We start from the raw sequence: 227277 nt of genomic DNA, 5'->3' as shown, positions 1-227277 counted from the left end.
GGCACGGCCTTCAGGGAGGCCGTGCTCACAAATGTGAACCGCGATCACATTTGAAAAACTATGCCTTGCTCCCGAGAGTGTCAAGGCCAATTTGTTAAATTCCGAACAAATGAAATAAAAATCACAATGCTGTTTGAGTCAGATCAGCAGGATCGCCCCGCTGTCCCTGATCACCTGCTGCTGTGCCGCCTCGAGCCCGGGGTCGCTGATCACCCGCTGGAAGTCCGACAGCTCGGCAAAGTGTGCCGCACGTACTTCGTCGAACTTGCTGTGGTCGGCCACCAGCACGCAGGTCTGCGCCCGCGCCATGACCCGGCGCTTGACCTCCACTTCGTTGAGGTTGTAGCAGGTCACACCGTGGGCGGCGCTGACGCCGGCCGCGGAAATGAACGCCCACGCCACACGGATGCCATCCAGGATGCCCGCCTCGGCATGGCTCTCGAAGACCATGTTGCGCCGATGAAAGGTGCCACCGCAGAGGATGATGGTGCAGTGGGGCTTTTGCTGGAGCTTGAGCAATACGTTGAGGGAATTGCACAGCGCGGTGAACTCCAGGTCATCCGGCAACGCCTCGATAATGAACGGCGTGGTGGTGCCGCAATCGATAAACACCGTGTCGCCGGGGCGCACCAGGCTGGCGGCCAGCACGCCGATCTGACGCTTCTCGGCGACGTGGCGCTGGTCCTGTTCGGCGACCTGGTAATCGGGCTCCGGCGGCCCGCTGCGGGTTACGTGCCCGCCCAACAGGCGCAGGCCCTGGGGGCTGTCTGCCAGGTCGCGGCGCAGGGTCATTTCCGATACGCCCAGCAATGCGGCCATGTCACGCAAGTGAATCGCCGACTCGCCCTGCAAGGCCTTGTGCATGGCCCGAAATCTTTCGCTTTTCTTTGAATCCACTGCGTTCCAACCCTCGTTGAATGCGTGCCCTTGATCAGGGCAGTCACAAATTCCATTTACAATGTTATTTATTTCACATTTAATGCATCCAACTTAACACAAACCGCCTTTTCCCAGCACCTCATCCTTACAGGACACTTGCCATGCCGACTGACCCGTTGCCGCTCGCGGCCTATATCGACCACACCCTGCTGGCCGCCGATGCTTCCCAGGCGAGCATTCGCCAACTGTGCGCCGAGGCCCGCGAGCATGGCTTCAAGTCCGTGTGCGTCAACAGCGCCAACGTGCCGCTGGCCGCCGACTGCCTGCGCGACTCCGCCCCGTTGGTCTGTGCCGTCGTCGGCTTCCCCCTGGGTGCGGGCTTGAGTGCGGCCAAGGCTTATGAGGCAAAGCTTGCGATCGAGGCCGGTGCAGGCGAGATCGACATGGTGCTGAACATCGGCTGGCTGAAGGATGGCCTGCTGGACCAGGTACGCGACGATATTGCCCAGGTGCTGGCGGCCTGCGGCGCGGTACCGCTGAAAGTCATCCTCGAGACCGGCCTGCTCGATGACCAGCAGAAAACCCATGCCTGCAGCCTGTGCCGCGAGCTGAACGTGGCGTTCGTCAAGACCTCCACCGGTTTCGGCCATGGCGGCGCGACATTGGCGGATGTGCGCCTGATGCGCGGCGTGGTGGGGGCGCAGATAGGCGTGAAAGCGTCGGGCGGCGTGCGCGACCTGGCGACGGCCCAGGCGATGATCGAAGCCGGTGCTACGCGCCTGGGCAGCAGCTCCGGGATCGCCATCGTCAGCGGCGCAAAGGCGGCCGCGGGCGCCTACTGAGTTGAGTGCAGCGCTGGCGCCCTTTCACAACCCTTTCACAGTCGCGCGCCTATGGTCACCTCAGCTCCTGGTGAAAACCTTTAAGCCCGCGCTCCCCATCGCGGGCTTTTCTTTGCCCGGAATTTATCCGCAGGTCAGCTACAGCCGGCGTGGCGGTGAGCCGCCGCAGGCCACGCCCTCCAGGCAGAATACAAACGGGGCCACCACTTGAATCTCGCCTTTGAGCAGCATTGAGGGTGGAGGCGCAGGCACTGGCGACGCCGCCGGAACGAATCTCTCCACGGCGCTGACGAACAGATCCGAACCTGTATGGCTGATGACTTTGTGGCGTATCAGATTGCCTTTGGCGTCAACCACGAATTCAACCCTGACCAGGCCGGTCAATCCTTGCAGGCGAGCTTCTTCGGGGTACGACTTGAAGTGATTGAGGTGAGTGAGCAACTGGTATTCCCATAAGCGTTGTTCTGCCAGTTGTTCCCGGGTGGGGCCGCTCGTGCAGGCACAAAGCAGTAAGACAAGTGCGATCCAGCTGTATTTCATAAACGCAGTTCCGTTGACGTTTGGTGTGCAAGGTGAGGCTAATCAAGGCTCGGTGCGTCAGCGTGTTATCCAGGTCGAACAGAATGGCCCGTGGGTACACGAATGCTTCTTGTGGAAAACCAAATCTGCCTCTCAGGCGGTGGTACTGACGATGGAACCGGTACCGCTTCCACCGTCGGAAGTCAGTGCCTGCAACAACGCCGAAGACGCAGACTGCAATGCAGCTGCCGTTGCGGCAATCTGCGCCTGGGCGGCAGCCACGGCGGCCGCTTTGGCGTCTGCGCTTTGATTGCTGGCCTGGGCCTTTTGCATGTTTTGCTGCTGCTCTTGAAGCTGCTTTTGCAACTCCGCAATCTGCTTTTTCAGCGCCTTGACGGTGTCGGACTCCTGCGACGTGGATGCCGCCTGGCCGCCACCTGCAGCGGGCGCACTTTTGGCACCCGTGTCCGGGTTGAGACTCAAGGTTCCAGAGTCTTCGGTCTTGGAGCTATCGCTGACGCTGGCCGGACTTGGGTTGGCGGGTACTGAAGCGAGACTGCTGACGTTCGTGATCATGTCAAATATCCAATTCCGGTATCGATGTTAATTGATCGGCGCTTAAGCTGATTACTTTAACCCGTTATCGACCCTACCGAACCTTGCTACAGCGACGGACCGATTCAGCGGCGAGGTCTCGAAAAGACGTTGACCAGGCTTCCATCCGGATCACGCAGCAATACCGAAGTGTTGCCCCATGGCATGACTTTCACCGGCATCACCACATCAGCCCGACCGATACGCAGCAGGACGGCCTCCACATCATCCACTTGAAACTCCAGGATCGCCGAACGGTTGCTGGCGGCGACTGCCAGTCCATCGTTGTGAAGGCGGACCAGGCGCTCATCGGCTATGGCCAGGACGACGCCGTCGAGGTGAATTTCAGCGAACCCGTCAGCCAGGTGCCTTGGCTCGACAGTCGAGAGGTTGTGATAGAACTGAACGAGCCGTTCAAAGTGGTTGGTAACGAGACGAACAGACGAGAATTTCATCATTTGACCTGACAGGAGTGAGAGAACTCACCTTAATTCAAGCCCGCGTCAGTTCCTGACAGTAGCGTTGTTATCGGCGTTCCAAACGACAGCCTGTGCCACCACCACGTACTCGCCATTGAAGGTTGCCGCTGGCGAGCCGTAAAGCTGGTAACCCAGCGCAAGCGCTTCAGAGACCCGGTGACAGAAGGAGGCATCGTCCTTGCCTGTCAGGATCCGATAGGTAGGTAGGCCTTCAGGAGGGGAATTCTGCATGGGAGCACCTGCTGGAACAGTTAAGGAAAGCCACTTGGCGATCGGGTGACGCCGGCTTGTGCCCGATGATATCAGTCAATGATCACGTCGCGACCCTCGGCCTTCAAGCGCGCGAGATTGTCCTTCATCTGCTGCAACCGTTCAGGCGGATGCCCGTGCCATTTCGTGACCTCCGCCACGACGCGCAAAGGGTCAGTGGAGCGATAGGAAAGCGTGGGATTGCCGGGAAACTTCTTATCCGTCACGTTGGGGTCATCCATGATTGCCCCCGTTGGCTCCACAACATAAATCCGTTCCCGCCCACTGCCGAGCGCCAGCTCAGCCCCCCAGATGGCGGCATCCAGCGTGCCCGCAAAGTAAACCCAGGACAGTGCTTTACCTTCTGTAAAGTTGGACGGGTAGCCGACGCGGATCAGATCGCCGGGCTCCAGGTCGGCCCGGGTGCCGTGAAAGAACTGACGGATGAACATGCCAGCGGTATTTGACATGGGCTCGTTGCTCCGTGGATGAATGTTATGTTTGGATGCGAATGCCCCCATCGGCTGGGTTCCTCTATACCACCGCACCTCAGGAAACCGTTGTGACGAATCTGACCATACGACGCGCCAGTATCGACGACTTGCCTTTCATTGTTTTGCTGCTGGCAAATGACTCCCTGGGGGCTGTTCGAGAAGATAGCAGTCTTCCGCTTCAGAGTTCCTACACACGAGCGTTTGAGGCCATCGACGCAGACCCGAACCAGTTTCTTGCCGTCGCTGTGGCTGATGAAGAGGTGATCGGTACTCTCCAACTTTCTTTCATTCCGAATATTTCTCATCGGGGCGCATGGCGAGCTCAAATCGAAGCCGTCCGCGTGCACGAGCGAATGCGTGGGAGCGGATTGGGCCGGCAATTCTTCGAATGGTCGTTTGAGCAAGCACGTCAGCGCCACTGCCAACTGATCCAGCTTACCTGTGATCGTACGCGGCCAGATGCTCATAGGTTTTATGAGTCCCTGGGGTTCTTGCCAACCCACACAGGCTTCAAGATGAAGCTGTGACCATTGCCCGGCGTTTGATTGCCGGGCCAGAGGGCGGAGTCAAAGCAATACAGTAGCAAGCATGCCCAAGGCGCCGAGGACAAACCCGATGAGTGCGCCACGCCCTGGTGCTTCATGGAACAGCGCCCAGACCACCACGGGCTCAAGCAGCAACAGGGAGGTGACTGAGACCACGGTGACGACCCAGATATCACCGACCGCCACGTACCCCAGCCAATACGCACCCAACAGGCAAAGCCCGGCAAAACACATCAGCACAACGGGAAGGACGAACGCCTCCCATGAACCATGCCCTGTCTGGGCAAGCCTGGCGGTTACCACCTCGCTGTAGATTGCACAAAACTCCCCCACCACCATCAACCCTAGAGCAGAAACTCCGAGTAGTTCTTTGGACATATCAAAAACTCCTTCGTATTCAACGCAATATTTTTCAGCTCCCAGCGAGCAATGCCGCTGCCAAGGAGCGTGTTGCAGTGATACGAAGCAGCCTTGAACAGGCCTGAATTACCGAAGTGCTTTTCCATGCTCATGTCCTTCAAAGGGTGAGTCTCAGCGCCCGGAAAAGGGCGCTCGCTGCGATCATACGTTCCGACAGCCCGCCTGAACAACCTGCCCCCTCTCGGTCTGCCGCGAAGTGCTTCTGCAGGATCAGTGAGCGTTGAACCAGTCGGGGTGCACAACCGGAAAGTGCTTTTTCAGCCAATCCACAAATGCATTCACCTGGGGTGCAAGATGGGATCGGCTGGGGTAAAGCACGGAAACCAGGCGCGGTGTCGGACGAAGTGCGCCGAGTACTTCAACCAGTTCTCCACTGGCGAGGTACGCCCCGACGGTAATCCCCGGTGCTTGAATAATGCCGAAGCCTGCAACGCCGCATTGAACGTATGCGTTGGACTCGTTCACGGTGATACCGCCGCGTGGAGTGTGTGGATGGTCCTCGCCCGCCATCGAGAAGTGCCAAGGCAGCGGCCTGTTGTTTTGACCCGAAAGAAAGCCGACGCACCGGTGGCCGGCAAGGTCCGCCAGGGTTTCCGGTACCCCGTAGGCCTGGAGATAACTTGCAGATGCACAGGTCACCATGATTGCGCTGCCTATTTCCCTGGCTACCAGGCTGGAATCCGGGAGATCACCGATTCGCAATACGCAATCGATGCCTTCCGCCACCAGGTCTACCCTGCGGTCGGTCACGCCGAGTGCCAGTTCGATCTCGGGAAATGCCTCGGTAAATTGCCTGAGGCTTTCCATGAACCCGTGCTGGGAAAACGCTGTGGGAATATCAATCCGAAGCCGCCCACTCAGCGTCGAGCCACTGCGGTCGAACATGGAAGTGGTTTCTGCGATGGTGGCCAGAATCTCTTTGACACGCTCGTAAAATCGTTCGCCCTCAGCCGTCAGCTTGACTTTACGCGTCGTGCGCTGGAACAGGCGCACACCCAGGGACGCCTCCAGTTCCTGAATAGTGCGCGTGACATAGGGACGGCCGGTCTGCGTCGCCTCCGCGACTTTTGTGAAGCTGCCCAACTCCGCCAGCTTGGCAAATACCTGCATCGACTGTAGAAGCGCCATACGTCTGTCCCCGGGAAGCCGGTGAAGGGTTGATTGTTACTCTCCAGAATAACAATGCTGTTGGATTCTGCCCATTTATGCCGCGCTGCGAAACCTCAACAATGGCCCCAACAACAAGGAGGCACTTGCCTCCCCTGCCCATTCACCGTTGCTGGAGACAGAAAATGAAAGCGTGGCTTCTGAAAGATTTCGGTTTGGACAACCTGGTACAAGGGGACGCCGAGACCCCCGTCCCCAAGGCGGGAGAGCTGCTGGTAAAGGTGGGGGCCGTTTCGCTGAACTTCCGGGACAAGGCCATCGTCGATGGCATCTACGAGCCCCACAAGGTGCCCAAGCCATTGATTCCCGTCAGCGACGCGGCAGGCGTTGTCGTAGCAACAGGTGACGGTGTCAGCCGTTTCGCTATTGGCGACCGGGTCAACTCGCATCTCTACTCCCGCTGGCTGGACGGCATGCCTGGGCCGGATGAACCCGACTACTGCTTCGGCTCGCCTTTGCCCGGCGGCCTGGCGCAATACATGATCATCCATGAGGACAGCGCAGTACGTGTCCCCGACAACCTGTCGGATGAGGAAGCCGCGACTCTTCCGATTGCCGCATTGACGGCCTGGTACGCGCTGGTTGATTTCGGCCAGGTCGAGGCGGGCCAAACGGTGCTGGTTCAAGGTACCGGTGGGGTTTCGGTTTTCGCTGCGCAAATCGCAACCGCCCTCGGCGCCAAGGTTATTGTCACCTCCAGTCTGGATGAAAATCTGGAGCCTATGAAAAAACTGGGGGCGGTCGCCAGTGTGAACTATCGCACGCATCCTGGCTGGGCAGAGGAAGTCCTGAAACTCACCGATGGCAAGGGCGTGGACCTGCTCCTGGACGTCGCAGGCGGAGATGGCATCAATCAATCGATCGCCGCGACCAGGGTCGGTGGACGTATCGCCCAGATCGGATTCCTGACGGGCCAGACGTCTGCATTGAACCTGATGCCGATGATATTCCGGCAAACAACCATTCGCGGCATTGCCGTAGCGCCGCGCTCATCGTTCGACCGCATGAACGCGTTCCTGAGCGAGCACAGGATTCGCCCGGTAATCGACCGTGTGTACGCCTTCGATCAAGCGCGCCAGGCATACGAACACTTGGCCAGGGGCGCCTTTGGCAAAGTGGTCATCAAGGTCGGGTAAAGTCGACCGCCGGGCGTTTCACACAGGCAGGTGATTGCTGCGGGATTTGCCCAGGCGGTTCACGAATGACACCAATGGTCGTTCAAAGACCGGTTCCTGTTATTTATGGAGCAACGCAGGTTTGGTGTAGTCGAAAAGAGGCTTTGCGACTAAACCGGTATAGGGGACATCGCCAAATGAGCAAGGGTAGGCCCCCTACCCCCACGGTGGCCGAACACCCGGCGCACCCGGCACATTGAAGGACCGACGCCATGCAGAACCTCAAGATCGCGACATTCAATGTCAACGGCATAAAGACGCGACTGCCCAACCTTCTGCAGTGGCTGGAAAAGGAGCGCCCGGACATCGTCTGCCTGCAGGAACTGAAGGCGCAAGACAACGCGTTCCCCGCTGGAGAACTTGAGGCGGCGGGCTATGGCTCATTGCACCATGGCCAGGCATCCTGGAACGGAGTGGCAATCCTCGCGCGGGATTCCGAACCCCTTTTGATCCATAAGGGCCTGCCGGGAGCCAAGGACGACTCGCAGTCTCGATACCTGGAAGCGGCTGTCCATGGCGTGATTGTCGGATGCCTGTACCTGCCCAACGGAAACCCTCAACCCGGGCCAAAATTTGATTACAAGCTCGCGTGGTTCGAACACCTGATCTCCCACGCTGCAACACTGCAGGCCAGCGAACATCCCGTGGTCCTGGCCGGTGACTACAACGTGGTGCCCACCGACCTGGACATCTACAACACCCGCTCATGGCTCAAGGATGCCCTCCTCCAGCCAGAAAGCCGTGAGTGCTTTCAAAGGCTGCTTTCCCAGGGCTGGATCGACTCGCTGAGGCACCTGTACCCGGAAGAGCGGGTGTACACGTTTTGGGATTATTTCCGTCAGCATTGGCAGAAGAATTCCGGGCTGCGCATCGACCATCTGCTGCTCAACCCGGTACTCGCGCCGTACCTGAAAAACGTCGGCGTAGATGCATGGGTACGGGGTGAAGAGCATGCCAGTGATCATGCGCCGACGTGGATCGAGATCTCATCACGGCAAACCCGGTCAAGAAAGAAGCCAAAACGCAGTTGATCACAAGCCACGACGCTGACTATCGGCACGCGTGCCGGTACCCGACTCACCCATCCCAAGGTGTGATCCGGGCTTACTGATGGGCCACGAATTTCGCGAGCATCAGCCAGCGACTTATGGCCGCAACGAGTTCGGTCTTGCACTCCACCGGCAGCCAATGCCCGCCAGGCAGGCTCGTCACTGTGAGGTCTGCGCAGGCCGCGCGCATTGGATCGCCCAACTGATTGCCGTTGATGGTATTCATCGGGTCGTAATCACCGTTCACAAACAGGACGGGCATGGACAGGCGGCCGCCATTGGGTGCGCGATGGGCGTATTCGATGTTGGCATCGTCGTTCAGATACCACGCGCAGGGCGTGCGGAAACCATGCTCCTCGAACGTGCGCACCAGTGCCGCGAAGTCCTTCTCGGGCCAGAGCGCCGAGTCTGGTGGGGTCGGGGGAGCTCGGTGCGCTTCGCCAAACCGCCCGCCTTTGCGGGTCACTTCGGCATTGGAGGCGACCCTGGCGATGCTTGCAGGGTCGCCTCTTCGATAAATCGACGCCAGCGATGCTGCTTTGTCCGCGTCAAGATCAGCCACGGCGGACGCAAAATGCGTGTTGTAGTAGCGGTAATAGTCCCATTGGCCGTCTGGATACTGGTCGACCGGGTAAATCCCTCGGTCAACCAGCGGTATGAGCGTCGCCAGCGCGTTCGTGGAAGGAAAGTACGGGACCGAAACCAGCACCACGCCGCGGCTGCGCTGAGGTTCATGGGCGACCAGTTCACCGGCCACGACGCTGCCCCAATCATGGCCCACCCAGATGGCTGGCGTTCCACCGAGATGGTCATGCAGCTCTGCCATGTCTGCCACGATGTTTTCAATCGTGTACGCATTGATCGGGGCCGGCGCCGAAGAGCCGCCATAGCCGCGCATGTCGGGTGCGACGCAGTGCCAGCCTTGGGCAGCGAACGCTTCCATCTGTGCACGCCAGATCAAACCGAGTTCGGGCCAGCCATGCAGGAACATCATCAATGCCCCATCGGCAGGTCCCGACTCCAGATAATGCGTTGTGTGACGGGGCGTACTGAAGACGCGCGAAGTCAGCTTGAAAGTGGACATAGGATCTCCTCATGTCATACCGGCGCGATGTTTCACTGTAGGCCACCTCGAGTGCGTGAGCACCACTGCCCGCATATTTTCAGGTAGCACTTATCCTGGGATCGGGACTAAAAGAACTGAAGCAACCACACGTCAATCAACGTTGTAGAAAATTTGAATTAGCCAGTTGCCCCGCCGGTCAAGAATTATGAACGCAGTAAATCTGACGAGGTAACAGAAATGACTATCCAGGCAGAGACACTCGTACAACTGACCGAAGCCCTGCAAGAGCGAGGCATGCATCTGGTTTCAGATGTTCACTTCACCCGCGCGCCCTATCGGCAGAATCACCTCTGGGTCTGCACCGTAGCGTAACGATCCCTTATGATGCTTGCCTGCCAGAAGGTCGCCAACCGCGACAGATGGATCAATGCGAACACTCTTATGGATAAGCCCGATGCGGATCAACGTTCTGACAATTTCCCTGGCCACCTTGATGATGACCGGGTGTGCCAACCATGGCGCCAAGCCTTCGACGCACGCGCTGGCGACTCAAGATAACGTAGTTGGCATCTGGGCCATGGTTCCTCTGCGCAACGGAATTGCCAACGTGGTCGAATACAGCGCTGATGCCAAAGCCACATTGCATCCATTCAACTGCGCTGAACCCGGGAAGCACCAGGAAAAAGAAGTGAGCGACTTCAAGGTGTCCGACGATGGAAAGGTCATCCATCTCAAATCACCTTCAGACAACTTCGACCTGAAGGTCCTGGCATTCGACCCGCAGACCATGACGCTGAGCATGGATGTTTCGGATACGAGCCTGACCTTCAACTACGTAAAAGTCAGTAACGTCGCACCGCTGTGTGCCCTTTATCCAAACGCCGCCGCTGAAGCTGCGCGCAAAACCCCTTTCAAGGCCAGTGATTTTGTAGCGGATCCCGGGATACCTGCCCACTCCGGTATGGAGCGATATATTGGCAAGTGGGCAAATGACAAAGGTGAGCTGGAGGTAGAAGTCATCGTGGGTCCCAACGGCAGTGCCTACCTCTACATGGCTTCCAGCAAAAACTGGCACTTCCTGTACAACGAGGTGCATTGGGTAGGCGACGAACTGCATTTTGAAAGCTATGCCTATTCAGACCTTCCCTCTCTTTACAGCCACCCTTTCCATAAATCCAAGACCCACAGCATTCTTCAGCCGAGCGGCGACGGAGGATTACGTTATTCGATCTTTATCGATAAGCGCCGGTACGAATTTCTATTGAACCGCGCGAAGAACTGAGGTTGAGGTAGCGCAGTACTGTTGCGATGACCGGGCGGTGCATCTGCAACGCAGAAGGCAAGGAAGCCTCGCAAACGAAGTGGATTGCGGACCTGTTGAACAATTGCCGACCGGAAACAAACAAGGGCTTGCATCAGCTTTCGCCCGCAAACCCTTGGTTTTAGATGGTGCCCGAAGCCGGAATCGAACCGGCACGCCCTTACGAGCGGGGGATTTTAAGTCCCATGCGTCTACCAGTTTCGCCATTCGGGCGGTAGCGCTATGCAGCAGGCCAAGCAGCGTTAAAAGCCCTTGAGCGTTGCAGCAGGCTAGGGAATATATAGATCCAGCCCCCTCGATGCAAGGTCGGGTGCGGGCTTTTTCAAACAATCAAGCGGCGCCCTGGCAAACAAAAAAGCTCGCCAGATCAGTCATCTACAGATTTTGCAGGCGGGAGTGGGCAATGGCGATACCGACCGCTTCACCAGGTGCCGCACCCGTGCCCCACCTGCATCAGGAAAAATAAGTCATTACCGCAATAACCACTGAAACCCAAACCAGGGTCATCAAAAACGACAGCGCAGCCAATGTCTTGCCCATTTGCCTACTCGCCCCGATGAAATCACTTCAAGGAACCCTCCCAGCGCCGCTTGAGAATAGCCACGCACGACGCAGTTCGCCTTCAACCTCCCACGAAAATCGTGGATACGATACTCCACGCAAAAGGTTAGTTCCTTCACCAGCCTCGCCCACAAGGCACTGAGCCGCTGTTTATTCCCTGATACCCCAAAATGATCATCCCCGGCTTTCCTGCTCCTGCGGCGCCCCGGCCCATCTGATACGCTTTTTTCTTCTGCATCTGCCCCTGTATCGAAAACCGCCCTGCCCTGACAATACACCCACTCCCGACACGCCCGTGGAGCCCGGCAGGAACCGTCCTGCCGGCCCGTTCATTTCGGAGGCCTTATGGCTAAGATGGCATTTTTCCTGTTCGGTTTTCTTGCGCTGACCATCGCAATTGGTCTGCTGGCCACCATCTCACCGGTCTAGGATCCATGGCCTGCTGACGCAACCCGCTGGAGGTCAGAGGGCGTGTCAGCCGGCAAAAAACATCGGATACAACGACAGCACCAACAGCCCCGCCATCGACCAGTTGAACACCCGCAACCAGCGTGGCTCGCGCAGTATATTGCGCAAGCCGCTGCCACAGCCGGCCCATACGCAAACGCTGGGCAGGTTTACCAAGGCAAACACGGCGGCAATCAACAGCACGTTGGTGACATAACCCTCGGCAGGCGTGTAGGTGGTGATCGCGCCCAGCGCCATGACCCAGGCCTTGGGGTTGACCCACTGGAAGGCCGCCGCGCCAAGAAACGTCATGGGTTTGCGCTTGTCATCGGTGTCATCGGACATCGCGCTGGACGTTGCGATTTTCCAGGCGAGGTACAGCAAATACGCCGCCCCCACATAACGCAATACGGTGTAGGCCCACGGCAATGCCTTGAACACTTCGCCCAAACCCAAGCCCACGGCGATCACCAACAACATGAAGCCAATGCTGATCCCCAGTGCATGGGGGATCGAGCGAATAAAACCGAAGTTCACCCCGGACGCCAGCAACATGGTGTTATTGGGACCTGGGGTGATTGAGGACACAAAGGCGAACAGCGCGAAAGCTGAAAGCAGGCTTGAAGACATGAGCATGGCGCGACATCCGAACGAGTACTGTGGCCGTGACAGTAGAACGTTGCGCCAGCCTGCGCCCCGTACAGCTAGCGGTAGATACGGTCATACACTTCGTCAGGCCTGCCAACAAGCGCCCTCCAACCAAACTGCCATTGGTTTGCCTTCATTGATCGGTATACTTGCGCCCTTCTCTGCACTGCACACTGTGCTGAACACATCCTGAAAGGACACTCGATGAGCAACTACCTCGACCGCGCGCTGACGGGCCTGCGGACCCTGGGCATCAATCTTCTGCAGCCGGTTCCAGATGCACCGGTACTGGTATTGCTGGACCGCGTGGCTCAGTACGACACCGCCAAAGTCACCGCTATCGCTGCCGTGCTGCAACAGTCGACCACCTTCAACAGCGTGGTTCGCGAACAGATCGCCGGCATGGATATCTCCACGCGCTTCATGGACATCACCCAGAGCTTCACCTCGATTCGCGAAGACGCTGCGGCCATGGCGGGCTGGATGGATGACGGGCGCCTGGATACGCTGGAGAAGCTCAAGCTGAGCTGGATGAACCTGCGTCGTGGCTCAATCCCCAGCCGCTTCAGCGAGATCCGTGAAAACTACCTGCAGGTGTGCAAGTCGGCCAATGACCAGATCTCCCGGGAAACGGTGATTCTGGAAGCTTACCTGGACTTCCGCATGGCCATGAAAGCGGCCGAGGTCGATGCCCAACAAGTGCTCGCCCTGGCCGGCCAGGTCCTGGAGCAGCGTACCCAGGCGTTAAACGAGGCCAACGCCCAAGTCACGGCTGCCGAAACCCTGGCGCCGGCCGAACGCGCGGCCTTGGAATTGCGCCGTGACGAAGCCGTACGCGCGCTGCAGGACGAAGACAAGCGCTACCAGATCGTCAAGGACATCGCCGATGACCTGAAGGTCGGCTACAACACGGCCGAAATGGTCTTCGCCCGGATCAACCAGGTGCATGTGATCAAGGAGCGCCAGTACCAGCGCATGGTCTCGTTCTTCTCTACCAACGAAGTGGTGTTGACCGGCCTCGCGGTGTCGTTCACCAGCAACAGTGGACTGGCCGAAGCCACCAACACGCTGAATGCCACCACCGACGGCATCAGCAAGGGCCTTGAAGCCCTGGGCAGCACCGGCAACACCCAATTGGAAGCGGCGGTCAAGGCCAGCTATGGCTCCACCATCAAGGTCGACTCGGTGCGCGCCTTGGCCGACGCCACCCTGAGTTTCCAGACGGACATGCACGGCCTGACGGAAACCTACCGCGCTGAATCCAGCAACGCGTCCCGTGACATCGCCGAAGCCGTCGAAGAGGCCAAACGCAAGTTCGCCGCATTGCTGACCAAGGCCGCTTGATGAGCGACATTCTTCTCTCCGAACAACTCGGCGCGATGGCGCTGGTGGATCAACTGCGCCACCAGCAGATGGCGGTGGAAAAGGACTTGAGCCTGCCCCAACGCCGCGCAGAAGTGGCGGCGCGCATCCGCGAGTATTACCAGAACAACGGCATTCAATTTACCGAAGCGCAGATCGATCAGGGCGTGCGCGAATTCTTTTCCAAACGCCTGGTGTTCGAGGCCCCGGAACTGAGTGCGCTTGACCGCTTCTGGAGCAAAGTACTGCTCAGGCGGCATCGCGGCATACTCGTCATCCAGCTCATCGCGGTCACCTTGCTGGTGGTGCAATGCAGCCGGGTGATGGTCGCCAGACACGAGATCCAAGAGGCTCAAAGAGCGGCCATCGCCGTCGAGACGAACGCGGCACAAAAACAATCAGACATCGCCCACCTGAAGGCTCGCTTGAGCGCCGTGCAACAGGACCCGGCCTATATTGAGGGCGGCGACCTGTTCAGTGCCTTGCCCCGACTGAATACCAAGGCCGAACATGCCCTGGCCATGGTCGATACCTCCGGGGTCGATTACGCCAGTGAGCAGATCGGCGTGCTGGAGGCGTTTTTAGCCAAGGTCAAGGCAGTCCAGCCGATGACCGACCAGCTCAACGAGTTGACCCGCAAAGTCGCCGACATTCACCTGCCCGCCGCCGACAGTAAAGCGACGCGGGGCATGCAGGCCGAATTGGTCATGATCAAAGACCTCATCGGGAAATTCGAGATCGAAAAAGCCGGCGGCCAACTCAGGGCCCTGCGTGCCAACACCGAACTGATCCCCAAGGAGGTGACCATTCGGGTTGTCGACCGGCCCGGCACGCCGTCCGGTGTCGAGCGCTGCTACGACAAGGCGCTGTGTAATTCCAATCCTGGTTCGACCCAGGGCAAGAGCTGGTATTTGGTTGTCGAAGCCGTCGACCTGTCGGACAGGCCGGTTCTACTGCCCACCGTCAGCAGTGAGACCGGCACCGGCGCGTGGGCCAGCCAGTTCGCTGTGCGGGTACCGCAGGCCGAATACCTGAAGGTCAAGGCCGACAAACTCGACGACGGCCACCTGACCAACCGTGTGATCGGCCGCAAGCCGGCCGGCAGGATGGAAGTCACCTATTTGAGCCAACGGACCACCGATCCGCTCGAAACGATATTGGAGTGGTGAAGACATGACGCCTGACACCCTGATCGGCATCACCGAACGTAACTCCCGCAACGCCGAGCTGAGGATTCGCACGGCCGAGCAACACCTGTCTGAACTGCTCGGCGAGCAACTGGCGCTGGAGCAGGACATTACCCAGCGCCTGGGTAAAATCGCGGCCCTGCACCTGGACCAGGGCAACACGCAGAACGAGCAAGTCGCCGCCGCCCTGAACCTGCGCCAACAGTCCCAGGACCAGCTCCACCAGCAACTGCGCGACGCTGAGCAGACCGTGGCCCAGGCGCTGGCGGGCAAGGAAAAACTGCAAGCGCGAGCCGACACCCTCGACCAGCAAGCCCGGCAATCCCTGGAACAAAACCCCGACTACGCCCGCCAGGTCGCGCAACTGGACCTGGCCCAGGCCGCCCACCGAGAACACGTCAGCGGTTATGAAGACTTGCGCCAGGAGTGCGCACTGAAGCGTCCGACCTTTGATACCAACCTGGTCTACGTCTACCTGCGCGGACACGCCTTCGGCACCGACCAATACCGGCGCAACCGCCTGAACCGCTGGATGGACAACTGGCTGGCGACTAAGGTGAACTACCTCGCCAACCGCAAGAACGAGCTGAGCCTGATCGCCCTTGGTGAGCGAAACGAGGCCTTGCAGGCCGAGCGCATCGCCCTGATCAGCACCTTGAGTGCCAGCGTCGATGCGCAACTGGCTCAGGCACGTGACCAGTTGGGACAGGCCGCAATTCAACCCGAGCTCGACACCCTGCAACGCGTAGTCGACAACGCCAAGCGCCAGGCCAATGCCATCCAGGAAAAACTCGGCAGCTACTCACGCAACGAAGACCCGCAGTACCAGCGCGCACGCCAGTTGCTCACTGACCAGTTGAAAACCCGCAGCATCGGCGAATTGATCGACCTGGCCAGCCACACCCCGGACGACGCCGACGACCTGATCGTCGAGCAACTGCAAACCCTGAACCTGCGCTTGAAAGCGGTGGTACAGCAACTGGCGGATACCCAGGAAGAGGCCGTGGTACACCAGAACAGCTACCAGCGTGCCAAAGACCTGGAGCGCAAAGTTCGCAACGATGCGTTTACCGGCCGCGATGTTTATTTTGACCTGTCGACTGACTTCGAGCGTCTGGTAGAGAGCTACATGACCCAGGGTGCAACCCTTGGCCAGGTTGTGGATGTGCTTGGCCGGGGCCTTAAAATCGTGCGCCGCAGTCAGGTAGCGGCAGGGGCGACGCGAGGCTATGTCAGCGCATCGATCAGCCCTGTCGTCCTTGGCGTCGCCACCGTTGAAAGCAGCAATAACAACACGGCCAGCTTTTCGACGTCAGGCAGTACAGGCGGCGGCAGCTTCAGGACGACCGACAGCTTCTAGCCTGGCGCGAAGCAAATCCGGGACTTCCTCGTTGCTAGCTGTCAGACAACGAGGAAGTGATCTGCGCAATCGCATCCTGATCCAGCCCGTCCAGCGTGCGGTAGTGGTTGATGATCAACGTCTCCTTGTCACTCAGGGTGGCCTGGTTGATAACCGCCCTTTCCCCCGTCAACACGTAAAGCACGTCCACGCCTTTATGCCGGATGGCAATCAGGTAATCGGACTTGGGCGCCCGCGCGCCACTTTCGTAGTGCACCTGAGCATTCGCACCCACACCGCCAATCGCACCAAACTCCTGTTGGGAGAGCCCCAGGATCTTGCGTTCCTCTTTCAGGCGGATGCCGAGTTTATCGTCCATGGCGGGTACCTCAATAAACGTGTTTAACACCCACCATACGCTTATGCGCAGGAGCGGGGTCTATTCATTCGGGTGGCTACCTATTGCGTGCGCACGAAGGCGAACATATGCGGCACGTAATCGGCCTTGCCGAGCGGCACACCGTTATGGCGAAGGATGTTATAGACGGTCATCAGGTGAAAATAGAACTGTGGAATGGCCCAATTGACCGCGTATTCGTAGGCAGTCATGTGGAAAATAGTACCGTCGGGAAGTTCTATCGAGATAGCGCGCTCGCTGCTGTCGATGAGTTCGCGATCTGCCGAGGCAAGGGCTTGCAGGGTTTGCTCGATCAACCCACGCGCCTCGCTCAGGGTTGCGGGTGTGCTCAGAACCGGCAGCGGTTGATGGGTGAGACGCTGGACCGATTCCTGGGCCTGGGTGCACACAAACCGGATTTGCGTTGCGAGGGTGTGCATGTCGGGCGCCAGCCGCGCGCTCAGCAGGTTTCGCGGGTCATAGCCCAACTCGCCGGCATGCGCCTCGCCTTTGGACAAAAGCCCCTTGAGCGAGCGCAACATCTGCGCAAAGCAAGGGACGGTGATTACATAGGTCGACATCGTTCTTCCTTGACTGGATGCTGAGCGTGGGAGCATGCCATGGGCACGGTCTACGCGGCTAGCCGGCAAGCTTCATGCAGCTTCACGTGACGTCAGCGGCGAGCCGACTTACCTTGGCCACCCGCCCCTCTTACTGGTGTAGAGCGTGCTAAAGATCGCCACCCTTGCCGCCGGCTTTATCTGCTTGTCGATGCTGCCTGCTGCCCAGGCGAGTGATGGGTTCTACGTCAACCCACAGTCCACCGCCGCACAGTGGGTCCAGCAGCACCCCGATACGCCTGCCACTGCAAGCATCCGCTCAACCATTGCCGAGGTGCCCAGTGCCCTGTGGCTGACCGGCACCAGCCAGGCCATAGGAACGCTGGCCGAGCGCGTCAATCGCTATGTAACCGCTGCCGCCAGTGCTGATAAAACACCGATTTTGGTGGCCTATAACCTGCCCCACCGCGACTGCAGCGGTGGCGCCTCGAAGGGTGGCGCACCGGCAGCGGCGGAGTACCGGGGCTGGATAGACCAACTGATCAAAGGCATTGGAGACCAGCCGGCGCTGGTTATCTTGGAGCCGGACGCACTGGCAGACCTGCAGTGCCTGGACAAGGACAAGCGCGCCGAGCGGCTGGGGCTAATCAATTACGCCGTATCGGGGTTCAACCAGCGCGCACGCCATGCCGATGTTTATCTGGACGCTGGTAATCCAGGCTGGAAATCCCCAGGCGCCATGGCCGATGCGTTGAATGCAGCCGGGGTGAAACAGATCCGGGGGTTTGCCCTGAATATCGCCAACTTCTACACCCTCGCCCAGGTGCGCAGTTATGGTGATGCCATCAATGCCAGGTTGTTAAGCGAATACGCCTATACAAAAGCCGTGGCGGTGGATACCAGCCGCAACGGCAATGGTGCGAATCCTGGAGACTGGTGCAACCCGGTGGGGCGCAGACTGGGCATGCCACCGCAAGTGCTTTCGCCACGGTTGGTTGCCCTATGGATCAAACTCCCGGGCAATTCGGACGGTGCGTCTTCGACGAAAACCGATTGTCATGAAGGCCCGGCGGCAGGCACCTTCAGTGCCGAACTGGCACTTCGCCTGATTGATGGACACTAACGGCGAATGAGCCTTGCATCACCTGGACTCATTGCTCAGGATAGCGCTCTTGAGCTGAACATCGGCAGGGAAGCAGCAGGTTACCGAGGCCGAAAACACATGACGCTCCATGAAGATAGCCCGCTGCACATAGAGGTGTGCCAGCGCCAGAAACACCTCTGGTTCTGGCTCCCAATTGGTCTTTTGATGGTTTTCTTGACGGTTACCTCGACGATTTTACTGGGTACAAATCCGCCGGAATGGATGTTTGTCGCACTCAACTTTGGCTGGGCAATCGTCGCGCTGACACTGCTGGTGAAGCTATCGGGTGTTTGTTGCGCCAAGTGAAGCACCCAGGCGTTTCAGCTTGCATCGCGCATCACTCGGGCTCGTGCCCTCACCTTGATACGTCGTCAATGCCAGACAAACAACGTGAAACAACTCACATTTATGGAGTTTCACGGTTGAAGGTCAAAATTTGACCAAATATATTTCGCCCCACCCGAGCGCTCACCTCTATACGGATATTGTTCTGCGCCTGCTCGGGCCCCCGGAGATGCGCAGGCAATAAAACATTGAGGTTTGCCATGCGTCTTTCCAAACTCGCCCCAGCCGCCGCCCTGTTCAGCCTGTTCACTTTGCCCGCCCACGCCGCCGACCTGTCTGCCCTCACCGGTGCCCTGTCATCGGCATTGGGGGGGGCCGGCAACAGCAACAACACCGTCAACGCCAACAGTGCCTCCTGCCAGCAACAGATCCGCGACCTGCAGACCAATATCAATGCGGCCAATGCCAAGGGCGATACCTTGCGCGCGACCGCGTTCCAGGCAGCACTGACACAAACCAACAAGAGCTGCAGCAACAGTACCTACAACACTCAGGCACAAGTGGACACTAACCCTCAGCGCCAGCAAAACGTGAACAAGGCTGCGGATGCGATCAACGCAATTGGCGGCTTGTTCAAGTAAGTCGGGCTGCCCTGCGAGAAGGCCCGCGATTGCGGTTTTTTCGCCCATCGTACTTACCGGCAGACAATAAAAAACCCCGTAGACGTTAATCTACGGGGTTTTCTGGTGTGGAGGATTGTCGTCCCCCTTCACCTTAGCCAATGGCCGCCGACAGCTGCCATGTTCGCTTATTTCTTGGCCCAGTTGAGGATGTACTTACCGTAAGCACCTTCAAACCCATCGACGGCAATCGAATAGGTTTCACCCTTCTTGGCTGAAAAAGTCACAGCACTGGTTACATCATTTTCCGACTGGTTATTGTTCGTGCCGGCCACCGGCATCGAATTCAGGCTCGTGCTTTTATAAACGGCAAGCACGGTGTCGAATTTTGAGCCTGTGGTATCAAATGTGAAGCGTGCATCTTCTGGCGAAGTCCATTTGCACCAGACCGAATGGTAAGGCTTGGCAAAAGGAATATGTCCAGACTCACCAGCCTGGCTGGTGGCTAGTGTGGTGTCGCCGGCAACTGTACCTTTAACACCCTCAATAACCGTGGCTTGCGAGAAATCATCTGCGCAGCTCAGCGAGCTGCTTGTGCCGTTGAGGCCCTGATAGATCAGCGTGCCGGCTCCGAGCACGACAACAGCAATGGCTATTGGGAAAATAATGCGTGGTACGGCCATGACTCTTCCTTTTGAGGCGTATAGTTTCTGAACTGCTGCCATAGCAAGCGCAGCTTTAAATGGAAAAATGAATATCGGCTGATTAACGCCCATGAAATCATGCCAAGGACGTTAAAAATGGCACATCAAGCTATAAATCTCAGGAAACAAGTGGATTTTCTCTCGACCAGCCTGCCCGCCAGAGGCCCCTCGGTCACGAGGGGTGGCGATATTAACATGATGCATGCACCTGATCATCCAACTCCTGTCATCCCGTAGATGTCTTTAGGGGTGTGAATGCGATACAGGTAGAGATCAATTTAAAAATCAATAAATCTATGCCGTCTCCCGCTCAAAAATGGAAGACGGAGTTCAAAATGGAACAGCAAATAAATCATTTCCCTTGGCATCCGAAGATTGCCGCAAGCGATATACCTCATATTCAAAACGTCAGCGTGACCGCAATCGTGTCGGTATAAGTGCCGGCCGGCAAACCCACCTTGCCTGGGGATTTACCGTAAATATTCACGGTTTGCGCAACCCCGGTGCTGGCCGTGAGATTGATAGTGCCGTTGTTGGCAAGAATTTGCGTGTGGGCGGCGTCGGTGTAGATGTCATAGGGCGCAAAGTGGCCGGCACCGTCTGCCAGGGCACGCGTTCCACCGGTGGATTTGCCATCATTGGCGCCGGACGTGATGGTCAATACCGGCGAAGTACCCGCCGAGCATTGAATAGACAAAGGCGCCCCGCCGCCGCCCAGCACTTGCCCATCAGCCTCGGTATACAGGGTGTTGGCGGTACCAAAGTTCAACGCACCGAAATTCAAGCCTGTGGTGCCTCCCACGCCGTTGACCAGGCAACTGTTGATCAATATCAGCGACGCACTGATTTGCCCGGTGACGGTGGTCGCGGCCTGGGAGCCGGACACCCAGGCCAGTGTTGTCAACGCCAGTAAGACTCTTGAGATAAGTCCATTCATGAAGCTCTCCTTATGACTTGCCAACCCAGCGCGCCGGTTCAGGTCCCTGAGGTGGACCCTTGACACTTGTACAAGGATGGCCGTTGCGTAGAAGGTTAGTCAGTCAGGAGGAAACTGCCAGCCCGAGGCCAATCGCTTTCACTTGCGGAAGGTTGCCTGGAGAATTTTTCGGCCTTGTACCCGCAGGAATCACTGGCCAGTCTTTGCCTGGTCGCTGCACATCAGCAATCGGGTGTGGAAACCCGGAAATTACAGGTACCTCCCCTATCGATGATAAGCCTTCCGGTAAGTTGTGGGGCTCACGCCCACGATCGAGAAAAAGTGCTGACGTAACGACAGGCTTGTACCAAACCCGCAAGCGTCAGCGATCGACTCGACGCTATGGTCGGTGGTTTCAAGTTGCAGTTGGACGGCCTTGATTCGCTCATTCGTGAGCCACTTTCCAAACGTCGAGCCGGTCAGTTGCTTGAAGTGCCGAGTGAAACTGCGTCGACTCATCGCCAGCCTCGTCGCCACTTGATCGATTGACAACGGTTGTTCCAGGTTTGCCCGAAGCCAGTCCAGCAACAGGCCGAGACGCTGGTCGCTTGCGCCTTGAGGAACAGGCTGGCTGATGAACTGGGCCTGGCCTCCGTCGCGATGGGGGGAAACCAGCAGTTGACGCGCCAACGCGTTGGCAACCCCCCGCCCGTAGATCCGCCTGACGATATGAATACAGCAATCGAGCCCTGCGGCCACGCCTGCAGAGGTAAGGATTTGCTGCGCCTCGACATAGAGCACTTTGGGGTCCACTTCAATGCGTGGGAAATCTCGCGCCAGATGCGCCGCCCACGCCCAGTGCGTGGTTGCCCGCTTGTCGCACAGCAGGCCCGCATGGGCAAGCACGAACGCCCCCAGGCACAGGCCGACCACCAGCGCGCCTCGTTCATGGGCTGCCTGAAGCGTTTCGAGGAATGCGCTCGGCGGCCTTTCGGTGACGTCCCGCCAGCTGGGAATGATGACGATGTCAGCTCCTGCAACCTGGTCCAAACCATGGTCACAGTGGATCGCGAAACCGGCGTTGGTAACCAGCGCCCCTTCTTCACCCGCACACACCACCAATTCAAACCAGGGCGAATCCCCCACTCGGCGATCTTTACCAAATACGAGGCACGGCACAGAAAGGTGAAAGGGGCTGATGCCGTTAAAAGCGATGACTGCAACTTTCACACTTTTTTTCATAGGGCGGGCCTGATCGAGATTGGCCCGATTCTAATGAAAAATGGTCATTGGGCCAATGGTGTGAGTTCCCGGATGCGTTCACTCTGATCGCAGCTGCATTTCACCGGGAAATGCGCAAATCAGAGCTCAGGGCCTCAATGAACATCGCCACCTTTTGCACGCTGGGAGCACTTATGACCACTCTTTCGATGACCGCACCGGCACACGCCAGCGAACCGGTGCCGTCCGTCCCCTATACCACCGAGTCCACTGGCTATCATTGGTCCAGTGTGGACGGCGTGAGGGTTTTCTATCGCGAGGCCGGCCCCAGGGACGCGCCGACCCTGGTGCTGCTCCATGGCTACCCTTCGTCCTCGCGCATGTGGGATTCGCTGATCCCGCTGCTTGCTGACCGGTATCACGTGATCGCACCCGACTACCCCGGGTTCGGCAGAAGCGACGCGCCCTCGCCCGCGACCTACACCTACACGTTTGACCATCTGGCCGACACCATGAGCAAGCTGCTCACGCAGTTGCAAATCCATGAATACACCCTGTTTATGCAGGACTACGGCGGCCCGGTAGGCTTTCGGATGATCCTCAACGCGCCGCAAAAACTGCACGGCATCATCATCCAGAACGCCAATGCGTATGACGAAGGCCTGGGTGCCAAGTGGGCGAACATCGCCAAGTACTGGAAGGCTCCCGCCGAACATCCCGAACAAGTCGATGGGTTCACGGGGTACGAAGGCACGAAGCAGCGCCACCTGGGCACCAGCCCTCATCCCGAGCGTTACAACCCTGATGCCTGGGAAGACGAGTTTGCCGCCTTATCCCGTCCGGGCCAGCGGGCGATACAGTCGGCGTTGTTGCTGGACTACCGAAACAACGTCGCCTCTTACCCTAAATGGCAGCAATGGTTGAAAGACAATCAACCGCCCATGTTGGTCATGTGGGGAAAATACGACCCGTCGTTCATTGTGCCGGGAGCCATGCGCTACAAGGATGATGTGCCGGGGGCCGAGGTTCATATTCTGGATGCGGGGCATTTCGCGCTCGATGAAAAAACCGAGCAGATCGCCAGCCTGACGCGTCAGTTCATGGCGCGTATCACCGCCGGTAAATAGTAAAGAGTGGGAGGCCCGCGCCCGACTGATCGTCGGGTAACCCTGCAGTTCGTCGCCTCAAGCATTCCACTTCACCCAATCTCGAATACTGTATACACATACAGTACTCGAAATACCTCCTATGAATATCGACGAAGACACCTGCGGGTGGCTTGGCATCCCCACGCCTCTCGAAATGCACAAACAACATGCCCGGCTGCTCGAGAACGAGATCCAGGAACTGAACCTGCAACTGCGCAAGGCCCGGGCGGATATCTTCGGCCTGGTCGCGATGCTGACAGAAGCACAGGCAAAGAACGAAGAGTTTGCCGGATACCTCAGGCTGCGCGGTGCCGAAGCTGCAGCGATGAGGAAGCAGATCGCCAACCTCACCACTTCAGATCGACTCAGCACGCGCGAGGCCGAGAGGCTGCGCAGTGTGCTGAACGAACTGATGTCTCACCCGAAAACCATTGTCTAAGCTCAGGTTTCAGGTTGAGGGCTTGGCCATGTGCGGAAGATTTTCCCAGTACAGCGGCATTCACGACTTCGTCGCGGCGCTGAGCATGCCCAATGCCCTGGCGAACTCCGTGGGTGAGTTGCCGCTGGGAGAAAATCGACCTGCAACCGAGTGGCAGCTGACGCTGTTGATGACGGCGCTGAGGATCGCGCCAATCATCGTTTGGCTGAACGCAAACGCAGCCAAACCACCCCGACCAGCCCCAACGGCACCCCCAGGCTGAGCCATGAAAGCAGGTCATAGACGCCGTCACCAATCAGCGCCGAGAGCAATCCGAACAGGCTTAGAACAAAGAGCAACAGCGGCCAGCGAAAGATCATCCACAGTCCGCGCCTCATGATCGGCCCCCCATTTCCGGCCCGTTGGCATGCAATTCATCCAAGCGTTTTTGCAACGGTACCTTGCGACGGCTCAGCCACAGGTAGAGCCCACTGCCGAGGATGACGATGCTGATGAGATCGAGCAGCGTCCAGATGATCTTCAGCGGCACACCACCGTAATCACCAAAATGCAGCGGCTGCGAAACCAGCAAGGTTTTCACGTACAACGGCATCTCACGCATGTCGGTCAGCTCGCCGGTACTCGCATCCACCAGGGCCGGCTTGAGCAATCGCGCAGTGAGCGGCGTGGTGCCGCGCATGAACACTGCGTAATGGTGCTGGCTGCTGAACTGAGTACCGGGAAAGGCGATGAAGCTGGGCTCCATGCCTGGCGCCGCCTTACGCGCGGTATCCAGCGCTTTTTGCAACGACCCGAGGCGCTCCAGCGGCGGCGCATCCTTGTAGGGCGCGGTCATCTGCGCCAACTGGTCACTCTGCCAAAAGTCGAAAATGGGCAATGCCAGCGTATTGATCACGCCTGTCAGCCCCACCACCAACACCCAGGCGAGGGTGACGATGCCGAGCACGTTATGCAGGTCCAGCCACTTCAAGCGTGAACTGCGCCCGTTGCGCACGGTGGCGAAGTCCAGCTTGCGCATGAACGGTGTGTACACCACCACGCCGGACACCAGCGCCGCGACCAACAGCAGCCCCATGAAACCGAGGAACAGATAACCGGGCAACCCCATGAATAAATCGGTATGCAGGCGCAACATCAGGTTCATGAACCCTTCGTCTGGCGGCACCGCAGGAAATAACTCGCCAGTGCGTGTATCGAACGACTGCGAATGCCCCTCGATCGGTGGCGGCATAATGCTCGTTGCCGTGTACACCGTACCGAGCGGACTTTCCGGATCGAAACCGACAAAACGCACGACCTCCCCCGGCTGCGCCACCAATGCACTGGCAATGACGGTGTCGTAGTCGATTGGTGGTGTATCGGCGGTCAGCGGGCGCAGGGGCGGCGGCGGCTCGAAGTAGTGCTCAATCTCTTCATGAAAGATCAGTGGCAGCCCCGTCAGGCACAGCAACAACAGGAAAACGGTAGCGATCAGGCTGGTCCATTTGTGGACCAGAAACCAGATACGCAAGGTGCGTGCAGTCATGCTCGGTGTTTTTCCTTAAAGCGCCAGGCTCGCCGCGCGTCACGGGGCACAGCGAGCCCCCAGGCGGTATCAGTATTTCCAGGTAACGGAAGCTACCAGGTTACGCGGGGCGCCGTAGCTGGCGGTCGTGGCGCTGTTGTACAGCGATAGCAGGTATTTGCGATCGGTGACGTTGTTCAGGTTCAGCGACGTGCTCCAGTTGCTGTCGATGTCATAGCTGGCCATGAAATCGAGCAACGCGTAGGCGTTCTGGTGGATGGCACTGTTCGTGTCGTTTTCCACTGCACTCTGCCAGCTTACCCGTGTACCGATCTTGGCTTGGGGCAAACTTGGCAAGCGATAGGTGAGCATGCCGCGCACGCTATGAGTTGGCACATACTTACGGGCCTTGTCGCCATCGTCGTTGTCGATGCGCACGTAGGTATACCCGGCGAGCACGTCCAGGCCGGGTAGCGCTTCGCCAGAGGCTTGCAGCTCTACTCCGTGACTCTTGTAATCCATGGGGTCGTAAACGGACCGGCCACCCACCAGGCCGACATACTCCGCGACATTCTGCTGTTCGGTCTTGAACGCCGCGGCGGTGACGTTGAGGCGGTCATCCAGCAAGCTGCCCTTCACACCGGCTTCCATGCTTTTGCCTTCAAGCGGAGCAAGCAGTTTGCCGTCCCTGCCCAGGTTGTACTGAGCGCTGTAGATTTTCGTCCAGCTGCCATACACGCTCCACTGCTTGTCCAGGTCGTAGACCAGGCCGGTGTAAGGCGTCACCTTGCCATGTGCGCGGGTGTAGTAGTCGGAACCATAGCTGTCGCCGGAAGCGTCCAGGCTGATCATCCGCGCGCCGGCGATCCAGTGAAGATCATCGGCCAGACTGAATCGGGCACCGGCGTACACGCTTTTCTGAGTGTCCGTGAAATTCTGCGTATTGGCGTCGCTGGTAAACAGGAACGACGGATGCGCCAGATTGCCCGCCAGCACATCCGAGAATGAAACGTCGTAGTAGCCATCTGCAGCCGCATCGTATTCCCGGGCCTTCTGATGGGTGCGGCCATAGGCGGCACCGAGGGTCAACTCATGCTCTCGGCCAAACAGGCTGAACGGGCCGGAGACCTTGGCCTCGCCCAGCAACTGATGAGCCTCGCTGGTGGTATTGGCGGCAAACACTGAGGCGTCATCACCGCTGACCCCGGCGACATACATCATGTTGGTGTCTTGCTTTTCGGTGATGCCCGTGGCGGTGACCGTAGCGTTCCAGCCGTTGCCAAAATCATGCTTGAGCTCAGCGAATGTGCGCTGGGTACGCAGGTTCCAATAGGTCCACGGCTGGCCGATGCTGGAGCTGCGGCTGCCATAGTGAATGGCGTTGCCATCGTTATCCACCAACGGCAAGTTACCCCAGGTGCTGCCGTTTGAATTGCTGTCGTGCTGGGAGAAACCCACGGTCACGGTGTCGGCATCGGACACATCGAACGCCAACAGCCCGGCAGCGACGTTGCGCTCATGGCTGTATCGATCCATCCACGAGTTGCCCTTGTCGTGGGAGTAAATGAAGCGGCCGCGTACGTTGCCGGTATCCGTCAACGGGCCGGAAACGTCCACGTCCACACGACGGCCATCCCATGAGCTGACGCTGGTATCGATTTGCGCCTGGAAGGTCTCGGTTGGACGTTTACGTACGAAATTGACCGTGGCCGACGGGTTGCCAGCCCCGCTCATCAAACCATTGGCGCCATGCAGGATGTCGATCTGCTCGAACTCGGCCAAGTCCTGATCACCGACCAATACGGTTCCCACGAAGGGCATGCCCACGCCATCGTATTCAAAGTTGTTGATATCGAAGCCGCGCGAGGTGAATTCCGTACGATCGGTTTCGGTTTGCTCCACGGTCACCGAGGGCGCAGCACGCAGCGCATCCTTGATGCCCGTAATCTTGAAGTCATCCAGGGCTTGCCGAGTGATGGTGGTCACGGCCTGCGGGGTTTCCTTGTCCGTCAAGCCCAGACGGGTAGTGCTGGACGACGGGTTGCTTTTGTAGCCCACGGTTGGACCGTCAATAGGTTCACTACTCGCTTCGATCTGGGTAGTCGGCAACGTCAAGTCTTCGGTGGCGTGAACGAGGGACGCAGCGCTGCAAGCGCCAGCAAGCAACAGACTGGCAGAAAAGTGATGTTTCAAAACGAGGATTCCTACGACGAGTGGGTCAAGCGCGTTAACATTTCGAGAATGCTAATAGGAATCTAACTCAATTACAAAGTTATGTCGGACATTTTTTTCACATTTCGAAACATTTACCGTCGGGTACATTTGGCTACATTTTGGCGTTTCAAAATGAGGAGGTGCGGAACACTGAAGATTCGCCCTTGAGGAGGTTTCGGCCGCGGCTCAGGCCGCGAGATTGAATGAGGGCGACTGATTCTGCACCGAGTGGCTCCGACTCCACATCGAGCCATGTACTACCCAGTAGATTCGTCGGGAGCTGAAGCTGATGAAGCGCGAAGGCCTGGTCGAGTCGCAGCAACACCACCACCATTCAGGAGCCAGTGATTAACCACGACCACTACCCTCGCGCCAGGTGGAACTTAAACCTCGAGCCTGGAGTGCTCAAACGATGAATAGGCATCCTGGGCCTGGAGGAGATCGGCATGCAGGGCAGCAAATGCTTCCTTGTCAGCCGCTTTCCACGGATCAGGAACACGCTGGAGAAAGTCTTCCAGACACTTGCCGGCGCTAGCCACCTGACGCGCCAAATCAGCAACCTCACTCCAGTAAGCACTCATCCGCACACTCCTTTTTATGGACACAAGGATATTGACATGCCTCAGAAAGGAGATTCAAGAACAGCGTCTGACCGAGATAGGCTGGGGAGCCATGGCGTTAGTACGCTAGTCGTGAAAGGAATTGCCGGGGTCAATTCATGGACGCCGACCGAAGACCTTAAAGAAGATTGATGTCTGCGTCGGAGCTACGCTAAACGACAAAATGGAAAAGATCCGGGGGGCGGCTCTTTTTTTCGAGCTCAATAAAAAACCCCGTAGACGTTAATCTACGGGGTTTCTAAGAGTGGAGGCCGAGGTCGGAATCGAACCGGCGTAGGCGGATTGCAATCCACAAATATTATTTTTTATCAGTGCCTTACGAGAATATTAATTCCGCATCACACAGCGCTGGAGCCCTTTGAAATCAGGAGATTCTATTTTAGTTGCGGAACTGATTTTCTACGCTTGGTCGCGTGCGGTAGAGCCCCCTGGCTCTTCATCGCAAGACCTTATTGCGCAGGCCCGTGGATAGGGATTCGAACCCCTTCTTGTGGACCTGTAGACCGCTTAAGGCCAGAAAATACGGTGCTTTCGTCTTTCTCATGGCGTCCTACGGTCCATGGCTGCCCTAATGTTGCCCAAAATCTCTTCGCCACTGCCGCTGCTAAGCTTGCGTTTTCTCGAATGGAGTCGGCCCTATGCCAGGTGATTACTCACTACCCGATGTACTGGAAAGGATCTACCACAATCAACTCGCCCTGGAGGCGTCGGTAATGGAGCTGACGTTGTGGGTGGAACCGCGGGGATTCACCAGAGGTTGGCGACAATGTCCGCGGGGCTCTGGAAGCTGTTGGGGAAAACGCGGGGCACATCAAACAGGGCTTGGCCAAGCTTAGGGGTACGAATCTCGACGAGGTATCAGCCTTCCAAAGAGACTCCTGGATCGCCTAAGGCAAGCTTGATAATGGGCTATATTAGAACTCACGGAAGACCAATATCGATACGACGAGGTGGCGGAGCCAAAGGAGCTATGCTCATAATCTACGACCATCAGAACCTGAGAAATGGATATGTCTCCCAAAGTATTTGTAAGTCATGCAAGCGAAGATAAGGATCGATTTGTACTGGAATTTGCAGCAAAATTAAGAGCCAATGGAATTGATGCATGGCTTGATAAATGGGAAATGTTACCTGGCGACAGTCTGATTACTAAAATATTTGAAGAGGGGATCAAAGACGCCCAAGCAGTAATAGTTGTTCTATCAAAAAATAGCGTTGCGAAGCCATGGGTTAAACATGAACTAGATGCTGCATGCGTGAAGCGAATTAATACTGGCAGCAAATTAATCCCCGTAATCATCGACGACTGCGAAGTTCCTGAGGCTTTAAAAGCGACGCTGTGGGAAAGCATTAGCGATATCACATCATATCAACCAAGCTTTGAACGCATCATCGCCGCAATTTTTGGCGCTTCGGATAAGCCAGCTCTCGGTAAACCACCTACATATGTGAGCAACTTTGGCTTAGGTATCGCCGGGCATAACAATGTAGACAGCCTAGTGTGCAAGCTTGCATGCGAGTTCGCATTGAAAACCGGTTCTAGACATATAAAAATTACGGCATTTTACAAAAATGGAGAGTTGATCATTCCAGAACATCAACTCAGAGATTCCATCGAGGTGCTCGGCGAGCACGGAACATTTGAACTCCAGCATTTCCTTGGTGGAGAAATACCGTCTATATCACTAACTAATGCTGGATTTGAATTGTATGCTCGCGACCATATAAGCGACTACAATGTTGCGATACGCTCAGTCACCTCCGCAATTGTAAACAATAAACTTACACATCTTTCCGAATTAAAAACCCAACTAAATCTAAACCCCTTCTTGATTGAGCACGTTCTGAGAACTTTTGCAGATGCACGAAAAATCTCTGTAACATGGTTCCTAGGCGGAGACTGCTTAATCAGCAATGTCTCACCTTCTCTGCGTAGAACTCTCAATCAGTAGCTATCACCTTTAGGTCTAAAGAGGTCCGTACGCGCATGGAAGCATTAAGCTGGGCTCGAGCAAGCTTAAACGCTCAGCAGGTCATCATCGGCCAAAAAGGAACCATTGGAAGCGTCTAGCCAATCAGAAGTAAATCACAGATCATGGCGGTACTGTGACACAAAGGGATTGAGGTGCATCTTGCTCTCTGCAAGACTCGCCCGAACTTAGCAAACGGATTGCGGTGTTTACTCATCGCTAAGTAAGACCCTGGCCAGGTGACAGTACGATGCACGCCTTGGCCTAATGTCCACCTAGGTTGTAATTAGAATATTGAATGGAAGGGAGCGATAATGTCACAAAAAATTTACTTTGACGAGTCCGGCTTTACAGGTAACAACCTATTGCACCCTCGTCAAAACTATTTTGCCTACGCCTCCGTTGCGTCCGATGATGATGAAGCCAAGGCTTTCGTCGAGCGATTGATCAAGAAGTACAACATTCAAAATGGTGAGCTTAAAGGCTCCAACCTAGTGAAGTTCGCCAAAGGCCGGAAAGCGATTTCCGAAATATTGGCGACCTTCGATGGGCGCATAAAAATCTCGATCTCGGACAAAAAATTCGCGCTCGCAGGGAAAATTCACGAGTATATATTCGAGCCTTGCTACTCCGATGTGAGCTCACTTTTCTACGAAATTGGCTTTCACCGATTCATCGCAAACATCCTGTACATAGAGTTTGTGGCCCGGGGCGCAGGTGCCGAAGAACTATTCGCTGAGTTTGAGAGTCTGATGCGCGAGTTGGATGGGAAAGATCTGCAGACAATCTTCTCCTCATCCGATGCCTCTCATTCCGAAACCCTCAGGATGATCAGAGAATTCGCCCAGAAGCGTCACACCGATATTCACAAAGAGCTGGACTCTCTTGCTGACGGATAGACCGGCAAGTGGGTATTGGATCTGACCGACAGCGCGCTGTTTACCCTCCTGGCAAACTGGGGTACTCAGTATGAGCAGATTACCGCGATCTGTGATCACTCCAAGCCGCTCCTAGCCAATCAGGAGATGTATAGCGGCATGATTGGCAATACTAAAAAGATTTTTTCAGAGATTGTGGACGGGCAAGAACATCCCGTGACTTTCAACCTTTCGGGGCCGATAACGTTTGCAGACTCCCGCACGACGCACGGTATTCAGCTCGCGGACACGATTGCAGCTGCTGCAGTCTACGTCTTCTCTGGAAAGGTAGATGAGTCGACAGAGCATTGGCGCTACATCATCGCACGTCAGGCCCACTACGGCAGCGTGATTCCAGATATGGGCGAAGTGAAGTTGGAGAACTCCCGTTCGAAGCTCAATGCCTTAGTACTACATCAATTGCATGATCGAGCTACGCGGGGGGTTGATCTCATTGAAGGAGCAAGGGAGATGATTATAGGCCTAGCGCGAAGCCTCAGCTCGCCAAGATACCAAATAAATCGCCCCTAATTCTGTTGGCGTCACGCTTATTTCGTAGCCACCATCGAGTATGCAAGGCACTCTCTACACCCATTAGGAAGTGCGCACTCACCCCTCTTACAGCAGGATACAAAACATGTCAGATTCAGTCCGCATTGTTGGAGTATCTCAAAACCTATCATACTCAGCATTTGAAATTTTCCCCAGTGTCAACGAAGTTCGCCTTGCTAGCGGAACGGCTTTTGCTTATAAACACAACGGAAGATCCTATTTCATAACAAACTGGCACAATGTAACAGGTCGAAACCCCCTCACATATGCATGCCTTTCCGCCCACGCAGCGATACCGGACAACATACAATTTCGTTATCCCGAGCTAAAATTTTCAGGTGAAAATAAACTTTTAGGCTGGCAAGGAAGAAAATTAAAACTTTATGACGACGCTGACAAACCCATTTGGCTTGAGCACCCCCAGCATGGTTCATTAGTTGATGTAGTTGCTATAGAAGTTTATGGCATTGACGAAACAGCAATGCTGTTCACTAATGAGAATGAAGACGTATCTAAATACCAAAATATAGGCGCCGGCACGGAAGCTATGATACTTGGTTTCCCTCACGGAATTTCAGGTGGCTCAAAATTCCCGGTGTGGAAAAGAGGAAGTATTGCATCCGAGCCTGACTTTGACCTTGACAACCTACCAAAATTTATCTTGGATACGGCAACTCGAAAGGGAATGTCTGGATCACCGGTTTTTGCCAAACTTACTGGCTTCAATTTGCCTGTCGGCGCCCTAGACATGGGAGAAGGTATATTAGGAACGTGCTACGAATTCTTGGGATGTTACTCTGGAAGTATTGGCCGCGAACCATTCGATGCTCAGCTAGGAATTGTCTGGAAAGAACGAGCGATCATAGAAATTATTGAAGGTAGTAAGAGAGGAGTGTCATCACATGTACTCAGTGTCAGGGAACACCCAAAAAAAGGCGATCAACACTTCTTCGATTGGGACGATTGGGGATTTGCCGATTGAGCAAGCTTCCCAAGCTGGTAACGAGGGTTCGATTCCCTTCACCCGCTCACTGTTTTCAAGGCTTCCAGACTACCAGCTTCAATTAGGTGTCTGTTTTTGTTTTTTAAGACGCTGCTATAGAAGAGGTGGATTTCTTGCAAGGAATTCTGTCTCGTTTTGCCAATCCAACTATTTCGATGTCGCTATCGGAGACAAACTCTTTCTTAAGACCCCCTCTTTCATAAGGTGACTTGGAGAGGAAAATTTTCATTTTAAATAAAGCCAGCCCTCTCTCATCTGTTCACGATAGCGCGAGAGTGGAGCCTAACAAACAACGCTAATCCTTACTTAGGCGTGCGCCGCAACAAAGACACCCCTCGGGACTATTACACCGGCGACATCGTGTGGAATGCCGTGTACGACGCAGCCGCACAGGAACTAAAGACGCTATGGACCTGGCCTACTTGGCAGCACCCCGCTGACGTGTTGAAAGTAGCGACCACTGATTTGAGCACCGAATTCCTAATGGTTAAACAGGGCAAGACCGAGAAGAAGCTACGCCTACGGCTAAATGATAAAGGTGTTCAGTCTGGACTGAGTGCCTTTATCAATGATTTGCAGGAACGCCGAGCCCTGAGCGGTATAAAAACATCGAGGCTGATCACCAACAAATCCGGCCTTCGGATGAGCCAGCAGATGCTACGCAATCGCTGGGACGAAGCTCGCGAGAAAACTGCCACTAAAGCCGGTGCCGATGGTGACTCTGCTTTGGCAGTGCTAATTCGTCAGTTCCAATTCAAGGACATCCGCCCCAAAGCCGCCAGTGAGATTGAACTAACACATGCAAATCGGCTTCTCGGCCATACCACCGAAGAAATGACCAAGAAATTTTATCGTCGTGTTGGTGAAATTGTTAAGCCTACAAAATAGTGGAATCACGCAAAAACAAGCTAAATTTTCATTGAGGGACCTACTGTTTATTCTTGATAATTTCAATTAGCTCATCGAGAGATTTAGCTTTTTTCATCTGAACGAGACTTACAACTAGCCATACAAAACACCCAGCACCAAAAAGAATAAATATAGCACTCCAGGTCTCGGCTGGCAGCCCAAAAGCACGATTAAAAGTAGAGGAACAAAATACGATTACCACCCCAACGAGCAAACTCAAAGGCATATGCCATGAGTCTGTTTTCTCTACAGAATTTAAGTGTTCAATTAGCGCCAACTTTAGTTTGTCCGAAGTTATGGAGATAACTTGTTGAGAGGTATTGTCATGAATCTCCGTTATGGAGATGGACTGGGTCGGGCGGCGCCGAGGAACCGGTTGTGTGGTAGCTTCCGAACTAGGCTTCATAGTCATACGCCAGCCTGCTCGATAGTAAACTGAAACTCAATGCGTCTAACTTTCCCAAGTTTTTGAACTGACGCAAAGAAAAATATACTCCTCCGATCCTCCGAGTCCGCAATATTAATTGGCCTAATGAGACTTTGACCAAATCCCCCACCAAAATTTAAAAACTTCAACACAACACATTCAATATGAGAATCTTCGCCAGCCACCTCATAATCAACTAAAAAGCTAGAGTCTGGCGCCTTGTTTTCAGAATGATTCTCGTCAACGAAGTCATCTAGAAACTCCATCCTGACCCCCATCGAATCGTCGCCTTCAACGGGGCAAACCAGAGTCAATAGCTCGCCCTCCGGAACGAATACAACCTCATTCATCAAGACCACTCGCCCACCTACTTCCATATTTTCAGTCTCTCGCGCATCCAAAACAATGACCCCATAATGCCATCATCCAAGAAACCAGGAAAGCAACGGAGTATCGGTTGGTACAGGAGGATAGGCAGGCCTGTTAGGCTCTTGCGAACCGAGGGTTGCGGAACACATTCCAAAAGTTGCGGAACACTTCTCGAATCACAGGCAATAAAAAACCCCGTAGATCATTGATCTACGGGGCTTTAAGAGTGGAGGCCGAGGTCGGAATCGAACCGGCGTAGGCGGATTTGCAATCCGCTGCATAACCATTTTGCTACTCGGCCTCAAACGATCAATGCCCTACAACCGACATTCACCGCATACAAACTTGAGTGGGCTATGTGAAGCTTGCCTCTACTCTATCTCATTGAAAACATTGAAGTTTTTAATGCTTCAGTGCGTTCGATGGGCGCAATTATGTACTCATTTGCCAGGGCTTGCAACCCCTTGATTTCAAAAAATATTCTCTCAAGGGGCAGGCATTCCTGGTGGGCTACCCTACCGCCCGGCTTCTTCCTTGTCACGGATAACCTGCAATTGATACTGCGGGTCCGCCTTGATCTGCTGTTCGGTAAACGGCAGCGGGCTGAGTTTTTTCTCGGAAAACGCCTGGGTCTGGTCCTTGAAGTATTTCGACGCCGGGTCGCTGGACAAGGAGAATGCCAGCACACCTTCGGCATTGGGCCCCTTCTCGTCGAACGTCACGATCTGCAGGTAACTGCTGCCGCTGACTACCTCGCGCTTGCCATCGGCCCGAGGCACGCTTTGCATGGCGTTATAAACGCCCAGCTCTTGCGGGCCGCCGTGGATCGGTGTCTGGCCCGAGACCTGAATATCCCCCCAGCGGCTGTCCGCCGTCAGCCCGCGCTTGGCCACGTCGGCGGCTGACGCGAGCATCGCTTCATGCAGTGCCTTGGCCACGTTTGCCCGATCGACCGCCAGCCCACGTGGTGTGGTCAGGGGTTGTGCCGGATCGAAACCCACCTTCCACGCGTCCGGCGCTTGCGCCAGTTGCTCCGCCAGGTTGATGAAGTGCACCAGGCCCAGGCCGCTGTCGAGGTTGGCGCGCTGGTCCCAGTTTTTCAGACTGTCGCACACCGATTTCACGCTGGCGTCGGCACCCGCGCAGAACTTCAGCAAGTCCGGCATCACCTGGCTGGCAAGATACACCTGGTTGTCCATGACCATATTCTGCAGGTCGGCGACCTTGATCGGTTGCTTGTCGAGCTCCTGCAAGCGTTGCAAGGCAAAGCGCGCACGCGGGCCCAAGCCGATCTTGTCCTGGCTGATAACGGGCGAGAACCCGGTCAAGGGTGCCTTGGGGTTGACCAGCCAGGCCGAGTCATTGGAGTGCTGCACGTAGTCGGTGCGCTCCAGTTGCGGCAGTTGCTCGGCGGGGAAGATCCCGGCCTGGGCGGCACGCGGGTCCACGTCCCAGGCGCAGGCGCTGCGAGAGCCGTCGAGCATGATGAATTGCAGCCCGACCCGTGGGTCACTGCACTGTGCGAGCTTTTTCGCGCTGACGTTCGGCACCACCGACAGGTTCATGTACAGGCTTTGACCCTGGTCATCCGCTGCCACCGTGTTGACCCACGGGATACCTTGCAGGGTGTGTACCGAGGTTTGCAGTTCCTTGAGGTTCGCCGCGCGGTTCATCGCGTACCACTGTTGCAGCACACGGTCGTTGCCCAGGTTGGCATCCCGCAGGCTGAAGGCATATTTGGCGTCCCAGTCGAGTTTGCCCGGCCATTGCACGATGGGGCCGAACTGCGAGCTGTAGACCGTGCGGGACTGTTCCCGGGTACCGCCGTCGGCAGTTTTTACCGCTACCTTGATCGTGGTTTTATCCATGGGCACGGACTTGCCGTCCAGCAAATAGCGAGTCGGGTCCTTGGGGTCCAGAATCAGGCGATACAGGGTGAAGTGCTTGGACGTATCAACGGTGTGCGTCCACGCAACGTGCTGGTTGAAGCCGATATTGATCACCGGCAGGCCCGGCAACGCAGCGCCCATCACATCCAGCTGGCCGGGGATGGTCAAGTGCATCTCGTAGAAACGCATGCCGCCCACCCACGGAAAATGCGGGTTGGCCAGCAGCATGCCGCGGCCGTTGAACGAACGGTCACGCCCCACCGCCACCGCGTTGCTGCCACGGTCCAGGGCGAAACGTTGCTGGTTGGCCGCCGCGACCTCAAACGCCTTGCTGTCCACCTGGGCGACGGTGTTGGGCGGCGTGGCCCCCACCAGGGCCTCGGCAAATTGTCCGACGCCACCTTCCACCAGCAGCCGGCGGGTCAGCTTGACCAGGTCTTCGGCCGTGATCGGCCGTACCCAGGCCGCCTGGCACTGCGCCGGCAAACCCTGGGCAGTGCGCTCCTTGAGGTAGTGGTTGTAACCGGCAACATACCCTTCAATGCGCTGCTGCATCGCCGGGGGCTGGGCCTTCCAGAATGCCGCAACGGCCTGGGGGGTGTTCAGCCAGGTGAAGAACACGTCGTTGGCAAGGTTGTTACGCCCTTCCAGGGTCGCCTGCTCGGGACCAAAGTACCTGGCACGCTCGCCATTGACCGTTACCACCTCATTGGCCAGCAGGCACAGGTTGTCCTGGGCATAGGCATAACCGATGCCGAACCCCAGCCCACGCTCATCGTTGGCCCGGATATGCGGGACACCAAAGCTGGTGCGACGGATCTCGGCGGTGGCCTGTTGCTCCTGCACCCGCGCCGCGGCCGAAAGACTCAGCCCCAGCAACGCCCCTGCCACACACATCCTGAACAACCCGTTGGAAATAATCACGCAGACTCCACAGCCAAATTAAACACCGCGACGAGGGACAGCTTCGCCAACACCTCAGTTAAGACGTAAATACCGGGAATAATTTTAGCAGCCGCAGGCGTTTATTCGGACAGGTCGGTATGTCTCCAGGATGTTACCGACAAAATTTCTACATCCCCCGCTTCATGATTTGTGCAGCTCGTACGTCTTATTAACTAAGAGCGCCATCATTTTCCTGATCAGGCTCTGATAAGGAGTTTCTGCATGTACAACTCGCAACTGCCCACGGAAGGACACTCACCCATGCATGACGGAGGTTTTGCCACCGGCAACCAGGCGTTCGGCAAGGCGCCGGAACATGGCAACCAGCGTATTCGTCATTTGCTCAAATGCTTTGGCCTGCGCACCAGCCTGATCCGGCTGAAGGTCATCGACGCCCTGCTGACCGCCGCCGACAACCAGCGCACACTCGGCGTGCGCGGCGTGCACAGCCATTTGCTGGAGCTGGGCATCCCGTTGTCGTTTCTCAGCGTGCGTGAGGTGCTCAAGCGCCTGTGCACCGAAGGCGTGATCACCCTGAACGCCGACAAGAGCTACAGCCTGCACGAGCAGGCTGCCAAAGTCCTGGAAGGCCGGGCCTGACTCAAAGGTTGGGCTTGACCTTGCGACGCATCACACCGTTGATCACCACCACGGTTACCGCTACCGCAATCGCGATGTACTGGAACGTCTTTTCGCTGATGACCCCGTTGTTCTGCAAGTAGGACAGGCCAAACATCGTCCCCAGCACCAGCAGGGAGATCAGAATCGAGTATTTCAAACGTTGCTTTTGGGTCATGACGGGTTCCTGAAGCTAAAAAATTGTGTCCACTTTGTATCGACTACCACACCAAGCACATACCTGTTAGCGGGGATGGATTGGGGTCGGCGGGGTCTCATGTTACAGGCGATGAAAAACTTTGGCTTGCCCAACGCCTGATTGAACCTGAGAGCACCCTAGAGGATTTTGAAATGCTTCGTCGAATCACACTGCTGATTCCCTTGCTGATCATGTTGAGCATGAGCGGCTGCATTATTTTCCCCCACGGCGGCGGCGGTTGGCATGACCATCGCTACAGCGAAGGCGGACCGGGGTATTACCATCGCTGATCGGTCATCCGTACATTTTCTGACATCTTGAACACTTTACAGGCGGAGCCATTCCCCCTGCTTCCGACACTCAGCAAGAGCGTCCAGGAAGCAGGGAGGTTTTCCTGAAAGGCGCATTCCTGAATGAGCGTGCCTAAAGGTGTTCACGATGATAGTCAGCAACTCGGTTCCTTCCTCCACTGCATACCCGCCACCGCCCCCTCCTCCGATATCACTCCCCGATATACCGTCATACCCCGATGAAATATTGCAAAGCGCAACGGACATTCCGGACCCCGCGGCTGACACACCGCCCCCCAATGGCCCGAAAGCCTTGGAGACCGCGCTGGCTGACCGAAAAAACTGGCAGGCACTGGCGCAGCAGCTCACTCATGTCGCCACGTTGGCAGGACCGAACGCGCCGTTTCTGGTGGTGCGATCTGCGCTGGGAAGCACGCTGATGGACCTCGCGCCCAACTCTTCTTACCCCCCGAATAGTGCTAACGCCGTGAGTCTTGCAAACTTTCTCAAGGCTATGGGCCTGCCCGAGCCAACCACCCATGATGAGCTGATGACCCTGGCGCGCACATCGCTGACACGTTCCCACCCATGGGGAAATCTGGGCGGCGCCTTGTCCTGGCCCCTGCCCTTGAGCACACCTCAGCAGAACGAACTGCTCACCGCCGCCAGAGAACATGCCGCTGGCGCTCCGGATGTTCAGCAAGCAAGCCAGCAGCGGGGGCTCCTGGAGTTTCTGAACGGTAACCTGCCGCTCTCCAGCGACGCCTCGAGCGATCCGGCCAAAACGCTGGAAGCCCTCATCCGTTCCCCCCGAGGCCAGGCGCTGGGAGAGGCCTTGCAGACCAACCTGGAGAGCATTCCGACTGATAGCAGTGTGAATGATCACGTACTGGCGGCCATCAACCTCGATCTGGATCAGGAATCCATCACCCAACCGCATCGCAACAAAGTGGCCGGATTCGACCTGTCACATAAACAATATTGGGGCAAACCCACCTCGGCGATCGTCGCCGGCCTGCGCGAGCACTTGAGTGATACCGGCAAAACCTCACCTGCCAACGCCTCGCTGGGTACGCATCTGCTGTTGATGCGGGCGGCGCCGCAGTTGCTGATCAAGGATATTCCCGACAGCGTGGTCTACGGCAGCCTGGCCTGGGCCAACCTGTGCATCGCGGCGGCCGCCATCGAAGCCAGGTCCCCTGGCAGCGTAGCGAACATGAGTTTTGCCGAAGTGATGATCGCCGCCGACTCAAGTGGGCCCGCGCCCGAAGCTGCCCAAACTGCGGCATTGTTGGACTGGGCCGTGGTCAATGGGGTGCTTGAGGCGAAAGACGACACGCTTTACGAAAAACCAGACATTGATACCGCCATGGACGCGTTCAACTATCAATTGGGCAAGCTGAAACACGCCTCCGGCTTGCTTGACACCCCGATGCCCAGCCGCAAGCAGATGGCGCTGGACCTGCTCAAGGAAAAATTTGGCGAAGGCGTCCCCTTTGAAGAGAAGGTGTTGCTCAAGCCCAACAAAACCGCCAACAAGACGATCTCCACTCGCGGCCCTTATTCCATGCTGGACCTGACCATGCAAGGCGAGAAAATAACGGCATCAGACTGGGAGCTCAAACCTGGAACGCATGGCGTCGATCTTGATGCCTTCGCCGCCTTTACCCATGGCCCCGGCTTTAAAGTCCCCGACACCTTTGACAAAGCCATTAGCCAGACCATAAGCGACTATAAAACCGTCAAGAAATATTCCATCTTGAATGCCCTCGCCAACCTTCCACCGGAGGACAAAGAAAACTTGCGGTTAGGAAAGCTGAACTTCTACAAAGAAAAATCCTACAGAGTCAGCTGGACACCATTCGCGGGAGAAACCCTCTTCCATACAAGCAAAAAAATACTGGTCACCACAAAACACCAGAACAAGCCGTCCACCTATGAGTTCGATACCGAAAAAGGCAGCATCAGGAAAGTCAGCAACGCAATTATCACTCGCCAGGACCAGAAGATCGCCAACGAAGTAACCCGAATAGAAGAGTTCTCCACCTTCGATGCCAAGCGCGACTATATAAAGCAAGAGAACCCGCTCGAGGGATCCAATCCCAACCTGTTCAGGAATTTCCGGGCGGAGTACCTTGCGGATTCAATCGTCGAGGGGCTCGATCTGGAAACCTTCAGGCAACAAGCGGCCGGAAGTACGCCGGATGAGCATAGAAGGACGGTCGCCAGCACCATCGGCAACTTTTTTCTCGACCTTGTTCCGCTCAGGTCGGCCATCGTCAACTTCAGTAATGGCAACTATAAAGATGGGTTCTCTGACCTGGCATTTGATGTGTTCGGCTTTCTCACGGCAGGTGCAGGCGTCGCCGCGAAGGTCGGAAAAACCCTGAGCACTGCCAGCAGCGCGGCCAGCAAAGCCCTCAAGCTGAGCAAGATTTTCGGGGTTACCGCACTCTCGGAACTCAATCCGCTGAGCGGACTTGGCGACCTGGTAGTCGGCGCGGGAAAACTCGCCATCGACGGCGCAAGCGCAGCCACCCAGGGTTTAAAAACACTCAAGGGCACTGCAAACAGTCGGGAGCTCGCCGCCGCCGGTAATCGATATGACGCAGCCGCTACCGGCTCATTCCAGATGGGCGAGCAGACGGTCGAGGGCAGCGCGGTGCAGATCAAGGGCAAGTGGTACGCTTTCGACGCACAAAAGCACCAGCCATACGGCAGCCCCCTGCAAGCGCTCAGTAGCGCTGATACGCTGGAGCCCTCCCCCAACGCCTATGCCTCTTCGAGCAAGAGCACTCACCGGTTTAACCCGATAAACACCGTCAACCGCCCACCTCCAATCAGGAAGCCGTTACCCGAGGGCCAATACGTGGAAAGTTTGAAAGGCAGGCTCGAATCATCCCATTTCAAATCCGACACACGCCAGGCAACGCTGGATAAGTTTCGGGTGGAAATGGAGGATTATTACGATGCGATAAAAGACGGAGGCCTTCCGCCGCGCCCTACAATCCCCGATGTTCCCGTACCGATCCCCGCAGCCGATCTGATCACAAAGGCATTGAAAGCATCAAACGGCGTGGTGTTTGGAGAGTCTCACTCGCAGATGGCCAGCTTTAAAATGCTGTTCGACAACGTCGATACGCTAAAAAACCAGGGTGTAAAAAAAGTCTACTTCGAAGGGTATATCGACTACATCGGTGGCCCCGTTGATGATGGAATCGGAATGCTCGGAAACAGCAACACTCGCCGCACGAATCCAACACTGGAGCAACTCAAGAAAAAATTTGAAGACAATGGAATAGAGCTTTTACCCCTCGATCACTATTACCTGACGCGACATAGACACGACAAATCCCGTGATCGCACCCGCACTGGCGTCAACTCTGAAAAGCGGCTCAAGGAGTTCAACTACTACGCTGCGGAAACCATCCAGGCAAACTCGGGCACCGAAAAGTGGGTCGCGTTAGTGGGGAGCGCGCACATGAACACCTCCGAAGGTGTTCCGGGCCTGGCGGAACTGACGGAAAGCATCGGCATCGGGGTTTTTGACAACCGGAACATGACCCACAGCAGCATCGGGCTTAAAGCAAAAAACCCTGCGCCAGACCCGAACCGGCCATTACAGCCCAACGATATTCCAGGCGACCTGCGCATCTACGTGAAACCCTGAGCACATCGCAAAGGCCCGGAAAGCCTCCGAGCCTTTGCATGAGGTGTTCACCCTCCATGCACCCAGCGCTGATGCAACCAGCGCGCAAACGCATCCAGGGCAAACCCCAACAAGCCGATCAGCAGCACCATCGCCATCAGCTCCGAGTAGGCCAGCCGGTCGCGAGTGTCGAGGATGTAATAACCCAGCCCGGCACTGACCCCGAGCATCTCGCACGGCACCAGCACGATCCACAGGATCCCGATGGCCAGGCGCACGCCGGTCAGCACGTGCCCCATCACCCCGGGAATAATCACCCGGCGCAAGGTTTCCCAGCGCGTGGCGCTCAGGCTCTTGCTCAGTTGCAACCAGCGCGGATCGAGCTGACGCACACCCGCCGCCGTATTCAGCAGAATCGGCCACACCGCTGCGAACGCCAGCAGGAAGTAGATCGGCTGGTCGCCCACGCCCATCAACATCACCACGATGGGCATCCACGACAGCGGCGAGATCATCCGCAGAAACTGGAACGCCGGCGTGGTTGCCGCCTCCAGCTTGCGCGAACTGCCCACCAGCAAGCCCAGCGGTACACCAATCAGCAATGCCAGGAACAGTCCGACGAAGATCCGCTTGAGGCTCACGGCTATGTTCAGGTACAGCTCGCTGCGGCCCAGCAACTCCCACAGGCTGGCGAGGGTCGCCGACAGCGAAAACCGCGCAGACAAACCGTCCGCGCTGCCAAAGACCTTCACCCCCAGCCACCAGAGCAACAACAACCCCGCCAACCCGCTCAAGCCAAGCAACCAGCCCGGCAACCCCAAGGTTTTGCCGTTGTTCAAACGCCAATCTCCTCGTTTCGCTCAAAGCCCTCAGGCAAGCCGAAGGTCTTCATGCCGCCCACCGCCGCGATCGCATTGCGCACGAAGCGGTCGTCCACCAGGTCCTTGGCGACAAACGCCGGGTCCAGGTCGGCGAGGAATTTCTTGTCGCCCTCGATCAGCGTGTCTTTCAGGCGGCGTACCAGTTCCTCGGTGTAGCTGGGGAATGGATACGGCTGGAAGTCGATGCGGTGCTCGTCCCAGTTGGCGTGCTGGATCGCGCCGTCAGCCAGGTAAGCCGCACGGTCGCTGGCAGCCGGCGCCAGGACTTTGCGCAGCACTGGTTCGGCATGCGGGGTGTAGCGGTTCTCGCCGTCCTTGGACAGCAGCTTCACCGCCTCTTCACGGTTGTCGCGGGTCCAGACCTGGGCCTTGACGATTGCATTCACCACCTTCTGCGACCATTCCGGGCGGTTGGTCAGGTCATGCTCGTGCATGAACACCACGCAGCACGCATGGTTGCGCCACACATCGCCGGTAAAGCGCTGTACGCGGCCCACGTTGAGGTTTTCCGCCAGGGCGTTGAACGGCTCGGCGACGATGTAGCCGTCGATGCGCTTGCTGGCCAGGGCCGGCGGCATGTCCGAGGGCGGCAACACGATCAGGTTGACCTCGTTGGCGGCAATCGCACTGCCGGCGGCACGGGCCACCGGGGTCAGGCCGTTGTCGCGGAACAACTGCTGCACCACCACGTTGTGAATCGAGTACCAGAACGGAATCGCCACCGACTTGCCGCCCAGTTGCTTCACGTCGGTAATGCCCGGCGACACGGTCAAGCCCGAGCCACCCACATGGTTCCAGGCCACGACCTTGGCCGGGACCTTGCTGCCATACCGCGCCCATACGGTCATCGGCGACAGCAGGTGAATCACGTTGACCTGCCCGGAAATGAACGCCTCGATCACCTGGGCCCAACTGCGCAGCAGCACCGGGCGCTCGGCCTTGATGCCTTCGGCCTCGAACAGGCCATTGTTGTGGGCCACCAGCAACGGCGTGGCGTCGGTGATCGGCAAATAGCCGATGCGTACCGGTGCGTCCGGCTCACTGGCCGCCCGGGCCTGCAAGCTGCTCAGCAGTGGCAAGGCTCCGGCGGCACTGAGCACGGCCGAGAGTTTGAGAAAGTCACGGCGCGAGTGAGTGAGGTCATCCAGACACATGGCAAGGCTCCAGCAGTTCAGGGGGTTGGGGGTCAGTGCGGCTCGCCCGCCGTAGGGTTTTGAGAATCTCGATGCGCAGGGTGCCGATGGCTTCCACCTGCTCTTCCCGCGGTTGCGGCAAGTCGATGCGCCATTCGCCGAGGGTCCGCGCCGGGCGGTTACCCAGTAGCAGAATCCGGTCGGACAACAGCAGCGCTTCGTCGATGTCGTGGGTGATCAGCACCGCCGCCGAACCTTGCTCGCGATTGACCTTGAGCAGCAGGTGCTGCATGTCGGCACGGGTCACTTCATCCAGGGCACCGAAGGGCTCGTCCAGCAGCAATACCTGCGGCTGGCGTGCCAGGCAACGGGCCAGCGCCGTGCGCTGGGCCATGCCGCCGGACAGCGCCGCCGGGAATTGCTGGCGGGCGTGTTCCAGGCCTACGGCGTGGATCGCATGGTCGACGCGGCTGCGACGTTCTTCAGGGCTGAGGTGCGGCTGGCGGGCAAAGTCCAGGCCGAAGGCGACGTTCTTTTCCAGGCTCAGCCACGGCAGCAGGCTGGGGTCCTGGAACGCCACCGCCACCCGCGGGTGCGGGCCATTCAACGGCTCGCCCAGCAGGCGGATGCTGCCACCCTGGGGCGCTTGCAAACCGGCGAGCACCCGCAGCAGGCTGGACTTGCCAACGCCGCTGGGGCCGAGGATCGACACCACTTCGCCGGGCTGCAATTGCAGGTCGAAACCTTCCAGCACCGAGTTGCCCGCATAGCCCAGGCAAATTCCCTGGGCGTGCAATACCGCCTGGTTCATAGGTTGGCCTGACGGTTCAACTCGGTGCGCAACTGCACCAGGCTCGGGGTCACGATCGGCACAAACGCCGACTCGCGCCAGCGCCGGGCAAAACCGCTGCCGTGGGCCGTCAGGTAGGCCTTGCCGCCGCTGGCTTGCAGCTCCAGTTGCACAGCGCTGGCAGCGATTTCCGCGAGGGCGATGCGCAGGCGGAACAACGGTACCGGCTCAGTGCCGAAGCGGCCGGCCAGCAGGCCTTTCTTCAGGTCGTTGACCGCCTGTTCCAGGGAGGTACGCAACACTTCCAGCTCTTCACGCAATACGGTGCGGCTGGAGCCCAGGTGATTGGCCACCTCCGCCAGCGAGCGCCGCGCCAGGCCGATGGACATGCCGCATTGCAAGCCCAGAAACGCCGGGCGCACGGCCGGCAGGAACTTGCGTGCATCCTCATGCAACAACCAGTCGCGGCTCAGTTCCACGGCTTCAAAGCCGAGGGCTGCGGTATTGCTCGATTGCAGACCCAACAGTTCCAGGTCACGGGAACGTTGCAGGCCGGACACCGAATCCGGGATCGCCAGGATAAACGGCGCGCCGCCCTGGGCATGCTCGATGGCGGCGGCCACCACAAACCCGTTCTTGCGCAGGTTGGTCACCCAGTGCAGGCGGCCATTGAGGTTCCAGCCGTCGTCGGTCGGCTCGGCGCTGATTTGCAGCGACTCGATGCCAGACAAAAACTTCATCGCGTTGGACAGCCCGGTCGCCCCGGCCAGCTTGCCGCTCAGCAGGTCCGGCAGCAGTTGCTCGCGCAGGCGCTGGTTCGGGCTTTGCAGCAGGTATTCGATAAACGAGCGTTGGCCCCAGCATACAAATGCCGACGCCAGGGAATGGCTCGCCACATCGGCGATAGCTTCCACCGCGCCGGTGACATCGCCGCCCAGGCCACCGAGGTCCTTGGGCACACCGATACGTAATACATTGGCCTCTGCCAGCCGTGGCAGCACTTCCTGCGGATCGCAACTGCCCACATCCAGGGCCTGCGCTTGAACATCGAGCCAGCGGCTCAAGATTGGGTCAAGCATTCATGTTTCTCCTTGTTGCAGCATGTTTACCATCGCGAACGCTTGCGCGCCTTCAGCTAGCCGGTTTTTCCCAACGGTATTGCGCCAGTTCCGGATTCAACGGGGTACGGGCAAACACGTTGGCGAAGTTGCACAGGGTGGCCAGGCTCACACCCAGAATAACCTCAAGGGCATGACCGTCGGTGTAGCCTGCCTCACGGAACGCGGTGTAGCCGGCGTCGCTGACATCACCGCGGGTGGCGATCACTTCACGGGTGAACGCGGCCAGTGTCTCATAACGCTCGTTGGGCAGTTCGCCGCGCTGGCGCAGGGCGTCGATCACGTCTTCCGGCAGCTTGGCCTTGTTGCGCGCTACGGCAGTGTGCCCGGCGACGCAGAAATCGCAACCGTGATTGGTGGCGGCAATCAGTTGCACCACTTCGCGGTCGGCCAGGCTCAGGTCAGACTTGGCGTTCAGGCCCGACACGGTGATGTAGGTTTCCAGGGCTGCCGGGGCGTTGGCCAGCACCGCCAACAGATTGGGGATGAACCCGGAACCCTTCAGGGCATTTTCCAGAAAGGGCTTGGCCGCCTCAGGAGCGGTTTCCAGGGTTAGCATCGGTACGCGGGACATGGAGTGGTCTCCTCATGGATTCGTGTACCAAGTCTGTTGGTTATAAAAAATCCGCTCAATAGTCTAAAGTAGCGATTACTTGCTCTAGAGTCTTTCCGTTAGATGAATTCGTCCAGTTCACTCGTCGATTGGTTATTAGATAGCCTTGAACTCAACACCAGCCTGTTTCACGTCGGGCGTTACTGCGGCGACTGGCACGCCAGCACCCATGGCCTGGCAAGCGCGAGTTTTCATCTGGTGGTGCAAGGGCAATGCTGGATGCACATCGACGGCGACTCGACCCCTTACCCATTGAACAACGGCGATGCAGTCTTCCTGCTGCGGGACCTGGCGTACCGCTTGTCCAGCGATGGCACCGCCACCGGCGCCCAGGAATGCCCGCGCAAACCGATGCTGCCACTGGACAGCCAAGCCAGTGACGGCGTGGGCCTGGTGTGCGGGTTCTTTCACTTCCAGTCCGGGCTGTCGGCGATGATTGTCGACACCCTGCCCGCCTGGATCATCCTGCGGGCCGGTGACCCATCGCTGACCGCCGCGCGCAACCTGTTCGAACTGATCCTGCAGGAATGCGAGCGCACGCCGGCGCCCTCGCCCGCCCTGCTGGAGCGCCTCTGCCACCTGCTGTTCCTGTATGTGCTGCGCCAGCAAGTGCTGGACAACACCGACCTCGGCGGCCTGGCGGCGCTGGCTCGGCAACCGGCATTTGCCAACCTGCTGGAGCAGTTGATCGCACGCCCGGCCGAGCCCTGGACCCTGGAAAGCATGGCGGCCTGCACCGGCCTGTCGCGCTCGGCGTTCTTCAAGCGCTTCAATGAACTGTGCGGGCAGTCGCCGGGGCAAGTGCTGCTGATGATGCGTGTGCGCCACGCCTGCCAACTGTTCAAGCAGGACCAGACCGTAGCGGACGTGTCCCTCGCCGTGGGTTATCAATCGGTGGCGGCGTTTACCCGGGCCTTCCATAAGGTCACCGGCTTCCAGCCCGGCGCCTACCGCAAGGCTCAAGGTTGACGCTGCAACCCATTGCCCGGCCGGGCACACAACTCCACCAGCCAATCGACAAACACCCGCACCCGTTGCGACAGCTGGCGATGCGGCGGGTACAGCGCCGTCAGCGGTAACCTGGGCGGCGGCTGATGCGCCAGCACCTCCACCAGCGTGCCCGCTTCCAACTGGCGAACGGCGTGGTAGTACGGCGTCTGTACCAGGCCGTAACCCGCCTCACAGGCCGCCAGGTAACCATCGGCACTGTTGACCGCCACTTGCTTGGGCAGGTCGACCAAGCGGATGTCGCTGCCGATCTGAAACTCCAGGCCATAGCGTTTGCCGCTGGTGCTGGAGAAATACTCCACCACTTGATGGCCGGCCAACTCATCCAGCGTCGATGGCACGCCGAACTGCTGCAAGTAGCCGGGGCTGGCGCAGGTCACCTGATCCATCATCGCCAGCGGCCGGGCCACCAGCGACTCGTCCAGCGCCAGGCCGCCGCGCAACACGCAATCCACGCCTTCGCGGATCAGGTCCACCGGGCGGTCATTGAGGCCGATTTCCAGATCGATCTGCGGGTAACGCGTGGTGAACTCGGGCATTGCCGGAATTACCAGGAAACGCCCGATCCCGGACGGCATATCGATACGCAACGTGCCGCGCGGGTTTCGTCGGCTGGTGGAGAATACCGCCTCGGTTTCCTCAAGGTCCGCCAGCAGGCTCACGCAACGCTGGTAGTAGGCGGCACCGTCCAGGGTCGGGCTGACCTGGCGTGTGGTGCGCTGCAACAGTTGCACCCCCAGGTGCGCCTCCAGTTGCTTGATCAGGATGGTCACCGAGGCACGCGGCAGTTGCAGGCTGTCAGCCGCCTTGGCAAACCCGCCCAGTTCGACAATCCGCACGAACACTCGCATCGCATTAAAACGGTCCACGGGCCGGTTTCCTTCAGGGATTATTTAGAATTTCATAATAGTGATAGCGGTTTTAGCCGGTTTATCCCGCTTTTGTCGAGGGCAACAATGGAGGCCTTCCCACACAGGAGCTGGACCCATGCACACACGTCAACTCGGTAAAAATGGTCCCCAGGTGTCCGCCATCGGCCTCGGCTGCATGGGCATGACCGATTTCTACACCACCGGCACCGATACCACCGAAGCCATCGCCACTCTGCACCGCGCCCTGGAACTGGGGATCAACCTGCTGGACACCGCCGACATGTACGGCCCCCATACCAACGAAGAACTGATTGGCAAGGCCATCGCCGGCAAGCGCGACCAGGTGTTCCTCGCCAGCAAGTTCGGCATCGTGCGTGACCCCGCAAACCCCGCGCTGCGTGGGGTGAATGGCCGTCCCGAGTACATTCGCGACGCCATCGACGGCACCCTGAAACGCCTCGGCGTAGAAACCCTGGACCTCTACTACCAGCACCGCATCGACCCTGAAGTGGCGATTGAAGAAACCGTCGGCGCCATGGCCGAGTTGGTCAAGCAAGGCAAGGTGCGTTACCTGGGCCTGAGTGAAGCGTCGGCGGCCACCCTCGAGCGCGCTCATAAAGTGCATCCCATCAGCGCCCTGCAAAGCGAATATTCGCTGTGGAGCCGTGATCAGGAGGACAACGGTTGCCTCGCCGCCTGCGAACGCCTGGGGATCGCATTTGTGCCTTACAGCCCACTGGGTCGTGGCTTCCTGACCGGCGCGCTGAAAAGCCCGGATGATTTTGCGGCGGATGATTACCGCCGCTTCAGCCCGCGTTTCCAGGGCGAGAACTTTGCGAAGAACCTGCTGCTGGTGGACCAGGTACAAGCCCTGGCCGCCGACAAGGGCGTGACCGCCGGGCAACTGGCGTTGGCCTGGGTGCTGGCGCAAGGGGATTACCTGATCCCGATCCCGGGGACCAAGCAACGCAAGTACCTGGAAGAGAACGTCGCGGCATTGGAGGTCAAGCTCAGCCCGACCGAGTTGGCGGCGCTGGAGGCCATCTTCCCGGCCAACGCCACAGCCGGGCTGCGCTACCCGGAAGCGGTCATGCAGATGCTGGACAAATAATCCTGCCACGCCGGATCGGGGCTGGCTCGCCAGCTCCGCGCCTTGAATCCCTGCCCTGGTTTTTCTTGCACGATAGTGCCTCAAGCTCGCCCGTCCCAAGCCGATAGCCCTTCGAAGCTCTAACAAAGCCGCGTCGCACAATAAACGCTTCGTAAGGACGACCCCATGCCCTCATTGCGCTCTATCCAAGCCCGCTACACCCTGTTCCTGGTGCTGTTCGTCCTGTTGTTATTCGTCTTGACGGTGGTGGGCATCGGACAGTTGGTGGCCCCCAAGCTGCGCCACACCGAAGAACAGGTGGCCCTCAATCGCATTGCCGAAGTGGCCGAGCAGATCCAGGGCGAACTGAACAAGGTTCAGGCCCAGCAACGCAGCATCACCCAAACCATCCCGCTGCTGGACAGCGACGCCATCGACAAGGTGCTGCCAGGCCTGGTGGACCAGTACGGCGAATTGAAAGTGTTTGGCGGCGGCATCTGGCCCCTGCCCAACCAACGCACCCCGGGACGCAACAAGCACAGCACCTTCTGGCACCGCGATGCCTCGGGCAAGCTGGCGGTGAACACCTTCTGGAACAGCGACGCGGCCCCCAACTACTACGACCAGAGCTGGTACAAGGGCGGCCTCGCTTCGCCCCGCGGCCAGTGCGCCTGGGCGGCGGCCTACAAGGATGACGCCAGCCAGGAGCCACGCACCAACTGCGCGATGGCGATCCAGCGTGACGGCGCAGCCTATGGCGTCGCCACCATCGACGTGACCCTGGGCTTCTTCAACGACCTGGTGGCCAGCAAGGAAAAAGACCTCGGCGGGCAAATGCTGATCGTCGAAGGCGACGGCAAGATCATCAGCAACAGCACGCGCATCAGCGGCCCCGTGGTGTTGAAGAACATCAGCGAATTGGCCGGCACCTCGGCCTTTGCCGCCCAGGTCAGCGCCGGCCTGGCTCATCGTGATCAAACCCTGCAACGCAGCGAGTTCGACAACCAGGGCGTGGCCAGCACGTTCTTCATGCGCCCGATCGAAGGCACCCCGTGGTTCCTCGCCACTGCGCTGCCGACCTCGCTGATCACCGCCCAACGTGATGACGTACTGGGCACGTTGGCGATGCTGCAAATCCCGATGATCCTGCTGTTGGTGCTGTTGGCGGTGTACGCCATCCGCCAGCTGGTGCACCGGATGACCGCGCTGAAGACCAATATCGACGCACTGTCCAACGGCGATGCCGACCTGACCCGGCGCATCACCATTCGCGCCGAGGATGAACTGGGGGCGATTGGCCATTCGGTGAACCGCTTTATCGTCTACCTGCAAAACATGATCGGAGAAGTGACCCTGGCCACCGGCGCCATGTCGTCGAGCCTGGCGCAATTGCAGCAGACGTCGGCCCAGACCAACCAGATCCTGGTGCGCCATGCCTCGGAAACCGACCAGACCGTCACGGCCATCACCGAGATGAGTTCCACCGCCGACACCGTGGCCGAGAACGCCGCCGAAACGGCTGCGTTCACCCAGCGCGCCAATGAGCACGCCGACCGTTCGCGGGTGGTGGTCGGGGAAGCTTCCCGCAGCGTCAGCGCGTTGATCGGCGAGGTCTCCAGCGCCACCCACACCGTGGAAAACATGCGCCAGGATGCCGCCCGCATCACCGAAACCCTCGGCGTGATCGGCGCCATCGCGGGCCAGACCAACCTGCTGGCACTCAACGCGGCCATCGAAGCCGCCCGGGCCGGCGAACAAGGCCGGGGTTTTGCGGTGGTGGCCGACGAAGTCCGCGCCCTCGCCGCCCGCACCCAGGCCAGCACCTCGCAGATCAATGAGATGCTGGCGCGCCTGACCACGGGCGTGAGTTCCTCGGTGACGGCCATGGAAGCCACCCAGGCCAGCTGCCAGTCTGCGGCTGACGCCACGGCCCGGGTGAACACGGGATTGGACGAGATGGCTGGCTCCGTCAGCCATATCAACAACCTCAGCACCCAGATCGCCACCGCCGCCGAACAGCAAAGCGCGGTGACCGAGGAAATCAACCGCAGCATGGTGCACATCCGCCATATGGTTGAAGAACTGGTGCAAAGCGGCCACGCCACGGAGCACAACACCCAGAGCCTGCTGGATGCCAATGGCCGGGTTATTGCATTGATGGGTCGCTTCAAGGTGCGTTGAAAAAATAGCCTGAAAGCTCCCGTGCAATGCGCGGGAGCCGGACTATTCTGACAGTTCGCTCCGCCACACAGGAGGTGTGTCATGCACGCAGTTGAGCACCCGATCCGTCTGGAGCGGATCAGTCAGGAACGCTATATACAAGCCTCTATCGACGATGTTTACGACTACGTTACCCAACCGGATCGCTGGCATGAATGGCATCCGACATCCCTGGGCGCCGACACCGGTATCGCCGGCTCATTGCCTGCCGGTCATCGTTTCACTGAAACCATCGACCTGCTGGGTGTGCGGGTTCCCATGAGCTATCGCGTGCAGATTGCGCAGCGACCGCGGGAGTTCAAGACCGCGTTCACCTCATTGGCGGTCGATGGCTGTATTCATTATCTGCTGCAAGTACAGGGCAACGGCACGCTGTTCAAGCGCATCCTCACCTATGAAACCGAACTGCAACTGACCACCCTGCATGAGCGCATGATCGCACTGTCCAACCAGGCCCTTGATCAGCTCAAGCAGCGCCTGGAATCCCCGCCAGCCTGACAAAACCGTCATTTTTCCCTCTCAGTTTTCCGACAGCACCAGGCGGTTATTCTGGTGCTGTCGGTTTTTCGTAAAACCTCGTAACACTCCCGGGAAACCCTTTTTTAAAAAGCGCGGAGAATGCCCGGCTGTTGCCCTTTATCTGACGAGATGATGATGAAAACTACCCTACGACTGGCCGTGCTGGCGGCGCTGCTCATCAGCACCCTGGCCCAGGCTGCCGAGCTGATCCCGATTGACGTGCACCGTGATGCCAACTGCGGTTGCTGCAAAAAGTGGATTGCCCACCTGGAGAGCAACGGGTTCAAGGTCAACGACCATGTGGAAAGCAACATGAGCGAGGTCAAGCAACGCCTGGGCGTGGCGCCGCGCCTGGCGTCTTGCCATACCGGCGTGATCGACGGCAAGTTCGTCGAAGGCCATGTGCCAGCCGACCAGGTCTTGGCCCTGCGCAAGCGCGACGACTTGCTGGGCATTACGGCGCCAGGCATGCCCATGGGCTCGCCTGGCATGGAGATGAACGGCAGCAGCGATGCCTATCAGGTCATCGGCCTGACTCGCGATGGCGAAGACGTGGTAGTGGCTGACTATCCGGCACGCTGATTGATGCTTGCCGGTTACCTGGGACTGTTTTTCGCCGCCTTCGGCGCCGCCACGCTGTTGCCGATGCAATCGGAGGCGGTGCTGGTAGGGCTGATGATCAGCGGGCATTACAGCGTGTGGCTGCTGCTCGGGGTTGCAACGGCCGGCAACGTATTGGGCTCGGTGGTGAACTGGCTGCTGGGCCGCTCGGTCGAGCGCTTCAAGGATCGACGCTGGTTTCCGGTCAGCCCCCGGCACCTGGAAAAGGCCCGTACCCACTACCAGCGCTGGGGCCATTGGTCGTTGCTGCTCAGTTGGGTGCCGATCATTGGCGACCCGCTGACCCTGGTGGCCGGGGTCATGCGCGAACCGTTCTGGCGGTTCCTGGTGCTGGTGACCCTTGCAAAAGGGGCGCGCTACGGGGTACTGGCCATGCTCACCCTGCACTGGATTTAATCTCCCGTTAATCCCCTCGCCACAGCATCCGGGCACTGTTCCCGGAGCTCTAACCATGTCCAAGATCCGCTCTCTGTGCGTCGCCAGCCTGTTACTCGGCAGCGCCCTGCCCGCCTTCGCCGCCGAAGAAGGTCCGACCTACGGCCCCGAGCTGCAAGGCTTCAAATACCCGTACCCGGTAGAGCACTTCACCTTCCAGTCCCAGGGCAAATCCCTGCAGATGGGCTACATGGACGTGCCGGCCAAAGGCAAGGCCAACGGGCGCAGCATCGTGCTGATGCACGGCAAGAACTTCTGCGGCGCCACCTGGGATGAATCGATCAAGGCCCTGAGCGACGCCGGCTACCGGGTGATCGCTCCCGACCAGATCGGTTTCTGCACCTCCAGCAAGCCGGACAATTACCAGTACAGCTTCCAGCAACTGGCGATCAACACCCATCAACTCCTGGAAAAACTTGGTATTCAGAAGGCTACCCTGCTCGGCCATTCCACCGGCGGCATGCTTGCCACACGCTACGCCCTGCTCTATCCGCAGCAAACCGAACAACTTGCCCTCGTAAACCCTATTGGCCTGGAAGACTGGAAGGCCATCGGCGTGCCCTACCGCAGCGTTGACCAATGGTACGAGCGCGAGTTGAAACTGACCGCCGAAGGCATCCGCCAATACGAGCTCGACACCTACTACGTCGGCCGCTGGAAGCCTGAATACGACCGCTGGGTCGATATGCTCGCCGGCATGAACAAAGGCCCCGGCCACACCCAGGTGGCGTGGAACTCGGCGCTGATTTACGACATGATCTTCACCCAGCCGGTGTACTACGAGTTCAAGGACCTGCAGATGCCCACCCTGCTGCTGATCGGCACGTCCGACAACACCGCCATTGGCAAGGACCTGGCGTCACCGGCGGTCAAGGCGAAGCTCGGCAACTACGCGGTGCTGGGCAAGCAAGTGGCCAAGTTGATTCCCCACGCTACCCTGGTGGAGTTCCCGGGCCTGGGCCATGCACCGCAAATGGAAGAGCCGGCACAGTTTCACAAGGCACTGTTGCAAGGGCTGAACGCCCTTTAATCCAACCTTTTTTCGAGGCATGCGTGAATGTCGGTACAGATCGCAGTGATTGATGATTGGCAGAATGTGGCCAGTGGCGTGGTGGACTGGTCAGTCCTGGCGTCGGTCGGCCAGGTGCACTTCCTCCACGATTACCCGGCGGACACCGCCACGTTGATCGAGCGTTTGCAGGGGTTCGAGGTGATCTGCGTGATGCGCGAACGCACCACCTTCGACCGGGCTCTGTTGCAAGGCTTGCCCAGGCTCAAGTTGCTGGTGACCGGCGGCATGCGCAACGCCGCCATCGACACTCCTGCGGCCAAGGCCCTGGGTATCCAGGTATGCGGCACTGACAGTTACAAGCACGCGGCCCCGGAACTGACCTGGGCACTGATCATGGCGTCCACCCGCAACCTGCTGGCCGAAGCCAATTCCCTGCGCGCCGGGGGTTGGCAAGTGGGCCTGGGCGGCGATTTGTACGGCAAGACCCTGGGGATTCTCGGGCTGGGCAGCATTGGCCAGAAGGTCGCCAAATTTGGCCAGGCCTTCGGCATGCACGTAATTGCCTGGAGCGAAAACCTTACCCCAGAGCGCGCTGCCGAAAGCGGCGTGACCTGGGTCAGCAAGCGCGAGTTGTTTGAACAGGCAGACGTGTTGTCGATTCACCTGGTGCTCAGCGACCGCAGCCGCGGGCTGGTGGACGCCGAAGCGTTGGGCTGGATGAAACCTACGGCGCATCTGGTGAACACGGCACGCGGGCCGATTGTCGATGAGGCCGCCTTGATTGACGCCCTGGCCAATGGCCGGCTGGCGGGCGCGGCACTGGACGTGTACGCCCAGGAGCCGCTGCCAGCCGGGCATCCATTCCGCCAGTTGCCCAACGTATTGGCCACCCCTCATGTGGGGTACGTCAGCGAGCAGAACTACCGCCAGTTCTACCAGCAAATGATCGAAGACATCCAAGCCTGGGCCAAAGGAGTGCCCCTTCGCGCACTAAGCTAGTGCACACATTTCACCTCCCACTCCCCCCCGTAGCAGCTGTCGAGCCTCAGCGAGGCTGCGTCGGGCGCACTGCCGATCCTGAACCGGAGCGCGCTCGACAGCTGCTACCGAGCTCATGAAAAAAATTTGTCCTACAAAAATACCCCACAGACCCCACAGGCTCTGGGATCTGTCCTAGACTCATGACCGATGGGTCCGATCCAAAACAAAAACCCCGCAAAAAATCGAAACTTTCCAACTCTGCCACAGGTCAGGTTTAAGGTAAGGCGAGTGCTGACGGTTCATACCGAACGCCCGTCCATCCACTCTATTTAAGACTCCAGCACAACTGGCATAAGGCTTGCCAGTCTGTGTAGCGCTTGTGCGCCTGGCCGCAGGACGCGGTCAACCTTCGCTGATTGCCATATGCCATCAGCCGACCAGAACTCGGGAGAGAACTATGATCAGTGCCGCTGTAGATACTCAGGGAGAGCGTTTTAGTCAGCCGGTTGGCGGGCCGACCTCATTGGCCGACCTTCCCAACACGGTGCGGCCGGTCCCACGTGTGAATCCCAATCGCAAAAAAGTGCTGTTTGTCACTTCCGAACTGGCCGACCTGGTGAAAACCGGCGGCCTGGGCGACGTTTCCGCCGCACTGCCCCGCGCCATGGCGCACCTGCACGATGTGCGCGTGCTGATCCCCGGCTACCCGCAGGTGCTGGACAGCGACAACCCGATTCATATCATCGGTGAGCTGGGGGGCCACGCCGCGCTGCCACCGTGCAAGATCGGGCGCATGGACCTCAAGGACGGCCTGGTTATCTACGTGCTGATCTGCCCCGAGCTTTACGAGCGCGAAGGTACGCCCTACGGCGCCAACAACGGCCGCGACTGGCCCGACAACCATATCCGCTTCGCCCGCCTGGGCCTGGCCGCCGCCGATATTGCCGCCAACCTGGCGCAAATCCACTGGTGCCCGGACCTGGTGCACGCCCATGACTGGCCAGCAGGCCTGGCGCCAGCCTATATGCACTGGCGTGGGTCACGCACTCCAACGCTGTTCACCATTCATAACCTCGCCTACCAGGGCGTGGTCAGCCTGGCCTCGTGCCCGGAGCTGGGGATTCCCGAACACGCCTTGCAGCAAGAAGGCATGGAGTTCTACGGCAAGCTGTCATTCCTCAAGGCCGGCATGGCGTATTCCAGCCATATCACCACGGTCAGCGCCACCTACGCCCAGGAAATCACCACCCCCGAATTTGGCTGCGGTCTGGATGGCTTTCTCGCCAGCAAGACCCAGCAAGGCTTGCTCAGCGGCATTCCCAACGGCATTGATGAAAGCTGGGAGTCGTCCACTGACCCGCACCTGACCCACCCTTTCAACATTGGTGACTGGGAAGGCAAGGCACAGAACGCCGCCCATGTGCGCAACCTGTTTGGCTTGCACGACTCCACCGGCCCGCTGTTCGCCGTGGTATCGCGCCTGGTCTACCAGAAAGGCCTGGACCTGACCGAAGCGGTCGCCAGTTTCATCGTCGAAAATGGCGGCCAGATCGCGATCATCGGCCGTGGTGAGCCGGAAGAAGAACAAGCCATGCGTGCCCTGGCCCTGCGCTTTCCCGGCCAGATCGGCGTGCGCATCGGCTTCAACGAGACCGACGCGCGCCGCATGTTCGCCGGCAGCGACTTCCTGCTGATGCCGTCCCGTTACGAACCGTGCGGCCTGAGCCAGATGTATGCCCAGCGCTTCGGCTCGTTGCCGGTTGCACGCAACACCGGCGGCCTGGCCGACACCATCGAGGATGGCGTCACCGGCTTCCTGTTCAACGAATCCACTGTCGAAAGCTACGAAGCGGCCCTGAGCCGCGCGTTCAAGGTCTTCGCCTTCCCAGGCTTGCTCAACGCCATGCGTTGCCGGGCTATGGCCGCACCGTTCAACTGGTGCCAGGCAGTGGAACCCTATGCCGAACTTTATGAGCAACTGGTAGCGAAAGCGCTGGGAAGATCGGGGAAACAGTAAAAAGAGGTCTTCATAGATGCCGTCACGGACTCTGGAAACCTGGCCCCACGGCGCGATCATGCTGGATGCGGAACACACCCGCTTCGCGTTATGGGCGCCAGACGCGTTTTATGTCAGCGTTGAATTTGAGGAAGGAAAATCGGTAGCGATGCTGCCCCAGGCCGATGGCTGGTTTGTGGTGCAGCTGCAATGCCCGCCGGGCACCCGCTACCGCTACAACATCGACGGCGAACAGGACGTTCCCGACCCGGCTTCCCGGGCACAGGCCACGGACGTTCACGGCTTCAGCGTGGTGGTCGACCCCCTGGCCTATCAGTGGCGCCAAAGCCACTGGCAAGGCCGGCCGTGGCACGAAGCGGTGATCTACGAGATACACGTGGGCGTACTGGGGGGCTACGCCGAGGTCGAGAAACAACTGCCGCGCCTCGCCGAACTGGGGGTCACCGCCATTGAGCTGATGCCCATCGCGCAGTTCCCCGGCGAACGTAACTGGGGTTACGACGGTGTCCTGCCCTACGCTCCCCAATCCTCCTACGGTTCGCCCGAGCAGCTCAAACAGCTGATCGACAGTGCGCACCACTATGGCCTCGCGGTAATCCTCGATGTGGTCTACAACCACTTCGGCCCCGACGGCAACTACCTCGGCACCTACGCCAAGGGTTTCTTTCGCGAAGACGTGCACACGCCCTGGGGCGCGGGCATCGACTTTGATCGCCGGGAGGTCCGGGATTTCTTCATCGACAACGCCCTGATGTGGCTGCTGGAATACCGCTTCGACGGCCTGCGCCTGGACGCCGTGCACGCCATCAACGATCCCGAATTTCTGCAGGAGCTGGCGCAAAAAGTACGCCAGCAAGTCGACACGGGGCGGCATGTGTGGCTGGTGCTGGAAAACGAATTCAACCAGGCCAGCCTGCTGGAAAGCGGTTTCGACGCCCAGTGGAACGATGACGGCCACAACGCCCTGCACGTGCTGCTCACCGGCGAAACCGACGCCTACTACAGCGATTTCGCCCAGGACCCCACGGGAAAACTGGCGCGCTGCCTGAGCGAAGGATTTATCTACCAGGGCCACACCACGCGCCACGGCCACACGCGCGGCGAGCCCAGCGGGCACCTGCCGCCCAGCGCCTTTGTGCTGTTCCTGCAGAACCACGACCAGATCGGTAACCGCGCCCTGGGCGAACGCCTGCATCAACTGTGTTCGCCCCAGGCCCTGAGCGCCGCGACGACCTTGCTGCTGATGTCGCCGATGATCCCGCTGATGTTCATGGGCGATGAAGTCAACGCCGAGGAGCCGTTCCTGTTCTTCACCGACCATCACGGCGAACTGGCCGAGGCGGTACGTGAAGGCCGGCGCAATGAGTTTGCCGACTTCGCCGCGTTCAGCGACCCCGAACGCCGCGAACGCATTCCCGACCCCAACTCCCTGCAAACCTTCCGCCGCTCGGCACCCGCCCTCGCCGACTGCGGCGACTCGCAGCTCTACCGGCACCTGTTGAGCCTGCGCCACCAACATATCGTGCCGCACCTGCCCGGCAGCATGGCCCTGGGTGCGCACGTGCTGGCGGAGGGCGCGGTCACGGCGCGCTGGCGCCTGGGCAATGGCAGCCTGTTGCAGATCGACCTCAACCTGAGCGCCGATTCTCTGAACTACCCGGCTGCCGAGCACCTCCTATTTGTGACGCAGGCCAGCGGGGCTGAACAATTGGCTCCCCTCAGCGCCCGCGTCAGCCTCACCCATTCCCCTGTTGGAGAGCACCCTTGAGCGACGCGCAATTGGAAATACTCGCCAGCCGAGCGGGCCTGGCCGTCGATTGGATCGACGCGAATGGCCGCCCGCAACATGTAAAGCCTGACGCCCTGCGCGCCGTGCTCAAAGGCCTGGGCCACCCGGCCGACAGCGACGCCGAGATCGAAGCCAGCCTGCTGGACCTCGAACGCGTGAAACAAGACAAGCACCTGCCGCCCCTGATGACCGTCGACAGCGGCGCCGGCCTGGACCTGGCGCGCTACTTCGCCCCCGGTACGCCGTGCCAGATTCACCTCGAAGACTCCAGCGTGCTGGACCTGAGCCTGGACGAGAACGCGGTGTTGCCCGGCTCGATTCCGGTCGGCTACCAACAAGTGCATATTGCCGACCAGCATTTCACCCTGGCCGTGGCACCGACGCATTGCTACACCGTTGCAGAAGCGGTCGACACCCAGACCGCCCGCGCCTGGGGCCTGAGCGCCCAGCTGTATTCCCTGCGCCGCAGCGGCGACGGCGGCTTTGGCGATACCCAGGCCTTGGAACAACTGGCCCGCGCCGCCGCCGAACGCGGCGCCGACGCCCTGGCCATCAGCCCGATGCACGCGATGTTCAGCGCCGACACCGAGCGCTTCAGCCCCTATTCCCCGTCCAGCCGCCTGTTCCTCAACAGTTTGTACGCGTCCCCCGGCTGCATCCTCGGCGAACGTGCGGTGCAAACTGCCATCGAGGCCAGCGGGCTGGCCGACGAATTGAATGACCTTGAGCAACAAAGCCTGATCGACTGGCCGGCCGCGGCCAAAGCCAAGCAGCGCCTGTTGCGCACCCTGTATGACGACTTCCGCCAGGGCGACCACCCGCAACATGCCGACTTCCTGAGCTTCCGCCAGGCTGGCGGTGAAGCCCTGGAAAACCACTGCCGCTTCGAAGCCGTACAAGCCCAACGCGCGGCCAACGGCGAGAGCCTCGACTGGCGCCACTGGCCAGAGGACTGGCACAGCCCGCAAAGCCCGGCCCTGGTGCAATTTGCCGAAGCCAATCGGGACGAAATCGGCTTCTACGCCTTCAGCCAATGGCTGATTGCCCGGTGCCTGGAACGCGCGCAACAAGCGGCGCGCGGCAGCGGCATGGGTGTCGGCCTGATCGCCGACCTCGCAGTGGGCGCCGACGGCGGCGGCAGCCAGGCCTGGAGCCGCCAGGATGAACTGTTGGCGGAACTGACCGTGGGTGCGCCACCTGACATCCTCAACCGTGCCGGCCAGGGCTGGGGTATCTCCGCGTTTTCCCCCGAAGGCCTCAAGCGCAACGGCTTTCGCGCGTTTATCGAAATGCTGCGGGCCAACTTCGCCCACGCCGGCGGCTTGCGCATCGACCATGTGATGGGCCTGCAACGCCTGTGGGTGATCCCGATGGACGCCTCGCCACGGGACGGCGCCTACCTGTATTACCCTGTGGATGACCTGCTGCGGCTGTTGGCCCTGGAGTCGAGCCGCCACCAGGCGATCGTCCTCGGTGAAGACCTCGGCACCGTACCCGACGGCCTGCGGGAAAAACTCATCGCGCGCTCGATCCTCGGCATGCGCGTGCTGCTGTTCGAACAAGACCACGGCGGCCAGTTCAAGCCGATCCTCGATTGGCCGGACAACGCGCTGGCCACCACCAGCACCCACGACCTGCCGACCCTCAACGGTTGGTGGCACAGCCGCGATATCGACTGGAATATCCAGCTGGGCCTGATCGATGCACCCACCGTCGAGCAATGGAGCGAACACCGCCTGCGGGAACGCCAGGCACTGCGCCAGGCCTTGAGCCAGGACCCGCAGAACTTCATCGACGAAGTGCGCAACGAAACCGACCACGTCATCGACGCCAGCGTGCGCTACCTGGGCCACACCCGCGCACCCTTGGTATTGCTGCCGCTGGAGGACGCCCTGGGGGTCGAGGAACAATCCAACCTGCCCGGCACCACCGACACCCACCCGAACTGGCGCCGCCGCCTGCCGGGCGATGCCGCCACCCTGCTCGATGACGACAATGCCGCCCGCCGCCTTGAGCTGCTGGCCGTGGCGCGCATCCAGGCCCAAGAGCGTGACCGATGAAAGCATTGACGCTTCGGGCTACCCAGCGCCTGCAATTTCATAAGGGCTTCACCCTCGACGACGCCGTGCCGCTGGTGCCGTACTTCGCCGAACTGGGCATCAGCCACCTTTACGCCTCGCCATTGCTGAGCGCCCGCGCCGGTTCGATGCACGGCTATGACGTGGTCGATCCCACCACCGTCAATCCCGAGCTGGGCGGCGAACCGGCGCTGCGGCGATTGGTTGCGGCGTTGCGCGAACATGACATGGGGCTGATCCTCGATATCGTGTCCAACCATATGGCCGTCGGCGGTGCCGATAATCTGTGGTGGCTGGACTTGCTGGAATGGGGTCGCCTGAGTCCCTACAGCGAATTCTTCGACATTCAATGGCACTCGCCAGACCCGCTGCTCAAGGGCCAACTGCTGATGCCGTTCCTTGGCAGCGACTACGGCGAAGCCCTGCAGTCGGGTGCCCTGCCGCTGCGCTTCGACCCGCAGCACGGCAGCTTCTACGTCGAGCATTACGAACATCGCTTCCCGATCTGCCCGCGGGAATACGGCGAGCTGGTGCCCGTCAAGTCACTGGCCGATCGCTTCAGCAGCCTGGCCTACCAGCCGGACGCCTATCCCCAGGCCGCCGCGCTGAAACAGGAACTGATCGAGGCCGCCCGCGACCCCGAAACCCTGAAGGCCATCGAAGCGAACCTCGACCTCTACGACGCCCGCCAGCCCGAAGGTTTCGCCCGCCTGCACCACCTGCTGGAACAACAAAGCTATCGCCTGGCCAGCTGGCGCACGGCAGCGGACGATATCAACTGGCGGCGGTTCTTCGACGTCAACGAGCTGGGCGGCCTGCGGGTTGAACGCAGCGCGGTGTTCGAAGCGACCCACGGCAAGATCTTCCAGCTGATCAGCGAAGGCCTGATCGACGGCCTGCGCATCGACCACATCGACGGCCTCGCCGACCCGCGCGGTTACTGCCGCAAGCTGCGCCGCCGGGTGGACTCGCTGGCGAGTGGGCGGCACTTGCCGATCTTCGTCGAGAAGATCCTCGGCGAAGGCGAAACCTTGCGTGAAGACTGGCGCGTGGACGGCACCACCGGCTACGAATTCATGAACCAGCTGTCATTGCTGCAACATGACCCGAAGGGCTTCGAACCCCTGGCCGAGTTATGGACCCGCCACACCGAACGCCCGTCTTCATTTATCGAAGAAGCCTGGCTGGCCCGGCAGCAGATCCTCAACGGTTCCCTGGCCGGGGATTTTGAAAGTGTGGCCCAGGCCCTGCTGCAAGTGGCCCGGGACGATGTGATGAGCCGCGACCTGACCCTGGGTGCAATTCGCCGCGCGTTGCAGGAACTGATCGTGCATTTCCCGGTGTACCGCACCTACATCAGCGCCCGGGGCCGCAGCGAACTGGATGACGTGTTTTTCCTGCAAGCCCTGGCCGGTGCCCGCAGCACCTTGAGCGAAGGCGACTGGCCGGTGCTCGACTACCTGGAAAAATGGCTCGGCGGCCAACCCTGGCGCGACCGCCCCCTGGGCCGCAAACGCAAGATGCTCAAGCACGCCTGCGTACGCTTCCAGCAACTGACCTCGCCGGCGGCGGCCAAGGCCGTGGAAGACACTGCGTTCTACCGCTCGGGTGTGTTGTTGTCGCGCAATGACGTGGGTTTCAGCACCGAACAATTCAGCGCCCCGCTGGAAGACTTCCACGCGGTCAACCAGCAACGACTGCGCACCTTCCCCGACAACCTGCTGGCCACCGCCACCCACGACCACAAGCGCGGCGAAGATACCCGTGCGCGCCTGGCGGTGCTCAGCGAGGCCGCCGACTGGTATGCCGAGCAGGTGGAGCAATGGCGCCCCCTCGCCGCCCGCCTGCGCAGCGATGCCAACACGCCGTCCGCGGGTGACGAACTGATCCTCTATCAGGTGCTGCTGGGCAGTTGGCCGCTGGACCTGCACCGCGACGATACCGAGGGCCTGGCGGACTATCACCAGCGCCTGTGGCAGTGGCAGCAGAAAGCCCTGCGTGAAGCCAAGCTCAACAGCAGCTGGAGCGCACCCAACGAGTTGTACGAGCAAGGTGTCGAAGCGTTCCTGTCACGGCTGCTGCTGGAGGACGCCGGCAAGACCCTGCGCGATGCCATCGGCGAGGCCGCCCAGGCCATCGCCCCGGCCGGCGCGCTCAACGGGCTGGCGCAATCCTTGCTTCGCCTCACCGTGCCGGGCGTGCCGGACCTGTACCAGGGTGATGAGTTCTGGGACTTCACATTGGTGGACCCTGACAACCGCCGCCCGGTGGACTACCCCGCACGGCGACAGGGCCTGCACACGCCGCCGGACATCGGCGAGCTGATGTTCAACTGGCATGACGGGCGTATAAAACAGGCGTTGATCAGCCAGGTCCTGGGGTTGCGCAAGGCGCATCCGCAACTGTTTCGCCAGGGCACGTACGAGCCTCTGGAAGTGGTGGGCGAACACGCCGAGCGGGTGGTCGCTTTCTACCGCGAATACCAGGGCAAACAGCTGCTGGTGGTGGTGCCACGCTGGCCTCACCGGCTGCTTGAAAACGGTGTGTATCCCCTGATCAACGCGCAGATTTGGGGCGATACCCGGGTCCGATTACCGTTCGCCGCTCCAACCCAAAATTGGAAGGGACTTTTCCGAACAGGCGCAGTCACACCAAACAAGGAGCTCATGATCAGCGCTGCCCTGGGGGATTTCCCGGTCAATGTCTTTATCAATCCTGATGATCAAGAAAGCTGAAATTTTCTGTGAGGAGCATTGCGATGAGTACTGAAGACAAACGCATCCGCGAACTGGCACATCAGATCTGGGAATCTGAAGGTAAACCCCATGGCGAGGACGCACGACACTGGGAAATGGCGCGCAAACTGGCGGAAGCCGAAGCGCTGACGCCATCCAAGGCACCGAAGGCCGCCGCCAAGGCCAAGCCAAAAGCCAAGCCCGCAGCGGCAGCGCCCAAACCGGCAGCCAAGCCAAGCGCAGTGCCGGCGGCGAAGAAGCCTGCTGCGAAGAAGCCCAAGGCCCCCTGACCCAAAGATCCTCCTGCAGGTGCACCCGCACCGCAGGAGGCTATCCAACTACCGATATCTACCCGGCATCACGCCGGAATGGCCCCGTTCGGCCCGGAAAAACCCTTTTGCAGGAGCATTTCAATGAGCAAACCCAACAAGCCCAACTCGACGCCGGAAAACGAGCCGTCGCGGATTCGTGAAGGTTTGCCCTTCCCTCTCGGCGCGACCTGGGACGGTCTGGGGGTCAACTTTGCGCTGTTCTCGGCCAACGCCACCAAAGTCGAACTGTGCATCTTCGACGACAGCGGCGAAGTCGAGCTGGAGCGCATCGAACTGCCGGAATACACCGACGAAACCTTCCACGGCTACCTGCCCGACGCCCACCCCGGGCTGATCTACGGCTACCGCGTGTACGGTCCCTATGACCCGGCCAATGGTCATCGCTTCAACCACAACAAATTGCTGATCGACCCCTACGCCAAACAGCTGGTGGGCGAGCTCAAATGGTCCGAGGCCCTGTTTGGCTACACCATCGGCCATCCGGACGCCGACCTCAGTTTCGACGAACGCGACAGCGCGCCCTTCGTGCCCAAGTGCAAAGTCATCGACCCGGCCCACACCTGGGGCAACGACCAGCCAGTGCGCACGCCGTGGGATCGCACGATCATTTATGAAACCCACCTGCGCGGCATCACCATGCGCCACCCTTCGGTGCCTGAGGAAGTGCGCGGCACCTGCGCCGGGCTGATGGTCGACGATGTGCTCAAGCACATTCGCCAGTTGGGTGTGTCATCGGTCGAGTTGCTGCCGGTGCACGCCTTCGTCAACGACCAGCACCTGCTGCAAAAAGGCATGACCAACTACTGGGGCTACAACAGCATCGCCTTCTTCGCCCCGGACCCGCGCTACCTGGCCAGCGGCAAGATCGCCGAGTTCAAGGAAATGGTCGCGCACCTGCACGAAGCCAAGCTGGAAGTGATCCTGGACGTGGTCTACAACCACACCGCCGAAGGCAACGAGCAAGGCCCGACGCTGTCCATGCGCGGCATCGACAACGCCTCGTACTACCGCCTGATGCCCGATGACAAGCGCTTCTACATCAACGATTCCGGCACCGGCAACACCCTCGACCTGAGCCACCCGTGCGTGCTGCAAATGGTCACCGACTCGTTGCGCTACTGGGCGACCGAGATGCATGTCGACGGCTTCCGCTTCGACCTGGCAACCATCCTTGGCCGCTACCGCGACGGTTTCGACGAGCGCCACAGCTTCCTCGTGGCCTGCCGCCAGGACCCAGTGCTGCGCCAGGTGAAAATGATTGCCGAGCCGTGGGACTGTGGCCCCGGCGGCTATCAGGTCGGCGGTTTCCCGCCGGGCTGGGTGGAATGGAACGACCGTTTCCGCGACACCGTGCGCTCGTTCTGGAAAGGTGACGACGGCCAACTGGCCGACTTCGCCGGACGCATGACCGCCTCGGGCGAGATGTTCAACCAGCGCGGCCGCCGGCCGTACAGCTCGGTGAACTTCATCACCGCCCACGACGGTTTCACCCTGCACGACCTGGTGTCCTACAACGACAAACACAACGAAGCCAACGACGAGAACAACCAGGACGGCAGCAACAACAACCTGTCGTGGAACCACGGTGTCGAAGGCCCTACCGACGACCCGGAAATCAACGCGCTGCGCCTGCGCCAGATGCGCAATTTCTTCGCCACCCTGCTGCTGGCCCAGGGCACGCCAATGCTGGTAGCCGGTGACGAGTTCGCCCGGACCCAGCACGGCAACAACAACGCCTACTGCCAGGACAGTGAGATCGGCTGGATCAATTGGGAACTGGATGAAGACGGCAAGGCCCTGCTCAAGTTCGTCAAGCGCCTGATCAAGTTGCGCCTGGCGTACCCGATCCTGCGTCGCGGGCGCTTCCTGGTGGGCGACTACAACGAAGATATCGGGGTCAAGGATGTCACCTGGCTCGCGCCGAGCGGCGATGAAATGACCATCGAGCAATGGCAGGACAGCCATGGCCGTTGCCTGGGCATGCTGATGGATGGCCGCGCCCAGGAAACCGGGATTCGCCGCCCGGGGGCCGATGCCACGTTGTTGCTGGTGGTCAATGCCCACCACGACATGGTCAATTTCCGCCTGCCACCGGTGCCGGATGGCGGCTTCTGGACCTGCATGCTCGACACCAACCAGCCGGCAGTGCGTGGCCAGGAACGCTTCGATTTCGATCACGAATATGCGGTCACCGGGCGTTCGCTGCTGCTGTTTGAACTGCAGCATGAGGACGAGGTGTGACATGGCCTTGCATGAGTTTCTTCGCGGCTACCGGGATTACCCGGACACCCAGGCCCTTGGCGCTGCGCTGAGGGCATTGGTGGAGGAAGGCCTGGATCAGTTGCCCTTGCCGGGCAGCGGGCAAACGTTGGAACGCTTCAGCCGGCTGGCGCAAGTCGCCGGCCATGACCTGCGGTTGTGCAAGTTGTTTGAAGGCCACACTGACGCCCTGGCGATCATCGCTGAACTCGACAGCCCCTTGCCGCCGGTTGGCAGCACGTGGGGCATGTGGGCGGCCGAGCCGCCCACCGCCAAGGTGCGGATCCGGCGTGACGGCCAACGTGTGCGGCTGGAGGGCCGCAAGGCCTGGTGCTCGGGCGCGGCGGTGGTCAGCCACGGGTTGCTCACGGCGTGGGATGAAGAGGATCGCCAGCAACTGGTTGCAGTGCAAATGCACCAGCCCGGCGTAACCGTCACCGATGAGGGCTGGGCCGCCGTGGGCATGGCCGCTACGGGCAGTGTTGAAGTGCTTTTCCAGGACACCGTTGGCCTGGCCATCGGCAAGCCTGGGGACTATTTGGCGCGCCCGGGCTTCTGGCAAGGCGGCATCGGCATCGCCGCCTGCTGGTACGGCGCGGCACAACGCCTGGCGGAGGCCTTGCGCGAGCAGTGCGCAAAACGCCCGGAGCCCCACGCCCTGGCGCACCTTGGCAGCGTCGACAGTGCCTTGCACAGCGCGGCCTGTGTGCTGCGCGACAGCGCCACCCATATCGACCGGCAGCCCAAGGCAGATGCCCGGCTGTTGGCACAACAGGCACGGGCCTGTATCGAAGAAACCGTCGACCAGGTGATTCACCATGTCGGCCGAGCACTGGGCGCCGGGCCGTATTGCAAGGACCCGCATTTTGCTCAGTTGATGGCCGACTTGCCGGTGTACCTGCGGCAAAGTCATGCCGAGCGCGACCTGGCCGCCCTTGGTCAACAAGTCGCCGATGAGCGCCCAGGGAGATGGGAACTATGAAGATCAATCCAATCGTCGGCCAGGGCACGCCCTTGCATGTGTGGCAAAGCTCGTCGCGACTGGCCGAGCTGCCTTGCGTAGACATTGCCGAACTGGTGCCTGAAGGCAGCCGCGCCGTGATCATCGCGCCACACCCGGATGACGAAGTCCTGGGCTGCGGCGGCCTGTTGCAAGGCCTTGCCGCGCTGGATCGCCCTATCCTGCTGATCTCCGTCACCGACGGCAGCGCCAGTCATCCCGGCTCGCGCCGCTGGCCGGTGGAACGCCTGAGCGTGGTGCGGCCGCAAGAGTCGGCGCAGGCCCTGCACCGGCTGGGATTGCCGTTGCACAGCCTGAAATGGTTGCGGGCCGGGTTCAGCGACAGCCAGGTCGCCGCAGGTGAAGAAGACCTGAGCCGCTTCATCGAGCGTTACCTCAAGCCCGGCGACGTGGTCTTCACCACCTGGCGCGAAGACGGCCATTGCGACCACGAGGCTGTGGGCCGTGCCAGTGCCAAGGCGACCCGGGCGGTGGGCGCAGCAACCTTGCTGGAGTTGCCCGTTTGGACCTGGCATTGGGCAACCCCGGAAGACAGCCAGGTGCCCTGGGATCGCGCTCGTAAAATTCTCCTGACACCTGAAGCCGTGGCCCGTAAACGGCACGCCATCCATGCCTTCGCCAGCCAGTTGGAAGGCGACCCGCAGATCGGCCTGCCGCCGGTGCTCGCGCCCTATGTGCTGGAGCGCCTGCTGCAACCTTTTGAAGTGGTGTTCGTATGAGTGTCGCCACGCCCTATTTCGACGAGCTGTTTGCCGGCAACGACGATCCTTGGGCCTTTCGGCAACGCTGGTACGAGCGGCGCAAGCGGGCCCTGACCCTGGCACTGTTGACCCGGCCCCGCTACGCCTCGATTTTCGAGCCTGGCTGCGCCAACGGTGAGCTGAGCTTCGAACTGGCCCCACGCTGTGACCGCCTGCTGTGCTGTGACACGGCGCAAGCGGCGGTCAGCCTGGCACAGGCGCGACTGCGCGGCTTCAGCCACGCCACCGTGCGGCAGAGCCGGCTGCCGGAGCAATGGCCCAGCGAGACCTTCGAGCTGATCGTGCTCAGCGAGCTGTGTTACTACCTGGACCCGAAGGACTTCGATGGGCTGATCGATCGCGCCCTCGCCTGCCTGACGCCTGACGGACAAATCCTCGCCTGCCATTGGCGCCCGCCCATCGACGGTTGCCCGCAGACCGCCGAACAGGTGCACGCGCGCCTCGCCCAGCGACTCGACATGCCACACCTGGTGCAGCATCACGAAAGCGATTTTCTACTGGACCTGTGGAGCCGGGACGGCACTACGGTCGCCACCCTGGAGGGACTGCGATGATCGGCATCCTGATACCCGTGCATAACGAAGAAAAACTGCTGCCTGAATGCCTGAAAGCTGCAATGGTCGCGGCCAGTCATCCAGGCCTGCTGGGTGAAGAGGTGCAGATTCTGGCGGTGCTCGACAGTTGCAGCGATCGCAGCGCGATGATCGCCCGCGAATACCAGGTACAAACCCTGGAAGTGCAGGCGCGTAACGTGGGCCACGTGCGCGGCGTAGGTGCGCGGCACTTGCTCAACAACGGCGCGCGCTGGATTTCCTGCACCGACGCCGACAGCCGTGTGGCCCCCGACTGGCTGGTGGCGCAACTGGCCCTAGGCGTGGATGCGGTGTGCGGCACGGTGACGGTGGACGCCTGGAGCGAGGGCTTCGACCCGGCGGCGCAGATCCGCTATCACCAGGCCTACACCGCCCGGGACGGGCATCGGCATATCCACGGCGCCAACCTGGGCGTCAGTGCCGGCGCCTACGTGCGGGCCGGCGGTTTCGAGCCCCTGCCCTGCCATGAAGACGTGGAGCTGGTGCGCCAGTTGGAGCGCTGCGGGGCTTCCATTGCCTGGAGCCACTCGCCCCAGGTGATTACCAGTGCCCGCCTGGATTGTCGCGCCCAGGGCGGCTTCGGTGATTACCTGAAGAGCCTGATGCAGGCCTCCTGAAAAAATTGCGACACCCGGCGGTGTTAAAGCGGCGATTCATAACTATCATCACTGTTCCTTGCACGGCAATCCAGGGTTGGAACGCCGTCGCGCCGCGAGCGTGCAGTACCTGACGCTCGCATACCACAAGAGCCGTCCCGTCAACGGGGTACGGCCTGCACCACCGATAAACAAGGAAGTGACACCCATGAAGCCTGCACTGTTAAGTGACAACCGCCGGGGCCCCGCGCAAATCTGGAACAGCGCCCCGCAACTCGCGCAAATCCCTGCCATCAACCCCGCAACCCTGGTGCCCAAGGGCGCCCGCGTGGTGATCATCGCCCCGCATCCCGGCGATGAAGTGATCGCCTGCGGCGGTCTGCTGCAATTGCTCAGCACCCTTGAATACTCCCTGCAACTGATCTCCATCACCGACGGCAGCGCCAGCCATCCGGGGTCTGCCGTGTGGCCGGCCAAACGCTTAAGCGTGGTGCGGCCCCAGGAAAGTGTCGAAGCCCTGCGCCGCCTGGGCGTGCCCCTGCACAGCCTGAAATGGATCCGCGGCGGTTTCGCCGACAACGCCCTGGCCGCGCGGGAACAGCAAATGAGCCAGTTCATTGCGCGCTACCTGCAACCCGGCGACGTGGTGTTCACCACCTGGCGCAACGACGGCAATGACGACCACGACGCCGTCGGCCGTGCCGCTGCCAAAGCCTGCGCAGTCAAGGGCGTGCGCTTGCACGAACTGCCGATCTGGGCGTGGCACTGGCCGCTTCGGGAAACCGCCGCCATCCCCTGGCAGCGCGCGCGCAAGGTGCGGCTCGACACCTGGAGCGTCGCCCGCAAGCTGCACGCCGCCCACGCCTATGCCAGCCAACTGGCAGGCGACCCGGAAATCGGCCTGGCGCCGATCCTGGCGCAGGTGCTGCTGGAGCGCATGCGCGAGCCCTATGAGATTGTATTTTTGTAGGCGCACCCACTCGTCTATACCTGTAACTTCTGACAGTAGCGAACGCTCTCTCTGTGTGGCTAGCTTGGAACACCGGCTTGCAGGGAGGGCGAATCATGAGCACGCGGTTTTCATCAGTGACGTATCTGAGCGTCTGCAGCGTGACGACGCTGTTGCTCAATTGGCCTCTCCCCGCGCAGGCCGCCTGTACGTTGGTCATAACCGCAGGCAACGACACCACCCTGTGCAGCGATGGCAGTGCTGGCGCGCTGACGGATTTACAAGGAAGCAACGTCCTGGAGTTCCCCGTCGGCGGCACCGGCATCATCGTCGGTAACGTGACTTATGGCGCGGGAGATGATCGGGTCACGATGGATTCCGGCGCGATCAACGGTGCGATCAATCAAGGTGACGGAAGAAATATTTTCCAGCTGTTCAATGGCAATATCTCCGGCACGGTGACGCAAGGCGCGGGCGGTGATATTGCGCAAATCAGCGGCGGCAGCTCCGGTGCAATCTCCCAGGGTGACGGGGTAGACCAGTACTTCCAGAGCGGTGGCACCGTCGCCTCACTGGCTCAGGGCGACGGCCGTGACGAGTTCACCATGAGCAGTGGCAGGATTGTCGGCGCCTTTGAAGATGGAGATGTAGCGCTGATGACCGGTGGCAGCATCGGGCGGGTCGACATGAAGCTCGACAACAACCTGTTTGACCTGCGGGGTGGAGCGATCATCGGCAACCTCGTTACTGGCTTCGGAAACGACACCATCCTGGTTTCCGGAGGAACGGTTGGTGGCAACATCAGCGTCAGCGGCGGCGACGACATCATCAACGTCAGCGGAGGGGAAGTAGGTGGGCAGATCCTCGCCAGCTTTGGCAACGATGAGTTCACTTGGGAAGGCGGCGGTCTGATCCATAAGGAAATCCTCATGGGTGATGGCGCTGACAGGGGTTTCCTGCTCAACCTGACCGAAACCACCCTGGCTTCCACTCCGCTTCTGGATGGTGGTTTGGGTAACGACACCCTGACCTTCGACAACACCCGATCCGCCACGCCAACCCGCTATGTCAACTGGGAAACCGTCAACCTGGACAACAATTCGCGCCTGACCCTGGGCGGCGACTTCAAGCTCGGTGACAGCGCTACGGCCACCGGTACCCTGAATATTTTTGGCAGCGCCGCCCTGCAGGTAACACAGGGCAGCATCAGCCCCTTCACGGCCGGGCAACCAGCCAACCTGAACAACGGCGGCCTGATCGACATGACCACCGGCAGTTCCAGCGCCACCGACAGCCTGACGGTCAACGGCAACTACACCGGCAATGGTGGCGAACTGGCGCTGCAATCGGTACTCGGCGCCGACGGCTCGGCCAGTGACAAGCTGGTAGTCAGCCAGGGCACGCTGCAAGGCGGCACCACCATCACCGTCACCAACCTTGCCGGCCCCGGCACCATGACGCTGCAGAACGGCATCCAGGTGGTTGAAGCGCTTAACGGTGCCACGAGCAGCGACCTGGCGTTTACCCTGCGCGGTGGATCCGTTTCCGCAGGCGCCTATGAGTACTACCTGTTCAAAGGAGGCGTAACGCCGGGCACCGGGCAAAACTGGTTCCTGCGGTCCTCGGTGGTGGCGCCGCCGCTGCCCAACCCTGAGGATCCTGACGACCCAGTGGGCATTCTCCCCCCCGTCCCCGCCGACGGCACGCCGGACCTCCCGGGGATTTTCCCGGGAGAAGAACCCATACCCATCTATCGCCCGGAAGTCCCGGTGTATGCCGTGTTGTTTCCCGCCGTGCAGCAGATGGTCCAGGGCATGCTGGGCACCTACCACGAACGCACGGGCGATCAAAGCCTGCAACGTCAACCTGGCGCTTTAGCGGCCGGTTGGGGCCGGGTGTATGGCAGCAGCACGCGGCAATCATTCGCCGGCACCGTCAGCCCGTCGCTGGACAGCTCCCTGTCCGGTTTCCAGGTTGGCACTGACCTGTATGCCTGGACCAACGACGCTGGCCTGACCCAACGCTTCGGCTTCTTTGTCGGCCACAGCCGCCTGACCGGCAATGTGGCGGGTTTCAATGGCGGTTTTCAGGGCAAGGACGCCGGCAACACCACCCTGCGCGGTGACAGCCTGGGCGCGTATTGGACGCTCATCGGCGCCAACCGCGCCTATATCGATGTCGTGCTGATGGGCACGCGGTTCGATGGCCACAGTGAATCCGACCGGGGCGTCAAACTCCCAACCAAGGGCCACAACGTGCTGGGGTCTGTGGAGGTGGGAATGCCGTTTGCGGTGTCGGAACAGTGGGAGGTTGAGCCGCAGGCCCAGGTGATTGTCGATAGAAGCTATGTGGACAGCCAGAACGACGGAATCTCGGATGTCTCATTCCGCGCCGACACTAACGTCGTGACCCGTCTCGGTGTCCGCCTCAAGGGCAGCTACAGCGTGAGCGGCATGCCCCTGCTGCCTTATGTGCGTACCAACGTGTGGCACGCCAGCGCCGGGAATAACACCGTCACGTTCAATAACAGCACGGACATCAACACCGAACAGAAGTCCACCACGCTGGACGTCAGCACCGGGGCAACGCTGCAGGTATCGAGTACGGTCAGTGTGTATGGCGAGGTGGGGTACAACAGCAATCTGGACAGTAATCAGCTGAATGGGCGAAAAGGCACGATTGGCATAAGGGTCGACTTCTAAGCCACAACACATCCCCACTGTGGGAGCGGGCTTGCTCGCGAATGCAGTGTGTCAGCCAAAAAATCTGGCACTGGTACTGCGCATTCGCGAGCAAGCCCGCTCCCACATGGGGTCTTCATCGTCTGGAAGTCAGGCGTCCGGTCGCAGGATCAGCACGCCCAATGGCGGCAGGTTCAACGACAGCGACAACGGCTGCCCATGCCTGGGCTCCTCCTCCGTAAACGCCCCGCCACCGTTGCCGAAGTTGGAACCGGCATAGGTGTCGGCATCGCTGTTGATCACCTCGCTCCAGCGCCCGGCAAACGGCACGCCGACCTTGTAGGCCTCACGCGGCACCGGCGTGAAGTTGGCCACCACCAGCACCGGCCTGCCATCCTTGCTCCAGCGCAACCAGGCGTAGACGCTGTTGATCGCGTCATCCCCAATCAACCACTGGAAGCCCTGTGGTGCGTCGTCCTGGTCATGCAGCGCCGGCTCTTCGCGGTACAGACGGTTGAGGTCGCCCACCAGTTTCTGCACGCCCCGGTGTTCGGGGTATTGCAGCAGGTACCAGTCCAGTTGCTGATCGTGGTTCCACTCGCGCCATTGGCCGAACTCGCAGCCCATGAACAGCAGCTTCTTGCCCGGGTGCATCCACATGAAGCTCAGGTACGCCCGCAGGTTGGCAAATTTCTGCCAGCGGTCGCCGGGCATCTTGTCGATCAACGAGTGTTTGCCGTGCACCACTTCATCGTGGGAAATCGGCAGGATAAAACGCTCGGACCAGGCATACACCAGGCCGAAACTCAGCTCGTTGTGGTGATGGGCACGGTACACCGGGTCCTGCTGGATGTAGTGCAGCGAATCGTGCATCCAGCCCATGTTCCACTTGTAGTTGAAGCCCAGGCCGCCCTGTTGGGTCGGCTGGCTTACGCCCGGCCATGCGGTGGACTCCTCGGCGATCACCAGCGCGCCGGGAGCCTCAAGGGCAACGACATCGTTGAGGTGGCGCAGGAAGTCGATGGCCTCGAGGTTTTCCCGCCCGCCGTGGCGGTTGGGTACCCATTCACCGGCCTTGCGCGAATAGTCGCGGTACAGCATCGAGGCCACCGCATCCACCCGCAGGCCATCGATATGGAAATGCTTGAGCCAGTGCAACGCCGACGCCAGCATGAAGCCGTGGACTTCGGTGCGGCCGAGGTTGTAGATCAGGGTGTCCCAATCCTGGTGGAAGCCTTCCAGCGGGTTGGCGTATTCGTACAGCGCGGTGCCGTCGAATTGCGCCAGGCCGTGGGTGTCGGTGGGGAAATGCGCCGGCACCCAATCCAGGATCACGCCGATGTCGGCCTGATGGCAGGCGTTGACGAAAAACGCGAAATCCTCCGGCGAGCCGAAACGTGCCGTCGGGGCAAATTGCGACAGCGCCTGATAACCCCATGAGCCGCCGAACGGGTGCTCCATGATCGGCATCAGTTCGATATGGGTGAAGCCCAACTGCTGTACATAAGGGATCAACCGCTCGGTCAGCTCGCGCCAACTGTACTGGCGGGACACCTCGCCGACTTCATCCAGCTCGCACTGCCAGGAACCGGCATGCAACTCGTAGATCGACAAGGGTGCGCTAGGCTTTTGTCGCTCGCTGCGCGATTGCATCCAGTCGTGGTCCTGCCAGTCGACCTGCAGCGGCGAAGCGACCTTGGACGCAGTATCCGGCGGCAACTGCGTGGCCAGGGCCATGGGGTCGGCCTTGAGCGGCAGAATCCCGTGGGCACCGAGGATTTCATACTTGTAGGCCGCGCCGGGTTGCAGGCGCGGGATGAAAATCTCCCACACCCCGGACGGATGGCGCAGGCGCATCGGATGACGGCGCCCGTCCCAGATATTGAAGTCGCCCACCACCGAGACCCGGCGGGCATTCGGTGCCCATACCGCAAAACGCACGCCCTGGACGCCGTCGACGCTGGTCACTTGCGCCCCGAGGCAACTGCTCAGGTCGCGGTGATTGCCTTCGGCAAACAGGTACAGGTCCATCTCCCCCAGCAGCAGTTGCTGGAAGCTGTAAGGGTCTTCGGTGATCTGTTCGCCACCGGCCCACTGGATCTTCAGCAAGTACGCCTGACGGCTGCCGAAATGCCCGACAAACAAGCCCGGCACCTGGGTCGCATCGAGGCTGCCGATGTGCTCGCCGCTGTCGCGGGCCAGGACCTGGACACTCAGCGCTTCCGGCAGGAAGGCGCGAATGAACTGGCCGCCCTGCTCGTCGTCATGGGGACCCAGGATCGAGAAAGGATCATGGTGCTCGGCCCGCACCAGGGCTTCGATATCAGCAGGTTTGGGCATCACACTCAACTTTTCCTGCAGCGGTTCTTTGCTTGTAAAACTCATGACGTCTCCCCACCGCGTGCAGTTTTCGATATTGGTTTCAACCCGCTGAGCAGCCCGTGCAAACCTTGCAACGGCACCGGCAACCAGCTCGGGCGATTCTCTGCTTCGTAGGCCACTTCGTACGCGGCCTTCTCCAGGCTGAACAACGCCAGCGCTGCGTCCTGGCCTTTGGCATCCTGCCAGTCATGGGCCAGTGTAGTCGTGGCAGCGTGATAGGCCTGGATAAATGCCTGCCTGGCCTCATGCAAGTAGCGATCCGCCACACGTTGTCGGGACGCATTGGCCTCGGGCGACTGGTCGACGCCCTGCACATTCACCGCCATGGCCGCCGCGTAATCAAACGAGCGCAGCACCCCGCTCACATCCTTGTACGGGCTGTGTTTGCCACGACGTTCAGGCAGCGGCCGCGCCGGTTCGCCCTCGAAGTCGATGAGGTAGGCATCGCCCTTGACCACCAGTACCTGGCCCAGGTGCAGGTCGCCGTGCACGCGAATGCGCAACCCGCCCACCGTGGCTTTCGCCAGGTCCTGAACGTGACTGGCGATGGCCTTTTTCTGCTCCAGTAAAGCACTGACCAACGCCTGATCGGCAGGGTTCAACTTGGTTTGATGCTGTTTGAGCAACTGCAAGGCGTGGTCGATTTGTGCGCCTACGTGCCTGGCCCAGCCCTGGCTGTCCTTGAGGGTTGTGACCTCGGGCTTGAACGCCTTGTTAGTGGTGGGCGCCGCCAGCACCTGGTGCATCTCGCCCAGGCGCTGGCCGAGCAGGCCGGCGAAATCCGCCAGCTCGCCAAGGGCGTTGTAGTGCTGTTCCTGCTCGGACATGGCTTCGGCCAGCTCGTCGCGAATCGCTCGCTCCAGGTTATTCTGGGTCCAGCCCCACGCGTCGCCCTGGTTGCTCAGGTAACCCTGGGCGATCATCAGCAGGTTGTCCTGGCCATCGGCGTCGTGGCGGATCACCGAGCCCAGCAGCGGCGAGATATGCTCGTAGCCGGCTTCGGTCAGGTAGGCGCCCATTTCCAGCTCGGGGTGAACCCCGGCGCTGACTTTTCGGATCAGCTTGAGCACCAGGCTGCCGCCCACCACCACGGAACTGTTGGACTGCTCCGCCGCGAGGTAGCGCACTTCCGACTCGTCGTTCAATTCCAGCTCGGCCAGTTGCGCCGTGGGCTCGAAGCGAATCTCGCCATCGGTGGAGTCGAGGACGGTTTTGGCCTGCAGGCCTTGGATCACGCCGCGGATATAAGTGTCGAGGCTGAAGGCATCGGTCACCAAACCTACCTGACGCACTCGCCGTACACGGGCAAGCGCGAGTTGTTGCGGCAAGGCGCTGGTGAACTGGTCTTCGCCAAGGAAGCCGAACGGTAGTTGATAGCGGCTGACCTGGCCGGCGCTGGTGACTTCGATTTCACTGAGCAGCACCGGATGCTGCGGGTCGCCGAAGCGCACGCCATAAGCGATGTGCACGCTGTCGATTGCCGTATCCTTGCTGGCAAACCAGCGGCGCTTGGGCAGCCACGCCGGCAACGCATTCTGTTCCAGGGTGGTGCGGCACGGTGCTTCGAGCAATTCTTCCATGCGTTTCTTCAGCACCAGGGTGGTGAAGTCCGGGATGCTTTGTGCCGGTTCCACGTGCCAGCTTGGCATCTGGTTTTCCGCAGCTAGCACGAACCAGTAGAAGCCATACGGCGCCAGGGTCAGCAGGAAATTCAGCTGGCCAATCGGTGGGAAGGCATTGCCACCGAGCATCTCCACCGGAACCATGCCGGCAAACGCCGAGAGGTCCAGTTCTGCGGCCTGGGCACTGCGGGACACGTTGGCCACGCACAGGATGATTTCATTCTTGCCATCGGCGCCTGCGTATTCGCGGGTATACGCCAGGATGCGGCGGTTGCTGGGCGAGAGCATTTTCAGGCTGCCGCGACCGAACGCCTTGGACTGTTTACGCACCGCGAGCATGCGCCGCGTCCAGTTCAGCAAGGAGTGCGGGTCCTGGGTCTGGGTTTCGACGTTGACCGACTGGTAGCCGTATTGCGGGTCCATGATCGGCGGCAATACCAGGCTGGCCGGGTCGGCGCGGGAGAAGCCGCCGTTGCGGTCGATGGACCATTGCATCGGCGTACGCACGCCGTCGCGGTCACCGAGGTAGATGTTGTCGCCCATGCCGATTTCATCGCCGTAATACAGGGTCGGCGTGCCCGGCATCGACAGCAGCAGGCTGTTGAGCAGCTCGATGCGTCGGCGGTCGCGTTCCATCAGCGGCGCCAGGCGGCGGCGAATCCCCAGGTTGATACGTGCACGGCGGTCGGCAGCGTAATAGTTCCAGAGGTAGTCGCGCTCTTTGTCGGTGACCATTTCCAGGGTCAGTTCATCGTGGTTGCGCAGGAAGATTGCCCATTGGCAATTGGCCGGGATCTCCGGGGTCTGGCGCAGGATATCGGTGATCGGGAAACGGTCTTCCTGGGCCAGCGCCATGTACATGCGCGGCATCAGCGGGAAGTGGAACGCCATGTGGCACTCGTCGCCGTCGTCGCCCTTTTTGTCCCCGAAGTACAGCTGGGTGTCTTCCGGCCATTGGTTGGCTTCGGCCAGGAGCATGCGGTCGGGGTAGTTGGCGTCGATCTCGGCGCGGATCTGCTTGAGCACGTCGTGGGTTTCGGGGAGGTTTTCGTTGTTGGTGCCGTCGCGCTCGATCAGGTACGGAATGGCGTCCAGGCGCAGGCCGTCGATGCCCATGTCGAGCCAGTAGCGCATCACCGACAGGACGGCTTTCATGACCTGCGGGTTATCGAAGTTGAGGTCCGGCTGGTGGGAGTAAAAGCGGTGCCAGAAGTATTGGCCGGCGACCGGGTCCCAGGTCCAGTTGGACTTTTCGGTGTCGAGGAAAATGATCCGGGTGCCGTCGTATTTCTGATCGTCATCGGACCATACGTAGAAATCCCGCGCCGCCGAGCCGGGCTTGGCCTTGCGGGCGCGCTGGAACCATGGGTGCTGGTCGGAGGTGTGGTTGATCACCAGCTCGGTGATCACCCGCAGCCCGCGTTTATGGGCTTCGGCGATAAAGCGCTTGGCATCGGCCATGGTCCCGTAGTCGCTGTGCACGCCGCGGTATTCGGCGATGTCGTAGCCATCGTCACGGCGTGGCGAGGGGTAGAACGGTAGTAGCCAGATGGTGTTCACACCAAGGTCGGCGATGTAGTCGAGCTTGGCGATCAGCCCGGGAAAATCACCGATGCCGTCGTTGTTGGAGTCGAAATACGATTTGACGTGAACCTGATAAATCACCGCGTCTTTGTACCAGAGCGGATCTTTGATAAAGGTGGCAGCCTTGGGTTTCTTCGCCATTGGAAACTCCTGGAAAATTCGTGAGGGCCGCTGATCGTTCCCACGCTCTGCGTGGGAATGCCTGTTGCGACGCTCCGCGTCACGCTTGGGGGACGCAGAGCGTCCGGGGCTGCATTCCCACGCGGAGCGTGGGAACGATCTCAATCGGTGTCGATTCAGGAAACGGTAATGCGCCAGATGCCAAACGGCTGATGCCACGGTTCGATGCGCATCCACTGGGTCTTGCCGTACCACGTCCAGCGGTGGCCGGTCATCAGGTCTTCGCCCTGGGTCTGGGCATCGTCCGGCAAGCCCAGCTCCCACAGCGGCAACTCGAAATTGGCCTCCTGGGCGTTGAACGGGTCGAGACTCACGGCCACCAGGATAAAGTTGCTGCCATCCTCGCTGCGTTTGCCGAAGTACAGGATGTTGTCGTTCCACGCGTTGTAGAGTTTGAGCCCCAGGTGCGTCTGCAAGGCCGGGTTCTGCCGGCGGATGCGGTTGAGCTGGGCGATCTCGGCAATGATGTTGCCCGGCGCCGTGAAGTCTCGTGGGCGGATCTCGTATTTCTCCGAGTCCAGGTACTCTTCCTTGCCCGGCACCGGGGCCGCTTCGCACAGTTCAAAACCCGAGTACATGCCCCACAGGCCTGAGCCCATGGTGGCCAACGCGGCGCGGATCAAGAAGCCGGCGCGGCCGGATTCATGCAGGAAGCCGGGGTTGATGTCCGGGGTGTTGACGAAGAAGTTCGGCCGGAAGCACTCGCGCCACGGCGACTCGTTCAGTTCGCTCAGGTACTCGCTCAACTCGGCCTTGGTGTTGCGCCAGGTGAAGTAGGTGTAGCTCTGGGAGTAACCAACCTTGCCCAGGCGCGCCATCATCGCAGGGGTGGTGAAGGCTTCGGCGAGGAAGATCACTTCGGGGTATTTAGAACGCACATCGCTGATCAGCCATTGCCAGAACGGCAGCGGCTTGGTGTGGGGGTTGTCGACGCGAAAGGTCTTCACGCCCTCTTCCACCCAACCGACCACGATGTCGCGCAACTCGACCCACAGGCTGGGAATCGCGTCGGCCGCATAGAAGTCGACGTTGACGATGTCCTGGTATTTCTTCGGCGGGTTCTCGGCGTATTTGATCGTGCCGTCGGGCCGCCAGTTGAACCAGCCCGGATGCTGTTTGAGCCACGGGTGGTCCTGGGAGCACTGGATGGCAAAATCCAGGGCGATTTCAAGGCCATGGTCGGCGGCGGCCTTGACCAGGTTGCGGAAATCTTCACGGGTGCCCAACTGCGAATGGATCGCCTCGTGGCCGCCCTCTTCGCTGCCGATGGCATACGGGCTGCCCGGGTCGTCCGGCCCGGCGGTCAGGGAATTGTTCTTGCCCTTGCGGTGGCTGCGACCGATCGGATGGATCGGCGGGAAGTACAGCACGTCAAAGCCCATGTCGTGGATCATCGACAGCCGTGAGTGCACATCGTTGAATGTGCCATGGCGCGCGGGATCGTCGGTGATCGAGCGGGGAAACAACTCGTACCAGCTGGCAAATTGCGCAGCCTCGCGCTCTACATCAATCGGGTACACCGGGCTGATGCTCAAATAGGCGCGGTGATCGGCCTGGGTCATCAGGTGTGCACTGTCTTCGTGCAGGAACAACGCGACCTGCTCGGTTTCCAGCAAACCGGAGAGTTCGTGGTGCAGCAACATCAAGCGGTCACGCAGCTCATTGTCACTGCGCTCGGCGGCTTGCAGGACCTGGCTGCGACCTTCCTGCAACTCCAGGCTGACCGGCACCCCGGCCTCGTGTTTCTTGCTCAGTTCGTAGCGAAAGCTGGCAAACGTGTCGATCCAGGCTTCGATGCAATACTCATGCGGGCCCTGGGCGGTCACGGTGAATGCGCCTTCCCAGCCGTTGTTGCCGACATCGGTCATCACCACGCTGTGCCAGCTTTCTTCACTGCGCGGGCGCCAGCGGATCATCACCGCAAGCTTGTCGTGGCCATCAGCGAACACCTTGCTGGCAACCTGCACGCGCTGGCCAACCACAGCCTTGACGGCGAACTCGCCGCCATCGATCACCGGGGTCGTGCTTTCAATCGCGATCCTTGGCAGCAACAGTGCCTGGGACAGCGGTAATGTGGAGGTTGAATCGTCTTGAGTCAGTGTTTCAGCAGTCATCGAGCATCTCCCCTTAACGCCCAGTGGACGCTCTTGTGCTTGATTCAAATTCTGAAACGACGCCACTCTCCCTGAGCAGGGCCGTCTAGGTTCCGAGCATGCCGACGAGTGAAAAGTTCAGGCGGATATCCCGCCATCGGGCGGGGAATCAAATCCACCACGCGATTGTCCACCGATAGAGCAAAGCACAAAGGAGGCCACACCGATGAATATCCCTATTCCGGCTGAAACGCCTGATCCCAATATAGATAAGCCCACATTACCGCCGACCGAACCCGACCCGGTTCCCGAGCAGGAACCGCCAGGCACACAGCCACCACCGGTGGAGGAACCACCGACGACGATGCCGCCGGTGATTGTCTGAAGAGACCGATCACAGGAAGTAAAAAGCGGAAGCTTCAGGCTTCCGCGTTTACTTGAATCTATAAGGTGCAACTTCATTCACAAAAAATTATAAAGAACTGTCAAAACCGACAGTATCAGCCGAGACGAACGCCGCCCATGATCAAAGTGCGCGACGCGCGAACAACAGAACAATAAAACCTCTCGGAGAAACCTCATGAAAAGAACAGCCGCCTACCTGCTGCTTTCCCTTTGCACCTTGACCGCCTGCACCACCGAACCCTCCGGCCCGCTCGATACGGAAATCGCAAGCAAATTAAACAACCGCTACCAGGACACCGCTGCTCAGTGTGCCGAAGGCGTGGCCCTGTATCACTGCAATGGGGTGCTTATTCGCGTCACTGACAGCCTCATAGCATCGCCCGGCGAGCTTGAGCGCAATGCCGCCGCATTCTCTTACCTGCGAGCCGACCTGGGTATCAGGAAGCTGTTTGCACGGGACGCTGGCGTAATAATGTCGGCATTGCCCTCCACCGCAGCGGGCCCAATCAGCGTGCGCTGCTCTTTTCCCACCAATGGTGCGACAGGTGACCGCCCGGATGGATGCGGCGAAACTTCCAGGGAGCTGCCAGGCTACCAGCGTGAATGGAGCCGGCACTGCGATGAGCAAGGCGTGGTGGATGGCCCCACCTGGCTGGCCCACTTCAACAAAGTCAAACCGGCTTATTTTTTTATGTGTGCGTTTCGTGGATCGGCGCAGCAGTTTTCTCTAAGCATCACTGTCAGAAAACTGATGCCGGCAAACTATATTGAAGATTGGAATGAAGTCGTCACCTCAGCCTGGACAGTGTCCGAGATTGATAAAGTCCCCTTCCAGGCTTTCTTCTATAACGCTGCCAACTTGCCAGGAAGAGATGCGGCCAAGAAACTTCAGCGCGAGTATTACGGCTATACGCAGCGCCTGCTTCCGGTGGTTCGTGTTGACTTGCTCGCTCAAGACCAACGCATATTCGCGTATCACAAAGAAGATCAAATCACCATTCCGGTACAGTGATCAATACAGCAGGAGCGTGAAGTTGCACACGCCTCGATATCACGCTGTCAGCCCATTCACGCGCGACCTGATGAAAAATACGGCGACTAATTCTTTTCCAATAGCCTGACGATTCTTGGCATCACACTGAACACCGCCAAAGCCAACAACGTGCTGAGTACCGCCGTGGATTCCCGCCCCATTCCCGCCGCCACCCCAATGGCGGCGGTCATCCACAAGCCGGCGGCGGTGGTCAGCCCTTTGACGTGCTGACCCTCTTCGTCTTCCTTGCCCTTGAGGATGGTGCCAGCACCAAGAAAGCCGATACCCGCTATCACGCCCTGCAGCACACGGCTCATGGCGTCTGCCTGGGAGCCGGACATGCTCGGCACCAACACGAACAGCGCGGCGCCCAGGGCCACGAGCATGTGGGTGCGTACCCCGGCGGCCTTGCCTTTCTGTTCGCGCTCGTAACCCAGGATCCCGCCCAATATCGCCGCAATCAGCAGCCGAATGGTGATTTGCGTGAGTTGCCGGGCATCGCCGATATCGGCAAATTCCGCTTGCAGGGTTACCCAGACTTCATGCCACCAGGCGTCCATGGACGTTTCCTTGTTGGGGGTCGATAGAACATGGACAGCATCGACCGTCAGTCAGTTGCGCAGAACCATTGCCTGCGCATCCCACCCTAATCAGTAATAGTCCACAAAAAGGAGATCGATATGCCCGTACGTATCGAAGGTCAGCAATGTTTCTTCACCGTCGATGTGGACGGCCACGAGAAACAACTGGAAGCCACCCATGTCACGGTCGAAACCGACAGCGAGAAATCCATGTCGTTCGTGAAGCTGAACGGTGACCGCACCTATATCACCGAAGCCGAAGCCGACGCATTGACCGTAGCGGGTGCCAAAGACGGCCGTAAGCACTTGAAAGCTACCGACGGTGATTCGGTGATTTGATTGACCTGGATCAGCCCCGCCTCAAAAGCGCTGCACCCCGCGCACCACCGGGTGCAGCACATTGTCGCAGGCATGCACGGGCGGCCCATCTGATCCGCTTTTTATCGCCATACCTGAGTCTGTTATGCAAACAGAGCGCCGGTCATAGTTCATCTGCCTGATGGAGGCTGATGAGCGAAAGACCATGAGCGATAGAATCCCCGTCCGAACCGTAGAAGTGTTTGAGCCTGCACATCCAAAGAAGATGAAGGCCAAATCCAGCGACAACCTGATTCACACCCGCAGTTTTACCGGCTTGTTCCGTACGATGCGCGTGGCAGGCGCAGGCTTTCTGTTCCTGGCCTTTTTCGGCACCGTGTGGCTGAACTGGGGCGGACGGCAGGCGGTTCTATGGGACCTGGCTGAAAGCAAATTCCACATCTTCGGTGCCACGTTCTGGCCCCAGGATTTCATCCTGCTGTCGGCGCTGTTGATCATCTGCGCGTTCGGCCTGTTCGCCATTACCGTATTCGCAGGGCGGGTGTGGTGCGGCTATACCTGCCCGCAAAGCTCGTTTACCTGGCTGTTCATGTGGTGCGAAAAGGTCACTGAAGGCGAGCGAAACCAACGCATCAAGCTGCAAGCTGCGCCCTGGAGCCTGGACAAGCTGGCGCGGCGCTCGGCCAAGCACACGCTGTGGCTGGGGATCAGCGTGCTGACCGGGCTGACATTTGTCGGCTACTTCACGCCGATCCGGCCGCTGGCCGAGGAGCTGCTGACCTGGCAAATGGGCGGCGTAAGCCTGTTCTGGGTGCTGTTCTTTACCGGCGCCACCTACATCAACGCCGGCTGGCTGCGTGAAGCGGTGTGCATGCACATGTGCCCGTATGCGCGGTTCCAGAGTGTGATGTTCGACAAGGACACCCTGACCATTTCCTACGACGTAGCCCGCGGCGAGAACCGTGGCCCGCGCAAACGAGACGTGCAACCGGCGGACGTCGGCCTGGGTGATTGCATCGACTGCCAGCTGTGCGTGCAGGTATGCCCCACCGGCATCGACATCCGTGACGGCCTGCAAATGGAATGCATCGGCTGCGCCGCGTGTATCGATGCCTGTGATTCGATCATGGATAAAATGGGCTATGCCCGCGGCCTGGTCAGCTACACCTCGGAGCATCAGTTGCAAGGTGGCAAGACCCATCTGCTCAGGCCACGCCTGATCGGCTACAGTGCCGTGCTGCTGGTGATGATCGGCGCGCTGGTGGTGGCGCTGGTGGAACGCCCGATGGTGTCGCTGGACGTGACCAAGGACCGGGGGATGTTCCGCGAGAACAGTGACGGCTTCATCGAGAACATCTACAGCCTCAAGGTCATCAACAAGACCCAGCAGCGCCAGGATTACCGCCTGGAGCTGATGGACGGCGACGGCTTCCAGCTGCAGGGCAAGACCGAGATCAGCCTGGCACCAGGTGAGATTACCGATGTGCCGGTGTCGGTGGCGCTGACCGCAAAGAAGCCCGCCAGCAGTTCGCAGACGATCCGCTTCAAGGTCTCGGACGTGGATGAGCCGTGGATTTACAGCGCGGCGGACAGCCGGTTTGTGGCGCCATTGAATCGCTGAGCCCAAGCTTTCAGCAACACTGGAGATCAAAATGTGGGAGCGGGCTTGCTCGCGAAAGCGGTGTGCCAGTCAATGGATACATCAACTGAAAGATTGCTTTCGCGAGCAAGCCCGCTCCCACCGTTTGATCTGTGTTCAATCAGCAAAATCTGTTCAAAGCACTGAGCCCCAATGAAACGCTACGAGAAATTCGCCGACGACATCGCAGAACTGATCCGCTCCGGCGTGCTCGGGCCCGGCCAGCGCGTGCCTTCGGTGCGTTATGCCAGCCAGACCTACGGTGTCAGCCCGTCCACGGTGTTCCAGGCGTACTACCTGCTGGAGCGACGCGGGCTGATCCGCGCCCGGCCGCGCTCCGGGTACTTCGTCAACACCCATGCGCCCAGCCCGTTTTCCGAGCCGGTGGTGAGTGCCCATGTGCACGAGTCCACCGAGGTGGACGTCAGCGAATTGGTGTTCTCGGTGCTCGATTCCATCAAGGACCCGCAAACCGTGCCCTTCGGCTCGGCCTTCCCCAGCCCGACGCTGTTCCCGCTGCAACGCCTGGCCCGTTCCCTGGCCAGCGCCAGCCGGGAAATGGACCCGCGCATGGTGGTCACCGACATGTCGCCGGGCAACCCGCAACTGCGCCGGCAAATTGCCTTGCGCTACATGGTGGGCGGGCTGATGTTGCCCATGGAAGAACTGTTGATCACCAACGGCGCCCTTGAAGCACTGAACCTGTGCCTGCAAGCCGTGACCGAGCCGGGCGACCTGGTGGCCATCGAAGCGCCGGCGTTCTACGCCAGCCTGCAAATCCTCGAACGCCTGAAACTCAAGGCGGTGGAAATCCCCGTGCACCCGCGCGATGGCATCGACCTCAAGGTGCTGGCGCAAAGCCTGGAGCGTTACCCGATCAAGGCCTGCTGGTGCATGACCAGCTTCCAGAACCCGATGGGCGCGACCATGCCCGAGGCCAAGAAACAGGAACTGGTGGAATTGCTGCGCAGTCACCAGGTGCCGCTGATCGAAGACGACGTGTACGCCGAGTTGTACTACGGCCAACAAGCGCCGAAACCGGCCAAGGCGTTCGACACCGAAGGCCTGGTGATGCATTGCGGCTCGTTCGCCAAGAGCCTGGCTCCGGGCTACCGCATCGGCTGGGTCGCCGCCGGACGTTATGCGCAGAAGATCGAGCGGCTGAAATTGATGACGTCGCTGTGTGCCTCGATGCCCGCCCAGGCGGCGATTGCCGATTACCTGCAACACGGCGGGTACGACCGGCACCTGCGTAAATTGCGTTACGCGCTGGAAGAACAGCAAAGCGCCATGCTCGCCGCCATCGCGCGCTATTTCCCGGCGCAGACACGGGTCAGCCAGCCTGCCGGCGGGTACTTCCTGTGGCTGGAATTGCCGGAGCAGACCGACTCGTTGAAGTTGTTCCAGATGGCGCTGGCCCAGGGCATCAGCATCGCACCGGGGCCGATCTTCTCGCCGACACAGCGCTTCAGGAACTGCATTCGCTTGAACTACGGCAGCCCGTGGGATGAGTCGTGTGAGAAGGCGATGGAGACGCTGGGGAAGATTGTGCGGTCGTTTTAACCTACGGATGGGAACCGTAGCCGGGCTAAGAACCACACAGGAGTGCGCTATTTCTTACGATAGAAAGAGCGCATTCACTTGGTTCACATCAGAGATGCCTTATGACTATTTCTTCAGCTCCCGGCCTGCGACCCCTTCCCGTTCCTCCCCACTATATGCGTGCCGCAGAGCAGCAACAGGTGCGCGAAATGACAGGCGCTACCGGGCGCCCCGCGGGAGATCATCGATCGAGTGACCAGATTACCGAACAAAGCCCTGTGCTGAAGAACTTCCTGGATAACCGCGACCACTACGAAGTGAGCGATGACCTGAAGCGTCAGGTGGGTGACTGGAGCGCGGCCAACCAAGACCCGGACTCTCGCGCCGACGCCACCTACAACCTGGATAAGGTACTGCGATTTATCGACAATGTGGACGATCTCAAATTAAGCGCCAGCCATAGCCGCAACGGTGTCCTGGACGGTTTTTCGAATCACGGCTACGCCATTCATCCAGACTCGGAGGCCAGCCTGCTCAAGGCGTTTTCCCTCAGGGGCTATGAAGCGCTGCGCGGCGCCTGATACCTGGGCTGTGGCGAGCGGCGTGCCCCTCGCCACAGGCGGTACAAAACTACCGACCGCCCGCCAGGTCAAGAAAGGTTCCCGTCGCATAGGACGCCTTGTCCGAGAGCAGCCAGATAATCCCTTCCGCGACTTCCTCTGCACGCCCGCCACGGGCCATGGGGATGCCCGGCTCAAGCTTGCTGACCCGATCCGGGTCGCCGCTCAGGGCGTGGAAGTCGGTGAAAATAAACCCGGGACGCACGCCATTGACCCGGATCCCCTCGCCCGCCACTTCCTTGGAGAGCCCGAGAGTGAAGGTATCCAGCGCGCCCTTGGACGCGGCGTAATCCACATATTCCCCCGGCGAGCCCAACCGGGCGGCGGCCGATGAAACGTTGACGATGCTGCCGCCCTGCCCGCCATGCTTGGGCGACATGCGCAGCAGCGCATGCTTGGCACACAGGATCGGCCCCAACACATTGGTCCTGAGGGTCTTCAGAATGCGGAACTCGGACATCTCATCGACCCGCGACTTGTGCCCGACGGTACCTGCGTTGTTGACCAGTGCCGTCACCCGGCCCAGTTCGGTATCGACCCGGTGGAACAGGCCAATCACTTCGTCTTCAATGCTGACATCAGCCCGCACGGCAATCGCCTGGGCGCCGAGGGCACGCACTTGCTCAAGTACGCGGTGGGCGGCGTCTTCATCGGCCTGGTAATTGATACAGATGCGATAGCCCTGGGCGGCGGCCAGCAGCGCCGTGGCGGCGCCGATCCCACGACTGCCACCGGTGATGACGACGACTTTGTCCATGTGTAAGGTCTCCTGGTTCAACGTGAGCTGATGGATCCAATACTACCTGCGCCCTGCAGGTTTTGCATGGGCTCACATCACCGAATGCACACTCACCACCTGCTCGGCGCGCTGGATGTCGGCCATGAAACCCTCGGCCGGTAACGGATGCCCCAGCAGATACCCCTGAAGCGAATCGCAGCCCAGCCGGGTGAGGAAGCTCTGCTGTGAGTCGGTCTCTACACCCTCGGCCACAATACGCAGGCCCAGGGCCTGACCGAGGGCAACGATGGCCGAGACGATGGCGGCATCGTCGCTGTCGTGCTCCAGGTCACGCACGAAGCCCCGGTCGATCTTCAGCTCATTGGCCGGCAGACGCTTGAGGTACATCAGGCTCGAATAGCCGGTACCGAAGTCGTCGATGGACAGGTCGACGCCCATGTCCGAAAGCTTCTGCAACACCGTCATGCTCGCGTCGGCATCGCTCATGGCGGTGGTTTCGGTGATTTCCAGGGTCAGGCTGTTGGCTGGCAAGCGGTGGCGTTCCAGGGCAGCGGCGACACTCTTGACCAGCCCGGCGTGGCAGAACTGCAACGCCGACAGGTTCACGGCAATGCGCCAGTCGTGATAGCCCTGGGCATACCACACCTGCATCTGGCGGCAGGCTTCGTTGAGTACCCATTCGCCGATGGGGATGATCAGCCCGGTCTTTTCCGCCAGCTCGATAAACTTGTCCGGCAACAACAGGCCTTGTTGCGGGTGCTCCCAGCGCAGCAGCGCCTCGGCACCGACCGGGCGGCCGCTGATGGCGTCGAACTTGGGCTGGTAATAAAGCCGGAACTGCTCGTGCTCCACGGCATTGCGCAAGTCCTGCAGCAGTTGCAGTTGCTTGCGCGCATTGGTGTTCATCGACACGTCGAAAAAGCTGTAGCCGTTCTTGCCCATGCCCTTGGCGTGATACATCGCCGCGTCGGCGTTCATCAGCAGTTCCTGGGGCGTGGCGCCGTTGCCGGGGAACAGTGCGATGCCGATGCTGGCGGAGATTTTCAGCTCATGCTCGGCGACGTGGAAGGCCTGGTTGATCATGCCCACCTGGCGCTCGGCCAAGCGCAACGCATCGTCGGGCTGGCCCAATTGCACCAGCAATACAAACTCGTCACCGCCGATGCGGGCCAGGGTGTCCTGGCTGCGCAAGTCTTCGCGCAGGCGCAGGCCGACTTGCTGCAACAGCTGGTCGCCCATGTGGTGACCAAAAGCGTCATTCACCGGCTTGAAGCCGTCCAGGTCGATAAACATCAGCGCGAAGCAGCCGCCCTCTTCGTTCACCCGCTGTATCGCCTGCTGGATCCGGTCGGCGAGCAGGGTGCGATTGGGCAAGCCGGTGAGCATGTCGTGCAGGGCCAGGTGGGTGAGTTCCTGGTTGGCCTGGGTCAGGGAGTCGGCCAACACCGCGGTGCGGGCTTCCAGGCGGGCATCGGCCAGGGAGGTCAGCAGCGCGATGATCAACACTGCCAGGGTGGTAACCAGCACCAGGTTATCCAGGCCCTTGCCACTCAAGCCGTCCAGGGCCGCGCCGCAGAAGCTGCCATCGGCGAAACGCGCGGCGGCCATGCCGGTGTAGTGCATGCCGACAATCGCCACGCCCATCACCATCGCCGCCCCGCCTCGGGCCAACCGCACATACGGCGTGTTGCGCCGCAGGTTGAAGGCAATCCACAACGCCGCCGCCGACGCACCCACGGCAATCAGCAACGAGGCGGTGAACAGCGTGGGGTCGTAGTCGATGCCGGGGGTCATGCGCATGGCGGCCATGCCGGTGTAGTGCATGGCGCTGATGCCGGCGCCCATGATCAATGCGCCAAATGCCAGTTGCCACGCCGGCAAACGCGGCTGGCTCACCAGCCACAAGGCAAAACCGCTGGACAGGATCGCGATCAACAACGACAGCGCCGTGATGCCGACGTCATAGCCGAGGCTGATGGGCAGGCGGAAGGCGAGCATGCCGATAAAGTGCATCGACCAGATCCCCACGCCCATCGCCAGCGCGCCGCCGCCCATCCACAGGTACACCGCGCGGCCCCTGGCAGTGGCGATGCGGCCGGTCAGGTCCAACGCCGTATAGGATGCGAGGATCGCGACGAACAGGGAAATCAGGACCAGGGCGGGGGAATAACTACCGGTGAGCATGGGACTTCTCGTGACCTATGGGCCGAACGGCATCCGTGCCGGGCTGAAAAGTCAGGGATTGTAGCGAGAATAAATCTTGTACACCTGAAATATTGTCGTATAGCCATCATTCAAAATTTGACGCCAATCCGCTGGCTCAAAAACACCGCAGAACCCTTGTGGGAGCGGGCTTGCTCGCGAAAGCGGCGGGTCAGTTCATACACAGTTGACTGCCCCACCGTTTTCGCGAGCAAGCCCGCTCCCACACAAGCCCGTACACCAGCCAGAGCGGTGTTTACTTCTTGTCGCTCAGCTGCATTTGGCCATCCCAGCCACCGCCCAGTGCAGCGATCAGTTGCACACTGGCAACCAGCCGGGTTTGCAGCAGGGTCAGCACCGTACGCTCGTTGCTCAGGGCGGTGGCTTGCACGGTGACCACATCGAGATAGGCGATCAACCCGGCCTTGTACTGGTTCTGGGTCAGGCGCAGGGATTCCCGGGCCGCTTCGAGGGCCTCGTTACTCACGACCGCCTCGTCTTCCAGGACCTTGAGCTGGACCATGTAGTTTTCCACCTCACGGAACCCATCGAGTACGGTCTGGCGGTACTTGGCCACGGTTTCATCGTAGGACGCCTCGGCGCGGTCAACTTCGGCCGAACGCTGGCCCCCGTCGAACAGGGTCATGGCGAGTTTCGGCCCCACCGACCAGAAGCGGTTCGGCAGGCTGATCCAGTCGGCGTAGGTGCTGCTGGAATAGCCGCCGGCCAGGCTCAGGGTCAGGTCCGGGTAGTAAGCGGTCTTGGCCACGCCGATGTTGGCATTGGCCGCGATCACCGAGCGCTCCGCCTGGGCGATATCCGGGCGGCGCTCCAGCAGTTGCGACGGCAGGCTCACCGGAATCTGCGGCAGCGCCGGAATGTCCTTGCTCACCGCCAGGTTGAAGTTGGCCGGCGGCACACCGATCAGCACGGCAATTGCGTTTTCCAGCTGCGCCCGCTGCCAGATCAGGTCGATCATGCTGGCCTGGGTGCTTTTCAGCTGGGTCTGGGCCTGGGCGATGGCGTCCTTGCCCGAGACACCGGCGCGGTATTGGTTCTGGGTCATCTGCAGGGAGCGCTGGTAGGTGTCCACCGTGGCTTGCAGCAAACGGGTCTGTTCGTCCATGACCCGCAGTTGCAGGTAATCCTGCACCAGTTCCGATTGCTGGCTCAGGCGCATCGCCGCAAGATCCGCCGCGCTGGCTTCGGCGCTGGCTTCATTGGCTTCCAGGCCCCGGCGCAGTTTGCCCCAGATATCGGCTTCCCAGCTCACGCCCAACTGGGTGTTGAGGGTGTCGCGAATACCGCTGCTGGAGCTGCTGAGGCTGGCGTTACTGCTGCCGGTACCCTGGCTGGCCCGGCTTTTCGAGGCACTCAGGTCAACCGTGGGGAAGAACGCCCCACGGGCACTGCGCACCTGCGAGGCGGCCTGGCGATAACGCGCCTCGGCCTGGGCCACGGTCTGGTTGGAGCTGTTGAGTTTTTCTACCAGCTCATTCAGTTGTTTGTCGCCGTACAGCTCCCACCAGGCGCCCCGGGCCAGCGAGTCGCTGGGCGCGGCCTGGCGCCAGCCCTGGGCCTCTTTGTACTGGGCAGGCTCGGTCAATTCGGGGCGTTTGTAGTCCGGGCCGACGGCGCAGGCGCTGAGCATCACGCCGCACAGGGCCAGGCTCAGCAGCTTTGAGCCGCGAGTCATCGCCAGACGTTGCACGGTGGGAAACGTTGAATCGGTCATAGCGCAGTGTCCAGGGCAGCATCGGTACGCACTCCGCGCCAACCGTTGAAACGGTGGCGCAGGCGGTCGAGATAAAGGTAAACCACAGGCGTGGTGTAGAGGGTCAGGATCTGGCTGAACACCAGCCCGCCGATAATCGTCAGGCCCAGGGGCTGGCGCATTTCCGCGCCTTCGGCCGTGCTGAGCAGCAGCGGCACGGCGCCAAGAATCGCCGCCAGCGTGGTCATCAGAATCGGGCGCAGCCGCACCAGGCAGGCGGCGCGGATCGATTCCAGCGGGCTCATGCCGTCCTTGCGTTCCAGTTGCAGCGCAAGGTCGATCATCAGGATCGCGTTTTTCTTCACCACCCCGATCAGCAGGAACAGCCCCAGCAGCGAGATCAGGCTGAACTCGCCCCCCAGCAGGTAAATCGAAAGCAAGGCGCCCACCCCCGCCGACGGCAAGGTGGACAGAATGGTCAGCGGGTGGATATAGCTCTCATACAGAATCCCCAATACCAGGTACACCGCTACCAGTGCACCGAGGATCATGAACGGCTGGCCTTTCTGGGTGGCGGCGAAGGCGTCGGCCGTACCGGCCATCTTCGCGATCACCTCTTCCGGCAGGCCGACCTTGGCAATCGCCCGCTCAATGGCGGCCGTGCCCTGCTCCACCGTGACGCCGGGCGACATATCAAACGCAATGTTCTCCGAGGCGAACTGGCCTTCATGGCTGACCCGGTCGTCCGCCAGGCTGTTCTCATAGTGAGCGATGGCCGACAGCGGCACGCGCGCACCGGTGGACGTGATCACCTGCATCTGATTGAGGGTGATCGGGTCCTGGGCGTACTTCGGATTGACCTCCATCACCACCTGGTACTGGTTGAGGCTGTCGTAGATGGTGGAAATCTGCCGCTGGCTGTAGGCGTTGTTGAGCACGGCAGTGACCATGTCCATGTCAATGCCCAGGCGCTTGGCCTGGTCGCGGTCGACAATCAACGTCACCTGGGCCGCCCCACGGCCTTCACGGGCATCGATGGCGGTCAGCTCCGGCAGCTCACGTAACGCGGCAACCACTTTCGGGTACCACAGGCGCAAGGCCGCCAGGTCACCGCTTTGCAGGATGTAGGAATACTGCGAGGTGGTCTGGTCGCGGCCGCCGCCGAATTGCAGGTCCTGGTCAGCCATCAGCATCAGGCGCCCGCCGGGCACCAGTGGCACATTCTTGCGCATGCGCTCGATCACCGCCTGGGCAGAAATCTTGCGTTTGCTGATGGGCTTGAGCCGCACCAGCATCACCGCGTTGTTGGTGCCGCTGTTGCCGCCGATAAAGCCTGCCACGCTCAACACCGCCGGGTCCTGCAGGACCGCCTTGCGGAAGATTTCCATCTTCGGCTGCATCACACTGAATGACAGCCCGTCGTCGCCACGCACAAAGCCGATCAGTTGCCCGGTGTCCTGCTGGGGCATGAAGGTTTTCGGCACCACCACATACAGCGCGACGTTGACCCCGATGGTCACCAACAGGCTGAGCAGCGTCAGGCGCTTGTGGCGCAGCACCCAGTCCAGGCTGCGGGCGTAGCCTGCCACCATGCGGTCGTTGATCTTCTGGCTCCAGCGCTGCAAGCCTGTTTCCTGGCCTTTGACATGCGGCTTGAGCCAGCGGGCGCAGAGCATCGGGGTCAGGGTCAGCGACACCACCAGCGAGACGATGATCGCCGCTGCCAGGGTGATGGAAAACTCGCGGAACAGGCTGGTAACGATACCGCCCATGAACAGGATCGAGAGGAACACCGCCACCAGCGAGACGTTCATCGACAGCAAGGTGAAGCCGACTTCCTGGGCCCCCAGGTACGCCGCCTTCATCGGCGGCACACCCTCGTCGATGTGCCGGGAAATGTTCTCCAGCACCACGATGGCATCGTCCACCACCAGGCCGGTGGCGAGGATCAGCGCCATCAGCGACAGGTTGTTCAGGGAAAAGCCGAACAGGTACATCACTGCAAACGTGCCCACCAGCGACACCGGCACCGCCAGGGTGGGAATCAGCGAGGCGCGGAAGTTGCCGAGGAACAGGTACACCACCAGGATCACCAGGGCCACGGCAATCAGCAGGGTCATCTCGGCTTCGTGCAAGGTGGCGGTGATCACCGGCGAACGGTCCATGGCCAGGTTCAGCTTGACGCTGGACGGCAACACCGCCTGCAAGGCCGGCAGTTGTGCCTTGATCTGCTTCACCGTCTCGATGATGTTGGCGCCGGACTGGCGGTTGATCACCAGCAGCACCGCCGAGTCATTGTTGAAGAAGCCGCTGTTGTAGCGGTCCTCGACGCCGTCGCTGATCTTCGCCACATCCCCCAGGCGCAAGGCCGCGCCATTCTGGTAGCGGATCAGCAGCGGTTCATAGTCCTTGGCCTTTTCCAGCTGGTCGTTGGCCTGGATCTGCCAGTTGCGCTGGCTGTCCTCCAGCGAACCCTTGGGCCGGCGCACGTTGGCATTGGCGATGGTATTCCGCACATCGTCCAGGGCCACGCCGTACTGGTCGAGGGCCTTGGGTTCCAGTTCGATACGCACGGCGGGCAACGAGCTGCCGCCGATCTGCACTTCACCCACGCCCGGCACCTGGGACAGGCTCTGGGACAGAATGGTCGAGGCCAGGTCGTACAGCTGGCCCTTGGGCAACACGTCCGAGGTCAGGGACAGCACCATGATGGGCGCCTGGGACGGGTTGATCTTCTTGTAGGTGGGCATGCTGCGCATGCCGCTTGGCAGCAGGTTACGCGAGGCGTTGATCGCCGCCTGCACTTCCCGCGCCGCGCCGTTGATGTCGCGATTGGAGTCGAACGCCAGGATCACCCGGGTCGAACCCTGGCTCGACGAACTGCTCATGGTGGTAATGCCGGCAATCGCGCCGAAGGAACGCTCCAGCGGCGTGGCCACCGTAGACGCCATCACCTCGGGGCTGGCCCCCGGCAAGCTGGCCGACACCACGATCACCGGGAAATCGATCTGCGGCAATGGCGACACCGGCAACAGGTTGAAGCTGACGCCGCCCAGCAGCATGATCGCCAGGCTCAGCAGCATGGTGGCTACCGGCCGGCGAATGAATGGTCCGGACAGGTTCATGACTCAACCGGCTCCAGGCGCACCGGTTCTTTGCGCCAGCGACGGCCGAGGCGGTCGAAATACAGGTAGATCACCGGGGTGGTAAACAGGGTCAACACCTGGCTCACCAGCAACCCGCCCACCATCACCAGGCCCAGCGGCTGGCGCAACTCGGCGCCGGAGCCGGTGGCGAGCATCAACGGCACGGCACCGAACAGCGCCGCCAGGGTGGTCATCAGGATAGGCCGGAAGCGCAACAGCGCCGCCTGGTAGATCGCGGTTTGCGGGTCCAGGCCCTGGTTGCGCTCAGCGTCGAGGGCAAAGTCGATCATCATGATCGCGTTCTTCTTCACGATGCCGATCAGCAGGATGATGCCGATGATCGCGATCATCCCCAGGTCGTTGCCACTGAGCAGCAAGGCCAGCAAGGCGCCCACCGCTGCCGACGGCAGGGTGGAGAGGATGGTGATCGGGTGGATATAGCTCTCGTAGAGCACCCCGAGCACGATGTACATGGTCACCACCGCCGCCAGGATCAGCAGCAAGGTACTCGACAGCGAAGCCTCGAATGCCTGGGCCGCGCCCTGGAACTGGGTCTGCACGCCCACCGGCATGCCGATGTCTTTCTGGGTCTGGTTGATCAGTTCGACGCCCTTGCCCAGCGCCACGCCGGGGGCCAGGTTGAACGACATCATCACCGCCGGGAACTGACCGATATGCGCGATTGCCAACTGGGCCTGGCGCTGTTCCACATGGGCCAGGCTCGACAGCCGCACCTGGCCGCCGTCGGTGGTTTTCACATGGATCTGGTTCAGGGCGTCCGGGCCGAGGGTTTCACCGGACTGGGCCTGCAATACCACGCGGTACTGGCTGGCCTGGGTGTAGATGGTGGATATCTGCCGCTGGCCGAACGCGTCGTACAGCGCGTCGGTGATGGTGGACACCGACACACCAAGGCGCGATGCGGCGTCACGGTCGATCACCAGGTACACCTGCAGGCCCTTGTCCTGCAGGTCGCTGGCGACGTCGGAGAGTTCCGGCAACTGGCTGAGGGCGTGTACCAGCTTTTCACTCCACAAGGCCAGCAGCTCGGCGTCCGGCGAGGACATGCTGAACTGGTACTGGGTACGGCTGACGCGGTCTTCGATGGTCAGGTCCTGCACCGGCTGCATGAACAGGCGAATCCCCACCAGCTTGTCCAGTTGCGGCTGCAGGCGCGTGATGATCTGTGCCGCGCTCAGGTCCCGTTCGCCGTGGGGCTTGAGGTTGATCAGCAGGCGACCACTGTTGAGGGTGGCGTTATCACCGTCTACCCCGATATAGGACGACAGGCTCTCCACCGCCGGGTCTTCGAGGATGATCTTCGCCAGTTCCTGCTGGCGCTGGCTCATCGCGGCAAAGGAAATCGACTGTGGCGCTTCGGAAATGCCCTGGATCACGCCGGTGTCCTGCACCGGGAAGAAGCCCTTGGGCACCACCATGTACAACACCACGGTCAGGCCCAGGGTGGCTATGGCCACCAGCAGGGTCAGCGGCTGATGCTTGAGCACCCACTGCAACTTGCGCCCGTAGGCCTCGATCAGCCAGTCGATCCAGGCGCCGCTGGCCTTGTAGAAACGGCCCTGCTCGTCCTCTTTCGGCTCACGCTTGAGCAACCGCGCGCACATCATCGGCGTCAGGGTCAGGGACACCACCAGGGAAATCAGGATCGCCACCGCCAGGGTGATCGCGAATTCACGGAACAAGCGCCCCACCACGTCCGCCATGAACAGCAGCGGGATCAATACCGCGATCAGCGACAGGGTCAGGGAAATCAGGGTGAAACCGATCTGCTTGGCGCCCTTGAGCGCCGCATTGAGCGGTGTATCGCCTTCCTCGATGTAGCGGGAAATGTTCTCCAGCATCACGATGGCGTCGTCCACCACAAAACCGGTGGCGATGGTCAGCGCCATCAGCGTCAGGTTGTTGATGGAGAAACCGGCGAGGTACATCACGCCGAAGGTGCCCACCAGGGACAGCGGCACGGCGATGGACGGAATAATGGTCGCGCTGAAGCGGCGCAGGAACAGGAACGTCACCATCACCACCAGGGCAATGGCGATCAGCAATTCGTGCTGTACATCCTTGACCGAGGCCCGGATGGTCTGGGTACGGTCGGTAAGCACCGTCACGTCCAGGCCCGCCGGCAGGTTGTCGGTGATGCTTGGCAACAGCGCCTTGATGCGGTCCACCACCTCGATGACGTTGGCCCCGGGCTGGCGCTGGATGTTCAGCAGGACCGCCTGGTTTTCGTTGGCCCAGGCCGCGAGGCGTTCGTTCTCGGCGCCGTCGACGATCTGCGCCACATCCTTGAGCCGCAACGGCGCGCCGTTGTTGTAGGCGAGGATCAGTTCGGCGTATTCCTTGGGCGAGACCAACTGGTCGTTGGCGTCGAGCATCGACACCCGCGTGGGGCCGTCAAAGTTACCCTTGGGCTGGTTGACGTTGGAGGCGGCGATCAGGGTGCGCACGTCCGACAGGTTCAGGCCGTTGGCCGCCAGGGCCTCGGGGTTGACCTTGATCCGCACCGCCTGGCGCTGGCCGCCGGCGATGCTGACCATGCCGACGCCGCTGATCTGCGCGATCTTCTGCGCCATGCGCGTGTCGACCAGGTCATTGAGCTTGGGCAGCAACATGGTCTTGGAGGTGATGGCCAGGGTCAGCACCGGGGTATCCGCCGGGTTGACCTTGTTGTACACCGGCGGCGCCGGCAGGTCCTTGGGCAGCAGGTTGGTGGCGGCGTTGATCGCGGCCTGCACCTGTTGCTCGGCGACATCCATGTTGATGTCGAGGTTGAAACGCAGGGTCAGCACCGAGGCGCCGCCGGAGCTGGTGGACGCCATCTGGGTCAGGCCGGGCATCTGCCCGAACTGACGCTCAAGGGGCGCCGTGACCGCGCTGGTCATTACGTCCGGACTGGCGCCGGGGTACAGGGTCATCACCCGGATGGTCGGGTAATCCACCTGGGGCAAGGCCGAGACCGGCAGCAGGCGATAAGCGATCACGCCGGCCAGGACAATGGCCAGCATGCTCAGGGTAGTGGCTACCGGGCGAAGGATGAACAGCCGCGAGAGGTTCATGCGCCGCCCTTTTGCGCCTTGGCGGCATCAGCCGGGCCTTGTTGCGTCTTGGCTGCCGGCTGGCCCTGGAGGTGTTCGGTCGGCGTGGTCGGCACTTCAGTGCTGTCGTTGACCACTTCAATGTCGCTGCCGTCCTTCAGGCGGTCGGTGCCTTCCAGCACCACGCGGTCGCCGGCGGCCAGGCCTTGCTTGACCACGGTGTTGTCGCCGTCGGAATCACCGATCACCAGCGGACGCACCTTGACCTTCTTGTCGCCATCGAGCACGTAGACGAAGGTGCCGGTATTGCCGAACTGAATCGCTGCCGACGGCGCCAGCACCACGTTGTGCAGGGTGTCGGCCAGCAAGTGCACGTTCACGAACTGGTTGGGGAACAGCGCCTGGTCCTTGTTATCGAACCGCGCCTTGAATTTCAGGGTGCCGGTGGTGACGTCGATCTGGTTATCGAGGCTCTGCAGCACGCCCGTGGCTTTCACCGCGACATCGCCACGGTCCCAGGCTTCCACCGGCAGCTTGTTGCCGGCGTGATAACGCGCCAGCACGGTTTCCAGGGTGTTTTCCGGCAACGTGAAGACCACGCTGATGGGTTGGGTCTGGGTGATCACCGCCAGGAAGGTGGTGTCGTTGGCGGCGACGAGGTTGCCCACGTCCACCTGGCGCAGGCCGACACGCCCGGTAATCGGTGCGCGGATCTTGGTGAATTCGAGGTTGAGCTTGGCGTCATCCACCGCGCCCTGGTTGGTCTTGACCGTGCCCTGGTACTGCAGCACCAGCGCTTCGGCGGTGTCCAGGGTCTGCTTGGCGATACTGTCCTGGGCATACAGGTCGCGATAACGCTGCACGTCGACCTGGGCGTTTTTCAGCTGGGCCTGGTTCTGCAGCAACGTGCCCTGGGCCTGGAGCAAGGCATTCTGGTAACTGCGCGGGTCGATTTCCGCCAGCAGGTCACCGGCCTTGACCATCTGCCCCTCTTCAAAGGCGATCTTGACCAGTTCTCCGCCAACCCGGCTGCGCACATTGATAGTGTTGAGTGCCGTCACCGTACCCAGCGCCTTGTAGTACACCGGGAACTCGCCCAGCACCGCCGGCGCCACACGCACCGGCACCGGGCCAGTAGAACCCCCAAAGCCCGGGCGCATCATCCCCGACTTGCCGGCATGCCCGGCGGGCTTCTTCTCGGCGCTGTCCTTGTGGCTGGTGCCAGGCCAGAACTTCCAGCACAGGCCGGCAATGACCAGCAGCACGAGAAGGCCGAACAGCCAGCGGCGGGAGTGACGAGGGGTGGATTGCATGGAGTGATCAACCATTGGGTGCGAGAGCTTCTTCTTCGGGAGGCTGAAAGATAAGCACTGGGGCGCGTTAAGAAAAGCGCCTTTACCGGCTATTTACCTTGGATTACAACTTTTAACTTCTGTGCTTAGTCCATTCGCTATCTGGCTAAGCCTCTGAAGCACAAATAAAAACGGCCTGGACTAGGCCAGGCCGTAATACTGCATCACGCGTGTTACTGCAAAACGACAGTAATGCGTAGTAACAGTTACTTCAAAACAGCCAGGGCTGCCTCGTAGTTCGGCTCTTGGCCAATTTCGCTGACCAGTTCGCTGTGCAGCACGTTGTCGTTCTCGTCCAGTACCACGACGGCACGGGCGGTCAGGCCGCGGAGCGGGCCATCAGCAAGCGCTACACCGTAGTCGACAGCAAAGGCTGCCTCACGGAAGTCCGACAGGTTCTTCACGTTTTCCAGGCCTTCGGCACCGCAGAAACGCGCCTGGGCAAATGGCAGGTCGGTGGAGATGCACAACACTACGGTGTTGTTCACGTCGTTGACCTGAGCGTTGAACTTGCGAACCGAAGTGGCGCAGGTCGGGGTATCAACGCTTGGGAAAATGTTCAGCACTTTGCGCTTGCCGGCGAAAGTCGCCAGGGTCGCGTCAGACAGGTCGCCGGCAGTCAGGGTGAAGTCTGGCGCCTTGGCGCCGACTTTCGGCAAATCGCCTTCGACCTGGACAGGGTTGCCTCGGAGGGTAACTTGAGCCATGAACGGAATCCTTCTAGTGGTGGTAGTGAAACGAATTTCAGGTGCCGAAGTTAAACACAAAGTTCGATGGGCACCTATGGGCGGACGCAAATTGTCATGGTGCGAGGCTCAACGCCCCGCCGCCACGAACCCGCGCTGCAGATCCTCGATCAACGCCTCCACATCCTCCAGCCCCACATGCAGGCGCACCACCGGGTTCAATCCACGGTCGGCGGCGCTCTGGCGATCCTGTGTATCGGCCAGGGTCACCAGGCTTTCAAAGCCGCCCCAGGATGCGCCCAGGCCAAACAGCTGCAGGCCGTCGATAAACCGTTCGACGTAGCCGGCATCCGCGCGGTCGAGTTCGAAGGACAGCAAACCGTTGCTCCCGCTGAAGTCACGCTTCCACAGCGCGTGGCCAGGATGCTCCGCCAGTGCCGGATGAAACACCCGCCTGACCTGCGGCTGCGCCTGCAACCACTGGGCAATCTTCAACGCCTGGCGCTCGTGCACGTCCAGCCGGGAAGCCAGGGTGCGTGCGCCACGCAGGATCAGGTAGGCATCGTCGGCACTCACTGCATTGCCAAAGGTATCGCTCATTTTCGCCAGGGCCGGCCATGCCGCTTCGGTGGTGCAGACGCTGCCCATCATCACGTCACTGTGGCCGCCAAGGTACTTGGTCAAGGCCATGATCGAGATGTCGGCACCCAGCGCCAGCGGGCGGTACAGGTACGCCGAGCCCCAGGTGTTGTCCACCGCCAACAGAATTCCCCGCGGCTTGCACAGTGCGGCTAGCGCGGGCAGGTCACACAGCTCATACAGCAGCGAACCCGGCACTTCGGCGTAGACCATTTTGGTGTTGGCCTGCAGTTGCGCTTCCAGGCCGCTGCCGTCCGGGGCGAAATAGCTGACTTCGATGCCGAATGGCTGGAGGAACTCCCGGGCCAGTTTGCGCACCGGCGAATAGACGGCGTCGGTGATCAACACATGGTCGCCGGGCCGCAGGTAGGCCAGGAACGTCTGCGCCGCGGCGGCGAGCCCGGTGCCATACAGCCGTGTGCGATAGCCACCCTCAAGTTCGGTGACCAGGTCTTCAAGGGCAAAAGCGGTGGGATTGCCGCGTGCGCCGTAACTCAGGACCCGCTCACTGTCGCGTCGGGAGCGCGCGTCACGCATCTGGGCCAGGTTGTCGAACAGCACGGTGCTCAGGCGGGTGATCGGTACGTTCACCGCCCGACCACCATTGCCGCCTTCGGTACGCGCCGCGTGAATCAGCCGGGTACGCACCCGTGACGCGGGCAACAACGGCTTGAGACTGGCGATTTCCGCTTCGCTCATCTGTGCCAACAGGCCAATTTCCCAGGCGAGATATTGGCGGGCAGCGTCCTTGTTGCCGCTGTGGCGGTCGTGGGTGAAGAACAGGAAGTCGATGCACTGGTTGTCCGGAGGCGTTTGCGCATCCTCGATCACCGGCAAACCGGCCGTAACCCACGCGGCATAGCCGCCGTCGAGCAAACGCACATCGCCGCCCAAGCCCAACGCAGCAAAAGCGGCCAGCGCCGGATCATCAGCCAGCAGCACCAGTGGACGCCCGCCCGCGGTCAACCGCGAACGAATCGACCAGCGCGAACCGACAATCCGGCCCTTGCGATGGATCATGCTCGGGCGCAGGTCCACCAGGTCCACGGTGCCGTCCTTCAGCGCCTCGGCCAGCGCCTGCACCGAGATCAGCGGCAGCGCGTCAAAGGGCACGGCCTCCTTGGCCTCCAGCGCCAATCCACTGTGGACGCCACCCTCCAGCACATACGCCTCATGCCCCAACTGCCGCAGCCAACTGGCGACAATCGGCGCACGCACACCATCACTGTCCAACAGCACCACCCGCGCCTGACGCACGCCGATGTACAGGTCAGTGGACTGGATCAACTGCCCGCCCGGCGTGTGTTGCGCCCCCGGCAAACTGCCGGCGGCAAATTCTTCAGCGGTACGCACATCGCACAGGAACAGGCTACGGGCCGGGTCCGCCGCCCATTGCCGGACCTGCTCCGCCTTGACACTGACCACCCCTGCCCTATCCGCCAACTGCCGGGCAGCTTCGCGCTGCCGGCCCAGATCCGTCGAGACCTGGTCGGCATAACGCCGGGTGCTGCCATGCTCCAGCTTGAAGTCCGCCAGGTACCAACCCTGGGTACCGTTTTCCAGGGCATAAACCGGGTTCTTCACCCCGAGGTTGATCAACGTCTGGGCGCCGATAATGCTGCGGGTACGCCCGGCGCAGTTGACCACGATCGGCGTGGTTTCATCCGGCACCAGGTCGTGCACGCGGTAACCCAGCTCACCATTGGGGCAGCAGATGGAACCGGGAATGGTCATCTTGCGGTATTCATCGAACGGCCGACCGTCCAGCACCACCAGCGGCTCGCCCGTGGCCTGCCAGTCCGCCAGTTGCTGCGCGGTGACGTGGGGTGTGTGGCTGGCCTCTTCCACCAATTCGCCAAAGGCTTTCGACGGCACATGCACCCCGGCGAACAACTGCAAACCCGCCGCCTGCCAAGCGTTCGCACCACCTTCCAGCACATGCACATGGCGGTAGCCCAGCGCTTGTAAACGCAGTGCCGTGCGCGCAGCCACATCGCCGCCGTCCTGGTCGTAGATCACCAGGCGCACCCGGGGATTCGGTGCCAGGCGCTGCACCTCCAGTTCCAGGCGGCTATAGGGCAGGTTCACCCCGTGAAACAGGTGGGCCTCGCCGTATTGGCCGTGCTCGCGTACGTCGAACAGGGCGATTTCCTGGCCGTCAAACAGCCATTGTTGCAATTGCCCGGGTGTGATGGTCTGGCTCATGGAAGTCCCGCAAAAAATAGATGAGTTACTGCAAGGCCAGCGAACGCTCGCCGGCGGCCACTTCACGGCCCTTGGCATAGGCCCGCTGGACTGCCGGGCGCGCCTTGATGCGCAGACGCCAGGCCTGGATGTTCGGGTAGTCCGCCAGGTCCTGGCCTTGGCGCAGGGGCTGGATCCACGGGAAGATCGCCATGTCGGCCACCGAGTATTCGCCCGCCACATACGGCACCTCGGCCAGGCGCTGCTCCAGCACCCGATACAGGCGCGTGGCTTCGGCGTTCAGCAGGTCCAGGGCGAAGGGAATCGGTTCCGGGGCCTTCTCCTTGAACAGCTGCAACTGGCTCAGGTACGGGGTGATATGCCCTACCTGCCAGAACAGCCATTCCTGGACCTTCTGGCGCTCGGCGGTACCGGCGGGCGGCAGGAAGCGCCCCGCTTTGTCCGCCAGGTAATTCAGGATCGCCCCGGACTCGAACAGGCTCAGGGGTGCTTCAAGGCGGTGGTCGACAATCGCCGGAATCCGCCCATTCGCACTGATGCGCTGGAAGCTTTCCTGCTTCTGCGCGCCTTCGCGGATGTTGACCGGAATCAGGCGGTACTCCGCCTCCAGTTCTTCCAGCAGGATGCCGACTTTCAGGCCGTTGCCCGTAGGCCAGTAATACAGATCAATCATAAAAAACCCTGGATGAACGCTGATCCAATTGTGGGAGCGGGCTTGCTCGCGAATGCGGTGTGTCAGTCAATGGATGGGTTTCTGCCCCATCGCATTCGCGAGCAAGCCCGCTCCCACATTTGATGTGTGTTGTGCTCAGGAATACGCCCGGATTGAAGGCGCCATCTGCGAGGCGTTGTAGTTGAGGATCCGGCCGTCTGCTTCAACGCCATAACGGCCATTGAGGGATTCCAGCGGCAAGCCGTACAGGTGGAAATGCAAGGTCGCCTGCTCACCCTCAACGCGAATCCCGTGCAGGTCTTCACCGAGGAACGAGATAGAGGTGCCCGGCTGCACGACGACTTCTTTCTCAAGGGTCAGGGTGGTGAAGCCTTCCTCACGCCCTTCATCGTTGCGGCCATACACGTAGTTGATTTCCTGGCCTTCAACGGCACTGATGATCGCCCAGGTTTCGTGGTTGTGCGGGAGGGTGCTTTTGCCCGGCAGCAACGAGTTCAGGTACAGGGTCGGCGTGTCGCCGTCGTCGTTCAGGCGATAGCGGAACGCGGTACTGCCCTGGCCCGGCACCGGCGCGGGGAATTCGCTGAAGTTGAACAGGTCCCGGCGCTCGGCCAGGGTTTCCAGCAGCCCGACGATTTCCACCAGGGCCGCGCGGTCTACGCCACGCTGGTTGATGACGCGGATCTGCTGCAGGAAGTCTTCGATAACGGCGGCACGGTTTGCGGTACTCATGACGAGGTTCCTCTTGTTAGACGGACAGGGTGTAGCGGCTCAGGTTGGTCAACAGGTACGGATCATTGGCGATCGGTGGCCGACGGCCGGGATCGCCCAAGGCATGGCGCAGGAATTCCTGGGTCCGTTCACTGGTGGGGCGCTGGAAGATCTGCTCGGCGCTGCCGTGCTCGACGATCACGCCGTTTTCGGTGAAATAGACGATGTCGCTGATCTCTTCGGCAAAGCGCATTTCGTGGGTCACCAGCACGCAGGTCATGCCTTCTTCGGTCAGCTCGCGAATCACCGTCAGTACTTCACCGACGGTTTCCGGGTCCAGGGCCGAGGTCACTTCATCGAACAGGATCAGCTCGGGGCGCATCGCCAACGCCCGGGCAATCGCCACCCGCTGCTGTTGGCCGCCGGACAATTGGCCCGGATAGGCATCGGCCTTGTGCTCCATGCGCACCTTGGCCAACAGCGCCCGGGCATCTTTCTCGGCATCGGCACGGTTGCGACCGAGCACCTTGCGCGGGGCGATCACCAGGTTTTCCAGCACGGACAAATGCGGGAACAGGTTGTATTGCTGGAATACAAAACCCACACGCTTGCGCAACTCGATGCGCTGGGCTTCCTGGGTCAGCGTATCGACCCGGGTTTCGCCCACGCGAATGGTGCCGCGCTGGGGCTGCAACAGGCCGGTGATACAGCGCAGGATGGTCGACTTGCCCGAGCCCGACGGGCCGATGATCGACACCGCCTGGCCGCGATGCACATCGAGGTCGATGCCCTTGAGCACCCGGTTGTCACCGAACGACAGCTGCAAATCCCGCAGGCTGACCAGGGGTTCAATAGAAGGCATAACGGCGCTCCAGGCGTTGGGTCAAACGGGAAATCGGGTAGCAGTAGGCGAAGAACAGGACCAACAGGCTGAGGTAGATCACCACGGTAAAGCCGGTCATGTTCACGGTGTTGCTGGCGATCTGTGCGGTATCGATCACGTCGTGCACGCCCACCAGCGACGCCAGGGCGGTGCCCATGGTGACCACCGCGTAGAGGTTCATCCACGGCGGCAACATGCGCTTGAAGCACTGGGGCAGAATGATCGAGCTGAATATCTGGCCGCGGGTAAATGCCAGCGAGCGCGCCGCTTCCCATTGGGTGCTGGGGATCGAGCCGATGGCGCCGCGAAAGATCTCCGCCACGTTGGCGCTGGCCGGCAATGCCAGGCCAATCGTCACCTTGACCCAGTCCGGGAACGACACGTAGCTGCTGCCGATATGGATCTCGAACGGGAACACGTAGGTGGTGAAATAGATCAGCACCAGCCACGGTGCATTGCGGAAAACCTGCACCCAGATCCGCGCGGGCAACCGCAGCAGGCGCAGGGGTGACAGGGCCAACGCGCCCACCATCAGGCCCAGCAGCGAACCAAGACCAATCGCCACCAGGCTGATCAGGATGTTCTGGCCGAAACCAGTCACCAGCGCCGGCGACCATTGCAGCAACGCCGACAGCACCGGGAATGAATCAATGGCCATAGCCGGGCATCCTCAGGCGCGCTTCCAGCCAGCGCCCCACACAATTGACGGTAAAACTCAGCAAGCCGAAAAAGCTCAGGATCAGAATCATCAGCTCCAGCACATTGTCGCTCTGGGTCCAGATCATGATCGAGGCGTAGGTGATATCGCCCACGGCGATGGCCGAGGCCACGGCGGTCATTTTCACCAGGTCGATCAGGTTGTTGATCAGCGACGGCAGCGCGAAGCGCAGGGCCAACGGCAACTGCACATTCCACAGCAATTGCCGGCTGCTGAACGCCAGGGAGCTGGCGGCTTCCAGGGTCACGGCGGGCACCGCCTCGATGCCGGCGCGCAGGGCTTCGGCGTGGAACGCGCCCTTGTGCAGCGAAATCACGATAACCACCCAGGCAAACGGCGTCAGCGGGTTGGCCGCGCCGACGGCCTGGGTCAGCAGCATGTTCAACACCAGGAATGCGCAGTACAGCTGCACCAGGGTCGGCGTGTTGCGGGTGACTTCGATAAACACCCGCGCCGGTTTGGCCAGCCACGGGTTGCCGGAAGTCAGCAGCGCCGCCAGGCTGATCCCGGCCAGCAGGCTGCCGACGATGGTGAACAGGCACAACAGCACCGTGGTCAGCGCGCCCTGCTCCAGGGTGCCGCGCTGATAGGCATCCAGCAGGAAGCTGTAGTTGAGGCCGATACCGGCGGCCCAGTGCACAAAAAGCTCCAGCCAATGACTCATTCGACGCCCCGCAGCTTGCCGCAGGCGACAGCGATACGGCGGCCGGCCTCGGCCACGCTGTCGGTCGCCGTGGCGATGGACAGGCGAAACCACGGCGACAGGCCGTAGGCACTGCCCGCTACTCCGGCGACGCCCTCCTCCAGCAAGTACGCGACGACATCGCCATCATCGTCCAGGCGCTGACCGTCCGGGCGATAGCGGCCAAGCAACCCGGCGCAACGCACGAACACGAAAAAGCCGCCCTGGGGTTCGAGTACTTCCAGGCCGTCGACAGTGCCGAGGGCCATCATCAACAGGTCCCGGCGCAGCTGATAGGCCGCTACCTGCTCGGCCAAAAAGCCCAGCCCGCCGGTGAATGCCGCCAATGCAGCAGCCTGGCCCACGGAGGAAGCACCGGAGGTGGATTGCGACTGAACAACCGCCATTGCATGGGTCAAGGCCTGCGGTCCGGCGCCGAAACCGATGCGCCAGCCGGTCATGGCGTAGGTCTTGGACACGCCGCCCACCAGCAGGCAACGGTCCTGCAAATCCGGCGCGACGTTCAGCAGGCTCTGGGCCGGGCGCCCGTCGAAGCGGATGTGTTCGTAGAGTTCATCCAGCAGCACCAGCACCTGGGGATGGCGACGCAGCACCTCAGCCAGCGCGTGCAGTTCAGCCTCGCTATACACCGCACCGCTCGGGTTGCCCGGGCCGTTAAGGATCAGCCAGCGGGTGCGTTGATTGATGTGTTGCTCCAGCTGGGCGGGCAGCAGCTTGCAACCCTGCTCCAGCCCGCACTCGATAAAAACCGGCTCGCCACCGTTGAAGCGCACGCTGTCGGGGAACGACGGCCAGTAAGGCGTCGGCACCAGCACTTGATCGCCGTCGTCGAGGGTTGCGGCGAAGGCGTTGAAGATGATTTGTTTCGCGCCGTTGGCGATCACGATATTCGGCAGCGAATAGTCCAGGTGGTTTTCTTCGGCCAGTTTTCGCTGCACGGCCACGCGCAAGGCTTTTACCCCGGGTGTCGGCGTGTACTTGGTGGCGCCCGCAGCAATGGCTGCGCAGGCGGCTTGCTTGATGTGCTCCGGGGTATCGAAATCCGGCTCGCCGGTGGTCAGGTCCAGAATGTCGCACCCGGCGTCACGCAGTTCCGTGGCGCGGGATTTGGCCGCCGCATTGGCCGACAGCGACACGCGCTGCACCCGCTTGGACAGGCGAACGGTCATGGCTGTACCTCCAGGACTTTGCCGGGATTGAGCAGGTTTTTCGGGTCGAGGGCCCGCTTGATGCGACGCATCAGGTCCAGTTCCACCGGGCTTTTGTAGCGGCCCAGCAGGCCGACCTTGCGCTGGCCAATCCCGTGTTCGGCGCTGATGGAGCCGCCGTGGGCATGGGCGCTGTCGTGTACCAGCAAGCTCAATTCGGCGTAGTTGCGCATGTGCTCGTCAACCGTTGAATCCAGCGGATGGGCGACGTTGTAATGCAGGTTGCCGTCCCCCAGGTGCCCGAACGTGAAGTTGCGAACACCGGGGAAATGCGTCTGCAACAGCGCATCGGTATGGGCGACGAAGGCGACGATTTGCGAAATGGGCACCGAGATATCGTGTTTCATATTGCGTCCGGCACGCTTCTGCGCTTCGCTCATGTTCTCCCGCAGCAGCCATAGCGCTTCGCTTTGCGCCAGGCTTTCGGCGATCAGTGCGTCAGCCAGCAGTGACTGTTCGAAGGCTTCACCGAGGACCGTTTCGAAGGCTTCGCGGGCGTGGGTTTCACCGTGGTTATCCGACAGCTCCAGCAAGGCAAACCAGGGTTGGCTGGCGTTGAGAAACGGTTGCGGGCCCTCGGGAAATTGCTCGCGCAACAACGCCAGGCAATCGGCGCTGAGCAATTCGAATGCCGTGAGGTTTGCACCAAAACCGGCGCGGGCATGGGACAGGAACGCCACCGCCTGCGCCAACTCGTCAAACGCCAGCAGCGCTGTCGCCTGGGCCTTGGGCAGCGGGAACAGCTTCAGGGTCGCGGCGGTGATAATCCCGAGGGTACCTTCGCTGCCCACGTACAAATCCCGCAGGTCGTAGCCGGTGTTGTCCTTGCGCAACCCTCGCAGGCCATTCCAGATTTCGCCTTCGGCGGTCACCACTTCCAGGCCCAGGGTCAACTCGCGGGTGTTGCCATAACGCAGCACGGCGGTGCCGCCTGCATTGGTGCCAAGGTTGCCGCCGATGGTGCAACTGCCTTCGGCGCCCAGACTCAATGGAAACAGGCGACCGGCTTCACGGGCCACGTCCTGGATGTTTTGCAGGATGCAGCCGGCTTCGACGGTCAGGGTGTCGTTGTCGGTATCGATCACGCGCACCCGGTTCATGCGGTCGAGCAGCAACAATACCGCGCGGCCGCTGGCATCCGGTGTGGCACCCGCCATCAGGCCGGTGTTGCCGCCCTGGACCACGATGGGCGCTTCCAGGGCGACACACGCACGCACCACGGCGGCCACTTCCTCGGTGTTGGCCGGGTGCACCACGGCGATCACCTCGCCGGTGTAGCGGCCCTGTTTGTCGGTCAGGTACTGGGCGGCGTCTTCGCTGCGCTGCACATGGGCGGCGCCGAGCAGTTGTTGCAGGGTGGCGAATAGCGCTTCACTCATGGCTGTACTGCTCGTGCAGATCACGCAGGGCTTGGGACGGAGCCATGCCGGTACGTTCGCCGAGGGCGATCAACCAGCCGCTGCGATGCCAGTCGCGCACGATGGCGTCGAGCCTGGCCTGGGTGTCGTGTTCGCCTTTACGGATCCAGATCACGGATTTGGACGGGATCAAATCCCCCGGCAACGGGATCTCGTAGCCGGACCATTCGGCATCGCCGAGCAGCGCGTGCATGGTCGGGCTGACGTGCACCGCCGCCACACAGCCATTGCCGCGCAACGACAGCAGGGATTCGGACTGGCTGCGGAACGCCTTGATCTGCGCGCCGTAGGTTTCCTGCAACGGCTTGATGAAGTTGCTGCCCTGGGACACGCACACCGGCTTGCCCTTGAGGTCGGCCCACTGGGTGATGCCGGCGCCTTTGCGGATCAACGCCGCGCCGCCGACCTCTTCATAGGGCGTGGGCACGTAGTCGAGAATCTCGGCGCGTTCGTCGGTGTACTGCATGTTGGCGATCAGCACGTCGACCTTGCCCTGTTGCAGGAACTGCACGCGGTTGGGCGCCAGTACCGAAACGGTCCTGGTCTCCACACCCAGCGCCTGGCCCAGGCCCTTGGCCAGTTCGACGTTGTAGCCCAGGTGTTCGCCGGTCTTGGGGTCGATGGTGCCAAACGGCGGACCGCTGAGGATCACGCCGACGCTGATGGCGTGGCGTTGCTGGATCTTGTCGAGGGTGGCGTCGGCGTGGACCAGGCTGGCGCACAGTGCCAGGCCCAAGGCAGTCAGGGTTCTCAATGTCATGTGTCAGGCACCCTTGAACTGTTTCTGCAACTCCACCAGCGCCGGGGACGCCGGGGTGATGTGGTTGCGGGTCTGGGCTTCGATCAGCCAGCCGCTGCGGTGCAGGTCCTTGACGATCGGGTCGAGTTTGGCCTGGGTGTCGCTCTCGCCACGGCGGGTCCAGATTACCGATGGCGCCGGGTTCAGCTCGGGACTGAGGGTGCGGTAATCCTTCCATTCGGCGCTGTCGTTGATCAGCGGGTTGACCAGGGTGGAGTCATGCACCGCAGCGACGCAGTTGTTGCCGCGCAGGGCCAGCAGGGATTCCGAAGAGCTCTTGAAGGCCTTGATCTGCGCGCCCAGTTCGGTCAGCGGCTTGACGTAGCTGCTGCCCTGGGAGGTGCACACCGGCTGGTCCTTGAGATCTTCCCAGCGGGTGATCTTGCTGTCCTTGAGTACGGCAGCAGTGCCGCCGATCTTGTAGAACGGCGTCGGCACGAACCCGAGGATCTCGCCACGCTCGGCGGTCCATTCCATATTGGCGATCAGCAGGTCGACCTTGCCCTGTTGCAGGAACTGCACACGGTTGGCCGGCAATACCGGCACCAGCTGCACCTCGGCGCCCAACTGACGACCCAGCTCGTTGGCCAGGTCGACGTTCAAGCCCCTGGGCTTCTGGGTGGTGGGGTCGATGCCGCCAAACGGCCCGCCAGACAGCAGCACGCCGACCACCAGCACATGGCGCTGCTGGATCTTGTCCAGGGTCGCATCGGCCTGAGCCACTGCACTGCCGCCCAGGGCGATCAACGCGCCCAGGACCACAGGCAACCTTCGTTTTACCGCCGCGCGCACAAACCCCATGGAACTCCCCTCATTAGCGATCGGCGTACCCCGACCTGATGTGGGGGCATGCTAGGGAGAGTGCCGGGCTAACGGAAATTCAAATATCTAATATCGTTATAACTTCCCGTATATGGACGCGCTGACTTTTGGCCATATACTCGAATTCATTAGCCCTCGTAAAAACCCGGCGCGACAAAACATAAACATCTGTAATGTTTATCTTCGCACCCTTGATATAAAAACGCCCTGGAATGGCCATGTCGACCCTCGATCTTGAACTGCTCCGCACCTTTATCGCCGTGGTCGACCACCACAGCTTTGCCGAAGCCGGCACTCACCTGGCACGCACACAATCTTCCGTCACCCAGCATATGCAGCGTCTGGAACAACAAGTGGGCGTCAGCCTGTTTGAAAAACGTGGCCGGCAAAAACAACTGACAGAACCCGGGATGCAGCTGTTGCGGCATGCGCGGCAGATGCTCTCGCTGAATGACGATGCACTCAATTCCTTGCGGGAAAGCAGCCTCAGCGGCGTACTGCGTATCGGCTCGCCCCACGACATCGCCGACACCATCCTGCCGCCGATCCTCAGCCACATCGCCCGCTCGGCACCGCGCCTGCGCCTGGAGATCGACGTCGGGCGCAGCCCGTTCCTGATGGATGACCTGCACCGGGGCAAGGTCGACATGGTGATTTCCACCCGCGCCGATGCCAACCTGGAGGGCTTTGCACTGCGCACCTCGCCGGTGTGGTGGATTTGTTCGGCGCAATACATTCACTCGCCAAGCGAGCCGCTGCCATTGATTCTGGTGGATGAGCCGAGCATTTATCGGCGCTACGCCCTTGAGGCGCTGGAACGGGCGAATATCCCGTGGCGCCAGGCGTACCTGGCATCGAACCTGATCGGCATCAAGGCGGCAACCCGCGCAGGGCTGGGCGTAACCCCACGGAGCATGGAGATGCTAGGGCCGGATATGCGGGTATTGGGGGAAAACGATGGATTGCCGAGGATGCCGGAGGTCACGTACTACCTGTGGATCCGTCCGAACACGGCGAACCCGATTGCGCGCAAGGCATATGACCTGATCAGGGCCAGCCAGGGGCTGGCGCTGGGGTGACGGTTATTGCTGGGTCAATTGGGTCCATAGCGCGGGTGCGCCGGCAGACTTGGCGATCGCCTCGAGGCGCGCTGCATGCTCGGCCATGTCCTGCTCGCTGGCACGAATGATCGTGGTGGGCTGGCGATCCGCTGGCAGGCGGCGGATTTCCGAAGGACGATTGCCCGAGCCTTCCGCCGAACCATTGCCGTCCGAGGCATTACCGGCCAGGGACAGGCTGGTCTGGCCACCGGTCATGGTCAGGTAGACGTCGGCGAGAATCTCGGAGTCGAGCAACGCGCCGTGGAGTTCACGGCCGGAGTTGTCGACGCCATAGCGTTTGCACAACGCATCGAGGCTGTTGCGCTGGCCCGGGTGACGCTCACGCGCCATCATCAAGGTGTCGAGGATCGAGCAGTGCCGGGTGATATCAGCCCGGTCGGTCTGCCCCATCAGCGCGAATTCGTTGTTGATGAAGCCAACGTCGAACGCCGCGTTATGGATGATCAGCTGCGCGCCGTTGATGAACTCAAAGAACTCATCCGCCACTTCGGCAAACCGTGGCTTGCCCACCAGGAATTCGTTGGTGATGCCGTGGACGCCGATGGCGCCTTCGTCACTTTCCCGATCCGGTTGCAGGTAGACGTGGAAGTGCCGGCCGGTGAGGCGGCGGCCCATCAGTTCGACACAGCCGATTTCAATGATCCGGTGGCCGTCGGTCACCGGCATGCCGGTGGTTTCGGTATCGAGTACAACAGATCGGATGGCCATCAGGGTTCAGCTCTCAACGGTTTGGTACACTTCAAGGGGCGGGATCTTAACACGTCAGACGGCATCAGCTCTGTTTGTAGCCGCGCACTTCATCCACACCGCGGTTGGCCAGTTGGTCGGCCCGCTCGTTGCCGGGATGGCCGATGTGCCCGCGCACCCATTTCCAGGTGATGTTGTGCCGATTGCATTGCTCATCGAGCAATTGCCACAGGTCGGCGTTTTTCACCGGCTCCTTGGCCGCAGTCTTCCAGCCGCGCTTCTTCCAGTTGACCATCCACTCGTTGATGCCCTTCATCACGTACTGGGAGTCGGTCACCAGCAATACGTCGCAACGGCGCTTGAGCTCTTCCAGGCCACGGATCGCGCCCATCAGTTCCATGCGGTTGTTGGTGGTGTTGGCTTCGCCGCCCCACAGTTCCTTCTCCACGCCCTTGCACACCAGCAAGGCGCCCCATCCGCCGGGGCCGGGGTTGCCCTTGCAGGCGCCATCGGTGAAGAGTTCTACGGTATCGGTCATTTCACTGTCCATTAAAGCGGGATCCATCAAAGCGGGTTGCCGATAATCGACCGACAAGTGCCCGAGGTCGAGAGGCTCGACCTGAAATCAAAAGGTATGTTTACTGTTCGCTCTGCTTGCGATTGACCTTGGCCATCGGCATCGGCACCAGCTTGCCCATTGGCTCGCGACGCACCTGGCGCACCGGGCGCAGGCCAACGACGATCTTGCGCGCCACCAACAGGTAGAAACCCCCGCCGGACAATTGCCAGGCACCGGCCCTGCGTTCCCAGCCGGCCAGCCGGCCTTGCCACTTGGCAGACGCAAGCGGCGGACGATAGCACCCGAAGCGGCGTTTCTCCAGCGCAAAGCCCAGCAGGTTCAACCAGTCGCCGACTCGCGACGGCGAGATGCAGCGCGCCTGGCGCAGCCCGTCATGGGCGAACACATGGCGCAAGCCCCAACTGCTCCAGGGGTTGATGCCAATGATCAGCAAATGGCCACCAGGGCGCACGCTGCTGGCCGCTTCGCGCAGCAAACCGTGGGGCGACAGGCAGAAATCCAGGCCATGCTGCATCACCACCACATCGGCCGCATGCTCGCTCAACGGCCAGGCCTGCTCCTCGCAGACGATTTCAACCCCCGGCAGCGGCGCCCCCAGGCGCACATTGCGTTGCACCTGGGGTGCCGACGGCGGGGTTTGTGCCGACGGCCCGTAATGCACCAGGTAACCACCAAAGAACCGACCCAGCTCGTCTTCGAGCATGCGCCGTTCTTCATCCAGTAAAAATTGCCCGACAGGCCCGGACAGCCATTCACGGGCGGCACCGATCAGTGCCAGCCACTCGGGATCGGCCTGGGCGAACGCTTTATCAGTCATTGCATTCTCCAACGCGCCAAGAAGCTCTAAGATGCACCAATGTGTTCAGCTTGGCGAATCAAAGAATGATACAGATCAGTGCCCTGCCCGCCTTCACCGATAACTACATCTGGTTGTTACAGGATCAGCCGAACAAGCGCTGCGCGGTGGTCGATCCCGGTGATGCCGCGCCCGTGCTGGCCTGGCTCCAGCAGCATCCCGAGTGGACCCTCAGCGACATCCTGGTGACTCACCATCACCATGATCATGTCGGCGGCGTCGAGCAACTTAAAAGTGTTTCAGGCGCCACGGTCTACGGCCCGGCAAATGAAAAGATCCCGGCGCGGGACGTGGCACTCCAGGATAACGACCGCATCAACGTGCTGGGTTGGGACTTCGAGGTGTTTGCCGTACCCGGCCATACCCTGGGGCACATCGCCTTTTATCACGAGGGCGTGCTGTTCTGTGGCGACACCCTCTTTGCCGCCGGTTGTGGCCGCCTGTTCGAAGGCACCCCGCAGCAAATGCACACCTCACTGGAGCGCCTGGCGGCCTTGCCGGCCAACACGCTGGTGTACTGCACCCACGAATACACACAAAGTAACCTGAAATTCGCCCAGGCCGTGGAACCGCATAACGCGGATATCGCCGAACGGGTGGAGAACGTGCGGCAACTGCGGGCGAACGGCCAGATAACATTGCCTTCGACTTTGGCCCTGGAAAAACGCACCAACCCTTTTCTGCGGACCTCTGAAACATCCGTTAAAGAAAAAGCGGACGAACGGAATGGCCGCGATAACCGGGCCGGGAGTGAGGTGTTTGCTAGCTTGAGGTCGTGGAAAGATACGTTCTAAGCGCGCGGAATTTAGTACGTAATTTCTGAATGGTTGACCGCAACCCACGCGCTTTCTAGAATCGCCCGACATTTTTGCCCGGAACTTACTTCCAGCCAATGTCGTCATCTATTCGTAAAACCAACCATTCAGACGCATTGACCCGCCTGGCTCAAGCCGTGGCGGTGGCTGTGTCCGCTACTCTGGCGGGCTGCCAATCGACCCATTTTGCCGCACAATCCACCGTGCAACCCAAGCCAAACCTTACCGCCAAGATCAAGCAAAAACCCCTTTGGCTATCAGAGAAGCCAAGCCCGGAAGTGCCCCAGGATGTCTGGGAACGCATGCGCCGGGGCTTTCAATTGCAGGACGGGTTAGGCGTCAACCCGCGCATTGAACAGCAACGATTGTGGTTTGCCAGCAACCCATCCTTCCTCGAGAACGCCGGCGAACGCGGCAGCCTCTATATTCATTACATCGTCGAACGCCTTGAAGAACGCAACATGCCGCTGGAGCTGGCGCTGCTGCCAGTGATTGAAAGTGCCTACAACCCAATGGCCTATTCCCGCAGCGATGCGGTCGGCCTGTGGCAGTTCGTTCCCGCCACCGGGCGCTATTTCAACCTGCGCCAGACCCGCGCCTACGACGGCCGCCGCGACATCACCGCCTCCACCACCGCTGCCCTGGACTACCTGACTCGCCTGCATGACATGTTCAACGGCGACTGGTTGCTGGCCCTGGCGGCTTACAACGCCGGTGAGGGCACGGTCAGCCGGGCCATCGAGCGTAACGAGAAGCTCGGTTTGCCGACGGACTACTGGAACCTGCCACTGCCCCAGGAAACCAAGGACTACGTGCCCAAGTTCCTGGCGCTGTCCCAGGTGGTGCTGGCCCCCGAGGCGTATGGCGTCAACCTGAACCCGATCGCCAACACGCCGTACTTCGAAGTGGTAGAAATCAAGACCAGCATGGACCTGTCACGGGTCGCCGCGCTGGCCGAGATCGACGAAGACGAGCTGTTCCAGCTCAACCCGGCCTTGAAACAGCGCACCACCCTGGACGGCCCGCAGCATTTGCTGGTGCCGACGTCCAAGGCGCAGTTGCTGGCCAGCAGCCTTTCGGCGATGAAGCCCGAAGAATTGCTGAGCATGCGTCCGAAAAAGCCGGTGTTCGACGACGTTGAGCACAAGGCCATTGCCGGTCGCACCCGCAACTACAAGGTGCGCAGCGGCGACAACCTGACGCTGATCGCCAAGGCCAACAAGGTCGATGTTCATGACCTGCAGCGCTGGAACAAGCTCAACGGGCAGGCGCTCAAGGTCGGCCAGACCCTGGTGATGCAGGACACCCGCAAGCTGGTGGCCAAGGCCGACAGCAAGAAGCCGGTGCAATACAAGGTCAAGAAAGGCGATTCGCTGTACATCGTCGCCAAGCGCTTCAACGTCGAGATGCAACATCTCAAGCGCTGGAACCCACGCACTGGCCAGGCCCTGAAACCTGGGCAGATGCTGGTGGTTTCCGGGCCGCGCTAAGCAGCAAACACGAGGGGGAACTGGCAACAGCTCCCCCTTTGTTCTTCACCCTGCCAACCCCCATCCAAGCCTGTAGTCTCCCTCCTGCGGCGCCAGCCTTTTTCCAATCGGAACAAGCTGTTACTGTACGGTTCATAAAGCCCAAGCCGCCTGGATCGGATCCCTGACTTGAAGCGTCCCCTCCTTCTACTAATAAGTCTGGCCTTGAGCTTTTCCGCGAACGCGACCATTACCGAGAGCCACGGTTATGCGCAGTTCGGCACGCTCAAGTACCCGGCCAAATTCACCCACTTCGACTGGGTAAACCCCGCAGCGCCCAAGGGCGGCACCTTGCGGGTCATGGCGTTTGGCACTTTCGACACCCTCAACCCGTACACCTTCAAGGGTTCCAGCCCGGTTTCCACCGCCAATTTCCTGCAATATGGGGTTAACGAGCTCAATGAGCCGTTGATGGTCGGCACCGGCCAATATGCCCCTTCCGGCGATGAACCCACCTCCAGCTACGGCCTGATTGCCCAATCGGTGGAATACAGCGAGGACCGCAGCTGGGTAGTGTTCAACCTGCGCCCTGAAGCGCGGTTTCACGATGGCAAGCCGATTACTGCCTACGACGTGGCGTTTTCCTATCGCACGCTGCTGACCGAAGGTCACCCGCAGTACCGCACCAACCTGCAGGAAGTGGCCCGGGTCGACATTCTTAACCGGCATCGCATTCGTTTTGTGTTCAAGCGCGCCGGCAACCCGTTGCTGATCCTGCGCCTGGGCGAGCTACCGGTATTGCCCCAGCATTACTGGAAAAACCGCGACTTCAAGGCCACCACGTTCGAACCGCCGCTGGGCAGCGGGCCTTACCGCATCAGCAAGGTCAGCCCCGGGCGACAACTGGTGTTCGAGCGGGTCAAGGATTACTGGGGCAAGGACCTGGCGGTCAACCGGGGTTTGTATAACTACGACAAGGTCGAGGTGGAGTTCTACCGCGACAGCGACGTGGCCTTCGAAGCGTTCAAGGCCGGCGAGTTCGATATCTATATCGAGCACCAGGCGAAGAACTGGGCCAACGGCTACAACTTCCCGGCGGTCAACCGTGGCGATGTGATCAAGGCGCAGATCGCCCACCAGATACCGACCCAGAGCCAAGGCCTGTTCATGAACAGCCGGCGCCCTGCCTTCAGGCAGGCCAAGGTCCGCGAAGCGTTGGGGCTGATGTTCGATTTCGAGTGGACCAACCGCACCCTGTTCAGCGGCGCCTATAAACGCAGCCTCAGCTATTACCCCAACAGCGAATTCTCCGCCACCGGCGTGCCGACCGGTCATGAGTGGCTGATGCTGTCGCCCTATCGCGACCAACTGCCGGCCAACCTGTTTACCCAGCCCTTCAGCCTGCCCCAGACCGACGGTCGTGGCATTCCTCGCGACACGATGCGCCGCGCCCTCGCATTGTTGGCGGACGCCGGCTGGAAGCTGTCCGGGCAACGCTTGCTCAACAGTGACGGACAGCCGCTGAGGCTGGAGATTCTGCTGGTGAACCCGAACCTGGAGCGCATCCTGCAGCCCTATGTCGAGAATCTGACAAGCATCGGCGTCGATGCCCGCTTGCGCACGGTAGACCGCGCACAGTACAAACAACGCCTCGATCAGTTCGACTTCGACATGATTCTGATGACCCTCAACCAGACCCTCAGCCCCGGCCTTGAGCAGTGGCAGTATTTCCACTCCAGCCAGGCGGGGATCAAGGGCAGCAAGAATTACGCAGGCATCGCCAACCCGGTGGTCGACCACCTGCTGGACCAACTGCTGGCGGCGCAAACCCGTGAAGAACAGTTGGCCGCCGGCCGGGCGCTGGACCGCGTCCTGCTGTGGCAGCACTACAGTATTCCCAACTGGTACCTCAACTATCATCGCCTGGCGTACCGCAACCGGTTCGCCTTCGTCACCACGCCGCCCTACAGCCTGGGCCTGAGCGCATGGTGGCTGAAAGCTTCGGAGAAAGCCCAATGATACCTTTGCGTACTGCGATCCTTGGCAGCCTGCTGTTTTGCGCCGCGGCCAATGCGGCCCCGCAACATGCCCTGACCCTCTACAACGAACCGCCCAAGTACCCCGCCGATTTCAAACACGTCGACTACGTAAATCCGGATGCCCCCAAGGGTGGTACCTTCCGCGTATCCAGCATGGGCAGCTTCGACAGCCTCAACCCATTCATCAGCAAGGGCGTGCCGGCAGATGATATCGGCCTGATCTACGACACCCTGGCCCAGCAAAGCCTGGACGAACCCATCACCGAATACGGCCTGGTGGCCGGCAAGATCGAAAAGGCCCCGGACAACAGTTGGGTACGCTTCTACATTCGCCCCGAAGCGCGCTTCCACGACGGCCACCCGATCCGTGCCGAAGACGTGGTGTTCAGCTTCCAGACGCTGATGAAGGATGGCTCGCCGATCTTCAAGACCTACTACGCCGATGTCGACGAAGTGATCGCCGAAGACCCGCTGCGGGTGCTGTTCAAGTTCAAGCGCACCAACAACCGCGAACTGCCGCTGATCCTTGGGCAACTGACAGTGTTGCCCAAGCATTACTGGGAGGGCCGCGACTTCTCCAAGGGCAACCTGGAGATTCCGCTGGGCAGCGGCCCGTACAAGGTGGCCGAGGTCAAGGCCGGGCGCTCGGTCCGCTACGAGCGGGTCAAGGACTACTGGGCCAGGGACCTGCCGATCAACAAGGGTTTCTACAACTTCGATTACCGGGTCACCGATTACTACCGCGACAACACCGTGGCCCTCGAAGCCCTCAAGGCCGGGCAGTTCGATTACTGGCTGGAAATCAGCGCGAAAAACTGGGCCAATGCCTACAACACCCCCGCCGTCACCCAGGGCCGCCTGATCAAGGAAGAAATCCCCAACGGCAACCCCACCGGCATGCAGGGCTTCGTGTTCAACACCCGCAAACCGATGTTCCAGGATGTGCGGGTGCGCAAGGCCATCAGCCTGTTGCTGGACTTTGAATGGAGCAACAAGCAACTGTTCAACGGCGCCTACACCCGCAGCCGCAGCTATTTCGAAAACTCCGAGATGGCCGCCACCGGCCTGCCCGGCCCGGATGAGCTGGCGATTCTTGAACCGCTGCGGGACAAGATCCCGCCCCAGGTGTTTACCGAAGCCTTCGAGCCATCGAAGACCGACGCCAGCGGCATGATCCGCACCCAGCAGCGCGAGGCCTATCAACTGCTGCAAGAGGCCGGCTGGAAGATCGTCGACGACAAGATGGTCGACACCACCGGCAAGCCGGTGACCATCGAGTTCCTGCTGGCACAGACCGAGTTCGAACGCATCCTGTTGCCGTTCAAGCGCAACCTGGCAGACCTGGGGATCGACCTGGTGATTCGCCGGGTCGACATCTCGCAGTACATCAACCGCATCCGTTCGCGGGACTTCGACATGGTGGTGGGCAGCTTCCCGCAATCCTCATCGCCGGGCAACGAGCAGCGCGAGTACTGGAAGTCATCCAGCGCCGACAAGCCCGGCAGCCGCAACTACATCGGCCTGAAAGACCCGGCCATCGACCAGTTGGTGGAAGAACTCATCGACTCCGACTCGCGCAAGAGCCTGGTGGCCCACGCCAAGGCCCTGGACCGCGTGCTGCAGTTCGGCTACTACGTGATCCCCAACTGGCACATCAAGACCTTCCGCGTGGCGTATTGGGACCACCTCGGCCATCCGAAGGTCTCGCCACGGTATGACGTCGGCACCGCCACCTGGTGGAGCAAACCCGACGTGAAACCTGCGATAACCGTGGACACCAACCAGAGCGCCGATCCGGCGAGCGGGGGCGACTGAGATGCTGGCCTATATTTTTCGTCGACTGCTGCTGATCATCCCGACCCTGTTCGGCATTTTGCTGATCAACTTTGTGATCATCCAGGCCGCCCCGGGTGGCCCGGTGGAGCAGATGATCGCCAAGCTCGAGGGCTTTGAAGGCGCCACCAGCCGGATTGCCGGGGGCGGCGCCGAAGTCTCGGTGGCCGGTTCCAGCTACCGCGGCGCCCAGGGCCTGGACCCGGCGCTGGTGAAGGAAATCGAGAAAATGTACGGCTTCGACAAGTCGGCGCCGGAACGCTTGTGGATCATGGTCAAGAACTACGCCCGGCTGGATTTTGGCGACAGCTTCTTTCGCGATGCGAAGGTCATCGACCTGATCAAGGAAAAGATGCCGGTGTCCATCTCCCTCGGGTTGTGGAGCACCCTGATCATGTACCTGGTGTCGATCCCCCTGGGGATCGCCAAGGCTACGCGGCACGGCAGCCACTTCGACGTGTGGACCAGCTCGGCGATCATCGTCGGCTACGCGATCCCGGCGTTCCTGTTTGCGATCCTGCTGATCGTGGTGTTCGCCGGCGGCAGTTACTTCGACTGGTTTCCGTTACGCGGGCTCACGTCCAACAACTTTGATGAGTTGAGCTGGGGCGGCAAGGTCCTCGATTACTTCTGGCACCTTGCCCTGCCGGTGACCGCCCTGGTGATCGGCAACTTCGCCACCATGACGCTGCTGACCAAAAACAGCTTCCTCGACGAGATCAACAAGCAGTACGTGGTCACCGCCAAGGCCAAGGGCCTGACCAACCACCGCGTGCTGTACGGCCATGTGTTTCGCAACGCGATGCTGCTGGTGATTGCCGGCTTCCCGTCGGCCTTTATCGGCATCTTCTTCACCGGCTCGTTGCTGGTGGAAGTGATCTTCTCCCTCGACGGCCTGGGCCTGATGAGCTTTGAAGCGGCGATCAACCGCGACTACCCGGTGGTGTTCGGCACCCTGTTTATCTTCACCCTGCTGGGATTGGTGGTGAAGCTGATCGGCGACCTCACCTACACCCTGGTCGATCCGCGCATCGACTTCGCCAGCCGGGAGCATTGAGATGAATCTATCCCCCCTCAATCGTCGCCGGTTCGAGCGTTTCAAGGCCAACAAGCGTGGCTGGTGGTCGCTGTGGCTGTTTTTGATCCTGTTCGGCCTGAGCCTGGGCGCCGAGCTGATCGCCAACGACAAGCCGCTGGCGGTGCACTACGACGGCGACTGGTATTTCCCGGCGCTCAAGCGCTACCCCGAGACCACCTTCGGCGGCGAATTCCCGCTGGAAGCCAACTACAAGAGCCCGTATATCCAGGAGCTGCTCAAGGCCAAGGACGCGTGGACGTTGTGGGCGCCGATTCCGTACAGCTACCAGAGCATCAACTACGACCTGAAAGTTCCGGCCCCCGCCCCGCCGTCACGGGACAACCTGCTGGGCACCGATGACCAGGGCCGCGATGTGCTGGCGCGAGTGATCTACGGCTTCAGGATTTCCGTGCTGTTTGCCCTGACGCTCACCGTGCTCAGCTCAATCATCGGCGTGATCGCCGGCGCGTTGCAGGGCTTCTACGGTGGCTGGGTCGACCTGGCCGGCCAGCGTTTTCTGGAGATCTGGTCCGGCTTGCCGGTGCTGTACCTGTTGATCATCCTCGCCAGCTTCGTGCAACCCAACTTCTGGTGGCTGCTGGGGATCATGCTGCTGTTTTCCTGGATGAGCCTGGTGGACGTGGTGCGCGCCGAGTTCCTGCGCGGGCGTAACCTGGAATATGTGCGGGCGGCCCGGGCGCTGGGGATGCAGAACGGCGCGATCATGTTCCGCCATATCCTGCCCAACGCCATGGTCTCCACCATGACCTTCATGCCGTTCATCCTGACCGGGGCGATCGGCACCCTCACCGCGCTGGACTTCCTGGGTTTCGGCCTGCCGGCCGGCTCGCCGTCCCTGGGTGAACTGGTGGCCCAGGGCAAATCCAACCTGCAGGCGCCGTGGCTGGGCATGAGTGCGTTTGCCGTGCTGGCGATCATGTTGAGTCTGCTGGTGTTTATCGGCGAGTCCGCTCGCGATGCCTTCGACCCGAGGAAATGAGATGAATCAGGACAATCTGATCGAAGTCCGCGACCTCTCCGTCGAGTTCGTCGTAGGCAACAGCCACCAGCGGGTGGTGAACAACGTCAGCTTCGATATCAAGCGCGGCGAAACCCTGGCACTGGTGGGCGAAAGCGGCTCGGGCAAGTCGGTCACGGCGCACTCGATTTTGCGCCTGCTGCCCTACCCGCTGGCACGTCACCCGTCGGGGACGATCCAGTACGCCAACCACGATTTGCTGACCCTGAAAGAAAAGACTATCCGGCATATCCGCGGCAACCGGATTGCGATGATTTTCCAGGAGCCGATGACTTCGCTGAACCCGCTGCACTCCATTGAGAAGCAGATCAACGAAGTGCTCGGCCTGCACAAGGGGCTTACCGGCAAGGTGGCCACCAAACGCACCCTGGAGCTGCTGGAACTGGTGGGCATCCCCGAGCCCCATAAACGCCTCAAGGCCCTGCCCCACGAGCTGTCCGGCGGCCAGCGCCAGCGGGTGATGATTGCGATGGCCCTGGCGAATGAGCCGGAGTTGCTGATTGCGGACGAACCGACCACGGCACTCGACGTCACCGTGCAGCTGAAGATCCTGGAGCTGCTCAAGGAATTGCAGGCGCGCCTGGGCATGGCCTTGCTGTTGATCAGCCACGACTTGAACCTGGTAAGGCGCATTGCCCACCGGGTATGCGTGATGCAAAAAGGCTGCATCGTCGAGCAGGCCGAATGCGAAAGCCTGTTCCAGGCGCCGCAGCACCCTTACACCCAGGAGCTGCTGGCAGCGGAACCCAGCGGCGGCCCCGCCACCAATGAAGTCGGCCCACCGTTGCTGGAAGTCGATGACCTGAAGGTCTGGTTCCCAATCAAGAAAGGCTTCCTGCGCAATACCGTCGATTACGTCAAGGCGGTGGATGGCATCAACTTCAGCCTGCCCCAGGGCCAGACGCTGGGCATCGTTGGTGAAAGCGGCTCGGGCAAATCCACCCTGGGCCTGGCAATTTTGCGGCTGATTGCGAGCAAGGGCGGCATCCGCTTCGAAGGCCATCAGATGGACAAGCTCAGCCAGCAACAGGTGCGCCCGCTGCGCCGGGAAATGCAGGTGGTGTTCCAGGACCCGTTCGGCAGCCTGAGCCCGCGCATGTGCGTGAGCGAGATCGTCGGCGAAGGCCTGCGTATCCACAAGATGGGCACTGCCGCCGAGCAGGAAGCGGCGATTATCGCCGCGCTGAAGGAAGTGGGCCTGGACCCGGAAACCCGCAATCGCTACCCCCACGAATTTTCCGGCGGCCAACGCCAGCGCATCGCTATTGCCCGCGCCCTGGTGCTCAAGCCCCGGCTGATTCTGCTGGACGAGCCGACCTCGGCCCTCGACCGTACCGTGCAGCGCCAGGTGGTGGATCTGCTGCGCAACCTGCAGGCCAAGTACAACCTGACCTACCTGTTCATCAGCCACGACCTGGCGGTGGTCAAGGCCTTGAGTCACCAACTGATGGTAGTAAAACACGGGCAGGCGGTTGAACAGGGAGATGCACCCGCGATCTTCGCCAACCCCCAGCATGCCTACACCCGGCAACTGCTGGAGGCGGCGTTTTTGGTGCCCGGCCCCTAGCAGTAGAACCACCGTAGCAGCTGTCGAGCCCCAGCGAGGCTGCGGCTCGACAGCTGCTACGCCATTGGGTGTCAGAAATCGGTTGAGGCCGACAGTTCACGCCAGGCGGCGGTCTCTTCCTTGACGTAAGCCAGCTTGTCCTCAATCGCCTGCAACGTATCGGTGCCCAGGGCCAGGCGCATCGGCGGATGCGGCGCTTCCACCAGCTTGATCATGGCCACTGCCAGCAGCTCCGGGTTACCCGGTTGCTGTTGGTTGTAGACCTTGGCCAGCTTGCGCACCTCGCCGGACGTGGCGGCGTAATCGTCGATGATCAAGGGCGACTCCACCAGGGAGTTGCCATCCAGGAAGTCGGTACGGAAATAACCCGGCTCCACCACCGTCACTTTGACGCCCAAGGGTGCCAGCTCTGCGTGCAGCGCCTCGCTCAACCCTTCAACGGCAAACTTGGTCGAGCAGTACGTGCCGAATCCCGCACCCGAACGGAAGCCGCCCACCGACGAAATATTGATCACGTGCCCGCTGCGCGCCTGGCGCATGAACGGCAATACACCGCGAGTGACATTGAGCAGCCCGAACACGTTGGTTTCATACAAGCGGCGAACCTCATCGGCAGACGCCTCCTCCACCGCGCCCAGCAGGCCAAAACCGGCATTGTTGACCAACACATCAATGTGCCCGAAGTGCTCAATGGCGGCACGGGCAACGTCGGCAGCCTGGGATTCGTCGGTCACGTCCAGTTGCACCGCCAGCAGCCCGGGTTGCTCACCGAAGCGTTCGGTAACGGTATGGGCGTTGCGGGCCGTCGCCACCACCGCATCACCGTGGGCCAGAGCTGCCGCGACGATTTTCGCGCCGATGCCCCGGGAAGCCCCGGTTACCAGCCAAACACGCTTGAAGGAATGTGCCGTTGTCATGATCCGTACCTGATGGAGTGAATGTGGAGCCAAGGTACGCTGAGGCATTAGCCTGAAAAACCGTCTCGTGCTACAAGCACTCTGAAACAGAATTTCATAATGGCTGACTGATGAACCTTGATCCCTTCAATGGCTTGACCGAATTTCTCGCCGTGGCCGAACTGAAGAGCTTCACCCAGGCCGCTGCACGCCTCGGCGTAACACCGACGGCGGTCAGCCATGCGGTGAAGACCCTGGAGAAGCGCACGGGTGTGGTGCTGTTCCAGCGCACCACGCGCCGGGTAGCGCTGACCGAGGCCGGCATGACGCTTTACAGCCGCCTGCGCCCCGCCGCCGGGGAGATTGACGATGCGCTGGCGGCCCTCAGTGGCTACCGCGACCGGCCCATGGGCACTCTGCGGCTGACGGTGCCAAGGTTGTCGGGCAAGTTGCTGATCGAGCCGTTGATCCCGCGTTTTCGCGAGGCCTTTCCCGATGTGGTGCTGGATATTTCCCTCGATGATGCCACGGTGGACCTGGTGACCGAGGGCTTCGACGCCGGTATTCGCCTGGGGGAATCCATCGACAAAGACATGGTTGCCGTGCGCCTGACCCCGGACCTGAACTGGTCGGTAGTGGGCTCTCCCGCCTACTTTGCCAAGGCCGGCAAGCCGACAACGCCGGAAGCGCTCACGGCCCATCAAACCATCGGTTATCGCTTCCTGACCTCGGGCATGGCACACCGCTGGGAATTCGAGCGGGCGGGCCGGGAATTTACGGTCGGCGTTCAAGGCGGGTTGATCGTCAATGACCGCAACCTGATGATCGCCGCCGCGCGGGCCGGCCAGGGCCTGGCGTACGTGAGTGATTTCGAGGTCATGGAGGACCTGGCTTCAGGCGCACTGGAGCCCGTGCTGCAATCTTTCGTACCGCCAAGCAGCGGGCTGTACCTGTATTTCCCCGCCCGAACCCAGAGCCAACCGAAACTGCGGGCCTTTATCGACCTGGCCACCGCATGGATTGCCGAAAAGCGTGGGCGCTGACAACGCCGCAAAAGCAAACCAATATCATTTGCGCAGTGCCCGGCCCTTTGGTTTAATCGCGACCAATTCTTATTTACGCCAAGGCTTCTGCGCCACATGGATACTGTGTCGACCCCGTCCACCTCGTTCAGCGACCTCTACGGCAATCACCATTCCTGGCTGCTGGGGCTGCTGCGCCGGCGCCTGAGCAATCGCTGGGATGCGGCGGACCTGGCCCATGACACCTTCATCCGGGTACTCAAGCGCCCGCCGGCCGACGCCGATGAGACGCGGGAGCGCTCCTACCTGGCCACCATCGCCCGGGGGTTGTGCATTGATCACTGGCGCCGGCGCCAACTGGAACAAGCGTGGCTGCAAAGCCTCGCGGACCGGCCCCAAGCCCTGCAACCGTCGCCGGAGCAGCGGGCAATCATTGTCGAAACCCTGTACGAAGTGGACGCCATGCTCGCGCGGCTGCCCCACAAAGTCCGCGAGGCATTCCTGCTGGCGCAGTTGCACGGCCTGCCCTACAAGCAGATCGGCGAACAGCTCGGGGTAGGCGAACGGATGGTGAAAAAATACCTGGCCCAGGCGCTGCTGCATTGCGCGGTGCTGGAAGCCGAACTGGACGGGATGCTCGTGGAGTGAACAGCCCCGGAAAGCTCAGCCATGCCAGCCTTGAGCAAGCGGCCCAATGGTACGTACGCCTGCAGGATCAGCCAGAGGCTGCCCAGCACTGGCAGGCATGGCTCGGGCAAAGTCCGGAACACCAGGCCGCCTGGGGCTATGTAGAACGGGTCAGCCAACGCTTTGCGCCGTTGGCCGAGCAATCCCACAGCGCCAGCCGTGCGTTGCGCAGCTCTCGGCGCCAGACGCTCAAGACCCTGCTGGTGTTGTGTGCCGGTTCAACGCTGGCCTGGGGCACCTGGCGCAACACCGCCCTGCCCCGGTTGGTGGGAGGCTGGAGTGCGGATTACGCAACCGCCGGCGGTGAAACCCGCGAAGCGCTGCTGGACGATGGCAGTCGCCTGTGGTTGAACGCCTTGAGCGCCCTGGATGTACGTTTTGACCGGGTCCAGCGCTTGCTGCACCTGCGTTTCGGCGAAGTGCTGATCGAGACCGCCAAGGACCCGAACCGCCCGTTCCTGGTGGAGACCCAACAGGGCCGCCTGCGCGCCCTGGGCACCCGCTTCAGCGTGTTGCAGGACGGCGACAGCACCGTGCTCAATGTGTTTGAAGGTCGGGTCGAAGTGCGCACCGCCGCCAGCCAGCAACAACGAATCATCGAGGCCGGGCAACAAGTGGCCTTCACCCGCGATGGGTTCAATCTCCATTCACCCGCATCCGCCACCCGTGAGGCCTGGAGCCGTGGCGTACTGCTGGCCGACAACCTGCCGCTTGGCCAACTGGTCGCCGAACTCAATCGTTTTCGCCCCGGCCACCTGGGCTGTGATCCAGCCGTGGCGCAATTGCCGGTAATGGGTTCGTTCCCCCTCAAAGACAGCGACCACGCACTGCGCCTGCTACAGGCCGCGCTGCCGATTCAGGTCGACACGCTCATGCCGTGGTGGGTCACGGTCAGGCCCAAACACCCAGGCGCATAAAAACTTTCAGCCGTCAGTTCCCTTTTCCAAAACTCGTTCGGTAAACCCTGCAGATGCTTTCAATTCGCCGATCGATTTGATCCAAAGGGAATGTTCATGTCGCAACCCGTTCGCTTCACTTTGCGCCCGCTGGCGCTGGCCGTTACTGCTACCTTGTTGTGCCTGGGCGCGCTCGACGCGCAAGCCGCCGAGTCACCGTCGACTCAGGAAACGGCCCGCCACTACACCATCGCCGCGGGTTCGTTGGTCAACGTGCTGAACAGCTTCGCCGAGCAGTCCGGGATCTTTTTCGCCGGCCACAACAGCCTGGCCAGCGGCAAAACCAGCCCGGGCCTCAACGGCAGCTACACCCCGGCCAGCGGTTTGCAACGGCTGTTGCAAGGCAGCGGCTTGCAGGCCGTGCCCCAGGGCAACAACGGCTACGTGCTGGAGTTGGTCCCGGCCAACACCGGCGCCCTGGAACTGGGCGCCACCACCATCTCCGGCGAAGGCCTGGGCGCCACCACCGAAGATACGAACTCCTACACCACCGGCGCCATGGCTTCGGCCATAGGCCTGGCGCTGTCGATGCGCGAGACGCCGCAGTCGGTAACAGTGATCACCCGCCAACAAATGGACGACCAAGGCTCCACCAGCATCGCCGACACCCTGCGCCGTGCACCGGGCGTGAGCGTGCAGAATTACGACAGCGAACGCTGGGAGTTTTCCAGCCGCGGCCTGCCGATCACCAATTTCCAGTACGACGGGGTCAACTCCACCTACGACGGCGTGTATGACTATGGCACCACCAGCACCGACATGGCGGTGTATGACCGCCTGGAAATCATCAAGGGCTCAGCCGGCCTGATGTCCGGCTCCGGCGATCCTTCGGCCACGGTCAACCTGATTCGCAAAAAGCCCACCCGGGACTTCAAGGCGTCGGTCACGCAGACCTTCGGCTCGTGGGACAACTACCGCACCGAAGGCGATATTTCCGGGTCTTTGACCGACTCCGGCAACGTGCGCGGGCGCTTCGTCGGCGTGTATCAGGATCGCCAGTCGTACCTGGACCACTACCAGAACACCAAGGACATTGCCTACGGCATCCTCGAAGCCGACCTGACGCCGGACACCCTGCTGACCTTCGGCATCGACCAGCAGGACACCCGCTCCCGTGGCGCCAGCTGGACCGGCTTCCCGATGTACTTCAGCAACGGTTCACGCACCGACTTCTCGCGGTCCTTCAACCCGGCCGCCGACTGGAGCCGCCGCGACTTCCAGAACCAGACCCTGTTTGCCTCGGTGCAACAAAAGCTCGCGAACGACTGGTCGCTGAAAGTCAGCCTTGACCGCAAGCGCAGCCAGCACGATACCCTGCTCGCCTCCGCCAGCGGCGGCAACCCGGACCCGGTCACGGGCGACGGGATGTACATGTTCATGGGCAAATACAAGGGTGACCAGGTGCAAAACACCCTGGACATCAACCTCAATGGCCCCTTCAGCCTGTTCGGGCGCGAGCATGAATTGATCATGGGCTTCATGGCCACCCGCTCGAAGCAGGACGTGCCGGTGTACGGCTCGATCTACCCGCCCGTGGGCGGCAGCATTTACGACTGGCGCGGCGAATACCCGAAGCCTGACATTCCCCGCAGCGGCCAGAACGACATCGTGCAACGCCAGACCGGCGCGTACCTGGCCACGCGCTTGAGACCCACCGATGACCTGTCGGTGATCCTTGGCACCCGCGTCAGCAACTTCAGCGGCACCGACAACACCGACTTCTACGACCCGACCAAGGCCGACAACCGTTTCACCTACCGCCAGACCGGCGTCGTCACGCCCTATGCCGGTATCGTCTACGACCTGAATGACATCTGGTCGGTGTACACCAGCTACACCAAGATCTACAAACCGCAAAACAGCAAGGACGCCGACCGCAAGTTGCTCGATCCGATTGAAGGCGACACCTACGAAGCCGGGCTCAAGGCAGCATTTTTCGACGGCCGCCTGAACGCCAGCTTCGCCGCATTCCGCATCGAACAGGACAACGTTGCGCAGTACGTTTCCGGGTTTGAGACCGACTCGGTGTATCGCCCGATTGCCGGCGCCACCACCAAGGGCTTTGAAGTCGAACTGGCCGGTGAAGTGCTGGACGGCTGGAACGTCTCGGCGGGCTACACCTACCAGCACAGCCGTGACGCCAACGGCGATTACGTCTACGGCTCCGTGCTGCAAACCACCACGCCCCAGCAAGTGGTGCGGTTGTTCAACAGCTATCGCCTGCCCGGCGCCCTGGAGAACCTGACCGTGGGTGGCGGCGTGAATTGGCAGAGCGAGTTCTTCGGCAATGTGTTCCAGCCCGATCCCAACGACTCGGTGAATTTCGGACAAAACTCACGCATTACCCAGGACAGCTACTTCCTGGTGGACGTGATGGCGCGCTACCGCTTCAACGAGCACTTGAGCACCACGTTGAACGTGAAGAACCTGTTCGACAAAAAGTACTACACCGGCCTGGGCAACTTCGGCACTGGCTTCTACGGCGAGCCGCGCAGCCTGCAATTGGCGACTCGCTGGGATTTTTGAGCCCAAACGCCAGACTGCCGTAGCGCTTGCAACGGCAGTCGACTCGGGCTACATCCCATCAGGAAGGTACGTCTTTTGTTCTGGCCCGGCCCATCCGACGATGCAGGCTCCGGTCGCCCATAGCACGTGGGCGACCTTGCACAGAGCCTGAACGCCATGGATGACTTACCCTTTCTGTCCCACCTGTTGAAGAATATTTCTCCCTCCGCCCTGGACCTGATCAAGCACCAGGCATTGCGCCTCAAGGACGATCAAGTGCTGATCGCCGAACTGATCGCCGGTTTGATCAGACTGGTTGCCCAAGGCACCACCCCGGCAACCGAACCCATCTTGATCAGCGTGCCGGAAAATACCATGCTCGGTCGCTGGGTGCGGCTCTTCTGTGACGCCATCGGCCGCCCGGCCTTCCGTGAGTGGGCCTCACGCCATGACCTGGAACTGGCGAGCCTGGTGTTTCGGGGCGGCGATCTGCAGGCCACGATCCTGGAAGGCACGGTCAAAACACCGTACACCTTCACCCTGGACAAAGACTCTGATTGGTGGCGCGTCGCGAATCCGATCCTGGAGGTGGTGCAGATTATCGATACGGTCAACGCCGGCTTGCCATTCATGGAAAACCTCGTCGAACCTCATTCGAGGACACTGCCTCTGAACCTGGTATTGCCCTTCTATGGCTACCCGTTACCGACCAATCATTTGCAGGCTCAGGTGATTCTCGAAGAGATCCATACCCTCGACACGCTGCCCGGTGTCGATGAAAGCGGGCGGCTCAAATCCACCCTGCGCAAGCGCTTGACCGAAGAGCAGCGGGATTACCAACAACTGGCCGATGCGCTGCAGACGCTCCTGGAACAAAGTACAAACGGCAGCCCGCCTTTCGATTGGCTGCAGCTCTACCTGCAACGATGCACGCTGGACTCGGACTCAATGTTGTCGAGCACCTTAAAGTACGCGGCACAGCTGCTTTACGCCGTGACGCAGGGCGAAGAGTTCGCGAGCCTCAACCCTGCCAGTCAAGGCGCTGCCCCCACTTACCGCTATTCCGTCGACCAAAAAGTAGTGATCGCCGTGACCGACGGCCGCGAGGCCAATACCTCACCTCTGGATCGCTCCAACAACTCAGCGCTGAATCAGCAATGGGATGAGCTGGAGCGCCTGGCCAATCTCGCCCATACCGACATATTGCCGGACGCCAGCCTCAGCCTGGCCGCGCTGATGACGGCGTATCGGCTACCCCGTCCTGCCAGTGCAGGGGACGTTCAGGTCCTGGTGGAACAACTGCGCGCCACCAGCGCAGCGACGTTTCCCTATGTCAGCTCGGCCGCCCACTCGTTGGTGGCCGTCAGCAAACACATGCGCCATATCGCAGTCCTCAATGACCGTTACACCATGCAAGCAGCACTCAAGTCGATCACCCTCGATACGCAGCTCACTAGCACCCTGGACATGACGTTCAACCTGGCGGCTGACTCGCCCTTTGCCATGCTGGTGGACAAAGGGGCGCAACTGCTCGCAGGTTTGCGCCAGGAATCGGCCTTTCAACGCGTGAGCGCCACCCGCCAATTCAACCTTGCCCGGGTGTATGTACTGAACGCGGACGGCGAACTCAGTGGTTACGCGCTGGACGATGCGCCCAAGGTACTCACCCGTGCGGACACACCGCTTTCAAGCCTGACCTCGATGGCCGAACCCCTGTTGGAACTGGCCCGCCAATCCGGCGGGCGCATCAGCACCAATGGCCAGGTCAGCTTGCGCCAGTTACTCAACCTCTACCAGATGGCGCTACCGGCTACCCGTGACGAAGCCCATGCCACGGCACGCATCCTGCGCATCCCGACAACCAAACAGCCACGCCACGGCAACTACTGGCGGGCATTGCAGGTGATGCCACTGCTGGCGGCGCAACGCAAACAGGTGCTGCAGACCGTCGCCGCCTTCCTGCCCAACCAGGACGTAAAACTGTTCGACTACCTGAGCGAAACAATCGTCGGCGAAAAAAACCGTGACCAGGTGCGCGCCGAGGCTGATCTGCTGCTGCACCAACTATTGGCATCGCCCCCGGCCCAGGCACTGGCCGCGCGGCTATCGGAAACCGTGGGCTGGTACGGTGAACACGCCAGCGCTGCAAACACCCGTGCCAGCAGAAACGCACTGTTGTTTGCCGCACTGATTCTCAGCCTGGACGCGAATGCTGGTAAGCAGCGGGCCACTGTCGCCGGCTATGACCTGACCGATTCCTACAACTGGGGCCTGACCTTCCATGAAGTCCGTAACGCCGTAGAAGCCATGGTCCAGTTCAAGGTCCTGCGCACCAGCGCCGTACCCATGGCCGCGCACCTGTTGCTGGCGGGCATCGCCCCGGAATTCCTGGTGCGGGACATCCCTGATGAGGTGTCGTACATGAGTTCCCATACCTGGGTACATTTCAAGCAATACGTGGACCTGATCGAAGCTGAAACACCGGGTGCATCACGGGCCATGCGCTTCACCGACTTCATGGCGGTGATCTACTTCATCATGCCCTCCCGCCGGGTTCGCCGAGGCAGTCTGCCGATCGTCGACTGGGCCGTGGCCAACGGAGTACTGGCCAAAAACGTTGATGGGCACAGTACCACGCAGAAGAATCGCGCCATTGCCGCGTTGAACGAGCAGCTCAACCAGTTGCAGATCAGTTCCGAGTTGAAGAAGAACGGGCATACCAGCCTGTATGAGATAGCCTTGCAGGATCTTCAGCGGGTGTTTGCCGGTAGCACCGATCTGGAGCGAATGGTCATACAATGGCAGGCCAGGACTGGTAACCGCTCGGAGCCGGATATCGCCGCCAATACCGCCGTTTCCCTGGTTCAGTTGCACATGGCAGGCAAGCTGACCAAAGGCACAACGCAATGGCGCTCGACCCTCAAGGACGTTGATTTCGCCAGCATGGCGTCACGGTTCGATGAGTTGGGGTCAATCCATTCCACTTTCGCGGCCGAGTTCGAGAAGCGCTACACGGCGGTGCGCGCCGCGCTGCTACAGTCGATCGTGTATTGGATGTCACAACTGCCCCTGCTTAGCCGTAAAGGCATGGAATATGGCAGCCTGGAATTCCATCGCCTGCAAACGTCACGCACCAGTGCTGGCGGGCAGACATCGGGCATCGGGAGATTCGGGGTGCTGGTGTTGTGCAGGTACGCCGGCGACAAGCGCTTCTACGAATTTCTCCCAAAGCAACTGAAGGTTGCCCCATTACCGGGCCTGACCCTGCAAATATTCGAACAGGCCCTGCGCACCGGCAATACCCAAGGCAGCCCGCTGCCGATCGATTGGTCAGCGTACGCGCGCGGCACCATTCCCAACGGGCAGCAACACGCGACGGTCATTGCCCAACGTTTTGCCGAGCTGCCTGCCGTCTATGGGCCGGGCCCTGTGGTACCCAACACCTTCACCTCGCCACGCAGCCTGGCCATTGCCAGCATCGTGATTGACCAGCACTTGCTGGTAGGCGCCGATGAGGCGCGAGCGGCGGCGAAGCAACCCCTTTCCCTGGCAGACGCCATCAACGGCGTAGATCCGCGGATCGGTTTCCTGCGCAGAATGGAACCCGAAACCATGAAATGAAACGTTGCAGGCCGGTTTCTGTGTAATCATTCACTGCATTGTTTCCCGGTGAGACTTGTAGTGATGCGATCGCCCCTCGAACCGACTGCCCCGTCCTTCTGGCGCGACGAACGCCTGCCGTTCATTGAGGCTCGCACCATCGCCGACGGGCGGAAGGTCTGCTACACCCGCCACGCCCACGAGCACTTTTCCATCGGCGCGATCACGGCCGGGCAGAGCCTGTACATCCATGGGGCATCGACTTTCAAGATCAGCGCCGGCACCGTGGTCTTGATGAATCCCGGGGATGTCCACGCCTGCAACCCCATTGATGATCTGCCCTGGTCCTATCACATGCTGTATATCGATACGGCCTGGCTGACCGACCTGCAGCACCAGCTGGGTTTCAGCAAGGACCAGGACTTTCGTCCGTTCACCGCCACCCACACCACGGATGTCGCGCTGTACCGCGGGCTGAACGAGCTGTATGAGGTGCTGGTGGACAACCACGCCGAACACCTGCACAAGCAGAGTGCGGTGGTGAGTTTTTTCACCGAGGTGCAACAACGCCTCAACCCGTCGGAGACCCCGGTGCGCGAGGTCAATCACAAGCTGGAGCGGGCCGCCGACTATATCCGCGAACATTGCACCGAGGCCCTGAAGCTCGAAGACATTTGCCAGGCGGCTGAACTGTCGCCGTCGTACCTGATTCGTGCGTTCAAGCAGTATTACGGCATGACGCCCCACGCATTCCTGGTCAATCGCCGTATTCAGTTTGCCCGCACCCAGTTGCGCAGCGGCCAGTTGATCGCCGACGTCGCACTGGCGGCTGGCTTTTCTGATCAGGCGCATTTCCAGCGCACGTTCAAACAGCACCTGGCGGCGACGCCCGGGCAATATCGCGGCTGACTCAGGCCAGCAGCAGATACCCCACGCTGGCCACCAACAAGGCGGCCATCGAGCGATTGAACAGGCGCATGCCCTGGGGATTGCTCAGGTAGCGGCGCAGGAACGTCCCGGCGTACGCCCAGCACGCCACCGACAGGTAGCAGATCACCAGGTAGATCGTCGCAAACAGCCAGACTTGCTGCGCATCGCCATCGGCGACAAACAGCCCCATGCCTGCCACACACGCCAGCCAGGCCTTGGGGTTGAGCCATTGCATGATCGCCCCATAGAGCATCGACGGCGCCGCGGCCGTGCCTTCAGCGTCCAGGCGCCCATCGTCCACTGCCAGCTTCCAGGCCATGTACAACAGGAACGCCACCCCACCCCATTGAATCAGTTGGGTCAGCAGCGGCCAGCGCACCAGCACCTCATGCAGCCCCAGGCCGATCAACACGAGCAGCAAGGTGAATCCCAACGCGGCTCCAGCCACGTGCTTTTGACTGGCGGCAAACCCAAAGCGCGCCCCCGAACTGATGGCCACCACATTCACCGGTCCCGGGGTGATGGACGTGGCCAGGGCGAAGGCGGCCATGGAAATGATCAAGCTCATTGCAGTTCCTTTTTGTTGTGCGGGTACGGACTGAACCTTAAGGAGAAGATGGATCGCGGTATTGAAGAAAATGCCCCTGCCGGGAATGACCGAAAAAACCATCAGTTGAAACCCTTAGCCCACCCGCTGCAAAAGACAAATTTATTCCATTGATATAACTGTATTTTTCTCTTTCCAAAGGGCGTTTTTGATAGGAAAAAATGCGTGTTTCCCAAGGCAGACACGGTGCTAGAGTCGAGCGCACATCTGGCCGGATGACCTCAACCTGCTCACAAAAAAGGAATCGCCATGTCACGTCGCTTATGGGCAACTGCCTGCCTGCTGCTGTCCTTCTCCGGGGTTCAGGCCGCGGAACGCTGGGAAACCCTTCCGCCCACCCCGGCACCGATTGCGGGGGCCAAAACCGGCTATGCCGCCGTCAACGGCATCAAGGTCTACTACACCAAGATCGGACATGGTTCGCCGGTGATCCTGCTGCACGGCGGCCTGTCCAATTCCGATTACTGGGGCAACCAGGTCAAGGCGCTGGCCGCCAAACACACGGTCATCAGCCTCGACAGCCGTGGCCACGGGCGCAGTTCCCGGGACGAGAACCCCTTCGGTTACGACTTGATGGCCGATGATGTGGTCGCCGTACTCGACAGCCTGAAAATCCCCCGCGCCGATATCGTCGGCTGGAGCGACGGCGCAATCATCGGTATCGATCTTGCCCTGCGCCATCCCGACCGTATCGGCAAGGTGTTTGCCTTTGCCGCCAACACCCAGACCTCCGGGGTCAAGGATGGCGTAGAGAAAAATCCGACCTTCGCCGCCTTCATCGAGCGCGCCGGCAAGGAGTACGCCAGGCACTCGCCGACGCCAAAAGAGTACGACGCCTTCGTCGAGCAGATCAGCCATATGTGGGCCAGCCAACCCAACTGGACCGACGCGCAACTGGCGTCCATCAAGACTCCGATCCTGATTGTCGACGGCGACCACGATGAGGCGATCAAGCGAGAACACACCGAATACATCGCGGCGACCATTCCGGGAGCGGGCCTGCTGATTCTGCCGAACACCAGCCACTTCGCATTCCTGCAGGACCCGACGCTGTTCAATGCCGCGCTGCTGGACTTCCTGGACAGCAAATAGCCCCGCCTACTCTCCTGTCATCCGCTCCAGGCTGTTGCTCAAGTGCAACAGCATGGCGGCCCGGGCCGCGTCCGGGTCCTGGCGGCGGATGGCTTTCAGGATCGCCTCGTGCTCAAGGTTCGCCAGGCGCCCCAGCTCCATCAGGTCCGCGTCGCCGCGTTCCTCGGCATTGATCCGGGTGCGTGGGATTACCGAGTGGCCCAGGTGATAAATCACGTCGGTGAAATAGGTATTGCCGGTGGCCTGGGCGATCAGGCGATGGAAGCGCACGTCAGGCTCAACGGCACTGTCGTTGTTGGCCAGCGAGTCCTGGTAATCATCCAGTGCCTGGCGCATCTGCTGCAGTTGTTCATCGGTACGGCGCAAGGCTGCCAGGGCGGCTGCCTGGGTTTCCAGGCCCATGCGCAGTTCAAGAATGCCGCGCACGCTGGCGGCGGTGTCGTGGGTCAGGTGCAGGCCGTGGCGCTCGTCGCGCTCCAGCACAAAGGTGCCGACACCGTGGCGGGTTTCCACCAGCCCGGCGGCCTGCAATTTGGAAAGCGCTTCGCGCACCACCGTGCGACTGACGCCGTACTCGCCCACGATAGCGGACTCGGATGGCAGCTTTTCACCCGGCGCCATCTGTCCCAGGAGAATCTGCTGGGTCAATGCGGTGACGATGTCGTGGGCAAGGCCCGGGGAGCGCTTGCGATGAGGTGCCGAGCTGGGGTTTTGCATCAGGAATTCCGTTCTGGGGCGCTTGGCAATACTAGCATTCTTAGATGAGCCAACTTGTATGACAACAAACAAATACCTATAGGAGCGAACCTGCCCGCGAAAAACCCCGTCGCAGCGCAAACATTGCACAAAACCGCGCAATCGTTGACGATTTTCGCGAGCAAGCTCGCTCCTACAGAGGGTTGCCATCTTTGAAAATGCAGTTGTATGATGTCTATCAAGTTGTCAGACATCTCTGACAACCCAAATACGTCCCCGCACAACAATAATCAGTGGGAGTTTGACCCGTGACCCCTTCCAGCCCTGCGACAGCTGCGCCTGCCACCGACCCGGTCCTGGCCCGCGCGATCAAGAAGGTGAAGAGCCATGTGCTCCCACTGTTCGTGATCATGTTCATCGTCAACTACATCGACCGCGTCAACATCGGCTTTGTGCGTACCCATATGGAGCACGACCTGGGCATTGGTGCGGCCGCCTACGGCTTCGGTGCCGGGTTGTTTTTCATCGGCTACGCGCTGTTCGAAGTGCCGTCCAACATGCTCCTGCAAAAAGTCGGCGCGCGCATCTGGCTGACTCGCATCATGTTCACCTGGGGCATCACCGCCACATTGATGGCCTTCATCCAGAACGAAACCCACTTCTACATCCTGCGCTTTCTGCTGGGCGTGGCCGAAGCGGGCTTCTTTCCCGGGGTGATCTACTACTTCACTCGCTGGTTGCCCGGCGTCGAACGCGGCAAGGCGATTGCAATCTTCCTCAGCGGCTCGGCCCTCGCCTCGCTGATCTCCGGCCCCTTGTCCGGCGTGCTGCTGCAAATCACCGGGCTGGGCCTGCATGGCTGGCAGTGGATGTACATCATCGAAGGCATGGCGTCGGTGCTGCTGTGCTTTTTCGTGTGGTTCTGGCTGGACTCCAAGCCCCACGACGCCAAGTGGCTCAGCCTTGAAGAAAAGGATGCGCTGGTGGGCGAGATCGACCGCGAACAGCGCGAACGTGACGCCGCGACCACGGTCAAGCCGACCCTGGGCAAGCTGCTCAAGGACCGTCAGATCATGCTGTTCTGCGCCCTGTATTTCTGCATCCAACTGACGATCTATGCCGCCACTTTCTGGTTGCCGAGCATCATTAAAAAGATGGGCGACCTGAGCGACATCCAGGTGGGTTTCTACAACTCCATCCCGTGGTTGATCTCGATCATCGCGATGTACGCCTTCGCGGCACTGGCGGGCAAATTCAAGTTCCAGCAAGCCTGGGTCGCTGCGGCACTGTTGATCGCCGCCGTGGGCATGTTCCTCTCCACTACCGGCGGGCCGATCTTTGCCTTTATCGCCATCTGCTTCGCGGCGATCGGCTTCAAGTCGGCGTCCTCGCTGTTCTGGCCGATTCCCCAGGGTTACCTGGATGCACGCATCGCCGCAGCGGTGATCGCATTGATCAACTCCATCGGCAACCTCGGCGGGTTTGTCGCGCCCACCACCTTTGGTTTCCTGGAACAGACCACCGGCTCGATCCAGGGCGGTTTGTATGGCCTGGCGGGCACTTCGATCCTTGCGGCCATCCTGGTGTTTTTCGCCAGGACACTGCCCGGCCCGACCACCAGCAGCGTGCTGCAACCCGCACCCGTCTTGAGCAAATAAGGACTACACGATGAACACAGAACACCAGCACCACGCCAACAGCGCCCCGGTCGTGACCGGCCTGCAAGTCATCCCGGTGGCCGGTCACGACAGCATGCTGCTCAACCTCAGCGGTGCCCACGGGCCGTTTTTCACGCGCAACATCGTGATCCTTACCGACAGCGCCGGCCGTACCGGCGTCGGTGAGGTACCCGGCGGCGAACGCATCCGCGAGACCCTGGAAGACGCCCGCAGCCTGGTGATCGGTAAGCCCATCGGCCAGTACCAGAGCATTCTCAATGCCATGCGCCAGACCTTCGCCGCGCGGGATTCGGCGGGCCGGGGTTTGCAGACGTTTGACCTGCGCATCACCATCCATGCCGTCACGGCGATGGAAGCGGCACTCCTGGATTTGCTCGGCCAATTCCTCGAAGTCCCGGTGGCGGCCCTTCTCGGCGAAGGCCAGCAGCGCGACGCGGTGAAGATGCTCGGCTACCTGTTCTACATCGGTGATCGCCAGCAGACCGACCTGGCCTATCGCAGTGAAGACGATGCCGAAGACTGGTTCCGCCTGCGTCATGAACAGGCCATGACGCCCGAAGCCATCGTGCGTCTGGCAGAGGCGGCCAAGGCGCAATACGGCTTCAATGACTTCAAGCTCAAAGGCGGCGTACTGCGCGGCGGCGACGAAATCGAGGCGGTGACTGCACTGGCCGAACGCTTCCCCGATGCGCGCATCACCCTGGACCCCAACGGCGCCTGGTCACTGAAAGAAGCCATCGCCCTGTGTCGCGACCAGCATCATGTGCTGGCCTATGCCGAAGACCCTTGCGGCGCGGAAAACGGTTACTCCGGGCGCGAAGTCATGGCCGAATTCCGCCGTGCCACCGGGCTGCCCACCGCCACCAACATGATCGCCACCGACTGGCGGGAAATGGGGCATGCGATCCAGTTGCAGTCCGTGGATATTCCCCTGGCCGACCCGCACTTCTGGACCATGCAGGGCTCGGTGCGCGTGGCGCAGATGTGCCACGAATGGGGCCTGACCTGGGGCTCGCACTCCAATAATCACTTCGATATTTCCCTGGCGATGTTCACCCAGGTGGCCGCCGCCGCGCCGGGGGAAATCACGGCCATCGACACCCACTGGATCTGGCAGGACGGCCAGCGGTTGACCAAGGCTCCGCTGAAGATTGTCGACGGCCACATCAAGGTGCCGGCCAAACCGGGCCTGGGCGTGGACATCGACATGGACGCCGTGGCCCACGCCCATGAACTGTACAAAGGCATGGGCCTGGGTGCGCGCAATGACAGCGTGGCGATGCAGTTCATGATTCCGGGCTGGACGTTCGATAACAAGCGGCCGTGCCTGGTGCGCTGACCTCAGTTGAAGATCATCGAAAAGTGCGCGCCCACCCCGGCGCGCACACCCTCGCCGACCGCCAGCGCCACCGAGCCGCCGGCCAGGTTGGCATCGCCGCAGGCAAACACACCGGGCACGGTGGTCTGGCGCGTCTCGTTGGTCAGCAGATAGGGCCCGGTCGGCCCTTCGACAAACTCACAGCCCAACTGCTCGGCCAATGGGCTGGCCATGCGCGTACGGGACAGGGTGAAAATACCGTCCAGCGCGATCATCCGCCCGTCTGCCAATTCCACATCCGCCCGCTCACCGACAATCCGCCGCACCGCCGAGCTTTCGACGCTGACCCCGCGCCGATCCAGTTGCGCCTGCTGCTCGGCATCCGGCACAAATGCGCCGTTGGTAAAGAGCGTGGTGGTGCCCCAGTCCGGCAGCAGCATCGCGTGATGCATGGCCAGTGGCGACGTCGCCAGCACGCCGATGCGGCCTTGATCCAGTTCATAGCCGTGGCAATACGGGCAATGGAACACATGCTTGCCCCAGCGCTCCTTCAACCCCTCGACCTCGGGTAACTCATCCACCACGCCGGTAGCGAGGATCAAGCGTTTAGCGTTGAACTCACCGTTGCAACGGGTTTGCACCACGAAGCCATCCTGGTTTCGAATCGCTTCAACGGCGGCGTCCTGCACCCAGGTCACCGTCGGATATTCCATCAACTGCCCTCGCCCTTCGGCAGCGATCAGCTCCGGCGGCTGGCCATCCTGGCTGAGGAAACCGTGGGACGTGGCCGCAAACCGGTTGCGCCGCTGCCCGGCGTCAATCACCAGCACCTTGCGCCGAGCCCGCGCCAGTTGCAGCCCGGCAGACATTCCGGCGTAGCTGCCGCCCACGATAATCACGTCGTAAACCATGAAGATGACCTCTCTGGTGGCCCTTGCATCGGTTGCCGGGCACTCACGACACACCATAAGTTACATAAAAATACCTCGTCAAGCGTCTCGCCACTCCAATCGTTACGAACGATACTTTCGGGAAGGAAATCCAGAGGCTTGCAGATGAGAAACGACACCCGGCTTTCGCGCATGCTCCATGTGCTGATCCACATGGGCCGCCACGAGGAACGCGCCACCTCGGAGACCATCGCGCAGATGCTTGGTACCAACGCGGTGGTGGTACGCCGCACCCTGGGCCTGCTCAAGGAGAAAGGTTATGTGCGTTCGGAAAAAGGCCATCAGGGCGGCTGGATGCTGGGCAAGCCGCTGAGTGAAATCACCCTGCTGGACATCCACAATGCCCTTGGCACGTCGTCGATCTTTGCCGTCGGCCTGTCCACCGATCATCCGCAATGCCTGGTGGAACAGGCCGTTAATGCGGCGCTGAACCAGGCGTTTGACGATGCCCAGGCGTTGCTGCTGCAGCGTTTGGGAGAGGTGACGCTGGCACAGTTGGCGGATGATTTTGACGAGCGCTATCGGGTGGCGATAACGCCCGCACCCTGTGCGTGATGCACGCGACGCCCTAAGCGCCGCCTACCGAGCGCCACGCTGCCTCGGCCAGGGTTTCCCGGTACACCCGAGGGCTGCTGGCCGAGCGCCCGGCCAGCCAGGCACGGCAGTAGCTGTCGGCCTGGCCGATGATCAGTGATGGCAAGAGTTCGGCGGGCACCTGGCTGAGCTGATCACCCCGTCCAGGCAGCACCATCCACTCCTTCAGCAACGCATTGCGCGCCTGATTGCGGCTTTCCAGTTCAGCGGCGAACGGGCCCTTGGTCACCGCGAAATGCGCGTGGTACTGAAAGCGCGCCCACTGCGGTTCGCTGTCCACCCAATCGACATAGCTGTGGACCAGTGCGTACACCCCCTCCTTCGCCGTTTTGGCCGATTCAAGGTAGCGCCCACGCAATTCGGCCTGATCCTCCAGCGCGGTAAAAAACAGCGCGGCGACCAGGCCTTCCTTGTTGCCGAAGTGATGATAAATGGCGCCGACGCTGGTATCGCAGCGCGCGCGGATCATCTCGATGGTGGTGGCTTCAAGGCCCTGCTCGTTGAACAGGTCCAGGGCTGCCTTGAAAATATCGCGCTTCAATTCGGCCCTTCGGCCAGGGAAGCAACGCTGAAGCAGATCCGGGGTTTGCATGCTGAACAGGAACTCGGTCAGTGAAGAAGAACAAGCCCGGGTAGCTTGACAGATTTCCCATGGGCAGAATACTGTTCCGCTACAGAACATTATTCTGTAACGGAACAATATTCCGTAAAATTCATTTAATCAGCGAGGCAGCACCATGAGTCAGGCCCTGAGCATGTTCAACAGCGTTGGCCCCGAAGCGTTCAGCAAACTGGCGTGCCAGATGGCGCCCTACTTCAGCACCATCAATCCGTTGATGACCCAGTTGCGTCCGGGGTTTGCCTCGGTGGAAGTGCCGTTCAGCAAGGCCATCACCAACCACCTGGGCACGGTGCATGCCATTGCCATGTGCAACGCTGCGGAGTTGGCGGCGGGTACCATGACGGACGTTTCCGTGCCGGCGGGTGCGCGGTGGATTCCCAAGGGGATGACGGTGGAGTATCTGGCCAAGGCCAAGAGCAGCGTGACGGCGACGGCCAATGGCGAAGGTATCGACTGGCAAACGGCGGGTGACAAGGTGGTGCCGGTGGAGATGCTGGATGCGGAGGGGAAATTGGTGTTTACCGCGCGGATTATCATGAATGTGAAATTGGGGTGATGGGGTTGGGGGCATATCCGTTGCTGCGGTTATGGCCGCTATCGGGTTGCGCTCTCACAGCGGCCTACCAGCCGGCTTAAGTGGGGTGAAGCAACCGCAAAATCAAAGGCGGACACGGTCCAAATGTGGGAGCGGGCTTGCTCGCGAAGGTCGTTAACGATGACGTGGGTATCCTGATTCAACGCGGCGCTCTCAGGTTTTTCGCGAGCAAGCCCGCTCCCACATAAAGCGGCGGAGGCAGCTCCCTTTACTTACTTTGGGCTGGGCCGGCATTCCGGCTTTTCCAAAGTGACTCGCTGTAAGAGCGAAACCATAAGTCGCCGTTACCCAAATAACGGATATACCCCCCAAAAAAGCTACCCCCCACAATTCCCACCAATCACCTCCCCCGCAAACGCCTTACGCACAAACGGCGTCGAGTCCACGAGCGAACCATTGACCGTAGCGGAGTGATCCAGCTCAGGATAAAAATGCCATTCAATCCGGTCCCCGACCTTGCACGCATCCCTGACCAGCGCCTTTTGCCCAGGCACAAACACATCCTGATCCCGCCCCCCCGTACCGACAAAAACCGGAATATCCGTCTTCAACGTCGGATACGCCGACTCACGATAAACCTTGTCGAGCGCCTCTTTCGGCGACCGCTTGAAACTGTCATTGAAGCTGAGCCCATCAGCCATCACCCGCTGCTCAATGGCATGCAAACAATCCCGCTGGCTGCTCTCAAACGCAGGCACTGCACGCTCGCTCAAGTAATCCGCAGCCACAAACCCAGGATCAAACAACGTGACAGTACTCAGCCGCAGCAAGTTATAGGCAAAGGTCGGCACCACCGAACTGCGGGCCTTTTCCAACTCGGCACTGTCTCCCGTTTTATGGGTGGCCGCGTAAGGCGTACCGGTCGCCACCACCCCCACGATATCCAACTCGGGCGCATAGTCTTTCGCATAGACCGCCGTGGCAAACGCAGCACGGCCACCCTGTGACTGCCCAAACACCACCACACGTTTGGAGAGTTCGAAACCACCCGCCCCTACCGCGCGAATGCTGTCGAGCACCCCATAGGCCAGCGGACTGGTCAGCCCATACGGATGCAGGCCAGGCGTCCCAAGCCCCTGGTAATCGGTAGCGACAATCGCGTAGCCCTGAGCCAGCCAATAATTGAGATAGCGCGTATCCCGAGGGCTGCGACCGGCGAACGACGGCGCGCAGATATCGGCACTCCCCACCGTGCCGTGGGCCCACGCCATCAGCGGCCAGCCACCCGGCGGCGGTGTGCCCTTGGGCAGGAACAGCGCACCGGAAACGACAATCCGTTTATGGGTATCGAGACCGTCGGTGGACGTGTACAGGATGCGAATATTCTGCCCCGCCTCGGCCAGGCTTTGCTGTTCGGTCAACGGCTCGCTGCGCAGCATCCGCCCGGGTGACGCGGGCACCTTGTCCGCCCAGGTATAGAACGCGGGAACACCACCATCACCGACGGGCGTTTGCGCAGCACTCACACCACTGCATCCCGCCAGCAACACCGCCAGCGCAAGCGATAACCGACGCGACATCACCAGCCCTCTTTCAACATCCGCAATTCAAGGTACTGCAACAACATGATGGTCTTGCCGTCGACGATCTCGGCACTGTCCACCATACCCAGGGCCTCCTCGAATCCCAACTCCAGCACTTCGATATCCTCACCTTCATCCTCCAGCCCACCGCCATCACTGACTCGGTCGCCAGGCTGATATTCGCCGATGAAAAAGTGAATGCGCTCGGTCACCGAGCCCGGGCTCATGAAGGCCGAATAGATCTTTTCTACATGGCCCACACGGTAGCCCGTCTCTTCTTCCGCCTCCAGGCGAATGCGTTCCTCGGGGCTGGCGTTGTCCAGCAGGCCGGCGGCAGACTCGATCAGGTAACCGTGGTAGCCGTTAACGTAGGTAGGCATGCGGAACTGGCGAATCAGCAACACCGTGCGCCGCTCGCGGTTGTACAGCAGGATCGTCGCGCCATTGCCCCGGTCATAGATCTCCCGGGTCTGGGACTGCCAACTGCCGTCGCGGCGGCGCAGGTCAAAGGTGTACTTTTTCAGCACATACCAATTATCCGAGAGCAGTTCTTCGGCGTGGATGCGGACGGGACTGTTTTCCATGGCAGGACCTTTTTGTCTTGTGTTATTCAGCATGTCGTGCAAAATCGTGCACAGTCAAGAAAAAACATGCAGGAAGCTTCCGATGCTGACCCAACAACGTAAACAACACCTGCTGGATACGCTGCGCCGCGACGGCCGGCTGATTGCCAAGGAGTTGAGCCAGGCACTGGAGGTTTCCGAGGACACGATTCGGCGTGACCTGCGGGAAATGGCCAAGGAAGGTTTGCTGCTGCGGGTGCACGGCGGCGCCTTGCCGGCATCCCCCGCGATGGCTGATTTTTCGGTACGGGAACACTTGGTACCCGAGGAAAAAATCGCCATTGGCCGGACGGCTGCACAACTTGTGCAGCCCGGCCAGGTGGTGTTTATCGATGGCGGTACCACGTGCCTGCAACTGGCCCATCACTTGCCGGCGGACCTGAATGCCACCGTGGTCACCCACAGTCCGTCGATTGCCATGGCCCTGGTGGATCATCCGCAGATTGAAGTGATCATGCTCGGCGGGCGGCTGTTTCGCCACTCACTGGTGGGGGTGGGGGCGGCCACGCTGGAGGCCATCGGCCGGGTCAATGCCGACCTGTATTTCATGGGGGTGTGCAGCGTGCACCCGAATGCCGGCCTGTCTACCGGCGACTATGAAGAGGCAGTGGTCAAGCGCGCGTTGTGTCACGCGGCCGCAGAAACCATCGTGCTGGCCACCTCGGAAAAGCTCAACACCGCGTCGCCCTACCAGGTGGTGGAGCTGGCACACGTCAGCGCGATCGTCGCATTGGCCAGTACGCCGCGTGCCCTGCTGCAACCCTATGAAGCTCAGGGCCTGACGCTTTACCTGGCGTGACCGTCAACAGTCCTTGATGGCTTGCCATAACGCGGCGACTTGCACAGCGTCCGAGGCGTTGACCCGCGCCAGGTCAACCGGATACTCGACCCCCGGATTTTCCGCGAACCGCGTGGCGGTGAACTGGCCGTTGCTGGCACGCAGGATATAGCCGCTGTCCTGGCACGCTGCCGAAGCCAGGAAGATCACCCCAGGCGTGACCCATTCCGGCTTGAGGTTGTGCGGCTCGCCGGTCACGCCCCACATGCGGGTCTTGGCCACGGGTGAGATGGCATTGACCAGGATCCCGGCCTCCGCCCCTTCCCCGCTCAAGGCATTCATGATCCCCAGTTGCGCGATCTTCCCCGCGCTGTAGGCCGCCAGGCCGGGCTGGACGTAGCGCGTGTACATCGCACGGTCGGAGGTGGTCAGCACAATGCGGGGTGCGGCAGATCGCGTGAGGTGCTGCCACGCGTGTTTGCACAGCCAGATCGGTGCATAGACATTGACGCCCATGGCCCGCCGGATGAAAGCCTCGTCGGCGGCCTCGATGGGCTGATAGCCGACCCAGCCAGCATTGTGGATCAGGATATCGAGCTGCCCGAAATGCGTGATGGCGCACTCGATCAGCGCTCGACACCCCGCTTCGCCGGACAGGTCACCCGCGTGGCCAACCACCCGCAGGCCTTCACCCTGCAGCGCCAGCGCGGTCGCCTGTACCACCTGGGGATCAGCCCCATCGCCGAGGGTGTCGGCACCGATATCACTGATTACCACCTGCGCGCCGAGTCGCGCCAACTCGCGCGCATAGCTGAACCCCAAGCCACGGGCGGCACCGGTCACGATTGCGGTTTTACCTGTAAAGTCCATCGTCGCGTTCTCCTGATAGGCACTCCACCCTAACAACCCGTGGCCGTCCTGTTTAATACTGAAAAACAGCGATATTGATACCTGCGCCGTATCAAGCCCCACACCGCCATCTACCTGAAGGAACAGCCCAGATGATCGAAACCCGCCTGTTGCGCCAGTTCGTTGCCGTTGCCGAAGCGCTGCACTTTCACCAGGCCGCGGAGCGCCTGCATATGGCGCAGCCAGCGTTGAGCCAGGCGATCAATCGCCTGGAGGCAAAGTTGGGGTTTGCCCTGCTGCAGCGTGACCGACGTGGCGTGAAGCTGCTGCCAGCCGGGGCGGCGTTTCTTCAGACGGCCTACACCGTCCTCGGGCAATTGCAGCAAGGCATTGAGCAAGCCCGGCAGGTGTCCCAGGGAACCGCCGGCACGCTCACCATCACCTCGGTGTCGATCACCGGCTATCCGTGGTTGCTGGATACCCTCAGGCAGTTTCGCCTGGCGTTCCCCAGGGTTCAGTTGGTGATCAAGGAAATGCCCTCTGCCAACCAGGCCAAGGCCTTGTTGAGTGGTGATACCGATATCGCTTTTTTGCGCTACCTGCCAGGCCAGGCAGATAACATCGAATCCCGGCTGCTGCTGGATGAACCGATCCTGCTGGCGCTGCCCGCAGACCATCCGAATGCGGATGACGTCGCTATCGAGCTGAAGGACTTTGCCGGCGCCGATTTTGTGTTCACGCCCCAGGCATTGGGCAGTGGCTATCACCACCAGTTGATCGCTTTATGCGAGGCCGCGGGCTTCTCTCCAAGGGTGGTCCAGGAAGCCGATCAATTACCCACCCTGATTGGCCTGGTGGCGTGCGGGTTTGGTGTGGCGCTGGTGCCGCAGTCCATTGCCCGTTCGATGCCCCGTGACAAGGTGGCGTTTGTGCCCCTCACCGCCGCGTCCTCCAGCATCGGGCTCTACCTCAACTGGAACACCAGCAATTCTTCCCCCTTGGCCGGTCACTTCTTTTCTGTGCTGGATGAGGCGATGTAATACTTTGCAAGCAATGTCCGGTGACGACCGTCTGAATATTTCCTGCGCGGCCAGGGCATCTGTTAAAACCCGTGCTTCGCCTGTGTCCTGGAACCTTCATGTCTTCACGTTTTCTGTCCCGTCTCGGCCTGCGCTGGTTTCCCCTGCTGTGCATGGCCGCCCTGATCATCGGCCTGCCCGTGGGTTGCGCCGTGCTGCAACACAAGGAACGCGAGTTGCTGTTTCGCGTGGAGCCAGGCACTGCCAGCTGGTACAGCGGGTTGCCGCGTGATGTGCAGGAATTCGACCTGAAACCCGCGAGTTTCAAGGCAGGGCAGAATATTCATGGCTGGTGGTGGCCAGCGGCACAGAAGGACGCGCCGGCAATTCTCTACCTGCACGGCGTGCGCTGGAACCTCACTGGCCAACTGTTTCGCATCGAACAGCTGCGGGCCCTGGGCTTTTCCGTACTGGCCATCGACTACCGCGGCTTCGGCCAGAGTCGAGGCGACCTGCCGTCGGAAACCAGCGTGTACGAAGACGCGCGCATTGCCTGGGAACGCTTCCAGGTGCTGCAACCCGACCCCGCCAAGCGCCTCATCTACGGGCACTCCCTGGGTGGCGCGGTGGCCATCGACCTCGCGGTGGAACTGGGCAAGCAGGCAGCGAACAATCAGGTGCCGCCGCCAGTGCGCGGACTGGTCATCGAGTCCACCTTTACTTCCCTGGCAGATGTGGCCACGGCGGTAGCCAATACGTCATTGCCGGTGCGCTGGCTGCTGTCGCAGAAGTTCGATTCCATTGACAAGATCGCTGATATCCACATGCCGCTGCTGGTGGTTCACGGGCTCGCCGATGCCTTCGTGCCACCGCGCTTCAGCCAGCAACTGTTTGACGCCGCCCAACAGCCGAAACACCTGTTGCTGGTACCCGGTGCCACTCATAACGACAGCATGCGACTGGCCGGCAGCAGTTATCGCCAGGCGTTGGACAGCCTGATGCAATCGAAGCGCGCCACTCAGGTTGCCGGGCCCTCCACCGGGCGCCCAAACGACTCGTAAATCTGCATTTCGGCACCGGTTTCGCCGGTGCCTGTCAAGGCGCAAAGCCTGCCCATGCTGGCCATAAACAGTGACTGATCAAATATTAACCGCAGGTTAAATCGCCATACCCGCCGGGCTCAAGCGAAGTTATCCACAGAGATACCCACGGTTTTCGTGGACAACTCTTTTTACTTTTTTACGATTTTTTTGCTCAGTAATGCCCTGTTGGAAAGCTTGGCGGCAGCAAAATCTCCTGCATCACCTCGCGAATCGAAACCATGGGGTTTGGTACCGGACCGGGTGTGGTTTTTCCATGGTGCTCAGCTCACTCGGCAGGGCATCACCGACACCCCAACCCATTGCGTTTGCGCCTAATGCTGATTAATCTCGCATAAACACGCATCAACGAGCAAAAACATGCATAACACCCATGCTGCCATCGACCTGCCCTCCCTGCGCAAACAGAAAATCCTGTTGCTGCTGGAGCGCGACGGTAAAGTCACTGCCTCGGAGTTGGTGGAGCATTTCGCCGTTTCCCAGGACACCATTCGCCGCGACCTTGGCGAACTCGCCTCCGCCGGTCTGCTGCAGCGCGTGCATGGAGGTGCGCTGCCACGGCCCAAGGACACCGGCAAGGATTTCTTCACCCGGTTTGGCGAAACCACCGCGACCAAACGCCACCTGGCGCAACTCGCCGCCGATCGCGTGGAGGACGGCCAGATCGTGCTGTTCGACTCCGGTACCACCACCCTGCAAATCGCCCAGTCACTACCGCATTCCATCAAGCTGACCGCCGTCACGCACTCACCGATGATTGCCATCGCGTTGTCCGAACATCCCAATGTGACGGTGATCCTTGCCGGTGGCCAACTCAACCCGGTGACCATGGCCGCCAGCGGGCATGAAGCATTGCGGCTGATCCAGGGCATCAAGGCCGACCTGCTGTTCACGGGTGTGTGCGCACTGCATCCACAGGTCGGTATCAGCTCGTTGCACTTCGAGGAAGTGGCGGTGAAACAGGCTATGCTCGACAGCGCCTCCCACGTGGTGGCCGTCACCCTGGCCGACAAGCTGGGCGCCGTGGAGCCATTTGTGGTGGCGCCGTGCAGCCGCATTCATACCCTGATTACCGAGTGGCACGTGCCGCCGGGCAGCGTCGAGGCTTATGAATGCCTGGGGCTGGAGGTGATGCAAGTGGATGCCTGAGGGGCGAGCATCGCTTGGAGGGCAAGCGCATCGACCAGCGCATGACCGCTGGCCGTATTATCGAAAATACACCAGGTCGGAATGCCCTCCTCCAGGGAGGCTCTCAATACCTCGGCCAGCGCGCACAAACGCTCGGTTTCGTAAGCGCTGTGATAGATACGCGGCGAACCATGCAGGCGCCAATAACGCACACCTTGCCAGCCTTTCGGTGCATCCCCATCAGCGATCACCGGCGGGTCGGCGGCGACCCGTCCTATCTGGTAATCCCGCAATAGCCCGTCGGCCTGCGCCCAACTGGCGTGCCGCGGTTCAAGCACCACAGGACCAGGGAAGCGTTGACGCAAGGCTGTGAAAAAGCCGCCGGCAATGATCGGGTCGTAGCTTAAAGAAGGCGGCAATTGCACCAGCAGGCAGCCCAGGCGGTCGCCCAATTGCAGGCACTGTGCAAGGAACTCATCCAATGCCGTATCGCAGTCCCGCAGACGTAATTCATGGGTGATGTGCCGTGGCAGCTTGACCGAAAAACCAAAGCCCGACGGCACTGACTGCGCCCATCGTGCGTAGGTCTGCGGGCGATGGGGGCGGTAGAAGGAGCTGTTGATTTCAACCGCATTCAAGCACGCGGCATAACGTTGCAGATGGGTGCCCTGCCGGGGAAACCGTGGCCATTGCTCACGAGGCAGGCTCCAACCTGCACAACCGAGAAAAATCGGCATCAGAACAACACCGACGCCGCATCCCTCATGAAAATCTCCACCGTCTTCGGCCCGACGCCCTCGAACGCATTCAAGCGTTTTTCAAACTCCCCACGGTCGGCACTGGCATCGTGGATATGGCTGATCTTGCCCGCGTACTCCGCATTCAACTTGCTGCTGAGGTCGAGCAGGCGTTGCGCGGTGCTTTCGTCGTAACGCACGTAATGCGCCTCACCGAGCATGGCCACCAGTTCGCGAGAGGTGCAGTGTTGCAGTTTGCGCGGAGTGTCCCGGCCATGCTTCACCACAATCACCTGATAGGCCTGCGCCGCGATCTGCGCCTGAATGCGCTTGCCCATCAGGAAGCTGGCGACAAACCACTTGAACAGTGCGTTGTCATCACCGGGCTTGAGCTCAATACCCAGTTCCCCGGCGCTGATGGATCGACCCATGACTGCCTCCGTTCTTCACTGACCCAGCTTGCGCTCGGCCTTCGCGGCTTGCTCGTTGATCTGCTCGGTTTGCCGTTGTGTGTCCTTGATGGACGTCGGCGTGATCACCTTATCAACGGTTTCAGTCTTGGGGTTTGGGCGCTGCAAGGAACTGTCCTTCTCGTCAAGCTGGCGACCTTTCTGCGCCTGTTCGGAGCTGATTGCATTAGGGGTTTTGTCAGTGGTTTTTTCAGTGCCCATGGTGATTCTCCTGCTGTTAAAAGATCAGGCTCCAGCGCGGAGCCGTTATGCAGCAGAGCCCATGATTTTTTGATAGTTCAAGGGAATTGCGTGGGCTGCGGCCCGGAGAAATAAGCGCAAATTAATTTAAACCTTTTGCTCAGGCACCCGCTCAACAGTCAGGTAACGGCATCGCGCCACTCTTCAGGAGAAGCATCATGAAGCACTTGCTGATGAAACAAATGGGACTGACCTTCGCGCTGGCCGCAGGCTCGATTGGCGTGGCCATGGCGGCCACCTCCAACGACTTCGTGGACGCCGCCGCCCAAGGCGGAATTACCGAAGTCGAGGCTGGCAAACTGGCGTTGGAAAAGAGCGGCGCCGCCGATATCAAGGCGTTTGCCCAGCACATGATCACCGACCATACCAAGGCCAACCAGGAGCTGACCGCCCTGGCGACGAAGCTCGACATCAAGGTGCCGGACGACGCCAGCCTGACCGACAAGGCCAAGAAAATGATCCTGGAGATTCGTGATGAGTCTTTCGACAAGGCTTACGCCAACAACCAGGTGAAGGCCCACGAAGACACCGTGGCCCTGTTCAAAAAAGAAGCCGCCTCCTCGGATAACGCCGAACTGAAGGCTTTTGCCGAGAAGACCCTGCCGACTCTCGAAACCCATCTGAAGATGGCCAAGGAGTTGCAGTCCCAACACGCCAATTAATCATTGACCCACTCAGGAGACACTCGACCATGAGTTCGCAACTGCACGGCAAGAAGATTCTGATCATCACCTCCAACACTGGCATCGAGCGCGACGAGTTGCTCAAGCCGCTGGAAGCCCTGCGTGGCTTTGGCGCCACGGTCACCCACGGCTCCAGCAAAGGTGGCAGCACCCAGACCTTTCTCAAGGACACCGAGAAAGACAGGACGGTAGAGTCCGACGCCAAGCTCTCGGACCTGCACGGCAGTGACTTCGATGCACTGGTCATCCCCGGGGGCACCGTCAATGCCGACACCTTGCGTCAGGACGCGGATGCCTTGCGGCTGATCAATGATTTCGTCAAGGCCGGGAAAACTGTCGCCGCCATCTGCCATGGCCCTTGGGCCCTGATTGATGCCGGCGTGATCGGCGGCAAGACCCTCACCTCCTACAAAAGCGTGCGCATTGACCTGATCAATGCCGGCGCAGCAAACTGGGTGGATACGCAGGTGAAGGAATGCCCGGCCAATGGCTGGACCCTGATAACCTCGCGCACGCCCGACGATTTGCCGGCGTTCAACGAGGCCATTGCCAAGACACTGGCGGCCTGACGCCCGCCAATGCAAACAGGCGCCCTCGGGCGCCTGTTTTTTTCGATTCTGTCTTAGCCTTTGCCATGCTCAGTGGCATGTGTCGCCCGGTTCACACCCTTGGGTCCAAACAGCGCCCAGAGGATCAGCCCCAACAGCGGCATGAAGATCAGTACCACCAGCCATAAACCCTTGGTCTCCCAGCCACTGCCACTGCGCAGAACGCTGTTGATCGCCCACAGTTCCAGCAGCACCAGAATCACCGCCAAGCCAATCCAGACATATTCGATTTGCATGATTCATCCTCCTGAGGTCGTATGCGTTAGGTCAAGCAACGTGCCCGAGGGTTCATTAAAATTGCAACGGATGGCTCTCGCCCAACGGTTGCGGCACACGGGCCGTAACCTTCTAGACTCAAATGGACACTACCTTTTACCCCTCGGAGGCCCGGGATGACCGAGCACATCATCCACTTTCACTGCCAGATCGATCAGGGCACCACCGAGCGCTTTCGTGATTGCTGCCTGGACGCGATCGAGCAAGGCGCCAGTTCGTTGCTGTTGAACCTGTCGACCACCGGCGGCAGCACCAATTTCGGTTTTACCCTCTACACCTTCCTCAAGTCCCTGCCGGTGCCGTTGTGTGCGATCAATGCGGGCAATATCGAGTCCATGGGCATCATCATGTTCCTGGCGGCAAACCGCCGGATCACCACGCCACACTCGCGCTTCCTGATCCATCCGATGAACTGGTACTTCAACCAGAACTCGGTAGACCACCAGCGCCTGCGGGAATACCTGTCGAGCCTGGACAACGACCTGGCGCGCTACGTGAAAATCTACGAACTGGAAACCGCCAGCGCCGAAACCCACCTGGATATTTTCAAGTGCCTCTCGGCCGAGGAAAAAGTCATCGCCGCCCACGAGTCACTGGCCTACGGGATTGCCCATGAGGTCGAGCAGATCGTGTTTGCCGACGACATCAAGCACTGGAAAGTCAGCGGCGGCTAGGCATGGTTTAATGCATGCCAGCCGCCACTGGACCGTGCAACCTGCACGACCAGCGTCGATATTTATTCGATATAAACTATTGATTTATAAGCCAATAAATATTCCGCTCAACTTGGTACAACTCATGCTGTAGAGGTCTGGACAGGCGGGCAATTCGACCCGCCCTTTCGCTACCCGTGAGGTGTCACCCATGAATGCCATTGATCTTCTCAAGGCCGACCACGAACGCGTCAAAGCCATCCTGAATCAACTCAGTGAATCGACCGAGCGCGGCGTAAAGAAGCGCACTGAGCTCCTGGCCAAGCTGGAAATGGAAATCAGCCTTCACACCCGCCTTGAGGAAGAAATCCTCTACCCGGCTTTTCGCAAGGCCGGCGGCAAGGATCAGGAAATCATGTACCACGAGGCCAAGGAAGAACATCGCACTGTCGACTCCCTCGTCCTTCCGGACCTGAAGCAGACTTCGCCCTCCACCACCGAGTTTTCCGGCCGGGTGAAAGTCGTCAAGGAACTGTTGGAGCACCATATCGAGGAAGAGGAAAGCGAGATGTTCCCACAGGCCAGGAAGCTGTTGGGCAAGGCCTTGCTGGAAGAGCTGGGCGCGGAGATGGAAGCGATGAAAGCCGCGCACAAGAAAGCACCCGGCGCGAAGCCAATGGCGGCTTGATGTCCATTCGTCGCATGCCTGGAAACTATTTCAAACTTTGAATTGGCTGGAGGATTCCCAATTAGGCAACACCATTGATTCGCTCATCATTGAGGGTTTTCAAAATGGCTAATAGTGGAAAAACTACCCCAGGTGCTGGTCACAAAGACCAGAAAGACACAAACCGTAAAAGCGGCGGCCAGGGTTCAGGCGGCAACTTCGCCAATGACCGCGAGAAGGCTTCTGAAGCGGGCAAAAAAGGCGGGGCTCATAGCCACGCCCCAGGCTCCAAGAAGTCTTGATTGAGGCGTCGCCGAAGCCTGGATGTGCTCCGGGCTTCGGTCCCCATCGCCAAGAGGGATTGAGTCATGAAGACCAGCATTTCCCAAAGGATCGTACTTGTCGTCAGCCTGGCGCTCGTTCTGTATGCCCCCGCCTACGCAGCCTTCGGCGACAACACTGCCCCCGAGGCGCCCGCCCTGAGCGGCAACAGCGCTCCTGGCTCGGCACTGCCGCCCGGCACCTATCCCAGCAGCCCGTCCGGGGCTGACAGCAGTGGCAACAAGGACGCTGAAACGAAAGCACCTGCACCGTCTAAAACCGTGAAGAGCACGCGCCATAAAGGCACCTCGACCCAGCATCCCGGTACCAAGACCGGCAAAAAGGCCGTGCCAGAATCGGGCAGTTGACCGATTAGTTCTCGCTGGGGCCGCCGATAAAGTCCAGGCGCAGGTTCATCCACTGCCGAACGATTTCCCGGGCTGCTTGCCTGGCATCAGCAGCAGAGAAGCCGCGCTCGCGTTGCAGCCAGTCACTCGTCGCTTGCCGTGCGGGCTCAATGGCGGCCAGCGCTTGCTGACGTTGCCTGGCAGGCCACTGTTTATCCGCGCCCCAGTTGTGCAGGGCTGATTCCGGGTCCTGGGCCTGCGCTGCGGTGCCTGGCTGGAGAAACAGCCGAGGCGACGCGGTGGCCTTGAGGGAAAGCGTGTTCCAGTCGGCGTAGCTGGCAAAGCGGATGGTGCCTTCGTTCTGCGATGCAGTGGACAAAGGCTCGGTAAACGAATCGTCCAACCGCTTCCACGCCGGCTGTGCAAACAGATCACCCTGAGGGGCACAAATCGGCGCAAAGCTGTCGCGGGTGGAGCCGTACAACGACCCGAACGACTCATACGCGACCTCACCCTGCCGGCTGAAAACGAAACAGTGCACATACGGGCGTTGGTCGGCGTACATCTCATACTGTTGGCGCTCGATCATCATGCGCAGCAAGGTCAACATCACCCGGTCACGGCTGACAGCAGGATCATTCTGCAGGTCCTGCCAGATCGACCAGGGAAAACTGTCTTCCTTGAGTGCTATGAGAACCTGCTTGCGATTCTCCTCGGCCTCATTCTCCGTAACGCCACTGTCAGGTTCAAAACGCTGCAGGTAGACCAGCCAGGAGGCGGCCAGATCGTTCATCGGGTAGCGCCGAAGCCCTTCAGCTGCCTGGGCCGGATGGTACGGAATACTGGCAATGATTGCGTCAAGGGCTGCGGTGTCTTTGTGGGTGATGGTTCCCACCTCGACCACTCTCTGGCTCAGTTGGGATTGCAGGCAGCCGGGCAATTGTTCGGGGGTACCGGCACACGCGTTGCGAGTCTGCAACCACGTGCGCTGGCCACGGCGCAATTCGTCGCGCTGGTCGGGTGCCAGTTTGGCCATTGCCTGGCTGTAGTACAGGCCCAGCGTAGTGTCGAGTTCGCTTAATTCAGGGCTGGCGCAAATGGACTTTTCCACCGTGGTGGACGCCTTTTTACAATCGAAGGACGCGCCACTGGCAGGCATCGCTGCGCCTATCAGCGCGCCAGCGAGCAACAACATTGGGTAGGCAGAATGAATACGGCGGGCCATGGCTTTCCTTGGGTGAGTTCCTTTCAAGGCGCTCATTGTGCCGACGCGATTGCCAATGTCCAGCCTGTCGGCACAGTACTACGAAGCACTGGCCATGGAGGGGCGATCACTTGCCAGTTCACGTTCAATCTGTTCGATGCTGGGCAGGCTGGTTTGCAGCTCTGCCGGCAGGGATTCCACCAGCTGATACTCGGCAACCCCAATAGGACGGGAGCTGTCACGCAGAGCGTATTCGGCCACTACTTCGTTCTTGCTCTTGCACAGCAGCAGGCCGATGGTGGGGCTGTCCTGCGGGTGCTTGAGCTGGGCGTCTACCGCAGCGAGGTAAAAGCCCAACTGCCCCAGATGGTCGGGTTTGAATTTACCGGCCTTGAGTTCGATCACCACGTAGCACCTCAGCTTGAGGTGATAAAACAGCAGGTCGACGAAAAACTCCTCGCCCCCTACGTCCAGCAATACTTGCCGTCCCACGAAGGCAAAACCGGCGCCCAGCTCCAGCAGAAAATCGGTGACATGTTTGACCAGGGCGTTTTCGATTTCACGCTCCTGCGCGTCAAGGGACAGGCCCAGGAAGTCGAAACGGTAAGGATCTTTAAGTGATTCGCGAGCCAGGTCGGATTGCGCCTTGGGCAGCAGTCCGTCAAAGTTGCTGACCGCGTTGCCGCTGCGTTCCAGCAGGCGACCTTCGATTTGCATCACCAGGATGTTGCGCGACCAGTTGTGTTCGATGGCCTGTGCAATGTACCAGCGACGGGTTTCGGGGCCGGGCAACCTGTCCAGCAACACCAGATTATGGCCCCAAGGCAATTGTGCAGCAGCCTGTTGCACAAATTCGGAATCCGGCCACGCCTCCGCAAATGCACGCATGTACTTCAGGTTACGCGGCGAAAAACCTTTCATCTCCGGAAACGCTGAACGCAAATCCTGCGCCAGCCGCTCAATCACCTTGGTCCCCCAGCCCTGCCGTGCCTGCCGGGTCAGAATATCCTGGCCGATTTGCCAATACAGCAACACCAACTCGCGGTTTACCGCCAGGGTGGCACGTTGCTGGGCGCAGTGGATTCGACTCTTGAGATCAGTCAGCCAGTCGCTGTATCCCTCGGGTGGTGTGTTCAGGCTATCGGGGGTCTCACTCATTCCTTTTCCCTCGTGGGTTGGGCAGGCGGCCGATAGTAGCGAGGGAAAAATGCGTAATGGGCCAGCAGAATGCTTTCGATACAAATCAACTGGAACCGTACCTTCAGGCGCATCAAGGGGTGCCTCAACATGCGTGCTGTGGTCAAATGAGCCGGTCACTTCCATGGTTATTCCCGATCTATGAACGCCACACCCACCGACGACAGCCAGGCATCCACCGGGGACCGCATTCTGTTCCTGCTCAAGACCCGTGGCCCGCTGAAAACCACGGACCTGGCTGCACTGCTGGAAATCACCTCCGAAGCCGCCCGCCAGCAAATCCAGAAGTTGCAGGTCGCGCAGTTGATCGTCGGTGTATCGGCCCCCATCTCGGGTGCCGGCCGGCCCTCGTTGAAGTGGACATTGACCGAAACCGCCCAAAGCAAATTCCCCGATTCCCACAGCGTACTGACGTTGCACCTGATCGAGTCCATTGAAGGAATTTTTGGCAGCGAAGGCGTGGAAAAAGTCATCGCCAGCATGGAAGCGACGGCCAGGCACGAATACACCCAGGCCTGCTCCGCCGCGTCGACCTTGCGGGAGAAAGTCGAGATCCTGGTACAGATTCGCGAACGCGCCGGGTACATGGCGCAGATGGAGCCGCTGGACGATGGCTGGCTGCTGGTGGAGAACCACTGCCCGATCTGCGTCGCCGCCCGTAAATGCCAGGGGTTCTGCCGCTCGGAACTGCAGATCTTCCAGGCAGCCCTGGGCGATGAGAATGTGGTGGAGCGGCGCGAGCATTTGATTTCCGGGGACCGGCGCTGCGCCTACAGCATCCAGCCCCGCCGCCTGTAAGAAAGAGGCTGCGATGGGCTGCGCAGCAACCGCAATTCCAGCGCCGCAGTGTCCCGGATACACCAACGGTTCAGGATTCACGAGCGCTGCGCAGTCCATCGCAGCCTAAGCCTCACGCCGTACTCAAGCCCATTGCAGGAAGGACAGATTCCGGTGTAGTGGCGCAATGCCCACCAATCATATAACCAAGAGAGATCTTGGATAATACGTTGAGCGCTTTGAATTACACAAGCCAATACTTTTTACGGTGCCGTAAACAGCCTAAACCCTGACCCCCAGCATGCCGCTGGTAATGATGATCGTGACTATGGCGCCCATGCCGATCACCAGCCAGGTCAACAGCGAACTGCGTGACTCGCTGACATTGTGATTACGCAATACACCTCGCAAACCACAACCCAGATGCCCAATCAGCAGGAACACCGCCAGCGAGTAATGCGGCAGCAGCCGAATGCTCCATGGATCCGCCAATAACCCTACGGGCTCGGCCACGGCCCAGGCGTAATCGGTGTCGGTGCCGAAGTAACGCGCCAGGGTAAACACCGAGTTGATATGGGACGCGATAAACAGCGAGAGATAGGTGCCGGAGGCGGTCTGTAACGCGTCCAGCAGGTCGGCACGCGTGACGGTCTTCGGGCGAATCAACACCAGCCCGCTGAGAATCTGAAAGAAAAACGTGACAATGATCACCGGCTCCAGCCAGCCATTGCGATACACCCGTCGCAGCACGTCCATCACCGACTTATGCACATCGGTACCCAGTACACCCAGGAGGTGGTTGAACAGGTGCGGCGCGAGAAACACCAACAGGATCGCCACCGAGGCGATGCCGTGGGCGACACGCAGCTTGATATAGGTCTTGTCCAAGGTCACCAGGCTGGTGCTCGGGCCCGTTGACGACACCATCGCAAAAAAGCCCGCCAGCGCCAGCCACAGCCCGCTCCATACCGCGATGTCGTGGCCCTCGATTTTCATCAGGTACAGCAAGACGCCCATAAGCGTGTACGCAGGAGGCGCAGCCACCGCCAGGCACGACAAGCGTCGCGCCAGGACCAGGCGTGCGCTCATGACCGGTTGAACACCGGTGACATACACACAGGCAAACGCCAACAGCGGCACCGCATAGGCACTCAGGATCAGCGCCAGGACGACCGGGGTGCCGGCGCCTGCCACATGCGCCTGGTTACTCCACGCCAGCGCCCACGGATAATACAGCGCCGCGGCGAACGGCAGCAGCCACAGCCATTCCAGCCAGGGTTTGATAGCTTTGCTTAACATATTGATTTCCCGGTGATAAATATCACCCGGATAGTGCCCAGCCATCGCCACCCGCGACAATTAGGCACCCAGGCAAAAGCCTTTTACCCAATGGTCATGCCTGGAAGGCTTGCACCATGTAGTCGACGAACAGCTTGACTCGCAGCGGTATCTTGTCGCGCTGCCGATAGCAGATGTAATGCCCCCTGCCCCGCGCCTGCGCCGCATAACCCGGCAGCAAAACGATCAAACGCTGTTGCGCGATCCAGTGCTGCGCCTGATAGCCGGCCAGCTGTGCCACACCACCGCCGGCTACGGCCGCGAGCGCCACTAGCTCCGGGTCATTGAACAACTGGCTGTAAGGCAACGGCAGCCGTATGAACTGCCCGTCGACTTCAAACTCCCACACATGCGGCTTGCCCGACTGCGCCAGGCGAAAGGCGATAGTCTTGTGCGCCGCAAGGTCTTCCAGGGTCTGCGGGTAGCCGGCTGAGTGCAGGTACTCAGGCGCGGCGCAGGTGACGAAACTCATCGGCGCCAGTTGCCTGGCGATCACATCGGCGTCCTCCAGCCGCCCGTTGCGAATCGCGACATCCACGCGACCTTCGGCGAAATCCACATGGCGATCATTCAGATCAAATTCGAGGGTGATGTCCGGGTGGGACTTACAGAACCCAGGCAACAGCGGCGCAATGCACTTGCGCCCAAAACCCACGGTAGAGCTTACGCGCACTACGCCGGACGGCGACTGGGTAGCGTGTTTCAGCGCTTCGGTCGTGCGCAACAGATGCTCGACACTGGGCAGGCACTCTTGAAAAAACCGGCGCCCTTCCTGCGTGACCGCTACGCTGTGGGTCGTGCGTTCCAGCAGCTTGATCGCCAGTTGGGTTTCCAGGCGGGTAATGCTGCGACTCACCGAAGGCACTGAAATGCCCAGGTCGCGTGCTGCCTCGCTGAAGCTTTCGCTGGCCGCGACTTTCATGAAGGCGATGACGCCGGCGAAGTTTTTTCCGATGGACATCGGTGAGGTTTCCTTGAAGGGCGCACGCCAAAAGCATCGACAGTACCCAACCGCAAACCCAAGCGCCCTAGCCAATCCGACGGTTTTTCGGTAGGCCAAACTGCGGCTTTACAGCCCTTTTGATCTGGCACAAAATCCCTCCTTATCTAGAAAATATCGGGATCGCGCCATGCTTGAACACCCATCGATTAAGTTTGGCGCGGCCCCCGTGCAAGGTTTGGTCCGGGAGTATTTTCCCGGCTTGCGTGAACCTCACGTTCACCCGGAACACGCGCAAATCATGTACGCCATCAAAGGTTCGATGACGGTACTGACGGCCGAAGGCATCTGGGTTCTGCCACCGCAGCGGGCGCTCTGGATTCCGCCAGGTGTCAGCCACACCTTCAAGCATTCGCGTCAGGTGTCGATGCGTACCGTATATGTGCGTCAGGGCGCGGCCAGCATTCCACCGTGGGCCCGCTGCGCAGTGTTAAATGTCGGGACGCTGGTGCGCGAGCTGATCCTGGCCTGCGCGCAACTGCCAGGCGAGTACCCCGAGCACAGCCGCGAAAGCCGCCTGGGCACCGTGCTGCTGGACCACCTGGCATTGCTTGAGCAAGACGCCTTTTACCTGCCTGAACCCTCGGATAAACGCGCGGTGCGCGCCGCCAACCTGATCAAGCAAAACCCCAACGACACTCGGCCGCTCAAGGAAATCGCCTTCGAGGTAGGCGCCAGTGCACGCACCCTGGAGCGGCTGTTTGCTGCCCAGACCCGCATGGGCTTCGGCGCCTGGCGCCAACGCTTGCGGATGATGGTGGCCCTGGAAAACCTCGCGGCGGGGGAAAGCGTCAGCAGCACCGCCGCCGCGATTGGCTACGAAAGCTCCAGCAGCTTTATCGCCGTGTTCCGCTCGGTGTTCGGTTGCAGCCCGGCCAGGTATTTCGCCCAGCGTTGAGCCGGCCTACAGCAAGGGAATGCTGTAGCTGACCATCAACCGGGCTTCGTCTTTGTCAGCGCTGTCATTACCCCGCAGCACCGCACCACGCCACATGAACCCAATCCCCTTGAAGGTGCCGGCAGGAATCACATAGTCAACCCGCACGTCCCGCTCCCACTCGGTATTGTCACGACCTGCCGTGCGGATGTGGCTGCCATGTATGTAGGTGACGCTGGTCTTCAGCCCCGCCACGCCCAGGTTCGCAAAATCATAGGCATAGCTGGCCACCGTGGCCTGTTCCCCGGCGTTGACGAACTTCAACGACTGGGAGTTGGTGATCAAATACACCGAGCGGCCCTGCCCCTGGTTGATATGGGGGAAGTCACTTTCGCCCGTGGTTTTCTGATACCCCAGGCTCACCGAGTGGCCTTGCAGCGAATAAGTAAACAAGGCACTCCACAGGTTATTGTCGACCTTGCCATTGTTGACGCCCGGCCCGTAGTAACCCGAGCTGACGTAGCCCTCGGCACGCCCCGCCGCACTGGAGTTCTTACCGTCCGAGGTACTGTGGAAGTAGCGCAGGTCACTCTTGAACTGGCCCACCGGCAACTGCCAGTTGTGCACCAGGCCGAAGAAGTGTTGCTGGTAAAAGTTTTCAAGATTCGCGTAGTAATACTGCAACTGCATCTGCTTGCTTACGGCGTAATCCACACCACCGTAGTAAAACTGATTGCTGGACGTGCCCTTGACCGGATCGTTTGCGCCAGCGATGGACAAGCCCTGGCCGTTGCTGGAGTTACGGTCAAGCACCTGCTCGATTTTGCCGGCGACGAGGTTGAAGTCTTTCAGGTCCTTGGAGTCCACCTGGTAGCCACGAAAAGTCTGGGGCAACAACCGGCCGTCTTCATACATCAGTACCGGCACCCGGGGCATCAGCGTGCCCACTTTCAGTTGGGTCTGGGAGATGCGCACTTTGCCGGTGACGCCGGTCTTGCTGAAATCATTGGCAGCCTTGCCATCAGACAGCGGGAAGACGCTACCGGGTGTGTTGTCCTCCCCCACCTTGCCGGCACGCCCTGACGCATCCAGCCGTACGCCGTACAGCTCTTGCAGATCCAACCCCAGGCCCACCACCCCCTCGGTGAAACCGGACTGATAATTGAACATGAAGGCCTGGCCCCATTCCCGGTCCGAGGCCCCCTTGGCATTGCGCGTGTCCTGGTTGAGATAGAAGTTGCGCAGGTCCAGGGTCGCTTTACTGTCGTCGATAAAACCCGATGCAGCCGCCTGCTGTACAACGCCGAAAGAAACGGCCAGGGCCAGGTAAGTCTTGTGGTTCATGAAGGCTCCGAACAGTGAACACGACTGTCCCGTCGACCCAGTGATGGCAGCCGTTTTTTATTGTGTGTTGCAGTGTTTTCATTCGACGGGAGGCGCGCACGATATAGGCCTGGCGGTTGTGAAAACAGCCGCCAAAACGGGCATTCACTTTTCCAGTTTTTGTAACAATGAGGACGACGCGCAGGCGTCTGGAACGGGCTTTCCACGAGGGTCTTAAGTCAACTGCGAGTACAACGACTCACGCTGCAGTGCCGTCTCGCTCCGACAGCCAGCGGAGCTTTTCCAGCATGGGATCGAACATCGCGCGTACCGCCTCGACTGCCGCGTCTTCATCGCCAAAGATAATCGCCTGGACGACTTGCGCATGGGCTTCAAGCCCCGGCTCATACAACTCGTTGTCGGCAAAAATCGCCAGATACTGGCTGTGGAACGAAGAGCTGAATGCGCGGTACATCGACTGCAAGACCACGTTGTGGGAAGCCACGGCCACCGCACCGTGCAAGGCCTGGTCGCGGTCGACGAAATCGTCGAGTTGATCCCCGAGGTTATATTCGCCACGCCGCGCCAGGGCGTGCCACAACCGGCGGATATCCTCCAGGGTGCGACGGCGCGCAGCGAGTCGGGCGGTTTCGACTTCCAGCAGGTACTGGGCCTCCAGGTGGTCGCGGATCGCGCTACGTTGTTCACGAATGCCATCGATGATCGAGGCGACCCAGGCGTGATTGCAAAGACCGGCGTACATGGGCCACTCCTGAAAGATCATGCCCCTCGAGTATGGAGATTGATGCTCACCCAGACTCCTTCCGGCCCGCCAACTAGTCGCTCGATTGCGCCACTTTTTCTCCCGGCTGGTTGTAGTGGACCAGCGGCGATTGCGGGTCGAGCAGCGAGGTGCGGATGAAGTGCAGGTAGCTTTCCACCCGTCTCAGGGCTGAAGTCTCAAAGTTCCCGGCGAATGGCTCATCGGTCTGTTGCACGCACTCAATGGCGTGCTCGACAGCCTCCAGCGCGCGCTGCAAATAACCGGGCCCAGGCTTGACGAACAACCGCACCAGTGCGCGACCCATTGCCCGGATGGCGAGGCGCCAGGGCATGCTCTCGGCGTAACAGGCCTGCGCCGGCAACCGGGCCTGCTCGCGGCGCAACTCGATGATCGCGTGCCCCACGTCCAGTACCACGAACGTCCAGCGCAGCAGGCGATGCTGCACCGATGCCCTGCCCGCCGCAAAGTTGTAGGCCTGGTTGAGCAGGTCGCGGGTGCCGCTTTCGAAACCGGAGCCCAGCGCCGGCAACGGCGCGCTGATGGCAACCACCACCTGGCGGCGCAGATCCTGTTCCAGCCGGCGCCACAGCCAAGGGCTGTTGGGTGGCAGGATAATCGCCCCCGCCGCGGCGCACACCAACATGCCAAACACCATGGCGAGATAGTCATTGATCAGCCCGTAGGGGTTGTACAGCGTCAGGTTGGCAGGCACTGAGCTGGTGCCGAAAAACACCAGCATGCCCAGGCCATAGCCGGCCAATTGCGGCCTCGCCAGCCAGAACGAACCCAGTACGATCACCGGCGCCATGACCACGCACAGCAACGGAAAACCGTCGATCATCGGGTACACGAAAAACACTTCGAAAATGCCAATCACCGCTGCCAGTAGCGTACCGCAGGCGATTTGAAACGACATGCGCCTGGGGTTGGCAGAGAACGCCGACAGGCCTACGGTCAGCGCCGACACCAGGGTCATGGCCGCGCCGCTGGGCCAACTGGTGGCAATCCACAACGTACTGAGCACCAGTAACACCACCGCGGCGCGCAACCCGGCCGCAAGGGTCGCCAGCCAGTTGGTCCGAGGTTGAAACGGTTCGTTCCATTGCTCTCGCACATGGTTGTGATCGGCGAGGGACGCATGCGTCTGGGCGTAGCTGTGCAGCTCGTCGACAAAGCGGTAGAGCAGTTCATACGCGGTGTGAAAGTCCAGCAGGTCATCGGCTACGGGAGCGGTATGTTGCAACGCCGCACGCAGGCGCCGGACCCGGTCTGGCAAGCCGGCTTTGTAGACTTTCAGTTCGGTGGACAGCACGGCCGCGTCACGGTCCGTCAATGGGTGCCCGGCGAAGGGTTTGAGCAGCTCGGCCAACGCGATCAACCCCGGATCGACGGCCTGGACCACCTCCACGCCACCGCGCAGGCGAACCCGTTCAAGCAGTTGATGCAGCGCGTTGAAACGCGTGGTGATCGCCATGAACTCGCTGTTGAGGCGGTTGATTCGCCCATTGCGCTGGCGCATGTAAGGGTCTTCGAACACGCTGACGCTGCGCATTACTTCCAGGCCAACGGCCTCGGCGATAAACCCCAGGTTGGCGCTCTCGAAGGCCGCCTGGTCACCGGTATCACGCAGGCGCTGCCGCACAAATCCGGCAAAGCGGCCAAAGCGTTGGTACAACGTGTTGCGCATCGCCACGCTGGAGGTTTTAGGCAATACGGTGGCGCTGATCAGCGTCGCGCAGACGATCCCCAAGGTGATCTCCAGCACTCGCCAGACGGCCGCCATGAATACCTGCTGCGGATGGCCCACCACGGGAAGCCCGACCATCACCGCCGTGTAGCCGGCGAGCACAAATCCATAGGCGCGGAAGTTGCGATTGCGCGCGGCACCACCGGAACACAACCCCACCCACAATGCCAGGCCTGCGAGAAACAGCTCGGTGCTCTGGGCAAACAGGGCCATCAACAGCACCATGAACGATGAGCCAACCAACGTGCCGATGAAGCGATAGATACTCTTGGCGAGTACGTGCCCGCTGTGGGGCTGCATCACGATAAACACAGTGGTGATCGCGGTGCTCGGTTGTGGCAGTTCCAGGCGCATCGCCAGCCACAGGGTCAGGTACGAGGCGATCAATACCTTGCCCAGGTAGATCCACATCACCCCATCGCTGCGGGCCCACTCCATGAAGCCCCGGCGCCAGGGCAGCGACACCAGCCAGCGGCCCGCTCTACCGGCGATATTGAAACGACGAACAGTGAGTCGAGGCACGCGACCTTCCGGCTGACGGGAAATGGGGCGGCGACTCTAGGGGCTTCCATGCGCCCCGGTAAGTCATCAGAAACGTGAATGACTGTTACGTAAAAATCCACAATAAATAGCGTTTACAGCCGTGGATGAGTTCATGCCACACTAAAAAACGTTCCACCTGGAGAGCATCGATGGACATCCTGCAGAACATGCGCATCTTCCGCTGCGTTGCCGAAGTCGGCAGTTTTACTGGCGCGGCAGTGCAGTTGAATAGCAACACCACCCATATTTCGCGCTCCATTTCCAACCTTGAAACCCACCTGCGAACCCGCCTGTTCAACCGCACCACACGCCGTACCGCACTGACCGAATCCGGCAAACGCTACCTGTTGCGTTGCGAGCAAATCCTGCGCTCCGTCGAGGAAGCGGAGCTGGAAGCCGGCGACGCCCACACACGCCCTACCGGCCAGTTGAAAGTGCACTCGATGACAGGCATCGGCCAGCACTACGTGGTGGACGCCATCGCACGCTACCGCAAGAACTACCCCGACGTGACGTTCAACCTGAGCATGAGCAACCGCACGCCGAACCTGGTCAACGAAGGGTTCGACGTGTCGATTGTGTTGGCCATTGACCTGCCCGATTCCAGCCACGTTTCACAGAAACTGGGCACGACCTACAGCATCGTCTGCGCCTCACCGTCCTACATAAAAAACCATGGTGCCGCGCAAACGCCGCAAGACCTGCTCAGCCACGCCTGCCTGCGGCTGGTCAGCCCGGTGATCCCGCTGGAAGACTGGACGTTCGACGGCCCCCGTGGCCAGGAGAGCGTCACCATCAGCAGCTCGCCGTTCCTGGTGGACTCGGTCGACGCCATGAAGACCGCCATCAGCAACGACATGGGCGTGGGCATCCTGCCGGTGCATGCGGCAATCAAGGGGCTGCGCAGCGGCACTCTGGTGCGAGTCCTGCCCGAGTACCGCCTGGAAGAACTGAGCCTGTACGCCATCTACCCTTCCCGGCACTACCTGGATGCAAAAATCAAAACCTGGGTGGAGTACCTGCGCAGTTCACTCCCGGAAGTGCTGGCCGACCATAAGGCTGTGCTGAAGATTCGCGACCGGGTCAGCTACGGCTGATCATCGCTGATAGTGCTGATTCAGCCATCCGAGTGCCCACCGGCGGGCACTGGCGTCGGCCTCCATGACGCCATACAGGTCCGTCACCGCCACCACCGGCTCCTTGTCCAGCACATGCCGGATGCACTCGGCGATCTGCATGAAGCCGATGCGTCCGTCCAGAAAGGCCTGCACCGCGACTTCATTGGCCGCATTGAGCGACGCCGGTGCCGTGCCGCCCACATCCGCCACCTCGCGCGCCAGGGCCAGGCAAGGAAAGCGCTTCTCGTCCGGTACTTCGAAATCCAGCCGGGCCACCTTGAACAAATCCAGTGGTTCAACCCCTGAATCGATCCGTTGCGGCCAGGCCAGGGCATGGCTGATGGGCGTGCGCATGTCCGGGTTCCCCAACTGCGCGAGCATTGAGCCGTCGACGTAATCCACCAGCGAATGGACGACGCTTTGCGGATGGATCACTACCTCGACCTGGGACGGCCTGGCGCCGAATAACCAACAGGCCTCGATCAGTTCGAGTCCCTTGTTCATCAGGGTTGCCGAGTCCACCGAAATCTTGCGGCCCATGGACCATTTCGGGTGAGCGCAGGCTTGGTCCGGCGTTACGTTGTGCAGTTGCGCCATCGGCGTTTGGCGAAACGGCCCGCCGGAGCCAGTCAACAGAATGCGCCGCACGCCCGCGTGGGCCAGGCCGTGTTGAGCATGGGACGGCAGGCACTGAAAAATTGCGTTGTGCTCGCTGTCCAGCGGTAACAGCACCGCCCCACTGCTGCGCACCGCCTGCATGAACAACGCACCGGACATCACCAGTGCCTCTTTGTTGGCCAGGAGGATTTTCTTGCCGGCCTCGACGGCGGCCATCGTTGCATTCAAGCCCGCCGCACCGACGATAGCGGCCACCACCGTGTCCACATCCCGGTGACCGGCGACGAATTTCAGACCGCTTTCGCCGCCCACTACCTGAGTCTGAGAGCCCTCCTCCAACAGTTGCTTCTGCAGCGTCGCCACGGCTTGCGGCGTGGGCACCACGGCGTAGTCCGGACGGTGCAACAAGCATTGTTTTTTCAACAGCTCCAGTTGGGTGAACCCGCTGAGGGCGAAGACTTTATAGCGCTCGGGGTGACGCGCGATAACGTCCAATACGTTGACGCCCACCGAACCGGTAGCGCCCAGCACGCTGATGGCTTGCAAGCGTTGACGGGTGGCGATCACCTGGCGAATGACTTTTTTGCGCGGAATAAGCGACATGACGTAATGAGCCTGACGTAGAGAAACAGCCGCCATTAACCAAGGAAAGTGCCAGCGCCGTCATCGCGATAACGCCAACAACTATCGCAAAAAAGCCAAGCCTTCGATCAGCTCGAAAACGGGCCTTGGTCATAACGACTACAGCACGTCATAAGGACTACATAACACTCGTGTCATATCGACTACAAAAAATATATCCAACTGATTTATAGGAACTTTTCATATGGCATGAATCCTGATCAGTGCTGCGCGCCCCTTTGGCAATCTATAAAGAGAACCCCATGAACAATGACTTCAACCACCGCCTTGCCGTAGTGACCGGTGCCAGTTCAGGTATCGGCCTGGCTGTCACCTGCAAGCTGCTTGAACAAGGTGCGCAAGTGGTCGCCATGTCGCGACAGATTGGCGAATTGGGCGCATTGGCGGAGCGTTTTGGCGAGCAGCTCTACTGGCTGGCGGGGGATGTCACCCAGGCTGCCGACCAGGCACGCCTGGCGCAGTTGACGGCGTCCATCGGACCGGTGGATTACCTCGTGCCCAATGCCGGGATCGCACAACTGGCCGATGGCCTGGACCTGGCCGCCTTTGACCGGCAATGGGCCGTCAATGGAGCCGCGGCTCTCAACACCCTCGGCAGCCTACGCGAGCAAATGGCCGCCCAGGCGTCGGTGGTATTTATCGGTACATTCCTGGAGCTGGCGACCTTCCCTGGGCTCGCCGCGTATATTGCTTCGAAGGCCGCCTTGCGGGCGCAAATGCGCACCCTGGCGGTGGAGCTGGCGCCCCATGGCATTCGTCTGAACATGGTATCGCCCGGCCCCACCGCCACGCCGATCTGGAGCACCTTGGGGCTCAGTGACGAAGCGTTGGGCGGCGTTGCCACCACAGTCAATCAGCGCCTGCTCAATGGGCAATTCCTGGAGCCGGGCGCTATTGCCGATGTGATCCTGTTCCAGTTGAGCCAGGGCGCACGCAGTGTGTTTGGCCAGGACTGGGTGGTCGACGGCGGCTACACCCTGCGTTGACCATGGCCCCGCAGGCCTAATGCGCAGCGCACAGGTCTGCGGGCAATGCCTTGGCGCCTCCGAACGCCAAGGCCTTCCACCCAATCACAAGCAATGACAGTGCGGCAAATATCAAGCCGCAGCCGATCACTCCGGTGGTGCCGAATGCATTGATAAACAGCCCGCCCACGGACGCCCCGATCACCACGCCGGCATTCGCCGAGGACACATACAGGCTGGTTGCGAACTCATGCGCCTCGGGCGCCGACGAGGTCAGCCAGACTTGCGTGACCACCAGCCCGCAGGTATGCGCAGCGCCCCACAGCAGCACAATCAAGCTCATCGACCACCACGACGGGCTGCCGAACGCGTACAAGACCACGTACGCCGCCGCCAGCACAATGGGGTACAGCACCACCGTCGCCACCATGCTTTTGCCCAATAACCGGCCCACCAACAGGTTGCCCGTGACACCGCCCACGCCGAAGATCACCAGCATGATGCTGATGGCCTGGCCATCCATGCCGGTCTGGGTCCTGAGGTACTCGGCGGCATAGCTGTAGACCGAAAACATCGTGGTGAACACCAGCACCGTCGCGATGATCGCCAGCCACACCGACAGGCTGCGCAGCACCGCCAGTTGCTTGCCGAAACTCAGCGGCATCGGGCGTTCATGATGGGGCAGTTTCAACAGCAGTCCGACACCTGCCAACCCCGTTGCCAAAGCGCAGAAGAAGAACGATGCCTCATAGGAAATACTCGCGCCCACCCATGTGATCAGCGGCACCCCAAGCACCAGGCCCAAGGTGGTGCCCACCACGGCCAGGGCCGTGGCATGCGCCGCGCGGTCCTTGGGGTACAAGGACACCGCGGTGGAAAACGCAGCGGCAAAAAACACCGGGTGCAGCATCGCCGGAATTACCCGCAACGCCATCAAGGTTTCGAAGTTCGGCGCAAACGCCGACAGCACGCTGCACACGGAAAAACCAAAGAGCGCGCCCACCAGGATTTTCTTGCGCGCCAGGCGCGACGCCATCAGCACCAGGAAAGGCCCCAGCACCGCCACGATCAGCGCAAACAAGCCCATCAATAACCCGGCCTGAGACACGCTGATGCCGAAACGTTCGACGATCATCGGTAAAATGCCGACCACACCAAACTCCAGGGTGTACAGGCCGAAAAGACCCAGAATGATGTAGATCACCGGCCGACCTCGATCACGATCTTGCCAAAGGCACCGCGCCCGAGATGAGCGAAGGCTTCGGGCACTTGCTCGAAGCCGTAGGTGTGATCGATTACCGGCTCGATGCCGTGGCGGTCGATCATGGCAATCAGATCTTCCAATGCGCGGCGCGGCCCCACGGAGATGCCGATGATGGAGGCCCGCTTGCCCAGCAAGGCCATGACCGGAGCATTCAATTGGTCACTCTCCAGCAGGCCGATCACCGAGATGCGCCCACCGTTGGCTACCGCGTGCAGGGAACGCGTGAGGTTGTCACCGCCGGCCATTTCCAGGATATGTTCGGCGCCACGCCCATCGGTCAGCGCTTGCACCGCCGTGTGCCATTCCGCTACCCGGCTGCGGTTGATGCCATGGGTGGCACCCAGCTCTATGGCACGCGCGATCTTTTCATCGCTGCTACTGGTGATGATAACGCGGGCACCATTGGCCGCAGCCAGTTGCACCGCAAACAGCGAGACGCCACCGGTGCCCTGCACCACCACGGTATGGCCGGCGTGCAGGTGGCCCAGTTCGAACAGCGCCATCCACGCCGTCAAGGCGGCCACTGGCAAGGTGCTGGCCTGCCCTGCGGTGAGGCTGAGGGGCGCATGCACGCACCATTCGGCAGGTGTTGCCACGTACTCGGCGAGCATGCCGGGGAGCGGGCCACCCTGAGGCGGCGCTTCACTCCAGGACAGCGGAGCGCCATCGACCCATCCGGCAAAAAACGTCGACAGCAGCTTGTCGCCCACCTTGAAACGCGTAACGCCCTCGCCCACGGCGACCACCGTGCCCGCCATGTCGGAGGCCGGCGTGAATGGGAATGTGAGGTCGGCACCCATGCTGTTTTCGACCACTTCACCGTCGCGGTAATTGAGCGAGACGGCCTCGACGCGCACCAATACCTCCCCGGCCTTCGCGATGGGGCGTGGCACGTCGGCAAGGCGCAGTGTGTGCAGTCCCAATGCAGGTGTTTCCCAGCGTTTCATGGTGTCGGTCATCTTGGTATTCCTCGTGAATGGGCAATGCCACAAGGATATGGGCCTGTCCTCACGGGATTAAGGGGGCGCCGGCTCCACTGTCTACGGAGCTTTTGTTCCGCAATCGGGATAAGGTAGCCAGGCCTCGCCTCAGCCAAACCGGAGCCTCGATGGACAGCCTCAACACCCTGAATGTTTTTGTGCAGGTCGCCGAAACCCGCAGCTTTGTCGCCGCCGGGCGCGTGCTGGGCGTAACGGCCTCGGCAGTCGGCAAGAGCGTGGTACGCCTGGAGGAACGCCTGGGTGTGCGCCTGTTCAACCGCAGCACCCGCAGCGTCACGCTGACTGGCGAGGGCGAGCTGTTTCTGGAGCGCAGCCGGCGCATCCTGATGGAGATCGACGAAGCCGAAGCCGAGCTTTCGCAAACCGTGTCGGCGCCTCGTGGCCGGCTCAAGGTCAGCCTGCCGCTGGTGGGCCATCCGTTCTTGCAGGTGCTCGCGCAATTCAAGAAAGCCTACCCCGAGGTGCAGCTGGACCTGAGCTTTACCGACCGCCGCGTGGACGTGGTGGAAGAAGGTTACGACGCCGTGCTGCGCAGCGGTGAAGCGCCCGACTCGCGCCTCACATCGCGCCTGATCGGCGGCTACCGGATGCTGCTGGTAGCATCACCGGCTTACCTCGCCGAGCGCGGCACGCCGCAACGGCCGGAAGACCTGGCTCAGCATGCATGCATCAAGTTCCGCTACCCCAACACCGGCAAAATGCAGCGCTGGCCCCTGCGCCAGGACGGGGTGGAAGCTGATTTCCCACTGCCCGCCGCGATGGTCTGCAACAACCTGGAAGCGCGCATCTGCTTTGCCGTGCAAGGTATCGGCATCGCCTACCTGGCGGATTTCGCCATTCGTGAATGGCTCGACAGCGGACAATTGGTGCCGGTGCTGGAGGCGTGTTCGGAAGCAGAGAACTTCCGGATCATGTGGCCTTCGGGCCGCCATCCAACGCCCAAGCTGCGGGTGTTTATCGACTACCTGCATGCGCACCTGTTTCCCGAGGATGGGCCTGCGAGCAAACGTGCAGACTGCCGGCCCACGTCTTGATCACAGCGCCTGATCAGCGTCGAACTGCTCCCGGGATCGCCTGAATCCGTCGGCATTTTCCACCACCCACGTCCACAACGGAATCATGTGCACCAGCAGCTGTTTGCCCAACTCCGATAGCTGGTATTCGACCTTGGGCGGCACCTCCTGGAAGTCATGGCGCAGCACCAGGCCATCGCGCTCCAGCTGGCGCAAGGTCCGCGTGAGCATGCGCTGGGTGACGCCCTCCATGCGTCGGCCGATCTCGGCGTGGCGCAGCCGGCCGTTCACGCCCAACAGGTGCACGATGCCCAACGACCAGCGGTTTCCCGCATGGGTCAGCACCTGCCGTTTGAGCCCGTCTTCATCGGCGCTAAGGGCTTCACAGGCGGCTTGTGAGCGCCTGATGATCTCGTCGTTATCCACCTTCTACTCCCGGTATCACTGGTGTGCCTTCTTATGCGCGGTCGGCAATTCTGCAAGCATGGCATGACTTTCACCTGAACCGAGACCCCTATGACTGCTTCGATCCTTGTACTGGGCGCCGGCGAACTGGGCCTGGCGGTACTGCGCCAACTGTCCCGCCTGGCTGCACCGCAAAATGTGTCTGTGACGGTGTTGCTGCGCCCCGCCACACTGAACTCCCCCGACCCGGCCAAACAGCAGGAAATCATCGAACTGCGCGCCTTGGGCATTGAGCTGCTGGCGGGTGACCTGGCCAATGGCTCCGAGGCCGAGCTGGCAACGGTGTTCGCCGACTATCACACCGTGATCAGTTGCATCGGCTTTGCCGCAGGCCCCGCCACTCAGCGCAAGCTGACCCGCGCGGTCATCGCAGGCGGCGTGAAACGTTATGTACCGTGGCAGTTCGGTGTGGACTACGACGTGATCGGCCGCGGTTCGGCCCAGGACCTCTGGGATGAACAGCTTGACGTGCGCGACTTGCTGCGCGCCCAGCAAGGCACGCAATGGGTGATTGTCTCCACCGGGATGTTCACCAGCTTCCTATTTGAACCGTCCTTCGGCGTCGTCGACCTGGCGCAGAATACCGTGCATGCATTGGGAGATTGGGACACCGCTGTCACCGTCACCACGCCTGAGGACATCGGCCTGCTGACGGCACGCATCCTGTTCAGCACGCCGCCGATCACCAATCAGGTGGTGTACACCGCCGGCGACACCCTGACCTACGGCGAGCTGGCCGATACCGTGGATGCGCAACTGGGGCTCACCCTCAAACGCGAACGCTGGTCGGTGCGCTACCTGGAAGCGGAACTGGCCGCTGCACCCGAGGACAACCTGATGAAATACCGGGTGGCCTTCGCCCAAGGCAACGGCGTGGCCTGGGACCCTGCCATTACCTTCAATGGGCAACAACAGATCGCCGTGACCAGCGTTGCCCAATGGATTGAGCAGAACCTCAAGGCACCGGCAACCACCCGCTGAACTGCCCCTGGCTGTCCAACGTGCACCAGGCGAAATCCCAGGGCAGCGGCGGCAGCCTTTGCAGCGCCACGCCACTGCCCGGCTTCCAGTCCACCACCTGAAGCGGCGCGCCTTGCCAGGCCACAACCACGCCCCGGACCTGGCTGGTGTCATCGCTGACCCAACGGGCCGCGGCCGCTGTCATGAACGCTTCGATGGGCTCTTCATCGATCTGCGTGCGATACACCGAACCGAGCAGCCAACGGCACACGTTTACATGGTAGGTCCAGTCCAGGGAGGGACGGTTGCGGTAAGCCCAAGTCATGAAGCTGCGAAACAGGTTCAAGCCCTCCGGCGGGTCGAGCTTGAGCAAACCGGGGCAGATGTCGAACAAGGTGTGCCAGTACGGCAGCAACCGTGCATCCAGGTGGACGAAACAGCGGGCGTTACTCGGGTATTCGACAGACGGTAGCAACACGTCGCCGCGGGACGGACGGCGCGACGCCTTGCTGACCAGACGGGCAGCGCCGGAAGGCAGGATAGAGCTCATGGAACGCACTCACACTCGTGACGATAGAACGCCTCCTGGTATCAGGAAGCCCGGGGCACACGTCAGAATGCAGGGGAAGCGCGAGGGTTGGCCGAGGGCCAGGAATACCGTGGAGGGGCCTTGTTGCGCCGCTCATGGGCCGGGCGCGGCTTTTGCCCGAGGCCCAATAGCCAGGCCAGGCAAAACAGGAAGACGATGCCCAGGGTCACGGCGGAGCACACCGGGCAGGCGAAGAAGTTCGACCAACTGCTGGCCGTCGGATTGCCCAGGCCGGCATCCGAGGCCGGCGCCTTGGTGCCCAGGCTTGAGCAGAACTGACCGCCCAGGCCATTGAGCTCAAGCCCCATCATCTGCCCATGGCCCAAACCGCAGACGAACACATTGAACAGGACGCAAAAATACAGGGTCCAGGCAATGAGTGAGCGGTCCGGGCGGGAGAGTTTCATGGCGGCGACTTTACCATTCCCCCTGTAGGAACTGTCGAGCTTTAGCGAGGCTGCGATGCAGACGCCACGGTCTTGCAGGAATACCGAGGCGATCCCTTCGCAGCCTCGCTCAAGCTCGACAGCTCCCACATTTGGTCTTGCTCGGCAGGGCCTGTGACAGAACGTCGCAGATTACGCCCAGAGGCCCGGGTTGTTAGAATGCCACGCTCTCCTCGCCTGATTTAACGCTTCGTGGTACCCAGGCGCTTCACAGGATGCACAGTTGATGAGTACGTTATTCACCCGCCGCAAAGTCCTCTCCGGCATGGGATTGCTGGGCCTGGGCCTGCTGGCCGGCTGTGACAACAGCCCGAAACTGAACTTCAAGTACGGCAAGGATCTGAGCGACAAGATCATGGGCCGCACCTTCAAGCTCAAGAACACTGACGGCGAGACCGTCACCTTGAGTTCCTTCCGTGGCTTGATGCCAGTGGTGTTCTTCGGCTTCACCCAGTGCCCGGCCGTGTGCCCGACCACACTGGCGCGCATGGCCCAGGCGAAAAAACTGATGGGCCGCGACGGCAAGATCATGCAGGTGGTGTTTATCACCCTGGATCCCGAACGCGACACGCCCAAGATACTCGACGCCTACGTCAAGGCCTTCGACCCCAGCTTCCAGGCGCTGTACGGCACCCCGGAAGAAATCGCCGTGGCCGCCAAGGAATTCGGAATCTTTTATGAAAAGATCCCCGCCGGCGACAGCTACACCCTCTCCCACACCGCCACCAGCTTTGTGTTCGACACCCGGGGCACCCTGCGCCTGGGCTTGTCTGCCTCGCTTAACGCCAAAGAGTGCGCAGAAGACCTGCTCACCGTCATGGAGGTCTGCTAATGACTGCCGTTCAACACCTAAAGCGCTTCGCCCTCGGTCTCTCCCTGCTGGGCCTCGCCGCCCACGCCAGTGCACAGGCAGTGGTCACCGACGCCTGGGTACGCGCCTCGGTACCGGGCCAGCCGTCCAGCGGTGCGTTCATGACCGTCACCGCCGACAGCGACAGCAAACTGCTCAGCGTGGCTTCGCCGGTCGCCAAGACCGTGCAGATCCATGAGATGACCATGAAGGACGACGTGATGCGCATGGGCCCGGTGGACTCGGTGCCATTGCCCGCGGGCAAGGCCGTCAAGCTCGACCCAGATGGCTATCACGTGATGCTGATCGACCTCACCGCCCAGATCAAGGAAGGCGACCAGGTGCCGCTGACCGTCACCGTGGAAAATGCCAAGGGTGAAAAGCAGTCGATCGAAGTGAAGGCCCAAGCCCGTGCGTTGAATGCGACGGAAACCATGGATCACAGCAAGATGCACTAAAGCGCAGATCAAAATGTGGGAGCGGGCTTGTGTGGGAGCGGGCTTGCTCGCGAATGCGGTGTGACAGTCACCGGATGTATTGACTGATCCACCGCTTTCGCGAGCAAGCCCGCTCCCACATTGGCCCTTCAGTGCCTGAAAAATCGGGCGTTCGCTTCATACTTTTTTCGTCTCGCATCAACACTTTCTATATATTTTCAATCTGCAATACAACTCGTTAGCCTGCGCAAGCCGGACGCGTCTCCCTGTCGCCGTCCGGCCAGATAATTCTAAAAATAAGCAGCAGACAACGGGAATAACAATGAACAAATCCCCCATTACCCTGGGCTTGACTTCGGCCACCCTCGGTTTGACCCTCGCCTTCCCAACCTTTGCCGAAGCTGACTTTTTCAAAGACAGCAAGGCCGACCTCGAATTTCGCAACTTCTACTTCAACAGCGATTACCGCCAGCCCAACGCGAGCCAGTCCAAACGCGATGAGTGGGCCCAAGGGCTGATCCTCAATTACCAGTCGGGTTACACCGAAGGCCTGGTGGGCTTTGGCCTCGATGCCATTGGCCTGCAGGGTTTGAAACTGGACTCAAGCCCCGACCGCCAAAACACCGGCCTGCTTCCCGTGGGCGAGGATGGCGCACCGGACAGCTACAGTCGAATGGGCGCCACCGCCAAGGCGCGGATCTCCAAAAGCGTGCTCAAATTCGGCACGCTGATCCCCAAGCTGCCCACCGTACTGCCCAACGATGGCCGGCTGCTGCCCCAGACCTTTCGCGGCACTCAATTGACCAGCCAGGACATCGCCGGCCTGACCTTCGATGCCGGGCGCCTGACCAGCAACACCCTGCGTAACGACAGCGGCCATGCAGACATCGAAGTCGACGGCAAAGGCATCAAGGGTGCCGTGCCCAGCGATAAATTCGACTTCGCCAGTGCCAGCTACAGCTGGACCAAAACCCTGGTCACCGGCTACCACTACGCCAACCTCGAGAACAACTACAAGCAACACATCTTCAACCTGGTCCATACCCTGCCACTGGGTGACGCGCAGTCGTTCAAGACCGACCTGCGTTACGCCGACTCCAGCAAGGAAGGCAACAGCAACATCGACAACCAGGCCTTCGGTGCCAAGTTCACCTACAGCCTCCACGGCCACTCGTTCGGCGCCGCCTACCAGCGCATGAAAGGCACCACCGGCTTCCCCCACCTGGACGGTACCGACTCCTACCTCGTCAACTACGTGATGATCTCGCCAGACTTCGCCAACCCCGAGGAAAAGTCCTGGCAGGCCCGCTACGACTATGACTTCGCCGCCCTCGGCATCCCCGGCCTGACCTTCATGACCCGCTACCTCAAGGGTGACAACTTCGTGCGTACCCGAACCCTGGAAGGTACCGAGTGGGAGCGCAACACCGATATCGGCTACGTGTTCCAGAGCGGTGCCCTGAAGAACCTTGAAGTGAAATGGCGCAATGGCACGTATCGCAGCAATGGCAGCGGCAGCGATATCGACCAGAACCGCTTTATCGTCAGCTACACCCTGCCCTTGCTGTGATTTTTCCCGGAGCGTTGCACATGAATAGCAGAAAAAGCCTGATCCACCTGGCCGTCGCCTTTGCCCTGTTCAGCAGTTACGGCGCCTACGCCGCCGACACCGGCGCGTTGCCCTGCAAAACCACCGAAGAATGCGCCGCCCAGGCGGCCAAAGTCGGCGCCACGCCGGGCTCCTCGCAAAGCGCCCACAAGGCCAAGGGCGACCCGACCCAAACCCAGTTCGCCTGGTTGAACCGCATCAACAAAGCCTCGATCGTGATGCTCACCGAAGAAGGCATCGTCAAGCCGGACATGGGCCACAAGATCGCCGGCGGCGTGCGCTTTGCCATCGACCAGGCCGACCAGCCCGATGGCAAGCGCCCGGAAGACGTGCTGCAACTGGAAAAAATCATGACCGACAAGATCGGTCCGGAAGCGTCGCTGATCCACTCCGGCCGCAGCCGCCAGGACATGCTCGCCACCTACCGCCTGGCCAAACTGCGCTCCCAGGTGCTGGCCTACAGCGAGGCACTGAACGCCACCCGCCAGCGCATCCTTAACATCGCCGACAAGAACATCGACACCCTGGTGCCCGCCTACACCAACGGCGTGCAGGCCATGCCCATCAGCTATGCGCACTACCTGCTGGCGTTCGAAGCCGCATTTGATCGCGACGGCCAACGCATCCGTGAACTCTACACCCGCCTCAACCTGAGCCCGATGGGCACCGCGGTACTGGCGAACTCCGCTTACCCGCTGAACCGCGAACGCCTGGCCGAGTTGCTGGGGTTTGACGGCGTGCGGGAAAACTCCCTGGATTCAAGCCAGGTGTCGACCTACGACATCCCGATCGAGGCGGCCAACCTCGCGGCGTCTTCGGCGATCCGCATCGGCGCGATGATTGGCGATATCCATACCCAGTACCATCAGATCCGCCCCTGGTTGCTGCTGGACGAAGAGTCCACCTACACCAGCAGTGCGATGCCGCAAAAACGCAACCCGGGGTTGTTGATGCGCACTCGGGAATCGGCCTCCGACGTGGTGGGCCTGGCGCAAACCGTGACCTTGCGCGCGCATAACGTCACCACCGGCATGACCGACTACAAGTTTGCGTTCGATTCATTGGGGCTGTTCCAGTCCACCGATGACATGTTCAAAAGCATGGATGCCGTGCTGGATGCGCTGCAGATCAACCCGCAGCGAGCGCTGGATGAGCTGGAGTCGGAATGGACCACGTCCATGGAGTTGGCCGACACCCTGGAGCGTCAGTTCAAGGTGCCGTTCCGCATTGGCCACAGCTTCGCCTCGTTGATCGTCACCGAGGCGCGCAGCAATGGCACCACGCCGAAGACCTTCGCGTATGCGGACGCGCAGAAGCTGTACACCCAGGCCGCGGACAAATACAAATGGACGCCGAATACGTTGCCGCTGGATGAGGCCGGTTTCCGGGCTGCACTGTCGCCGACCACGATGGTCAAGACTCGCAAGGGTACGGGTGGGCCGCAGCCGGAAGAGGTCAAGCGGATGCTGGTGGAAGCGCGCAAGAATCTCGACGCGGACCAGAGTTGGTTGAAGGAGCGTCGTGAGAAGTTGAAAGGTGCTGAAGGCAACCTGGACAAGGCCTTCGACAAGTTGCTCAACGCCAAGGGCTGAAATGCGATCTGAATGTGGGAGCGGGCTTGCTCGCGAAGGCGGTGTATCAGTTAGCAGATTTATTGGCTGACCCACCGCATTCGCGAGCAAGCCCGCTCCCACATTTGACCGCGTTTGGGTCTGGAAAGCATGTTCGGCTCAGTGACTCAGTTCCCGCTTCAACACCTCATGGTCAATCGACTTCTGCCACCCGCATATCGCCAGGCACGCCACGCAATTGCCCAGCACATTGGTCAACGACCGACACTTCATCAGCCGTTCCACTCCCAACAACAAACCCACCCCTTCCAGTGGCACCAGTTGCAGGATGTTCAAGGTAGCAATCAGGGTAAACAGCGCCGAGCCCGCGACACTGGTAGACCCCAGCGAGGTAAACAGGCAGATCACCAGCACCGCCAGCAACTCGGGCACGGCAATCTCCACCCCGGCCAGATGCGCCAGAAACATAATGGCAGTGGTCAGGTAAAGATTGGTACCGGCCAAGTTGAACGTATACCCGGTGGTCAACACCAGGCGCACTAATTGGCGATCACAGCCCAGCGCCTCAAGTTTGCTGACGCAACCTGGAAGTGCGGCTACTGAAGAGCCGGTGAACGTCACCAACAACAACTCTTCTTTCAAGTAAGCAATTAGCCTACTCAATTTAACGCCGAGCAGGCGGGTAATCGTGGCGAACACTAGAATGACGAACACCGCGCAAACCAGGTAAATAACAACAATGAACTTCAAGAGCGGCAGCACCGAACTTAAACCGTACTTTCCCACCACAAATGCCATCGCCCCAAACGCCGCCAGCGGTGCGAACTTCAGGATAAACCGCAGCAACCAGAACAACCCGGCGACCGCCGCTTCCAGCCAACCGAGGCAGCGGTTTGCGACCTGGCCGCCACGCCCCAGCAGCAGGCCGCACAGCACCGCCACCAGCATCACCTGGAGCACCAGGCTTTGGGTGAAAACCTTGTAAAGACTGGACGAAATCGAGGTCATCGACAGCTCGTGCAGCAGCGTTTCGGGCGCGGCAGGCGGTGTCAGATGATCAAAATCCAGGTTGGCCACTGCCGTATGATCCAGGCTGAACAACCACCCCGTCGACATTCCCAACACCAATGCAGCAAGGGACATCAGCTGGAAATACACCACGATCCGCCCCACTACATGCCGATGGTGGGGCTCGCGCTTGATACCTGCGACACCGGTCGACACCAGCACAAACAACAGAAATGGCATCAGTAACCCGACCACTTTTATAAAGGCGTCACTGAGCAGCTTCATCTCGATTGCCACGCCCGGATAAAACAGCCCTACAACCATGCCAAGAGCAATGGCAATCAAAATAGGCAAGGTAGCATTATTGGCAAGTCGGGTTGGCATCAATGCTCCATGGTCTTTTTATTTATTGTTATTGTCGGATCGGGCCACTTTCGGCATATTGGTCGCCAAGGTGCACTCAGGCCACAAATAATAAAGTCTTGTCACGGGATATACCACCATGGAACTTCGCCATTTACGTTATTTCATCATGGTGGCCGAAGAGCGACATTTCACCCGCGCCGCCGCTCGCCTGAACATGCAGCAGCCGCCCCTCAGCCAACAGATACGTGCCCTCGAACAAGAGCTGGGATTCGACCTGTTCAAGCGCCACCCCAAGGGCGTCGACCTGACTGCCGGCGGGCTGGTGTTTCTCGATGAAGCGCGAGTGATCCTCGCCCGCGTCGAGCAAGGTTCCCTCAAGGCGGCTCGCGCTGCCCAGGGTATCGAAGGCACGTTGGTCATTGCCTTCACCAGTTCCGCCGCCGCCCACCCGCTGATCCCGCGAATCATCCGCGCCTACCGCGAGCAATACCCGGGCGTGGAGCTCTCGATCAACGAAGGCAGCGCCCGGGAAGTCACCGAAGACACCATCGAAAAACGCATCGACATCGGCATCCTCCGCGCACCGGTGGGCGACCACCAAAGCCTCACGTTCCACCGATTGCTCAACGAAGAAATGCTGCTGACCCTGCCCGTCGGGCATGCGCTGCTCAAGGGTGCCGAGCCAAAAATCACCATGGCCGACCTCAAGGACGAACGCTTCATCCTGGTCCGCCGCCCCGGCGCGCCGGGGATGTACGCCAACCTGATCAAGGCCTGCCAGAACGCCGGCTTCGAGCCGAAGATTGCCTTTGAAGTGGAGCGCATGCTGACCAACGTCAGCCTAGTGGCCGCCGGTGAAGGCATCTCGGTGGTGCCGGCGTCGATGCGCGACGTGCATCGCGAAAGCGTGGTGTACTGCCGGATCAGCGATGCACGACCCAGGTTGCTGGCGCCGATCACCCTGGTGCGGCGCGCGTTCAATCCGTCGACGCCGTTGCAGAATTTCATTGGGCTGGCGCGGGAGTTGGCGGGGGTTTATCGCAAGGGTTGAAGGGCGATGGAACGTCAATCGACCACAAATAACTTTGCGCCAATGGCAGTGGAGGAACGATGCCCCTCCATGTCATTGCCCACCTGATAACTCATCCCGGCAGTCAGCGTGAACTGCCGGCCATCCTCCAGCTCGGTATGCAACTCACCTTCCAGGCACAGCAGGATATGCCCGCGCCAACACCAGTGATCAGCCAGGTAACCGGCGCTGTATTCGACCATGCGCACGCGGGTTGAACCGAACTGGCAGGTGCGCCAATACGCACTGCCGGTTTCGCCGGGATGCATCACCGGCTCGAGGGTCGACCAGTCGGTGGTGCCAAAGGGGATTGCGGTCAGGTCCATGGTTTTCTCGGCATTGAATAGGTATGGATGAACCGTATCTATAAGGTGAATGCCGCGATAGAGACAGATCCGCTGCATTTGCGGGATACAGGGCGATGACTCTTGGTATCCTGCCAAGCCTCTTCGCATGGAAGCCCGTCGATGAAGATCGATCCATCCTTTGTTGTGCATGAGACCGAGCACTGGCTGCTCAATCATCACCTGTTATCCGCACTGCCGGGCTACCTGATGCTGGGTGCCAAGGCGCCGGTTGACTCACTGGCCGAGATGCCCGATGCGGCGCTCGCGGAGCTGGGTGGGTTGCTGGCCAAAACCCAGCGGGTCATGGAGGCTCAGTTGAAGCCCAAGTGGCTTTACATCAGCCGGTTCGGGCATATGCCGGGCTTCCCGCTGCACTTTCATTTCATACCGGTGTATGGATGGGTTGAAGCGCTGTTCTGGCAGGATGAGCGCTATCGGGTGTTGCAGGATTTCGGGACGCAGCAGAAGGCTACCGACGGTGCGGAGCTGACGCTTTTTATCTGGCGGGAGTTTGGTGAGAGCCCTACGCCGCCGGTGGTTCAAGGAGCTTCGGTGAGCGAGGTGATCAGGTGTTTGCGTACGGAGTTCAATACCCAGGACGACACATGACCTGTGGCGAGGGAGCTTGCTCCCTCGCCACAGCAAGCGTCCTCACCACAGTTTTTCCGTGTCAGCGCAAACGGCGCAGGTGTTTACGCATAGGAATACAGGCCAACTGCAACCCCGATGGCGAGTGGTAGATCGCCTGCTCATCGCCCACATACCCACACCGCCGATAAAAATCCGCCGCGTTCAACGTCGCGTCCAGGATCACTTCCTCGATCCCCAATTCCTGCGCCAACGCTTCCAGATACGCCAGTATCTGCTTGCCAATCCCGCGTCCGGTAAACCCGGGCAGCACAAACAGCGCACCGATTTCGTTGTTCGCCAGATCCAGCATGCCGGTGGCCACAGGTTCACCGTTTAGGCAGCCCAGGTAAAAATGCTTGTCCATCAGCGTGTCGTAACCGTCCTTGGCTGCGCCTTGCGTCCACAACATCATCTGCTCGGACGTATAGGCGCCGATGCATTGGCTGCGTATGGCCAACAGGCGAATGTCGAAGGCTGCCTGTGCATCTTCCAGCGTGGCGCGTCGTATCTCGAGCATCTGTCCCTCCATGGACGTCAGGCGTTCTCGTCACCCGGTCGGGTAAACGAATAGCGATCAATATCGGTCCTCAGCTGCCAGCCCTGGCCCTGCCAATAACGGGCAGCGCTGTCGTTGGACTTGAACACATCCAGGTGGCATTTGCGGATGCCCAATTGCGCCAGGCGGGTGAGGCAGCGCTCAACCAACGCGTTCGCAATACCCTGGCGCCGATACGCGGGCAGCACCAGCAGGTGCTGCAAATACCCGCGCCGGCCATCGTGCCCGCACATCACGCACCCAACCAGCCCCCCGTCGACCTCGGCGACGAAACTCATGCCTGGATTGCGCTCCAGGTAACGCTCAGTGGCCTCGCGGGAGTCGGCATCGCGCAGGGAGATGCCAGGCGTTTTCTGCATCAGTTCGAGCACGGCGTCGTAGTCGGCAGTGCTCATTACGCGAATAGTGACCATGGTGTTCAAAGCCCTCTGAGTTCGCACTGATTTTGCCTGTAGTTGTGCCGGTCGCGCACGCATAAATACACGACCGGATAACCGCTTGAGTCAACGCAGCTGAAACCAGGTGGTTTTCAGCTGCGTGTACTTGTCAAAAGCGTGCAGCGACAAATCACGCCCGAACCCGGATTGCTTGCCACCACCGAACGGCACCGCCACATCCAGGGCGTCGATGGTGTTGACCGACACCGTCCCGGCATTCAGGGCACGGGCCACACGGTGCGCACGGTTGAGGTCATCACTCCAGACCGAGGCCGCCAGGCCGTAGAGGCTGTCGTTGGCCTGCTGTATCGCCTGCTCTTCCGTGTCGAAAGCGCTGACGGCAAGCACCGGGCCGAACACTTCATCACGGGACAGGGCCATGTCGCGGGTCACGTCGGCAAAAATGGTTGGCTGGATGAAGTTGGAGGAGCCATTGATGGTCAACTGTTCGCCACCGCACAACAGCCTGGCACCCTCCCCCTGGGCCTGGCTGATGGCGTGCATGATGCGTGCGGTTTGCTGACTGTCGACGATGGCACCGGCCGCACTGCCGGGGTCCAGCGGATCACCCGGTATCCAGGCGCGCGACTTGGCGATCAGGCGCTCGACGAATTCGTCATGGATGGAGCGTTGCACGTAGAGACGGGAGTTGGCCGAACACACTTCGCCCTGGTTGAAAAAGATGCCGAAGGCGGCCTTCTGCGCCGCAAGGTCCAGGTCCTGGCAGTCCTCAAACACCAGGTTCGGGCTCTTGCCGCCACACTCCAGCCACACCTGTTTCAGGTTGGACTGGGCGGAATACTGCATGAAGTATTTGCCCACCTGAGTGGAGCCGGTGAACACCAGGCAATCCACGTCGGGGTGCAGCCCCAGGGCCTTGCCGGCACTGTCGCCGAGGCCGGGCACCACATTCAACACACCTTCAGGGACACCGGCTTCCAGGGCAAGCTGGGCCAGGCGCAGGGCAGAAAACGGCGACTGCTCGGCAGGTTTCAAGACCACGCTGTTACCGGCCGCCAACGCCGGCGCGAGTTTCCAGGCGGCCATGTCGAGCGGGAAGTTCCACGGCACCACCGCCGCGATCACCCCCAGTGCTTCACGCGTGATGGTTGCCAACGCGTTGTGAGCGGTGGGCGCGACTTGATCGTAGAGTTTGTCGAGGGCTTCGCCGTACCAGGCAAACACATTGGCGGCGCCGGGCACGTCAACGTTGTAGGCGTCCATCACCGGCTTGCCCATGTTCAGCGAATCGAGCAGCGCCAGTTCCTCGCGGTGGGTCATCAGTAATTCGGAGAGCCTGATCAAAATTTTCTTGCGCTCCACCGGCGGCATCCGTCGCCAGGGGCCGGTCTCGAAGGCCTGGCGTGCGCTGCGCACGGCCAGGTCGACTTCTGCGTCACCGCAGGCTGCAACCCGCGACAGCAACTGCTGGGTCGCAGGGTTAATGGCATCGAAGGTCGCCCCGGATGCCGCATTCATTGAGCGGCCACCGATCAGGGCGGTGTTGATGAACGTCTGGCGGGCAACACGCTGTTGCCAGTAGTTAAGGTCGAACACGTTGTACTCCCAATGAATGGCGATGGATAAAAGAGGGGTTCACTCGGCGATCTGCAGTTCCGGCATCTTCACGCGCAGCCCCCGCGTGATGCCCAGCAGGCACAGGAGCCCAAGCCCCATCCAGCACAGGCCGATGGTGAACGACAGGCTGGAAAGGCTGCTCCATAGCCAGATCGTGCTGAGGAACCCCAGCGCCGGCACAACCGCGTACAGCAAGTAGTTCCTGGTACCGCGCAACTTCTGGTCGACCAGGTAGTGCTTGATCACCGCCAGGTTCACCGCCGAGAACGCGAACAGCGCACCGAAGCTGATCATGTTGGCGACGGTATCCAGCGTGATGAACAAGGCAATCAGCGAGAACAGGCTGACCAGCACGATGGCCGTGGCGGGCACGCGCTTTTTCGTCACCAGCTTGCCGAGCACGCGGGGCAGCGCGCCGTCACGGCCCATGGCGAACAGCACCCGCGACACGCTGGCCTGGGAGACCATCGCCGAGGCGAAGTAACCGGCGACATAGGTTGCGGTAAAGGCGGTCACCAGCAGTTCGCCGCCCACCCGGCGCATCACATCCACCGAGGCGGCATCCGGGTCGACGAAGCTGTTCCATTGCGGGAACACCATTTGCGCGAAATACGAAACCAGCAGGAACAGCAGGCCGCCGAACAGCGACACCACCATGATCGCCAACGGGATGGTGCGGCGTGGGTTGGGGGTTTCCTCGGCCATGGTCGACACCGCATCGAAGCCAAGAAACGACAGGCACAGCACCGCGGCGCCCGCCATGATCAGCGGCGCGCTGAAGCCTTCATGGTGGAATGGCGCCAGCAGCGACACGGGTGCGGACTGCTCGCTCAGGGTGTGCACCGACAACGCCACGAACACCACGATGAACACCAACTGAGCGACGATGAGTATCCAGTTGACCCGGGTGATGGACTCGATGCCCACCAGGTTCAGCGTGGTCACCAGGGCAATCGAGCCGAGCACCCACACGGCGGTCGGCACCCCGGGAAAATACTCGGACATGTAGATGCCGATCAGCAAATAGCTGAGCAACGGCAGGAAGATGTAGTCCAGCAACAGGGTCCACCCGGCGATGAAGCCGAAGTAAGCGCCAAACGCCTTGCGGGTGTAGGAGTAGACCGAGCCCGAATAGGGATGCGCCTGGACCATGCGCCCATAGCTGTAGGCCGTCAGCAGCATGGCGGCGAGAGTCAGCATGTAGGCGGTCGGCAAGTGGCCCTTGGTCATTTGGGTTACCAGGCCGTAGGTGGTAAACACCGCCAGCGGCACCATGTACGCCAGGCCGAACAACACCAGCCCGATAAGACCCAGCGGCTGACGGAAGCGGCGGGACGAGGCGGCTTTGGGTGAGGATTGATGAGCGGGCGTATCGGTCACGTTTGTTATTGTATTCATGGGTGACTCCTGGAAATGGGGATGCAGGGCGTCGCGGCATTCGATGGCATCGATGCCGTTCAGCGTTGCCTGATGGAGGTTGCGCACCACCCCTCGCCTGGGGTGGCGCGCTGGTCACTTCAGCGTTTTCCCGCGATCCGTGCGGTGCGATCCACGGCGATGCGGGTCTTTTCAACCAGCTCGTCCAGCTCAGTGCGCGTGGCCACCAGTGCCGGCGCCATGATCATGCGGCCCAGCGTCGAGCGAATGATTACGCCCTCTTCGAAACCAAACGTGCGGCACTGCCAGGCCAGGTCGTTTTCGTTCTCGAAGCGCTTGCGGGTGCTCTTGTCTTCGGCGAACTGCAAGGCCGCAAGCAGACCCGTGCCCTGGATCTCGCCGATCATCGGGTGATTGCCAAACACTTCATGGAGAATTTTTTGCAGGTACGGTCCGGTGTCGTTCTTCACCTGGCGCACGATGCCTTCGTCCCGCAGCGCCTTGAGGTTGGCCAGCGCCACCGCCGCCGCCACCGGGTGCCCGGAATAGGTCAGCCCGTGGGCAAACACGCCGCCGCGCTCCACCAGCGCATCGGCCACGCGCTTGCTCAGCACCAGGCCACCCATCGGCAGGTAACCGGAGGTCAGGCCCTTGGCGATGGACAGGGTGTCGGGCTCGAAACCGAAGTGTTGATGGGCGAACCATTCGCCGGTACGGCCAAAGCCACCAATCACCTCATCGGCACACAGCAGCACATCGTATTGCCGGCAAATGCGCTGGATCTCGGGCCAGTAGCTTTCCGGCGGGAAGATCATGCCGCCCGCGCCCTGGAACGGCTCGGCGATAAACCCGGCGACGTTTTCAGCGCCCAGCTCGAGGATTTTCTCTTCCAGCTGCAAGGCGCAGCGGCGGCCGAACTCGGCAGGCGTCAGCTCGCCGCCATGGGCGTACCAGTAGGGTTCGTCAATGTGTGCCACGTCGGGAATCAGGCCGCCCATCTCGTGCATGAACTTCATGCCGCCCAGGGCAGACGCCGCCAGCGTGGAGCCGTGATAACCATTCCAGCGCCCGATCATGATTTTTTTCTGCGGTTGGCCGACCACTTGCCAGTAACGGCGCACGGTACGGATCAGTACTTCGTTGGCCTCGGAGCCGGAGTTGGTGTAGATCACGTGGCTGTAGTGGCCCGGCAACAGGCTGAAGAGCAACTCCGACAGCTCGATCACCGCCGGGTGGGTGGTGTGGAAGAACATGTTGTAGTACGCCAACTGGTCCATCTGGGCGGCAGCGGCAGCGGTCAAGTCCCTGCGACCGTAACCCAGCTGGGTGCACCACAGGCCCGACATGCCGTCCAGGTAACGCTTGCCTTCGCTGTCCCACAGGTAAAGGCCCTCACCGCGCACCATCACCCGAGGGCCTTCGGCATTCAGCGCTTTTTGATCGACAAATGCATGGATGTGGTGGGCCGCATCCGACTTCTGGTAGTCCTCGGTCAGGCGGTTCAGTTGGGCGGGTACGTTCATGGTATTTCTCTCTTATTAGTAGTGACGCAAGGGCGAGCAACGCCGCTCAGCGGTGCTTGCTCATGTAGCTTTCAAGGGGGTCTTTGCTCAGCACTCCCTGGGCTTCGGCCAGCGAATCGATAAACAGGGCAAACAGTTCCGATTGCGCGCCGATATCGAGCTTGGTGTAGATGTGTTTGCGGTGGGACTTGATGGTGTCTTCCGAGACGTCGAGGCGTTCGGCCAGCGAACGGGTGGAATGCCCGCGCAGGATCAGTTGGGCGATCCGGCATTCCCGCTCGGTCAATATCGACGAGCCGAAGTTGTTCAGCGCCGAGTGAATGCGCTGCTCCAGCAGGTTTTCGAATCGCGCCCCCTGGGCATCCAGGCCAACGAAATGCTTGCCCAGCACCGCCAGCACCCACGGCGCGATGCGTTTGAATTGGCCGGTGATGGTGGCGTCGAGCTTTTGCGTAAAGGCCAGCGACACCGCCAGGCTCGAGCCGTTGCTCGACTGCAGGATGTAGTTCAGCTCATCCTCCAGATGCGAGTGGCGGTAAAACGACTGGAAGTATTCGCTGAGCTCGAAGTGATCGGGGGCGACCTCGGCCAGCTCGTAACACCCGGAGCTGACGCCCTCCACACAGGCCCCGTAAAACGGGTCGAGCAGATAAAACCCCGACAGGTACTGGCGCACATTGCCTTGTGGCAACCATGGCCCGTCCAGCTCGAACAGCGCACTGGGCATGCCGCCGCGCGGGTAGAAATACAGCGTGGTGGCCTGGATCGGCTGGAGATAACCGAGAGCCTCGAACAAGGTCGCGGCGAACCCCGATTGCCCGATGCTATCGGTCACCCGGGCCATCTGTTCGAACCATTGCGCAGAAGAAAGCCGGTCGTTTTCCACTTCAAACACTCGCTGAAAGAACTGCAAGGATGGTTGCACACCCGCTCCATCCTCGAAATCACCCGATAGGGTGAGCCTGCATCCGATATTTATGCTCACTTCCCAGCTTAATAATATTTTATTAAAAACCGCCCTCCGCCTAGCCTTGAAGCCATGCCCAAGCTGAATCCAACTGCATTACGCAAGGACAGACACATGACTCAAGCAATAACAAAAACAGACACGCTGGTGGTGGGAGCCGGTCAGGCTGGCGTTGCCATGAGCGAGCACCTGAGCAAGCAAGGCGTGCCGCACCTGGTGCTGGAGCGCAGCCGTATCGCCGAGCGCTGGCGCACCGGCCGCTGGGACTCGCTGGTCGCCAACGGCCCGGCCTGGCATGACCGTTTTCCGGGCCTGGCTTTCGATAACGTCGCCCCCGATGGCTTTGCGCCGAAAGAGCGTGTGGCGGACTACTTCGAAGCCTATGCACGCAAGTTCAATGCACCGATTCGTACCGGCGTCGACGTGACCTCGGTGGTGCGCAATGTCGGTCGCCCAGGCTTCACCATCCACACCAGCGAAGGCGTGATCGAAGCCAACCGCGTGGTGGCGGCCACCGGGCCGTTCCAGAAGCCGGTGATTCCGGCGATTGCCCCTCAAGACAGCGCGCTGCACCAGATCCACTCCGCCGACTACCGCAACCCCGCGCAACTGCCGGCCGGCGCGGTGCTGGTGGTGGGGGCGGGTTCCTCCGGGGTGCAGATCGCCGACGAACTGCAACGCTCCGGGCGCCAGGTGTACCTGTCGGTGGGTGCTCACGACCGCCCACCGCGTGCCTATCGCAACCGCGATTTCTGCTGGTGGCTGGGCGTGCTGGGTGAGTGGGACCAGGCCGCGATGAAACCCGGCCGCGAGCACGTGACCATTGCGGTGAGCGGCGCCCACGGCGGCAAGACCATCGACTTCCGCGAGCTGGCCCAACAAGGCATGACCCTGGTCGGCCTGACCCAATCCTTCAACGGCAGTGTTGCGAGCTTCCAGCCCAACCTGGTGGAAAACCTGGCCCGCGGCGATGAGAACTACCTGGCCCTGCTGGATGCGGCGGATGCCTATATCGAGCGCAACGGCCTCGACCTGCCGCCAGAGCCCGAAGCGCGTCGCGTATTTCCCGATGCCGAGTGCATCAAGCACCCGATCCTGGAACTGGACCTGGCCAAGGCCGGTATCACTTCAATCATCTGGGCCACCGGCTTTGCCGTGGATTACAGCTGGCTGAAGGTCGATGCATTTGACGCCGCCGGCAAGCCGCAGCACCAGCGCGGCGTAGCCAGCGAGTCGGGCATCTACTTCCTCGGTTTGCCATGGCAGTCGCGCCGGGGCTCGTCGTTTATCTGGGGTGTGTGGCATGACGCCAAGTACGTGGCCGACCATATCGCCATCCAGCGCCAATACCTTGAATACCGCGAGCCCGCACCGGTTGTTCACACCTCACCTGTCAGCGCCTGATCACTTTTTTCTGGAGTTTTTTTGATGCCTACTCACACTCGCATCCGCATGTTCAACACCAAGGAAACCTATCCTAACCAGAGCCTGGACAATGACCTGTGCCAGGCCGTACGCGCCGGCAACACGGTGTATGTACGGGGCCAGGTGGGCACCGATTTCGACGGCAACCTGATCGGCCTTGGCGACCCGCGCGCGCAAGCCGAACAGGCAATGAAAAACGTCAAGCAACTGCTGGAAGAGGCCGGCAGCGACCTGAGCCACATCGTCAAGACCACCACCTACCTGATCGACCCGCGCTACCGCGAGCCGGTGTACCAGGAAGTCGGCAAGTGGCTCAAGGGCGTGTTCCCGATCTCCACCGGGTTGGTGGTTTCGGCCCTGGGCCAGCCACAGTGGCTGATGGAAATCGACGTGATTGCAGTCATTCCCGAGTAACCCAAGGAGGCACGACATGACCTTTTCAATCGTCGCCCGCTGCGCGGAAACCGGCCAGATGGGCATTGCCATCAGCTCATCGAGCATCGCCGTGGGCGCCCGCTGCCCATGGCTGCGGCCCGGCGTGGGTGCGGTCTCGACCCAGAACATCACCCTGCCCGCCCTCGGCCCGGACGTACTCGATCTATTGGAGCAAGGCCTTGCCCCTGCCGATGCCGTAGACAAGGCCCTGACCCGCAACGGCTACAGCCAATACCGGCAACTGACGGCGATTGATCACCTCGGGCGCACGGTGCATTTCAGCGGCAACGAAACCCTTGGCACCCACAATGCGGTGTCGGGCGAACAGTGCGTGGCCGCCGGCAATATGCTCGCCGACCGCGCGGTGATCGAGGCGATGGTCAAGGCCTTCGAGCAAGGCGAAGGCCAACTGGCAGACCGCCTGCTGGCCGCGATGCATGCGGCCATTGCCGCCGGGGGCGAAGCCGGGCCGGTGCATTCCGCCGCGCTGGTGGTGGTGGGCGAGCTGACCTGGCCGATCATCAACCTGCGGGTGGATTGGGCCGACGAGCAGCCGATCGCCGAGCTGCAAAAGCTCTGGGACGCCTACCGTCCACAGGTGCAGGACTACATCGACCGCGCCCTCGCCCCGGACCGCTCCCCTGGCTACGGCGTGGCCGGAGACGACCGATGAGCACCAGCCGGGAACTGCTGCAGGCGCTGGTGGAGTTTGATACCACCAGCCGCGAATCCAACCTGAAGCTGATCGAGTTCGTGCGCGATTACCTGGCAGGGTTCGGCGTGCCTTGCGAGTTGATCTACAACGATGAGCGCAGCAAGGCCAATCTGTTCGCCACCCTCGGCCCGGCGAATGTGCCCGGGATTGTGCTGTCGGGGCACACCGATGTGGTGCCGGTGGATGGCCAGCCGTGGACGTTGCCGCCGTTTGAGTTGACCGAACGCGACGGCAAGCTGTTTGGCCGGGGCACGGCGGACATGAAGGGCTACATCGCCTGTGTACTGGCGCTGGTGCCGGCCTTGGCAAGCGCAGACTTGCGCATGCCGGTGCACATCGCCCTGTCCTACGACGAGGAAGTCGGCTGCCTTGGGGTGCGTTCGTTGCTCAAGGTGCTGGAACAATGGCCGGTGAAACCGCTGCTGTGCATTATCGGCGAGCCCACCGAGTTGAAGCCGGTGCTGGGCCATAAAGGCAAGCTCGCCATGCGCTGTGAAGTGCATGGCGAGGCCTGCCATTCGGCGTATGCGCCCCAGGGCGTGAATGCGATCGAGTATGCGGCCGAGTTGATTGGTGAGTTGGGGCGAATCGGCCAGCGCCTCAAGGTGCATCAGGACGAGCGCTTTGACCCGCCGTTCAGCACCGTGCAAACCGGGGTGATCTCCGGGGGCAAGGCGTTGAATATCGTGCCTGCCGATTGCCGTTTTGACTTTGAAGTGCGCGCCCTGCCCTCGATGGACCCGGGTGAAGTGGCCGAGGAGCTGCAAGCCTATGCGATGCAGCAGGTGTTGCCGCGGATGCAGGCGGTGAGCCGGCAGAGTGCGATTCGCTTCAGTGAGTTGTCGGCGTACCCAGGGCTGGCCACCGACCAGAGCAGCCAGGCGGCCGAGCTGATTGCGGCGTTTTGCGGCTCGCGGGAATTTGGCACCGTGGCGTTCGGGACCGAGGGTGGGTTGTTTGATGCGGCGGGCATTCCGACGGTGGTGTGCGGGCCTGGGAGCATGGACCAGGGGCATAAGCCGGATGAGTTTGTGAGTGTTGCGCAACTGAAGGCTTGCGATGCCATGTTGTTGCGCATGCTCGACTCGATTCGCGCCTGAACGCGGGCCAAATGTGGGAGCGGGCTTGCTCGCGAATGCGGTGTGACAGTCACCCGATGTATTGACTGATCCACCGCTTTCGCGAGCAAGCCCGCTCCCACATTTTTAGTTCTGTGTCTAACCTAACAACCGCGCCAGCTCTTCCCGGCAATACTCCACAAACAACTGCACCGGCTTGGTCAACGGCGCCCGCCGCAACCACACCGCCGACAACCCCGACCCCGTCACCGTCTCCGCCAACGGCACGCACACCAGCTTCTGCCCGTCATAGGAATACGGCGAAAACGGCTTGGTCACCAGGATCGAAAACCCGAACCCGCGCCCTACCATCCCGCGCACCATCTCGATCGACGGCGAACTGAAGACAATATTCGGCGTCAGCCCACGCTCTTCAAAGATGCTCACGAAGTACGTCCGGCTCGGCAGCACATCCAGCAAAATCATCGGTTCCAGCACCAAGTCCGCCAACGACACCTTGGCCTGCTGCGCAAACCGGTGATCCGCCGGCAGCAACGCATAGGGTTGCTGCGGCGGCATCAGCGGCGTGGTCTCGATGGCGCTGCCCAGGTCATGCTCAAACAGCATCGCCACATCGATACTGCCGGCCGTCAGCGCCTGCACCAGTTCCTGTTGTTCGCCATCGCGCAGACGGATTTCCACCCCCGGCCAACGCTCCCGGAAACCGGCAATCAAGCGCGGCAAATACAGCGGTGCCACGGTTTCGAAGCAACCGATATCGATCTGCCCCGCCACCACGTCATTGTCTGCCAGGGCGTTCTGCTCAAACTCATGGGCCACCCGCAGCAGCTCCAGGGCTTTACGATAGAACCGCGCACCGCTCGGCGTCAGCGACACCCCTTGGGCGTGATGGCGGATAAACAGCTGCACGCCGAAGCTGTCTTCCAGTTGCTTGATGGCCGTCGACACCGACGGTTGCGCGATATAGAGCTTGCGCGAGGCCTCTGCCACGCTGCCGCACTCGGCCGTGGTTACAAAATATCTGAGCTGGCGCAGGTTATAGGCAGCCATCGGGACCTCCATAAACGTGGGATTTCGCCCCAAACAAGTGCGTGAAAATCGGCTTTTTCACACTGATTCAAGTGCATGCAACATACCGGAGCAAAAAACCCCGCGAGATATTATTTTTAAGGTCTATAGCAACAAACTTACTAATTTACCTCCCTGTGACCATTGCACATGATCACTCCAACAACAAAAGCGACGCACACGCGCCGCCCAGCGAAGTACGTCAACGTACTCACCTTGCCTTGGAGCTCGTCATGGTTACCACTGCAACATCCTCCGCCCCGCTTATCGAAAAACACACGATTGGATACGTGCCCCCGGAAGATCGCCACGGAAAGGTAAGAGACCTGTTCACCCTGTGGTTCGGCGGCAACATCGCGCCGTTGCCCATCGTCACCGGCGCGCTGGCCGTGCAACTGTTCGGCCTGAACCTGGTGTGGGGCATCATCGCCATCCTCGTCGGCCACCTCGTCGGCGGCGTGCTGATGGCGCTGCACTCGGCCCAGGGCCCGCAAATGGGCATCCCGCAAATGATCCAGAGCCGCGCCCAGTTCGGCTCCCTTGGCGCACTGCTGGTGGTGGTGATCGCCGGCGTGATGTACATCGGCTTCTTCGCCTCCAACATCGTACTGGCGGGCAAATCCCTGCACGGCGTCGTCGACGCGATCCCGGTACCGGTAGGCATCGTCATCGGCGCCATCGGCTCGGGGATCATCGGCATCATCGGCTACCGCTTCATCCACGTCCTCAACCGCATCGGTACCTGGGTGCTGGGCGCGGGCATCGTGCTGGGGTTTGGCTACATCTTCACCCATGTGCAGACGGCCGACTTCCTGACGCGCGGTAACTTCAACATCTCCGGCTGGCTGGCCACCGTGTCGCTGGCCGCGCTGTGGCAAATCGCGTTTGCGCCGTATGTGTCTGACTACTCCCGCTACCTGCCGGCGGATGTGCCGGTGGCGTCGACCTTCTGGACCACCTATCTGGGCACCGTGCTCGGTTCCAGCCTGTCGTTCATCTTTGGTGCGGTTGCGGTACTGGCTACGCCGGTGGGCATGGACACCATGGACGCGGTCAAACTGGCGACCGGCTCCATTGGCCCGCTGATGCTGTTGCTGTTCCTGCTCAGCGTGATCAGCCACAACGCACTTAACCTGTACGGCGCCGTGCTGTCATTGATCACCCTGGTACAGACCTTTGCCTACCGCTGGATCCCGACCGCCAAGGCGCGTGCCGTGATCTCGGTGCTGGTGCTGGCGGCGTGCTCGATTGCGGCGGTGTTTGCGTCGAAGGATTTTATCGGGCACTTCGTGGACATGGTGCTGGTGCTGCTGGTGGTGCTGGTGCCGTGGACGGCGATCAACCTGATCGACTTCTACGCGATCCATAAGGGCAAGTACGACATCGGTTCGATCTTTCGCGTGGATGGAGGGATTTATGGCCGGTACAACCCCCAGGCGCTGGTGGCCTATGCGGTGGGGATTGTGGTGCAGATTCCGTTTATGAATACGCCGCTGTATGTCGGGCCGATTTCGGCGCATATCAACGGGGCGGATTTGTCCTGGTTGGTGGGGTTGGTGGTGACGTCGCCGTTGTATTTCTGGTTGGCGAGTCGGGACAGTGCGTATAAGCGGCGGTTGGAGGGGGGGAAGTTGGTGGGTGGGGTTTAATAGAGCCTGGCTCAGTTACGAGAAAACCCGCATTTGCGGGTTTTCCAGTTATCCGGCTTGGCGAATATTGATGGTGCCAGGAAGGCCGCCATCGCGGCCTCGCTAAAGCTCGACGGCTCCCATAGGGGGTCGGTGGTGTGAGTGGGTTTTGTGTTCGGCGGTGCTGTCGGGGTGTTCTTTCTTTATCATGGGGGCTGTCGTTCAATTTCTCTGGTAACCCAATGCACGCCCTCACCTTCCGTAACGCCAACCCCGCAGACGCCAACCGTTGCTACGAGATCGAAATCTCGGCCTACGAAGGCGACGAAGCCGCGACCCTGGAAAAGATCGCCACGCGCATTGCGCTGTACCCGCAAGGCTTTCTGATCCTGGAGGCGGATGGTGTTGTGGTCGGTTTCATCAACTGCGGTTGCGCCGATGAAGTGGTGATGTCGGATGAGGCCTTCAAGGAGTTGGTCGGGCATTCAGCCGATGCGCCGAATGTGGTGATCATGTCGGTGGTGGTGGATCCCGCCCAGCAAGGCAAGGGCTACTCCACGCGCTTGATGACGGAGTTCGTGCAGCGCATGCAGGCGATGGGCAAGAAGACCATTCACCTGATGTGCAAGGACCAGCATGTGGAGCTGTATAAGCGCATGGGCTATCGCTATGTGCAGCCGTCGGCGTCGGACCACGGCGGGATGGCATGGCATGAGATGGTGATGGATATCTAGCCATCGCACTCCCCCCTGTGGCGAGGGAGCTTGCTCCCGTTGGGGTGCGAAGCGCCCCTGATTCAGTGGATGCGGTTTTTCAGAGACCTGGTGACCGGTTTTGGGGCTGCTGCACAGCCCAACGGGAGCAAGCTCCCTCGCTACAGGGAAAGCATTTGCCTTGGGTTACAGGTTTCCCCCGGCCCACACGTGCGGGCGACGTGCAGCCCAAGGCGTTGCCCGTTCCAGTTGCGTCGCCAGGCCAAGCAACATGCCCTCCTGACCAAACGCGCCCATGAACTGCATGCCGATCGGCAGCCCGCTCCGGGAATCATGACCCAGCGGCACCGACATCGCCGGCGCGCCAATGACGTTGGCCAGCGCGGTAAACGGCGAATGCGCAAACACTCGATTCATCCACCCTCGCCCGTCCAGTTGCGCCTGCCCCTGGATGTAGTCGCCGATCATCGGCGCCAGCCCGGGCAGTGTGGGCGACAGCAGCACGTCATATCGCTGGAACAGGTCACCCATGTGGCGCGCGACGATGTTGCGTTCCCACAGGGCCCCCAACAGGTCTATCGCTTGCAGTGACTTGCCCAGGCGATACAACGCCAGTGTCGCCGGTTCCAGGTATTCAGCACTGATCGAACGACCCGTCGCGCCGGCAACTGCATCTATCCAGGCTGCCGTATTCGACGACCAGAAGCGCGCATTGAGTTCGACAAACGCCTCCCAACTGACGCCAATGTCCGGCTGGATTTCTTCAACCTGATGACCCAGTGCTTCCAGTTGTTTGGCGGTATTGAGCAGCGCCTGTTCCACCGCCGGATGCAGCTTTTGCCCGCTTAAAGGCAGACTCTGGAGGGCAATGCGCAACGAACCGGGGGCCCGTTGGGCAAGCGCCGAAAAGCTGCTTTCCGGCGGTGCTATGTGAAACGGATCTCCAGGCGCGCCGCCATGGATCGCGTCGAGCATGCCAGCGCTGTCGCGTACCGAACGGGTCAATACCCCGTGCACTGCCAAACCACTCCAGACTTCGTCGACGTCCGGCCCCATGGGCACGCGACCACGGCTCGGCTTGAGCCCGAACAGGCCGCACATGGACGCGGGTACGCGGATTGAGCCGCCGCCATCGGTCGCATGCGCCACCGGTACCAACCCCGCCGCCACCGCCGCTGCCGAGCCGCCGCTGGAACCACCGGCGCTGCGCTGCACGTCCCACGGGTTGCGGGTGGGGCCTGAAAAGCGGCTTTCGGTGGTGGTGCTGGCGGCGAATTCGGGGGTGGTGGTGCGGCCCAACGGCATGAGGCCGGCGCGGCGCAGGCGGGTCATCAGTTCCGAGTCGGCATCGGCGGTGCAGCCCTGCGCGAGCGCGCTGCCGAGTTCATTGCGGCGGCCTGCGGCGCTGACGCCCAGGTCTTTGAGCAGCAGCGGCACGCCATGGAACGGGCCTTGGGCCGCAACCGGTTCATCGTCCCAGGCTTCCACCAAGGCGTTGATCTGCGGGTTGACGACTAAGATGGCTTGCAAGGCCACCGCGCGCACCTCGTCGACACTGACAGCGTGGGTGTGGATCAGGCGTGCCAGGCCGGTAGCATCCTGATCGGCATATTCAGACAGGTACATGAAACCCTCCAAACGGGTATGATGAATACTCTTCGGTATCGGACGATACCGATAAGTATCATGCGATACTCCATGGTATCGCTGTCAAGTGGAGAATGTGCATGCGTGCGCAACGGACACCTCAACTGCCGCCCCGCGAGCGGATCGTCGATGCGGCGCAAACGCTGTTTGTCGAACAGGGCATCACCCGTGTCAGCGTGGATGCCATTGCGGCACTGGCCGCCTCGACCAAGATGACCGTGTACCGGCATTTCGAGAATAAGGATGCGCTGGTGCTGGAGTGGCTGGAGCGCCTGACGGAAAGCTACAGCGATGTGCTGGATGGCCTGGCGCAGCAACACCCCGACTCCCCCAGGGAACAGCTGCTGGGCTTGGCGGGTTTTATCGTCGACGACCTGGAACGGGCGGGCTATCGCGGTTGCCCGTTTACCAACACCCTCGCGGAAATTCCGGAGGCCGATCACCCTGCGCGAGCGCTGATCCAGGCGCATAAAAAACGCCAGTTTGAGCGGGTGAAGCTGCTGTGCACGCAGCTCAAGGCGAGCAAGCCCGGGGAGCTGGCTGAAGAGCTGACGTTGTTGATGGAAGGTGCCCAGGTGGTTGCGCAAAACAAAGGCGTGGATCAGGTGGGTGAACGGCTGATGCGGATGGTGCGGGAACGGCTTTGACAGGGAGCAGAACCTGATGAAACAGCATTTGATTGAGATAGGTGACCAACCAGACGCCGAAGCCGAGCAGCTTCTCGGCAAGGGACTCGCCGCCTTCAACGAACACATCACCGGCTCCAATGACCGACGTCCGTTGACGGTGCTGATCAAGGATCCCGACACCGGTGAAACCCTCGGCGGCATCACCGGCAAAACCAGCCTCGGCATGGCGTTCCTCGACCTGTTCCATTTGCCCGATGCGCTGCGTGGTTCAGGCCTGGGTACATCGCTGCTGAAGGCGTTCGAAGACGAAGCCCGTCACCGAGGGTGCCGCTCGGCGGTGCTGTACACCATCAGTTTCCAGGCCCCGGAATTTTACGAGAAGAATGGGTGGGTACGTTTTGGTGAAATACCATGCGACCCGCAAGGCAGCAGCCGGGTTTTCCTCAGCAAAACGCTCTGACGGCTAGACGCCAAGCCTTTTGCCAAACAACCGATTTTCATGGGTTTCATTCTGGAACGTATACGTAGGCGCCCCCAGTAGCTCATAACCACGACGCGGGTAAAAACCCAGCGCCCGCTCGTTGCCGACCCACACCGTCGCCCACAACAAAGAAGCGCCACCCTGCCCTGCACGCTGTTCAGCCGCTTGCAGCAAACGGTAGCCGAGTCCGAGCCCGGTAAACCGTTCCTGGATGTAGAGCCGCTGCAACTCCGCCGGTTTCGGGGTTGAGATCAGCGCATGGCCGGTGTCCATCGCAACCTGGGCAAACCCCACCAGATGCCCGTTGGATTCAGCGACGATGATGGCCGTGCCCGGCTGGGCGATCAGCGCGGAAATCGTCTGGGGCGAAAACGCTTGCAGCGCCTCGGCGGCGATTGAGTCGCGAATGCCTTCGGTGGCGTAAGTATCGAGAAAAACCTGCATGCCCAGCACACCAACGCATAACGCGTCTTCAGGCCGTGCATCGCGGATAAGCATGTCGGGAAGCATTCGAGGGGTACTCTCAAAATCAGCAAAGGCAACGTTTTAACACAACTGCACATCTCTTCAATTGCCAGCCTGAATTTGCCCCAGTAGGGTTGTCGCTTCCCCCGCCAACAGGAGCCAGCAATGACCTGGTTTTCAGATCCCGACGCTGTCGCCCGCTACGCCGAAGGCCCGGTGAGGCTGGTGCCGGGTTTCGAGTCCTTGCAGCGCATGAGCACGCTGCTGCTGCGCGAAAGCGTCCCAGCCACCGGCAAGGTATTGGTACTCGGTGCAGGCGGCGGCCTGGAGTTGAAGAAGTTTGCCGACAGCCAGCCCGAGTGGCAGTTTGTGGGGGTGGACCCGTCTGCCGAGATGCTGAAGCTGGCCGAGGCCACCTTGGGTCCGCTGATGGCCCGGGTGCAGTTGCATGAAGGCTATATCGATACCGCGCCCGAGGGGCCGTTCGATGCCGCCACGTCCTTGCTGACCTTGCACTTCATCCCGGCCGAAGAGCGTCTGCAAACCTTGAAAGAACTGTGGCGGCGCTTGTCGCCGGGCGCGCCTTTGATTGCGGCGCATCACAGCTTCCCCCAATCCTCGCCAGAGGAAAAAGCGCGCTGGCTGAAGCGTTATGTAGCCTATGCCGTGGATTCCGGCGTACCGGCTGAAGATGCCCAGCGGGCGATTGCCGCCATCAGCAGCCACTTGCCGGTGTTGTCACCCAACGACGATGAAGCGCTGCTACGGGAGGCAGGCTTCGAAGGTGTGGAACTGTTCTACGCGGGCTTCAGCTTCAAGGGCTGGATTGCCTACAAGCCCGCCTAGCTTCCGGGGGAGGCTTACCAACTCCCCGACGCCCCACCCCCACCACTGGAACCACCACCACCCGATGAGCTGCTGCTGGAACTGGAACTCGAACCGGAGGAGCTGGAGCCCCCACCCGACCCCGACCCCGACCCGCCGCTGATACCGTGGGCAAAGATGAACAGCGCCGCGAACGAAGCGAAGGGAAACGCCAGCAGCCATCCCGTGGCGCCCTTGTCAATCAATGCCCCCACGATCCCGTACACCACCAGCACCGCCACCAGCCGCGCGATAAAGCCACCCTGGCTCTCTTTCCACATGCTCTTCATCACCAGGAACAGGCCGAGATACAGGCCCAGGACCAGCAACCCTGCGAATGGATAAGCCAGCCAGTGAATAAGGGATATCTCGCGCACGAAGTTATCGGTCAGCAGCACGCCGGCGATGTAGCCCAACAGCACCAGCACGGTGTAAAACGCCGCCCTCGCCTGCCACAACGCGCCGAAAGTAGCGCCACCGATCAGCATGCACAGGGGCAGCAACAGCAAATAGACCGGCCAGTCCTTGCCGCCCGCAACCGCGACCAGCACCACGGTGACACCGACCACCGCCATCAGGGCCCGGCGCCAAGGGAGTTTTTCGGCGCCCATCAATACCCCGACCACCCCGCCAAACATGAATGCCAGGAGTACCGCATACGCTTCAGGCGGAAAACCGGCCTTGGCCACCTCGGGCAAATTGCCCCCGTCCACCAACAGTGTCAGGTCGTCCACCGCCTGCTGCACGCCGCCGGCGTAATCGCCCTGGCGAAACGCCGGGGTGATGTGTTCCTCGATGATGCGGTGGGCCAGCAGGTCGGTGACCACGCCCTCCAGGCCGTAACCGACTTCGATCCGAACCTTGCGATCGTCTTTCGCCACCAGCAGCAGGATGCCGTCGTTGACGTCCTTGCGCCCCAGTTTCCAGGCACGGAACAGTTGGTTGGCGAAGTCCTCGATGCCAACGCCCTGGGTGCTCGGCAGCAGCATCACCGCCACCTGTGCGCCCTTGCGTTGTTCCAGACCGGCGAGTTGCGTGGTCATACGCGATTGAGTGGCAGCGTCGAGGGTTTGGGTCAGGTCGATCACGCGCTGGTCCAGCGCAACCGTGACCGGCGCCGGGGGAACGGTATCGGCCCACACTTGCGAGCCGGAAACGATCAGCAGCAAGCCCAAGACACATTGCCGTAGGAACACCATCATGTTTTGTTACCTGAAGTTTCATCCTGAATCGGCCGACTTTACCCTATCGACGCTATAAACAGGTGACCCGACGCCACCGACTATCTAGACTTACGCCACCCCCACACACGCCCTACACGAGAACGCCATGGACCTTCAGCAGCGCAACAACGTCAGGGTGTATGGCAGCGGTCCCTCGACCCTGGTTTTCTCCCATGGCTTCGGGTGTGATCAAACCATGTGGAATTATCTGTTTCCTCACTTCACCGGCCGTTTCCGCGTGGTGCTGTATGACCTGGTGGGGGCTGGCCAGTCTGACCTGAGCGCGTACGACAGCGAAAAATACAGCTCACTGACCGGCTACGCCCATGATCTGGGTGAGGTCATTGATGAATACGCCGTGGGCCCGGTGGTGCTGGTGGGGCACTCCGTCAGCGCGATGATCGGCGCCCTGGCCGATCGCCAGGCGCCCGGAACAATCGCCGCCCATGTGATGATCGGCCCTTCGCCCTGCTATATCGATTCCGGTGACTACACGGGCGGGTTCACCCTCGACGATATCCATTCGTTGCTCGATACCCTCGATAGCAATTACCTCGGCTGGTCCAGCACCATGGCCCCGGTAATCATGGGCGCACCCGGGCAACCTGCCCTTGGCGAAGAACTGACCAACAGTTTCTGCCGCACCGAGCCCGACATCGCCAAGCGCTTCGCACGGGTGACGTTCCTGTCGGACAACCGCCAGGACATCGCGGGCCTGATGACCCCCACCCTGATTCTGCAATCCACCGACGACTTGATCGCACCGGTGTGCGTCGGTGAGTACCTGCATGCCGCGTTGCCCGCCAGCACGTACTGCCTGGTCGATAACGTGGGGCATTGCCCGCACATGAGCGCACCCGGCGCCTGTTCAGCGGCCATGGACAGTTTCCTGTTGCCATGGGTGGGTGCCGATGCCAGCCGATAACCTGTCGTTGCCGGACTCTCAACGTTTGTTCGACGGTGCGCCCTGCGCCTTGGTCGTCACCCGGGAAGACGGCACCATCGTGCAGGCCAACCAGTGCTTCAGCGACTGGACCGGCTTCAGCGTAGAGGAGTTGAAGGAACGACGGTTCCAGGACCTGCTGACGATGGGCGGGCGGATCTTCCATCAGACGCACCTGGCGCCACTGATGAAAATGCAAGGCTCCATCGCCGAAGTGAAACTCGACCTGCTGCACCGTGACCGGCGCACCGTCACGGTATTGCTCAACGGCGTCAGGCACGAACATGCCGGTATTGCCTACAACGAACTGGCCCTTTTCGGCACCACCGACCGTGACAAGTACGAGCGCGAACTGCTCAACGCCCGCAAACTGGCTGAAGCCTTGCTGCAGGAAAAGACCGCCGCTGAAGTCGCGCTGCATCAGGCCCAGGCCGAACTGAGCAGCGCCTATGAAATCGCCCAGCGCCGGGCGCTGTTTGCCGAGCAGATGGTCGCGATTGTCAGCCATGACCTGAAGAACCCGCTTACCGCGATCAAGATGGCCTCGGAGTTCCTCGCCCGTGGCGAGCGCAGCCCCAAGGAGCGCCAACTCCTGGGGCATATCGGCCTGTCCACCGAACGGGCGCAGCGGATGATCGCCGACTTGCTGGACTTCACCCAGGCCAGAGTCGGCCAGGGCATCAGCATCAATCCCGTAGCACTCGACCTGCACGCCGTCACCCGTGACAGTCTCGACGAGTTGCAAGTGGCGTTCCCCACGGCGACCCTCGAACATCACGCCACGGGCAGCGCCCGCACGTTCCTGGATGCCGACCGCATACAACAAATCATCGGCAACCTGGTGGCCAACAGCGTGGCGTACGGCGACCTGCAACAGCCGATTACCATCACCTCGCACCAGGACGCGCAAGAGAGCCGGCTCTCGGTGCATAACCAGGGGCCGGCGATTCCCGAAGCGTTGATGGCTGGCTTGTTTGAACCCATGACCCGAGGCACGGAGCAGGACAGTGAGGTGCGTAGCGTTGGCCTGGGGCTGTTTATCGTGCGGGAAATTGCCAAGGCCCATGATGGAGGTGTTTCGGTGAGTTCAAGCCCGGACCGGGGCACTACCTTCAGTGTGCACTTTCCATTGCGCCACCCATGAGCGCGGCCGCCACAGTGCCGTGAACAACGGTTTGGACTGACCCCGTCAACACCACGCCGCCGTGCCCATCCCACTGCACCGTCAGGGTACCGCCATCGCATTGCACGTCGACGGTGTCATCCAGCAGCCCACGACGAATCCCGTTGACCACCGCGCCACAACAGCACGAACCCGAGCCCTGCGGGATACCGCCGCCCCGTTCCCAGATGCGCAGGCGGATATGACCCCGGTCGAGTACCTGCACGAAATGCACATTGGTCTTGTTGGGGAACAACGGGTGGGTTTCCAGTGACGGGCCAACCGCCGCAATATCGACCGTCGCCAGATCATCGACAAAGAAGGTGCAGTGCGGGTTGCCCATGCTGCACGCCGCCGGGTCGCCCTCCAGCGGCAAGCGTTCGGTGTCCATCGCCTGCGCCAGCGGAATTTCTTCCCAGCCCAATGAAGGCAGCCCCATGTCCACCGACACCCGCTGTCCCGATTCGCGCACGCAGGTCAGCAGCCCCCGGTTGGTTCGCAGCACGAGGGTGGCAGTGCCGGCTTCGCGCATCAGCATGTCTGCAACCCCGCGGGTGGCGCTGCCGCAGGTGTCGAGCGGGGTGCCGTTGGGGTTCCAGAATGTGATGCGGGCAGCCGCGTCAGTGCAGTCAAGCACCACGGCCAATTGATTGAAGCCGATGCCGCGATGACGGTCACCCAGGCGGCGGGCGATTTCAGCGGTGATCGGGTCATCCTGGCCGCGCCGGTCGATCACGATGAAATCATCACCGTGGGCGTGCATCTTCACGAACTGCAAAGTCATGGGGCGTCCTGTTCTCGACCGGGCAAGGCCTGCAAGGATAGAGGGCTGGCGGGTATTTCATCAAATTCCCATCACGGGCATGGTAGCGTGGCTGCGCCCCGATCGGGTCAATCCATCCCTGAGGAACAGCATGCTCCAACGCCCTCTGCACACCGTGGCCCTCGCCGCGCTGCTCGCCGCGTTCGCCAACGCCGCCTTTGCCGCGCCCCAGGTCCTGAGTGCCTGCCAGCCCGCCACCTCAAATCCGACCTCCAAATCGCTGCTGGCTGCCGCCCAGCGCCACCTCGGCGACCAGCCCGACGCCCTGCCCCATCTGCACACCGAAGGTACCCTGCCGAACCACGGCATCCGCGAGCAAAGTATCGCCGCCGAGAAGGATTGGCCAGTCATGCGCCAAGCGGCCCTGGCCTGGCGCCTGAGCCGTGACACGCGCTACCTCAAGCAAGTGGATGACTACCTGAGCGCGTGGGCCAGCACCTACCAGCCGGACTTCAACCCGATCGACGAAACCAACCTCGACATGCTGATCAGCGCCTACGCCCTCACCGCCAGCGACCTTCGCCCCCAGACCCGCGACGCCACCCGCGCGCTGCTGACCAACCTGGGCAATGGCTATATCGAGCGCATCAAGCAGTTCCACGGCGAAAAGAAAGCCACCAACACCAATAACTGGCAGAGCCACCGCGTAAAACTGGTCACGGTGGCCGCCGCTGCACTGGGCGACCGCGAGATGCTCGAACAGGCCTTCCAGCTGTTCCGGCAACAGATCAACGACAACGTACTGCCCGACGGCTCGGTGAGCGACTTCCAGGACCGTGACGCCCTGCACTATGTGGTCTACGACCTGGAGCCGCTGGTGCAGGCCGCGCTGGCGGCCAAGCCCTACGGCATTGGCGGCAACTGGCTGGACGTCACCGCGCCCCACGGCGGCTCGCTGAGCGAAGCACTGGACTGGCTTGCGCCGTATGCCAAAGGCCAGCGCAGCCACGAAGAGTTCGTGCATACCCACGTGCAGTTCGACCGGGACCGGGCCCGCGTAGGTGAGCCTGGCTACAGCGGCGAATGGAACCCGAAAAGCAGCAATACGCTGTACTGGCTGGCGGCGCAGTTGGACGCCCGGTATCTGCCAGTGGCCGAACAACTCGCGCCCAAGCCTTCGGACTGGATCAGCGCCTGTTATTTGAAGTGAGTCGCCCGGTAGACTGAGCCGACTCACCCCTTCGAAGGATCGACCATGCTTATTGTGTTCAGCGGCCTGCCCGGCACCGGGAAGACCACAATTGCCAAGGCCCTTGCCGGCCAATCCGGCGCCGTGTATCTGCGCATCGACACCATCGAGCAGGCCATCCGCGATGCAGGGGTACTGGAGCAAGGTGTGGGCAGCAGCGGTTACCAGGTGGCCAATGCGCTGGCGTTGAGCAACCTGTTGCTGGGCCACACGGTTGTCGTCGATTGCGTTAACCCGGTGGCTGAAAGTCGTCAGGCGTGGAGCGACACTGCGCTAAGCGCCGGTAAGCCGCTGGTGAATATCCAGGTGGTGTGCTCCGACCCACACGAACACCAACGTCGCGTGGAATCACGCACCAGCGATATTGCGGGGCTCACGCCGCCCACCTGGCAGTCCGTCCTGGCTCATGAATATGAGCCATGGGCCGAGTCGCCATTGACCGTCGATACGGCGCGCTTGCCTCCCCATGAGGCGCTGACGATGATCAACGCTCAGCTAAGCGCCTAGAGCGCACTCTCCATCGCTTTCATCAACACCGGGTCCCGCCCGTAAATGTCCGGCGCGTAGAGCAACGCGCCCTTGCCATCGACCTGCACCGTCCAGTACCCCAACAACACGGGTACCGGCGTCGCGAGCCGGAACTCGTGGGTGGTTTCCGTCGCCAGCAGTTCTTCGGTGCGGATCTTCTCCGCCGGGCTCACCAGCAAGTCCCGCAGCAGCAGTGGCTGCTCAACCCTCACACACCCCGAACTGAAAGCCCGCGGGCCCTTGGAGAACAGCGGCTGGCTCGGCGTGTCGTGCAAGTACACCGAATACGGGTTGGGAAAGCGCAGCACGATCCGGCCCAGCGGGTTGCGCGGGCCGGCGCCCTGGCGCAGCAGGATGTTGCCGGGGTGCGACCAGTCGACCTGTTCCGGTGCCAGCGGGTTGCCCTGGCTGTCGAGCACTTGCAGGTTCTGCTGGCGCAGGTATTCGGGGTTCAGGCGGATCGCCGGCAGCTTGTCCTCGCGCATGATGGTGGGCGGGATGGTCCAGGTGGGGTTCAGGGTCAGCCGGGTGATGCGCGACTTCAGCAGCGGCGTCTGGCGGTCGGCGCGGCCGACTTGCAGGCGGGTTTGCCACACGGGCACGCCGCCCTGGTAGAAGCTCAGTTGCGCCGCTGCCACGTTCACCAGCACGCCCTCGGGTTCCAGGTCCCGGGACAGCCAGCGAAACCGTTCAAGGTTGATGCGCAATTGTTCGCGGCGAATCGCCGGGCTGATGTTCAGCTCGGTGACCGTGCCAGGGCCGATCACGCCGTCGGCTTGCAGGGAATGGCTTTGCTGGAAGGTCTTGACCGCGTTGACCAACTCGCCACGGTATTGCGTCCCCGCGGAGGTGGCGCTCAGGTAGCCGCCATTGACCATTCGCCGCGCCAGTTGCGGCACCCGCGAATCGTCCATGCCCGGGCGCAGCAACGGGCCGCTGGCCACGGCTTCCCAATGCTGCAACGGTTGCTGGCGCAAGGCGGCGTAGGCACTGCGCAGGCCAAGGTATAGCGGCGCGCTCGGGCGGGCCTGGTCGAAGGCTTGGGCGACGTTCTGCATGCCGGCCTCGGCCATGGCCAGCAATTGAGTGTCGGGGTCCGGGGCCGGTTGCGAATGCCAGACGGGCTCGAAGCGCGACTGCTGCAAGCGGCCGAAATGCAGGTCCTGCAGGGCTTGCAGGTACTGCTGGCTGGTACCGATATCGATGCACAGCACGTTCCCCGTGGCATCCGCCGGGGGCAGTCTATAGTGAGTCGGGTCCAGGCCATCGTCGGCCAGCAACTGCAGTTGGGCTAGCAATGCGGCGCGGCGATCCCCCTCGGACCACAGCACCACGTCGCCCTGCTGCTGATAAAACGCCTGCAAACGCGCCAGGGAAGGCGCATCGACCTGCCCGGCCGGGCCTGGGCAAACGGTCGACAATTGCGAGAGCGCCAATTGCACCGGGGCCGGCGACACCACCAACAGGTCTTCGGCTGTCGCGACCAGCGGTGCAACGAGCAGGCAAATGCTCAAGTAACATGCGTGTTTTTTGAACAATCGCTTAGCTCCCATCCACGGCGGAGATGCTTTATACATGCTGACCTTTTGCTGCCGACTCGGCCTGATCATCTCGACCTTTGCCTCGCTGAGCACCGTTGCGCTCGCAGACACGGGTAAACCTCTTACTCTGTATAGCAGCCTCGCCCACGCCGCTCCAGAACTCAACCCCGATGTACTGAAAAGAGCCTTGAGCGCCATGCAATGCGCGGTGGGCAATGGCATCGAACAGTCCGACCGGCTGGCGGTGATCGACTATTCCCAACCTTCGACCGCTCGTCGCCTATGGATCTTCGACCTGCGCAAGAAGACATTAGTGCTGCGGGATTTGGTGGCCCACGGACAAAAATCCGGGGAAAACTTCGCCACCCAGTTCTCCAACCGTGAAGGCAGTTACCAGTCCAGCATTGGCTTGTTCCGCACCCAGGAGAGCTACGAAGGCGCCCACGGCTACTCGCTGCGCATGGACGGCCTGGAGCCGGGTTTCAATGACCGTGCGCGGGACCGCGCCATCGTGATCCATGCCGCCGACTATGTAAGCCCGTTGTGGAGCAAGCGCGAAGGCCGTATCGGCCGCAGCCAGGGTTGCCCCGCCGTACGCCCGCAGGTAGCGCGCCAGGTGGTGGACAAACTCAAGGACGGCCAGTTCATGTTTTCCTGGTACCCCGACCAGCGCTGGCTGAAGTCCTCGGCTTACCTCAACTGCAAGCCGCGCCAGATGGCGAGTGCCGGTACTGTCAAAGGCGGTTGATGCTCTCGCTGTTGCCGTGCACCATGCGGCTCACGCCACCAGGAACTCCACCGTGTTCCTGGGCTTGATGAGAGAGAGAACCTGAGATGCTTTTACATCAATCCACCTGGATCGAGATTGGCCAGTTTCTGGAACGCAGCCGCAGCATCGTGATTCCCATCGGCTCCAACGAACAACACGGCCCCACCGGCCTGTTGGGCACCGACTGGATGTGCCCGGAAATCATTGCCCATGAAGCGCAGAAGAACGCCGACATCCTGATCGGCCCGACCTTCAACATCGGCATGGCCCAGCATCACCTGGGCTTCCCGGGCACCATTTCCCTGCGCCCTTCGACCTTTATCGCGGCGATTGGTGATTGGGTACGCTCGTTGGCAGGCCATGGTTTCGAGAAGATCCTGTTTCTCAATGGCCACGGCGGCAATATCGCCTCGATCGAAGCGGCGTTCTCCGAGCTGTATGCCGAAGCCAGCTTCAGCGGGCGCCCGTCGGGTTATGCGCTGAAACTGTGCAACTGGTGGGACCTGGAAGGCGTGAACGAACTGGCGCACCAGCAGTTCCCGGTAGGCCACGGCAGCCATGCCACGCCGTCGGAGATCGCCGTGACCCAATGGGCCTACCCGGACGCGATCAAGTCGGCAGACTACTCGCCGCAAATCGCCAACACCGGCCCGATTCGCGAAGCTCGCGACTTCCGCGCGCGATTCCCGGATGGGCGCATGGGTTCAGACCCGGCGCTGGCCACCCCGCAAAAAGGCGGTGAGTTGGTGGCGTTGGCGGCCAAGGGGTTGGTGAAAGCGGTCGAGACGTTCAGCAGCGAGCCAAAGCCGAGCTGAATCATTCGCTCAAGACAATGAAGATCAACTGTGGGAGCTGTCGAGCTTAAGCGAGGCTGCGATGGGATCACCTCGGTGTCACTGTCATACCGCAGCGATGCCATCGCAGCCTCGCTAAAGCTCGACAGCTCCCACATTAGATCCTCGCTCGTCGATTACAGGCAATCCTGCGCCGCATGCTCGAACCGCGACGGCTTGAACGTCGATGCCAACGGCTTGCGCTCGTACAGGAACACCTTGCCGCCGTCCTGGGACTTGTAGACTTCGAGGATGTTGTCCGCGGCGATCTTGCTGCTCACCACGATCCGGGCATGCCGCGAATTCTGCGTGACCGTGGAGGTCATGCCGTTTTTCTCGAACTTGGGCACCACGCACTGCACGTAGGCTTCAGGGTCCTTGGCGGTTTGCAGGGTAAGGGTTGGGGCATTGGGGGCGGATGCACAGCCCGTCATCAATAAAGAAGCAGAAGCCATCGCTGGCACTAACAACACGCGCATAAAAATTCCTGAAAAATAAACGAAGTGGGCTAACCGGCAGCGAGCAACGCCTTGAGCGAGGCATCGAACTGCTTTAACGCGTTCAACTGAACGTCGCGCTGCTGCCCAATCTGTGCAGCGATCTGGGGCGCCGTTTTGTCATGTACCCACACATTAGGCAAGTGCATTTGCATCGAACCCTCGGCTTTGGCGATGTATTGCAGGTCAAGGTCATAGAACTTGGCAACAAACCGCGCTTCCACCCGATCATTACGCTGGGTCAGCAATTGGTTGTAGGTATCGAGCATCACCACCACATCCGGGTGCGCCTGCAACAGCGCATCAAGGTTGTCGTAACGGGTGACCGAGGCAAAGGTGTGCCGCAACGAAGCCATCAGCCAGTCAATCGCCAGGTCCGGGTCGGAACTGTCGACGAAGGCCTGGCGAATCTGCTCGTCCAGCTGGCCCTTGGCACCATTGACCGCCATGGCGTGGTAGCGCGCCAGGTACTCAAGGTTGTCGAGGGTGTTGTCGCTGTAGAGCACGCCGACCGATTGCGAATGCTGCAACCCGACCGGGCTGGCGACGATTGGCGCCAGGTGGCTGGCTTGAAGCCCCCCGGCCGACGCAGAGCCAACCATTGTGCTCATCAGCAGCGCCACCAGGGCCAAACCGGTAAAAGTCCTCATCGCAGGGTCCTTGCACATCATGTTCAATGATGGCAATTGTCCTCCTTTTTCAGAAAAACAGAACTCGCAATACTTGATGGTGACTATTATCTAGAGCAATAGTGTCGTGCAGGCCGCCTCACACAAAATGATAAGGAACGCCTATGAAGCCCCACCAGAAAACCTTCGATCGCATCCGTGAAGCTGTGCTTCCGGAGTTTCGCGAGCGGGTTGCCGATTACCTGGTCGACTATGAGGAAGTGCTGCTGGACAACGCCGCCGAACCGGAAGTGGTCTACGCGATTGCCCAGCAATTGCGTGGCTACTTGCGCGGCTTGAACACCACCCGGGTGCTGGGCATGGCCGACTGGGAAGACCTTGACCGCCGGGTGGTGCAAAGCTGGCTGGTGCTGCTCAAAGCCGAATAGCACCGCGCCTAAAGCTCAGCGTATATCCACGCGATAACGGAAATGTTCGGCGTGGCCACGGCCGCGTCGCAACTCCAGGGGTTGGCCGGCGTAATCCCGGGCCAGCCGCTCGATCACCATCACCGGGCTGCCCACCGGCACCTGCAACCAACGGGCCCACACATCATCGATGGACTCGGCGGTGAGGGCTTCCTCGGCAGATGCCACGACTTGCCCGCAGACTTCTTCGTAAGTGGGGTACAACAGCAATCCCTGCCGGGTCAGATCCACGTCCAGCAGCGCCTGGAACCGCTCGCGCGGCAGCCAGATTTCCTCGGCCAGCACTGGCCCGGTGTCCAGCACGTGTACCCGCACGATGCAGATTACCGGCGCATCCGCTGCCAGCCCCAGCACCTCGCTCACCGACAACGGCGCCTTCACCGGCTTGACCGACAGGATCCGGCTCTGCGGCAGCTGGCATTCACCGCCCGGGCCCTGGAAGCGGAAACACCGGAACAACGACGACTGAAACTTCGGGCGGCGCACAAACGTACCACGGCCCTGCTGGCGCTCCAGAATGCCCTCGCCCACCAACGCCTCGATCGCTTTACGCACGGTGCCGGTAGACAGCTGGTACTGGGTGGACAACACCGCTTCAGGGGGAATAGCCGCACCGGCACGCCAGTGATTATTGGCAATCTGCTCAATCAGATGATCCCGAAAACGCTGGTACAACGGCAGGCGGGAGTCACTCGACAGTATATTCATGGATCAGGATTCACTTAGTAATTGAGGAGGTGACTACAGCGACGGTCGTGCCTGCTTGACCCATTCCTGGACCGAAGGCCGTTGCCATTGGCGCTGGGCGTACGCCACCAGGTTGGCGGGCACGCTGTCACCGTTGAGGATCAGCCGGTTGAGCATCACGGCCAGGTCCACGTCGGCAATCGACCACGCGCCGAACAGGTAGTCGCGACCGTCGGCCAACAGCGCCTGCGCCGCGTTGATCAGCGTGTGGGCCGCTGCTTCAGCAACCGGCGACAGCGGTTCGCCCTTGAGCCCGTAAAACACCACCAGGGTCGAGCGTTCCTGCCGAATCGGCATCAAGTCACTGCGCAACCACGCCTGTACCTGCCGCGCCCTCGCCCGCTGGCGGGGTTCGGCCGGGTACACCGGCACCTGCGGGAACACATCCTCCAGGTACTCGGTAATCGCCGATGACTCGGACAGCGCAAACTCACCCTGCACCAGGGTCGGCACGCGCCCCGTCAGCGACAAGTGCGTGTACGCGTCAGTGTGGTTCTCGGCCGTGTCGAGGTTCAACGTGAGCAGTTCAAATTCAAGGGCCTTTTCCCGCAGGGTCACAAACGCCGACATCGCGTAGGGACTGGTGAAATGGGCGTCAACGTACAGGCTCAGCGGGCGATGGTTCACGGCGACATCTCCTTGGTGGGAGCACCACACTACGAGATCGCGCCGCGCAAATGAAATGCGCGGTTTTTATGGGGGCATTCCTGGCTGGAATACCATCGATAATGGCAATACTATGGCCCCTTGAACCCCACCCGTAACGCCCCGAAAAGCGGATCAAGGAACGATCACTAGATGAAACAAGCGGTTGTCGTCATCCACGGAATCGGCGAGCAGCGCCCGATGGATACCCTGCGTGGCTTCGTCGAAGCGGCGATCCCGGCGGACACCCCCGAGGCGACGCCTTTCTACTGGAGCAAACCCGACCGGTTTTCGCGCAACTTCGATTTGCGCGTGTTGAAGTCGGCGGGTCGCAACACCACCGATTTCTACGAGTACTACTGGGCCCACAAGATGCAGGGCACCAAGGTCGGGCACCTGCTCAGTTGGCTATGGGACATTTTCAAGCGTCCGCGCCGGGATATCCCGACGGCCATCGTGCCGATCTGGCGCGCCACGCGCTGGGCCTTGCTGGCCCTGCTCGTGCTGCTGGTCAGCGGAACCCTGGCGACGCTGTATGGCCGATTCCCCCACAGCGACAACCCCTTCGCCCTGATCCCGGTGCTGCTGGCGGTGATCGGCCTGGCCCTGAAGTACTCGGCACTGTCATACCTTGGCGATGCCGCCCGCTACCTGAGCCCCAACCCGCAGAACGTGGTGGTGCGCGAACAGATCCGCGCCGATGGCGTCGACCTGCTGCGCGCCCTGCATGACAAGGGTGATTACGACCGCATCATCGTCGTCGGCCACAGTTTGGGCAGCGTGATTGCCTACGACATCGTCGGCTACCTGTGGCACGAGCATCACGATCAGTTACGCCCCCGCGGCCCGGAACTCGCCGCCCGCTACGCCAACCACGAGCGACTGCAACCGGTGGTCCAGGACACGCTGCCAAAGGCTGGAAACGCCCTCGACGGCCGCCTGCAAAGCCTCCTCAGGTTCCGCGAACAGCAAGCCGAAGCCTTTATCGAACAACGCAACCTCGGCAACCCGTGGCGCATCACCGACCTCGTCACCCTCGGCAGCCCGATGGCCCACGCCAGCCTGTTGCTGGGCCGCAGCGTGAGCGACTTCCAGCGCCGCATCGAACGCCGCGAAGCCCCCGCCTGCCCGCCGACGCTCGACGATAAGGGCTACGGCTACAGCGGCCGGCTGCCCGTCACCGTCGGCGGTCGCCCATTTTCACCCCTGTATTTGCACCATGCCGCGGCCTTCGCCGTGACCCGTTGGACCAACCTCTACTTCCCCGCGCCCCTGGGCCTGTTTGGCGACATCGTCGGCGGCCCGGTCAGCCCGGTGATGGGCCCCGGCGTACTGGACCTGCCGGTCAGCGTGGGCAAATGGAAAGGCTGGCTCGCCAGCTCCTGGCTCAGCCACACCCATTACTGGAGCGAACGCGGCGGCGCCAAGGGCTACCTGAATAAACTGACCACCGATGACGCGGCGATTACCCTAGGCGAACGTCCGTCGGCGACTGAAGCGTTGCGCTGGGCGATTGATCTCAAGGGGGTGCGGCGTTTTCGCCAGGCGGGCGTCAGAGACTTAGTGGCTGAACCCGAGGCCTAGCCCGAAAAGCCACCGTCCTCCAGGAACGCCCGCTCCTCCTCTGTCGTGACCCTAGCCAACACCTCATTACGATGAGGAAAGCGCCCGAACCGCTCGATGATGCGGGCGTGCTCCTTGGCCCAGCGGTAGGTATTGGCATCAAGGTCCTTGTTCAGGGCCAGCGACAGCTGTTGATCCCCGGGATCTTCAGAATGCTCGAAGGGCAAATAACAAAACGCCCGCAACGGGGTTTCGATCGATTTGTCCATCCCCGCCTCGACCATCTGCCGCGCGTACAAACGCGCAAGCGGGTCGGTGGCGAACATATGCGCCGTGCCACGGAAGGTATTGCGCGGGAACTGGTCCAGCAGTAACAGCAACGCCAGCGCGCCTTCCGGCGTTTGCATCCAGCTCTCCAGTTCGCGCCGGGCCGCCTGCAAATGCGTGGTGTAGAAAGCCTCGCGAAAACGCTGGTCAAACCCTTCATCCTTGGCAAACCAGAGCTTGGGCCCCGCCTGTTTCCAGAACTCAATAACCGCCATTGCTGCATTTTCCATCGTCGTCACAATCCTCTCCTCACTCACTCCACAAATTTCATCATCACTCTAAACAAAATCTATAAAGTTTCGGAACGTGTCTGAATGTTTCCACCGCACACAGGTCGTGTTGATGATCCTACGCCTTGCCCAGATTTTCAGTGACTCCAGCACCCAGGTTCGCGCCAAGCTGTTTGGCATCTACGGGTTGTTGATCGGCATTAACGTCGTCGCCTGGATCTGGGCGCTGGTGGCGTTCCATGAGCACCCGGTGTTGCTCGGCACCGCGCTCCTGGCCTACGGTTTCGGGCTGCGGCATGCGGTGGATGCCGACCATATCGCCGCCATCGACAACGTGACCCGCAAGCTGATGCAGGAAAAGAAACGTCCGGTGGCGGTGGGCTTCTTTTTCTCCCTGGGACATTCTTCGGTGGTGGTCCTGGCATCCATTGGCGTCGCGTTTGCGGCCTCGGTGATGCAGGCGCGGTTTGAAGGGTTCAAGGCCATCGGCGGGGTGATCGGCACGTCGGTCTCGGCCTCGTTTCTGTTGGTCATCGCCTTGATGAACCTGGTGATCCTGCACGCGATCTACAAGGCCTGGCGCCATGTGCGCCAGGGCGGTGCGTATGTGGAGGACGACTTCGACCTGCTGCTGGCGGACCGGGGTTTCATGGCGCGGATTTTCCGCCCGGTGTTTCGCCTGATCAGCCGCAGCTGGCATATGTACCCGTTGGGTTTCCTGTTCGGCCTGGGCTTTGATACGGCCACCGAGATCGGCCTGTTGGGGATTTCTGCGACCCAGGCCTCTCAAGGGCTGTCGCCGTGGGCGATCATGGTGTTCCCGCTGCTGTTCAGCGCCGGCATGTCCCTGGTGGACACGCTGGACGGCCACCTGATGCTGGGGGCATACGGCTGGGCGTACATGAAGCCGATCCGCAAGATCTACTACAACATGACCATCACCCTGGTATCGGTGGTGGTTGCGGTGGTGATCGGCAGTATCGAGGCGTTGGGGTTGATGGGTGACCAGTTGGACCTGAAGGGATCGTTCTGGAGTTTTATCGGCTCGCTGAACGACAGTTTCGGGATGCTGGGCTACATGATCATCGGGATCTTCGTGGCCAGTTGGGCGATCTCGGTGATGCTGTATCGCCTCAAGGGCTTTGACCGGATTGAAGTGAATGCGGGTTGACCTTTTGGCTGTGCCGCCTGTTGTAGCTGGAGGTGTGGTGAAGGGATTTTTTTGTGGCGAGGGGGCTTGTCCCCCGTTGGAGTGCGAAGCGCTCCCGGCTTTTTTGGGGCTGCTGCGCAGCCCAACGGGGGACAAGCCCCCTCGCCACAAAGGCTCCCTCGCCACGGGTTGTTCATCACCTGATAGGTTTTCGCAGGTTCAGAAATCCACCGTCGCCGACAATTTCACTGTCCGCGGCTCACCCTGGGTCAGGTAGTTATTGGCCGTCGACGCCGACGACCAGTACGCCTTGTTCGCTACGTTTTCGACGTTGGCGCGCAGGGTGATGTATTTGTCATCCGCCTTGAAGCCATAACGCGCCCCCAGGTCGACGCGGGTCCAGGCCGGGATGCTCAGGCTGTTGGCGGCGTTGACGTATTCGCCACCGGTGCGCAGCATCCGTGCGCTGACCGCCGCACCCTGGATGCCCGGCACATCCCAATCCGCACCGATGTTGTACTGGAAGCGCGGCACACCCGCGGCGCGGTTGCCGTCGGTGGCGCCGTTGGAAGTGCTCTTCTGTTCGGTGTCCATCCAGGTGGCACCGGCCAGCAGGCGCAGGCCGTCGATGGGCTCGCCGAACACGTTGAGTTCCACGCCTTTGTTGATCTGTTCACCGTCGACAGTGAAGGTATCGAACTTCTGGCCCGGGAACCGGGTGGTCGCGTTGTTCGGCTGTTCGATGCGGTACACACCCAGCGTGGCGCCATAGTTTTCCCAGTCCAGCTTCACCCCGGCTTCCGTCTGCTTGCTGCGCTTGGGCGGGAAGACTTCGCCGGGGTTGGTCACGTTCGTGAGTGGCGCCGTCGGGCCCTGGGCCAGGCCTTCGATACGGTTGGCGTAGAACGACACGTGCTCCCATGGCTTGATTACCAGCCCATAGACCGGTGTGGTGATGGACTCGGAGTACGGTGTACCCCGTGCCCCCGTGGCCGTGTTCCAACTGTCCACCTCGATGGTCTGGCGCCGCACGCCCAGGGTCAACAGCACCCGATCATCCAAAAAGCCCAGGGTGTCGGACACCGCCGCACTCTTGATGCGGTTCTTGCCGACAACCCGCGGGTCGTGAATATCACTGCCGAAATAGGTGTTGGTAGGTCGCGGCGTTTGCGTCGGGTCGTACAGGTTGCCGGGCTGGCGGTTGGCTTGCAGGATCGCCTCGTAGGACGAGCGCTGCTCGCCCCAGATCCCCGACAGCCCGAAGTTCATCTGATGGGTCACCGGCCCCGTCGCAAAGTGCCCGTTCAAGCCGGCCATGGCGCTTTTGTTGTCTTCGTCATGGGGTGAATAGAGGAAGCCCACCTTGGCGCTGCCATCGTTGGCGACATACAGCGACGAATACTGGCCGTTCTCCCGAGTGTGCTTGGCGCCACCTGCCGCGTAGGCCGTCCAGTTATCGTTCAAGTCATATTCGGTGTTGACCATGCCGTAGGTGTCTTCCAGCTGCGACCAGCTCCAGTCCTGGGCGTAGTTGTCCTTGGCCGACGGCGGGCTGGGGACTTTGGTGCCGGTCAGGTAGACCACCGAGCGGCCGTTATTGATGCGTTCTTTCTGGTAGCCAAAGTCGGTGGAGACCCGCAAGCGCTCGCCGCGATAATCCAGGGCAACGGCGATCAACTGCGAGCTTTTGTTTTCGTCATCCACAGCGGTTTCGCCGCCGTGCCGCGCCAGGTTGACCCGGGCGCCAAAGCGGTTGTCTTCGCCAAAGCGTTGGCCGAGGTCGATGTGGCCGCCGGCCTGGCTGTCGCTGGCGTAATCGAGGGTGACGCTGCGGGTGGGCGTGTCTTCAGCGCGCTTGGGCACCAGGTTGACGCTGCCGCCGATCCCGCTGCCCGAGGGCGACACGCCGTTGACGAAGGCATTCGGGCCCTTGAACAACTCCACCCGTTCCAGGGCTTCGGTAGTGATGATCTGCCGGGGCAGCACGCCGTACAGGCCGTTGAATGCGATGTCATCGGTGCTCAGCGGCAGCCCGCGAATGGTGAACACCTGGGAGAAGTTGCCAAACCCGGACGACTGGCGCACCGACGCGTCGTTGAGCAATACGTCGCCGACGGTTCGCGCTTGTTGGTCGGCGATGGTTTTCGAGGTGTAGCTGACCACGCTGAATGGCACGTCGTTGATGGACCGATTGCCCAACACGCCCAGGCGTGCAGAACGTGCCACCTGGCCACCGGCATACGTGTCTGCCTGCGCCCCGCTCGCTTCACCGCTGATGGTGGTGGCGCCCAACTCCAACGCACCGCCGCTGGCCTGGGGCACCACGGTATAACCGTTGGTGCCGGTGCCTTGCAGGGTGTAGCCGCTGCCTTGCAGCAACTGGGCAAAACCCGATTGTGCGCTGTAGCTGCCTTGCAGCCCCGGGCTTTGTTGATTGTTGAGCAACGTGGAATCGAACGACAACGGCACCCCGGACAACGCCGCAAACTGCGCCAGCACATTCCCCAGCGGCCCCGCCGCGATGTTATAGCTGCGCGCCGCACTGCTTGGCGCAGCATCTTCTGCCTGGGCGTTCTGCAGCGGTGCGACGGCGGCAAGGGCGACCGCCAGGCTCAGTGCCTTCAACGGACGGGGGCAGTACGGGAGCGGTCTGGCGGTCATGGGCATTCCTGTCGGCGCGGAGCAATGTTGAGGGTTCTCCCCTACACCGGGCGACAACGAAAAAGGTATCAGCGAAAGTTGAAAAAGATCAGCGCGGCTCGACCGTCACCCAATACCCCGTCAGGCTGCTGACCTTGACCGGCAAGGTTTCCTGCAAGAGGTGCAGGCTGGCATCGGTATCGCGCAGGGGAAACGCACCCGACACCGTGAGGTCGGCAACCGAGGCATGGCAACGCAATACGCCGGCGCGATAACGCCCCAGCTCATCCAGCAGGTCCGCCAGGCGCATATGCTGGGCCAGCAGCATGCCGTTCTCCCAGGTCAGGGTGCTGACGTCCAGCGGCTCGACGGCGGCTACCCGGTCAACACTGAAGGCGCCCTGCTCGCCCGCCTTGACGATCACCCCCTGGCCGGCATGCGCCGCCAGCAACTCCACCGCGCCTTCGGTCACGGCCACTCGGCTTGCCTGCTCACCCACCCGCACGCTGAATCGGGTGCCCAAGGCCCTGGCGGTACCGTGGCGGGTCTGGACGATGAACGGGCGATGGGCCGAATCCTTGGCGGTGGTGATCAGCACTTCGCCCTTGAGCAGCTCGATACGCCGCACCTGCTCGGAGAGCGCGATATTCAGCGAGCTGCCGGTGTTGATCAGCAAGCGAGTGCCGTCGGGCAAGGTGAGGTTCCTTTGTTCGCCGATGGCCGTGTGCTGGTCGGCGGTCCACTGCTGCCACGGCACCTGCCGATACGCCAGCCAGGCCGCCGGGCCGGCCGCCAGCAACAACCCGAGCGCCTGGCGTCGGCCGAGGGATTTTTTGCGCCCGATGCGCTTCAAGGTATCGCCGGCAATCGCCGCCGGCACGCTGTTGAAGTCCCCCAGAATCGCCTGCGCCCGTTGCCAGGCCTGGGCATGCTGGGCGCTGCGGCCCTGCCACTGGGCGATGGCGCGGCGGTCCTCATCGGTGGCGCTGCCGGATTGCAGCTGCACCATCCAGTCGGCGGCTTCACCGAGGATCAGCGGATCAATCGACTGGCTCATGCCACGCTCAGGCAGGCCAGGAAGGCATCGCGCATGTAGCGTTTGACCGAAATCAGCGACACACCCAGGGCATCGGCGATCTGCTGATAGGTCAGGCCGTCGATCTGCGACATCAGGAAGGCCTGGCGGGTTTTTTCCGGAAGATCCCGCAGCATCGCCTCAATGCGGTACAGCGCTTCGAGGATCAGCCAGCGGGTTTCCGGCGAAGGTACATGCTGTTCGGGCAGGTGGGCGATGGTTTCCAGGTAGGCGCGTTCCACTTCCTGGCGGCGCCAGCTGTCGATCATCAGGCCCTTGGCGATATGGGTCAGCAATGCCCGTGGCTCGGCGCCCAGGTTGCCGGTGGTTTGCCGGGTGAGCAGGCGCATGAACGTGTCATGGGCCAGGTCGGCGGCATCGCTGGCGTTGCCCAGCTTGCGGTCCAGCCAACGGTGCAACCATCCATGGTGTTCGCAGTACAGGTCCTGGATATGCAGATTGAGGGGAGACGACATGCCGATCACCGGGGCGCGCCGGGCGGTGAGACCCAAGCGTAATTAAGAATTGATCGCATTCTAGTCTGCGCGGGGTAATGCTGGCAATTTCATGATTTTGATAACGCCGGTGACCCAATGTGGGAGCGGGCTTGCTCGCGAATGCGGTGGGTCAGTCGACATCTCCCGCGGCTGATACTCCGTATTCGCGAGCAAGCCCGCTCCCACATTTTTGATCTTCACCCGGCGTTTGATTCCGGGTGTCTGGATCAGGCCAGTTCGGCCCGCAGTTGACGCGCCGCTGTCACCATGTGAATCAGCGCCGCTTCAGTCTCCGGCCAGCCACGGGTTTTCAGGCCGCAATCCGGGTTGACCCACAGGCGTTCGGCCGGGATGCGTTTGGCCGCCTTGCGCAGCAGGTTGGCCATTTCCGAGGCATCCGGCACCCGTGGCGAGTGGATGTCATACACACCTGGGCCAATGTCGTTCGGGTAAGCGAAGGCTTCGAATGCCTCCAGCAGTTCCATGTCCGAGCGCGAGGTTTCGATGGTGATCACGTCGGCATCCATCGCCGCGATGGACTCGATCACATCGTTGAACTCGCTGTAGCACATGTGGGTGTGAATCTGGGTTTCGTCACGCACGCCGGAGGCGCACAGGCGGAACACTTCAGTGGCCCAATCCAGGTATTCCCTCCACTGCGCCTGGCGCAACGGCAAGCCTTCGCGGAACGCGGCTTCGTCGATCTGCACGATCTTGATCCCGGCGGCTTCCAGGTCCACCACTTCGTCACGAATCGCCAGGGCGAGTTGCCGCGCCTGTTCTTCGCGGCTCACGTCTTCACGGGGGAACGACCACATCAGCATGGTCACCGGGCCGGTCAGCATGCCCTTCATCACCTTGTTGGTAAGGCCCTGGGCGTAGCGAATCCACTCCACGGTCATGGCTTTCGGACGACTCAGGTCACCGAAAATCACCGCCGGTTTCACACAACGGGAACCGTAGCTCTGCACCCAGCCGAAGCGGGTAAATACATAACCGTCCAACTGTTCGGCGAAGTATTCGACCATGTCGTTACGCTCGGCTTCACCATGCACCAGCACGTCCAGGCCAAGGTTTTCCTGCACTTCGACAGCGTGGCGGATCTCGCTGTGCATGGCTTCGACGTATTCGGCTTCGCTCAACTTGCCGGCCTTGTAGGACTGGCGAGCCAGGCGGATCGAGGCGGTTTGCGGGAACGAACCGATGGTGGTGGTCGGGAACAGCGGCAGGTTCAGGCCGGCACGCTGTTTCTCGATACGTTGGGCAAACAGCGAGTCACGCTGGCTGTCCTTGGCGGTGATCGCCGCCACACGGGCTTGCACCGCCGGCTTGTGGATACGCGGCGAAGCGGCACGGGCCGCCTGCACGGCACGGCTTTCGGCCAGGGCGGCGATCACGTTCGGCGCTTCAGGCTGGTTCACGGCCTGGGCCAGCACCGCCACTTCTTCGCACTTCTGCACGGCAAACGCCAGCCAGCTTTTCAGCTCGGCATCCAGTTTGTCTTCCCGGTCCAGGTCCACCGGGCTGTGCAGCAACGAGCAGGATGGCGCCACCCACAGGCGATCCCCCAGGCGCTCATGAGCATGCTGCAAGGTGGCCAGGGCTTTTTCCAGGTCGCAGCGCCAAACGTTACGGCCGTTGACCACGCCCAGGGACAGCACCTTATAAGCCGGCAGGCGATCGAGGATGGTCGGGTACTGATCCGGTGCACGCACCAGGTCGATGTGCAGGCCGTCCACCGGCAGGTTGGCTGCCAGGCCGAGGTTCTCTTCCAGGCCGCCAAAATAGGTGGCCACCAGCTTCTTCAGCGGGTCGCGCTGGATCAGGTTGTAGGCACGCTCGAAGGCGTTTTTCCAATCCTGCGGCAGGTCCAGCACCAGGATCGGCTCGTCGATCTGCACCCACTCCACGCCCAGGTCCGCCAGGCGCTGGAAGATCTGACCGTACAGCGGCAGAAGGCGGTCCAGCAGGTCGAGTTTGTCGAAATCACCACCCTTGGCCTTGCCCAGCCACAGGTAGGTCAGCGGGCCGATGACCACCGGCTTGACGGTGTGGCCGAGGTCGCGGGCTTCCTTGACCTCTTCGAACAGTTGCTCCCAACCCAGCTGGAATTGCTGGTCGGCGCTGAATTCAGGGACCAGGTAGTGATAGTTGGTGTCGAACCACTTGGTCATTTCCTGGGCGTGGGCACCGCCGCAGCAGTTGTCACTGACGCCACGGGCCATGCCGAACAGGGTGTGCAGGGTGGCTTTGCCGTCGGCCGGGCGGAAACGCTCGGGGATCACACCGAACATCAGCGAGTGAGTCAGTACCTGGTCGTACCAGGCGAAGTCACCGGCGGGCAACAGTTCGATGCCGGCTTTCTTTTGCAGGTCCCAGTGCGTCTTGCGCAGTTCACGACCTACGGCGTGCAGGCCGGCTTCGTCGAGCTCGCCCTTCCAAAACGCTTCCTGCGCTTTTTTCAGTTCACGATCGCGACCAATGCGCGGGAATCCAAGGGAATGGGCAACAGCCATGACGTAAAGCTCCAATGTGTTTGTATGGGAGCCATTGTCGGGATCGAGTGATAGTGAGACAAACTCATTTTATTTGAGATGATCACAAGTTCCACTCATGATGAAATGCACCGCCCAGGCTTGAGTGATTGCGCGGCGCTCACGCTCCATGCGCACGGGAGTGGGTGGGCCTTGGTTTTGCTTATCACTGAAATAGCTGGCGGCGTCTGTTTCGGTGCCCGGCCGCTCAGCATACTTTTGCTTCCCAAGCCCCAAGGAAGCCCCCACATGGAACAGCAGCCGCCACTGACCACCCTCCTCGTTCACTTCGTAGCCCTTGGGCTCACACTCCTCGGCATCGGCAGCCTGGCGCTGCTGATGGCCTGGGCCGGGCGTCTGATTTTCTAGTTCAATCGGCGGGAATATCGGCGCTCAACGTGCGGATCAACGCTTGCGCCTGAGAGTCCCGCTGCGCGGTATACAGCACCACTTCACGACTGGGCAGCGGCGGCAGGTCGAAACGCTGCTCCACGTCGACGCAGCCACCGGGCGCCATCCGCCCAACCATCGCACCGATGCCAATCCCCGCCACCACAGCAGCGCCGATCGCCAGGATCCCGCTGCCCACGAACGCCTCTTCCCAGGCACGGTTCTGCTCGGCCAGCGCCGCCATCACCATGCTGCGCATGCCGCAGGGTTCCGGCTGGATCGCCAGGGGCAACGCCCCGCCCTGGCGCAATTCGAAGTCGTGGGAAGCCATCCAGCCAAAGCGTTCGATGCCCACCACTTCGCCGTCCTGGCGACGGTTGTCGTGCCGCAGGATCATCGCCACATCCAGCTTGCCCTGCTCGTAGTTCATCAACATATCCCGCGAGGTGCCGAGGCTGAACGCCACGATCACGTCCGGGTCGGTGGTCGCCAAACGTCGCAGCCACAGGCTGAGATCGGCGCCGACAATGTGGTGGCTGACGCCCACGCGCAAGGTGCGTTTCTGCGGGCCAAAACAATTCATCGCATCCTGGTAGTTGTCCAGCAAGCGGCGGGCGCTGGCCAAAAACATCTGGCCATGGGCCGACAGCGTGACTCGTCGCGGCGTGCGTTCCAGCAGCTTGCGGCCAAGGCTTTCTTCGAGGCGTTTTATCTTCAGGCTGATAGCCGCCTGGGTGCCGCCGATGGCATCGGCAGCGCGGGTAAAGCTCTTGAGTTCGGCGACCAGGACGAACGCCTGGATGGCGTCGATATCGGGCATTTTCATGGATGGGCTGGCGATAGAGAGTCAAGACGTGACGTTAGCATGCCGCGCCTGCTGACCAAACCACTGCATGATCAGCACGCAGCCTGGGTGTGACGCCGCCGGCGATTGCACGGTTGGCCACTCGGTGGTGGACCAAGTTGAAGACCAATACGTGATACCAGGAGAGCGTTATAGTCGCTGCATCGAATAGGGAATTGAGTCAATACAGTGGATAGGTCAACGGACGGTTTGTCGATACGCACCCTCTCGGCGTTGCCCGAAGAGATCCTGGTATTGGAAGCAGAAGCCGTCGCCGAAGGGTTCAGGTTTCTCACGCGACTCGTTGCAGAGTGGTCCAGCGGCGCCAACCGTTTTGACCAGCCAGGCGAATGTCTTTTGGGTGTATTCAGCAACGGGCAGTTGATCGCCGTTGGCGGTTTGTCCCATGACCCTTACGCCGGTCCGGAGGTTGGCAGGCTGCGCCGGGTGTACGTCGCACAGGCATCAAGGGGACGCCAGGTGGGTAAAGCGTTGGTAGGCCAGCTTTTGGCACGCGCTGCGCAATCCTTCCATGTCGTGCGCCTGTCTACCGACACCCACGAGGGCGCAAGCTTTTATCTGCGCTGCGGGTTTGAGCCGGTACAGGACGAACATGCAACTCACGCTAAATCATTAATTGATCAGGAGGCTTCATGCAGGTGATCAACGACAACCGGCCTGAATACGTTCGGGGGGAGATGACGGTTTGATGTCAGTGTGGGTGCGTTTTTGTCATGTGGGAGCTGTCGAGCCTCAGCGAGGCTGCGATAGCGGTGTGTCAGGCAGCTTATTTATCGGCTGTGCCGCCGCCTTCGCAGCCTCGCTGAGGCTCGACAGCTCCCACAGGGGATAGGGGTTGTTTGGTGGGCTTGTGTTTCAAAGTCAGGCCACCAACCCCGCTTTGGCGGCGTTGGCGAGTATGTCTTGGGCGGGTACATTGACCCATGTGGCGGCGTCCACCTCGCCCTGTTTTGCCAGCCAGGCCTCCACCATCTGGTAGCCCAGCGTGTATCCCAGCCATCTTGGCCGCGCGCCGGTACCAAAGAACCATTCACTGTGGTCGTAATACGTGGCCTCGAGAAGCTGGCGGTCTACCGGGGCACTCAGCAGTTCCTGGAGGGCAAGCGCCCGCTCCCACAACTCCGGCTCACTGCCCAGCACCTGCCGCACAAACTGCCCGGCCAGGCCCTCACTGACCATCGCCTCCCCCAGCGTCCAGCCATAACCGGGGCCCGCCATGCGCAGGCAATGGTGCACCTCATGCACCACGTGTCGACGCAATGCACCGCTTCGCAGGCTGGTGAGGAAATTCGGGTTATCGGGATCAAGGGTCATGCTGAACATCGTGCTGCGATAAGCACGGCCCACCAGGCCGAGTTCCGGAAGAGTCTCCCCCGGCAACCGCTGGATCAGGATGTCCAGCCGCGGCGGCGGCAGCAGTTGCGCGATTGCCTCGTAGGCAACCTCAAACTCTCGGATCAACTCCGGGCGAAACTGCGCCAGGCTCCCCGAAGCTTCCAGCCAATGCTGCGTCCATGCGTCCATTCTCACCTCTCGTCGCCCAAGCCGTGGTCCGTTATCAAAGCGGCTCATCATACCTACGGGCTGTCATATTCACAGGCCAGCTTATAACCGGGCCAGCAAATTCCGCTGACTAACCTTTCGATCTGTCCCAAGTGCGGGCACAATGCGTGTCCTTTTTTGGCAGGCACCGCCGCAGGCTCTGAAAATGATCAAAACGCCGTACTACCTCATCGACAAACAGAAGCTTCTGGTCAACATGCAGAAGATCGCCTACGTGCGCGAACAGTCCGGCGCCAAGGCTCTGCTGGCCCTCAAATGCTTCGCCACCTGGTCGGTGTTCGACCTGATGCAGGAATACATGGACGGCACCACCTCGTCGTCGCTGTACGAGCTCAAGCTGGGTCGCCAGAAGTTCGAAGGTGAAGCCCACGCCTACAGCGTGGCCTGGGCCGACGATGAAATCGAGGAGATGCTCGACAACTGCGACAAGATCATCTTTAACTCCATCAGCCAGCTGCAGCGCTTTGCCGAGCGCAGCGAAGGCAAGACCCGCGGCCTGCGCGTCAACCCGCAAGTGAGCAGCTCCGACTACCTGCTGGCCGACCCGGCGCGCCCGTTCAGCCGTCTGGGCGAGTGGGACCCGGTGAAGATCGAAGGTGTGATCGAGCAAATCTCCGGCTTCATGTTCCACAACAACTGCGAGAACGGTGATTTCAACCTGTTCGACCAGATGCTCAACACCATCGAAGAACGCTTCGGCGCGCTGCTGCACAAGGTCAACTGGGTCAGCCTCGGCGGCGGCATCCACTTCACCGGTGAAGGCTATGCCATCGACGCCTTCTGCCAGCGCCTCAAGGCGTTCTCGCAGAAGTACGACGTGCAGGTGTACCTGGAACCCGGCGAAGCGGCGATCACCAACAGCGCCTCCCTGGAAGTGACCGTGCTCGACACCCTCTACAACGGCAAGAACCTCGCCGTGGTAGACAGCTCCATCGAAGCCCACCTGCTGGACCTGCTGATCTATCGCCTCAACGCCAAGCTGGCGCCGAGCAATGGCGAACACACGTACATGGTGTGCGGCAAGTCGTGCCTGGCCGGGGACATCTTCGGTGAGTACCAATTTGATCAGCCGCTGGCCATCGGCGATCGACTGTCGTTCATCGACACGGCAGGCTACACCATGGTCAAGAAAAACTGGTTCAACGGCCTGAAAATGCCGTCCATCGTAGTGAAACAACTCGACGGTACAGTCGAAGTGGTTCGTGAATTTGGTTACGACGACTACCTGTCCAGCCTTTCGTAAAGCGGACAGATAAAGGAGAGATAAAGCAATTGAAAAAGAACGTTCTTATCATTGGTGCAGGAGGTGTCGCCAAGGTGGTGGCCCACAAGTGCGCGCAGCACAACGACGAACTCGGTCGTATTGCTATCGCGTCGCGCAACATCTCCAAATGCCAGGCCATCATCGACAGCGTCAAGGCCAAGGGTAGCCTCAAGGTACCCGCCGACATCCAGGCCTTCGCGCTGAACGCTTTGGACGTGGAAGCGACCAAGGCACTGATCCGCGAGACTGAATCGCAGATCGTCATCAACGTCGGTTCCGCGTTCCTCAACATGTCAGTATTGCGTGCCTGCATCGACACCGGCGTGGCGTACCTCGACACCGCCATCCACGAAGAGCCGGGCAAGGTCTGCGAGACCCCGCCGTGGTACGGCAACTACGAATGGAACCACCTGGAAGAGTGCAAACAGAAGAACATCACGGCCATCCTTGGCGTGGGCTTCGACCCGGGTGTGGTCAACGCTTATGCAGCGCTGGCGCAACAAAAGCATTTCGACCGCATTGATTCGATCGACATTCTCGACGTCAATGCCGGCTCCCATGGCAAATATTTCGCCACCAATTTCGACCCGGAAATCAACTTCCGCGAATTCACCGGACAGGTGTGGAGCTGGCAGAACAGCCAGTGGACCAGCAACACCATGTTCGAAGTCAAACGCACCGACGACCTGCCTGTGGTCGGTTCGCAGAATCTGTACCTGACCGGCCACGATGAAGTGCACTCGCTGTCGAAAAACCTCGACGTGCCCAATGTGCGTTTCTGGATGAGCTTCGGCGAACACTACATCAACGTGTTCACCGTGCTGAAAAACCTCGGCCTGCTCTCCGAAAAACCGGTCACCACCGCCGAAGGCCTGGAAGTCGTGCCGCTGAAACTGGTCAAGGCCGTGCTGCCCGACCCGTCGTCGCTGGCGCCTGGCTACACCGGCAAGACCTGCATCGGCGACCTGGTCAAGGGCACCAAGGATGGCCAGCCACGCGAGCTGTTCATCTACAACGTGGCCTGCCACGAAGAAGCCTTCGCCGAGACCGACAGCCAGGGCATCTCCTACACCGCCGGCGTACCGCCGGTAGCCGCAGCGCTGCTGGTTGCCCGTGGCGAGTGGGACGTGAAGCACATGGCCAACGTCGAGGAACTGCCGGCTGAGCCGTTCCTGAAGGCGCTGGACGTGATGGGCTTGCCGACTCGGATCAAAGACGAGAACGGTGACCGTGCCTGGGATGCGATTGCCTGACAGGCGATAGTTGACCGAACAAAAAAATGCGCCCTCAGGGGCGCATTTTTTGTTGGGGCTCACATAAATATCAAAGAACAATGAAGATCAAAATGTGGGAG

General features: G+C 60.8%; 212 protein-coding genes, 2 tRNA genes and 3 pseudogenes. 112 read left to right on the top strand and 105 right to left on the bottom strand.

Annotated features, from left to right (window positions below):
- Positions 1-138 precede the first annotated feature (138 nt).
- On the bottom strand, positions 139-897 hold the full coding sequence (gene deoR / locus HX821_RS07320) for a DNA-binding transcriptional repressor DeoR (RefSeq protein ID WP_008435058.1): 759 nt from the start codon (positions 895-897) through the stop codon (positions 139-141).
- A 143-nt stretch (positions 898-1040) separates the two neighbouring features.
- Here deoR and deoC point away from each other — a divergent pair, with 143 nt between their 5' ends.
- Positions 1041-1721, top strand: coding sequence for a deoxyribose-phosphate aldolase (gene deoC / locus HX821_RS07315; RefSeq protein ID WP_177035507.1), 681 nt, complete (start codon positions 1041-1043; stop codon positions 1719-1721).
- Positions 1722-1859: 138 nt separating this feature from the next.
- Here deoC and HX821_RS07310 read toward each other — a convergent pair whose 3' ends face one another.
- The 5 genes from HX821_RS07310 to arr all read right to left on the bottom strand — a co-directional run bounded on the left by HX821_RS07310 (position 1860) and on the right by arr (position 4032).
- The gene (locus HX821_RS07310; RefSeq protein ID WP_177035506.1) at positions 1860-2261 is read right to left on the bottom strand and encodes a TonB family protein; all 402 of its coding nucleotides are present in this window, start codon (positions 2259-2261) and stop codon (positions 1860-1862) included.
- A 132-nt stretch (positions 2262-2393) separates the two neighbouring features.
- Entirely contained in the window at positions 2394-2816 is a 423-nt protein-coding gene (locus HX821_RS07305) for a hypothetical protein (protein WP_003207738.1), read from the bottom strand.
- Positions 2817-2920: 104 nt separating this feature from the next.
- Complete coding sequence (locus HX821_RS07300; protein WP_177035505.1) at positions 2921-3289, bottom strand: VOC family protein; 369 nt, start codon at positions 3287-3289, stop codon at positions 2921-2923.
- 48 nt (positions 3290-3337) lie between these two features.
- The gene (locus tag HX821_RS07295; protein ID WP_003207731.1) at positions 3338-3544 is read right to left on the bottom strand and encodes a DUF1737 domain-containing protein; all 207 of its coding nucleotides are present in this window, start codon (positions 3542-3544) and stop codon (positions 3338-3340) included.
- A gap of 71 nt (positions 3545-3615) precedes the next feature.
- Positions 3616-4032, bottom strand: coding sequence for an NAD(+)--rifampin ADP-ribosyltransferase (gene arr, locus HX821_RS07290; RefSeq protein ID WP_023658807.1), 417 nt, complete (start codon positions 4030-4032; stop codon positions 3616-3618).
- A gap of 92 nt (positions 4033-4124) precedes the next feature.
- On the opposite strand from arr, the gene HX821_RS07285 reads away from it, so the two are divergent.
- Positions 4125-4583 carry a GNAT family N-acetyltransferase gene (locus HX821_RS07285; protein ID WP_177035504.1) on the top strand — a complete coding sequence of 153 codons (459 nt, stop codon included), beginning with the start codon at positions 4125-4127 and terminating at the stop codon, positions 4581-4583.
- A 39-nt stretch (positions 4584-4622) separates the two neighbouring features.
- Here the strand turns inward: HX821_RS07285 and HX821_RS07280 are convergent, their stop codons facing one another.
- The 3 genes from HX821_RS07280 to HX821_RS07270 all read right to left on the bottom strand — a co-directional run bounded on the left by HX821_RS07280 (position 4623) and on the right by HX821_RS07270 (position 6131).
- Complete coding sequence (locus tag HX821_RS07280; RefSeq protein WP_032899360.1) at positions 4623-4940, bottom strand: hypothetical protein; 318 nt, start codon at positions 4938-4940, stop codon at positions 4623-4625.
- Positions 4941-4945: 5 nt separating this feature from the next.
- Entirely contained in the window at positions 4946-5107 is a 162-nt protein-coding gene (locus HX821_RS07275) for a hypothetical protein (RefSeq protein WP_166742167.1), read from the bottom strand.
- Positions 5108-5231: 124 nt separating this feature from the next.
- Positions 5232-6131 carry a LysR family transcriptional regulator gene (locus tag HX821_RS07270; RefSeq protein WP_102370266.1) on the bottom strand — a complete coding sequence of 300 codons (900 nt, stop codon included), beginning with the start codon at positions 6129-6131 and terminating at the stop codon, positions 5232-5234.
- A 182-nt stretch (positions 6132-6313) separates the two neighbouring features.
- Between HX821_RS07270 and HX821_RS07265 the strand changes: the two genes are divergently transcribed.
- Positions 6314-7324 (top strand): NAD(P)-dependent alcohol dehydrogenase, encoded by a 1011-nt coding sequence (locus tag HX821_RS07265; RefSeq protein WP_177035503.1) that lies wholly within the window; start codon positions 6314-6316, stop codon positions 7322-7324.
- 251 nt (positions 7325-7575) lie between these two features.
- Positions 7576-8394, top strand: coding sequence for an exodeoxyribonuclease III (gene xth, locus HX821_RS07260; RefSeq protein WP_102368989.1), 819 nt, complete (start codon positions 7576-7578; stop codon positions 8392-8394).
- 73 nt (positions 8395-8467) lie between these two features.
- Here the strand turns inward: xth and HX821_RS07255 are convergent, their stop codons facing one another.
- Positions 8468-9496 (bottom strand): alpha/beta fold hydrolase, encoded by a 1029-nt coding sequence (locus HX821_RS07255; RefSeq protein WP_177035502.1) that lies wholly within the window; start codon positions 9494-9496, stop codon positions 8468-8470.
- A 219-nt stretch (positions 9497-9715) separates the two neighbouring features.
- Here HX821_RS07255 and HX821_RS31750 point away from each other — a divergent pair, with 219 nt between their 5' ends.
- Positions 9716-9850, top strand: coding sequence for a hypothetical protein (locus HX821_RS31750; RefSeq protein WP_023658805.1), 135 nt, complete (start codon positions 9716-9718; stop codon positions 9848-9850).
- 82 nt (positions 9851-9932) lie between these two features.
- A complete protein-coding gene (locus HX821_RS07250) occupies positions 9933-10760 on the top strand; it encodes a hypothetical protein (RefSeq protein WP_177035501.1) in 828 nt (275 codons plus the stop codon).
- Positions 10761-10925: 165 nt separating this feature from the next.
- On the opposite strand, the gene HX821_RS07245 is transcribed toward HX821_RS07250, so the two are convergent.
- Together HX821_RS07245 and HX821_RS07240 are read right to left on the bottom strand one after the other, a co-directional pair.
- Positions 10926-11012, bottom strand: a tRNA-Leu gene (locus HX821_RS07245).
- Between the two features lie 822 nt (positions 11013-11834).
- A complete protein-coding gene (locus tag HX821_RS07240; protein WP_177035500.1) occupies positions 11835-12443 on the bottom strand; it encodes a LysE family translocator in 609 nt (202 codons plus the stop codon).
- A 216-nt stretch (positions 12444-12659) separates the two neighbouring features.
- Here HX821_RS07240 and HX821_RS07235 point away from each other — a divergent pair, with 216 nt between their 5' ends.
- From HX821_RS07235 to HX821_RS07225, 3 genes are read left to right on the top strand one after another with little or no spacing between them, the layout of a single operon-like run.
- Positions 12660-13799, top strand: coding sequence for a merozoite surface protein 3b (locus tag HX821_RS07235; RefSeq protein WP_102368910.1), 1140 nt, complete (start codon positions 12660-12662; stop codon positions 13797-13799).
- Complete coding sequence (locus tag HX821_RS07230; protein ID WP_177035499.1) at positions 13799-14986, top strand: DUF6384 family protein; 1188 nt, start codon at positions 13799-13801, stop codon at positions 14984-14986. Before HX821_RS07235 ends, HX821_RS07230 begins: the two co-directional genes overlap by 1 nt.
- A gap of 4 nt (positions 14987-14990) precedes the next feature.
- The gene (locus HX821_RS07225) at positions 14991-16364 is read left to right on the top strand and encodes a hypothetical protein (protein WP_177035498.1); all 1374 of its coding nucleotides are present in this window, start codon (positions 14991-14993) and stop codon (positions 16362-16364) included.
- A 34-nt stretch (positions 16365-16398) separates the two neighbouring features.
- On the opposite strand, the gene HX821_RS07220 is transcribed toward HX821_RS07225, so the two are convergent.
- Positions 16399-16722: a helix-turn-helix domain-containing protein gene (locus tag HX821_RS07220; protein ID WP_003207700.1), complete on the bottom strand. Its 324-nt coding sequence runs from the start codon at positions 16720-16722 to the stop codon at positions 16399-16401.
- A gap of 80 nt (positions 16723-16802) precedes the next feature.
- The gene (locus HX821_RS07215; protein WP_177035497.1) at positions 16803-17321 is read right to left on the bottom strand and encodes a DUF1993 family protein; all 519 of its coding nucleotides are present in this window, start codon (positions 17319-17321) and stop codon (positions 16803-16805) included.
- 145 nt (positions 17322-17466) lie between these two features.
- Here HX821_RS07215 and HX821_RS07210 point away from each other — a divergent pair, with 145 nt between their 5' ends.
- From HX821_RS07210 to HX821_RS07200, 3 genes are all read left to right on the top strand, one after another.
- A complete protein-coding gene (locus HX821_RS07210) occupies positions 17467-18423 on the top strand; it encodes a glycoside hydrolase family 6 protein (RefSeq protein ID WP_008435075.1) in 957 nt (318 codons plus the stop codon).
- A gap of 6 nt (positions 18424-18429) precedes the next feature.
- Entirely contained in the window at positions 18430-18750 is a 321-nt protein-coding gene (locus HX821_RS07205) for a hypothetical protein (RefSeq protein ID WP_177035496.1), read from the top strand.
- A gap of 239 nt (positions 18751-18989) precedes the next feature.
- Positions 18990-19370: a DUF1090 family protein gene (locus tag HX821_RS07200; RefSeq protein WP_003207691.1), complete on the top strand. Its 381-nt coding sequence runs from the start codon at positions 18990-18992 to the stop codon at positions 19368-19370.
- Between the two features lie 167 nt (positions 19371-19537).
- On the opposite strand, the gene HX821_RS07195 is transcribed toward HX821_RS07200, so the two are convergent.
- From HX821_RS07195 to HX821_RS07185, 3 genes are all read right to left on the bottom strand, one after another.
- Complete coding sequence (locus HX821_RS07195) at positions 19538-20032, bottom strand: hypothetical protein (RefSeq protein WP_177035495.1); 495 nt, start codon at positions 20030-20032, stop codon at positions 19538-19540.
- A gap of 421 nt (positions 20033-20453) precedes the next feature.
- Positions 20454-20990 carry a spore coat protein U domain-containing protein gene (locus HX821_RS07190; RefSeq protein ID WP_177008548.1) on the bottom strand — a complete coding sequence of 179 codons (537 nt, stop codon included), beginning with the start codon at positions 20988-20990 and terminating at the stop codon, positions 20454-20456.
- A gap of 264 nt (positions 20991-21254) precedes the next feature.
- Positions 21255-22211: a GlxA family transcriptional regulator gene (locus HX821_RS07185; RefSeq protein ID WP_177035494.1), complete on the bottom strand. Its 957-nt coding sequence runs from the start codon at positions 22209-22211 to the stop codon at positions 21255-21257.
- Between the two features lie 137 nt (positions 22212-22348).
- On the opposite strand from HX821_RS07185, the gene HX821_RS07180 reads away from it, so the two are divergent.
- The 3 genes and pseudogenes from HX821_RS07180 to HX821_RS31745 all read left to right on the top strand — a co-directional run.
- Complete coding sequence (locus HX821_RS07180) at positions 22349-23317, top strand: alpha/beta fold hydrolase (RefSeq protein WP_256344167.1); 969 nt, start codon at positions 22349-22351, stop codon at positions 23315-23317.
- Between the two features lie 121 nt (positions 23318-23438).
- On the top strand, positions 23439-23777 hold the full coding sequence (locus HX821_RS07175) for a hypothetical protein (protein ID WP_008435088.1): 339 nt from the start codon (positions 23439-23441) through the stop codon (positions 23775-23777).
- Between the two features lie 28 nt (positions 23778-23805).
- A pseudogene (locus tag HX821_RS31745) lies at positions 23806-23946 on the top strand (DUF159 family protein); the annotation flags it as partial.
- A gap of 25 nt (positions 23947-23971) precedes the next feature.
- Here the strand turns inward: HX821_RS31745 and HX821_RS07170 are convergent.
- The 4 genes from HX821_RS07170 to HX821_RS07155 all read right to left on the bottom strand — a co-directional run bounded on the left by HX821_RS07170 (position 23972) and on the right by HX821_RS07155 (position 28076).
- On the bottom strand, positions 23972-24154 hold the full coding sequence (locus HX821_RS07170) for a hypothetical protein (RefSeq protein ID WP_023658797.1): 183 nt from the start codon (positions 24152-24154) through the stop codon (positions 23972-23974).
- On the bottom strand, positions 24151-25302 hold the full coding sequence (locus tag HX821_RS07165) for a PepSY domain-containing protein (RefSeq protein ID WP_177035493.1): 1152 nt from the start codon (positions 25300-25302) through the stop codon (positions 24151-24153). Before HX821_RS07165 ends, HX821_RS07170 begins: the two co-directional genes overlap by 4 nt.
- 69 nt (positions 25303-25371) lie before the next feature.
- Positions 25372-27474 (bottom strand): TonB-dependent siderophore receptor, encoded by a 2103-nt coding sequence (locus HX821_RS07160; RefSeq protein ID WP_003207678.1) that lies wholly within the window; start codon positions 27472-27474, stop codon positions 25372-25374.
- Between the two features lie 404 nt (positions 27475-27878).
- Complete coding sequence (locus tag HX821_RS07155; protein WP_177035492.1) at positions 27879-28076, bottom strand: hypothetical protein; 198 nt, start codon at positions 28074-28076, stop codon at positions 27879-27881.
- Between the two features lie 677 nt (positions 28077-28753).
- Here HX821_RS07155 and HX821_RS31740 point away from each other — a divergent pair.
- From HX821_RS31740 to HX821_RS07135, 6 genes and pseudogenes are all read left to right on the top strand, one after another.
- Positions 28754-29006 (top strand): annotated as a pseudogene (locus tag HX821_RS31740) (hypothetical protein).
- Between the two features lie 119 nt (positions 29007-29125).
- Complete coding sequence (locus HX821_RS07150; RefSeq protein WP_177035491.1) at positions 29126-30067, top strand: toll/interleukin-1 receptor domain-containing protein; 942 nt, start codon at positions 29126-29128, stop codon at positions 30065-30067.
- Positions 30068-30399: 332 nt separating this feature from the next.
- A complete protein-coding gene (locus tag HX821_RS31650) occupies positions 30400-30984 on the top strand; it encodes a DUF3800 domain-containing protein (protein WP_218167950.1) in 585 nt (194 codons plus the stop codon).
- 15 nt (positions 30985-30999) lie between these two features.
- On the top strand, positions 31000-31533 hold the full coding sequence (locus HX821_RS31645; RefSeq protein WP_218167949.1) for a hypothetical protein: 534 nt from the start codon (positions 31000-31002) through the stop codon (positions 31531-31533).
- 106 nt (positions 31534-31639) lie between these two features.
- On the top strand, positions 31640-32536 hold the full coding sequence (locus tag HX821_RS07140) for a hypothetical protein (RefSeq protein ID WP_177035490.1): 897 nt from the start codon (positions 31640-31642) through the stop codon (positions 32534-32536).
- Between the two features lie 393 nt (positions 32537-32929).
- Positions 32930-33445, top strand: coding sequence for an integrase (locus tag HX821_RS07135; RefSeq protein ID WP_371316149.1), 516 nt, complete (start codon positions 32930-32932; stop codon positions 33443-33445).
- A gap of 429 nt (positions 33446-33874) precedes the next feature.
- Here HX821_RS07135 and HX821_RS07130 read toward each other — a convergent pair whose 3' ends face one another.
- The 3 genes from HX821_RS07130 to HX821_RS07120 all read right to left on the bottom strand — a co-directional run bounded on the left by HX821_RS07130 (position 33875) and on the right by HX821_RS07120 (position 37075).
- A complete protein-coding gene (locus HX821_RS07130; RefSeq protein WP_177035489.1) occupies positions 33875-34243 on the bottom strand; it encodes a hypothetical protein in 369 nt (122 codons plus the stop codon).
- Positions 34244-34489: 246 nt separating this feature from the next.
- Positions 34490-34563: transfer RNA gene (locus tag HX821_RS07125), tRNA-Cys, on the bottom strand.
- Positions 34564-34777: 214 nt separating this feature from the next.
- On the bottom strand, positions 34778-37075 hold the full coding sequence (locus HX821_RS07120; protein WP_177035488.1) for an acylase: 2298 nt from the start codon (positions 37073-37075) through the stop codon (positions 34778-34780).
- Between the two features lie 243 nt (positions 37076-37318).
- Here HX821_RS07120 and HX821_RS07115 point away from each other — a divergent pair, with 243 nt between their 5' ends.
- On the top strand, positions 37319-37696 hold the full coding sequence (locus HX821_RS07115; protein WP_032899365.1) for a hypothetical protein: 378 nt from the start codon (positions 37319-37321) through the stop codon (positions 37694-37696).
- Between the two features lies 1 nt (position 37697).
- On the opposite strand, the gene HX821_RS07110 is transcribed toward HX821_RS07115, so the two are convergent.
- Positions 37698-37892 carry a hypothetical protein gene (locus HX821_RS07110; RefSeq protein WP_003207574.1) on the bottom strand — a complete coding sequence of 65 codons (195 nt, stop codon included), beginning with the start codon at positions 37890-37892 and terminating at the stop codon, positions 37698-37700.
- A 173-nt stretch (positions 37893-38065) separates the two neighbouring features.
- Between HX821_RS07110 and HX821_RS07105 the strand changes: the two genes are divergently transcribed.
- Entirely contained in the window at positions 38066-38203 is a 138-nt protein-coding gene (locus HX821_RS07105; protein WP_003207572.1) for a hypothetical protein, read from the top strand.
- A gap of 313 nt (positions 38204-38516) precedes the next feature.
- Positions 38517-41873: a membrane-targeted effector domain-containing toxin gene (locus tag HX821_RS07100; protein ID WP_256344166.1), complete on the top strand. Its 3357-nt coding sequence runs from the start codon at positions 38517-38519 to the stop codon at positions 41871-41873.
- Positions 41874-41920: 47 nt separating this feature from the next.
- Here HX821_RS07100 and HX821_RS07095 read toward each other — a convergent pair whose 3' ends face one another.
- The 5 genes from HX821_RS07095 to HX821_RS07075 are packed head-to-tail and all read right to left on the bottom strand — an operon-like array spanning position 41921 to position 46348.
- Positions 41921-42673, bottom strand: a complete 753-nt coding sequence (locus HX821_RS07095) for an ABC transporter permease (RefSeq protein ID WP_172834573.1) — start codon at positions 42671-42673, stop codon at positions 41921-41923.
- Between the two features lie 14 nt (positions 42674-42687).
- Entirely contained in the window at positions 42688-43887 is a 1200-nt protein-coding gene (locus tag HX821_RS07090) for an ABC transporter substrate-binding protein (protein WP_010171568.1), read from the bottom strand.
- The gene (locus tag HX821_RS07085) at positions 43874-44677 is read right to left on the bottom strand and encodes an ABC transporter ATP-binding protein (RefSeq protein WP_134326437.1); all 804 of its coding nucleotides are present in this window, start codon (positions 44675-44677) and stop codon (positions 43874-43876) included. The genes HX821_RS07090 and HX821_RS07085 overlap by 14 nt, the downstream gene beginning before the upstream one ends.
- Complete coding sequence (locus HX821_RS07080; protein WP_003207563.1) at positions 44674-45735, bottom strand: acyl-CoA dehydrogenase family protein; 1062 nt, start codon at positions 45733-45735, stop codon at positions 44674-44676. Before HX821_RS07080 ends, HX821_RS07085 begins: the two co-directional genes overlap by 4 nt.
- A gap of 52 nt (positions 45736-45787) precedes the next feature.
- Complete coding sequence (locus HX821_RS07075; protein WP_003207562.1) at positions 45788-46348, bottom strand: carboxymuconolactone decarboxylase family protein; 561 nt, start codon at positions 46346-46348, stop codon at positions 45788-45790.
- 102 nt (positions 46349-46450) lie between these two features.
- Here HX821_RS07075 and HX821_RS07070 point away from each other — a divergent pair, with 102 nt between their 5' ends.
- A complete protein-coding gene (locus HX821_RS07070) occupies positions 46451-47356 on the top strand; it encodes an AraC family transcriptional regulator (protein ID WP_087692364.1) in 906 nt (301 codons plus the stop codon).
- Here the strand turns inward: HX821_RS07070 and HX821_RS07065 are convergent.
- Positions 47347-48264 carry a LysR family transcriptional regulator gene (locus HX821_RS07065; protein WP_102368898.1) on the bottom strand — a complete coding sequence of 306 codons (918 nt, stop codon included), beginning with the start codon at positions 48262-48264 and terminating at the stop codon, positions 47347-47349. The two genes, HX821_RS07070 and HX821_RS07065, sit on opposite strands and share 10 nt — an antisense overlap.
- Positions 48265-48382: 118 nt before the next feature.
- Here HX821_RS07065 and HX821_RS07060 point away from each other — a divergent pair, with 118 nt between their 5' ends.
- The 19 genes from HX821_RS07060 to HX821_RS06970 all read left to right on the top strand — a co-directional run bounded on the left by HX821_RS07060 (position 48383) and on the right by HX821_RS06970 (position 72977).
- Positions 48383-49378 carry an aldo/keto reductase gene (locus tag HX821_RS07060; RefSeq protein WP_102368897.1) on the top strand — a complete coding sequence of 332 codons (996 nt, stop codon included), beginning with the start codon at positions 48383-48385 and terminating at the stop codon, positions 49376-49378.
- 165 nt (positions 49379-49543) lie between these two features.
- On the top strand, positions 49544-51538 hold the full coding sequence (locus HX821_RS07055) for a methyl-accepting chemotaxis protein (RefSeq protein WP_087692367.1): 1995 nt from the start codon (positions 49544-49546) through the stop codon (positions 51536-51538).
- An 81-nt stretch (positions 51539-51619) separates the two neighbouring features.
- The gene (locus HX821_RS07050; RefSeq protein WP_003207553.1) at positions 51620-52075 is read left to right on the top strand and encodes an SRPBCC family protein; all 456 of its coding nucleotides are present in this window, start codon (positions 51620-51622) and stop codon (positions 52073-52075) included.
- Between the two features lie 156 nt (positions 52076-52231).
- The gene (locus HX821_RS07045; protein ID WP_177035486.1) at positions 52232-52678 is read left to right on the top strand and encodes a DUF411 domain-containing protein; all 447 of its coding nucleotides are present in this window, start codon (positions 52232-52234) and stop codon (positions 52676-52678) included.
- Positions 52679-52681: 3 nt separating this feature from the next.
- The gene (locus HX821_RS07040; protein ID WP_177020006.1) at positions 52682-53113 is read left to right on the top strand and encodes a YqaA family protein; all 432 of its coding nucleotides are present in this window, start codon (positions 52682-52684) and stop codon (positions 53111-53113) included.
- A 55-nt stretch (positions 53114-53168) separates the two neighbouring features.
- Positions 53169-54182, top strand: coding sequence for an alpha/beta hydrolase (locus HX821_RS07035; RefSeq protein WP_177035485.1), 1014 nt, complete (start codon positions 53169-53171; stop codon positions 54180-54182).
- 27 nt (positions 54183-54209) lie between these two features.
- Entirely contained in the window at positions 54210-55163 is a 954-nt protein-coding gene (locus HX821_RS07030; protein WP_177035484.1) for a D-2-hydroxyacid dehydrogenase family protein, read from the top strand.
- Positions 55164-55602: 439 nt separating this feature from the next.
- Positions 55603-57162, top strand: coding sequence for a glycogen synthase GlgA (gene glgA / locus HX821_RS07025; protein WP_087692372.1), 1560 nt, complete (start codon positions 55603-55605; stop codon positions 57160-57162).
- Positions 57163-57178: 16 nt separating this feature from the next.
- Positions 57179-58930 (top strand): malto-oligosyltrehalose trehalohydrolase, encoded by a 1752-nt coding sequence (gene treZ, locus HX821_RS07020; RefSeq protein WP_087692373.1) that lies wholly within the window; start codon positions 57179-57181, stop codon positions 58928-58930.
- On the top strand, positions 58927-61011 hold the full coding sequence (gene malQ, locus HX821_RS07015; RefSeq protein WP_177035483.1) for a 4-alpha-glucanotransferase: 2085 nt from the start codon (positions 58927-58929) through the stop codon (positions 61009-61011). Before treZ ends, malQ begins: the two co-directional genes overlap by 4 nt.
- Complete coding sequence (locus HX821_RS07010) at positions 61008-63764, top strand: malto-oligosyltrehalose synthase (RefSeq protein ID WP_177028194.1); 2757 nt, start codon at positions 61008-61010, stop codon at positions 63762-63764. The genes malQ and HX821_RS07010 overlap by 4 nt, the downstream gene beginning before the upstream one ends.
- A 23-nt stretch (positions 63765-63787) precedes the next feature.
- Positions 63788-64054 carry a DUF2934 domain-containing protein gene (locus tag HX821_RS07005; RefSeq protein WP_003207537.1) on the top strand — a complete coding sequence of 89 codons (267 nt, stop codon included), beginning with the start codon at positions 63788-63790 and terminating at the stop codon, positions 64052-64054.
- 123 nt (positions 64055-64177) lie between these two features.
- Entirely contained in the window at positions 64178-66337 is a 2160-nt protein-coding gene (gene glgX, locus HX821_RS07000) for a glycogen debranching protein GlgX (protein ID WP_003207536.1), read from the top strand.
- A gap of 1 nt (position 66338) precedes the next feature.
- Positions 66339-67337 carry an acyl-CoA dehydrogenase family protein gene (locus HX821_RS06995; RefSeq protein WP_177035482.1) on the top strand — a complete coding sequence of 333 codons (999 nt, stop codon included), beginning with the start codon at positions 66339-66341 and terminating at the stop codon, positions 67335-67337.
- Entirely contained in the window at positions 67334-68095 is a 762-nt protein-coding gene (locus tag HX821_RS06990; RefSeq protein WP_177035481.1) for a PIG-L deacetylase family protein, read from the top strand. The genes HX821_RS06995 and HX821_RS06990 overlap by 4 nt, the downstream gene beginning before the upstream one ends.
- Positions 68092-68691 carry an SAM-dependent methyltransferase gene (locus HX821_RS06985; protein WP_177035480.1) on the top strand — a complete coding sequence of 200 codons (600 nt, stop codon included), beginning with the start codon at positions 68092-68094 and terminating at the stop codon, positions 68689-68691. The genes HX821_RS06990 and HX821_RS06985 overlap by 4 nt, the downstream gene beginning before the upstream one ends.
- On the top strand, positions 68688-69347 hold the full coding sequence (locus HX821_RS06980) for a glycosyltransferase family 2 protein (protein ID WP_177035479.1): 660 nt from the start codon (positions 68688-68690) through the stop codon (positions 69345-69347). Before HX821_RS06985 ends, HX821_RS06980 begins: the two co-directional genes overlap by 4 nt.
- 187 nt (positions 69348-69534) lie before the next feature.
- Complete coding sequence (locus HX821_RS06975) at positions 69535-70296, top strand: PIG-L deacetylase family protein (RefSeq protein WP_003207524.1); 762 nt, start codon at positions 69535-69537, stop codon at positions 70294-70296.
- Between the two features lie 95 nt (positions 70297-70391).
- Entirely contained in the window at positions 70392-72977 is a 2586-nt protein-coding gene (locus HX821_RS06970) for an autotransporter outer membrane beta-barrel domain-containing protein (protein ID WP_177035478.1), read from the top strand.
- 129 nt (positions 72978-73106) lie between these two features.
- Here HX821_RS06970 and glgB read toward each other — a convergent pair whose 3' ends face one another.
- From glgB to HX821_RS06955, 3 genes are all read right to left on the bottom strand, one after another.
- A complete protein-coding gene (gene glgB / locus HX821_RS06965; RefSeq protein WP_003207521.1) occupies positions 73107-75341 on the bottom strand; it encodes a 1,4-alpha-glucan branching protein GlgB in 2235 nt (744 codons plus the stop codon).
- Complete coding sequence (gene treS / locus HX821_RS06960; RefSeq protein ID WP_177035477.1) at positions 75338-78685, bottom strand: maltose alpha-D-glucosyltransferase; 3348 nt, start codon at positions 78683-78685, stop codon at positions 75338-75340. Before treS ends, glgB begins: the two co-directional genes overlap by 4 nt.
- Before the next feature lie 155 nt (positions 78686-78840).
- Entirely contained in the window at positions 78841-80838 is a 1998-nt protein-coding gene (locus HX821_RS06955; RefSeq protein WP_102605565.1) for an alpha-1,4-glucan--maltose-1-phosphate maltosyltransferase, read from the bottom strand.
- Positions 80839-81043: 205 nt separating this feature from the next.
- Between HX821_RS06955 and HX821_RS06950 the strand changes: the two genes are divergently transcribed.
- Complete coding sequence (locus HX821_RS06950) at positions 81044-81202, top strand: hypothetical protein (protein ID WP_166742161.1); 159 nt, start codon at positions 81044-81046, stop codon at positions 81200-81202.
- 195 nt (positions 81203-81397) lie between these two features.
- A complete protein-coding gene (locus HX821_RS06945; protein ID WP_177021960.1) occupies positions 81398-82234 on the top strand; it encodes a hypothetical protein in 837 nt (278 codons plus the stop codon).
- An 86-nt stretch (positions 82235-82320) separates the two neighbouring features.
- Here the strand turns inward: HX821_RS06945 and HX821_RS06940 are convergent, their stop codons facing one another.
- Entirely contained in the window at positions 82321-82815 is a 495-nt protein-coding gene (locus HX821_RS06940) for an MgtC/SapB family protein (RefSeq protein WP_008435167.1), read from the bottom strand.
- A 120-nt stretch (positions 82816-82935) separates the two neighbouring features.
- On the opposite strand from HX821_RS06940, the gene HX821_RS06935 reads away from it, so the two are divergent.
- The 4 genes from HX821_RS06935 (at position 82936) to HX821_RS06920 (ending at position 86916) form a co-directional block, all read left to right on the top strand.
- Positions 82936-83175: a DUF3203 family protein gene (locus HX821_RS06935; RefSeq protein WP_003207514.1), complete on the top strand. Its 240-nt coding sequence runs from the start codon at positions 82936-82938 to the stop codon at positions 83173-83175.
- Between the two features lie 184 nt (positions 83176-83359).
- Positions 83360-84775, top strand: a complete 1416-nt coding sequence (gene ccoG, locus HX821_RS06930) for a cytochrome c oxidase accessory protein CcoG (RefSeq protein ID WP_177035476.1) — start codon at positions 83360-83362, stop codon at positions 84773-84775.
- 171 nt (positions 84776-84946) lie between these two features.
- Positions 84947-86356 carry a GntR family transcriptional regulator MpaR gene (mapR, locus tag HX821_RS06925; protein WP_093197530.1) on the top strand — a complete coding sequence of 470 codons (1410 nt, stop codon included), beginning with the start codon at positions 84947-84949 and terminating at the stop codon, positions 86354-86356.
- A gap of 188 nt (positions 86357-86544) precedes the next feature.
- Positions 86545-86916 carry a hypothetical protein gene (locus tag HX821_RS06920; protein ID WP_008435173.1) on the top strand — a complete coding sequence of 124 codons (372 nt, stop codon included), beginning with the start codon at positions 86545-86547 and terminating at the stop codon, positions 86914-86916.
- Positions 86917-86965: 49 nt separating this feature from the next.
- Here HX821_RS06920 and HX821_RS06915 read toward each other — a convergent pair whose 3' ends face one another.
- The 17 genes from HX821_RS06915 to HX821_RS06835 all read right to left on the bottom strand — a co-directional run bounded on the left by HX821_RS06915 (position 86966) and on the right by HX821_RS06835 (position 110608).
- Complete coding sequence (locus HX821_RS06915) at positions 86966-87712, bottom strand: SDR family oxidoreductase (RefSeq protein WP_008435175.1); 747 nt, start codon at positions 87710-87712, stop codon at positions 86966-86968.
- A gap of 72 nt (positions 87713-87784) precedes the next feature.
- Entirely contained in the window at positions 87785-89878 is a 2094-nt protein-coding gene (locus HX821_RS06910) for a bifunctional diguanylate cyclase/phosphodiesterase (RefSeq protein WP_003207505.1), read from the bottom strand.
- Between the two features lie 274 nt (positions 89879-90152).
- Positions 90153-91631 (bottom strand): efflux transporter outer membrane subunit, encoded by a 1479-nt coding sequence (locus tag HX821_RS06905; RefSeq protein ID WP_003207503.1) that lies wholly within the window; start codon positions 91629-91631, stop codon positions 90153-90155.
- The gene (locus HX821_RS06900) at positions 91628-94735 is read right to left on the bottom strand and encodes an efflux RND transporter permease subunit (protein WP_177035475.1); all 3108 of its coding nucleotides are present in this window, start codon (positions 94733-94735) and stop codon (positions 91628-91630) included. Before HX821_RS06900 ends, HX821_RS06905 begins: the two co-directional genes overlap by 4 nt.
- The gene (locus tag HX821_RS06895) at positions 94732-97833 is read right to left on the bottom strand and encodes an MdtB/MuxB family multidrug efflux RND transporter permease subunit (protein ID WP_177028185.1); all 3102 of its coding nucleotides are present in this window, start codon (positions 97831-97833) and stop codon (positions 94732-94734) included. Before HX821_RS06895 ends, HX821_RS06900 begins: the two co-directional genes overlap by 4 nt.
- Positions 97830-99140 (bottom strand): MdtA/MuxA family multidrug efflux RND transporter periplasmic adaptor subunit, encoded by a 1311-nt coding sequence (locus HX821_RS06890; RefSeq protein ID WP_003207498.1) that lies wholly within the window; start codon positions 99138-99140, stop codon positions 97830-97832. Before HX821_RS06890 ends, HX821_RS06895 begins: the two co-directional genes overlap by 4 nt.
- 230 nt (positions 99141-99370) lie before the next feature.
- Positions 99371-99871, bottom strand: coding sequence for a thiol peroxidase (gene tpx / locus HX821_RS06885; protein WP_134326424.1), 501 nt, complete (start codon positions 99869-99871; stop codon positions 99371-99373).
- A gap of 108 nt (positions 99872-99979) precedes the next feature.
- A complete protein-coding gene (gene metC, locus HX821_RS06880) occupies positions 99980-102694 on the bottom strand; it encodes a cystathionine beta-lyase (RefSeq protein ID WP_177035474.1) in 2715 nt (904 codons plus the stop codon).
- 25 nt (positions 102695-102719) lie between these two features.
- Positions 102720-103367 carry a glutathione S-transferase family protein gene (locus HX821_RS06875; protein WP_032899376.1) on the bottom strand — a complete coding sequence of 216 codons (648 nt, stop codon included), beginning with the start codon at positions 103365-103367 and terminating at the stop codon, positions 102720-102722.
- 135 nt (positions 103368-103502) lie between these two features.
- A complete protein-coding gene (locus HX821_RS06870) occupies positions 103503-104099 on the bottom strand; it encodes a cysteine dioxygenase (protein ID WP_008435185.1) in 597 nt (198 codons plus the stop codon).
- Positions 104100-104115: 16 nt separating this feature from the next.
- On the bottom strand, positions 104116-104940 hold the full coding sequence (locus HX821_RS06865; protein ID WP_003207489.1) for an amino acid ABC transporter ATP-binding protein: 825 nt from the start codon (positions 104938-104940) through the stop codon (positions 104116-104118).
- Complete coding sequence (locus HX821_RS06860; RefSeq protein WP_003207487.1) at positions 104927-105619, bottom strand: amino acid ABC transporter permease; 693 nt, start codon at positions 105617-105619, stop codon at positions 104927-104929. The genes HX821_RS06865 and HX821_RS06860 overlap by 14 nt, the downstream gene beginning before the upstream one ends.
- Entirely contained in the window at positions 105609-106343 is a 735-nt protein-coding gene (locus tag HX821_RS06855) for an amino acid ABC transporter permease (protein WP_003207485.1), read from the bottom strand. The genes HX821_RS06860 and HX821_RS06855 overlap by 11 nt, the downstream gene beginning before the upstream one ends.
- Complete coding sequence (locus tag HX821_RS06850; protein WP_177035473.1) at positions 106340-107551, bottom strand: aminotransferase class I/II-fold pyridoxal phosphate-dependent enzyme; 1212 nt, start codon at positions 107549-107551, stop codon at positions 106340-106342. Before HX821_RS06850 ends, HX821_RS06855 begins: the two co-directional genes overlap by 4 nt.
- Positions 107548-108969 (bottom strand): FAD-binding oxidoreductase, encoded by a 1422-nt coding sequence (locus tag HX821_RS06845; protein WP_177035472.1) that lies wholly within the window; start codon positions 108967-108969, stop codon positions 107548-107550. Before HX821_RS06845 ends, HX821_RS06850 begins: the two co-directional genes overlap by 4 nt.
- Complete coding sequence (locus tag HX821_RS06840) at positions 108962-109768, bottom strand: transporter substrate-binding domain-containing protein (RefSeq protein WP_102605662.1); 807 nt, start codon at positions 109766-109768, stop codon at positions 108962-108964. The genes HX821_RS06845 and HX821_RS06840 overlap by 8 nt, the downstream gene beginning before the upstream one ends.
- A 3-nt stretch (positions 109769-109771) precedes the next feature.
- Complete coding sequence (locus HX821_RS06835; RefSeq protein WP_008435195.1) at positions 109772-110608, bottom strand: transporter substrate-binding domain-containing protein; 837 nt, start codon at positions 110606-110608, stop codon at positions 109772-109774.
- A 239-nt stretch (positions 110609-110847) separates the two neighbouring features.
- Between HX821_RS06835 and HX821_RS06830 the strand changes: the two genes are divergently transcribed.
- Complete coding sequence (locus HX821_RS06830; protein WP_003207477.1) at positions 110848-111708, top strand: LysR substrate-binding domain-containing protein; 861 nt, start codon at positions 110848-110850, stop codon at positions 111706-111708.
- Positions 111709-111711: 3 nt separating this feature from the next.
- Here HX821_RS06830 and dnaQ read toward each other — a convergent pair whose 3' ends face one another.
- From dnaQ to HX821_RS06815, 3 genes are all read right to left on the bottom strand, one after another.
- The gene (gene dnaQ / locus HX821_RS06825) at positions 111712-112452 is read right to left on the bottom strand and encodes a DNA polymerase III subunit epsilon (protein ID WP_162835175.1); all 741 of its coding nucleotides are present in this window, start codon (positions 112450-112452) and stop codon (positions 111712-111714) included.
- A 70-nt stretch (positions 112453-112522) separates the two neighbouring features.
- Entirely contained in the window at positions 112523-112975 is a 453-nt protein-coding gene (gene rnhA / locus HX821_RS06820; protein WP_003207474.1) for a ribonuclease HI, read from the bottom strand.
- Between the two features lie 100 nt (positions 112976-113075).
- Positions 113076-113834: a class I SAM-dependent methyltransferase gene (locus HX821_RS06815; RefSeq protein ID WP_008435200.1), complete on the bottom strand. Its 759-nt coding sequence runs from the start codon at positions 113832-113834 to the stop codon at positions 113076-113078.
- Positions 113835-113899: 65 nt separating this feature from the next.
- Here HX821_RS06815 and gloB point away from each other — a divergent pair, with 65 nt between their 5' ends.
- The 7 genes from gloB to HX821_RS06780 all read left to right on the top strand — a co-directional run bounded on the left by gloB (position 113900) and on the right by HX821_RS06780 (position 123713).
- Entirely contained in the window at positions 113900-114667 is a 768-nt protein-coding gene (gene gloB, locus HX821_RS06810) for a hydroxyacylglutathione hydrolase (RefSeq protein WP_003207471.1), read from the top strand.
- A 98-nt stretch (positions 114668-114765) separates the two neighbouring features.
- A complete protein-coding gene (locus HX821_RS06805) occupies positions 114766-116178 on the top strand; it encodes a lytic transglycosylase domain-containing protein (protein ID WP_008435202.1) in 1413 nt (470 codons plus the stop codon).
- A gap of 168 nt (positions 116179-116346) precedes the next feature.
- A complete protein-coding gene (locus HX821_RS06800) occupies positions 116347-118176 on the top strand; it encodes an extracellular solute-binding protein (RefSeq protein WP_177035471.1) in 1830 nt (609 codons plus the stop codon).
- Positions 118173-120011, top strand: a complete 1839-nt coding sequence (locus tag HX821_RS06795; RefSeq protein WP_177035470.1) for an extracellular solute-binding protein — start codon at positions 118173-118175, stop codon at positions 120009-120011. Before HX821_RS06800 ends, HX821_RS06795 begins: the two co-directional genes overlap by 4 nt.
- 1 nt (position 120012) lies before the next feature.
- A complete protein-coding gene (locus tag HX821_RS06790) occupies positions 120013-121086 on the top strand; it encodes a microcin C ABC transporter permease YejB (RefSeq protein WP_008435207.1) in 1074 nt (357 codons plus the stop codon).
- A gap of 1 nt (position 121087) precedes the next feature.
- Positions 121088-122107 carry an ABC transporter permease gene (locus tag HX821_RS06785; RefSeq protein WP_008435209.1) on the top strand — a complete coding sequence of 340 codons (1020 nt, stop codon included), beginning with the start codon at positions 121088-121090 and terminating at the stop codon, positions 122105-122107.
- 1 nt (position 122108) lies between these two features.
- Complete coding sequence (locus HX821_RS06780) at positions 122109-123713, top strand: ABC transporter ATP-binding protein (RefSeq protein WP_087692395.1); 1605 nt, start codon at positions 122109-122111, stop codon at positions 123711-123713.
- 71 nt (positions 123714-123784) lie between these two features.
- Here the strand turns inward: HX821_RS06780 and HX821_RS06775 are convergent, their stop codons facing one another.
- On the bottom strand, positions 123785-124630 hold the full coding sequence (locus HX821_RS06775) for an oxidoreductase (RefSeq protein ID WP_177035469.1): 846 nt from the start codon (positions 124628-124630) through the stop codon (positions 123785-123787).
- Positions 124631-124740: 110 nt separating this feature from the next.
- On the opposite strand from HX821_RS06775, the gene HX821_RS06770 reads away from it, so the two are divergent.
- The 6 genes from HX821_RS06770 (at position 124741) to HX821_RS06745 (ending at position 134288) form a co-directional block, all read left to right on the top strand.
- Positions 124741-125652 (top strand): LysR family transcriptional regulator, encoded by a 912-nt coding sequence (locus HX821_RS06770; protein WP_177035468.1) that lies wholly within the window; start codon positions 124741-124743, stop codon positions 125650-125652.
- A 96-nt stretch (positions 125653-125748) separates the two neighbouring features.
- Positions 125749-126279, top strand: a complete 531-nt coding sequence (locus tag HX821_RS06765; RefSeq protein ID WP_177035467.1) for a sigma-70 family RNA polymerase sigma factor — start codon at positions 125749-125751, stop codon at positions 126277-126279.
- Positions 126276-127235: a FecR domain-containing protein gene (locus HX821_RS06760; protein ID WP_177035466.1), complete on the top strand. Its 960-nt coding sequence runs from the start codon at positions 126276-126278 to the stop codon at positions 127233-127235. Before HX821_RS06765 ends, HX821_RS06760 begins: the two co-directional genes overlap by 4 nt.
- Before the next feature lie 96 nt (positions 127236-127331).
- Entirely contained in the window at positions 127332-129800 is a 2469-nt protein-coding gene (locus HX821_RS06755; protein WP_371316410.1) for a TonB-dependent siderophore receptor, read from the top strand.
- Between the two features lie 156 nt (positions 129801-129956).
- Complete coding sequence (locus HX821_RS06750) at positions 129957-133400, top strand: hypothetical protein (RefSeq protein WP_177035464.1); 3444 nt, start codon at positions 129957-129959, stop codon at positions 133398-133400.
- A gap of 63 nt (positions 133401-133463) precedes the next feature.
- Positions 133464-134288 (top strand): AraC family transcriptional regulator, encoded by an 825-nt coding sequence (locus HX821_RS06745; protein ID WP_177035463.1) that lies wholly within the window; start codon positions 133464-133466, stop codon positions 134286-134288.
- Position 134289: 1 nt separating this feature from the next.
- Here the strand turns inward: HX821_RS06745 and HX821_RS06740 are convergent, their stop codons facing one another.
- Positions 134290-134877, bottom strand: a complete 588-nt coding sequence (locus HX821_RS06740) for a LysE family translocator (RefSeq protein ID WP_003207442.1) — start codon at positions 134875-134877, stop codon at positions 134290-134292.
- A 288-nt stretch (positions 134878-135165) separates the two neighbouring features.
- On the opposite strand from HX821_RS06740, the gene HX821_RS06735 reads away from it, so the two are divergent.
- Complete coding sequence (locus HX821_RS06735) at positions 135166-136008, top strand: alpha/beta fold hydrolase (RefSeq protein ID WP_177035462.1); 843 nt, start codon at positions 135166-135168, stop codon at positions 136006-136008.
- A gap of 6 nt (positions 136009-136014) precedes the next feature.
- On the opposite strand, the gene HX821_RS06730 is transcribed toward HX821_RS06735, so the two are convergent.
- The gene (locus HX821_RS06730) at positions 136015-136725 is read right to left on the bottom strand and encodes a FadR/GntR family transcriptional regulator (RefSeq protein ID WP_008435219.1); all 711 of its coding nucleotides are present in this window, start codon (positions 136723-136725) and stop codon (positions 136015-136017) included.
- A 287-nt stretch (positions 136726-137012) separates the two neighbouring features.
- Between HX821_RS06730 and HX821_RS06725 the strand changes: the two genes are divergently transcribed.
- Both HX821_RS06725 and gudD read left to right on the top strand, forming a co-directional pair.
- Positions 137013-138362, top strand: a complete 1350-nt coding sequence (locus HX821_RS06725) for an MFS transporter (protein WP_008435222.1) — start codon at positions 137013-137015, stop codon at positions 138360-138362.
- A 10-nt stretch (positions 138363-138372) separates the two neighbouring features.
- The gene (gudD, locus tag HX821_RS06720) at positions 138373-139722 is read left to right on the top strand and encodes a glucarate dehydratase (protein WP_003207434.1); all 1350 of its coding nucleotides are present in this window, start codon (positions 138373-138375) and stop codon (positions 139720-139722) included.
- Between the two features lie 2 nt (positions 139723-139724).
- Here the strand turns inward: gudD and HX821_RS06715 are convergent, their stop codons facing one another.
- On the bottom strand, positions 139725-140612 hold the full coding sequence (locus HX821_RS06715; protein ID WP_177035461.1) for an NAD(P)/FAD-dependent oxidoreductase: 888 nt from the start codon (positions 140610-140612) through the stop codon (positions 139725-139727).
- A gap of 144 nt (positions 140613-140756) precedes the next feature.
- Between HX821_RS06715 and HX821_RS06710 the strand changes: the two genes are divergently transcribed.
- Entirely contained in the window at positions 140757-141206 is a 450-nt protein-coding gene (locus HX821_RS06710; protein ID WP_008435227.1) for an Rrf2 family transcriptional regulator, read from the top strand.
- Between the two features lie 13 nt (positions 141207-141219).
- Here the strand turns inward: HX821_RS06710 and HX821_RS06705 are convergent, their stop codons facing one another.
- Entirely contained in the window at positions 141220-141837 is a 618-nt protein-coding gene (locus HX821_RS06705; RefSeq protein ID WP_032899370.1) for a TetR/AcrR family transcriptional regulator, read from the bottom strand.
- 145 nt (positions 141838-141982) lie between these two features.
- On the opposite strand from HX821_RS06705, the gene HX821_RS06700 reads away from it, so the two are divergent.
- Positions 141983-142423, top strand: a complete 441-nt coding sequence (locus HX821_RS06700) for a hotdog fold domain-containing protein (RefSeq protein ID WP_008435232.1) — start codon at positions 141983-141985, stop codon at positions 142421-142423.
- Between the two features lie 356 nt (positions 142424-142779).
- Here HX821_RS06700 and HX821_RS06695 read toward each other — a convergent pair whose 3' ends face one another.
- Together HX821_RS06695 and nudK are read right to left on the bottom strand one after the other, a co-directional pair.
- Positions 142780-143982, bottom strand: a complete 1203-nt coding sequence (locus HX821_RS06695) for a lipase family protein (RefSeq protein ID WP_177035460.1) — start codon at positions 143980-143982, stop codon at positions 142780-142782.
- Positions 143982-144569, bottom strand: coding sequence for a GDP-mannose pyrophosphatase NudK (nudK, locus tag HX821_RS06690; protein WP_003207421.1), 588 nt, complete (start codon positions 144567-144569; stop codon positions 143982-143984). Before nudK ends, HX821_RS06695 begins: the two co-directional genes overlap by 1 nt.
- Positions 144570-144651: 82 nt before the next feature.
- Between nudK and HX821_RS06685 the strand changes: the two genes are divergently transcribed.
- Positions 144652-145407 (top strand): DeoR/GlpR family DNA-binding transcription regulator, encoded by a 756-nt coding sequence (locus HX821_RS06685; RefSeq protein ID WP_003207418.1) that lies wholly within the window; start codon positions 144652-144654, stop codon positions 145405-145407.
- A 3-nt stretch (positions 145408-145410) separates the two neighbouring features.
- Here the strand turns inward: HX821_RS06685 and HX821_RS06680 are convergent, their stop codons facing one another.
- Positions 145411-146256, bottom strand: a complete 846-nt coding sequence (locus HX821_RS06680) for an SDR family NAD(P)-dependent oxidoreductase (protein ID WP_177035459.1) — start codon at positions 146254-146256, stop codon at positions 145411-145413.
- Positions 146257-146387: 131 nt separating this feature from the next.
- Between HX821_RS06680 and HX821_RS06675 the strand changes: the two genes are divergently transcribed.
- The 3 genes from HX821_RS06675 (at position 146388) to HX821_RS06665 (ending at position 149503) form a co-directional block, all read left to right on the top strand.
- Positions 146388-147275 carry a LysR family transcriptional regulator gene (locus HX821_RS06675; RefSeq protein WP_177035458.1) on the top strand — a complete coding sequence of 296 codons (888 nt, stop codon included), beginning with the start codon at positions 146388-146390 and terminating at the stop codon, positions 147273-147275.
- 98 nt (positions 147276-147373) lie between these two features.
- Positions 147374-148315, top strand: a complete 942-nt coding sequence (locus HX821_RS06670; RefSeq protein WP_003207412.1) for an alpha/beta hydrolase — start codon at positions 147374-147376, stop codon at positions 148313-148315.
- A gap of 399 nt (positions 148316-148714) precedes the next feature.
- A complete protein-coding gene (locus HX821_RS06665; protein WP_003207411.1) occupies positions 148715-149503 on the top strand; it encodes a DeoR/GlpR family DNA-binding transcription regulator in 789 nt (262 codons plus the stop codon).
- Here the strand turns inward: HX821_RS06665 and HX821_RS06660 are convergent.
- The 3 genes from HX821_RS06660 to HX821_RS06650 are packed head-to-tail and all read right to left on the bottom strand — an operon-like array spanning position 149461 to position 150890.
- Positions 149461-150219, bottom strand: a complete 759-nt coding sequence (locus HX821_RS06660) for a DUF72 domain-containing protein (protein ID WP_177035457.1) — start codon at positions 150217-150219, stop codon at positions 149461-149463. The genes HX821_RS06665 and HX821_RS06660 overlap by 43 nt on opposite strands.
- Positions 150219-150650: a hypothetical protein gene (locus HX821_RS06655; RefSeq protein ID WP_008435015.1), complete on the bottom strand. Its 432-nt coding sequence runs from the start codon at positions 150648-150650 to the stop codon at positions 150219-150221. The genes HX821_RS06660 and HX821_RS06655 overlap by 1 nt, the downstream gene beginning before the upstream one ends.
- Before the next feature lie 15 nt (positions 150651-150665).
- A complete protein-coding gene (locus HX821_RS06650) occupies positions 150666-150890 on the bottom strand; it encodes a hypothetical protein (RefSeq protein WP_087692412.1) in 225 nt (74 codons plus the stop codon).
- Positions 150891-151087: 197 nt separating this feature from the next.
- Between HX821_RS06650 and HX821_RS06645 the strand changes: the two genes are divergently transcribed.
- Positions 151088-151591: a DUF4142 domain-containing protein gene (locus HX821_RS06645; protein WP_177035456.1), complete on the top strand. Its 504-nt coding sequence runs from the start codon at positions 151088-151090 to the stop codon at positions 151589-151591.
- Positions 151592-151620: 29 nt separating this feature from the next.
- The gene (locus tag HX821_RS06640; protein ID WP_177035455.1) at positions 151621-152181 is read left to right on the top strand and encodes a type 1 glutamine amidotransferase domain-containing protein; all 561 of its coding nucleotides are present in this window, start codon (positions 151621-151623) and stop codon (positions 152179-152181) included.
- Positions 152182-152234: 53 nt separating this feature from the next.
- On the opposite strand, the gene HX821_RS06635 is transcribed toward HX821_RS06640, so the two are convergent.
- Positions 152235-152456, bottom strand: a complete 222-nt coding sequence (locus HX821_RS06635) for a PLD nuclease N-terminal domain-containing protein (RefSeq protein WP_003207401.1) — start codon at positions 152454-152456, stop codon at positions 152235-152237.
- 156 nt (positions 152457-152612) lie between these two features.
- Here HX821_RS06635 and HX821_RS06630 point away from each other — a divergent pair, with 156 nt between their 5' ends.
- The 4 genes and pseudogenes from HX821_RS06630 to HX821_RS06615 all read left to right on the top strand — a co-directional run bounded on the left by HX821_RS06630 (position 152613) and on the right by HX821_RS06615 (position 154505).
- A complete protein-coding gene (locus HX821_RS06630; protein WP_102368860.1) occupies positions 152613-153170 on the top strand; it encodes an ATP-dependent Clp protease proteolytic subunit in 558 nt (185 codons plus the stop codon).
- Between the two features lie 190 nt (positions 153171-153360).
- Complete coding sequence (locus HX821_RS06625) at positions 153361-153837, top strand: hemerythrin domain-containing protein (protein ID WP_008435010.1); 477 nt, start codon at positions 153361-153363, stop codon at positions 153835-153837.
- Positions 153838-154004: 167 nt separating this feature from the next.
- Positions 154005-154118: pseudogene (locus HX821_RS31735) on the top strand (general stress protein); the annotation flags it as partial.
- Between the two features lie 66 nt (positions 154119-154184).
- Positions 154185-154505 (top strand): hypothetical protein, encoded by a 321-nt coding sequence (locus HX821_RS06615; protein ID WP_087692413.1) that lies wholly within the window; start codon positions 154185-154187, stop codon positions 154503-154505.
- A 4-nt stretch (positions 154506-154509) separates the two neighbouring features.
- On the opposite strand, the gene HX821_RS06610 is transcribed toward HX821_RS06615, so the two are convergent.
- Positions 154510-155709 (bottom strand): lysozyme inhibitor LprI family protein, encoded by a 1200-nt coding sequence (locus tag HX821_RS06610; protein ID WP_177035454.1) that lies wholly within the window; start codon positions 155707-155709, stop codon positions 154510-154512.
- Between the two features lie 78 nt (positions 155710-155787).
- On the bottom strand, positions 155788-156846 hold the full coding sequence (locus tag HX821_RS06605; RefSeq protein WP_087692415.1) for a YhcG family protein: 1059 nt from the start codon (positions 156844-156846) through the stop codon (positions 155788-155790).
- 180 nt (positions 156847-157026) lie between these two features.
- Between HX821_RS06605 and HX821_RS06600 the strand changes: the two genes are divergently transcribed.
- Positions 157027-157683, top strand: a complete 657-nt coding sequence (locus HX821_RS06600; RefSeq protein WP_003207391.1) for a metalloregulator ArsR/SmtB family transcription factor — start codon at positions 157027-157029, stop codon at positions 157681-157683.
- Between the two features lie 261 nt (positions 157684-157944).
- On the opposite strand, the gene HX821_RS06595 is transcribed toward HX821_RS06600, so the two are convergent.
- Positions 157945-158961, bottom strand: a complete 1017-nt coding sequence (locus tag HX821_RS06595; RefSeq protein WP_087692417.1) for a hypothetical protein — start codon at positions 158959-158961, stop codon at positions 157945-157947.
- A gap of 94 nt (positions 158962-159055) precedes the next feature.
- Positions 159056-159961 (bottom strand): LysR family transcriptional regulator, encoded by a 906-nt coding sequence (locus HX821_RS06590; RefSeq protein WP_003207388.1) that lies wholly within the window; start codon positions 159959-159961, stop codon positions 159056-159058.
- A 241-nt stretch (positions 159962-160202) separates the two neighbouring features.
- Between HX821_RS06590 and HX821_RS06585 the strand changes: the two genes are divergently transcribed.
- Positions 160203-160898: a helix-turn-helix transcriptional regulator gene (locus HX821_RS06585; RefSeq protein WP_177035453.1), complete on the top strand. Its 696-nt coding sequence runs from the start codon at positions 160203-160205 to the stop codon at positions 160896-160898.
- 6 nt (positions 160899-160904) lie between these two features.
- Here HX821_RS06585 and HX821_RS06580 read toward each other — a convergent pair whose 3' ends face one another.
- The 3 genes from HX821_RS06580 to HX821_RS06570 all read right to left on the bottom strand — a co-directional run bounded on the left by HX821_RS06580 (position 160905) and on the right by HX821_RS06570 (position 165169).
- The gene (locus HX821_RS06580) at positions 160905-162221 is read right to left on the bottom strand and encodes an OprD family outer membrane porin (protein WP_003207383.1); all 1317 of its coding nucleotides are present in this window, start codon (positions 162219-162221) and stop codon (positions 160905-160907) included.
- 238 nt (positions 162222-162459) lie between these two features.
- Positions 162460-162963, bottom strand: a complete 504-nt coding sequence (locus HX821_RS06575) for a FadR/GntR family transcriptional regulator (protein WP_003207381.1) — start codon at positions 162961-162963, stop codon at positions 162460-162462.
- Positions 162964-163036: 73 nt separating this feature from the next.
- Positions 163037-165169, bottom strand: coding sequence for an FUSC family protein (locus tag HX821_RS06570; RefSeq protein ID WP_087692419.1), 2133 nt, complete (start codon positions 165167-165169; stop codon positions 163037-163039).
- A 254-nt stretch (positions 165170-165423) separates the two neighbouring features.
- On the opposite strand from HX821_RS06570, the gene HX821_RS06565 reads away from it, so the two are divergent.
- The gene (locus HX821_RS06565) at positions 165424-166371 is read left to right on the top strand and encodes a LysR family transcriptional regulator (protein WP_003207376.1); all 948 of its coding nucleotides are present in this window, start codon (positions 165424-165426) and stop codon (positions 166369-166371) included.
- Here HX821_RS06565 and ispC read toward each other — a convergent pair whose 3' ends face one another.
- Positions 166372-167613, bottom strand: a complete 1242-nt coding sequence (ispC, locus tag HX821_RS06560) for a 1-deoxy-D-xylulose-5-phosphate reductoisomerase (RefSeq protein ID WP_087692420.1) — start codon at positions 167611-167613, stop codon at positions 166372-166374.
- Positions 167614-167894: 281 nt separating this feature from the next.
- Here ispC and HX821_RS06555 point away from each other — a divergent pair, with 281 nt between their 5' ends.
- Positions 167895-168638 carry an SDR family NAD(P)-dependent oxidoreductase gene (locus HX821_RS06555; RefSeq protein ID WP_003207372.1) on the top strand — a complete coding sequence of 248 codons (744 nt, stop codon included), beginning with the start codon at positions 167895-167897 and terminating at the stop codon, positions 168636-168638.
- A gap of 16 nt (positions 168639-168654) precedes the next feature.
- Here the strand turns inward: HX821_RS06555 and HX821_RS06550 are convergent, their stop codons facing one another.
- A complete protein-coding gene (locus HX821_RS06550) occupies positions 168655-169821 on the bottom strand; it encodes an MFS transporter (protein ID WP_177035452.1) in 1167 nt (388 codons plus the stop codon).
- Positions 169818-170840: an NAD(P)-dependent alcohol dehydrogenase gene (locus tag HX821_RS06545; RefSeq protein WP_177035451.1), complete on the bottom strand. Its 1023-nt coding sequence runs from the start codon at positions 170838-170840 to the stop codon at positions 169818-169820. Before HX821_RS06545 ends, HX821_RS06550 begins: the two co-directional genes overlap by 4 nt.
- A gap of 149 nt (positions 170841-170989) precedes the next feature.
- Here HX821_RS06545 and HX821_RS06540 point away from each other — a divergent pair, with 149 nt between their 5' ends.
- Positions 170990-171916 carry a LysR family transcriptional regulator gene (locus HX821_RS06540; RefSeq protein WP_177035450.1) on the top strand — a complete coding sequence of 309 codons (927 nt, stop codon included), beginning with the start codon at positions 170990-170992 and terminating at the stop codon, positions 171914-171916.
- On the opposite strand, the gene HX821_RS06535 is transcribed toward HX821_RS06540, so the two are convergent.
- Positions 171917-172321, bottom strand: coding sequence for a helix-turn-helix domain-containing protein (locus HX821_RS06535; protein ID WP_003207365.1), 405 nt, complete (start codon positions 172319-172321; stop codon positions 171917-171919). It abuts the gene before it with no gap.
- Positions 172322-172411: 90 nt separating this feature from the next.
- Between HX821_RS06535 and HX821_RS06530 the strand changes: the two genes are divergently transcribed.
- A complete protein-coding gene (locus tag HX821_RS06530) occupies positions 172412-173341 on the top strand; it encodes an aromatic alcohol reductase (protein ID WP_177035449.1) in 930 nt (309 codons plus the stop codon).
- On the opposite strand, the gene HX821_RS06525 is transcribed toward HX821_RS06530, so the two are convergent.
- Entirely contained in the window at positions 173316-173870 is a 555-nt protein-coding gene (locus HX821_RS06525; RefSeq protein ID WP_003207361.1) for a putative natural product biosynthesis protein, read from the bottom strand. The genes HX821_RS06530 and HX821_RS06525 overlap by 26 nt on opposite strands.
- A 62-nt stretch (positions 173871-173932) precedes the next feature.
- Positions 173933-174316 (bottom strand): DUF2946 domain-containing protein, encoded by a 384-nt coding sequence (locus tag HX821_RS06520; RefSeq protein ID WP_003207359.1) that lies wholly within the window; start codon positions 174314-174316, stop codon positions 173933-173935.
- A gap of 265 nt (positions 174317-174581) precedes the next feature.
- Between HX821_RS06520 and HX821_RS06515 the strand changes: the two genes are divergently transcribed.
- The 4 genes from HX821_RS06515 to HX821_RS06500 all read left to right on the top strand — a co-directional run bounded on the left by HX821_RS06515 (position 174582) and on the right by HX821_RS06500 (position 178843).
- The gene (locus HX821_RS06515; RefSeq protein ID WP_003207358.1) at positions 174582-175187 is read left to right on the top strand and encodes an SCO family protein; all 606 of its coding nucleotides are present in this window, start codon (positions 174582-174584) and stop codon (positions 175185-175187) included.
- Positions 175187-175663 carry a copper chaperone PCu(A)C gene (locus HX821_RS06510; protein WP_003207356.1) on the top strand — a complete coding sequence of 159 codons (477 nt, stop codon included), beginning with the start codon at positions 175187-175189 and terminating at the stop codon, positions 175661-175663. The genes HX821_RS06515 and HX821_RS06510 overlap by 1 nt, the downstream gene beginning before the upstream one ends.
- A gap of 301 nt (positions 175664-175964) precedes the next feature.
- Positions 175965-177212 carry an OprD family porin gene (locus tag HX821_RS06505; protein WP_008435327.1) on the top strand — a complete coding sequence of 416 codons (1248 nt, stop codon included), beginning with the start codon at positions 175965-175967 and terminating at the stop codon, positions 177210-177212.
- Between the two features lie 20 nt (positions 177213-177232).
- Positions 177233-178843, top strand: coding sequence for an argininosuccinate lyase (locus HX821_RS06500; protein WP_003207353.1), 1611 nt, complete (start codon positions 177233-177235; stop codon positions 178841-178843).
- A gap of 138 nt (positions 178844-178981) precedes the next feature.
- On the opposite strand, the gene HX821_RS06495 is transcribed toward HX821_RS06500, so the two are convergent.
- Entirely contained in the window at positions 178982-180214 is a 1233-nt protein-coding gene (locus HX821_RS06495; RefSeq protein WP_102606145.1) for a cation:dicarboxylate symporter family transporter, read from the bottom strand.
- A 118-nt stretch (positions 180215-180332) separates the two neighbouring features.
- On the opposite strand from HX821_RS06495, the gene HX821_RS06490 reads away from it, so the two are divergent.
- Positions 180333-181247, top strand: coding sequence for a LysR family transcriptional regulator (locus HX821_RS06490; protein WP_003207349.1), 915 nt, complete (start codon positions 180333-180335; stop codon positions 181245-181247).
- Between the two features lie 14 nt (positions 181248-181261).
- Here the strand turns inward: HX821_RS06490 and HX821_RS06485 are convergent, their stop codons facing one another.
- A complete protein-coding gene (locus tag HX821_RS06485) occupies positions 181262-181591 on the bottom strand; it encodes a DHCW motif cupin fold protein (RefSeq protein WP_087692424.1) in 330 nt (109 codons plus the stop codon).
- Positions 181592-181732: 141 nt separating this feature from the next.
- Between HX821_RS06485 and HX821_RS06480 the strand changes: the two genes are divergently transcribed.
- Positions 181733-182221, top strand: coding sequence for an HIT family protein (locus HX821_RS06480; RefSeq protein WP_177028165.1), 489 nt, complete (start codon positions 181733-181735; stop codon positions 182219-182221).
- A 61-nt stretch (positions 182222-182282) separates the two neighbouring features.
- Here HX821_RS06480 and HX821_RS06475 read toward each other — a convergent pair whose 3' ends face one another.
- The 6 genes from HX821_RS06475 to HX821_RS06450 form a co-directional block, all read right to left on the bottom strand.
- A complete protein-coding gene (locus HX821_RS06475) occupies positions 182283-182759 on the bottom strand; it encodes a GNAT family N-acetyltransferase (protein WP_177035448.1) in 477 nt (158 codons plus the stop codon).
- Positions 182760-182776: 17 nt separating this feature from the next.
- The gene (locus tag HX821_RS06470) at positions 182777-183274 is read right to left on the bottom strand and encodes a GNAT family N-acetyltransferase (protein ID WP_219736773.1); all 498 of its coding nucleotides are present in this window, start codon (positions 183272-183274) and stop codon (positions 182777-182779) included.
- Positions 183275-183301: 27 nt separating this feature from the next.
- Positions 183302-184792, bottom strand: a complete 1491-nt coding sequence (locus tag HX821_RS06465) for an aldehyde dehydrogenase (RefSeq protein ID WP_177035447.1) — start codon at positions 184790-184792, stop codon at positions 183302-183304.
- A gap of 39 nt (positions 184793-184831) precedes the next feature.
- Complete coding sequence (locus HX821_RS06460) at positions 184832-186211, bottom strand: APC family permease (protein WP_177035446.1); 1380 nt, start codon at positions 186209-186211, stop codon at positions 184832-184834.
- 119 nt (positions 186212-186330) lie between these two features.
- On the bottom strand, positions 186331-187713 hold the full coding sequence (locus HX821_RS06455; protein WP_134326381.1) for an aspartate aminotransferase family protein: 1383 nt from the start codon (positions 187711-187713) through the stop codon (positions 186331-186333).
- Positions 187714-187759: 46 nt separating this feature from the next.
- Positions 187760-188599 (bottom strand): helix-turn-helix transcriptional regulator, encoded by an 840-nt coding sequence (locus HX821_RS06450; RefSeq protein WP_177022031.1) that lies wholly within the window; start codon positions 188597-188599, stop codon positions 187760-187762.
- 153 nt (positions 188600-188752) lie between these two features.
- On the opposite strand from HX821_RS06450, the gene HX821_RS06445 reads away from it, so the two are divergent.
- Genes HX821_RS06445 through argE form a run of 4 tightly spaced genes read left to right on the top strand, consistent with a single transcriptional unit; the run spans position 188753 to position 192355 of the window.
- Positions 188753-190084: a flavin-containing monooxygenase gene (locus HX821_RS06445; RefSeq protein WP_371316147.1), complete on the top strand. Its 1332-nt coding sequence runs from the start codon at positions 188753-188755 to the stop codon at positions 190082-190084.
- Positions 190085-190108: 24 nt separating this feature from the next.
- Positions 190109-190519: a RidA family protein gene (locus tag HX821_RS06440; protein ID WP_003207327.1), complete on the top strand. Its 411-nt coding sequence runs from the start codon at positions 190109-190111 to the stop codon at positions 190517-190519.
- A gap of 16 nt (positions 190520-190535) precedes the next feature.
- Positions 190536-191213 carry a DUF1028 domain-containing protein gene (locus tag HX821_RS06435; protein WP_003207324.1) on the top strand — a complete coding sequence of 226 codons (678 nt, stop codon included), beginning with the start codon at positions 190536-190538 and terminating at the stop codon, positions 191211-191213.
- Complete coding sequence (gene argE / locus HX821_RS06430) at positions 191210-192355, top strand: acetylornithine deacetylase (RefSeq protein ID WP_177035445.1); 1146 nt, start codon at positions 191210-191212, stop codon at positions 192353-192355. Before HX821_RS06435 ends, argE begins: the two co-directional genes overlap by 4 nt.
- 117 nt (positions 192356-192472) lie before the next feature.
- On the opposite strand, the gene HX821_RS06425 is transcribed toward argE, so the two are convergent.
- Entirely contained in the window at positions 192473-193384 is a 912-nt protein-coding gene (locus HX821_RS06425) for a LysR substrate-binding domain-containing protein (protein WP_003210159.1), read from the bottom strand.
- Between the two features lie 251 nt (positions 193385-193635).
- Here HX821_RS06425 and HX821_RS06420 point away from each other — a divergent pair, with 251 nt between their 5' ends.
- On the top strand, positions 193636-195051 hold the full coding sequence (locus HX821_RS06420) for a cytosine permease (RefSeq protein WP_003210161.1): 1416 nt from the start codon (positions 193636-193638) through the stop codon (positions 195049-195051).
- Positions 195052-195272: 221 nt separating this feature from the next.
- Positions 195273-195764, top strand: coding sequence for a GNAT family N-acetyltransferase (locus HX821_RS06415; protein ID WP_177035444.1), 492 nt, complete (start codon positions 195273-195275; stop codon positions 195762-195764).
- Positions 195765-195929: 165 nt separating this feature from the next.
- Here HX821_RS06415 and HX821_RS06410 read toward each other — a convergent pair whose 3' ends face one another.
- The gene (locus HX821_RS06410) at positions 195930-197369 is read right to left on the bottom strand and encodes an amidase (RefSeq protein ID WP_177035443.1); all 1440 of its coding nucleotides are present in this window, start codon (positions 197367-197369) and stop codon (positions 195930-195932) included.
- 101 nt (positions 197370-197470) lie between these two features.
- On the opposite strand from HX821_RS06410, the gene HX821_RS06405 reads away from it, so the two are divergent.
- Together HX821_RS06405 and HX821_RS06400 are read left to right on the top strand one after the other, a co-directional pair.
- Entirely contained in the window at positions 197471-198037 is a 567-nt protein-coding gene (locus HX821_RS06405; RefSeq protein WP_177008604.1) for a TetR/AcrR family transcriptional regulator, read from the top strand.
- A gap of 16 nt (positions 198038-198053) precedes the next feature.
- The gene (locus HX821_RS06400; protein WP_008435362.1) at positions 198054-198479 is read left to right on the top strand and encodes an N-acetyltransferase; all 426 of its coding nucleotides are present in this window, start codon (positions 198054-198056) and stop codon (positions 198477-198479) included.
- Positions 198480-198482: 3 nt separating this feature from the next.
- Here the strand turns inward: HX821_RS06400 and HX821_RS06395 are convergent, their stop codons facing one another.
- Positions 198483-198998, bottom strand: coding sequence for a GNAT family N-acetyltransferase (locus tag HX821_RS06395; protein WP_256344164.1), 516 nt, complete (start codon positions 198996-198998; stop codon positions 198483-198485).
- Between the two features lie 132 nt (positions 198999-199130).
- Here HX821_RS06395 and HX821_RS06390 point away from each other — a divergent pair, with 132 nt between their 5' ends.
- Positions 199131-199811 carry a class I SAM-dependent methyltransferase gene (locus HX821_RS06390; protein WP_177035441.1) on the top strand — a complete coding sequence of 227 codons (681 nt, stop codon included), beginning with the start codon at positions 199131-199133 and terminating at the stop codon, positions 199809-199811.
- 14 nt (positions 199812-199825) lie between these two features.
- On the opposite strand, the gene HX821_RS06385 is transcribed toward HX821_RS06390, so the two are convergent.
- Positions 199826-201031, bottom strand: coding sequence for a YgcG family protein (locus HX821_RS06385; protein WP_177035440.1), 1206 nt, complete (start codon positions 201029-201031; stop codon positions 199826-199828).
- Between the two features lie 127 nt (positions 201032-201158).
- On the opposite strand from HX821_RS06385, the gene HX821_RS06380 reads away from it, so the two are divergent.
- Both HX821_RS06380 and HX821_RS06375 read left to right on the top strand, forming a co-directional pair.
- Positions 201159-201977 carry an alpha/beta fold hydrolase gene (locus tag HX821_RS06380; RefSeq protein ID WP_177035439.1) on the top strand — a complete coding sequence of 273 codons (819 nt, stop codon included), beginning with the start codon at positions 201159-201161 and terminating at the stop codon, positions 201975-201977.
- Positions 201964-203139, top strand: coding sequence for a PAS domain-containing sensor histidine kinase (locus HX821_RS06375; protein ID WP_177035438.1), 1176 nt, complete (start codon positions 201964-201966; stop codon positions 203137-203139). The genes HX821_RS06380 and HX821_RS06375 overlap by 14 nt, the downstream gene beginning before the upstream one ends.
- On the opposite strand, the gene dapF is transcribed toward HX821_RS06375, so the two are convergent.
- Positions 203108-203941, bottom strand: a complete 834-nt coding sequence (dapF, locus tag HX821_RS06370) for a diaminopimelate epimerase (protein ID WP_177035437.1) — start codon at positions 203939-203941, stop codon at positions 203108-203110. The genes HX821_RS06375 and dapF overlap by 32 nt on opposite strands.
- A gap of 130 nt (positions 203942-204071) precedes the next feature.
- Between dapF and HX821_RS06365 the strand changes: the two genes are divergently transcribed.
- Together HX821_RS06365 and HX821_RS06360 are read left to right on the top strand one after the other, a co-directional pair.
- The gene (locus tag HX821_RS06365) at positions 204072-205130 is read left to right on the top strand and encodes an alginate lyase family protein (protein WP_008435376.1); all 1059 of its coding nucleotides are present in this window, start codon (positions 204072-204074) and stop codon (positions 205128-205130) included.
- A gap of 45 nt (positions 205131-205175) precedes the next feature.
- Positions 205176-205676, top strand: a complete 501-nt coding sequence (locus tag HX821_RS06360; RefSeq protein WP_177035436.1) for an AAA family ATPase — start codon at positions 205176-205178, stop codon at positions 205674-205676.
- Here HX821_RS06360 and HX821_RS06355 read toward each other — a convergent pair.
- Positions 205673-207235 carry a murein L,D-transpeptidase gene (locus tag HX821_RS06355; RefSeq protein WP_003210192.1) on the bottom strand — a complete coding sequence of 521 codons (1563 nt, stop codon included), beginning with the start codon at positions 207233-207235 and terminating at the stop codon, positions 205673-205675. The genes HX821_RS06360 and HX821_RS06355 overlap by 4 nt on opposite strands.
- Positions 207236-207272: 37 nt before the next feature.
- On the opposite strand from HX821_RS06355, the gene HX821_RS06350 reads away from it, so the two are divergent.
- Both HX821_RS06350 and HX821_RS06345 read left to right on the top strand, forming a co-directional pair.
- Positions 207273-207986: a murein L,D-transpeptidase catalytic domain family protein gene (locus tag HX821_RS06350; protein ID WP_023658766.1), complete on the top strand. Its 714-nt coding sequence runs from the start codon at positions 207273-207275 to the stop codon at positions 207984-207986.
- 86 nt (positions 207987-208072) lie between these two features.
- Positions 208073-208822 carry a creatininase family protein gene (locus tag HX821_RS06345; protein WP_008435386.1) on the top strand — a complete coding sequence of 250 codons (750 nt, stop codon included), beginning with the start codon at positions 208073-208075 and terminating at the stop codon, positions 208820-208822.
- Between the two features lie 155 nt (positions 208823-208977).
- Here HX821_RS06345 and HX821_RS06340 read toward each other — a convergent pair whose 3' ends face one another.
- On the bottom strand, positions 208978-209319 hold the full coding sequence (locus tag HX821_RS06340) for a hypothetical protein (protein WP_003210199.1): 342 nt from the start codon (positions 209317-209319) through the stop codon (positions 208978-208980).
- Between the two features lie 29 nt (positions 209320-209348).
- Complete coding sequence (locus HX821_RS06335) at positions 209349-209987, bottom strand: ATPase (RefSeq protein ID WP_177022007.1); 639 nt, start codon at positions 209985-209987, stop codon at positions 209349-209351.
- 143 nt (positions 209988-210130) lie between these two features.
- Here HX821_RS06335 and HX821_RS06330 point away from each other — a divergent pair, with 143 nt between their 5' ends.
- On the top strand, positions 210131-210394 hold the full coding sequence (locus tag HX821_RS06330) for a hypothetical protein (protein WP_008435390.1): 264 nt from the start codon (positions 210131-210133) through the stop codon (positions 210392-210394).
- Positions 210395-210409: 15 nt separating this feature from the next.
- Here HX821_RS06330 and HX821_RS06325 read toward each other — a convergent pair whose 3' ends face one another.
- Positions 210410-211141: a GntR family transcriptional regulator gene (locus tag HX821_RS06325; RefSeq protein WP_003210205.1), complete on the bottom strand. Its 732-nt coding sequence runs from the start codon at positions 211139-211141 to the stop codon at positions 210410-210412.
- A 33-nt stretch (positions 211142-211174) separates the two neighbouring features.
- Positions 211175-211807 (bottom strand): glutathione transferase, encoded by a 633-nt coding sequence (yfcF, locus tag HX821_RS06320; protein ID WP_177035435.1) that lies wholly within the window; start codon positions 211805-211807, stop codon positions 211175-211177.
- A 171-nt stretch (positions 211808-211978) separates the two neighbouring features.
- Here yfcF and HX821_RS06315 point away from each other — a divergent pair, with 171 nt between their 5' ends.
- Positions 211979-213409 (top strand): hypothetical protein, encoded by a 1431-nt coding sequence (locus HX821_RS06315; protein ID WP_177035434.1) that lies wholly within the window; start codon positions 211979-211981, stop codon positions 213407-213409.
- Here HX821_RS06315 and HX821_RS06310 read toward each other — a convergent pair.
- The gene (locus HX821_RS06310) at positions 213406-213945 is read right to left on the bottom strand and encodes a DUF924 family protein (RefSeq protein ID WP_177035559.1); all 540 of its coding nucleotides are present in this window, start codon (positions 213943-213945) and stop codon (positions 213406-213408) included. The two genes, HX821_RS06315 and HX821_RS06310, sit on opposite strands and share 4 nt — an antisense overlap.
- 112 nt (positions 213946-214057) lie before the next feature.
- On the opposite strand from HX821_RS06310, the gene HX821_RS06305 reads away from it, so the two are divergent.
- Entirely contained in the window at positions 214058-215116 is a 1059-nt protein-coding gene (locus HX821_RS06305; protein WP_087692446.1) for a HoxN/HupN/NixA family nickel/cobalt transporter, read from the top strand.
- Positions 215117-215314: 198 nt separating this feature from the next.
- Here the strand turns inward: HX821_RS06305 and HX821_RS06300 are convergent, their stop codons facing one another.
- From HX821_RS06300 to HX821_RS06280, 5 genes are all read right to left on the bottom strand, one after another.
- The gene (locus tag HX821_RS06300) at positions 215315-217756 is read right to left on the bottom strand and encodes a TonB-dependent receptor (RefSeq protein ID WP_177035433.1); all 2442 of its coding nucleotides are present in this window, start codon (positions 217754-217756) and stop codon (positions 215315-215317) included.
- Between the two features lie 88 nt (positions 217757-217844).
- Positions 217845-218792, bottom strand: a complete 948-nt coding sequence (locus HX821_RS06295) for a FecR domain-containing protein (RefSeq protein ID WP_177035432.1) — start codon at positions 218790-218792, stop codon at positions 217845-217847.
- Positions 218789-219286, bottom strand: a complete 498-nt coding sequence (locus HX821_RS06290) for a sigma-70 family RNA polymerase sigma factor (RefSeq protein ID WP_102606001.1) — start codon at positions 219284-219286, stop codon at positions 218789-218791. The genes HX821_RS06295 and HX821_RS06290 overlap by 4 nt, the downstream gene beginning before the upstream one ends.
- Positions 219287-219534: 248 nt before the next feature.
- Positions 219535-221823, bottom strand: coding sequence for a 5-methyltetrahydropteroyltriglutamate--homocysteine S-methyltransferase (gene metE / locus HX821_RS06285; RefSeq protein WP_177035431.1), 2289 nt, complete (start codon positions 221821-221823; stop codon positions 219535-219537).
- Positions 221824-222211: 388 nt separating this feature from the next.
- Entirely contained in the window at positions 222212-223057 is an 846-nt protein-coding gene (locus tag HX821_RS06280) for a LysR family transcriptional regulator (RefSeq protein WP_256344163.1), read from the bottom strand.
- Between the two features lie 207 nt (positions 223058-223264).
- Between HX821_RS06280 and HX821_RS06275 the strand changes: the two genes are divergently transcribed.
- Entirely contained in the window at positions 223265-223738 is a 474-nt protein-coding gene (locus HX821_RS06275) for a GNAT family N-acetyltransferase (protein WP_008435409.1), read from the top strand.
- A 219-nt stretch (positions 223739-223957) separates the two neighbouring features.
- Here HX821_RS06275 and HX821_RS06270 read toward each other — a convergent pair whose 3' ends face one another.
- Positions 223958-224620, bottom strand: coding sequence for a DUF2268 domain-containing putative Zn-dependent protease (locus tag HX821_RS06270; RefSeq protein WP_177035430.1), 663 nt, complete (start codon positions 224618-224620; stop codon positions 223958-223960).
- A gap of 184 nt (positions 224621-224804) precedes the next feature.
- Between HX821_RS06270 and HX821_RS06265 the strand changes: the two genes are divergently transcribed.
- The gene (locus tag HX821_RS06265; protein ID WP_003211413.1) at positions 224805-225902 is read left to right on the top strand and encodes a carboxynorspermidine decarboxylase; all 1098 of its coding nucleotides are present in this window, start codon (positions 224805-224807) and stop codon (positions 225900-225902) included.
- Positions 225903-225931: 29 nt separating this feature from the next.
- Positions 225932-227176: a saccharopine dehydrogenase family protein gene (locus HX821_RS06260; protein ID WP_003211412.1), complete on the top strand. Its 1245-nt coding sequence runs from the start codon at positions 225932-225934 to the stop codon at positions 227174-227176.
- Positions 227177-227277: the final 101 nt, after the last annotated feature.

Origin of the sequence: Pseudomonas sp. B6001 (assembly GCF_013386015.1) — a bacterium.
In the GTDB taxonomy this organism is placed as follows: Bacteria; Pseudomonadota; Gammaproteobacteria; order Pseudomonadales; family Pseudomonadaceae; genus Aquipseudomonas.
This window is presented reverse-complemented; position numbering and strand designations above follow the sequence as displayed.

What these genes read in the sequence shown, in the direction of transcription:
- deoC (WP_177035507.1), top strand. Translation starts at nt 1,041, where the DNA reads ATGCCGACTGACCCGTTGCCGCTCGCGGCCTATATCGACCACACCCTG.
- HX821_RS07310 (WP_177035506.1), bottom strand. Translation starts at nt 2,261, where the DNA reads ATGAAATACAGCTGGATCGCACTTGTCTTACTGCTTTGTGCCTGCACG.
- HX821_RS07305 (WP_003207738.1), bottom strand. Translation starts at nt 2,816, where the DNA reads ATGATCACGAACGTCAGCAGTCTCGCTTCAGTACCCGCCAACCCAAGT.
- HX821_RS07300 (WP_177035505.1), bottom strand. Translation starts at nt 3,289, where the DNA reads ATGAAATTCTCGTCTGTTCGTCTCGTTACCAACCACTTTGAACGGCTC.
- HX821_RS07295 (WP_003207731.1), bottom strand. Translation starts at nt 3,544, where the DNA reads ATGCAGAATTCCCCTCCTGAAGGCCTACCTACCTATCGGATCCTGACA.
- arr (WP_023658807.1), bottom strand. Translation starts at nt 4,032, where the DNA reads ATGTCAAATACCGCTGGCATGTTCATCCGTCAGTTCTTTCACGGCACC.
- HX821_RS07280 (WP_032899360.1), bottom strand. Translation starts at nt 4,940, where the DNA reads ATGGTGGTGGGGGAGTTTTGTGCAATCTACAGCGAGGTGGTAACCGCC.
- HX821_RS07275 (WP_166742167.1), bottom strand. Translation starts at nt 5,107, where the DNA reads ATGGAAAAGCACTTCGGTAATTCAGGCCTGTTCAAGGCTGCTTCGTAT.
- HX821_RS07270 (WP_102370266.1), bottom strand. Translation starts at nt 6,131, where the DNA reads ATGCAGGTATTTGCCAAGCTGGCGGAGTTGGGCAGCTTCACAAAAGTC.
- HX821_RS07265 (WP_177035503.1), top strand. Translation starts at nt 6,314, where the DNA reads ATGAAAGCGTGGCTTCTGAAAGATTTCGGTTTGGACAACCTGGTACAA.
- xth (WP_102368989.1), top strand. Translation starts at nt 7,576, where the DNA reads ATGCAGAACCTCAAGATCGCGACATTCAATGTCAACGGCATAAAGACG.
- HX821_RS07255 (WP_177035502.1), bottom strand. Translation starts at nt 9,496, where the DNA reads ATGTCCACTTTCAAGCTGACTTCGCGCGTCTTCAGTACGCCCCGTCAC.
- HX821_RS31750 (WP_023658805.1), top strand. Translation starts at nt 9,716, where the DNA reads ATGACTATCCAGGCAGAGACACTCGTACAACTGACCGAAGCCCTGCAA.
- HX821_RS07250 (WP_177035501.1), top strand. Translation starts at nt 9,933, where the DNA reads ATGCGGATCAACGTTCTGACAATTTCCCTGGCCACCTTGATGATGACC.
- HX821_RS07240 (WP_177035500.1), bottom strand. Translation starts at nt 12,443, where the DNA reads ATGCTCATGTCTTCAAGCCTGCTTTCAGCTTTCGCGCTGTTCGCCTTT.
- HX821_RS07235 (WP_102368910.1), top strand. Translation starts at nt 12,660, where the DNA reads ATGAGCAACTACCTCGACCGCGCGCTGACGGGCCTGCGGACCCTGGGC.
- HX821_RS07230 (WP_177035499.1), top strand. Translation starts at nt 13,799, where the DNA reads ATGAGCGACATTCTTCTCTCCGAACAACTCGGCGCGATGGCGCTGGTG.
- HX821_RS07225 (WP_177035498.1), top strand. Translation starts at nt 14,991, where the DNA reads ATGACGCCTGACACCCTGATCGGCATCACCGAACGTAACTCCCGCAAC.
- HX821_RS07220 (WP_003207700.1), bottom strand. Translation starts at nt 16,722, where the DNA reads ATGGACGATAAACTCGGCATCCGCCTGAAAGAGGAACGCAAGATCCTG.
- HX821_RS07215 (WP_177035497.1), bottom strand. Translation starts at nt 17,321, where the DNA reads ATGTCGACCTATGTAATCACCGTCCCTTGCTTTGCGCAGATGTTGCGC.
- HX821_RS07205 (WP_177035496.1), top strand. Translation starts at nt 18,430, where the DNA reads ATGAGCCTTGCATCACCTGGACTCATTGCTCAGGATAGCGCTCTTGAG.
- HX821_RS07200 (WP_003207691.1), top strand. Translation starts at nt 18,990, where the DNA reads ATGCGTCTTTCCAAACTCGCCCCAGCCGCCGCCCTGTTCAGCCTGTTC.
- HX821_RS07195 (WP_177035495.1), bottom strand. Translation starts at nt 20,032, where the DNA reads ATGGCCGTACCACGCATTATTTTCCCAATAGCCATTGCTGTTGTCGTG.
- HX821_RS07190 (WP_177008548.1), bottom strand. Translation starts at nt 20,990, where the DNA reads ATGAATGGACTTATCTCAAGAGTCTTACTGGCGTTGACAACACTGGCC.
- HX821_RS07185 (WP_177035494.1), bottom strand. Translation starts at nt 22,211, where the DNA reads ATGAAAAAAAGTGTGAAAGTTGCAGTCATCGCTTTTAACGGCATCAGC.
- HX821_RS07180 (WP_256344167.1), top strand. Translation starts at nt 22,349, where the DNA reads ATGAACATCGCCACCTTTTGCACGCTGGGAGCACTTATGACCACTCTT.
- HX821_RS07175 (WP_008435088.1), top strand. Translation starts at nt 23,439, where the DNA reads ATGAATATCGACGAAGACACCTGCGGGTGGCTTGGCATCCCCACGCCT.
- HX821_RS07170 (WP_023658797.1), bottom strand. Translation starts at nt 24,154, where the DNA reads ATGAGGCGCGGACTGTGGATGATCTTTCGCTGGCCGCTGTTGCTCTTT.
- HX821_RS07165 (WP_177035493.1), bottom strand. Translation starts at nt 25,302, where the DNA reads ATGACTGCACGCACCTTGCGTATCTGGTTTCTGGTCCACAAATGGACC.
- HX821_RS07155 (WP_177035492.1), bottom strand. Translation starts at nt 28,076, where the DNA reads ATGAGTGCTTACTGGAGTGAGGTTGCTGATTTGGCGCGTCAGGTGGCT.
- HX821_RS07150 (WP_177035491.1), top strand. Translation starts at nt 29,126, where the DNA reads ATGTCTCCCAAAGTATTTGTAAGTCATGCAAGCGAAGATAAGGATCGA.
- HX821_RS31650 (WP_218167950.1), top strand. Translation starts at nt 30,400, where the DNA reads ATGTCACAAAAAATTTACTTTGACGAGTCCGGCTTTACAGGTAACAAC.
- HX821_RS07140 (WP_177035490.1), top strand. Translation starts at nt 31,640, where the DNA reads ATGTCAGATTCAGTCCGCATTGTTGGAGTATCTCAAAACCTATCATAC.
- HX821_RS07130 (WP_177035489.1), bottom strand. Translation starts at nt 34,243, where the DNA reads ATGAATGAGGTTGTATTCGTTCCGGAGGGCGAGCTATTGACTCTGGTT.
- HX821_RS07115 (WP_032899365.1), top strand. Translation starts at nt 37,319, where the DNA reads ATGTACAACTCGCAACTGCCCACGGAAGGACACTCACCCATGCATGAC.
- HX821_RS07110 (WP_003207574.1), bottom strand. Translation starts at nt 37,892, where the DNA reads ATGACCCAAAAGCAACGTTTGAAATACTCGATTCTGATCTCCCTGCTG.
- HX821_RS07105 (WP_003207572.1), top strand. Translation starts at nt 38,066, where the DNA reads ATGCTTCGTCGAATCACACTGCTGATTCCCTTGCTGATCATGTTGAGC.
- HX821_RS07090 (WP_010171568.1), bottom strand. Translation starts at nt 43,887, where the DNA reads ATGTGTCTGGATGACCTCACTCACTCGCGCCGTGACTTTCTCAAACTC.
- HX821_RS07085 (WP_134326437.1), bottom strand. Translation starts at nt 44,677, where the DNA reads ATGAACCAGGCGGTATTGCACGCCCAGGGAATTTGCCTGGGCTATGCG.
- HX821_RS07080 (WP_003207563.1), bottom strand. Translation starts at nt 45,735, where the DNA reads ATGCTTGACCCAATCTTGAGCCGCTGGCTCGATGTTCAAGCGCAGGCC.
- HX821_RS07075 (WP_003207562.1), bottom strand. Translation starts at nt 46,348, where the DNA reads ATGTCCCGCGTACCGATGCTAACCCTGGAAACCGCTCCTGAGGCGGCC.
- HX821_RS07070 (WP_087692364.1), top strand. Translation starts at nt 46,451, where the DNA reads ATGAATTCGTCCAGTTCACTCGTCGATTGGTTATTAGATAGCCTTGAA.
- HX821_RS07060 (WP_102368897.1), top strand. Translation starts at nt 48,383, where the DNA reads ATGCACACACGTCAACTCGGTAAAAATGGTCCCCAGGTGTCCGCCATC.
- HX821_RS07055 (WP_087692367.1), top strand. Translation starts at nt 49,544, where the DNA reads ATGCCCTCATTGCGCTCTATCCAAGCCCGCTACACCCTGTTCCTGGTG.
- HX821_RS07050 (WP_003207553.1), top strand. Translation starts at nt 51,620, where the DNA reads ATGCACGCAGTTGAGCACCCGATCCGTCTGGAGCGGATCAGTCAGGAA.
- HX821_RS07045 (WP_177035486.1), top strand. Translation starts at nt 52,232, where the DNA reads ATGAAAACTACCCTACGACTGGCCGTGCTGGCGGCGCTGCTCATCAGC.
- HX821_RS07040 (WP_177020006.1), top strand. Translation starts at nt 52,682, where the DNA reads ATGCTTGCCGGTTACCTGGGACTGTTTTTCGCCGCCTTCGGCGCCGCC.
- HX821_RS07035 (WP_177035485.1), top strand. Translation starts at nt 53,169, where the DNA reads ATGTCCAAGATCCGCTCTCTGTGCGTCGCCAGCCTGTTACTCGGCAGC.
- HX821_RS07030 (WP_177035484.1), top strand. Translation starts at nt 54,210, where the DNA reads ATGTCGGTACAGATCGCAGTGATTGATGATTGGCAGAATGTGGCCAGT.
- glgA (WP_087692372.1), top strand. Translation starts at nt 55,603, where the DNA reads ATGATCAGTGCCGCTGTAGATACTCAGGGAGAGCGTTTTAGTCAGCCG.
- treZ (WP_087692373.1), top strand. Translation starts at nt 57,179, where the DNA reads ATGCCGTCACGGACTCTGGAAACCTGGCCCCACGGCGCGATCATGCTG.
- HX821_RS07010 (WP_177028194.1), top strand. Translation starts at nt 61,008, where the DNA reads ATGAAAGCATTGACGCTTCGGGCTACCCAGCGCCTGCAATTTCATAAG.
- HX821_RS07005 (WP_003207537.1), top strand. Translation starts at nt 63,788, where the DNA reads ATGAGTACTGAAGACAAACGCATCCGCGAACTGGCACATCAGATCTGG.
- glgX (WP_003207536.1), top strand. Translation starts at nt 64,178, where the DNA reads ATGAGCAAACCCAACAAGCCCAACTCGACGCCGGAAAACGAGCCGTCG.
- HX821_RS06995 (WP_177035482.1), top strand. Translation starts at nt 66,339, where the DNA reads ATGGCCTTGCATGAGTTTCTTCGCGGCTACCGGGATTACCCGGACACC.
- HX821_RS06990 (WP_177035481.1), top strand. Translation starts at nt 67,334, where the DNA reads ATGAAGATCAATCCAATCGTCGGCCAGGGCACGCCCTTGCATGTGTGG.
- HX821_RS06985 (WP_177035480.1), top strand. Translation starts at nt 68,092, where the DNA reads ATGAGTGTCGCCACGCCCTATTTCGACGAGCTGTTTGCCGGCAACGAC.
- HX821_RS06980 (WP_177035479.1), top strand. Translation starts at nt 68,688, where the DNA reads ATGATCGGCATCCTGATACCCGTGCATAACGAAGAAAAACTGCTGCCT.
- HX821_RS06975 (WP_003207524.1), top strand. Translation starts at nt 69,535, where the DNA reads ATGAAGCCTGCACTGTTAAGTGACAACCGCCGGGGCCCCGCGCAAATC.
- HX821_RS06970 (WP_177035478.1), top strand. Translation starts at nt 70,392, where the DNA reads ATGAGCACGCGGTTTTCATCAGTGACGTATCTGAGCGTCTGCAGCGTG.
- glgB (WP_003207521.1), bottom strand. Translation starts at nt 75,341, where the DNA reads ATGAGTTTTACAAGCAAAGAACCGCTGCAGGAAAAGTTGAGTGTGATG.
- treS (WP_177035477.1), bottom strand. Translation starts at nt 78,685, where the DNA reads ATGGCGAAGAAACCCAAGGCTGCCACCTTTATCAAAGATCCGCTCTGG.
- HX821_RS06955 (WP_102605565.1), bottom strand. Translation starts at nt 80,838, where the DNA reads ATGACTGCTGAAACACTGACTCAAGACGATTCAACCTCCACATTACCG.
- HX821_RS06950 (WP_166742161.1), top strand. Translation starts at nt 81,044, where the DNA reads ATGAATATCCCTATTCCGGCTGAAACGCCTGATCCCAATATAGATAAG.
- HX821_RS06945 (WP_177021960.1), top strand. Translation starts at nt 81,398, where the DNA reads ATGAAAAGAACAGCCGCCTACCTGCTGCTTTCCCTTTGCACCTTGACC.
- HX821_RS06940 (WP_008435167.1), bottom strand. Translation starts at nt 82,815, where the DNA reads ATGGACGCCTGGTGGCATGAAGTCTGGGTAACCCTGCAAGCGGAATTT.
- HX821_RS06935 (WP_003207514.1), top strand. Translation starts at nt 82,936, where the DNA reads ATGCCCGTACGTATCGAAGGTCAGCAATGTTTCTTCACCGTCGATGTG.
- ccoG (WP_177035476.1), top strand. Translation starts at nt 83,360, where the DNA reads ATGAGCGATAGAATCCCCGTCCGAACCGTAGAAGTGTTTGAGCCTGCA.
- mapR (WP_093197530.1), top strand. Translation starts at nt 84,947, where the DNA reads ATGAAACGCTACGAGAAATTCGCCGACGACATCGCAGAACTGATCCGC.
- HX821_RS06920 (WP_008435173.1), top strand. Translation starts at nt 86,545, where the DNA reads ATGACAGGCGCTACCGGGCGCCCCGCGGGAGATCATCGATCGAGTGAC.
- HX821_RS06915 (WP_008435175.1), bottom strand. Translation starts at nt 87,712, where the DNA reads ATGGACAAAGTCGTCGTCATCACCGGTGGCAGTCGTGGGATCGGCGCC.
- HX821_RS06910 (WP_003207505.1), bottom strand. Translation starts at nt 89,878, where the DNA reads ATGCTCACCGGTAGTTATTCCCCCGCCCTGGTCCTGATTTCCCTGTTC.
- HX821_RS06905 (WP_003207503.1), bottom strand. Translation starts at nt 91,631, where the DNA reads ATGACCGATTCAACGTTTCCCACCGTGCAACGTCTGGCGATGACTCGC.
- HX821_RS06900 (WP_177035475.1), bottom strand. Translation starts at nt 94,735, where the DNA reads ATGAACCTGTCCGGACCATTCATTCGCCGGCCGGTAGCCACCATGCTG.
- HX821_RS06895 (WP_177028185.1), bottom strand. Translation starts at nt 97,833, where the DNA reads ATGAACCTCTCGCGGCTGTTCATCCTTCGCCCGGTAGCCACTACCCTG.
- HX821_RS06890 (WP_003207498.1), bottom strand. Translation starts at nt 99,140, where the DNA reads ATGGTTGATCACTCCATGCAATCCACCCCTCGTCACTCCCGCCGCTGG.
- tpx (WP_134326424.1), bottom strand. Translation starts at nt 99,871, where the DNA reads ATGGCTCAAGTTACCCTCCGAGGCAACCCTGTCCAGGTCGAAGGCGAT.
- metC (WP_177035474.1), bottom strand. Translation starts at nt 102,694, where the DNA reads ATGAGCCAGACCATCACACCCGGGCAATTGCAACAATGGCTGTTTGAC.
- HX821_RS06875 (WP_032899376.1), bottom strand. Translation starts at nt 103,367, where the DNA reads ATGATTGATCTGTATTACTGGCCTACGGGCAACGGCCTGAAAGTCGGC.
- HX821_RS06870 (WP_008435185.1), bottom strand. Translation starts at nt 104,099, where the DNA reads ATGAGTACCGCAAACCGTGCCGCCGTTATCGAAGACTTCCTGCAGCAG.
- HX821_RS06865 (WP_003207489.1), bottom strand. Translation starts at nt 104,940, where the DNA reads ATGCCTTCTATTGAACCCCTGGTCAGCCTGCGGGATTTGCAGCTGTCG.
- HX821_RS06860 (WP_003207487.1), bottom strand. Translation starts at nt 105,619, where the DNA reads ATGGCCATTGATTCATTCCCGGTGCTGTCGGCGTTGCTGCAATGGTCG.
- HX821_RS06855 (WP_003207485.1), bottom strand. Translation starts at nt 106,343, where the DNA reads ATGAGTCATTGGCTGGAGCTTTTTGTGCACTGGGCCGCCGGTATCGGC.
- HX821_RS06850 (WP_177035473.1), bottom strand. Translation starts at nt 107,551, where the DNA reads ATGACCGTTCGCCTGTCCAAGCGGGTGCAGCGCGTGTCGCTGTCGGCC.
- HX821_RS06845 (WP_177035472.1), bottom strand. Translation starts at nt 108,969, where the DNA reads ATGAGTGAAGCGCTATTCGCCACCCTGCAACAACTGCTCGGCGCCGCC.
- HX821_RS06840 (WP_102605662.1), bottom strand. Translation starts at nt 109,768, where the DNA reads ATGACATTGAGAACCCTGACTGCCTTGGGCCTGGCACTGTGCGCCAGC.
- HX821_RS06835 (WP_008435195.1), bottom strand. Translation starts at nt 110,608, where the DNA reads ATGGGGTTTGTGCGCGCGGCGGTAAAACGAAGGTTGCCTGTGGTCCTG.
- HX821_RS06830 (WP_003207477.1), top strand. Translation starts at nt 110,848, where the DNA reads ATGTCGACCCTCGATCTTGAACTGCTCCGCACCTTTATCGCCGTGGTC.
- rnhA (WP_003207474.1), bottom strand. Translation starts at nt 112,975, where the DNA reads ATGACCGATACCGTAGAACTCTTCACCGATGGCGCCTGCAAGGGCAAC.
- HX821_RS06815 (WP_008435200.1), bottom strand. Translation starts at nt 113,834, where the DNA reads ATGACTGATAAAGCGTTCGCCCAGGCCGATCCCGAGTGGCTGGCACTG.
- gloB (WP_003207471.1), top strand. Translation starts at nt 113,900, where the DNA reads ATGATACAGATCAGTGCCCTGCCCGCCTTCACCGATAACTACATCTGG.
- HX821_RS06805 (WP_008435202.1), top strand. Translation starts at nt 114,766, where the DNA reads ATGTCGTCATCTATTCGTAAAACCAACCATTCAGACGCATTGACCCGC.
- HX821_RS06795 (WP_177035470.1), top strand. Translation starts at nt 118,173, where the DNA reads ATGATACCTTTGCGTACTGCGATCCTTGGCAGCCTGCTGTTTTGCGCC.
- HX821_RS06790 (WP_008435207.1), top strand. Translation starts at nt 120,013, where the DNA reads ATGCTGGCCTATATTTTTCGTCGACTGCTGCTGATCATCCCGACCCTG.
- HX821_RS06785 (WP_008435209.1), top strand. Translation starts at nt 121,088, where the DNA reads ATGAATCTATCCCCCCTCAATCGTCGCCGGTTCGAGCGTTTCAAGGCC.
- HX821_RS06780 (WP_087692395.1), top strand. Translation starts at nt 122,109, where the DNA reads ATGAATCAGGACAATCTGATCGAAGTCCGCGACCTCTCCGTCGAGTTC.
- HX821_RS06775 (WP_177035469.1), bottom strand. Translation starts at nt 124,630, where the DNA reads ATGACAACGGCACATTCCTTCAAGCGTGTTTGGCTGGTAACCGGGGCT.
- HX821_RS06770 (WP_177035468.1), top strand. Translation starts at nt 124,741, where the DNA reads ATGAACCTTGATCCCTTCAATGGCTTGACCGAATTTCTCGCCGTGGCC.
- HX821_RS06765 (WP_177035467.1), top strand. Translation starts at nt 125,749, where the DNA reads ATGGATACTGTGTCGACCCCGTCCACCTCGTTCAGCGACCTCTACGGC.
- HX821_RS06755 (WP_371316410.1), top strand. Translation starts at nt 127,332, where the DNA reads ATGTCGCAACCCGTTCGCTTCACTTTGCGCCCGCTGGCGCTGGCCGTT.
- HX821_RS06750 (WP_177035464.1), top strand. Translation starts at nt 129,957, where the DNA reads ATGGATGACTTACCCTTTCTGTCCCACCTGTTGAAGAATATTTCTCCC.
- HX821_RS06745 (WP_177035463.1), top strand. Translation starts at nt 133,464, where the DNA reads ATGCGATCGCCCCTCGAACCGACTGCCCCGTCCTTCTGGCGCGACGAA.
- HX821_RS06740 (WP_003207442.1), bottom strand. Translation starts at nt 134,877, where the DNA reads ATGAGCTTGATCATTTCCATGGCCGCCTTCGCCCTGGCCACGTCCATC.
- HX821_RS06735 (WP_177035462.1), top strand. Translation starts at nt 135,166, where the DNA reads ATGTCACGTCGCTTATGGGCAACTGCCTGCCTGCTGCTGTCCTTCTCC.
- HX821_RS06730 (WP_008435219.1), bottom strand. Translation starts at nt 136,725, where the DNA reads ATGCAAAACCCCAGCTCGGCACCTCATCGCAAGCGCTCCCCGGGCCTT.
- gudD (WP_003207434.1), top strand. Translation starts at nt 138,373, where the DNA reads ATGAACACAGAACACCAGCACCACGCCAACAGCGCCCCGGTCGTGACC.
- HX821_RS06715 (WP_177035461.1), bottom strand. Translation starts at nt 140,612, where the DNA reads ATGGTTTACGACGTGATTATCGTGGGCGGCAGCTACGCCGGAATGTCT.
- HX821_RS06710 (WP_008435227.1), top strand. Translation starts at nt 140,757, where the DNA reads ATGAGAAACGACACCCGGCTTTCGCGCATGCTCCATGTGCTGATCCAC.
- HX821_RS06705 (WP_032899370.1), bottom strand. Translation starts at nt 141,837, where the DNA reads ATGCAAACCCCGGATCTGCTTCAGCGTTGCTTCCCTGGCCGAAGGGCC.
- HX821_RS06700 (WP_008435232.1), top strand. Translation starts at nt 141,983, where the DNA reads ATGAGTCAGGCCCTGAGCATGTTCAACAGCGTTGGCCCCGAAGCGTTC.
- HX821_RS06695 (WP_177035460.1), bottom strand. Translation starts at nt 143,982, where the DNA reads ATGTCGCGTCGGTTATCGCTTGCGCTGGCGGTGTTGCTGGCGGGATGC.
- nudK (WP_003207421.1), bottom strand. Translation starts at nt 144,569, where the DNA reads ATGGAAAACAGTCCCGTCCGCATCCACGCCGAAGAACTGCTCTCGGAT.
- HX821_RS06685 (WP_003207418.1), top strand. Translation starts at nt 144,652, where the DNA reads ATGCTGACCCAACAACGTAAACAACACCTGCTGGATACGCTGCGCCGC.
- HX821_RS06680 (WP_177035459.1), bottom strand. Translation starts at nt 146,256, where the DNA reads ATGGACTTTACAGGTAAAACCGCAATCGTGACCGGTGCCGCCCGTGGC.
- HX821_RS06675 (WP_177035458.1), top strand. Translation starts at nt 146,388, where the DNA reads ATGATCGAAACCCGCCTGTTGCGCCAGTTCGTTGCCGTTGCCGAAGCG.
- HX821_RS06670 (WP_003207412.1), top strand. Translation starts at nt 147,374, where the DNA reads ATGTCTTCACGTTTTCTGTCCCGTCTCGGCCTGCGCTGGTTTCCCCTG.
- HX821_RS06665 (WP_003207411.1), top strand. Translation starts at nt 148,715, where the DNA reads ATGCATAACACCCATGCTGCCATCGACCTGCCCTCCCTGCGCAAACAG.
- HX821_RS06660 (WP_177035457.1), bottom strand. Translation starts at nt 150,219, where the DNA reads ATGCCGATTTTTCTCGGTTGTGCAGGTTGGAGCCTGCCTCGTGAGCAA.
- HX821_RS06655 (WP_008435015.1), bottom strand. Translation starts at nt 150,650, where the DNA reads ATGGGTCGATCCATCAGCGCCGGGGAACTGGGTATTGAGCTCAAGCCC.
- HX821_RS06650 (WP_087692412.1), bottom strand. Translation starts at nt 150,890, where the DNA reads ATGGGCACTGAAAAAACCACTGACAAAACCCCTAATGCAATCAGCTCC.
- HX821_RS06645 (WP_177035456.1), top strand. Translation starts at nt 151,088, where the DNA reads ATGAAGCACTTGCTGATGAAACAAATGGGACTGACCTTCGCGCTGGCC.
- HX821_RS06640 (WP_177035455.1), top strand. Translation starts at nt 151,621, where the DNA reads ATGAGTTCGCAACTGCACGGCAAGAAGATTCTGATCATCACCTCCAAC.
- HX821_RS06635 (WP_003207401.1), bottom strand. Translation starts at nt 152,456, where the DNA reads ATGCAAATCGAATATGTCTGGATTGGCTTGGCGGTGATTCTGGTGCTG.
- HX821_RS06630 (WP_102368860.1), top strand. Translation starts at nt 152,613, where the DNA reads ATGACCGAGCACATCATCCACTTTCACTGCCAGATCGATCAGGGCACC.
- HX821_RS06625 (WP_008435010.1), top strand. Translation starts at nt 153,361, where the DNA reads ATGAATGCCATTGATCTTCTCAAGGCCGACCACGAACGCGTCAAAGCC.
- HX821_RS06615 (WP_087692413.1), top strand. Translation starts at nt 154,185, where the DNA reads ATGAAGACCAGCATTTCCCAAAGGATCGTACTTGTCGTCAGCCTGGCG.
- HX821_RS06610 (WP_177035454.1), bottom strand. Translation starts at nt 155,709, where the DNA reads ATGGCCCGCCGTATTCATTCTGCCTACCCAATGTTGTTGCTCGCTGGC.
- HX821_RS06605 (WP_087692415.1), bottom strand. Translation starts at nt 156,846, where the DNA reads ATGAGTGAGACCCCCGATAGCCTGAACACACCACCCGAGGGATACAGC.
- HX821_RS06600 (WP_003207391.1), top strand. Translation starts at nt 157,027, where the DNA reads ATGAACGCCACACCCACCGACGACAGCCAGGCATCCACCGGGGACCGC.
- HX821_RS06595 (WP_087692417.1), bottom strand. Translation starts at nt 158,961, where the DNA reads ATGTTAAGCAAAGCTATCAAACCCTGGCTGGAATGGCTGTGGCTGCTG.
- HX821_RS06590 (WP_003207388.1), bottom strand. Translation starts at nt 159,961, where the DNA reads ATGTCCATCGGAAAAAACTTCGCCGGCGTCATCGCCTTCATGAAAGTC.
- HX821_RS06580 (WP_003207383.1), bottom strand. Translation starts at nt 162,221, where the DNA reads ATGAACCACAAGACTTACCTGGCCCTGGCCGTTTCTTTCGGCGTTGTA.
- HX821_RS06575 (WP_003207381.1), bottom strand. Translation starts at nt 162,963, where the DNA reads ATGTACGCCGGTCTTTGCAATCACGCCTGGGTCGCCTCGATCATCGAT.
- HX821_RS06570 (WP_087692419.1), bottom strand. Translation starts at nt 165,169, where the DNA reads ATGGAGTGGGCCCGCAGCGATGGGGTGATGTGGATCTACCTGGGCAAG.
- HX821_RS06565 (WP_003207376.1), top strand. Translation starts at nt 165,424, where the DNA reads ATGGACATCCTGCAGAACATGCGCATCTTCCGCTGCGTTGCCGAAGTC.
- ispC (WP_087692420.1), bottom strand. Translation starts at nt 167,613, where the DNA reads ATGTCGCTTATTCCGCGCAAAAAAGTCATTCGCCAGGTGATCGCCACC.
- HX821_RS06555 (WP_003207372.1), top strand. Translation starts at nt 167,895, where the DNA reads ATGAACAATGACTTCAACCACCGCCTTGCCGTAGTGACCGGTGCCAGT.
- HX821_RS06545 (WP_177035451.1), bottom strand. Translation starts at nt 170,840, where the DNA reads ATGACCGACACCATGAAACGCTGGGAAACACCTGCATTGGGACTGCAC.
- HX821_RS06540 (WP_177035450.1), top strand. Translation starts at nt 170,990, where the DNA reads ATGGACAGCCTCAACACCCTGAATGTTTTTGTGCAGGTCGCCGAAACC.
- HX821_RS06530 (WP_177035449.1), top strand. Translation starts at nt 172,412, where the DNA reads ATGACTGCTTCGATCCTTGTACTGGGCGCCGGCGAACTGGGCCTGGCG.
- HX821_RS06525 (WP_003207361.1), bottom strand. Translation starts at nt 173,870, where the DNA reads ATGAGCTCTATCCTGCCTTCCGGCGCTGCCCGTCTGGTCAGCAAGGCG.
- HX821_RS06520 (WP_003207359.1), bottom strand. Translation starts at nt 174,316, where the DNA reads ATGAAACTCTCCCGCCCGGACCGCTCACTCATTGCCTGGACCCTGTAT.
- HX821_RS06515 (WP_003207358.1), top strand. Translation starts at nt 174,582, where the DNA reads ATGAGTACGTTATTCACCCGCCGCAAAGTCCTCTCCGGCATGGGATTG.
- HX821_RS06510 (WP_003207356.1), top strand. Translation starts at nt 175,187, where the DNA reads ATGACTGCCGTTCAACACCTAAAGCGCTTCGCCCTCGGTCTCTCCCTG.
- HX821_RS06505 (WP_008435327.1), top strand. Translation starts at nt 175,965, where the DNA reads ATGAACAAATCCCCCATTACCCTGGGCTTGACTTCGGCCACCCTCGGT.
- HX821_RS06500 (WP_003207353.1), top strand. Translation starts at nt 177,233, where the DNA reads ATGAATAGCAGAAAAAGCCTGATCCACCTGGCCGTCGCCTTTGCCCTG.
- HX821_RS06495 (WP_102606145.1), bottom strand. Translation starts at nt 180,214, where the DNA reads ATGCCAACCCGACTTGCCAATAATGCTACCTTGCCTATTTTGATTGCC.
- HX821_RS06490 (WP_003207349.1), top strand. Translation starts at nt 180,333, where the DNA reads ATGGAACTTCGCCATTTACGTTATTTCATCATGGTGGCCGAAGAGCGA.
- HX821_RS06485 (WP_087692424.1), bottom strand. Translation starts at nt 181,591, where the DNA reads ATGGACCTGACCGCAATCCCCTTTGGCACCACCGACTGGTCGACCCTC.
- HX821_RS06480 (WP_177028165.1), top strand. Translation starts at nt 181,733, where the DNA reads ATGAAGATCGATCCATCCTTTGTTGTGCATGAGACCGAGCACTGGCTG.
- HX821_RS06475 (WP_177035448.1), bottom strand. Translation starts at nt 182,759, where the DNA reads ATGCTCGAGATACGACGCGCCACGCTGGAAGATGCACAGGCAGCCTTC.
- HX821_RS06470 (WP_219736773.1), bottom strand. Translation starts at nt 183,274, where the DNA reads ATGCGTGCGCGACCGGCACAACTACAGGCAAAATCAGTGCGAACTCAG.
- HX821_RS06460 (WP_177035446.1), bottom strand. Translation starts at nt 186,211, where the DNA reads ATGAATACAATAACAAACGTGACCGATACGCCCGCTCATCAATCCTCA.
- HX821_RS06455 (WP_134326381.1), bottom strand. Translation starts at nt 187,713, where the DNA reads ATGAACGTACCCGCCCAACTGAACCGCCTGACCGAGGACTACCAGAAG.
- HX821_RS06445 (WP_371316147.1), top strand. Translation starts at nt 188,753, where the DNA reads ATGCCCAAGCTGAATCCAACTGCATTACGCAAGGACAGACACATGACT.
- HX821_RS06440 (WP_003207327.1), top strand. Translation starts at nt 190,109, where the DNA reads ATGCCTACTCACACTCGCATCCGCATGTTCAACACCAAGGAAACCTAT.
- HX821_RS06435 (WP_003207324.1), top strand. Translation starts at nt 190,536, where the DNA reads ATGACCTTTTCAATCGTCGCCCGCTGCGCGGAAACCGGCCAGATGGGC.
- argE (WP_177035445.1), top strand. Translation starts at nt 191,210, where the DNA reads ATGAGCACCAGCCGGGAACTGCTGCAGGCGCTGGTGGAGTTTGATACC.
- HX821_RS06425 (WP_003210159.1), bottom strand. Translation starts at nt 193,384, where the DNA reads ATGGCTGCCTATAACCTGCGCCAGCTCAGATATTTTGTAACCACGGCC.
- HX821_RS06420 (WP_003210161.1), top strand. Translation starts at nt 193,636, where the DNA reads ATGGTTACCACTGCAACATCCTCCGCCCCGCTTATCGAAAAACACACG.
- HX821_RS06415 (WP_177035444.1), top strand. Translation starts at nt 195,273, where the DNA reads ATGCACGCCCTCACCTTCCGTAACGCCAACCCCGCAGACGCCAACCGT.
- HX821_RS06410 (WP_177035443.1), bottom strand. Translation starts at nt 197,369, where the DNA reads ATGTACCTGTCTGAATATGCCGATCAGGATGCTACCGGCCTGGCACGC.
- HX821_RS06405 (WP_177008604.1), top strand. Translation starts at nt 197,471, where the DNA reads ATGCGTGCGCAACGGACACCTCAACTGCCGCCCCGCGAGCGGATCGTC.
- HX821_RS06400 (WP_008435362.1), top strand. Translation starts at nt 198,054, where the DNA reads ATGAAACAGCATTTGATTGAGATAGGTGACCAACCAGACGCCGAAGCC.
- HX821_RS06395 (WP_256344164.1), bottom strand. Translation starts at nt 198,998, where the DNA reads ATGCTTATCCGCGATGCACGGCCTGAAGACGCGTTATGCGTTGGTGTG.
- HX821_RS06390 (WP_177035441.1), top strand. Translation starts at nt 199,131, where the DNA reads ATGACCTGGTTTTCAGATCCCGACGCTGTCGCCCGCTACGCCGAAGGC.
- HX821_RS06385 (WP_177035440.1), bottom strand. Translation starts at nt 201,031, where the DNA reads ATGATGGTGTTCCTACGGCAATGTGTCTTGGGCTTGCTGCTGATCGTT.
- HX821_RS06380 (WP_177035439.1), top strand. Translation starts at nt 201,159, where the DNA reads ATGGACCTTCAGCAGCGCAACAACGTCAGGGTGTATGGCAGCGGTCCC.
- HX821_RS06375 (WP_177035438.1), top strand. Translation starts at nt 201,964, where the DNA reads ATGCCAGCCGATAACCTGTCGTTGCCGGACTCTCAACGTTTGTTCGAC.
- dapF (WP_177035437.1), bottom strand. Translation starts at nt 203,941, where the DNA reads ATGACTTTGCAGTTCGTGAAGATGCACGCCCACGGTGATGATTTCATC.
- HX821_RS06365 (WP_008435376.1), top strand. Translation starts at nt 204,072, where the DNA reads ATGCTCCAACGCCCTCTGCACACCGTGGCCCTCGCCGCGCTGCTCGCC.
- HX821_RS06360 (WP_177035436.1), top strand. Translation starts at nt 205,176, where the DNA reads ATGCTTATTGTGTTCAGCGGCCTGCCCGGCACCGGGAAGACCACAATT.
- HX821_RS06350 (WP_023658766.1), top strand. Translation starts at nt 207,273, where the DNA reads ATGCTGACCTTTTGCTGCCGACTCGGCCTGATCATCTCGACCTTTGCC.
- HX821_RS06345 (WP_008435386.1), top strand. Translation starts at nt 208,073, where the DNA reads ATGCTTTTACATCAATCCACCTGGATCGAGATTGGCCAGTTTCTGGAA.
- HX821_RS06340 (WP_003210199.1), bottom strand. Translation starts at nt 209,319, where the DNA reads ATGCGCGTGTTGTTAGTGCCAGCGATGGCTTCTGCTTCTTTATTGATG.
- HX821_RS06335 (WP_177022007.1), bottom strand. Translation starts at nt 209,987, where the DNA reads ATGAGGACTTTTACCGGTTTGGCCCTGGTGGCGCTGCTGATGAGCACA.
- HX821_RS06330 (WP_008435390.1), top strand. Translation starts at nt 210,131, where the DNA reads ATGAAGCCCCACCAGAAAACCTTCGATCGCATCCGTGAAGCTGTGCTT.
- HX821_RS06325 (WP_003210205.1), bottom strand. Translation starts at nt 211,141, where the DNA reads ATGAATATACTGTCGAGTGACTCCCGCCTGCCGTTGTACCAGCGTTTT.
- HX821_RS06315 (WP_177035434.1), top strand. Translation starts at nt 211,979, where the DNA reads ATGAAACAAGCGGTTGTCGTCATCCACGGAATCGGCGAGCAGCGCCCG.
- HX821_RS06310 (WP_177035559.1), bottom strand. Translation starts at nt 213,945, where the DNA reads ATGGAAAATGCAGCAATGGCGGTTATTGAGTTCTGGAAACAGGCGGGG.
- HX821_RS06305 (WP_087692446.1), top strand. Translation starts at nt 214,058, where the DNA reads ATGATCCTACGCCTTGCCCAGATTTTCAGTGACTCCAGCACCCAGGTT.
- HX821_RS06300 (WP_177035433.1), bottom strand. Translation starts at nt 217,756, where the DNA reads ATGACCGCCAGACCGCTCCCGTACTGCCCCCGTCCGTTGAAGGCACTG.
- HX821_RS06295 (WP_177035432.1), bottom strand. Translation starts at nt 218,792, where the DNA reads ATGAGCCAGTCGATTGATCCGCTGATCCTCGGTGAAGCCGCCGACTGG.
- HX821_RS06290 (WP_102606001.1), bottom strand. Translation starts at nt 219,286, where the DNA reads ATGTCGTCTCCCCTCAATCTGCATATCCAGGACCTGTACTGCGAACAC.
- metE (WP_177035431.1), bottom strand. Translation starts at nt 221,823, where the DNA reads ATGGCTGTTGCCCATTCCCTTGGATTCCCGCGCATTGGTCGCGATCGT.
- HX821_RS06280 (WP_256344163.1), bottom strand. Translation starts at nt 223,057, where the DNA reads ATGAAAATGCCCGATATCGACGCCATCCAGGCGTTCGTCCTGGTCGCC.
- HX821_RS06270 (WP_177035430.1), bottom strand. Translation starts at nt 224,620, where the DNA reads ATGGACGCATGGACGCAGCATTGGCTGGAAGCTTCGGGGAGCCTGGCG.
- HX821_RS06265 (WP_003211413.1), top strand. Translation starts at nt 224,805, where the DNA reads ATGATCAAAACGCCGTACTACCTCATCGACAAACAGAAGCTTCTGGTC.